General features: G+C 73.0%; 214 protein-coding genes, 4 pseudogenes and 2 riboswitches (2 of these 220 running past the window's edge). Of the genes and pseudogenes, 95 read left to right on the top strand and 123 right to left on the bottom strand.

Translation table 11 applies throughout. From position 1 onward, the window contains the following. The 13 genes from gltB to hisI all read right to left on the bottom strand — a co-directional run. Positions 1–17, bottom strand: partial view of a glutamate synthase large subunit gene (gene gltB, locus K7I03_RS24955; RefSeq protein WP_185943656.1) — the 5' portion only. Its footprint begins 4540 nt before the window's first position; only the first 17 of its 4557 coding nucleotides appear in the window; it begins with the start codon at positions 15–17; its stop codon lies off the left edge, out of view. 295 nt (positions 18–312) lie between these two features. Next, the gene (locus K7I03_RS24950; RefSeq protein ID WP_185943655.1) at positions 313–1044 is read right to left on the bottom strand and encodes a VIT1/CCC1 transporter family protein; all 732 of its coding nucleotides are present in this window, start codon (positions 1042–1044) and stop codon (positions 313–315) included. 426 nt (positions 1045–1470) lie between these two features. Further along, on the bottom strand, positions 1471–2382 hold the full coding sequence (lgt, locus tag K7I03_RS24945; protein WP_185943654.1) for a prolipoprotein diacylglyceryl transferase: 912 nt from the start codon (positions 2380–2382) through the stop codon (positions 1471–1473). 111 nt (positions 2383–2493) lie between these two features. Next, on the bottom strand, positions 2494–3282 hold the full coding sequence (locus K7I03_RS24940) for a thioredoxin domain-containing protein (protein WP_185943653.1): 789 nt from the start codon (positions 3280–3282) through the stop codon (positions 2494–2496). A 115-nt stretch (positions 3283–3397) separates the two neighbouring features. Beyond that, a complete protein-coding gene (gene trpA, locus K7I03_RS24935; RefSeq protein ID WP_185943652.1) occupies positions 3398–4216 on the bottom strand; it encodes a tryptophan synthase subunit alpha in 819 nt (272 codons plus the stop codon). After that, positions 4213–5496, bottom strand: coding sequence for a tryptophan synthase subunit beta (gene trpB, locus K7I03_RS24930; RefSeq protein ID WP_185943651.1), 1284 nt, complete (start codon positions 5494–5496; stop codon positions 4213–4215). Before trpB ends, trpA begins: the two co-directional genes overlap by 4 nt. A gap of 70 nt (positions 5497–5566) precedes the next feature. Beyond that, positions 5567–5719: a tryptophan biosynthesis modulator TrpM gene (gene trpM, locus K7I03_RS34405; protein WP_398857893.1), complete on the bottom strand. Its 153-nt coding sequence runs from the start codon at positions 5717–5719 to the stop codon at positions 5567–5569. A 7-nt stretch (positions 5720–5726) separates the two neighbouring features. Continuing rightward, positions 5727–6536 carry an indole-3-glycerol phosphate synthase TrpC gene (gene trpC / locus K7I03_RS24925; protein ID WP_185943650.1) on the bottom strand — a complete coding sequence of 270 codons (810 nt, stop codon included), beginning with the start codon at positions 6534–6536 and terminating at the stop codon, positions 5727–5729. 136 nt (positions 6537–6672) lie between these two features. Then, the gene (locus tag K7I03_RS24920; protein ID WP_185943649.1) at positions 6673–7122 is read right to left on the bottom strand and encodes a DUF2752 domain-containing protein; all 450 of its coding nucleotides are present in this window, start codon (positions 7120–7122) and stop codon (positions 6673–6675) included. A 131-nt stretch (positions 7123–7253) separates the two neighbouring features. Further along, a complete protein-coding gene (locus K7I03_RS24915; protein WP_185943648.1) occupies positions 7254–7496 on the bottom strand; it encodes an HGxxPAAW family protein in 243 nt (80 codons plus the stop codon). Between the two features lie 128 nt (positions 7497–7624). Next, entirely contained in the window at positions 7625–8275 is a 651-nt protein-coding gene (locus K7I03_RS24910; protein ID WP_185943647.1) for a TIGR02234 family membrane protein, read from the bottom strand. Positions 8276–8318: 43 nt separating this feature from the next. Next, on the bottom strand, positions 8319–9869 hold the full coding sequence (locus tag K7I03_RS24905; RefSeq protein WP_185943646.1) for an anthranilate synthase component I: 1551 nt from the start codon (positions 9867–9869) through the stop codon (positions 8319–8321). 11 nt (positions 9870–9880) lie between these two features. Continuing rightward, complete coding sequence (gene hisI / locus K7I03_RS24900) at positions 9881–10306, bottom strand: phosphoribosyl-AMP cyclohydrolase (RefSeq protein WP_185943645.1); 426 nt, start codon at positions 10304–10306, stop codon at positions 9881–9883. A 64-nt stretch (positions 10307–10370) separates the two neighbouring features. On the opposite strand from hisI, the gene K7I03_RS24895 reads away from it, so the two are divergent. Next, the gene (locus K7I03_RS24895) at positions 10371–11264 is read left to right on the top strand and encodes a hypothetical protein (protein ID WP_185943644.1); all 894 of its coding nucleotides are present in this window, start codon (positions 10371–10373) and stop codon (positions 11262–11264) included. A 53-nt stretch (positions 11265–11317) separates the two neighbouring features. Next, complete coding sequence (locus K7I03_RS24890) at positions 11318–11950, top strand: TIGR03085 family metal-binding protein (protein ID WP_185943643.1); 633 nt, start codon at positions 11318–11320, stop codon at positions 11948–11950. A 140-nt stretch (positions 11951–12090) separates the two neighbouring features. On the opposite strand, the gene hisF is transcribed toward K7I03_RS24890, so the two are convergent. Genes hisF through hisD form a run of 8 tightly spaced genes read right to left on the bottom strand, consistent with a single transcriptional unit; the run spans position 12091 to position 17783 of the window. Continuing rightward, positions 12091–12846 (bottom strand): imidazole glycerol phosphate synthase subunit HisF, encoded by a 756-nt coding sequence (hisF, locus tag K7I03_RS24885; protein ID WP_185943642.1) that lies wholly within the window; start codon positions 12844–12846, stop codon positions 12091–12093. Beyond that, positions 12843–13247 (bottom strand): RidA family protein, encoded by a 405-nt coding sequence (locus K7I03_RS24880; RefSeq protein WP_185943641.1) that lies wholly within the window; start codon positions 13245–13247, stop codon positions 12843–12845. The genes hisF and K7I03_RS24880 overlap by 4 nt, the downstream gene beginning before the upstream one ends. Continuing rightward, positions 13244–13969 carry a bifunctional 1-(5-phosphoribosyl)-5-((5-phosphoribosylamino)methylideneamino)imidazole-4-carboxamide isomerase/phosphoribosylanthranilate isomerase PriA gene (priA, locus tag K7I03_RS24875; RefSeq protein ID WP_185943640.1) on the bottom strand — a complete coding sequence of 242 codons (726 nt, stop codon included), beginning with the start codon at positions 13967–13969 and terminating at the stop codon, positions 13244–13246. Before priA ends, K7I03_RS24880 begins: the two co-directional genes overlap by 4 nt. After that, a complete protein-coding gene (gene hisH, locus K7I03_RS24870) occupies positions 13969–14604 on the bottom strand; it encodes an imidazole glycerol phosphate synthase subunit HisH (protein WP_185943639.1) in 636 nt (211 codons plus the stop codon). The genes priA and hisH overlap by 1 nt, the downstream gene beginning before the upstream one ends. Next, positions 14601–14768, bottom strand: coding sequence for a hypothetical protein (locus K7I03_RS24865; protein WP_185943638.1), 168 nt, complete (start codon positions 14766–14768; stop codon positions 14601–14603). The genes hisH and K7I03_RS24865 overlap by 4 nt, the downstream gene beginning before the upstream one ends. Further along, positions 14765–15361 carry an imidazoleglycerol-phosphate dehydratase HisB gene (hisB, locus tag K7I03_RS24860; RefSeq protein ID WP_004955323.1) on the bottom strand — a complete coding sequence of 199 codons (597 nt, stop codon included), beginning with the start codon at positions 15359–15361 and terminating at the stop codon, positions 14765–14767. Before hisB ends, K7I03_RS24865 begins: the two co-directional genes overlap by 4 nt. Beyond that, a complete protein-coding gene (locus tag K7I03_RS24855; protein ID WP_185943637.1) occupies positions 15358–16461 on the bottom strand; it encodes a histidinol-phosphate transaminase in 1104 nt (367 codons plus the stop codon). Before K7I03_RS24855 ends, hisB begins: the two co-directional genes overlap by 4 nt. Beyond that, complete coding sequence (gene hisD, locus K7I03_RS24850; protein ID WP_185943636.1) at positions 16458–17783, bottom strand: histidinol dehydrogenase; 1326 nt, start codon at positions 17781–17783, stop codon at positions 16458–16460. The genes K7I03_RS24855 and hisD overlap by 4 nt, the downstream gene beginning before the upstream one ends. A gap of 245 nt (positions 17784–18028) precedes the next feature. On the opposite strand from hisD, the gene K7I03_RS24845 reads away from it, so the two are divergent. The 3 genes from K7I03_RS24845 (at position 18029) to ybaK (ending at position 20945) form a co-directional block, all read left to right on the top strand. Next, positions 18029–19630 carry an oxidoreductase gene (locus tag K7I03_RS24845; protein ID WP_185943635.1) on the top strand — a complete coding sequence of 534 codons (1602 nt, stop codon included), beginning with the start codon at positions 18029–18031 and terminating at the stop codon, positions 19628–19630. A 63-nt stretch (positions 19631–19693) separates the two neighbouring features. Next, complete coding sequence (locus K7I03_RS24840; RefSeq protein WP_185943634.1) at positions 19694–20431, top strand: LON peptidase substrate-binding domain-containing protein; 738 nt, start codon at positions 19694–19696, stop codon at positions 20429–20431. 16 nt (positions 20432–20447) lie between these two features. Then, complete coding sequence (ybaK, locus tag K7I03_RS24835) at positions 20448–20945, top strand: Cys-tRNA(Pro) deacylase (RefSeq protein WP_185943633.1); 498 nt, start codon at positions 20448–20450, stop codon at positions 20943–20945. Positions 20946–21356: 411 nt separating this feature from the next. Here the strand turns inward: ybaK and K7I03_RS24830 are convergent, their stop codons facing one another. The 4 genes from K7I03_RS24830 to K7I03_RS24815 all read right to left on the bottom strand — a co-directional run bounded on the left by K7I03_RS24830 (position 21357) and on the right by K7I03_RS24815 (position 25457). Next, on the bottom strand, positions 21357–21980 hold the full coding sequence (locus K7I03_RS24830; protein ID WP_185943632.1) for an ABC transporter permease: 624 nt from the start codon (positions 21978–21980) through the stop codon (positions 21357–21359). Between the two features lie 59 nt (positions 21981–22039). Continuing rightward, positions 22040–22876, bottom strand: coding sequence for an ABC transporter permease (locus K7I03_RS24825; RefSeq protein WP_185943631.1), 837 nt, complete (start codon positions 22874–22876; stop codon positions 22040–22042). 58 nt (positions 22877–22934) lie between these two features. Beyond that, positions 22935–23906: an ABC transporter ATP-binding protein gene (locus K7I03_RS24820; protein WP_185943802.1), complete on the bottom strand. Its 972-nt coding sequence runs from the start codon at positions 23904–23906 to the stop codon at positions 22935–22937. 270 nt (positions 23907–24176) lie between these two features. Beyond that, positions 24177–25457, bottom strand: a complete 1281-nt coding sequence (locus tag K7I03_RS24815; protein WP_185943630.1) for an NYN domain-containing protein — start codon at positions 25455–25457, stop codon at positions 24177–24179. A 283-nt stretch (positions 25458–25740) separates the two neighbouring features. On the opposite strand from K7I03_RS24815, the gene K7I03_RS24810 reads away from it, so the two are divergent. Then, entirely contained in the window at positions 25741–25902 is a 162-nt protein-coding gene (locus K7I03_RS24810; RefSeq protein WP_185943629.1) for a hypothetical protein, read from the top strand. Positions 25903–25985: 83 nt separating this feature from the next. Here K7I03_RS24810 and dnaE read toward each other — a convergent pair whose 3' ends face one another. Continuing rightward, positions 25986–29525, bottom strand: coding sequence for a DNA polymerase III subunit alpha (gene dnaE / locus K7I03_RS24805; RefSeq protein WP_185943628.1), 3540 nt, complete (start codon positions 29523–29525; stop codon positions 25986–25988). A 196-nt stretch (positions 29526–29721) separates the two neighbouring features. Between dnaE and K7I03_RS24800 the strand changes: the two genes are divergently transcribed. From K7I03_RS24800 to K7I03_RS24780, 5 genes are all read left to right on the top strand, one after another. Continuing rightward, positions 29722–30354, top strand: coding sequence for a hypothetical protein (locus K7I03_RS24800; RefSeq protein WP_185943627.1), 633 nt, complete (start codon positions 29722–29724; stop codon positions 30352–30354). 38 nt (positions 30355–30392) lie between these two features. After that, entirely contained in the window at positions 30393–31220 is an 828-nt protein-coding gene (locus K7I03_RS24795; RefSeq protein WP_185943626.1) for a thioredoxin domain-containing protein, read from the top strand. Between the two features lie 85 nt (positions 31221–31305). Then, positions 31306–31977, top strand: a complete 672-nt coding sequence (locus tag K7I03_RS24790; protein ID WP_185943625.1) for a hypothetical protein — start codon at positions 31306–31308, stop codon at positions 31975–31977. Between the two features lie 42 nt (positions 31978–32019). Further along, a complete protein-coding gene (locus K7I03_RS24785) occupies positions 32020–32853 on the top strand; it encodes a thioredoxin domain-containing protein (protein ID WP_185943624.1) in 834 nt (277 codons plus the stop codon). Between the two features lie 185 nt (positions 32854–33038). Further along, positions 33039–34733: an alkaline phosphatase D family protein gene (locus K7I03_RS24780; protein ID WP_185943623.1), complete on the top strand. Its 1695-nt coding sequence runs from the start codon at positions 33039–33041 to the stop codon at positions 34731–34733. Positions 34734–34873: 140 nt separating this feature from the next. Here K7I03_RS24780 and K7I03_RS24775 read toward each other — a convergent pair whose 3' ends face one another. Next, on the bottom strand, positions 34874–35455 hold the full coding sequence (locus tag K7I03_RS24775; RefSeq protein WP_185943622.1) for a dienelactone hydrolase family protein: 582 nt from the start codon (positions 35453–35455) through the stop codon (positions 34874–34876). 104 nt (positions 35456–35559) lie between these two features. Between K7I03_RS24775 and K7I03_RS24770 the strand changes: the two genes are divergently transcribed. Further along, complete coding sequence (locus tag K7I03_RS24770) at positions 35560–36663, top strand: mechanosensitive ion channel family protein (protein WP_185943621.1); 1104 nt, start codon at positions 35560–35562, stop codon at positions 36661–36663. An 88-nt stretch (positions 36664–36751) separates the two neighbouring features. Here K7I03_RS24770 and K7I03_RS24765 read toward each other — a convergent pair whose 3' ends face one another. The 5 genes from K7I03_RS24765 to K7I03_RS24745 form a co-directional block, all read right to left on the bottom strand. Then, positions 36752–38344 (bottom strand): Na+/H+ antiporter, encoded by a 1593-nt coding sequence (locus K7I03_RS24765; protein WP_185943620.1) that lies wholly within the window; start codon positions 38342–38344, stop codon positions 36752–36754. A 115-nt stretch (positions 38345–38459) separates the two neighbouring features. Then, entirely contained in the window at positions 38460–38954 is a 495-nt protein-coding gene (locus tag K7I03_RS24760; protein ID WP_185943619.1) for a GNAT family N-acetyltransferase, read from the bottom strand. After that, positions 38951–39892, bottom strand: coding sequence for an RluA family pseudouridine synthase (locus tag K7I03_RS24755; protein ID WP_185943618.1), 942 nt, complete (start codon positions 39890–39892; stop codon positions 38951–38953). Before K7I03_RS24755 ends, K7I03_RS24760 begins: the two co-directional genes overlap by 4 nt. A 67-nt stretch (positions 39893–39959) precedes the next feature. Next, positions 39960–40538 (bottom strand): signal peptidase II, encoded by a 579-nt coding sequence (lspA, locus tag K7I03_RS24750; RefSeq protein ID WP_185943617.1) that lies wholly within the window; start codon positions 40536–40538, stop codon positions 39960–39962. Between the two features lie 126 nt (positions 40539–40664). Beyond that, the gene (locus K7I03_RS24745) at positions 40665–41147 is read right to left on the bottom strand and encodes a TraR/DksA family transcriptional regulator (RefSeq protein ID WP_224347204.1); all 483 of its coding nucleotides are present in this window, start codon (positions 41145–41147) and stop codon (positions 40665–40667) included. A gap of 175 nt (positions 41148–41322) precedes the next feature. On the opposite strand from K7I03_RS24745, the gene K7I03_RS24740 reads away from it, so the two are divergent. Both K7I03_RS24740 and ileS read left to right on the top strand, forming a co-directional pair. Next, the gene (locus K7I03_RS24740; RefSeq protein WP_224347203.1) at positions 41323–42180 is read left to right on the top strand and encodes a hypothetical protein; all 858 of its coding nucleotides are present in this window, start codon (positions 41323–41325) and stop codon (positions 42178–42180) included. A 487-nt stretch (positions 42181–42667) separates the two neighbouring features. Then, positions 42668–45826: an isoleucine--tRNA ligase gene (ileS, locus tag K7I03_RS24735; protein ID WP_185943616.1), complete on the top strand. Its 3159-nt coding sequence runs from the start codon at positions 42668–42670 to the stop codon at positions 45824–45826. A 363-nt stretch (positions 45827–46189) separates the two neighbouring features. Here the strand turns inward: ileS and K7I03_RS24730 are convergent, their stop codons facing one another. From K7I03_RS24730 to rsmH, 16 genes are all read right to left on the bottom strand, one after another. Continuing rightward, the gene (locus K7I03_RS24730; RefSeq protein ID WP_185943615.1) at positions 46190–47386 is read right to left on the bottom strand and encodes a DivIVA domain-containing protein; all 1197 of its coding nucleotides are present in this window, start codon (positions 47384–47386) and stop codon (positions 46190–46192) included. A 61-nt stretch (positions 47387–47447) separates the two neighbouring features. Continuing rightward, positions 47448–47732, bottom strand: a complete 285-nt coding sequence (locus tag K7I03_RS24725) for a YggT family protein (protein ID WP_004955828.1) — start codon at positions 47730–47732, stop codon at positions 47448–47450. 72 nt (positions 47733–47804) lie between these two features. Continuing rightward, a complete protein-coding gene (locus tag K7I03_RS24720; protein ID WP_004955830.1) occupies positions 47805–48416 on the bottom strand; it encodes a cell division protein SepF in 612 nt (203 codons plus the stop codon). A gap of 118 nt (positions 48417–48534) precedes the next feature. Beyond that, on the bottom strand, positions 48535–49266 hold the full coding sequence (locus K7I03_RS24715; protein WP_185943614.1) for a YggS family pyridoxal phosphate-dependent enzyme: 732 nt from the start codon (positions 49264–49266) through the stop codon (positions 48535–48537). Then, the gene (pgeF, locus tag K7I03_RS24710; RefSeq protein WP_185943613.1) at positions 49263–50015 is read right to left on the bottom strand and encodes a peptidoglycan editing factor PgeF; all 753 of its coding nucleotides are present in this window, start codon (positions 50013–50015) and stop codon (positions 49263–49265) included. The genes K7I03_RS24715 and pgeF overlap by 4 nt, the downstream gene beginning before the upstream one ends. A gap of 62 nt (positions 50016–50077) precedes the next feature. Beyond that, positions 50078–51316: a cell division protein FtsZ gene (gene ftsZ / locus K7I03_RS24705; protein WP_004955836.1), complete on the bottom strand. Its 1239-nt coding sequence runs from the start codon at positions 51314–51316 to the stop codon at positions 50078–50080. A gap of 240 nt (positions 51317–51556) precedes the next feature. Further along, positions 51557–52438 carry a cell division protein FtsQ/DivIB gene (locus K7I03_RS24700; protein ID WP_185943612.1) on the bottom strand — a complete coding sequence of 294 codons (882 nt, stop codon included), beginning with the start codon at positions 52436–52438 and terminating at the stop codon, positions 51557–51559. Between the two features lie 24 nt (positions 52439–52462). Then, positions 52463–53554, bottom strand: coding sequence for an undecaprenyldiphospho-muramoylpentapeptide beta-N-acetylglucosaminyltransferase (gene murG / locus K7I03_RS24695; protein ID WP_185943611.1), 1092 nt, complete (start codon positions 53552–53554; stop codon positions 52463–52465). Positions 53555–53560: 6 nt separating this feature from the next. Beyond that, positions 53561–54982 (bottom strand): putative lipid II flippase FtsW, encoded by a 1422-nt coding sequence (gene ftsW / locus K7I03_RS24690; RefSeq protein WP_185943610.1) that lies wholly within the window; start codon positions 54980–54982, stop codon positions 53561–53563. Between the two features lie 58 nt (positions 54983–55040). After that, a complete protein-coding gene (murD, locus tag K7I03_RS24685) occupies positions 55041–56507 on the bottom strand; it encodes a UDP-N-acetylmuramoyl-L-alanine--D-glutamate ligase (RefSeq protein WP_185943609.1) in 1467 nt (488 codons plus the stop codon). Beyond that, positions 56489–57553 carry a phospho-N-acetylmuramoyl-pentapeptide-transferase gene (mraY, locus tag K7I03_RS24680; protein ID WP_004952655.1) on the bottom strand — a complete coding sequence of 355 codons (1065 nt, stop codon included), beginning with the start codon at positions 57551–57553 and terminating at the stop codon, positions 56489–56491. Before mraY ends, murD begins: the two co-directional genes overlap by 19 nt. After that, positions 57550–58974, bottom strand: a complete 1425-nt coding sequence (locus tag K7I03_RS24675) for a UDP-N-acetylmuramoyl-tripeptide--D-alanyl-D-alanine ligase (protein ID WP_185943608.1) — start codon at positions 58972–58974, stop codon at positions 57550–57552. The genes mraY and K7I03_RS24675 overlap by 4 nt, the downstream gene beginning before the upstream one ends. Before the next feature lie 65 nt (positions 58975–59039). Then, positions 59040–60764, bottom strand: a complete 1725-nt coding sequence (locus K7I03_RS24670; RefSeq protein ID WP_185943800.1) for a UDP-N-acetylmuramoyl-L-alanyl-D-glutamate--2,6-diaminopimelate ligase — start codon at positions 60762–60764, stop codon at positions 59040–59042. A gap of 37 nt (positions 60765–60801) precedes the next feature. Further along, positions 60802–62706, bottom strand: coding sequence for a peptidoglycan D,D-transpeptidase FtsI family protein (locus K7I03_RS24665; protein WP_185943607.1), 1905 nt, complete (start codon positions 62704–62706; stop codon positions 60802–60804). A 4-nt stretch (positions 62707–62710) separates the two neighbouring features. After that, entirely contained in the window at positions 62711–63277 is a 567-nt protein-coding gene (locus K7I03_RS24660; RefSeq protein ID WP_185943606.1) for an FtsB family cell division protein, read from the bottom strand. Then, positions 63274–64242: a 16S rRNA (cytosine(1402)-N(4))-methyltransferase RsmH gene (gene rsmH / locus K7I03_RS24655; RefSeq protein WP_185943605.1), complete on the bottom strand. Its 969-nt coding sequence runs from the start codon at positions 64240–64242 to the stop codon at positions 63274–63276. Before rsmH ends, K7I03_RS24660 begins: the two co-directional genes overlap by 4 nt. Positions 64243–64669: 427 nt before the next feature. Here rsmH and K7I03_RS24650 point away from each other — a divergent pair, with 427 nt between their 5' ends. The 4 genes from K7I03_RS24650 (at position 64670) to K7I03_RS24635 (ending at position 70647) form a co-directional block, all read left to right on the top strand. After that, positions 64670–65221 (top strand): beta-class carbonic anhydrase, encoded by a 552-nt coding sequence (locus K7I03_RS24650; protein ID WP_185943604.1) that lies wholly within the window; start codon positions 64670–64672, stop codon positions 65219–65221. Between the two features lie 176 nt (positions 65222–65397). Beyond that, a complete protein-coding gene (locus tag K7I03_RS24645) occupies positions 65398–66402 on the top strand; it encodes an AAA family ATPase (protein WP_185943603.1) in 1005 nt (334 codons plus the stop codon). After that, a complete protein-coding gene (locus K7I03_RS24640; RefSeq protein ID WP_185943602.1) occupies positions 66399–67781 on the top strand; it encodes a DUF58 domain-containing protein in 1383 nt (460 codons plus the stop codon). The genes K7I03_RS24645 and K7I03_RS24640 overlap by 4 nt, the downstream gene beginning before the upstream one ends. 505 nt (positions 67782–68286) lie before the next feature. Then, the gene (locus K7I03_RS24635) at positions 68287–70647 is read left to right on the top strand and encodes a transglutaminase family protein (protein ID WP_185943601.1); all 2361 of its coding nucleotides are present in this window, start codon (positions 68287–68289) and stop codon (positions 70645–70647) included. A 201-nt stretch (positions 70648–70848) separates the two neighbouring features. Here K7I03_RS24635 and K7I03_RS24630 read toward each other — a convergent pair whose 3' ends face one another. From K7I03_RS24630 to K7I03_RS24620, 3 genes are all read right to left on the bottom strand, one after another. Then, positions 70849–71253 (bottom strand): DUF3040 domain-containing protein, encoded by a 405-nt coding sequence (locus K7I03_RS24630; protein WP_185945207.1) that lies wholly within the window; start codon positions 71251–71253, stop codon positions 70849–70851. 245 nt (positions 71254–71498) lie between these two features. Next, positions 71499–72269 carry a methyltransferase domain-containing protein gene (locus K7I03_RS24625; RefSeq protein ID WP_185945208.1) on the bottom strand — a complete coding sequence of 257 codons (771 nt, stop codon included), beginning with the start codon at positions 72267–72269 and terminating at the stop codon, positions 71499–71501. Positions 72270–72416: 147 nt separating this feature from the next. Further along, a complete protein-coding gene (locus K7I03_RS24620) occupies positions 72417–72917 on the bottom strand; it encodes an SAV_6107 family HEPN domain-containing protein (RefSeq protein ID WP_185945209.1) in 501 nt (166 codons plus the stop codon). A 228-nt stretch (positions 72918–73145) separates the two neighbouring features. Here K7I03_RS24620 and K7I03_RS24615 point away from each other — a divergent pair, with 228 nt between their 5' ends. From K7I03_RS24615 to K7I03_RS24595, 5 genes are all read left to right on the top strand, one after another. Next, positions 73146–73859: an ATP-binding cassette domain-containing protein gene (locus tag K7I03_RS24615; RefSeq protein WP_185945210.1), complete on the top strand. Its 714-nt coding sequence runs from the start codon at positions 73146–73148 to the stop codon at positions 73857–73859. After that, a complete protein-coding gene (locus K7I03_RS24610; RefSeq protein WP_185945211.1) occupies positions 73831–75966 on the top strand; it encodes a YhgE/Pip domain-containing protein in 2136 nt (711 codons plus the stop codon). Before K7I03_RS24615 ends, K7I03_RS24610 begins: the two co-directional genes overlap by 29 nt. A 62-nt stretch (positions 75967–76028) precedes the next feature. Further along, positions 76029–76643: a TetR/AcrR family transcriptional regulator gene (locus K7I03_RS24605; RefSeq protein WP_185945212.1), complete on the top strand. Its 615-nt coding sequence runs from the start codon at positions 76029–76031 to the stop codon at positions 76641–76643. Between the two features lie 203 nt (positions 76644–76846). Beyond that, positions 76847–77461: a DUF4126 domain-containing protein gene (locus tag K7I03_RS24600; RefSeq protein WP_185945213.1), complete on the top strand. Its 615-nt coding sequence runs from the start codon at positions 76847–76849 to the stop codon at positions 77459–77461. 49 nt (positions 77462–77510) lie between these two features. Next, on the top strand, positions 77511–78977 hold the full coding sequence (locus tag K7I03_RS24595; protein WP_185945214.1) for a phytoene desaturase family protein: 1467 nt from the start codon (positions 77511–77513) through the stop codon (positions 78975–78977). A gap of 232 nt (positions 78978–79209) precedes the next feature. Here K7I03_RS24595 and K7I03_RS24590 read toward each other — a convergent pair whose 3' ends face one another. After that, the gene (locus K7I03_RS24590) at positions 79210–80106 is read right to left on the bottom strand and encodes a hypothetical protein (RefSeq protein ID WP_185945215.1); all 897 of its coding nucleotides are present in this window, start codon (positions 80104–80106) and stop codon (positions 79210–79212) included. 40 nt (positions 80107–80146) lie between these two features. Then, on the bottom strand, positions 80147–81064 hold the full coding sequence (gene metF / locus K7I03_RS24585) for a methylenetetrahydrofolate reductase [NAD(P)H] (protein WP_185945216.1): 918 nt from the start codon (positions 81062–81064) through the stop codon (positions 80147–80149). A 475-nt stretch (positions 81065–81539) separates the two neighbouring features. Between metF and K7I03_RS24580 the strand changes: the two genes are divergently transcribed. From K7I03_RS24580 to K7I03_RS24560, 5 genes are read left to right on the top strand one after another with little or no spacing between them, the layout of a single operon-like run. Beyond that, positions 81540–81650, top strand: coding sequence for a keywimysin-related RiPP (locus tag K7I03_RS24580; protein ID WP_185945217.1), 111 nt, complete (start codon positions 81540–81542; stop codon positions 81648–81650). Between the two features lie 24 nt (positions 81651–81674). Continuing rightward, positions 81675–83555, top strand: coding sequence for a lasso peptide isopeptide bond-forming cyclase (locus K7I03_RS24575; protein ID WP_185945218.1), 1881 nt, complete (start codon positions 81675–81677; stop codon positions 83553–83555). Positions 83556–83613: 58 nt separating this feature from the next. Beyond that, positions 83614–83868 carry a lasso peptide biosynthesis PqqD family chaperone gene (locus K7I03_RS24570; protein ID WP_185945219.1) on the top strand — a complete coding sequence of 85 codons (255 nt, stop codon included), beginning with the start codon at positions 83614–83616 and terminating at the stop codon, positions 83866–83868. Beyond that, a complete protein-coding gene (locus K7I03_RS24565; RefSeq protein WP_185945220.1) occupies positions 83865–84311 on the top strand; it encodes a lasso peptide biosynthesis B2 protein in 447 nt (148 codons plus the stop codon). The genes K7I03_RS24570 and K7I03_RS24565 overlap by 4 nt, the downstream gene beginning before the upstream one ends. Next, positions 84308–86095: an ABC transporter ATP-binding protein gene (locus K7I03_RS24560; protein ID WP_185945221.1), complete on the top strand. Its 1788-nt coding sequence runs from the start codon at positions 84308–84310 to the stop codon at positions 86093–86095. The genes K7I03_RS24565 and K7I03_RS24560 overlap by 4 nt, the downstream gene beginning before the upstream one ends. Positions 86096–86102: 7 nt before the next feature. On the opposite strand, the gene K7I03_RS24555 is transcribed toward K7I03_RS24560, so the two are convergent. The 4 genes from K7I03_RS24555 to K7I03_RS24540 all read right to left on the bottom strand — a co-directional run bounded on the left by K7I03_RS24555 (position 86103) and on the right by K7I03_RS24540 (position 89337). Next, the gene (locus K7I03_RS24555; protein ID WP_185945222.1) at positions 86103–86591 is read right to left on the bottom strand and encodes a hypothetical protein; all 489 of its coding nucleotides are present in this window, start codon (positions 86589–86591) and stop codon (positions 86103–86105) included. A 69-nt stretch (positions 86592–86660) separates the two neighbouring features. Then, complete coding sequence (gene thiE, locus K7I03_RS24550) at positions 86661–87338, bottom strand: thiamine phosphate synthase (protein WP_185945223.1); 678 nt, start codon at positions 87336–87338, stop codon at positions 86661–86663. Between the two features lie 78 nt (positions 87339–87416). Continuing rightward, positions 87417–87782, bottom strand: coding sequence for a helix-turn-helix domain-containing protein (locus tag K7I03_RS24545; RefSeq protein ID WP_185945224.1), 366 nt, complete (start codon positions 87780–87782; stop codon positions 87417–87419). 292 nt (positions 87783–88074) lie between these two features. Further along, a complete protein-coding gene (locus K7I03_RS24540) occupies positions 88075–89337 on the bottom strand; it encodes an NAD(P)/FAD-dependent oxidoreductase (RefSeq protein WP_185945225.1) in 1263 nt (420 codons plus the stop codon). Between the two features lie 143 nt (positions 89338–89480). Further along, positions 89481–89593: riboswitch (TPP riboswitch) on the top strand. Here K7I03_RS24540 and thiO point away from each other — a divergent pair. The 5 genes from thiO (at position 89591) to K7I03_RS24515 (ending at position 94876) form a co-directional block, all read left to right on the top strand. After that, complete coding sequence (thiO, locus tag K7I03_RS24535) at positions 89591–90790, top strand: glycine oxidase ThiO (RefSeq protein WP_185945226.1); 1200 nt, start codon at positions 89591–89593, stop codon at positions 90788–90790. (Overlaps the previous riboswitch by 3 nt.) After that, positions 90787–91008 carry a sulfur carrier protein ThiS gene (gene thiS, locus K7I03_RS24530; RefSeq protein WP_185945227.1) on the top strand — a complete coding sequence of 74 codons (222 nt, stop codon included), beginning with the start codon at positions 90787–90789 and terminating at the stop codon, positions 91006–91008. The genes thiO and thiS overlap by 4 nt, the downstream gene beginning before the upstream one ends. Before the next feature lies 1 nt (position 91009). Then, positions 91010–91813, top strand: coding sequence for a thiazole synthase (locus K7I03_RS24525; RefSeq protein WP_185945228.1), 804 nt, complete (start codon positions 91010–91012; stop codon positions 91811–91813). 205 nt (positions 91814–92018) lie between these two features. Further along, on the top strand, positions 92019–93983 hold the full coding sequence (gene pknB / locus K7I03_RS24520) for a Stk1 family PASTA domain-containing Ser/Thr kinase (protein WP_185945229.1): 1965 nt from the start codon (positions 92019–92021) through the stop codon (positions 93981–93983). Then, positions 93983–94876, top strand: coding sequence for a deoxyribonuclease IV (locus tag K7I03_RS24515; RefSeq protein ID WP_224347202.1), 894 nt, complete (start codon positions 93983–93985; stop codon positions 94874–94876). The genes pknB and K7I03_RS24515 overlap by 1 nt, the downstream gene beginning before the upstream one ends. A gap of 231 nt (positions 94877–95107) precedes the next feature. Here K7I03_RS24515 and K7I03_RS24510 read toward each other — a convergent pair whose 3' ends face one another. Then, on the bottom strand, positions 95108–97039 hold the full coding sequence (locus K7I03_RS24510) for an anthranilate synthase family protein (protein ID WP_398857866.1): 1932 nt from the start codon (positions 97037–97039) through the stop codon (positions 95108–95110). Between the two features lie 92 nt (positions 97040–97131). Beyond that, positions 97132–97188 (bottom strand): trp operon leader peptide, encoded by a 57-nt coding sequence (locus K7I03_RS34400; RefSeq protein ID WP_185945293.1) that lies wholly within the window; start codon positions 97186–97188, stop codon positions 97132–97134. A 225-nt stretch (positions 97189–97413) separates the two neighbouring features. Here K7I03_RS34400 and K7I03_RS24500 point away from each other — a divergent pair, with 225 nt between their 5' ends. Both K7I03_RS24500 and K7I03_RS24495 read left to right on the top strand, forming a co-directional pair. After that, entirely contained in the window at positions 97414–98769 is a 1356-nt protein-coding gene (locus K7I03_RS24500; protein ID WP_185945230.1) for a class II 3-deoxy-7-phosphoheptulonate synthase, read from the top strand. A 157-nt stretch (positions 98770–98926) separates the two neighbouring features. Next, positions 98927–99250, top strand: a complete 324-nt coding sequence (locus K7I03_RS24495; protein ID WP_185945231.1) for a (2Fe-2S)-binding protein — start codon at positions 98927–98929, stop codon at positions 99248–99250. 34 nt (positions 99251–99284) lie between these two features. Here the strand turns inward: K7I03_RS24495 and bfr are convergent, their stop codons facing one another. Beyond that, a complete protein-coding gene (gene bfr, locus K7I03_RS24490) occupies positions 99285–99776 on the bottom strand; it encodes a bacterioferritin (protein ID WP_004949494.1) in 492 nt (163 codons plus the stop codon). 155 nt (positions 99777–99931) lie between these two features. Between bfr and K7I03_RS24485 the strand changes: the two genes are divergently transcribed. Beyond that, the gene (locus tag K7I03_RS24485; protein ID WP_185945232.1) at positions 99932–100573 is read left to right on the top strand and encodes a sulfite oxidase-like oxidoreductase; all 642 of its coding nucleotides are present in this window, start codon (positions 99932–99934) and stop codon (positions 100571–100573) included. 206 nt (positions 100574–100779) lie between these two features. Here the strand turns inward: K7I03_RS24485 and K7I03_RS24480 are convergent, their stop codons facing one another. From K7I03_RS24480 to K7I03_RS24465, 4 genes are read right to left on the bottom strand one after another with little or no spacing between them, the layout of a single operon-like run. Beyond that, on the bottom strand, positions 100780–101814 hold the full coding sequence (locus K7I03_RS24480; RefSeq protein ID WP_185945233.1) for a 6-phosphofructokinase: 1035 nt from the start codon (positions 101812–101814) through the stop codon (positions 100780–100782). A gap of 55 nt (positions 101815–101869) precedes the next feature. Beyond that, complete coding sequence (locus K7I03_RS24475) at positions 101870–102559, bottom strand: response regulator (protein WP_185945234.1); 690 nt, start codon at positions 102557–102559, stop codon at positions 101870–101872. Then, entirely contained in the window at positions 102559–103803 is a 1245-nt protein-coding gene (gene macS, locus K7I03_RS24470) for a MacS family sensor histidine kinase (protein ID WP_398857862.1), read from the bottom strand. Before macS ends, K7I03_RS24475 begins: the two co-directional genes overlap by 1 nt. Positions 103804–103834: 31 nt before the next feature. Continuing rightward, positions 103835–104605 carry a lysophospholipid acyltransferase family protein gene (locus K7I03_RS24465; RefSeq protein WP_185945294.1) on the bottom strand — a complete coding sequence of 257 codons (771 nt, stop codon included), beginning with the start codon at positions 104603–104605 and terminating at the stop codon, positions 103835–103837. A gap of 159 nt (positions 104606–104764) precedes the next feature. Between K7I03_RS24465 and K7I03_RS24460 the strand changes: the two genes are divergently transcribed. From K7I03_RS24460 to K7I03_RS24450, 3 genes are read left to right on the top strand one after another with little or no spacing between them, the layout of a single operon-like run. Next, positions 104765–105592: an alpha/beta hydrolase gene (locus K7I03_RS24460; protein WP_185945236.1), complete on the top strand. Its 828-nt coding sequence runs from the start codon at positions 104765–104767 to the stop codon at positions 105590–105592. After that, positions 105585–106121: a hypothetical protein gene (locus tag K7I03_RS24455; RefSeq protein ID WP_185945237.1), complete on the top strand. Its 537-nt coding sequence runs from the start codon at positions 105585–105587 to the stop codon at positions 106119–106121. Before K7I03_RS24460 ends, K7I03_RS24455 begins: the two co-directional genes overlap by 8 nt. A gap of 46 nt (positions 106122–106167) precedes the next feature. Continuing rightward, complete coding sequence (locus K7I03_RS24450) at positions 106168–106476, top strand: hypothetical protein (protein ID WP_185945238.1); 309 nt, start codon at positions 106168–106170, stop codon at positions 106474–106476. Positions 106477–106604: 128 nt separating this feature from the next. Here the strand turns inward: K7I03_RS24450 and K7I03_RS24445 are convergent, their stop codons facing one another. The 6 genes from K7I03_RS24445 to K7I03_RS24420 all read right to left on the bottom strand — a co-directional run bounded on the left by K7I03_RS24445 (position 106605) and on the right by K7I03_RS24420 (position 111783). Next, positions 106605–107357, bottom strand: a complete 753-nt coding sequence (locus K7I03_RS24445) for an endonuclease/exonuclease/phosphatase family protein (protein WP_185945239.1) — start codon at positions 107355–107357, stop codon at positions 106605–106607. A 96-nt stretch (positions 107358–107453) separates the two neighbouring features. Then, positions 107454–108395 carry an ROK family glucokinase gene (locus K7I03_RS24440; RefSeq protein WP_185945240.1) on the bottom strand — a complete coding sequence of 314 codons (942 nt, stop codon included), beginning with the start codon at positions 108393–108395 and terminating at the stop codon, positions 107454–107456. 117 nt (positions 108396–108512) lie between these two features. Beyond that, a complete protein-coding gene (locus tag K7I03_RS24435; protein ID WP_185945241.1) occupies positions 108513–109016 on the bottom strand; it encodes a DUF5304 family protein in 504 nt (167 codons plus the stop codon). Positions 109017–109184: 168 nt separating this feature from the next. Next, positions 109185–110435, bottom strand: a complete 1251-nt coding sequence (locus K7I03_RS24430) for an ArsA family ATPase (protein WP_185945242.1) — start codon at positions 110433–110435, stop codon at positions 109185–109187. A gap of 35 nt (positions 110436–110470) precedes the next feature. Beyond that, positions 110471–110920, bottom strand: coding sequence for an SRPBCC family protein (locus K7I03_RS24425; protein WP_185945243.1), 450 nt, complete (start codon positions 110918–110920; stop codon positions 110471–110473). An 83-nt stretch (positions 110921–111003) separates the two neighbouring features. Continuing rightward, positions 111004–111783 (bottom strand): metallophosphoesterase family protein, encoded by a 780-nt coding sequence (locus tag K7I03_RS24420; protein WP_185945244.1) that lies wholly within the window; start codon positions 111781–111783, stop codon positions 111004–111006. 300 nt (positions 111784–112083) lie between these two features. Here K7I03_RS24420 and K7I03_RS24415 point away from each other — a divergent pair, with 300 nt between their 5' ends. Continuing rightward, positions 112084–113904 (top strand): AMP-dependent synthetase/ligase, encoded by a 1821-nt coding sequence (locus K7I03_RS24415; RefSeq protein WP_185945245.1) that lies wholly within the window; start codon positions 112084–112086, stop codon positions 113902–113904. Positions 113905–114073: 169 nt separating this feature from the next. On the opposite strand, the gene K7I03_RS24410 is transcribed toward K7I03_RS24415, so the two are convergent. Next, complete coding sequence (locus K7I03_RS24410; protein WP_317988292.1) at positions 114074–115225, bottom strand: glycosyltransferase family 87 protein; 1152 nt, start codon at positions 115223–115225, stop codon at positions 114074–114076. A 410-nt stretch (positions 115226–115635) separates the two neighbouring features. On the opposite strand from K7I03_RS24410, the gene K7I03_RS24405 reads away from it, so the two are divergent. Then, entirely contained in the window at positions 115636–116778 is a 1143-nt protein-coding gene (locus K7I03_RS24405) for a glycosyltransferase family 4 protein (RefSeq protein ID WP_185945246.1), read from the top strand. 9 nt (positions 116779–116787) lie between these two features. Next, positions 116788–117693, top strand: coding sequence for a hypothetical protein (locus K7I03_RS24400; RefSeq protein WP_185945247.1), 906 nt, complete (start codon positions 116788–116790; stop codon positions 117691–117693). A gap of 281 nt (positions 117694–117974) precedes the next feature. On the opposite strand, the gene K7I03_RS24395 is transcribed toward K7I03_RS24400, so the two are convergent. Continuing rightward, positions 117975–118226, bottom strand: coding sequence for a hypothetical protein (locus K7I03_RS24395; RefSeq protein WP_185945301.1), 252 nt, complete (start codon positions 118224–118226; stop codon positions 117975–117977). Between the two features lie 133 nt (positions 118227–118359). Here K7I03_RS24395 and K7I03_RS24390 point away from each other — a divergent pair, with 133 nt between their 5' ends. The 3 genes and pseudogenes from K7I03_RS24390 to K7I03_RS24380 all read left to right on the top strand — a co-directional run bounded on the left by K7I03_RS24390 (position 118360) and on the right by K7I03_RS24380 (position 119643). Then, entirely contained in the window at positions 118360–119310 is a 951-nt protein-coding gene (locus K7I03_RS24390; protein WP_185945248.1) for a helix-turn-helix domain-containing protein, read from the top strand. Then, positions 119270–119386 (top strand): annotated as a pseudogene (locus tag K7I03_RS34110) (DUF397 domain-containing protein); the annotation flags it as partial. The gene K7I03_RS24390 and the pseudogene K7I03_RS34110, both read left to right, overlap by 41 nt. Further along, the gene (locus tag K7I03_RS24380) at positions 119350–119643 is read left to right on the top strand and encodes a DUF397 domain-containing protein (RefSeq protein WP_317988271.1); all 294 of its coding nucleotides are present in this window, start codon (positions 119350–119352) and stop codon (positions 119641–119643) included. The pseudogene K7I03_RS34110 and the gene K7I03_RS24380, both read left to right, overlap by 37 nt. 63 nt (positions 119644–119706) lie before the next feature. On the opposite strand, the gene K7I03_RS34105 is transcribed toward K7I03_RS24380, so the two are convergent. After that, positions 119707–119931 (bottom strand): hypothetical protein, encoded by a 225-nt coding sequence (locus K7I03_RS34105; protein ID WP_185945249.1) that lies wholly within the window; start codon positions 119929–119931, stop codon positions 119707–119709. 216 nt (positions 119932–120147) lie between these two features. Between K7I03_RS34105 and K7I03_RS24370 the strand changes: the two genes are divergently transcribed. From K7I03_RS24370 to K7I03_RS24360, 3 genes are all read left to right on the top strand, one after another. Further along, positions 120148–120693 carry a hypothetical protein gene (locus K7I03_RS24370; protein WP_185945250.1) on the top strand — a complete coding sequence of 182 codons (546 nt, stop codon included), beginning with the start codon at positions 120148–120150 and terminating at the stop codon, positions 120691–120693. A gap of 119 nt (positions 120694–120812) precedes the next feature. Continuing rightward, positions 120813–121559 carry a hypothetical protein gene (locus K7I03_RS24365; RefSeq protein WP_185945251.1) on the top strand — a complete coding sequence of 249 codons (747 nt, stop codon included), beginning with the start codon at positions 120813–120815 and terminating at the stop codon, positions 121557–121559. Positions 121560–121838: 279 nt separating this feature from the next. After that, positions 121839–122279: a peptidoglycan-binding domain-containing protein gene (locus tag K7I03_RS24360; protein WP_185945252.1), complete on the top strand. Its 441-nt coding sequence runs from the start codon at positions 121839–121841 to the stop codon at positions 122277–122279. Between the two features lie 101 nt (positions 122280–122380). Here K7I03_RS24360 and K7I03_RS24355 read toward each other — a convergent pair whose 3' ends face one another. The 5 genes from K7I03_RS24355 to K7I03_RS24335 all read right to left on the bottom strand — a co-directional run bounded on the left by K7I03_RS24355 (position 122381) and on the right by K7I03_RS24335 (position 128896). Next, entirely contained in the window at positions 122381–123076 is a 696-nt protein-coding gene (locus K7I03_RS24355; RefSeq protein WP_185945253.1) for a class I SAM-dependent DNA methyltransferase, read from the bottom strand. Between the two features lie 204 nt (positions 123077–123280). Further along, positions 123281–124576, bottom strand: coding sequence for a hypothetical protein (locus K7I03_RS24350; RefSeq protein ID WP_185945254.1), 1296 nt, complete (start codon positions 124574–124576; stop codon positions 123281–123283). Between the two features lie 61 nt (positions 124577–124637). Further along, complete coding sequence (locus K7I03_RS24345) at positions 124638–125753, bottom strand: C40 family peptidase (protein WP_185945255.1); 1116 nt, start codon at positions 125751–125753, stop codon at positions 124638–124640. Between the two features lie 319 nt (positions 125754–126072). Further along, on the bottom strand, positions 126073–127185 hold the full coding sequence (locus K7I03_RS24340; protein ID WP_185945256.1) for a C40 family peptidase: 1113 nt from the start codon (positions 127183–127185) through the stop codon (positions 126073–126075). Between the two features lie 406 nt (positions 127186–127591). Beyond that, a complete protein-coding gene (locus K7I03_RS24335; RefSeq protein ID WP_185945295.1) occupies positions 127592–128896 on the bottom strand; it encodes an NYN domain-containing protein in 1305 nt (434 codons plus the stop codon). Positions 128897–129282: 386 nt separating this feature from the next. Between K7I03_RS24335 and K7I03_RS24330 the strand changes: the two genes are divergently transcribed. Together K7I03_RS24330 and K7I03_RS24325 are read left to right on the top strand one after the other, a co-directional pair. Beyond that, the gene (locus K7I03_RS24330; protein ID WP_185945257.1) at positions 129283–130014 is read left to right on the top strand and encodes a rhomboid family intramembrane serine protease; all 732 of its coding nucleotides are present in this window, start codon (positions 129283–129285) and stop codon (positions 130012–130014) included. Next, entirely contained in the window at positions 130011–130292 is a 282-nt protein-coding gene (locus tag K7I03_RS24325) for an Lrp/AsnC family transcriptional regulator (protein WP_004949419.1), read from the top strand. Before K7I03_RS24330 ends, K7I03_RS24325 begins: the two co-directional genes overlap by 4 nt. Positions 130293–130307: 15 nt before the next feature. Here K7I03_RS24325 and K7I03_RS24320 read toward each other — a convergent pair. Beyond that, positions 130308–130911 (bottom strand): annotated as a pseudogene (locus K7I03_RS24320) (IS5 family transposase); the annotation flags it as partial. 513 nt (positions 130912–131424) lie between these two features. On the opposite strand from K7I03_RS24320, the gene K7I03_RS24315 reads away from it, so the two are divergent. Together K7I03_RS24315 and K7I03_RS24310 are read left to right on the top strand one after the other, a co-directional pair. Further along, the gene (locus K7I03_RS24315) at positions 131425–132072 is read left to right on the top strand and encodes a hemerythrin domain-containing protein (protein ID WP_185945259.1); all 648 of its coding nucleotides are present in this window, start codon (positions 131425–131427) and stop codon (positions 132070–132072) included. Between the two features lie 203 nt (positions 132073–132275). After that, entirely contained in the window at positions 132276–133199 is a 924-nt protein-coding gene (locus K7I03_RS24310) for an AfsR/SARP family transcriptional regulator (RefSeq protein WP_224347198.1), read from the top strand. Here K7I03_RS24310 and K7I03_RS24305 read toward each other — a convergent pair. The 11 genes from K7I03_RS24305 to K7I03_RS24255 all read right to left on the bottom strand — a co-directional run bounded on the left by K7I03_RS24305 (position 133133) and on the right by K7I03_RS24255 (position 145654). Beyond that, positions 133133–134383 carry a nucleotide sugar dehydrogenase gene (locus tag K7I03_RS24305; protein WP_185945297.1) on the bottom strand — a complete coding sequence of 417 codons (1251 nt, stop codon included), beginning with the start codon at positions 134381–134383 and terminating at the stop codon, positions 133133–133135. The genes K7I03_RS24310 and K7I03_RS24305 overlap by 67 nt on opposite strands. Positions 134384–134434: 51 nt before the next feature. Continuing rightward, a complete protein-coding gene (locus K7I03_RS24300; RefSeq protein WP_185945260.1) occupies positions 134435–135553 on the bottom strand; it encodes a DegT/DnrJ/EryC1/StrS family aminotransferase in 1119 nt (372 codons plus the stop codon). A 1-nt stretch (position 135554) separates the two neighbouring features. Next, complete coding sequence (locus K7I03_RS24295) at positions 135555–136742, bottom strand: DegT/DnrJ/EryC1/StrS family aminotransferase (protein WP_221903499.1); 1188 nt, start codon at positions 136740–136742, stop codon at positions 135555–135557. Positions 136743–136965: 223 nt separating this feature from the next. Beyond that, positions 136966–138120, bottom strand: coding sequence for a flavodoxin-dependent (E)-4-hydroxy-3-methylbut-2-enyl-diphosphate synthase (ispG, locus tag K7I03_RS24290; RefSeq protein ID WP_185945261.1), 1155 nt, complete (start codon positions 138118–138120; stop codon positions 136966–136968). Beyond that, positions 138117–140009, bottom strand: coding sequence for a 1-deoxy-D-xylulose-5-phosphate synthase (dxs, locus tag K7I03_RS24285; RefSeq protein WP_185945262.1), 1893 nt, complete (start codon positions 140007–140009; stop codon positions 138117–138119). The genes ispG and dxs overlap by 4 nt, the downstream gene beginning before the upstream one ends. After that, the gene (locus K7I03_RS24280; RefSeq protein WP_185945263.1) at positions 139993–140400 is read right to left on the bottom strand and encodes a DUF6917 domain-containing protein; all 408 of its coding nucleotides are present in this window, start codon (positions 140398–140400) and stop codon (positions 139993–139995) included. The genes dxs and K7I03_RS24280 overlap by 17 nt, the downstream gene beginning before the upstream one ends. Beyond that, complete coding sequence (locus K7I03_RS24275) at positions 140397–141302, bottom strand: Gfo/Idh/MocA family protein (protein ID WP_185945264.1); 906 nt, start codon at positions 141300–141302, stop codon at positions 140397–140399. The genes K7I03_RS24280 and K7I03_RS24275 overlap by 4 nt, the downstream gene beginning before the upstream one ends. Further along, on the bottom strand, positions 141299–142438 hold the full coding sequence (locus K7I03_RS24270) for an Ldh family oxidoreductase (protein WP_185945265.1): 1140 nt from the start codon (positions 142436–142438) through the stop codon (positions 141299–141301). Before K7I03_RS24270 ends, K7I03_RS24275 begins: the two co-directional genes overlap by 4 nt. A 9-nt stretch (positions 142439–142447) precedes the next feature. Beyond that, positions 142448–143749 carry a M20/M25/M40 family metallo-hydrolase gene (locus tag K7I03_RS24265; protein WP_221903500.1) on the bottom strand — a complete coding sequence of 434 codons (1302 nt, stop codon included), beginning with the start codon at positions 143747–143749 and terminating at the stop codon, positions 142448–142450. Further along, a complete protein-coding gene (locus tag K7I03_RS24260; RefSeq protein WP_185945266.1) occupies positions 143746–144627 on the bottom strand; it encodes a sugar phosphate isomerase/epimerase family protein in 882 nt (293 codons plus the stop codon). Before K7I03_RS24260 ends, K7I03_RS24265 begins: the two co-directional genes overlap by 4 nt. Beyond that, positions 144611–145654, bottom strand: a complete 1044-nt coding sequence (locus tag K7I03_RS24255) for a Gfo/Idh/MocA family oxidoreductase (RefSeq protein WP_185945267.1) — start codon at positions 145652–145654, stop codon at positions 144611–144613. Before K7I03_RS24255 ends, K7I03_RS24260 begins: the two co-directional genes overlap by 17 nt. Positions 145655–145829: 175 nt before the next feature. Here K7I03_RS24255 and K7I03_RS24250 point away from each other — a divergent pair, with 175 nt between their 5' ends. The 3 genes from K7I03_RS24250 (at position 145830) to K7I03_RS24240 (ending at position 149964) form a co-directional block, all read left to right on the top strand. After that, on the top strand, positions 145830–146630 hold the full coding sequence (locus K7I03_RS24250) for a methyltransferase domain-containing protein (RefSeq protein ID WP_185945268.1): 801 nt from the start codon (positions 145830–145832) through the stop codon (positions 146628–146630). Continuing rightward, a complete protein-coding gene (locus K7I03_RS24245) occupies positions 146627–147577 on the top strand; it encodes a UbiA family prenyltransferase (protein WP_185945269.1) in 951 nt (316 codons plus the stop codon). The genes K7I03_RS24250 and K7I03_RS24245 overlap by 4 nt, the downstream gene beginning before the upstream one ends. A 143-nt stretch (positions 147578–147720) precedes the next feature. Beyond that, positions 147721–149964 (top strand): MMPL family transporter, encoded by a 2244-nt coding sequence (locus K7I03_RS24240; protein ID WP_185945270.1) that lies wholly within the window; start codon positions 147721–147723, stop codon positions 149962–149964. A 100-nt stretch (positions 149965–150064) separates the two neighbouring features. On the opposite strand, the gene K7I03_RS24235 is transcribed toward K7I03_RS24240, so the two are convergent. Both K7I03_RS24235 and K7I03_RS24230 read right to left on the bottom strand, forming a co-directional pair. Then, positions 150065–151408 carry a protoporphyrinogen/coproporphyrinogen oxidase gene (locus K7I03_RS24235; protein WP_185945271.1) on the bottom strand — a complete coding sequence of 448 codons (1344 nt, stop codon included), beginning with the start codon at positions 151406–151408 and terminating at the stop codon, positions 150065–150067. A gap of 240 nt (positions 151409–151648) precedes the next feature. Beyond that, a complete protein-coding gene (locus K7I03_RS24230; RefSeq protein ID WP_224347197.1) occupies positions 151649–153235 on the bottom strand; it encodes a class I adenylate-forming enzyme family protein in 1587 nt (528 codons plus the stop codon). Between the two features lie 273 nt (positions 153236–153508). Between K7I03_RS24230 and K7I03_RS24225 the strand changes: the two genes are divergently transcribed. Beyond that, positions 153509–154480: a 4-hydroxy-3-methylbut-2-enyl diphosphate reductase gene (locus K7I03_RS24225; protein ID WP_224347196.1), complete on the top strand. Its 972-nt coding sequence runs from the start codon at positions 153509–153511 to the stop codon at positions 154478–154480. Positions 154481–154569: 89 nt separating this feature from the next. Here K7I03_RS24225 and K7I03_RS24220 read toward each other — a convergent pair whose 3' ends face one another. From K7I03_RS24220 to ctaE, 9 genes are all read right to left on the bottom strand, one after another. After that, positions 154570–156882: an ATP-binding protein gene (locus tag K7I03_RS24220; protein WP_185945274.1), complete on the bottom strand. Its 2313-nt coding sequence runs from the start codon at positions 156880–156882 to the stop codon at positions 154570–154572. 303 nt (positions 156883–157185) lie between these two features. Continuing rightward, positions 157186–157818: a TetR/AcrR family transcriptional regulator gene (locus K7I03_RS24215; protein WP_185945275.1), complete on the bottom strand. Its 633-nt coding sequence runs from the start codon at positions 157816–157818 to the stop codon at positions 157186–157188. A 225-nt stretch (positions 157819–158043) separates the two neighbouring features. Beyond that, complete coding sequence (locus tag K7I03_RS34395) at positions 158044–158334, bottom strand: SbtR family transcriptional regulator (RefSeq protein WP_398858565.1); 291 nt, start codon at positions 158332–158334, stop codon at positions 158044–158046. 319 nt (positions 158335–158653) lie between these two features. After that, positions 158654–159949, bottom strand: a complete 1296-nt coding sequence (locus tag K7I03_RS24210) for an aminotransferase class V-fold PLP-dependent enzyme (RefSeq protein ID WP_185945276.1) — start codon at positions 159947–159949, stop codon at positions 158654–158656. Positions 159950–160107: 158 nt separating this feature from the next. Next, positions 160108–160225: riboswitch (SAM riboswitch) on the bottom strand. Positions 160226–160513: 288 nt separating this feature from the next. After that, on the bottom strand, positions 160514–161581 hold the full coding sequence (gene trpD / locus K7I03_RS24205; protein WP_185945277.1) for an anthranilate phosphoribosyltransferase: 1068 nt from the start codon (positions 161579–161581) through the stop codon (positions 160514–160516). 160 nt (positions 161582–161741) lie between these two features. Then, positions 161742–163382 carry a cytochrome bc1 complex cytochrome b subunit gene (qcrB, locus tag K7I03_RS24200; protein ID WP_185945278.1) on the bottom strand — a complete coding sequence of 547 codons (1641 nt, stop codon included), beginning with the start codon at positions 163380–163382 and terminating at the stop codon, positions 161742–161744. Further along, positions 163379–164434 (bottom strand): cytochrome bc1 complex Rieske iron-sulfur subunit, encoded by a 1056-nt coding sequence (gene qcrA, locus K7I03_RS24195; protein ID WP_185945279.1) that lies wholly within the window; start codon positions 164432–164434, stop codon positions 163379–163381. Before qcrA ends, qcrB begins: the two co-directional genes overlap by 4 nt. After that, complete coding sequence (qcrC, locus tag K7I03_RS24190) at positions 164431–165240, bottom strand: cytochrome bc1 complex diheme cytochrome c subunit (RefSeq protein ID WP_152264354.1); 810 nt, start codon at positions 165238–165240, stop codon at positions 164431–164433. The genes qcrA and qcrC overlap by 4 nt, the downstream gene beginning before the upstream one ends. A 68-nt stretch (positions 165241–165308) precedes the next feature. Then, the gene (ctaE, locus tag K7I03_RS24185) at positions 165309–165929 is read right to left on the bottom strand and encodes an aa3-type cytochrome oxidase subunit III (RefSeq protein ID WP_004954082.1); all 621 of its coding nucleotides are present in this window, start codon (positions 165927–165929) and stop codon (positions 165309–165311) included. A gap of 329 nt (positions 165930–166258) precedes the next feature. Here ctaE and K7I03_RS24180 point away from each other — a divergent pair, with 329 nt between their 5' ends. Beyond that, entirely contained in the window at positions 166259–166672 is a 414-nt protein-coding gene (locus K7I03_RS24180) for a response regulator transcription factor (RefSeq protein ID WP_185945300.1), read from the top strand. A 1-nt stretch (position 166673) separates the two neighbouring features. On the opposite strand, the gene K7I03_RS24175 is transcribed toward K7I03_RS24180, so the two are convergent. The 4 genes from K7I03_RS24175 to ctaC form a co-directional block, all read right to left on the bottom strand. Further along, entirely contained in the window at positions 166674–167918 is a 1245-nt protein-coding gene (locus tag K7I03_RS24175) for a L,D-transpeptidase (RefSeq protein WP_185945280.1), read from the bottom strand. Between the two features lie 126 nt (positions 167919–168044). Then, positions 168045–168443: a cytochrome c oxidase subunit 4 gene (locus K7I03_RS24170; RefSeq protein WP_185945281.1), complete on the bottom strand. Its 399-nt coding sequence runs from the start codon at positions 168441–168443 to the stop codon at positions 168045–168047. Then, complete coding sequence (ctaD, locus tag K7I03_RS24165; protein WP_185945282.1) at positions 168440–170161, bottom strand: aa3-type cytochrome oxidase subunit I; 1722 nt, start codon at positions 170159–170161, stop codon at positions 168440–168442. The genes K7I03_RS24170 and ctaD overlap by 4 nt, the downstream gene beginning before the upstream one ends. Further along, positions 170158–171123 (bottom strand): aa3-type cytochrome oxidase subunit II, encoded by a 966-nt coding sequence (gene ctaC, locus K7I03_RS24160; RefSeq protein ID WP_185945283.1) that lies wholly within the window; start codon positions 171121–171123, stop codon positions 170158–170160. The genes ctaD and ctaC overlap by 4 nt, the downstream gene beginning before the upstream one ends. 264 nt (positions 171124–171387) lie before the next feature. Between ctaC and K7I03_RS24155 the strand changes: the two genes are divergently transcribed. Continuing rightward, the gene (locus K7I03_RS24155) at positions 171388–172770 is read left to right on the top strand and encodes a cysteine desulfurase/sulfurtransferase TusA family protein (RefSeq protein WP_185945284.1); all 1383 of its coding nucleotides are present in this window, start codon (positions 171388–171390) and stop codon (positions 172768–172770) included. Positions 172771–172991: 221 nt separating this feature from the next. Here K7I03_RS24155 and K7I03_RS24150 read toward each other — a convergent pair whose 3' ends face one another. Then, entirely contained in the window at positions 172992–173969 is a 978-nt protein-coding gene (locus K7I03_RS24150) for a carbohydrate kinase family protein (protein ID WP_185945285.1), read from the bottom strand. A 193-nt stretch (positions 173970–174162) separates the two neighbouring features. Between K7I03_RS24150 and K7I03_RS24145 the strand changes: the two genes are divergently transcribed. From K7I03_RS24145 to K7I03_RS24135, 3 genes are all read left to right on the top strand, one after another. After that, positions 174163–174387: a hypothetical protein gene (locus K7I03_RS24145; protein WP_185945286.1), complete on the top strand. Its 225-nt coding sequence runs from the start codon at positions 174163–174165 to the stop codon at positions 174385–174387. Between the two features lie 123 nt (positions 174388–174510). Then, entirely contained in the window at positions 174511–175767 is a 1257-nt protein-coding gene (locus K7I03_RS24140; RefSeq protein ID WP_224347195.1) for a hypothetical protein, read from the top strand. Continuing rightward, positions 175764–176018: a hypothetical protein gene (locus K7I03_RS24135; RefSeq protein ID WP_224347194.1), complete on the top strand. Its 255-nt coding sequence runs from the start codon at positions 175764–175766 to the stop codon at positions 176016–176018. The genes K7I03_RS24140 and K7I03_RS24135 overlap by 4 nt, the downstream gene beginning before the upstream one ends. Before the next feature lie 96 nt (positions 176019–176114). Here K7I03_RS24135 and erpA read toward each other — a convergent pair whose 3' ends face one another. After that, on the bottom strand, positions 176115–176471 hold the full coding sequence (gene erpA, locus K7I03_RS24130) for an iron-sulfur cluster insertion protein ErpA (protein ID WP_004946545.1): 357 nt from the start codon (positions 176469–176471) through the stop codon (positions 176115–176117). A 253-nt stretch (positions 176472–176724) separates the two neighbouring features. On the opposite strand from erpA, the gene nadA reads away from it, so the two are divergent. Beyond that, positions 176725–177912: a quinolinate synthase NadA gene (gene nadA, locus K7I03_RS24125; protein WP_185945288.1), complete on the top strand. Its 1188-nt coding sequence runs from the start codon at positions 176725–176727 to the stop codon at positions 177910–177912. A 163-nt stretch (positions 177913–178075) separates the two neighbouring features. Here the strand turns inward: nadA and K7I03_RS24120 are convergent, their stop codons facing one another. From K7I03_RS24120 to K7I03_RS24105, 4 genes are all read right to left on the bottom strand, one after another. Continuing rightward, complete coding sequence (locus K7I03_RS24120; protein ID WP_185945289.1) at positions 178076–178774, bottom strand: response regulator; 699 nt, start codon at positions 178772–178774, stop codon at positions 178076–178078. 5 nt (positions 178775–178779) lie between these two features. Further along, positions 178780–180051 carry a sensor histidine kinase gene (locus K7I03_RS24115; RefSeq protein WP_185945290.1) on the bottom strand — a complete coding sequence of 424 codons (1272 nt, stop codon included), beginning with the start codon at positions 180049–180051 and terminating at the stop codon, positions 178780–178782. 243 nt (positions 180052–180294) lie between these two features. Beyond that, positions 180295–180573 (bottom strand): PspA-associated protein PspAA, encoded by a 279-nt coding sequence (gene pspAA / locus K7I03_RS24110; RefSeq protein WP_185940158.1) that lies wholly within the window; start codon positions 180571–180573, stop codon positions 180295–180297. A gap of 30 nt (positions 180574–180603) precedes the next feature. Further along, positions 180604–181389, bottom strand: coding sequence for a PspA/IM30 family protein (locus K7I03_RS24105; protein WP_040889344.1), 786 nt, complete (start codon positions 181387–181389; stop codon positions 180604–180606). Positions 181390–181671: 282 nt separating this feature from the next. On the opposite strand from K7I03_RS24105, the gene K7I03_RS24100 reads away from it, so the two are divergent. Then, positions 181672–182277 carry a DUF3043 domain-containing protein gene (locus tag K7I03_RS24100; RefSeq protein ID WP_185940157.1) on the top strand — a complete coding sequence of 202 codons (606 nt, stop codon included), beginning with the start codon at positions 181672–181674 and terminating at the stop codon, positions 182275–182277. Between the two features lie 326 nt (positions 182278–182603). Beyond that, positions 182604–183278: a class I SAM-dependent methyltransferase gene (locus K7I03_RS24095; RefSeq protein WP_238513616.1), complete on the top strand. Its 675-nt coding sequence runs from the start codon at positions 182604–182606 to the stop codon at positions 183276–183278. 115 nt (positions 183279–183393) lie between these two features. Here K7I03_RS24095 and K7I03_RS24090 read toward each other — a convergent pair whose 3' ends face one another. After that, the gene (locus K7I03_RS24090; RefSeq protein ID WP_185940156.1) at positions 183394–183609 is read right to left on the bottom strand and encodes a hypothetical protein; all 216 of its coding nucleotides are present in this window, start codon (positions 183607–183609) and stop codon (positions 183394–183396) included. 127 nt (positions 183610–183736) lie between these two features. Here K7I03_RS24090 and K7I03_RS24085 point away from each other — a divergent pair, with 127 nt between their 5' ends. The 4 genes from K7I03_RS24085 (at position 183737) to K7I03_RS24070 (ending at position 188925) form a co-directional block, all read left to right on the top strand. Then, positions 183737–184933, top strand: coding sequence for a bifunctional adenosylcobinamide kinase/adenosylcobinamide-phosphate guanylyltransferase (locus K7I03_RS24085; protein WP_185940155.1), 1197 nt, complete (start codon positions 183737–183739; stop codon positions 184931–184933). A gap of 269 nt (positions 184934–185202) precedes the next feature. After that, positions 185203–186249, top strand: coding sequence for a nicotinate-nucleotide--dimethylbenzimidazole phosphoribosyltransferase (cobT, locus tag K7I03_RS24080; RefSeq protein ID WP_185940456.1), 1047 nt, complete (start codon positions 185203–185205; stop codon positions 186247–186249). A 151-nt stretch (positions 186250–186400) separates the two neighbouring features. Then, entirely contained in the window at positions 186401–188152 is a 1752-nt protein-coding gene (locus K7I03_RS24075; RefSeq protein WP_185940457.1) for a phosphatidylglycerol lysyltransferase domain-containing protein, read from the top strand. Beyond that, positions 188149–188925, top strand: coding sequence for a hypothetical protein (locus tag K7I03_RS24070; protein ID WP_185940458.1), 777 nt, complete (start codon positions 188149–188151; stop codon positions 188923–188925). The genes K7I03_RS24075 and K7I03_RS24070 overlap by 4 nt, the downstream gene beginning before the upstream one ends. On the opposite strand, the gene K7I03_RS24065 is transcribed toward K7I03_RS24070, so the two are convergent. Then, entirely contained in the window at positions 188892–189629 is a 738-nt protein-coding gene (locus tag K7I03_RS24065) for a hypothetical protein (protein ID WP_185940459.1), read from the bottom strand. The genes K7I03_RS24070 and K7I03_RS24065 overlap by 34 nt on opposite strands. 176 nt (positions 189630–189805) lie before the next feature. Here K7I03_RS24065 and K7I03_RS24060 point away from each other — a divergent pair, with 176 nt between their 5' ends. The 6 genes from K7I03_RS24060 (at position 189806) to K7I03_RS24035 (ending at position 197761) form a co-directional block, all read left to right on the top strand. Beyond that, on the top strand, positions 189806–190612 hold the full coding sequence (locus K7I03_RS24060) for an adenosylcobinamide-GDP ribazoletransferase (protein ID WP_185940460.1): 807 nt from the start codon (positions 189806–189808) through the stop codon (positions 190610–190612). Between the two features lie 149 nt (positions 190613–190761). Continuing rightward, positions 190762–192288, top strand: a complete 1527-nt coding sequence (locus K7I03_RS24055; protein WP_185940461.1) for a leucyl aminopeptidase — start codon at positions 190762–190764, stop codon at positions 192286–192288. Positions 192289–192614: 326 nt separating this feature from the next. Next, a complete protein-coding gene (gene lpdA / locus K7I03_RS24050) occupies positions 192615–194003 on the top strand; it encodes a dihydrolipoyl dehydrogenase (protein WP_185940462.1) in 1389 nt (462 codons plus the stop codon). Between the two features lie 47 nt (positions 194004–194050). Beyond that, entirely contained in the window at positions 194051–195829 is a 1779-nt protein-coding gene (gene sucB / locus K7I03_RS24045; protein WP_185940463.1) for a 2-oxoglutarate dehydrogenase, E2 component, dihydrolipoamide succinyltransferase, read from the top strand. A 124-nt stretch (positions 195830–195953) separates the two neighbouring features. Next, complete coding sequence (locus K7I03_RS24040) at positions 195954–196577, top strand: GntR family transcriptional regulator (protein ID WP_185940464.1); 624 nt, start codon at positions 195954–195956, stop codon at positions 196575–196577. A gap of 200 nt (positions 196578–196777) precedes the next feature. Continuing rightward, positions 196778–197761 (top strand): helix-turn-helix transcriptional regulator, encoded by a 984-nt coding sequence (locus K7I03_RS24035; protein WP_185940465.1) that lies wholly within the window; start codon positions 196778–196780, stop codon positions 197759–197761. A gap of 213 nt (positions 197762–197974) precedes the next feature. Here K7I03_RS24035 and K7I03_RS24030 read toward each other — a convergent pair whose 3' ends face one another. Continuing rightward, the gene (locus K7I03_RS24030; RefSeq protein ID WP_185940466.1) at positions 197975–198898 is read right to left on the bottom strand and encodes an SDR family oxidoreductase; all 924 of its coding nucleotides are present in this window, start codon (positions 198896–198898) and stop codon (positions 197975–197977) included. 164 nt (positions 198899–199062) lie between these two features. On the opposite strand from K7I03_RS24030, the gene K7I03_RS24025 reads away from it, so the two are divergent. From K7I03_RS24025 to K7I03_RS24015, 3 genes are all read left to right on the top strand, one after another. Continuing rightward, complete coding sequence (locus tag K7I03_RS24025) at positions 199063–199581, top strand: DUF4240 domain-containing protein (RefSeq protein ID WP_185940733.1); 519 nt, start codon at positions 199063–199065, stop codon at positions 199579–199581. A gap of 101 nt (positions 199582–199682) precedes the next feature. Beyond that, positions 199683–200597 (top strand): TIGR01777 family oxidoreductase, encoded by a 915-nt coding sequence (locus K7I03_RS24020; protein WP_185940467.1) that lies wholly within the window; start codon positions 199683–199685, stop codon positions 200595–200597. Positions 200598–200765: 168 nt separating this feature from the next. Then, positions 200766–202094, top strand: a complete 1329-nt coding sequence (locus K7I03_RS24015) for an NAD(P)/FAD-dependent oxidoreductase (protein WP_185940468.1) — start codon at positions 200766–200768, stop codon at positions 202092–202094. 186 nt (positions 202095–202280) lie between these two features. Here K7I03_RS24015 and K7I03_RS24010 read toward each other — a convergent pair whose 3' ends face one another. Next, positions 202281–203816: a regulator gene (locus K7I03_RS24010; protein WP_185940469.1), complete on the bottom strand. Its 1536-nt coding sequence runs from the start codon at positions 203814–203816 to the stop codon at positions 202281–202283. 300 nt (positions 203817–204116) lie between these two features. Between K7I03_RS24010 and lipB the strand changes: the two genes are divergently transcribed. The 4 genes from lipB to K7I03_RS23990 all read left to right on the top strand — a co-directional run bounded on the left by lipB (position 204117) and on the right by K7I03_RS23990 (position 207266). Further along, positions 204117–204899: a lipoyl(octanoyl) transferase LipB gene (gene lipB / locus K7I03_RS24005; RefSeq protein WP_185940470.1), complete on the top strand. Its 783-nt coding sequence runs from the start codon at positions 204117–204119 to the stop codon at positions 204897–204899. 196 nt (positions 204900–205095) lie between these two features. After that, the gene (gene lipA / locus K7I03_RS24000) at positions 205096–206034 is read left to right on the top strand and encodes a lipoyl synthase (protein WP_004955063.1); all 939 of its coding nucleotides are present in this window, start codon (positions 205096–205098) and stop codon (positions 206032–206034) included. Between the two features lie 265 nt (positions 206035–206299). Beyond that, complete coding sequence (locus K7I03_RS23995) at positions 206300–206575, top strand: SCO2195 family GlnR-regulated protein (RefSeq protein WP_185940471.1); 276 nt, start codon at positions 206300–206302, stop codon at positions 206573–206575. A 10-nt stretch (positions 206576–206585) separates the two neighbouring features. After that, the gene (locus tag K7I03_RS23990; protein ID WP_185940472.1) at positions 206586–207266 is read left to right on the top strand and encodes a DUF4191 domain-containing protein; all 681 of its coding nucleotides are present in this window, start codon (positions 206586–206588) and stop codon (positions 207264–207266) included. 102 nt (positions 207267–207368) lie between these two features. Here K7I03_RS23990 and K7I03_RS23985 read toward each other — a convergent pair whose 3' ends face one another. Beyond that, entirely contained in the window at positions 207369–207836 is a 468-nt protein-coding gene (locus K7I03_RS23985) for an RDD family protein (RefSeq protein ID WP_185940473.1), read from the bottom strand. A 197-nt stretch (positions 207837–208033) separates the two neighbouring features. Between K7I03_RS23985 and glnA the strand changes: the two genes are divergently transcribed. The 3 genes from glnA (at position 208034) to K7I03_RS23970 (ending at position 211610) form a co-directional block, all read left to right on the top strand. Then, the gene (gene glnA, locus K7I03_RS23980) at positions 208034–209443 is read left to right on the top strand and encodes a type I glutamate--ammonia ligase (protein ID WP_185940474.1); all 1410 of its coding nucleotides are present in this window, start codon (positions 208034–208036) and stop codon (positions 209441–209443) included. Positions 209444–209860: 417 nt separating this feature from the next. Further along, on the top strand, positions 209861–210472 hold the full coding sequence (locus K7I03_RS23975) for a DUF4365 domain-containing protein (protein WP_221902412.1): 612 nt from the start codon (positions 209861–209863) through the stop codon (positions 210470–210472). A 1-nt stretch (position 210473) separates the two neighbouring features. Then, on the top strand, positions 210474–211610 hold the full coding sequence (locus tag K7I03_RS23970) for a hypothetical protein (RefSeq protein ID WP_185940476.1): 1137 nt from the start codon (positions 210474–210476) through the stop codon (positions 211608–211610). A gap of 200 nt (positions 211611–211810) precedes the next feature. Here the strand turns inward: K7I03_RS23970 and K7I03_RS23965 are convergent, their stop codons facing one another. Both K7I03_RS23965 and K7I03_RS23960 read right to left on the bottom strand, forming a co-directional pair. Beyond that, the gene (locus K7I03_RS23965) at positions 211811–213208 is read right to left on the bottom strand and encodes a phosphatase PAP2 family protein (protein ID WP_224347193.1); all 1398 of its coding nucleotides are present in this window, start codon (positions 213206–213208) and stop codon (positions 211811–211813) included. Positions 213209–213390: 182 nt separating this feature from the next. Continuing rightward, positions 213391–214071 (bottom strand): transglycosylase SLT domain-containing protein, encoded by a 681-nt coding sequence (locus K7I03_RS23960; protein ID WP_185940477.1) that lies wholly within the window; start codon positions 214069–214071, stop codon positions 213391–213393. 362 nt (positions 214072–214433) lie between these two features. Between K7I03_RS23960 and K7I03_RS23955 the strand changes: the two genes are divergently transcribed. Then, on the top strand, positions 214434–214967 hold the full coding sequence (locus tag K7I03_RS23955) for an AAA family ATPase (RefSeq protein WP_224347192.1): 534 nt from the start codon (positions 214434–214436) through the stop codon (positions 214965–214967). 165 nt (positions 214968–215132) lie between these two features. Here K7I03_RS23955 and K7I03_RS23950 read toward each other — a convergent pair whose 3' ends face one another. After that, positions 215133–216095, bottom strand: coding sequence for an NADP-dependent oxidoreductase (locus tag K7I03_RS23950; RefSeq protein WP_224347191.1), 963 nt, complete (start codon positions 216093–216095; stop codon positions 215133–215135). A 12-nt stretch (positions 216096–216107) separates the two neighbouring features. Beyond that, positions 216108–216878 carry an SDR family NAD(P)-dependent oxidoreductase gene (locus K7I03_RS23945; protein ID WP_185940479.1) on the bottom strand — a complete coding sequence of 257 codons (771 nt, stop codon included), beginning with the start codon at positions 216876–216878 and terminating at the stop codon, positions 216108–216110. Positions 216879–217091: 213 nt separating this feature from the next. On the opposite strand from K7I03_RS23945, the gene K7I03_RS23940 reads away from it, so the two are divergent. The 3 genes from K7I03_RS23940 (at position 217092) to K7I03_RS23930 (ending at position 219893) form a co-directional block, all read left to right on the top strand. Further along, positions 217092–217880: a phosphatase PAP2 family protein gene (locus tag K7I03_RS23940; protein WP_185940480.1), complete on the top strand. Its 789-nt coding sequence runs from the start codon at positions 217092–217094 to the stop codon at positions 217878–217880. A gap of 5 nt (positions 217881–217885) precedes the next feature. Continuing rightward, complete coding sequence (locus K7I03_RS23935; RefSeq protein WP_185940481.1) at positions 217886–218926, top strand: S66 family peptidase; 1041 nt, start codon at positions 217886–217888, stop codon at positions 218924–218926. Positions 218927–219266: 340 nt separating this feature from the next. Then, the gene (locus K7I03_RS23930) at positions 219267–219893 is read left to right on the top strand and encodes a winged helix-turn-helix domain-containing protein (RefSeq protein WP_185940482.1); all 627 of its coding nucleotides are present in this window, start codon (positions 219267–219269) and stop codon (positions 219891–219893) included. A 13-nt stretch (positions 219894–219906) separates the two neighbouring features. Here K7I03_RS23930 and K7I03_RS23925 read toward each other — a convergent pair. Continuing rightward, positions 219907–220341: pseudogene (locus tag K7I03_RS23925) on the bottom strand (MMPL family transporter); the annotation flags it as partial. A gap of 274 nt (positions 220342–220615) precedes the next feature. Between K7I03_RS23925 and K7I03_RS23920 the strand changes: the two are divergent. The 6 genes from K7I03_RS23920 (at position 220616) to K7I03_RS23895 (ending at position 227236) form a co-directional block, all read left to right on the top strand. After that, the gene (locus tag K7I03_RS23920; RefSeq protein ID WP_185940483.1) at positions 220616–221881 is read left to right on the top strand and encodes a sensor histidine kinase; all 1266 of its coding nucleotides are present in this window, start codon (positions 220616–220618) and stop codon (positions 221879–221881) included. 140 nt (positions 221882–222021) lie between these two features. Then, entirely contained in the window at positions 222022–222450 is a 429-nt protein-coding gene (locus K7I03_RS23915) for a cupin domain-containing protein (RefSeq protein WP_185940484.1), read from the top strand. Positions 222451–222546: 96 nt separating this feature from the next. Then, the gene (locus K7I03_RS23910) at positions 222547–223194 is read left to right on the top strand and encodes a LuxR C-terminal-related transcriptional regulator (RefSeq protein WP_185940485.1); all 648 of its coding nucleotides are present in this window, start codon (positions 222547–222549) and stop codon (positions 223192–223194) included. A gap of 381 nt (positions 223195–223575) precedes the next feature. Further along, positions 223576–223743: a hypothetical protein gene (locus K7I03_RS23905; RefSeq protein ID WP_185940486.1), complete on the top strand. Its 168-nt coding sequence runs from the start codon at positions 223576–223578 to the stop codon at positions 223741–223743. 291 nt (positions 223744–224034) lie between these two features. Next, positions 224035–224829 carry a tyrosine-protein phosphatase gene (locus K7I03_RS23900; protein ID WP_185940487.1) on the top strand — a complete coding sequence of 265 codons (795 nt, stop codon included), beginning with the start codon at positions 224035–224037 and terminating at the stop codon, positions 224827–224829. A gap of 394 nt (positions 224830–225223) precedes the next feature. Continuing rightward, complete coding sequence (locus K7I03_RS23895; RefSeq protein ID WP_185940488.1) at positions 225224–227236, top strand: hypothetical protein; 2013 nt, start codon at positions 225224–225226, stop codon at positions 227234–227236. Between the two features lie 209 nt (positions 227237–227445). Here the strand turns inward: K7I03_RS23895 and K7I03_RS23890 are convergent, their stop codons facing one another. Together K7I03_RS23890 and K7I03_RS23885 are read right to left on the bottom strand one after the other, a co-directional pair. Next, entirely contained in the window at positions 227446–228105 is a 660-nt protein-coding gene (locus K7I03_RS23890; protein WP_224347190.1) for a TetR/AcrR family transcriptional regulator, read from the bottom strand. 39 nt (positions 228106–228144) lie between these two features. After that, a pseudogene (locus K7I03_RS23885) lies at positions 228145–229497 on the bottom strand (alpha-amylase); the annotation flags it as partial. Between the two features lie 304 nt (positions 229498–229801). Here K7I03_RS23885 and K7I03_RS23880 point away from each other — a divergent pair. Next, on the top strand, positions 229802–230686 hold the 5' portion of the coding sequence (locus K7I03_RS23880; protein ID WP_185940490.1) for an extracellular solute-binding protein. Its footprint extends 420 nt past the window's final position; only the first 885 of its 1305 coding nucleotides appear in the window; its start codon is at positions 229802–229804; its stop codon lies beyond the right edge, outside the window.

Genomic DNA, 230686 nt, shown 5'->3' with positions numbered 1-230686 from the left:
TGGGATGCAGAACGCATCGGCGCTCCCGTCGTCTTGGCATTCATGGCGGTGCATGTGCCGAGGGACGACGCTGGCCCTCCGCGAAATTTGGTGCAGGCTACATGATGACCCGCTTCTCGCACAGTGGAAGATGGATTCCACTATGTGGACAACAAGGCAGGCTTGACGAGATCCACGAGGGGTGGAGCGCATACGGCGCGGGCCGCACTGCCCGCGGGCGCTTGTGAAGATGTGCCCTGTTGTCGAAGGGTTGAAACCGCGCGGAAACCAGCTCGTGACGCTCGTTCGTTATGCGGCGACCCGCATAGAGCATCACCCGACAGCGGTCCCGAAGGCAATACCCAGGAGATACGTCACACCGGCCGCCGCCCCGCCCAGCAGCAGCTGCCGCAGCCCGCTGAACCACCAGCTGCGCGCTGTCACCCGGGCGACGACCGCACCGCACGCGAACAGCCCCAGCAGCGCCAGCAGCACCGCGGGCCACAGCTGCGTGGCACCCAGCAGATACGGGAGGACGGGCAGCAGCGCCCCCAGCGCGAACGAACCGAACGAGGCGAGCGCCGCCGTCATCGGCGAGGGCAGATCGGAGGGGTCGATGCCCAGCTCCTCCCGGGCATGGATCTCCAGCGCCTGCTCCGGGTCCTTCGACAGCTGCCGCGCCACCTCCCGCGCGAGCGCCGGCTCCACCCCGCGCGACTCATAGAGCGCGGCCAGCTCCTCCAGCTCGTCGGTCGGGTGCTTCCGCAGCTCACGCCGCTCGATGTCCAGCTCCGCGAGGACCAGCTCGCGCTGCGACGCGACGGACGTGTACTCCCCCACCGCCATCGAGAACGCACCCGCGGCGAGGCCGGCGAGCCCCGTGATCACCAGCGTCTTGGAGGTGGCCTCCCCGCCCGCGACGCCCGTCAGCAGCGCCAGGTTCGACACGAGACCGTCCATCGCCCCGAACACGGCCGGGCGCAGCCAGCCGCCGTTCACATCGCGGTGCGTGTGGTTGTCGCGGTGGGCTATGTGCGTGGTGGCGGCGGTGTCGAGGACGGCCATGGTGGGTTCGGTGCTCCTTCGCCCGGAGGGCGGGCCTTGTGCCCTCCCCCTACGGTTCGAAGGTACGCACGAATAGCGCGTGCGCGCTAGCAAGGAAGGCCGAACTTACCTCGCTGACCTGCGGGTTTGTGCCTAGCCCCGGTCCCGCCCTTTCACCGTTTCTGCGGGGAGGGCCCCGCACCCCCTGAAACCGCGCTCCGCGCGGTTGTCCTCAAACTCCCCCAGAGGGGGGACCCCCAACGGGCTGACAATCGCGCCCGGGCGCACGATTCAGCCCGTTGGGGGTACCCCCTCTGGGGGAGTTTGAGGACGAGCGGCGAAGCCGCGAAAAGGGGGTCTGGGGCGCAGCCCCAGGAAACGGCGAATGGGGGTGCCCCCTCTGGGGGAGGGACAGGGGCAACCCCCCCATCCCGCCCCAGCGCAGCGCTAAAGCTTCTTGGCCGGCTTCGCCCCATCCACCGGCTTCGCCGGAGGAGCATCCTTCACGTCCGAACCGGACTCGTCCACCGCCGCGTCGGAGACGCCCGGCTCGACCACGGCCTCCCGCCCAGGGACCTTCTTCGAGGACACGACCATGTACACCACCGCCGCGACGAACACCAGAATCGACGTCCACCCGTTGAGCCGCAGCCCCAGCACATGATGCGCGTCGTCCACCCGCAGGTACTCCGTCCAGAAGCGCCCCACCGTGTACGCCGCGACGTACAGCGCGAACGCCCGCCCGTGCCCCAGCTTGAAGCGCCGGTCGGCCCAGATCACCAGGGCGGCGACGCCGAGGCACCACAGCGACTCGTACAGGAACGTCGGATGGTACGTACCGGCGACCCGCCCGATCCCGGGGTCCGCGTCGATCTTCAGCGCCCAGGGCAGGTCCGTCGGCTTGCCGTAGAGCTCCTGGTTGAACCAGTTGCCCCAGCGGCCGATCGCCTGGGCCACGGCGATGCCGGGGGCGACGGCGTCGGCCCAGGCGGGCAGCGGGATGCCGCGCCGGCGGCAGCCGATCCAGGCGCCGACCGCGCCCAGGGCCACGGCGCCCCAGATGCCGAGGCCGCCCTCCCAGATCTTGAAGGAGTCGACCCAGTTCCGGCCCTCGCCGAAGTACAGCTCGTAGTCGGTGATCACGTGGTAGAGCCGGCCGCCGACGAGGCCGAAGGGCACGGCCCAGACGGCGATGTCGGCGACGGTCCCGGCCCGGCCGCCGCGCGCGACCCAGCGTCGGTTGCCGAGCCAGACGGCGGCGAAGACACCGATGATGATGCAGAAGGCATAGCCGCGCAGCGGGACCGGCCCCAGGTGGAGGACGCCGGTCGACGGGCTGGGAATGTATGCGAGATTCATGGCACCACCGACGCTACCCTGCCGGGGCGCGCGACCGGCAACCCACCCGGGACAACAGCTGCGTAACGGGCCCCGTGCCCCGCACGCGGAACAGGCTCCCGGCCCGTCGCCTCAGTGCTTCTTCTTGGCAGCCGCCACCGTCATCTCCCGCAGCTTCGCCGGGGTCAGCGGATGCGCGGGGTCCCCGTAGACGCTCTTCCCGTTGAGCAGCACGGTCGGCGTCGCCTTGTAGGCGCCCTTCCGGAACGCCTCGTGCGCCTGCTTCACCCAGCTGTCGTGCATGCCGTCGTCCACGCACTTCTGGAAGCCGGGGGTGTTCAGCCCGGGCACCTGCCCGGCGAGCTCGTACAGCCGGGAGGTCTCGGCGAAGGCGTCCTTCGTCTCGGGCGGCTGGTTCTTGTAGAGGACGTCGTGGAACGCCGCGAACTTGCCGACGTCCTGCGCGCACGCCGCCGCGTTGGCGGCCCGGAGCGAGCCCGTGCCGCCCAGGTTCCGGTCGATGAGGGTGACGATGTGGTACTCGGTCTTGAGCTTGCCCTCCTGCTCCAGGTCGCGCACGGTGTCCCGGTACGCGTTCTCGAACAGGCCGCAGGCCGGGCAGCGGAAGTCCTCGTAGACGGTGAGGGTGGCCTTGGCGGCCTTCTTGCCGACCGGGATGGTGGAGCCGTCCTTGCCGAGCGCCCCCTGCGGCGGCAGGGGCGGGCCCGCCGCCTCGTCCTTCGTGCCCCCGCCCGTGTTCGCGACGACCGCCGCGACCCCGGCGCCGGTCCCCAGCACCCCCACCACCGCCAGCCCCGCGATCATCGCCCGTTTGCGCTTGGCGCGGGCGGCGTCCTTCTGGCGCTGTTCCTGCAGCCGCTCGCGGGCGCTGCGCTTTCCGTCGCTGTTCTTCTCGCTCACGTCCCCGTACAACGAACCGGGGGTGCGCCCCAGCGCACCCCCGGTCCCAGGTTCCTTCGAACGGATTACCCGGTCCTACGCGGTCCGGGATCACGCCCAAGGATCAGTCCCGGGGTCAGCCCCGCTTGCGGACGCCCTCCGCCAGCTCCCCGGCCAGCTCCCGTACGGCCGCGAGCCCGGCCGCCTCGTCCGGAGCGTCCAGCATCCGCTTGACGAACGCCGAGCCGACGATGACCCCGTCCGCGAACCCGGCGACCTCGGCGGCCTGCGCCGCGTCGGAGACGCCGAGCCCGACGCAGACGGGCAGCGCGGTGCCGGTGGCGCGGGTGCGCTCGACGAGCTCCTTCGCCTGGGCGCCGACGGACGCCCGGGTGCCGGTGACGCCCATCAGCGACGCCGCGTAGACGAAGCCGCTGCCCGCCGCGGTGATCGTGGCGAGCCGCTCGTCCTTGCTGCTCGGCGCGACGACGAAGACCGTCGCCAGCCCGTGCTTGCCCGCGTGCTCCCGCCACAGGTCCGACTCCTGCACCGGCAGGTCGGGCAGGATGCAGCCCGCGCCGCCCGCCTCGGCGAGCTCGGCGGTGAAGCGCTCGACGCCGTAGCGGTCGATGGGGTTCCAGTACGTCATGACGAGCACGGGCTTGCCGGTGGCCGCGTGGGCCTCCCGGACCGTCCGCATGACGTCCGCGATCCGGACGCCGCCCTTCAGGGCGATGTCGTCGGCGGTCTGGATGACCGGGCCGTCGAGGACCGGGTCGCTGTGCGGCAGCCCCACCTCCACCACGTCCGCCCCGCCGTCGAAGACGGCCTTGATCGCCGCGATGCCGCCGTCCACGGTCGGGAAGCCGGCCGGGAGGTAGGCGATGAGCGCGGCGCGGTCCTCGGCCTTCGCGGCGGCGAGGGTGTCGGCCAACAGTCGTACGTTCCCGCTCACTTGGCGTCCCCCTCGATCTCTGCGGTGGCGGTGCGGTCGGCGGCCACCTCGGCGTCGGTGTCGTAGAGGCCGAAGTAGCGGGCGGCGGTGTCCATGTCCTTGTCGCCGCGGCCGGACAGGTTGACGACGATCAGGCCGTCCTCGCCCAGCTCCCGGCCGACCTCCAGGGCCCCGGCGAGCGCGTGGGCGCTCTCGATGGCCGGGATGATGCCCTCGGTGCGGGACAGCAGGCGCAGCGCCCGCATCGCGGCGTCGTCGGTGACCGCGCGGTACTCGCCGCGGCCGGAGTCCTTGAGGTAGGCGTGCTCGGGGCCGACGCCGGGGTAGTCCAGGCCGGCCGAGATGGAGTACGGCTCGGTGATCTGCCCCTCGTCGTCCTGGAGGACGTAGGACCGGGAGCCGTGCAGGATGCCCGGCTCGCCCGCGGTCAGGGTGGCCGCGTGCTCGCCGGTCTCGACACCGTGCCCGGCGGGCTCGCAGCCGATGAGCCGGACGCCCGCGTCGGGGATGAAGGCGTGGAACAGGCCGATGGCGTTGGAGCCGCCGCCGACGCAGGCGACGGCCGCGTCGGGCAGCCGCCCGGCGCGCTCCAGGATCTGCCGGCGGGCCTCGACGCCGATGACCCGGTGGAAGTCGCGGACCATGGCCGGGAAGGGGTGCGGCCCGGCGACCGTGCCGAAGAGGTAGTGGGTGCGGTCGACGTTGGCGACCCAGTCGCGGAACGCCTCGTTGATGGCGTCCTTCAAGGTGCGGCTGCCGGACTTCACGGCGATGACCTCGGCGCCGAGCATCCGCATCCGGGCGACGTTGAGGGCCTGCCGCTCGGTGTCGACCTCGCCCATGTAGATGGTGCAGTCGAGGCCGAAGAGGGCGCAGGCGGTGGCGGTGGCGACGCCGTGCTGGCCGGCGCCGGTCTCCGCGATGACGCGCGTCTTGCCCATCCGCTTGGTGAGCAGGGCCTGACCCAGCACGTTGTTGATCTTGTGGGAACCGGTGTGATTCAGGTCCTCACGCTTGAGGAACACCCGGGCGCCGCCCGCGTGTTCGGCGAACCGCGGCACCTCGGTGAGGGAGCTGGGACGCCCGGTGTAGTGGACCATCAGGTCGTCGAGCTCGGCGGCGAACGACGGGTCGGACTTGGCCTTCTCGTAGGCGACGGCGACCTCGTCCACGGCGGCGACCAGCGCCTCGGGGATGAAGGTGCCGCCGAAGGCGCCGAAGTAGCCCGCCGCGCTGGGCACCTGGCCCGCGGGGTCGGGAACGAAGAACTCAGAGGACACGGAGGTACTCCTGTGACAGAAAAGGGCGGCGGGCGCGGAGAAGGCACCCCGCGCTCACCGAAGGGACCGGCTACTGCTGAGCGGTCCCGCGCCATCGGCGCCCGTTGATCTGTCCGGGCTCGCACCCGATGTGGTAGCGCACCCTGCGGCCGCGCACCCGCCGCGCCGGCGCGCGGCAGCCCCGGGGGCGGCACCCCCGGGCCAGGCGCGCGTACGCGGTCATGCCGTCCTCAGCTCCTGCCGTGCCGCAGGGCCGGGTGGGCGCCGGCGGCGACCAGGTCGGCGACGGCCCCCTTCGGGTCGCGCCCGGTGACCAGGGACTCGCCGACGAGCACCGCGTCGGCACCGTCGTTGGCGTAGGCGATGAGGTCGTGCGGGCCGCGCACACCCGACTCGGCGATCTTCACGATGCCGTCCGGGATCTCGGGGGCGACCCGGGCGAAGGTGCCCCGGTCGACCTCCAGCGTCTTCAGGTCGCGCGCGTTGACGCCGATGACGCGGGCGCCGGCGGCCACCGCCCGCTCGACCTCGTCCTCGTCGTGCACCTCGACCAGCGGGGTGAGCCCGATGGACTCGGCCCGCTCGATCAGGGAGACCAGGGCCTCCTGCTCCAGCGCGGCGACGATCAGCAGGGCGAGGTCGGCGCCGTAGGCGCGGGCCTCCCAGAGCTGGTAGGCGGTGACGATGAAGTCCTTGCGCAGGACCGGGATGTCGACCTTGGCGCGGACGGCCTCCAGGTCGGCGAGCGAGCCGCCGAAGCGGCGCTGCTCGGTCAGCACGCTGATGACGGAGGCGCCACCGGCCTCGTAGTCGGCGGCGAGCCCTGCGGGGTCGGCGATCGCGGCCAGCGCGCCCTTGGACGGGCTGGAGCGCTTGACCTCGCAGATCACGGAGACGTTCTCACCGCGGAGGGCGGCGGCGCCGTCCCTGGCCTGCGGGGCCTTCGCGGCCCGCTCCTTGAGCTCGTCGAGGCCGACGCGCGCCTGCCGTTCCGCGAGGTCGGCACGGACTCCGTCGATGATCTCGTCGAGCACACTCACGCGAGCGGCCCCCTTCCGGGCTCGGATGATCTGGGCTGATGCGGTTCGTACTCGTCCCACCAGCACACTGTGATGGTACTTGCCGCCGGGCGCGGGTCGCGCATCCGGTTGACGGCGGCGTCGCGGCCGCCGGGTGTCACGGCGCGAGCACCGCCCCGCAGGGCAGGTTCCGCACCACGGTGAACGCCAGCACGAGCAGACCGATCCCCCACCAGTGGACCGGCCGCAGGGCCAGCGGCATCCCGCCGTCCCGGCGCACCGCGCGGACGCACCAGACCGCCCAGAGGACGGCGAAGACGGCGTAGCCGGGGACGGCGAGGGCGTTGGCGCGCAGGGCGGCGGGGAGGTCGCCGTGCAGCAGGGCGTGCAGCCCGCGCAAGCCGCCGCAGGCGGGGCAGAGCAGGCCGGTGAAGTGGAGCAGCGGGCAGACGGTGTAGTGGCCGGGCTCGTTCGGGTCCACCGCCCGGACCAGGGCCGCCGCCGCGCCGAGCCCCGCGGCGACGCCGAGCGGCACGCCCAGCCGGCGGATGGACGGCGCGACGACCCGGCCGGGGGCAGGGCCCGGGCCGGAAGCGGGCTCCCTCACCCCGCCAGTGTCCGCCGGAACGCGCGAAGGCGCGGCTCGGGACGCCCGTACGGATGACCGGAGTGATCGATCGGATACGGGTTCCGGGCCGCGCCTTCGCGCGAGGGCGGTACGGGTACGGGGACCGCCGGTCAGCCGTTCTGCGGCTGCGCCTCGGCCTTGGGCCGCGAGCCCGCCTTGGGGGCCTGGCCGAGGCCCATGAGGCGCATGATGCCGCCGACGACCGCGCCGAGCAGGATGACGCCGACACCGGCCCAGAAACCGACCGGCTTGGCCATCACGATGAACGCGCTGGCGACGCAGAAGCCGATGAAGGAAATGATGACACCGGTCCAGGCGGCCGGGGTCTGTCCGTGGTGTACCTGACCCGACATGACTTGACTCCTCGTTGCTGGGGGTCGCCGAATCGCGCCTGCGGGCGGCGCATGACCCTCGCGGTCATTGTCCCTGACGGCCCGTGACCGTCTCGACGTGGGGTGGCCCTGAGGCGGCCCAGAGGGAGCTACCGGGGCGCGGCGTCGCCGGTGGGGTCCTCCCCCCGGTCGAGGGCCTTCCAGATCTCCTCGGGCCGCTCCGGGTCCGGCGTGCGGCGCGGCCGGCGGGGGCGCGGGCTGCCGTCGCGCTCGTACCGGCCGCCCATGGCGGGCCAGTGCCGGCCGTAGCGCAGCGCGAGCAGCCCGGCGAGCAGCAGCAGGACGCCGCCGGCGAGGGCCACCCAGGGCCAGGGGGTGTGGCTGACGTGCTCGACGGCGGCGCTGGACAGGCCGGTGGTCCTGGCCGCCTTCTCCTCCAGGGCCCCGGTGTCGGACGCGCCGGTGACGGAGCCGACGACGACGCCCGCGCCGCAGAGCGCCAGCACCGCGGCGACCAGCGTCCGGCCGGCCCGCCGCACGGCGAAGACCGCGACGAGCGCGGCGAGCCCGACGATGGCGAGGGCACCGGGCAGACCGGTGACGTCCTGGCCGGTGGCCTGCTCGCGGGCCGCGTCGCGGACGCCCGCCGCCGTGCCCTCGACCCACGTCCGGCCGCCGGCGAGCAGCACGAGCGCGGCGCCGGCCGCCGTCAGGAAGAGGGCGGCGCCGACGCTGCGCCGGGCGCTCCGGCCGGGTGCGGGCTCGGTGCGGGTGCGGGGGTGGGGTACGGCTGCGCTCACCCTTCCACTATCCCCTGCGCCCGCGCGCGCCGCGCAGCCGGGGTCACGCGGGTGCCCCCGGGCGGGTGAGCCGGGCGGCGCCGTGCACGGCCCGCAGCACGGCGGCGGCCTTGTTGCGGCACTCGGTGTCCTCCGCCACCGGGTCGGAGTCGGCGACGACGCCCGCGCCCGCCTGGACGTAGGCGGTGCCGTCGCGCAGCACGGCGGTGCGGATGGCGATGGCGGTGTCGGAGTCCCCGGCGAAGTCCAGGTAGCCGACGCAGCCGCCGTACAGGCCGCGGCGGGACGGTTCGAGCTCCTCGATGATCTGCATGGCCCGGGGCTTGGGCGCGCCGGAGAGGGTGCCGGCCGGGAAGCAGGCGGTGAGCACGTCGAACGCCGTCCGGCCGGGCGCGAGGCGGCCGGTGACCGTGGAGACGATGTGCATGACGTGGCTGTAGCGCTCGATCGACATGAAGTCGACGACCTCGACGCTGCCGGGCGCGCAGACCCGGCCCAGGTCGTTGCGGCCGAGGTCGACGAGCATCAGGTGCTCGGCGCGCTCCTTCGGGTCGGCGAGGAGCTCCTCGGCGAGCGCGGCGTCGGCCTGCGGGGTGGCGCCGCGCGGGCGGGTGCCGGCGATGGGGTGGACCATGGCCCGCCCGTCCTCGACCTTCACCAGCGCCTCGGGGCTGGAGCCGACGACCTCGAAGCCGTCGAACTGGAAGAGGTACATGTACGGGCTGGGGTTGGTGGCCCGCAGCACCCGGTAGACGTCCAGCGCGGAGGCCGCGCACGGCGTCTCGAACCGCTGCGAGGGCACCACCTGGAACGCCTCGCCCGCCCGGATGCGCTCCTTGATGTCCTCGACGGCCGCCTGGTAGTCGGCGCCGCCCCAGCGGGCGGTGAACTCCGGCAGCTCGGCGGACGGCAGCACGGTCGGGTGGGTGGGGACGGGCCGGTGCAGATCGGCGGTCATCGCGTCGAGGCGGGCCACGGCGTCCGCGTACGCCTCGTCGACGCCCGTCTCCAGGTCGTTGTGGTTGATCGCGTTGGCGATCAGCAGGACCGTGCCGTTCCAGTGGTCGAGCACGGCGAGGTCCGAGGTGAGCAGCATGGTGAGCTCGGGCAGCCCGAGGCCGTCGCCCTTCCCCTGCCGGTCGCCGATCCTCTCCAGGCGGCGGACGACGTCGTAGCCCAGGTAGCCGACCATGCCGCCGGTGAAGGGCGGCAGCCCGGCGCCCTCGATCAGGTCGCGCGGGGTGTGCAGGGCCTCGACCGTGGCCCGCAGGGTGCGCAGCGGGTCGCCGTCGGTGGGGACGCCGACGGGCGGGGTGCCCAGCCAGTGGGTCTCCCCGTTCCGCGCCGTGAGGGTGGCGGCGCTGCGGACGCCGATGAACGAGTAGCGCGACCAGCTCCGGCCCTGTTCCGCGGACTCCAGCAGGAACGTGCCCGGCCGTTCGGCGGCGAGCTTGCGGTAGAGGGCGACGGGGGTGTCGCCGTCGGCCAGGAAGCGCCGGGTGACCGGGATGACCCGGCGGTCCTTGGCCAGCGCGCGGAAGGTGTCGGCGTCGGGGACCTGAGCGGGCCCCGGAGCGGTGGAGGTGGCAGCCATGCCAGCGGAGCCTACTGGCCCAACGGCAGCTCTCCGGCGTCGAAACAGGTGCGCGTCCCGGTGTGGCACGCCGGGCCGGTCTGGTCGACCTTGACGAGGAGGGTGTCGCCGTCGCAGTCCAGGGCCACGGACTTGACGTGCTGGACGTGGCCGGAGGTGTCGCCCTTGACCCAGTACTCGTTGCGGCTGCGGCTCCAGTAGGTGCACCGGCCGGTGGTGAGGGTGCGGTGCAGCGCCTCGTCGTCCATCCAGCCGAGCATCAGCACCTCGCCGGTGTCGTACTGCTGGGCGACGGCCGGCACCAGGCCCTCGGCGGTGCGCTTGAGGCGCGCGGCGACGGCGGGGTCGAGCGCGGTGCTGCCGGGGACGGCGGGACGGGAGGAGCGAGAGGAGCCGGTGGGGCCGGTCTCGGAACTGGAAAGGGGCTTGCCGGTCATGGAGCCATTGTGCCGCTCCTGGACCGGTCGCATGGATGTCCGAGGGATACGGCATGCTTCCGTCATGACCTCACCGCCTCCTCCCCCTCCCTCCAACCCGCCGCAGCCGCCCGGGGGCGGCGGCGGCTTCGGACCGCCGTCGGGCTTCGGCCCGCCGCCCGAGCAGCCCCCGCCCTACGGCGACGGACAGCAGGGCCCCGGCGGGCAGCCCCCGTACGGCGGGCAGCCGCCCTACGGCGGCCAGTCCCCGTACGGGCAGGGCCCGCAGCCGTACGGCCAGAACCAGCCGCCCGGATACGGCCCTTACGGGGCACAGCCCGGCATGAATCCGCCGCCCTCGGGGGGCGGCGGAGCGAAGGTCGCCGCCATCGTGGTGTGCGCGGTGCTGGTGGTCGGCCTGATCGTGGGTGGCATCATCTTCGCGACCAGGGACTCGGGTGGCGACGACAAACCGTCCGCGAAGGGCTCTTCCACGCCCAGCACCTCGTCGAGCGAGGCCCCGACGTTCAGACCGTCGCCGCTGCCGACGCTCCCGCACATACCCCTGCCGCCGACGACCTCCGCCGAGCCGTCGCCCTCCGGTTCCTCGTCGATCGTGGTCCCCATGGTCGTCGTCAAGCCCGGCGAGTGCTTCGACCACCCGGCGATGACCCCGTCCGTCACCCGCGTCGAGAAGAAGTCCTGCGACGGCAGCCACGACGGCGAGGCGATCACCAACCGGACACTGAGCAACGGCCTGCTGACCGAGTCGGAGATCCAGGACAAGGCCCGCGGCCTGTGCAAGCCGGACGCCGAGCGGCGGCTGCGCGCCGTGAACGACGGCCGCCTGTACTACTACTTCGCCCTCTACCCCAACGAGCGGACCTACCTGCTCACCGGCGAGCGCCGGGTCACCTGCTGGATCGCCCGCAGCGACAAGCCGGGCGGCGCCAAGCTGACGGCCCCCCTGCCCGAGTAGCCGGCGGGCGCGGCGCCGTGGCACAGCGGCGGCACCGACCGTAGGCTGCCGCCATGTCGACCCACGCACAGCGCGAACGCCTGCTTCTCGCGGATCTGTTGGAGACCGCGGGCCCGAACGCCCCGACGCTCTGCCAGGGGTGGAGCGCCCGCGATCTCGCGGCCCACGTCGTGGTGCGCGAACGCCGCTCCGACGCCGCGGCGGGCGTCCTCTTCAAACCGCTGGCCGCCCGCCTGGAACGGGTCCAGGCCGAGTTCGCCGCCAAGCCGTACGAGGAACTGATCCAGCTCATCCGAACCGGGCCGCCGCGCACCTCGCCGTTCGCCCTCAAGCAGATCGACGAGGCCGCCAACACCGTCGAGTTCTACGTCCACACCGAGGACGTCCGACGCGCCCAGCCCGACTGGACGCCGCGCGAGCTCGATCCGGTCTTCGCCGACGCGCTCTGGGCCCGCCTGGAGAAGATGGCCCGGGTCCTCGGCCGCAAGGCGCCCGTCGGCGTCGTCCTCCGGCGTCCGGACGGGCGCACGGCGGTCGGCAACCGGGGCGTCCCGGTGGTGACGGTCACCGGTGAGCCCGGTGAGCTGACTCTCTTCGCCTTCGGGCGGCAGGCCGCAGCGCGGGTGGAGCTGGAAGGCGACGAGGTCGCCAAGGCGAAGCTGCTGGCTGCGCGGCTGGGGCTTTGAGGGATCCCCAGCCCCGCCCTTTCACCGTTTCCTGGGGCTGCGCCCCAGACCCCCTTGTCGCGGCTCCGCCGCAGGGCGCTTCGGGGGTGCGGGGGCCTGCCCCCGCAAGAAACGGTGAAAGGGCGGGACCGGGGCAAAACTCACCGCACGGGATGCCCAGCCTCCCGCAACGCCCCCTTGACCTCCCCGATCCGCAGATCACCGAAGTGGAACACGGACGCGGCCAGAACCGCGTCCGCGCCCGCCGCCACCGCAGGGGCGAAGTGCGCGAGCTCCCCCGCGCCGCCGCTGGCGATAACCGGCACCGACACATGCCGCCGCACAGCGGCGATCATCTCCGTGTCGTACCCGTCCTTCGTCCCGTCCGCGTCCATCGAGTTGAGCAGAATCTCCCCGGCCCCGAGCTCCGCCGCCCGATGCGCCCACTCGACGGCGTCGAGCCCGGTCCCCCGCCGCCCGCCATGCGTGGTGACCTCGAAAGACCCGGACGGAGTCCGCCGCGCGTCAACCGACAACACCAGCACCTGCCGCCCGAACCGCTCGGCGATCTCCCGCACGAGATCGGGCCGCTCAATAGCCGCCGTATTGACCCCGACCTTGTCGGCCCCGGCCCGCAGCAACTTGTCGACGTCGTCGGCGGTCCGAACCCCGCCCCCCACGGTGAGCGGGATGAAAACCTGCTCGGCGGTCCGCCGCACCACGTCATAAGTGGTCTCACGATTACCGGAAGAGGCCGTGATGTCGAGGAAGGTGAGCTCGTCGGCGCCTTCCCGCCCGTAGACGCGGGCCATTTCGACGGGGTCGCCCGCGTCGCGCAGGTTCTGGAAGTTGACCCCCTTGACGACGCGGCCGTTGTCCACGTCCAGGCAGGGGATGACTCGGACCGCGAGGGTCACGCCGATGCTCCTCTGAATGCTTCTACTTCTACTTCGACCAGGACGCGCGAGTCGACGAAGCCGGACACGACGACCATGGTCGCGGCGGGCCGGATCCCGTCGAAGAGCTCCTTGTGGGCGCGGCCGACCGCGTCCACGTCCCGCGCGTGGGTCAGGTACATCCGGGTGCGGACGACGGACTCGGGGCCGAGGCCGAACTTCTCCAGCGCGGCGAGCGCGTTGGAGAAGGCGGCCCGGGCCTGCTCGTAGGGGTCGCCCTCGCCGACGAGGACGCCGTCGACGAGCGGCATCGTGCCGGCGACGTGCACCCGGTCCCCGGCCGCCACGGCACGTGCGAAGCCGATCGTCGCTTCCCAGGGACTGTCTGTCTGCACGCGCTGCGGAGCCGGGGTCTCACTCATACGGACACTGCCTCCAGGGCCTCTTCCAAGGTGAACGCCTTCGCGTAGAGGGCCTTGCCCACGATCGCGCCTTCGACACCCTCCGGTACCAGACTGGCAATGGCCCGCAGATCGTCAAGGGAGGAGACGCCGCCGGAGGCGACGACCGGCTTGTCGGTGGCCGCGCAGACGTTCTTGAGCAGCTCCAGGTTGGGGCCCTGGAGGGTGCCGTCCTTGGCGATGTCGGTGACGACGTAGCGGGCGCAGCCCTCGGAGTCGAGGCGGGCGAGCGTCTCGTAGAGGTCGCCGCCGTCGCGGGTCCAGCCGCGGCCGCGCAGCGTGGTGCCGCGCACGTCCAGCCCGACGGCGATCTTGTCGCCGTGCTCGGCGATGACCTTGGCGACCCACTCGGGGGTCTCCAGGGCGGCCGTGCCCAGGTTGACGCGGGTGCAGCCGGTGGCGAGGGCGGCGGCCAGCGAGGCGTCGTCGCGGATGCCGCCGGACAGCTCGACCTTGATGTCCATGGCCCGGACGACCTCGGCGATCCGCTCCCGGTTGTCGCCGGTGCCGAAGGCGGCGTCCAGGTCGACGAGGTGCAGCCACTCGGCGCCGGCCTGCTGCCAGGCGCGGGCGGCGGCCAGCGGGTCGCCGTACGAGGTCTCGGAGCCCGACTCGCCATGGACGAGCCGTACGGCCTGGCCGTCGCGGACGTCGACGGCGGGGAGGAGTTCGAGCTTGGGCATCAGAGGGTCTCGATCCAGTTGGTCAGCAGCTGGGATCCGGCGTCGCCGGACTTCTCGGGGTGGAACTGGGTGGCCCACAGGGGCCCGTTCTCGACGGCGGCGACGAACGGCTCGCCATGCTCGGCCCAGGTCACCAGGGGCGGCTTGATGGCCTCGTTGGTGACGTCGAGGCTCCAGTCGCGGACGGCGTAGGAGTGCACGAAGTAGTAGCGCGTGTCGGCGTCGAGCCCGGCGAAGAGGGCGGAGCCCTCGGCGGCGGTGACGGTGTTCCACCCCATGTGCGGGACGACCGGGGCCTTGAGCGGCTCGACGGTGCCGGGCCACTCGTCCAGGCCGTCGGTCTCGACGCCGTGCTCGACGCCCCGGGCGAAGAGGACCTGCATGCCGACGCAGATGCCCATCACGGGCCGGCCGCCGGACAGCCGCCGGTCGACGATCCAGTCGCCGCGCGCCGCGCGCAGCCCGCTCATGCAGGCGGCGAACGCGCCGACGCCGGGGACGAGGAGGCCGTCGGCGTTCATGGCCCGGTCGAAGTCGCGGGTGATCTCGACATCGGCGCCGACGTGGGCGAGGGCCCGCTCGGCCGACCGGACGTTGCCGAACCCGTAGTCGAAGACGACGACCTTCTTGCTCATGACCACAGGCTTTCGATCCGCATCACACCGGCGGTCAGGGCCATCGCGGCCCCGATGCCAAGCAGCACGATGACGCCCTTGGGCATCCCCTGCTTGAGGAAGGAGATAATCCCGCCGACCAGGAACAGGCCCACCAGGATCAGGGCGGTGGAGAGGCCGTTCACAGCGCACCCTTCGTGGACGGGAGGATTCCGGCGGCCCGCGGGTCGCGCTCGCACGCGTACCGCAGCGCCCGCGCCAGCGCCTTGAACTGGCACTCCACGATGTGGTGGGCGTTGCGCCCGTACGGCACGTGGACGTGCAGCGCGATCTGCGCCTGGGCGACGAAGGACTCCAGTATGTGCCGGGTCATCGTCGTGTCGTACGTGCCGATCATCGGCGCGATGTTCTCGGGCTCGGTGTGCACCAGGTATGGCCGGCCGGAGAGGTCGACGGTCACCTGGGCCAGCGACTCGTCCAGCGGGACCGTGCAGTTGCCGAACCGGTAGATGCCCACCTTGTCGCCGAGCGCCTGCCGGAAGGCGGCGCCCAGCGCGAGGGCGGTGTCCTCGATGGTGTGGTGGGTGTCGATGTGCAGGTCGCCGTCGGTCTTGACGGTGAGGTCGAACAGCCCGTGCCGGCCGAGCTGGTCGAGCATGTGGTCGTAGAAGCCGACGCCCGTCGACACGTCGACCTGCCCGGTCCCGTCGAGGTCTATCTCGACCAGGACGGACGTCTCCTTGGTGGTCCGCTCGACGCGACCCACGCGGTGGTTCATCGGTTCTCCTTCATGACGGCGCGCACCGCGTCCAGGAACGCGTCGTTCTCCTCGGGGGTGCCCGCGGTGACCCGCAGCCGGCCGGGCACGCCGTTGTCCCGGACCAGGACGCCCCGGTCGAGAATGGCCTGCCAGGCGGCGTGGGCGTCCTCGAACACCCCGAACTGGACGAAGTTCGCGTCGGACGCGGTGACCTCGCAGCCCATCGCCCGCAGCTCGGCGACCAGGCGGTCCCGCTCGGACTTGAGCCGCTCGACGTAGCCGAGCAGCGTGTCGGTGTGCTCCAGCGCCGCGAGGGCGGTCGCCTGGGTGACGGACGAGAGGTGGTACGGCAGCCGGACGAGCTGCACGGCGTCCACCACCGCCGGGTCGGCGGCGAGGTAGCCCAGCCGCAGCCCGGCCGCGCCGAACGCCTTGGACATCGTCCGCGAGACGACGAGGTGCGGCCGGCCCTCGATCAGCGGCAGCAGCGACGGGTGGTGGCTGAACTCGCCGTACGCCTCGTCGACCACGACCATCGACGGCTTGGCCGCCTGCGCCGCGTCGTACAGCCGCAGCACGGTCTCCGCGTCGACGGCGGTGCCGGTGGGGTTGTTGGGCGAGCAGACGAAGACGACGTCAGGGCGGTGCTCGGCGATGGCGTCGACCGCCGCGTCCACGTCGATGGTGAAGTCGTCCCGGCGCGGCCCGGCGAGCCAGCCGGTGCCGGTGCCCCGGGAGATCAGCGCGTGCATCGAGTACGAGGGCTCGAAGCCCATCGCCGTGCGGCCGGGCCCGCCGAAGGTCTGGAGCAGCTGCTGGAGGACCTCGTTGGAGCCGTTGGCCGCCCACACGTTGGCGCGCCCGACCTCGTGCCCGCCGGTGCGGGTGAGGTACTCGGCGAGCCGGGTGCGCAGCTCGACCGCGTCCCGGTCGGGGTAGCGGTTGAGGTCCCGGGCGGCCTCGGCGACGCGCTCGGCGATCCGGGCGACCAGGGCCTCGGGCAGCGGGTAGGGGTTCTCGTTGGTGTTCAGCCGGACGGGGACGTCGAGCTGCGGCGCGCCGTACGGGGTCTTGCCGCGCAGTTCGTCCCGGATGGGAAGTTCGTCGATACGGGTCACGAGCTCTTACCGGGAACCTTCCACCCGAACCGCGCCTTGAGCGCCGCGCCGTGCGCCGGCAGATCCTCGGCCTCCGCCAGCGTCACCACGTGGTGGGTGACGTCGGCGAGCGCGTCGCGGCTGTAGTCCACGACGTGGATGCCGCGCAGGAAGGACTGCACGGACAGGCCGGAGGAGTGGCAGGCGCAGCCGCCGGTGGGCAGGACGTGGTTGGAGCCGGCGCAGTAGTCGCCGAGGGAGACGGGCGCGTACGGGCCGACGAAGACGGCGCCGGCGTTGCGGACCCGGGCGGCGACGGCGGAGGCGTCGGCGGTCTGGATCTCCAGGTGTTCGGCGGCGTAGGCGTCGACGACGGCGAGGCCCTGGTCGAGGTCGTCGACGAGGACGATCCCCGACTGCCGGCCGGCCAGCGCCTCGGTGATCCGCTCCACGTGCTTCGTCGCGGCCACCTGGGTCTTGAGCTCGGCCTCGACGGCCTCGGCGAGCGCCTCGGAGGGCGTGACGAGGACGGCGGCGGCCAGCGTGTCGTGCTCGGCCTGGCTGATCAGGTCGGCGGCGACGTGCGCCGCGTCGGCGGTGTCGTCGGCGAGGATCGCGATCTCGGTCGGGCCGGCCTCGGCGTCGATGCCGATACGGCCCTTGAGCAGCCGCTTGGCGGCGGCGACCCAGATGTTGCCGGGGCCGGTGACGAGCTGGGCGGGCCGGCACTCGTCGGTGCCGTAGGCGAACATGGCGATGGCCTGAGCGCCGCCGGCCGCGTACACCTCGTCGACGCCGAGCAGGGCGCAGGCGGCGAGGATGGTCGGGTGCGGGAGGCCCCCGAAGTCCTTCTGCGGCGGGGACGACACGGCCAGCGAGGCGACGCCGGCCTCCTGCGCGGGCACGACGTTCATCACGACGGACGACGGGTAGACGGCGTTGCCGCCCGGCACGTACAGGCCGACGCGCTCGACGGGCACCCAGCGCTCGGTGACCGTGCCGCCGGGGACGACGGTGACGGTCTTGTCGGTGCGGCGCTGCTCGCGGTGGACGAGGCGGGCGCGGCGGATGGACTCCTCCAGGGCGGCGCGGACCGCCGGGTCCAGCTCCGCCAGGGCGCGCTCGATCGCCTCGGGCGCGACGCGCACCCGGTCGATGGTGACGCCGTCGAACCTCTCCGCGTAGTCGATCAGTGCCGCCGTCCCGCGATGATGCACGTCCTCGCAGATGGGCCGCACCTTCTCCAGGGCGGCCTCGACGTCGAGTTCGGCTCGGGGCAGCAGGTCGCGGTCGATGACGCCGTCGGTGACGGCTCCGCCGCGCAGATCGATTCGGGAGATCACATGGCCAATTGTCTCAGACCCGTCCCGCCGCACGGCTCTCCGTACCACCCAGTGATACGCCGGCCGGGAATGGATCTTCACTCCGTGGCACCCACCGGCCGAGGTGCTTGACGGGCGCCCGTCAAAGTCGTCGCACGCTGCGTGTTCAAGGGGTCACCCACCGGGAATCGAGCCAGTACGCGGGGCCGGCGCCACGGGGGTGACAGGCGCCGGGCGCCGCCCGAGCGTGCGAGAGGGAGGGAACCGTGACCGCGTCACCCGACGGAGATCCGCCCCCCGGCCTGGAGCTCACCCCCGCCGAACGGGGCATGTGGCGGGCCTTCCGCTCCGGCACCACCCACGACCTGCGCACCCCGCACCCGGAGCGGAACGACCCCGACGGCCCGTACACCTGGGGCCCCGAGCGCAGTGTGCGGGCCCGGGTGATCGCGCTGCTGCTGCTCGACGGGCCGCCCGCGTTACCCGGCCGGGTGCCGGCGCTCAAGCTCAACGGGGTGCAGATCACCGGGCTGCTGGACCTCTCCGGCGGCACGGTCGTCCCCTACGTGGAGCTGCGGAACTGCCGCTTCGAGCAGCAGGTGCTGCTGCCCGAGTGCCGGTTCACCACCCTGCGGCTGGTCGGCTGCACCCTGCCCCGGCTGGAGGCCGCCCGGCTGCACACCGAGGGCGACCTGCACCTGCCGCGCTGCGTCGTCCGGCGCGGGATCCGGCTCAGCGACGCCCGGGTCGGCACCGACCTGCTGCTCAACCAGGCCGTGGTGCGCCGCGACCGGCGCGGGGTGTGCATCGCCGCCGACGGCCTCACCGTCGGCCAGGACCTCCAGGCCGAGCTGGCCAGGGCGTACGGGGAGCTGAGCCTGCGCGGCGCGAAGATAGGCGCCTCCCTCAGCCTGCGCGGCACCACCCTCAGCAACCCCTTCGGACGGCGGGCGCTCAACGCCCCGCAGCTCACCGTCGAACGCACCGTCTACCTCACGCCCGCCGCCGAGGACGGCCCGGTGGTGTCCGGTGCCACGCCCCCCTACGGGATCTCCCCGACCGGCCCGGCGTACGGGACGCGGCTGCGGAACTTCAGCTGCGAGGGCGGGATGCGACTGGACGACGGCCGGTTCGGCGACGCGCTCGACTTCAGCGGGGCGCGGCTGGCGCTCTCCGACGGCCAGGAGGTGTCGCTCCGCCGCATCCAGACGCCGGAGCTGCGCTTCCTCGGGCAGCGGCCGGAGCACGGGCGGGTGGTGCTGTCCGGCGCCCGGGTGGTCAACCTCGTCGACCGGTGGGAGAGCTGGCCGGGACCGGGCGGGCTGGTGATGGCCGGGTTCTCGTACGAGACGCTGATACCGCACGGCCCGTTCCCGCTGCCGCGGCGGCTGGAGTGGGTGTCCGCCGCGACGCCCGAGTACGCGCCCGAGCCCTACGAGTGCCTGGCCGCCTCGCTGCGGGACAGCGGCGAGGACACCGACGCCCGGGCGGTGCTGCTGGCCAAGCAGCGCCGCCGCCGCGAGACGCTGCCCCTGGCCGGGAAGGCGTGGGGCTACCTCCAGGACTGGACGGTCGCCTACGGCTACCGCCCCGGCCGGGCCGCCCTGTGGATGGCCGTGCTCTGGGCACTCGGCACCCTCTGGTTCGCCCGCCACCCCCTGCCGCCGGTCAAACCCCAGGAGTCGCCCACCTGGAACGCGGCGCTCTACACCCTCGACCTGCTGCTGCCCGTCGTCGACCTCGGGCAGGGCCAGGCGTGGAAGACCGAGGGGACGGGGCAATGGCTGGCCACGGCGCTGGTGCTGATCGGCTGGGTGCTGGCGACGACGGTCGCGGCGGGCGCGTCGCGGCTGCTGCGCCGGCAGTGACGGACCCCGGGGGCCGGGCGGGAGGGAGCGCTCCCGCCCCCGCAGGGCCTAGGCTTACCGGCTGTGACCACCGCGCGCCTGCCGATCTTCCCCCTCAACTCGGTGCTGTTCCCGGGCCTCGTCCTGCCTCTGAACGTCTTCGAGCAGCGGTACCGCGCGATGATGCGCCACCTCGCGGAACTGCCCGACGACGCCCCGCGCCGGTTCGGCGTCGTGGCCATCCGCGACGGCTTCGAGGTGGCCCACAGCGCCCTCGGCCTGCCGGCCGAGACCCGGCCGGAACCGGGCCCGGCGACGGGCTTCGGCCCGGACCCGCTCGCCGCGTTCCACGCCGTCGGCTGCGTGGCCGAGGCCGCGACCCTGCGGGAGCGGCCGGACGGCACGTTCGAGGTCCTGGCCACCGGGACGACCCGGTTCCGGCTGCTGTCGGTCGACGCCTCCGGCCCGTTCCTCACCGGCGAGACGGAGGAGCTGGAGGAACGTCCCGGCGAGGGGGCCGGCGCCCTGGCCTCCGGGGTGCTGCGGGCGTTCCGCGCCTACCAGAAGCGGCTGGCGGGGGCCAGCGAACGCACCCTGGCCGGCCGGCAGGACATCCCCGAGGAGCCGTCCGTCCTCTCCTACCTGGTCGCCTCGGCCGCCATGCTCGACGTCCCGGCCAAGCAGCGGCTCCTCCAGGCCCCCGACACCGCGTCCCGCCTGGCGGACGAACTGAGACTGCTGCGCACCGAGACCGCCTTGATCGGTAAGCTCCCCTCGCTGCCCGCGGTGGACTTCACCCGGCGGCCGACGAGTCCCAACTGAGCGGAGGCGACGAGGTTTGGCGAAGAAGGCCGCGGGCGCGTCGGGCGGCACCCCTGCCATAGTCGCCCTGGAGAAGGCGGGCGTCCCCTTCACCCTGCACGCCTACACCCACGACCCGGCGTCCGCCTCCTACGGCGAGGAGGCCGCCGACGCTCTCGGTGTGGAGCCCGGCCGCGTCTTCAAGACGCTGGTGGCCGAGGTCGACGGTGCTCTGACGGTCGCCGTCGTCCCCGTCAGCGGCTCCCTGGATCTGAAGGCCCTGGCGGCGGCGGTCGGCGGCAAGCGGGCCGCGATGGCCGACCCGGCCGCGGCGGAACGCACCACCGGGTACGTGCGGGGCGGCATCTCGCCGCTCGGACAGCGCAAGCGGCTGCCTACGGCGGTTGACGCGTCTGCTTTGGCGCATCCCACGATCCATGTGTCGGCGGGGCGCCGGGGGCTTGAGGTGGAGCTGGAGCCGCAGGTGCTGGCGGAGCTGACGGGGGCGAAGGTCGCGGAGATCGCGCGGGGGTGAGGGTGGGTGGGGATGCCCCGATCCCGCCCTTTCACCGTTTCTTGCGGGGGCTGCGCCCCCGCCCCCCGAAGCCGCGCTCCGCGCGGTTGTCCTCAAACGCCGGACGGGCTGAAGTGCGCGCCCAGGGCCGCACTATCCAGCCTGTCCGGCGTTTGAGGACAAGCGGCGGAGCCGCGAAAAGGGGGTCTGGGGCGCAGCCCCAGGAAACGGTGAATGGGGGTGCCCCCTCTGGGGGAGGGACCGGGGCAACACACCCCCTGGACGCCGACGCCACACCGCGCTACGACAGAAGCGCGACGCGTCACCGACCCGCCCACGAAAGGGCCCGCATGTCCAAGCGCACCCGCAAGCGCAAGTGGCGTCTCAAGAAGAACCGAGCGAACCACGGCCGTCGTCCGGCCTGAGCAAGGCTCAGCGAGAGGACACCCCGGGCCCGGCGCCCGCCTCCCACGGCGGGCCCGGCTCCGGATCCCGCGGCCCGAACGCCGCGGTAAGCAGCAGATGCACAGCCATCGCCGCGATCGGAAAAGCCAGCAGCATCCCCTTCGCCCCCAGCCGCAGCGGCGCGTCGAAGACGACTCCCTTGCCGACCGACCGGGCGTGGGCCGCCACGTCCGAGGCCGGTCCCATGTAGACCCCCAGCCGCCAGGCGAGCACCGACGCCAGCAGGGAGCCCACCGCCAGGGCGGCGACGACGGCGATGCCGCCGGCCCGCCGGAAGAGGAAGACCAGGCCCGCGGCCACCGCGCCGAACCCCAGGCCGAGCAGGGCGAACGTGCCGTCGGCGCCGATCGCCTGTTCGCCCTCCGAGTTCTTGAGGAACACCGCCCGGCCGTCGGAGATCAGCGGCACGTGCGGTGCCAGCCACACCCACAGCAGTCCGAACAGCGCCCCGGAGAGCGTGACGGCCGCGGCCACGACGCCGGCGGCGGGCAGTTCGGCGCGCACCGCGTCGAGGAGGGCGGCCCGGCCGCCGCGGCTCTCGTAGGAGGGGCTGCGCGGGGGCCGGTCGTCGGGGGTCAGTGGTGCGGTCACCCCGCCATCGTGCCAGGTCGAGGACGCGCCGTCGGCGGCAGGACGGGCATCGCGGCGCGTCACCGCACCGCCGCCCGGCGGTAGGCCCAGGTGGCGACGGCCAGTGAGACCACGCCGACGGCCGCGCAGACGCCGAGGTCCCCGGCGACCCGCAGCCAGTCGGGGTGCGCGTCGAAGCTGCGGGCGAACGCCTCCACGCCGTAGGTGGACGGCAGCAGGTCGCGGGCGAGGGCGATCGGCGCGGGCATGTGGGAGGCGGGCAGCACGCCGAGCAGCAGCGCCGCCGACATCCCGAGCTGCCCCAGCAGCGTCGCCAGTTCCTGCCGGGGGGCGAGCAGCCCGAGGGCGGCGCCCAGCCCGGCCAGGGCGGCTCCGGACAGCGGGATGACGCCGGCCAGCACCCACAGATGGGCCAGCGGCAGCTTGAACAGCACGCTCCCGATGACGGCGGTGACGGCCGTCCCGGGCACGGTGAACGAGGCGTAGGCACCCGCCGCGCCCAGCACCACGGCGGCAGGCGGCACGGGCAGCGTCGCGTAGTGGTCGAGCCCGCCGCTCGCGCGCAGCTGTCCGAAGTACTGGGCCAGCAGGTTGAGCGCGACGAACGCGACCACCAGCACGCTGGAGCCGGCCACGACGGCCCGCGCCTCGTCGCCGCCGTCCACGACGCCGCGCATCAGGATCATGATGCCGACGGACTGGAAGGTCGCCACGAACAGCAGCGGGATCCGCGCCACCCGGGCGCGGGAGAGCTGCGCCCGGTAGACGGCCGACAGCGCGGGCAGCAGCCGGGCGCGCGGCGCCAGCGGCGCGGGCTCCCCGCCCACGGGCCGGGGCCGGACCGCACCCCGCTCCCGTACCTTCCCGGACACCGCTTCTGCGGACACAGCACTCACGCGGAACGACTCCTGTTCGGTACGGGCGGGGGTACGGCGGCGGCCGTCCTGCGAGCCCTCACCCCTTCACCAGACCCTCCGCACGGCCGCCCAGCGCGAGGTACACATCCTCCAGGCTGGGCGTGGCGAGCGTGAAATCGTCGAGCGCGGCGAAGGCGGGGCCGCCGGTGACGGCGGCGACGGCCGCCCGGGCCTCGGCGTGGCCGAGCCGCAGCGACCAGCGGCGGCCGGTCTCGGTGGCGATGTCGCGGAGCGCCGCGACCTCGGGGACGTCGAGCGGCGGCGCGTCGCGCCAGACGAGGTCGAGCCGCACCTCGTCCGCGACGAGCTCCTTGAGTCCGGCCGGGGTGTCGCAGGCGATGATGCGCCCGCGCTCCAGCACGGCGACGCGGTCGAGGACGGTCTCGGCCTCGATGACGTTGTGGGTGACGAGCAGGACGGTCGCCCCGCGCTCGGCGCGCCGCCGGTCGACGGCGGCCCAGACGGCGCGCCGGGCGACCGGGTCCATGCCCGTGGTCGGCTCGTCGAGGACCAGCAGCGGGCGGTCGCCGACCAGGGTGGCGGCGAAGCAGGCGAGGCGGCGCTGGCCGCCGGAGAGCTTCTTCAACGGCCGGGCCGCGAGGGCCGTCAGTCCGAGTTCGTCGAGCACGGCGTCCCGCTCGGCCCGCGCCGCCCGCAGCCCCAGCCCGCGCAGCCGCCCGGTCGTCTCGGCGGCCAGCGCCACCGTCAGCTCGTCGAGCGCGCTGGACTGCTGCCCGAGATAGCCGACGAGCCGCGCCGCACGGTCCGGGTACCGGACGAGGTCGTGCCCCAGCAGCTCGACGCTGCCCCGGTCGGGGCGGAGGAGGCCGGTGAGCTGACGGACGAGGGTGGTCTTGCCGGCACCGTTGGGGCCGAGCAGCCCGAAGATCTCGCCCCGGTGGACGTCGAGGTCGATGCGGTCGCTGGCGCGGATCTCCTGGTCGGCCGGTCTTCCGCGACGACCGCGAGCGGCGGCGTATGTCTTGACCAGACCGCGCACCGAGCACACCACCGGCTCCCCGGCGTGCCCTGCCGCCTGCTTCACGCCCATCCTCACGAGCTATGAGGGTACGCGTACGGCGGGCGACGGCTGCGACGGGGGTACGGGGGTGTTGCCCCGGACCCGCCCTTTCACCGTTTCTTGCGGGGGCGAGCCCCCGCACCCCCGGGCGGGCTGGTCTCAGCCCGTCCGGCGTCTGAGGACGAGCGGCGAAGCCGCGACAAGCGGGGTCTGGGGCGCAGCCCCAGGAAACGGCGAAGGGGAGGGACCGGGGCACCCTCAATCGCCGGCAGGCGCGTGCTCCGCCGCCGTCCGCGCATCGATCTCGCGCCAGAACCCGGCGCGAATCGCGTACCGGTCCCGCTCATCGATCTGGTCGTCCTTGTGCGCCAGCAGCCCGAACCGCGCCGCATACCGCAGCAGCTCCCCGTCGATCCGGTGCGGGATCCGCGGATACTCGGTCGACAGGTGCTGCAGGTGCACGGAATCGGTGATCCGCTCGGTCCACCGCCGGGCGAACACCTGCCCCACCTCGAAGGGGTCACCGCCCACCGTGGTGATGTCCTCCTCCCGGTCGGCCCACCGCTGCTCCGCACTGGTGAGCTGGGCGAGGGTCGGGAGGGCGGCGATCTCGGGGGGCTCCCCGGAGCCGTTGCCGGGCCCCCGGTCGACCAGCCCCCGGTCGGAGGACCAGCGCAACGTCGCGTTCGGATGGCCGAGAGCGGGCGCCGCCGGCGCGGCCGCGCCGGCGGCGGGCCCCTTGCCGAGGACGGCGAGGTCCTTGGGTGTGGGCACGGTCCGTGTACCGGGGACCTCTCCCCGCTCGGGGCCGGCACCGGCGGCGGGCTCCGGCGCGGCCCGCACCCCGTTCCGTACGGGCTCCCGCCGCTCGGCGGACGAGGCCGGCGCCCCCACCCGGTCCCCCGCCCCGCCGCTCTCGGGCAGCGGCGCGGAGAGGATCGCCGCGATCTCCGGTTCGGCGGTGGGGGCGGGTGCGCAGGGCCCGGTGAGTTCGCGGGCGCGGACGGCGCGGGTGATCCAGGTGCGGTCGAGGACGCGGCGTTCGTCGGCTTCGGCGACGAGGTCCTCGGACTGGTTGTAGTCGCCGTCGGCGGCCTGGACGGCCCAGAGGTGGACGGCGACGCCGTGTTCCTTGGCGGACATCAGGCCGGGCAGCAGGTCGCCGTCGCCGGTGACGAGGACGATGTCGGAGCAGGCCCGGTTGCGGGCGAGTTCGGTGAGTTCGGCGTGCATGGCCGCGTCGACGCCCTTCTGGGCCCAGCGGCCGTCGGTGCGGGTGAGGGCGCCGAGCCGGACGGTGACCCGGGGCATGACGCGCAGCCGGCGGTGCTCGGGCTGGGGCACCCGGTCGGGGGCGCCGTCGAACCAGTAGATGCGCAGCAGGGGGCGTTGGGTGTCGTCCTCGGCGCGTTCGCGCAGGCCCTGGATGAGGGTGGTGTGGTCGACGGTGATGCGGGACCGGGCGGGCTCCCCGGCCAGCAGGCTGGCGGCGGCGCCCAGCAGGTACCCGGCGTCCACCAGGACGACGCAGCGGTCCACGGTGCACCTTCTCTCCGTATGTCCAGCATGTCCGGCATGTCGAGTGATGCGGTCGCCCCCGGCACGGCAGTGCCCCGGTTGTCACATGGCTTTCCCAGGAGTCTGCCCGACCGCACGGGGGTTATCAGTCCGAACTGGATCATCGGCGTGGCGGATACGGGGTGCGGCCGAGAAGTATCCCTGTCACACATGGTTATGGACCGAAATGCGGGTTTCGTCCGCGCGTGCCAGGGTGTTGTGCGGAGACACCGGGGGGCATCCGGAGTGGAGGCGAACAACGGCCATGGCCAAGAACAAGAAGCAGGACCGGAGTCAGCAGAAGGCGACGCAGGCCGAGCGCGGCCAGCAGCAGGCGCAGCAGTCGTCCATCGAGGCCCAGTCGACACGGGTGACGCCGGCGGACGTCGCCCACAAGAGCCGGCAGAAGCGCTTCGGCCACAACTGACCGACGCACGACCGGCGCCTCGACGCACGCGAGGGCGCGCCCGCGACAAGCGGGCGCGCCCTCCGTCGTACGCGACGGGACCGTCAGCCGGCCAGGCAGGACGGTCCGAGGAGCTGCTTCAGGTCACCGAACAGAGCGGGATCGGGGTTGACCCGGTGCCGGTCCAGCCGCAGCACGGTCGTCTTGCGCGCGCCCTGGAGCTTGATGCGCACCTCGGTGGAGCCCCGGTGATGGGTGAGCACCTGGCCGAGCCGCTCGACCAGCGGCGGGGTGACCTTCACCGTGGGGATGGAGATGATCACGGGGGCGTTCGTCCCCGCGTTGGACAGGTCGGGGACCATCAGCTCCATGGCGACCAGCCGCGGGATGTCCTCCCGCTTGTCCAGCCGGCCCTTGACGAAGACGACGGCGTCCTCGACGAGCTGGGTGGAGACCAGCTGGTAGGTGGCGGGGAAGAACATGCAGTCGATGGAGCCGGCCAGGTCCTCGACGGTGGCGATGGCCCAGGCGTTGCCCTGCTTGGTCATCTTCCGCTGGAGGCCGGAGATGATGCCGCCGATGGTGACGATCGCGCCGTCGGAGTAGTCGCCGCCGGTGAGCTGGCTGATCCCGGCGTCCGCCTTGTCGTTGAGGACGTGCTCGATGCCGAAGAGCGGGTGGTCGGAGACGTAGAGGCCGAGCATCTCGCGCTCCTGCGCGAGGAGGTACGACTTCTCCCACTCGACGTCGGAGAACTCCACGTCCAGCCCGAAGCCGGGCTCGCTGCTGTCCTCCTCGCCCATGCCGCCGAAGAGGTCGAACTGCCCCTCGGCCTCCTTGCGCTTGACCTGCACCACGTTGTCGATCATCGGCTCGTAGTGCGCGGTGAGGCCCTTGCGGGTGTGCCCCATCTCGTCGAACGCACCGGCCTTGATCAGCGATTCGACGGTGCGCTTGTTGCAGACGACCGCCTCGACCTTGTCCAGGAAGTCGGGAAACGAGGTGTACTTCCCCTTGGACTTGCGGCAGCGGATGATCGAGTCGACGACGTTGGCGCCGACGTTCCGGACGGCGGTGAGGCCGAAGAGGATCACGTCGTCACCCTGGGCGGCGAAGTTGGCCTCGGACTCGTTGACGTTCGGCGGGAGCACCTTGATGCCCATGCGGCGGCACTCGTTGAGGTACGTCGCGGACTTGTCCTTGTCGTCCTTGACGGAGGTGAGCAGCGCCGCCATGTACTCGGCCGGGTGGTTGGCCTTGAGGTAGGCGGTCCAGTAGGACACCAGGCCGTACGCGGCGGAGTGCGCCTTGTTGAACGCGTAGCCGGCGAACGGGACCAGCACGTCCCAGAGCGCCTGGATGGCCTCGTCGGAGTAGCCCTTCTCGCGCGCGCCCTTCTGGAAGAGGACGAAGTTCTTCGCCAGCTCCTCGGGCTTCTTCTTGCCCATCACGCGGCGGAGGATGTCGGCCTCGCCGAGCGAGTACCCGGCGATGATCTGGGCGGCCTTCTGGACCTGCTCCTGGTAGACGATCAGGCCGTAGGTGACGGCCAGGACCTCCTGGAGCGGCTCCTCCAGCTCCGGGTGGATCGGCGTGATCTCCTGCTGGCCGTTCTTGCGCAGCGCGTAGTTGGTGTGCGAGTTCATGCCCATCGGGCCCGGCCGGTACAGGGCGGACACGGCGGAGATGTCTTCGAAGTTGTCGGGCTTCATCAGCCGCAGCAGGGACCGCATGGGCCCGCCGTCGAACTGGAAGACGCCGAGGGTGTCACCGCGCTGGAGCAGTTCGAAGGTCGTGGGGTCGTCGAGCGGCAGGCTCAGGAGATCGATGTCGATCCCCTTGTTGGCCTTCACCATCTTGACGGCGTCGTCCATGATCGTGAGGTTGCGCAGGCCGAGGAAGTCCATCTTCAGCAGGCCGAGCGACTCACAGCTCGGGTAGTCCCACTGGGTGATGGTGACGCCGTCGGAGTGCCTGACCCAGACCGGGACGTGGTCGGTGATCGTCTCGCTGGACATGATCACGCCGGCCGCGTGCACACCCATCTGGCGGACCAGGCCCTCGACGCCCATGGCGGTGTCGATGACCTTCTTGACGTCCGGCTCGTTCTCGTACATCGCCCGGACCTCGCCCGCCTCGCTGTAGCGGGGGTGGTTGGGGTCGGTGATGCCGGAGAGCGGGATGCCCTTGCCGAGGACGTCGGCGGGCATGGCCTTGGTGATGCGGTCGCCCATGGCGTACGGGTAGCCGAGGACGCGGGCCGAGTCCTTGATCGCGTTCTTGGCCTTGATGGTGCCGTAGGTGCCGATCATGGCGACCTTGTCGGCGCCGTACTTCTCGGTGACGTACCGGATCACCTCGGAGCGCCGGCGCTCGTCGAAGTCGATGTCGACATCGGGCATCGAGATGCGCTCGGGGTTGAGGAACCGCTCGAAGATCAGGCCGTGCGGGATGGGGTCGAGGTCGGTGATGCCCAGGGCGTAGGCGACGATCGAGCCGGCCGCGGAGCCTCGGCCGGGGCCGACGGCGATGCCCTGCTTCTTGGCCCACATGATGAAGTCGGCGACCACGAGGAAGTAGCCCGGGAAGCCCATCGAGATGATCGTGTCCATCTCGTACTCGACCTGCTTCATGCGGTCCTCGGGGATACCGCCGGGGAAGCGGCGGTGCATGCCCCGCATGGTCTCCTCACGGAACCAGGTGACCTCGGTGTAGCCCTCGGGGATGTCGAACTTGGGCATGAGGTTCTTGGCCGTGAACATGCCGTCGATGTTGATCTGCTCCGCGACCAGGCGGGTGTTGGCGCAGCCCTCCTGCCAGGCGTCCGAGGAGTCGATGGCGTACATCTCCTCCGTGGACTTCAGGTAGTAGCCGGAGCCGTCGAACCGGAAGCGGTCCGGGTCGGAGAGGTTCTTGCCGGTCTGGATGCAGAGCAGGGCGTCGTGGGCCGCGGCCTCGTGCGCGTAGGTGTAATGGGAGTCGTTGGTGACCAGCGGGGGGATGCCGAGCTTCTTGCCGATCTCCAGCAGGCCGTCGCGGACCCGGCGCTCGATCTCGATGCCGTGGTCCATCAGCTCCAGGAAGTACCGGCCCTCGCCGAAGATGTCCTTGTAGTCCGAGGCCGCCTTGATCGCCTCGTCGAACTGGCCGAGGCGGAGCCGGGTCTGCACCTCGCCGGACGGGCAGCCGGTGGAGGCGATCAGGCCCTCGGACCACTGGGAGATGGTCTCCTTGTCCATCCGGGGCCACTTGGTCAGCCAGCCCTCGGCGTACGCGTCGGAGGACAGCCGGAAGAGGTTGTGCAGGCCGGTGACGTCCGCCGCCCAGATCGTCTTGTGCGTGTAACCACCCGAACCGGACACGTCGTCCCGCTTCTGGTGCGGCTGGCCCCACTGGATGCGCCGCTTGTTCCGCCGGGACTCGGGCGCGACGTACGCCTCGATGCCGATGATCGGGGTGATCTCGGCCTTCTTCGCCTGGTGGAAGAAGTCGTAGGCGCCGTGCAGGTTGCCGTGGTCGGACATGGCGATGTGCGTCATGCCCATGTCCTTGCAGGCGGCGAACATGTCCTTCAGCCGCGCGGCGCCGTCCAGCAGCGAGTACTGGGTGTGGACGTGCAGGTGCGTGAAGGGCGGCTTGCTCACGGTGGAGGACCTCCGGCGGGACGGATGGGGGCGGGCGAGAGTCGGCAGTCTTGAAGGTTACCGGCCCGTCCCGGGCGTCGAGCCGGGCCCGGGAGTCACCCACGCCACGGGCGACCCTTCGCACACACATTCGAGTATCACCCGCATGAATCGTCCTTTAAGCAGCGCTTACCGCAGAACGTGCCAGACTCGCCATATGGACATATCCGCAGCACCGGCGCGGGCCCTGCGGGCGGCCCTGTTCACGGCGCTGTGCGTGCTGCTGTCCACCTCCTCCCACGTCCTGCTGTCCGGCCGGCAGCTGCCCGCAGCCGTCGTCGCCGCGGTCACGGCGGGCGTCTACGCCGCGGCCTGGGCGCTGTACGGCCGCGAACGCGGGTACGGGCGCACGGCCGCCCTCCTCGTCCCCCTGGAGCTGGCCGCCTCCACCGTCTTCACCACCGGCCAGCACACCTGCTACGACCCCGCCGGCCGGCCCCTGCCCGGCGCCCTCACCCTGATCTGCGGCGGAGGAGAAGTGGGCGGCCCGCTGGCCCGGGTCGCCGGCCCCGGCACCGTCCCCTGGCTGCTGCTCGCCGGGCACCTCGCGGCCGGCCTGCTGGCCACCGCCTGGCTCGCCCGCGGCGAGGCGGCGCTCGGCCGGCTGGTACGCGCCGCCGGCGCCGCCGCGTTCCGCCCGCTGCGCCTGGCCACGGCCCGCACCGCCCCGGCCGCGCGGGTGCCCGCTCCCACCCGCCCCGCCGTGTACGTCCCCCGCACCGGCGCACGCCCCCTGCTCCTCCACTCCGTCATCCGCCGCGGCCCCCCGGCCCAGGCCGCCCCCGCCTGACCGGAAACCCCGCAGCCACACCACGGAGAAGCAGCATCATGAGCAAGCGCAACAACTGGGAGAACAAGCAGTCCGCCCGCGAGCGGCTGCGCGCCGAGCGCGAGCAGCAGGCGAAAAAGGAGCGGACCCGCCGCCAGCTCCTCGTCGGCGGCGCGGTCGTCGGCGTCCTGGCCCTCGCGGCCGGCATCGGCGTGGCCGTGTCGCAGCTCGGCGGCGACGGCAAGGACTCCGCGTGGGAGGCCGCCGCCAAGAAGACCCTCGTGAAACCGGCCAACACCGCGGGCGACAAGGGCACCGAGATCGTCATCGGCGACAAGAACGCCAAGCACACCCTGGAGATCTACCAGGACATGCGCTGCCCGGTCTGCTCGGTCTTCGAGCAGAACGTCGGCGACACCATCGACAAGGACGTCAAGGCCGGCACGTTCAAGGTCAGGTACCACATCGGCGCCTTCCTCGACCGCGGCCTGGGCGGCACCGGCGCCAAGAACGCGCTCAGCGCCGTCGGCGCGGCCCTCGACGTCAGCCCCGAGGCCTTCTCCGCCTACAACAAGGCCCTGTACTCCAAGGCCAACCACCCCGTGGAGACCAAGGACGCCTTCGCGAACGACGACACCCTGCTGAAGATCGCCCAGCAGGTCCCCGCTCTAAAGGGCAACGCGAAGTTCGAGAAGAACGTCAAGGACGGCACCTTCGACAAGTGGGCGCTGGAGATGTCCGACGAGTTCGACAGCCACAAGGATGTGACCGGAACGCCGACGATCAAGCTGGACGGTGAGAAGCTGACGGTGGACACCCCCCAGGGCAAGGGCGCTCCGATGACCGCCGAGCAGTTCCGCCAGGCGGTCGACGCGCGCCTGAAGTAGCCCGCGCGGCGCGGCTCCCGTCCCCGCCGGAAGATGCCGAATCTTGACACGACAATTACGGCGTGTCGTGGCACACTTCCCGGTTATGGAGGGGACGGGAGTTCGGTTGCGGGCGCTGCGCGCCGCGCTGTTCACCGCGGTGTGCGTCACCCTGTCGTCCGCCTCCCACGTGCTCCTCTCCCGGATGCCGCTCCCGGTGTCCACGGTCGCCGCCCTGTCGGCCGCCTTCTTCGCCCTCGCCTACGCCCTGGCCGGCCGCGAGCGCGGCTACGGGCACATAGCCGCCCTCCTCGTCCCGCTGGAACTGGCCGCCGACACGGTCTTCACCACCGGCCAGCACGCCTGCTACGGCGCGGCGGGCGGCCCGGTCGCGGGCCCGCTGCGCTCGATGGGCATCGACCTGGTCTGCCGCGGCGGCGACGTCGGCACCCCGCTCGCCCACCTCACGGCGGGCCAGGGCCCACCGGCGGACGCGCTGGACTCGGCGGCGCCGTGGCTGCTGCTGGCCCTGCACATCGCCGTCGGCATGCTGGCCGCCGCCTGGCTCCACCGCGGCGAAGTGGCCCTCGCCCGGCTGCTGCGCGCGGTGGCCGCCTTCGCCTTCCGCCCGCTGCTGCTGGCCATCGCGAAGGGCGCGGCACCCGCCCCGTCGGGCGTGACGGCACGCCCGTCCCGCGACACCCCGCACGCCCGCGCCCTCCCCCTGCTCGTCCACTCCGTCGTACGTCGGGGACCGCCCCAGGCACGCACCGCCTGAGCGCACCGTCCCCGACCTTCGTACGTCCCGTGAGAGGACATCATGAGCAACCGCAACAACGCCCAGAACAAGCAGGCCGCACGCGAGCGGCTGCGCGCCGAGCGCGAGCGCCAGGCCAAGAAGGACAAGACCAGGCGCCAACTCATCGTCGGCGCCGCGGTGGTGGGCGTCCTGGCGATCACGGCCGGCGTGGTCGTCGCGGTCACCAAGATGAACGACGGCACCAGCGACCACTGGAAGGCGGCCTCCGAGAAGACGCTCGTCAAGCCCGCCAACACGACCGGTGAGAACGGCAACGAGATCGTCATCGGCCAGAAGAGCGCCAAGGAAACCCTGACCATCTTCGAGGACCCGCGCTGCCCCATGTGCTCGGACTTCGAGCAGGCCGTCGGCTCGACCGTCCGTCAGGACATGAAGGACGGGCGGTTCAAGGTCCGCTACGTCATGGTCAACTTCCTCGACCGCCAGCTCACGGGCGACGGCTCCAAGAACGCCGTCAGCGCCCTGGGCGCCGCCCTGAACGTCAGCCCGGACGCCTTCCTCGACTACAAGGAAGCCCTCTACTCCAAGAAGAACCACCCGAACGAGCGGGACGACGCCTTCGCCGACGACCAGCACCTCATCGACATAGCCCAGCAGGTGCCGGCCTTGAAGGGCAACACCAAGTTCGAGACGAGCGTCAAGGACCACGTCTACGACCGCTGGGCCCTGGAGATGGGCAAGCTCTTCGGCAAGAACGGCGTCAACGGCACCCCGACCCTCCTCCACGGCGACAAGCAGCTGACCGTGGAAGGGCCCAACGGCCCGGTCCCGCCGGCGACCAAGGAGCTGTACGACGGGGTCATGGACAAGGAGTTCGGCCCGCGCAAGAAGTAGCGGCCGACCCCGGCGGGGGAGGCGGAGGCCCCACGCGGACGTCCGGCTCCCCGGCGGCCACCGGACGGTTCCCGACGGCGGCGCGGGAATTCGGCGCGAAATCGAGGCGACCGCCCGGGGATGGACGGACGAACTCCTGACGGAGCGTCCGCCCATATGTGCGAACGGCGATAAAGTAAGCGCCCGTGAACCCACGTCCCCCGATATCCCGCCGCGCGGCCGTCACCGGCGTGGCGGCCACCGCCGCGCTGCTGCCCCTCGCCGTCGCCCCGGCCGCCCGCGCGGCCACCGCCGCCACCGCCGCGGCCCATGCCGAGACGACCTCGGCCCCCGCGTTCCTGCACGGTGTCGCCTCCGGCGACCCGCTGCCCGACGGCATCCTGCTGTGGACCCGGGTGACCCCGGTCCCGGAGGCCGTGCCCGGGTCCGGGCTCGGCCCGGACGTCCAGGTGAGCTGGCAGGTCGCCGAGGACGCCGGGTTCGGCCGGGTCACCGCCTCCGGCACGGTCACCGCGTCCGCCGCCGGCGACCACACGGTCAAGGCCGACGTCCGCGGACTGCGCCCCGGCACGGACTACTTCTTCCGGTTCACGGTCACCGGCGGCGCGGGCACCGGCGGTTCGGGCGAGGTCCACTCCCCCACCGGCCGGACGCGCACCGCGCCCGCCCCCGACGCCCAGGCGGACGGCCTCCGCTTCGGCGTGGTCTCCTGCGCCAACTGGGAGTCGGGCCACTTCTCCGCCTACCGCCACCTCGCCGCCCGCCGCGACCTGGACGCGGTGCTGCACCTCGGCGACTACCTCTACGAGTACAAGTCGGGCGAGTACCCGGCCGCCAAGTACGTCGTCCGCCCGCACGAGCCCAGACACGAGATCGTCACCCTCGCCGACTACCGCACCCGGCACGGCCGTTACAAGACCGACCCGGACCTCCAGGCCCTGCACGCGGCCCTGCCGTTCGTCGCCATCTGGGACGACCACGAGTTCGCCGACAACGCCTGGTCCGGCGGCGCCGTCAACCACACGCCGGGCACCGAGGGCGCCTGGGCCGACCGCGTCGCGGCGGCGAAGAAGGCGTACTTCGAGTGGATGCCGGTGCGCCCCTCCGTCGAGGGCACCACCTACCGCCGGCTGCGCTTCGGCCGCCTCGCCGACCTGCACCTGCTGGACCTGCGCTCGTTCCGCTCGGAGCAGGTCAAGGCGGGCAGCGGCGCGGTCGACGCCCCGTCCCGCACCCTCACCGGCCGCGCCCAGCTCGACTGGCTGAAGGACGGCCTGGCCGCCTCCGACACCACCTGGCGGCTCGTCGGCAACCCGGTGATGATGTCCCCGCTCGCCTTCGGCGCCATGCCCGCCCACCTCCTCAAGCCGCTCGCCAAGCTGCTGGGCCTGCCCGAGGAGGGCATCGCCGCCAACACCGACCAGTGGGACGGCTATACCCACGACCGCCGCGAACTCCTCGGCCACCTCACCGGCCACGGCATCAACAACACCGTCTTCCTCACCGGCGACATCCACATGGCGTGGGCCAACGACGTCCCGGAGACGGCCGCGACGTACCCGGTCTCCCGCTCGGTCGCCACCGAGTTCGTCGTCACCTCGGTCACCGCCGACAACCTCGACGACACCCTCCACGTCCTCCCCCACACCGTCTCGCTTCCGGCCGTCGCCGCCATCCAGGCCGCCAACCGGCACGTGAAGTGGGTCGACATGGACTCCCACGGCTACGGCGTCCTCGACATCACCGCCGAGCGCGCGCAGATGGACTACTACGTCCTCTCCGACAAGCGGGACCCGAAGGCGACGTCGTCCTGGGAACGGTCGTACCGCACGCTGTCCGGGAGCCAGCGGGTGGAACGGGTGAAGGCGCCGGTGCGCTGACCGCTGACCGTTCGTCCTCAAGCGCCGGACGGGCTGATATTCAGCCCGTCCGGCGCTTGAGGACAGCGCCCGCAGGGCGCTTCGGGGGTGCGGGGGCGCAGCCCCCGCGAGAAACGGTGAAAGGGCGGGACAGGGGCCTCCTACAGCTCCGACAGGAACGCGAGCGCCACCCGCCAGGCCCGCTCAGCCGCCTCGGAGTCGAAGTCCGGAAGCTCCGGATCCGTAAACAGATGCCCGGCCCCGTGGTACCGGTGCACCTCAACCTCCGCCCCCGCCCGCCCCATCCGCAAATACCAGGCGTTCAGCCAGTCATGCGGCTCGAACGGATCCGGATCGGCCACATGCAGCTGCACCGGCAGCTCGTCCACCGCCGCGTCCTCCGCCAGATCGGACGTCCCGTGGAAGAGCAGCAGCCCCCGGGCCTTCTCGTCCCCCAGAGCGAGGTTCTGGGCGATCGACCCGCCCAGTGAGAACCCCGCGTAGACGAGCCCCCGCTCGGACAGCGGCGCCGCCGCCGTGATCGCCCGCCGCAGCAGCTCCTCCCGCCCGATCTCGTCCTTGATGGCCATGCCGTCCTCGACGGTGTCCGCCGTCCGCCCGTCGTAGAGGTCGGGTACGTGCACCTCGTACCCCGCGCCGCGCAGCCGCTCGGCGGCCGCGTGTACGGCCGGTCGCAGACCGTAGGCCGAATGGAACAGGACGATCGTGGTAGGAGACGGCACCGGAGTCACTTCCTTGCAGGGCTGGATCGCGTGGCCTCCATCGTGCCAGCTACGGTCGAAAGGAGGAGCGCGCGCCCGGCAGGAGCCGGAAGGAGCTGGTGCTCATGGAGGACGTGCTGCGGCCTCTCGCGGTCCTCGGCGCTGCCCTGGTCATCACGGTCGTGGTGGGCTGGGCCGCCGACAAAACGGTTCGCCGGATCGCCGAACGGCATCCGGAAGCCCCCTTGTGGCGCCTGCTGCGCCGCTGCCGGATGCCCTTGCGGCTGGTGCTGTGCACGGCCCTGCTGCGCGGCGGTTACGAGTCGGCCGAGCTGTCCGAAAAACACGAGACCCTGCTGACCAGGCTGCTCACCCTGGTGCTCATCGGAGCCTGCGCCTGGCTCGCGACGCGGGTGGCGACGGCCATAGTCGAGTCGGCGTACGCGCGCTACGCGGCCGGCAGCCGCGACCCGGCCCGGATGCGCCGGGTCCGCACCCAGGTGACGCTGATCCGCCGCATCGTCACGGCGGCCGTCTGCGTCGTCGCGGTGGCGGCGATGCTGCTGACCTTCCCCGGCATGCGGACGGTCGGCACGTCCGTGCTGGCCTCCGCCGGTCTGATCGGCATCGTGGCCGGTGTGGCGGCCCAGTCCACGCTCGGCAACCTCTTCGCGGGTCTGCAGATAGCGTTCGGCGACATGGTGCGCATCGGCGACACCGTGGTGGTGGGCGGCGAGTGGGGCACGGTCGAGGAGATCACCCTCACCTATCTGGTGGTCACCACCTGGGACGAGCGCCGCATCACCATGCCGGTCTCGTACTTCACCAGCCGCCCCTTCGAGAACTGGTCGCGCGGCAACCCCCGGATGACCGGCACGGTCTTCTTCCACCTGGACCACTCCGCCCCCATCGACCTCATGCGGGAGCGGCTGCACGAGGTGGTGAAGGGGGCCCGGGAGTGGGACGGCCGGGCCTGGAGCCTCGTCGTCACGGACACCACCCCCACCACCATCCAGGTGCGGGCCCTGGTGACCGCCAAGGACGCCGACGACATCTGGACGCTCCGCTGCGTCGTCCGCGAGCAGCTGATCGAGTGGCTGCGCCGGAAGCACCCGTACGCGCTGCCGCGCATCAGCACGGCGCCCGCGCCGGGCCCGGCCGAGACGCCGGACCGCCGGCAGACGCCGCCCACGTCGGGCGACATCGGCCCGGGGCCGGGCCCGGTCTGAGCCGACCGCACGGCGTGAACGGACTACCCGGCCCGAGCGGACCCCTGGCCCCCGGGCCCGGTCCGGGCCGACCGCCCGGCGCAAACCCTCACATCCCCCGCAACGACCGCATGTCCAGCTGCCGCAGCACCCGGTCCACCACCTCCGGATCCATCCACGGCTCGCTCCGCGCGTCGAGGACCGCGTGCCGCGCCGCCGAGAGCAGCTCGGCCTGGATGCGCTGGATGGTGTGCAGCCGCTGCACCCGCTGCGTATGCGCCTCCCGCCGCTCCTCGTCGACCATCTCGGGGCTGATGCGGGCGCCGACGTCGTAGGCGCGCCGGTGGAGCATCTCCCGCAGGTCCTCGGAGAGCTCCTCCTCCTGTTCGATCTCCAGCAGCCGGTGGCGGGCCGCCTTGGCGGCGCGGATGGCGAGCTGCCGCTCCAGCTCGCGGGTCCAGTCGGTGTCGGCGCGCACGCCGAGCAGGTCGACGAGCCAGGGCAGCGTCAGCCCCTGGACGACGAGGGTGCCGATGATGACGGCGAAGGCGATGAAGAGGATCTCGTCCCGGGCCGGGAAGGCCGACTTGTCGTCGGTGGTCAGCGGGATGGCCAGGGCGAGCGCCGCGGAGGCCACGCCGCGCATCCCGGACCACCACATCACGAGGGTCTCCCGCCAGCTGGTGAGGATCTCCTCGTCGACGTCGCGGCCCTTGTGCAGCCGCTTGGCCAGCCAGGCGGCGGGCAGCAGCCACGCCAGCCGTACGACGATCACCACGGCGAGGACGACGCCCCCGATGCCGAGCATCTCGCCCCAGCGGCCGGAGGCGGTTTCGACGGCGTTGTGCAGTTCGAGGCCGACGAGGCCGAAGGCGACGCCGGTGACGAGGGTGTCGACGACCTCCCAGAAGGTGTGCCCGGCCAGCCGCCCCAGGACGTCGTCCGCGTCGCTCGCGAACTCCGCGAGGAAGAGCGCGGTGGTCAGCACCGCGAGCACCCCGGAGCCCTTGAACTCCTCCGCGAGGACGTAGGAGACGAACGGCACCAGCAGCGTGAGCCCGATCTGGAGCGTCGCGTCGCCGAGGACGTCCATCAGCCGCTTGGCGCCCCAGCCGAGCAGCAGGCCGACGCCGAGCGCCACTACGGCGGAGAACACCAGCTCGCCGACGGCCCGCGGTACGGAGAAGCTGCCGCTGACGGCCGCGGCGACGGCCACGTGGTAGAGCACGATGGCGGTCACGTCGTTGAAGAGCCCCTCGCCCTCCAGGATCGACACCAGGCGGCGCGGCAGCCCTATCGAACCGGCGACGGCCGTGGCGGCGACGGGGTCGGGCGGGGCGACGAGCGCGCCCAGGGCCACGGCCGCGGCGAGCGAGATGCCCGGCACGATCGCGTGGGCCACGGCCGCGACCGCCGAGGTGGTGACGAAGACCAGCGCGACGGCCAGCAGGAAGATCGGCCGTTTGTTGGCCGCGAACTGCCGCCAGGAGGTGCGCTGCGCGGAGGCGTAGAGCAGGGGCGGCAGGACCAGCGGGAGGATGAACTCCGGCGGGACGTCGACGTTCGGTACGAACGGCAGCAGGGCGAGGACGATGCCGCCCAGCGTCATCAGCACCGGGGAGGGCAGGCCGAGCCGGTCGCCCAGCGGCACCGTGACGAGCGCCCCGAGCAGCAGCACGAACAGCAGGGCCAGCTGGTCCACGAGTGCCCTCCGGGGCGCATGGGGGAACAGTCGTTCACCCCAGCGTGCCATGAAGCGGCTCGTCAGGCGGCCCCGGGGGCCCCGGCGGCCACCCGCCCCGAAGACGGCCGGCGGGTCAGAGCGCCTTGCTCATCGCCCGGTGCGGTATCCCGCTGCCCTCGTCGAACTCGGGACCGAACGCCGCGTACCCCAGCCGCTCGTAGAAGCCCAGCGCGTGCGTCTGCGCCTCCAGGTAGACGCGGGCGAGGCCCAGCCGCCGGGCCTCCTCCTCGACGGCCCGGACCAGGGCGGCGCCCAGCCCGGTGCCCCGCGCGGCCCGGCCCACGGCCAGCCGGCCGAGCACGGCCGTCAGGTCGTCCGCCACACCCGCGTGGGCGTACTTCCGGCGGGCGGGCTCGCCGTGCAGGAAGCGGACGGTGCCGACGGGCCCGGACGGGCCGGTGGCCAGCAGGTGGACGGCGTGGACGTCGTAGGCGTCCAGCTCCTCCGCCTCGGGGATGTTCTGCTCCCCCACGAACACCTCGCGGCGCACCGCGAAGCAGTCCTCTAGCTCTCCCGGCCCGGCGACGACCCGTACCTGGGCGGGGACCCGGGCGGGGGTCCCGCTCACGCGCTCTCGGCGCGCACGATCTCCAGGGCGCGCCGCAGGTCCTCGGGGTACTCGCTGGCGAACTCCACCCAGCGGCCGTCCGACGGGTGCTCGAAGCCGAGCCGGACGGCGTGCAGCCACTGGCGGGTGAGCCGCAGCCGCTTGGCGAGCGTCGGGTCGGCGCCGTACGTCAGGTCGCCGACGCAGGGGTGCCGGTGGGCGGCCATGTGCACGCGGATCTGGTGGGTGCGGCCGGTCTCCAGCTTCACGTCGAGGAGGCTGGCGGCGCGGAACGCCTCGATGAGGTCGTAGTGGGTGACCGAGGGCTTGCCCTCGGCGGTCACGGCCCACTTGTAGTCGTGGTTGGGGTGCCGGCCGATGGGCGCGTCGATGGTGCCGCTCATCGGGTCCGGGTGGCCCTGGACGAGCGTGTGGTAGCGCTTGTCGACCGTGCGCTCGCGGAACTGCTGCTTGAGCAGGGTGTAGGCGCGCTCGGACTTGGCGACGACCATCAGCCCCGAGGTGCCGACGTCCAGCCGGTGCACGATGCCCTGGCGCTCGGCCGCGCCCGAGGTGGAGATCCGGTAGCCGGCGGCGGCCAGGCCGCCGATGACGGTGGGGCCGGTCCAGCCGGGGCTGGGGTGCGCGGCGACGCCGACCGGCTTGACGATGACGACGATGTCCTCGTCGTCGTGGACGATCTCCATGCCCTCCACGGGCTCCGCGACGATCTGCACCGGCGCGGGCGGCGCGGGCATCTCGACCTCCAGCCAGGCGCCGCCGCTGACGCGGTCGGACTTCCCGGCCTCGGCCCCGTCCAGCTGGACCTTGCCCGCGGCGGCGAGCTCGGCCGCCTTGGTACGGGAGAACCCGAACATACGTGCGATGGCGGCGTCGACGCGCTCGCCCTCCAGGCCGTCGGGTACGGGCAGGGCGCGGATCTCGGGAATCGTGCTCACCCGTCGAGTATGCCGGACGGGTGAGCCGCCGCCGTACGACAGCCCTGGCTCAGGCGTACCCGTGGGGTCAGTCCTGGTGGACGGTCCCGTCCGGATCCAGCCCCCGGAAGGACAGGATCACGATCAGGAAGCCGCCGCAGACGATCGCCGAGTCGGCGAAGTTGAAGACCGCGAAGTGGGCGGGGGCGATGAAGTCCACCACCCCGCCCTCGAACCCGCCGGGCGAACGGAACAGCCGGTCCGTGAGGTTGCCCAGCGCGCCGCCCAGCAGCAGGCCCAGCGCGATCGCCCAGGGCAGGCTGTACAGCTTCCGGGCGATCCGGGCGATCACCAGGATCACCGCCGAGGCGATGATCGTGAAGACGATGGTCATCGTCTCGCCCAGGCTGAACGCGGCCCCGCGGTTGCGGATCACGTCCAGCTGCAGCCAGGTGCCGAACACCTCGATCGGATCGTGGTGCTCCAGCTTCGCCACCACGAGCATCTTGCTGGACAGGTCGAGGAGGTAGGCGAACGCGGCGACCGAGAACAGCGCCACGAGCCGGCGCCTGCCCCGTGCCGCGCCGTCGCCGCCCGTCGTCCCCCCGGTCACGTCGGTGCCCTCCGGCGTACCGGTGGGCCGTCCGGCCTGCTCCGCCTCTGTCACGTGAGTCCTTCGCTTCCGCGCGTCACCCACCACCGGTCATGGCGGTGCCGCGCACCGCTGTGTCTGATGGGCTCCGGGTGCACTGCCCGGATGAGGACGAGGGTACGGCACACCACCCGCGCCGGGTCAGCGACGTTCCTGGCGCTGTTTGCACTCGACACACAGCGTGGCCCGGGGAAACGCCTGCATCCTGGCCTTGCCGATCGGCCTCCCGCAGCTCTCGCAGAGGCCGTACGTACCGGCGTCCAGCCGGACGAGCGCCCGCTCGGTCTGGTCGAGCATCTCGCGGGCGTTGGCGGCGAGGGCGAGCTCGTGCTCCCGGGCGATGTTCTTGGTCCCGGTATCGGCCTGGTCGTCCCCCGCCCCGTCCCCGGAGTCCCGCATCAGCCCGCTGACCGCCTCCTCCGCCGACCGGATCTCGCCCCGCAGCCGCGCCACCTCGCCCTCCAGCACGGTCCGCGCCTCGTCCACCTCCCCCGGCGACCACGGCTCCTCCCCCGGCCGCACGGCCAGCTCACCGGGTGCGGCGGCCCCGTCCGCCCGCGCCCCCGGCACCTTCACCGCGTCCGGCACCTCGCCCACGGTCTTCTTCGCAGCCACGGTTCCCACTCCCGTCTCCTCACTGGTATCCGCCGGCGCGTCCCCCGCGACGACGATCCCCTCTCCCACGGCCCCCGCCTTCAGCGGAGCGGCCTTCGGCGCCACGACCGGCCCGGAAAGCCTCGTCCGGTGCGGCGAGGCGACACTCTTGGCGGGCGCGCCTTCACCGGCCCCGCGCTCCCGCGTGACGGACACCCCGTCCGCACCCGCCGCTTTCCCGGCCACCCCCTTCCGGGCCGCTCCCGTGGCGGAGGCCCTCTTCTTCGCCGGGGGCGCCGCCTTCTTCGCCGCCGCCGTGCCGGCCGAGGGCGAGGCTTTCCCGGCCAGAGCCTTCTTCGCCGGGGGCGCCGCCGTCTTCACCGCCGTCTTCTTCACCGCCGTCGTTTTCTTCGCCGCCGCTTTCTTCGCCGAAGGCGCCGCCTTCTTGGCCGCGGTCTTCTTGGCCGCGGGCTTCCCGGTCGGTGCCGCCTTGGAGGCCGCCTTCTTCGACACCGCCTTCTTCGGCGCCGCCTTCTCCGAAGGGGCTTCCGCGCCGCCCCCGGCCTTCGCCGTCTTCCCAGCGGCGGACTTGGCCGTGGTCACCTTGGCGGCGGCCTTTTCCACCACCGGCGACTTCCCAGCCGTCCCCCTCGCGGGAGCCTTCCCCACGGCCGCCTTCCCGGCCGCCTTCTTCGCGGGCGAAGCCGCCGCCTTCCCCGCCGCACCCCGGGCCGCCGCCTGCTCGGGCCCCGGCACCCCCTTCGCCGCGGCCTTCGACGCCGTCTTCTTGGCGGGCGCCTTGGTGGCCGAGGCCGCCTTCACCGAGGCCTTCTTCGCCGGAACGGCTTTCGCGGCGGCCTTCTTCGCCGGAGCACGCTTCGCGGCGGCCTTCTTCGCCGCTTTCGCCGTCCCCGTACCCGCGGCCCCCGCCATCACAGCGCCCCACTACGCCGGACGAGGCGCACCCGGCGCATCCCACCGCCCCGGCAGGCCCGACGAGCCCGTCCCGCCTGGCCGGCAGGCCCCCGCGCCGCGGTCCCTGTCGAGGACTTCTCCGCCATGACCGCGACCCCTTCACATTTTATGATCTTGCGCGCGAATCGTGCGGGAACGATAAATCGGCTCGGAGCACGCGGCAACGGGGCACGCCGGTGCCGACCCGTGTGCCCCGCGCCCGGCCCTGTAACCCGCGGGGCGCGTCCCGCCCGGCCCCGGACGGAATATCCGGTCGGCCCGGCCCGCCCGCGCCCCGTACACTGGGCGCAGCGAAAGGCGTGGATGGGACGAGTAGCGCCGCACGCAGCCATCAGCGATCCGGGGACGGTGCGAGCCCGGAGGCGTGCGCGGTGTGAAGATCACCCCGGAGCCGCCGGAGGAAAGCCAAGGGTGTCACCACACACCCCGGGTGAGTAGAACCGGCATCGCGACCCCAATGAGGGGGCCGGAGGCACGCGCCTGCGGCCAAGGAGGGTGGTACCGCGGGAGTACGGACAACGGCTCTCGTCCCTCCGACGGACAGCGCACAACCGTCCAGCCGGAGGTAGCCACCGATGAGTTCCGCGAGCCCCCAGAGCCCCGCGCCCCAGTACCGCTCCGTCCCCGCCCAGGTCGACCTGCCCGCGCTCGAACGCGCCGTGCTCGACTTCTGGCAGGAGCAGAAGATCTTCGCCCGCACCCTGGCCCAGTCCGAGGGCCGGCCCGAGTGGGTCTTCTACGAGGGCCCGCCGACCGCCAACGGCATGCCGGGCGCGCACCACATCGAGGCCCGCGTCTTCAAGGACGTCTTCCCCCGCTTCCGCACCATGCAGGGCTACCACGTGGGCCGCAAGGCCGGCTGGGACTGCCACGGCCTGCCCGTCGAGCTGGCCGTCGAGAAGGAGCTGGGCTTCTCCGGCAAGCAGGACATCGAGGCGTACGGCATCGCCGAGTTCAACGCCAAGTGCCGCGAGTCCGTGACCCGGCACACCGACGCGTTCAGCGAGCTCACCACCCGCATGGGCTACTGGGTGGACCTGGACGACGCGTACCGCACCATGGACCCGGACTACGTCCAGTCCGTCTGGTGGTCGCTGAAGGAGATCTTCACCAAGGGCCTGCTGGTCCAGGACCACCGCGTGGCCCCCTGGTGCCCCCGCTGCGGCACCGGCCTGTCCGACCACGAGCTGGCGCAGGGCTACGAGACGGTCGTCGACCCGTCCGTCTTCGTCCGCTTCCCGCTCACCTCCGGCCCGCTGGCCGGCGAGGCCGCGCTCCTCGTCTGGACGACGACGCCGTGGACGCTGGTCTCCAACACGGCCGCCGCCGCGCACCCGGACGTCACCTACGTCGTGGCGACGGACGGCAACGAGAAGCTCGTCGTCGCCGAGCCGCTCCTCGAGAAGGCCCTCGGCGAGGGCTGGACGGCCACGGACCAGCGCTTCACCGGCCGCGAGATGGAGCGCTGGACGTACCGCCGCCCGTTCGACCTGGTCGAGTTCCCGGACGCCGCCCACTACGTCGTCAACGCCGAGTACGTGACGACGGAGGACGGCACCGGCATCGTCCACCAGGCCCCGGCCTTCGGTGAGGACGACCTCCGCACCTGCCGCGCCTACGGCCTGCCGGTGGTCAACCCGGTCCGCGCCGACGGCACGTTCGAGGAGGACCTGCCGCTCGTCGGCGGCCAGTTCTTCAAGAAGGCCGACGAGGCCCTCACCGCCGACCTCGGCGCGCGCGGCCTCCTCTTCAAGCACGTGGCGTACGAGCACAGCTACCCGCACTGCTGGCGCTGCCACACCGCGCTCCTCTACTACGCGCAGCCGTCCTGGTACATCCGCACCACGGCGGTCAAGGACAAGCTGCTCGCGGAGAACGAGAAGACCAACTGGTTCCCGGACTCGGTCAAGCACGGCCGCTTCGGTGACTGGCTGAACAACAACATCGACTGGGCGCTCTCCCGCAACCGCTACTGGGGCACCCCGCTGCCCATCTGGCGCTGCGAGGACGACCACCTCACCTGCGTCGGCTCCCTCGCCGAGCTCTCCGAGCTCACCGGCACCGACCAGAGCGGCCTCGACCCGCACCGCCCGTACATCGACGACGTCACGTTCCCGTGCCCGACCTGCGCCGGGACCGCGACGCGCGTCCCCGAGGTGATCGACGCCTGGTACGACTCGGGCTCCATGCCGTTCGCCCAGTGGGGCTACCCGTACAAGAACAAGGAGCTCTTCGAGAAGCGCTACCCGGCGCAGTTCATCTCGGAGGCCATCGACCAGACCCGCGGCTGGTTCTACACCCTGATGGCCGTCGGCACGCTCGTCTTCGACAAGTCGTCGTACGAGAACGTCGTCTGCCTGGGCCACATCCTGGCCGAGGACGGCCGGAAGATGTCCAAGCACCTGGGCAACATCCTCCAGCCGATCCCCCTGATGGACCAGCACGGCGCGGACGCGGTCCGCTGGTTCATGGCGGCCGGCGGCTCCCCGTGGGCGGCGCGCCGCGTCGGCCACGGCACGATCCAGGAGGTGGTGCGGAAGACCCTCCTGACCTACTGGAACACGGTCGCCTTCCAGGCCCTCTACGCCCGCACCGCCGGCTGGGCCCCGTCGGCCGCCGACCCGGCCCCGGCCGACCGCCCGCTGCTGGACCGCTGGCTGCTCGGCGAGCTCAACACGCTCACCGACCAGGTCACCCAGGCCCTGGAGGCGTACGACACCCAGCGCGCCGGCAAGCTGCTGTCCGCGTTCGTCGACGACCTGTCCAACTGGTACGTCCGCCGGTCCCGCCGCCGCTTCTGGCAGGGCGACGCGGCCGCGCTCCGTACGCTGCACGAGGTCGTCGAGACGGTCACCCGCTTGATGGCCCCCCTGGTGCCCTTCATCACCGAGCGCGTCTGGCAGGACCTGGTCGTCCCGGTCGACCCGGAGGCCCCGGAGTCGGTGCACCTGGCCACCTGGCCGGTGGCGGACGCGTCCCTGACCGACCCGGAGCTGTCGCGTCAGATGCTTCTGGTCCGCCGCCTGATCGAGCTGGGCCGCGCCACCCGCGCCGAGTCCGGCGTCAAGACGCGCCAGCCGCTGTCCCGCGCGCTGGTCGCGGCGGCCGGCTTCGAGACGCTCGGCGAGGAGCTCCGCGCCCAGATCACCGAGGAGCTCAACGTCTCCTCCCTCGCCTCCCTCTCCGAGGTCGGCGGCTCCCTGGTCGACACCACCGCCAAGGCCAACTTCCGCGCCCTCGGCAAGCGGTTCGGCAAGGGCGTCCAGGCCGTGGCCAAGGCGATCGCCGCGGCGGACGCGGCGGCGCTGTCCCTGGCCCTGCGCGAGGGCAACGCGTCGGTGGAGGTCGACGGCGAGACGGTGACGCTGACCCCCGACGAGGTCATCATCACCGAGACCCCGCGCGAGGGCTGGTCCGTCGCCTCCGACTCCGGCGCCACGGTCGCCCTCGACCTGGAGATCACCCCGGAACTGCGCCGCGCGGGCCTGGCCCGCGACGCGATCCGCCTGATCCAGGAGGCCCGCAAGAACTCCGGCCTCGACGTGGCCGACCGTATCGCCCTGCGCTGGCAGTCGGCTGACGAGGAGGTCCGGACGGCCCTGTCCGACCACTCCTCCCTCATCGCGGACGAGGTCCTCGCGACGGACTTCGCGACGGGCGAGGGTGACGAGGCGTTCGGCGAGCCGTTCACGGACGATTCCCTGTCCCTGACGTTCCGCCTGCGCAAGGCGTAACCCCGAGCCCCGCACCAAAGCGCCCTGCGGGCGCTGTCCTCAAACGCCGGACGGGCTGATTAGTCAGCCCGTCCGGCGTTTGAGGACAAAGGGGGTCTGGGGCGCAGCCCCAGGAAACGGCGAAAGGGCGGGACCGGGGCCCCACCCTCTCCAACCAAAGCCAACGCGCCGGAGCGGGACGGAATCGAACCGCCGTCTTCCTAGATGCCATCGAGGCGTTCCACCTACTGAACTACACACCCCGGCGCTGCCGATCAGCATACATGCACACGACAGGACAACGGGCCGGGCCCCGGGGATACCCCGGGGCCCGGCCCGTTGTGATTGCGACGACCACCGCTCAGCGGCAGCGGCCCGCCGCCGTCAGTTGTCGTCCTCGTCGATGAGGAACCCACGCATCGGCGAAGGCGCCTGCATCGGCTGCGGCCCCTGCGGCCGCACCGGAGCCATCGGCTGCGTCATCGCGGGCGACATCTGCTGCTGCCCGCCGTACGACGGGTTGCCCGACGACTGGCCGTGGCCGCCGCCCATGGACGAGTTGCCGCCCATGCTGTGACCGCCCATGCCGGCACCGGCCGAGGCCATCGACCCGCTCATGGAGGGGGCCGGCGGCAGCGACGGGGCGCCGGTGGCGCGCGGCGGGGCGAGGGAGTCGTCCGCCTGGTTCTCCAGCTGGCGCAGCTGGCTCTCCAGGTAGGACTTCAGCCGCGTGCGGTACTCGCGTTCGAAGCCGCGCAGGTCTTCGACCTTGCGCTCCAGCGTGGCGCGGGCGGACTCCAGGGAGCCCATGGCCACGCGGTGCTTCTCCTGCGCGTCCCGCTCCAGCGCGTCGGCCTTGGCGCGGGCGTCCCGCTCCAGGCCCTCGGCGCGGCTGCGGGCCTCGCCGACGATCTTGTTGGCCTCGGAGCGGGCCTCCGCGATCGCCTGATCGGCCGTCTGCTGCGCGAGCGAGAGCACACGGGCGGCGCTGTCGCCACCCGGGCCCTGACCCGGCTGCTGCATCTGGGGACCGGGGCCGCCCATCGGACCGCCCTGGCCCATCGGGCCGGGACCACCCTGGCCCATCGGACCGCCCTGGCCCATGGGGCCGGGACCGCCCTGACCCATGGGACCGCCCATGGGTCCACCCATCGGGCCGCCCTGGCCCATGGGGTTCTGTCCCATCGGACCCGCGCCGTGCGGGCCCTGGGGACCGTGGCCGTGTCCGCCCGGCCCGGCCGGCAGCTGCGGGGCACCGCCCGGAAGCTGCGGCGGGCCGCCCATCTGCTGCTGGTTCGGCGGCACCGGCTGCGGGCCGGATATGGCGGCGGGCACCGGAGCCCCGGGACCTGGTCGTTGGTCCTGCGGCTCGGGCTTGCGCATGTTCTGCTGCTGGTTCTGCGCCGCGGCTCGGGTCGCTGCCGCCAGCTTGGCGCGCAGGTCCTCGTTCTCCCGGAGCAGGCGGGTCAGTTCTGCCTCGACCTCGTCGAGAAAGGCGTCGACCTCGTCCTCGTCGTAGCCTTCTCGCAGACGGACGGTCGTGAACTGCTTGTTCCGCACGTCCTCGGGGCTCAGCGGCATCTCTTCTTCACCTCAACGTAGTCGTCGGCAATCGGCAAGACCGTATCGTTCACAGCCGCGTTCACAGCCGCTCCACGACGGTGATCAGGATGTAGACGATGATCATCAGTACGAAGAAGGACAGGTCGAGCGCCACGCCCCCGAGACGCAGCGGCGGGATGAACCGCCGCAGAAGCTTGAGTGGCGGATCGGTGACAGTGTAGGTGGCCTCAAGGACGACCACCATCGCCTTACCGGGTTGCCACGAGCGGGCGAACTGGAAGACGTAATCCATCACCAACCGGAAGATGAGCACGATGAGGAAGACGTACAGCGCGATGTAGACCACCTGCCGTGCGATGTCCATCCTCGCGCTTCCCTCTCCCCTTGTGCCCGGCCTATTGACCGTCTCTCACCGGCATTGCCTGATTGTGCGTCTCTAGCTCTGGTTGAAGAACCCGCCCTCTGCGATGCGGGCCTTGTCCTCCGCCGTGACATCGACGTTAGCAGGAGACAGCAGGAACACCTTCTGCGTCACCCGTTCGATGCTGCCGTGGAGGCCGAAGACCAGACCCGCGGCGAAGTCGACAAGTCGCTTCGCGTCGGTGTCGTCCATCTCGGTCAGATTCATGATCACCGGGGTGCCTTCACGGAAGTGTTCCCCGATGGTACGGGCCTCGTTGTAGGTCCGAGGGTGCAATGTCGTGATGCGGTAAGGCTCCCGCTCGGACACGACTTTGGGCATGATCACCGGTGCGTTCTTCTCCAGGGAGTGGCGTTCGGGTGTGATGGACGACACGGGGGCGATTCGGGCGGGTCGTCCCGTTTCCGCTGTCAGCGGAGCCGGTTCGCGCTGTGCCGGAGGCTGGGCGACCCGTACCGGTTCGTCCGGTTGCGTCTGCTGAGCCTGGTGTTGCTGGTGCTGCTGCCGGCGCCGGTCGGGCTCCGGCTCGGGCTCGAACTCGTCATCGGGATCGAATCCCCGGCCGTCGTACCCATCGTCCTCCACGAGGCCGAGGTAGACCGCCATCTTGCGCATCGCGCCGGCCATTCTCTGCGTCCTCCGCTCTGTGGTGGATCGGCTCCTCAACGGCGCTGGATCCACTTGGTCCGCCCGCCTTTTGACGGGAATGACCATATTTTGTGCTGTGGTCCGACTCTTGGCGACGTTACCCGAGGCCGGGTCGGTCTCCGAGTACCGCTGTGCCGACGCGTACATGTGTCGCACCCGCCGCCACGGCGTCCTCCAGATCCGCGCTCATTCCCGCGGACACCATGTTCGCAGCCGGATGCGCCGCGCGCAGGTCCGTTGCGATTTCCCGCAGCCGCTCGAAGGCCGCCCGGGGGCGGCCCGCGTAGGGCCCGGCCAGCGGAGCGACCGTCATCAGCCCCGCCGGGCGCAGCCCCTCGGCCTCGGCCAGGGCGTCGGCGAGGGCCGCCACCCCGTCCGGCGCGACGCCGCCGCGGCCGACGCCGTCGCCCGACTCCGCGTCGAGGGCCACCTGGATCAGGCAGCCGATTTCCCGTCCGGGACCCCGGCCTTTCCGTACCGCGGCGGCGGAAAGCGCGGTGACCAGTCTCAACCGGTCAATGGAGTGCACCACGTCGGCATAATTCACCACGCTTTTCACTTTGTTTGTCTGCAATTGACCGACGAAGTGCCAGGTGAGCGGCAGATCCACACATTCCGCGGCTTTCGGCGCCGCGTCCTGGTCGCGGTTCTCGGCGACGTGACGGACCCCCAGTTCCGCGAGCAGCCGGACGTCGCTCGCGGGATAGGTCTTGGTGACCACGATCAGGGTCACCTCGTCACGCTTTCGGCCCACCGCCGCACAGGCGCGGGCGATACGTTCCTCCACCCGGGCGAGGTTGCCGGCCAATTGCGTCCTGCGGTCCGTCATCGACCGTCCCCTCCTTCCCCGGCGCGGTCGTCGCCGAGCCACACATAACTGGCGAGCCGTCCGGTCACGCGGTCGCGCCGGTAGGAGAAGTGGTCCGCCGATTCCATCGTGCAAACGTCCGACTGCCCCGCGAGGCTGACGCCCATTCGGACGAGCTGCGCCCGGACCCCGGCGGCCACGTCCACGGCCGGGGTGCCCCACCGGGTGGTGGCCCACGCCTCGGGCACCACCGCGGTGACGTCGGCCCGCATGGCCTCCGGCACCTCGTAGCAGCCGCCACAGACCGACGGGCCGATCCACGCGACCGTCCGGGCCGGGTCGGCGCCGAGTCCGGTCATCGCCTCGACCACCGCGGGCACCACTCCTGCCACCAGGCCGGGGCGGCCGGCGTGGGCCGCGCCCGTGATCCCGGCGACCGGGTCGGCCAGCAGGACGGGGGTGCAGTCGGCGGTCAGCACCGCGAGGGCGAGCCCCCGGCGGTCCGTCACCACCGCGTCCACCGCGGGGATCTCGTCGTCGGGGCCCCAGGGCCCGTCGACCACGGCCACGTCCCGGCCGTGCACCTGGTGCATCCAGACGACCGCCGCCGGGTCGATGCCGAGCGACCGGGCCGCCCGCTCCCGGTTGGCCCGGACGGCGGCGGGGTCGTCGCCGACCGCGCCGCCCAGGTTGAGCTCCGCATACGGAGCGGCGCTCACCCCGCCCCACCGGTCGGTGAAGGCGAAGTGCGCGCCGCTCTCGTGTGCCACGTGTGGCCGTCCCCTGGTGTCCGGGGCCGGGTTTCCTATCACCGGGGTCACGTCCTGCCCGGTCACTTCAGGAAGTCGGGAACGTCCAGTTCCTCGGCGGTCGAGTCCTGGTACGGACGGGCCGGCGGCACCTGCGGGGAGGCGACCGGGGGCGGCGGGACCTCGGCGACCGGCACCGGGTCCGGGACCGGCTCCTCGGTCCGCGGGGTCACGTTGCCGAGCCCGCCGAACGAGGGGCGGACCGGCTCGGCCGGCCGCTCGGTGCGGCTCACGGCCGGCGCCGGCGCGGCGGGGGTCTCCTCGCGGCCGTAGGAGGAGCCGAGCACCTTGTCGCGGCTGCCCTTGGCCGGCGGCTGGCCGCCGTCGAAGCCGGCGGCGATGACGGTGACGCGGACCTCGTCGCCGAGGGCGTCGTCGATGACGGCACCGAAGATGATGTTCGCCTCGGGGTGGGCCGCCTCGCTGACCAGCTGGGCCGCCTCGTTGATCTCGAAGAGACCGAGGTCGGAGCCGCCGGAGATGGAGAGCAGGACGCCGCGGGCGCCGTCGATGGACGCTTCCAGCAGCGGCGAGGAGATGGCCATCTCGGCCGCGGCCACCGCGCGGTCGTCGCCGCGCGCCGAGCCGATGCCCATCAGGGCGGAACCGGCCTCCGACATCACGGACTTGACGTCCGCGAAGTCCAGGTTGATGAGGCCCGGGGTGGTGATGAGGTCGGTGATGCCCTGAACACCCGACAGCAGCACCTGGTCCGCCGACTTGAACGCGTCGAGCACGCTCACCTGGCGGTCCGAGATGGACAGCAGCCGGTCGTTGGGGATGACGATGAGGGTGTCGACCTCGTCGCGGAGGCTGGCGATGCCGTCCTCGGCCTGGTTGGCCCGGCGGCGGCCCTCGAAGGTGAACGGGCGGGTGACCACACCGATCGTCAGGGCGCCCAGCGAGCGGGCGATGTTGGCGACGACGGGCGCGCCGCCGGTGCCGGTGCCGCCGCCCTCGCCCGCGGTCACGAAGACCATGTCGGCCCCCTTGAGGACCTCCTCGATCTCCTCGCGGTGGTCTTCGGCGGCCTTGCGGCCGACGTCCGGGTTCGCGCCGGCGCCGAGACCCCGGGTGAGCTCCCGGCCGACGTCGAGCTTGACGTCGGCGTCGCTCATCAGCAGGGCCTGTGCATCGGTGTTGATCGCGATGAACTCGACGCCCTTGAGACCGACCTCGATCATCCGGTTGATGGCGTTGACGCCACCGCCGCCGATACCGACGACCTTGATGACTGCGAGGTAGTTCTGCGGTGCTGCCACGTCGAAGGCCTCTCGCCTCGAGTTACGTATGCCTGGGGGACGGTTCGCAATGCCAACCCGAACCCTAACGTTGAAGTTTAGGGTTACCCGTGCCACTGTTCCCTGGGTTCTCGGAACAGGACACTAAGTCGACAAGTGGCGCGTGTTCAACGAACACGCCGAACCTCCCGTTTTTCTTTTCACCCTATGTGATCACCCATAGGCGTAGCCAACCAGGGTGCTGCCAGCTCCGGGCCGCCGTCAACTCCCCGACGCGGCAGGGGCGCCCGGGGCGCTCACGTCGAAGTGGTCCGCCCCGCGCGCCGCCTTCATCAGGGCGGTGAGCGAACGGGCCTTCGCGTCACCCCGTTCACCGCTGCCCCAGACGACGGTCCGACCACCCGTCAGCTCCATGATGATCGAATCGTATGAGCGTACCCGGATCACGCGGGTGTCGCGGCGCACGTCGGACGGGAGCGCGGCGGCGGCGCGCACGCCCTCGCGTTCGAGACGGGGGCGCCCGAACCGGCGGGTGCTCGGAGCGTCCGCCGGGGCCTCCATCACCAGCCGCGGCACCTTGGCGGGCGGCCGGTCGACTGTGGCGAACCGCACTCCGGAGCCGTCGATCTCGACGAACTTGCCGTCCTTTTCGACGATCGCCCGCGGCTGGCGCTCCGTCACCTCGACGGCGACGCCGTGCGGCCAGTCCCGGGAGACGTCGACGGACTCGATCCGGGGCAGCCGTGCGCGCAGCCGGGCGGCGATGGCGTCGGTGTCGACGGAGATCAGCGGGTCGCCGAGCGGGACGGCCGCGGCCTCGCGCACCTCGGCGGCGGAGAGCACCTCGACGCCGTCCACGTCCACGCGGGTGGCGCGCAGCCAGCCGGAGCCGTAGAGGACCCAGCCGGCGCCGGCGCCGAGCAGGACGGCCGCGACCGTCCAGAAGACCAGGCGGGAGCGGCGGGGCAGCAGGCGGCGGAGGCCCGTGCGGGCCCCCGCCGTCGCGGCGGACTTGGGCTTTCCGCCCTCTTTTCCGCCTTTTTTCCCGCCCTTCTTGGGAGCCTGGGAGGAGCCGGCCGGCGACTTCCGCTTCGGCTTACGGTTCCGTTCGTCACCGCGCCGGGCGGTCGTCGGTCCGGCCACGCTTCCCAGCCTCCTGCCGCGACGTCAGCCCCTGCGGGCGGCGATCGCCTCGTAGACCATGCCGACGAGCAGCTCGTCGGCGTCCCGGCGGCCGAACTCGGCGGCGGCGCGGGACATGTCGTACAGCCGCTGCGGGTCGCTGAGGACCGGGAGCACGTTGTGGTGGATCCACTCCGGGCTCAGCTCGGCGTCGTCGACCAGCAGTCCGCCGCCCGCCTTGACCACCGGCTGGGCGTTGAGCCGCTGTTCGCCGTTGCCGATGGGCAGCGGGACGTAGGCGGCCGGGAGCCCGACGGCGGAGAGTTCGGCGACGGTCATCGCGCCCGCGCGGCAGAGCATCATGTCGGCCGCGGCGTACGCGAGGTCCATGCGATCCACATACGATACCGGGATGTAAGGCGGCATACCGGGCATGTTGTCGACATGCGGCACGTCGTTCTTCGGGCCGACCGCGTGCAGGATCTGGATGCCCGAGCGCTGCAGCGACGGGGCGACCGCCTGGACGACCTCGTTCAGCCGGCGGGCGCCCTGGGAGCCGCCCGAGACCAGCAGGGTCGGCATGTTCGGCTCCAGGCCGAACGCGGCGCGCGCTTCCCAGCGCAGGGCCGCCCGGTCCAGGGTGGCGATCGTGCGGCGCAGCGGGATGCCCACGTAACGGGCGTTGCGCAGCTTGCTGTCCGGGGTGGACACCGCGACGCCGGCCGCGTAGCGCGAGCCGATCTTGTTGGCCAGGCCGGGGCGGGCGTTGGCCTCGTGGACGATGATCGGCACGCCGAGCCGCTTGGCGGCCAGGTAGCCGGGGAGCGCCACATAGCCGCCGAAGCCGACCACGCAGTCGGCCTTGGTGCGCTCCAGGATCTGCTCGGCGGCCTTGATGGTGCCGCGCAGCCGCCCGGGCACGGTGATCAGCTCGGGCGTGGGCTTGCGGGGCAGCGGCACCGCCGGGATCAGGCCCAGCTCATAGCCCCGCTCGGGCACGAGCCGGGTCTCCAGCCCGCGCTCCGTGCCGAGCGCCGTGATCCCCACGGTCGGGTCCTGCCTGCGCAGGGCGTCCGCGAGGGCGAGCGCGGGCTCGATGTGGCCGGCGGTCCCCCCGCCGGCGAGTACGACATGCACCGAAATTCACCGCTCTCCGGACGGCCGCTTCTTGACGCGCCGTCTCATCGTCTTCCATCTCACCCCAGGCTGCCGCATGGCCAGCGCCGCCCGCGCACCGGGTTCGTCGCGCGCGAAGGCGATCAGGAGCCCGATGGCGAACATGGTCGGCAGCAGGGCGGACCCTCCGTAGGAGAACAGCGGGAGCGGCACACCGGCGATCGGCAGCAGGCCGAGCACCGCACCGATGTTGACCACGGCCTGGGCCGTGATCCAGGTGGTCACCGCTCCCGCGGCGTACCTCACGAAGGGGTCCTCCGTGCGTCCGGCCACGCGGATACCCGCATAGCCTAGAGCCGCGAAGAGGGCGAGGACCGACAGCGTCCCCGCCAGGCCCAGCTCCTCGCCGGTGATCGCGAAGATGAAGTCGGTGTGGGGCTCGGGCAGTTCGCCCCATTTTTCGACGCTGGCACCCAGTCCGGCACCGAACCAGCCGCCGTTGGCCAAAGCGTAGATTCCGTGCACGGCCTGCCAGCACTGGTCGTTGGCGCCCGGGTCGGTGGCGCCGATGCAGTCCAGGCGGGACATCCGGTTGGCGCTGGTCTTGATGAACAGGACGGCGAGCGCGCCTGTGACACCGATCACCCCGGCGAACAGCCGGGTGGGGGCGCCGGCCACCCAGAGCAGGCCGAACAGGACGAAGGTGAGCACCACGGTGGTGCCCATGTCACCGCCGACCATGATCAGGCCGAGCAGCACGAAGGTGACGGGCACCAGCGGCACCAGCAGGTGCTTCCACTGGGTGAGCAGCTTCTTCTGCTGCTTGCGGGCCAGCAGGTCGGCGCCCCAGAGCACCAGGGCCAGCTTGGCGAACTCGCTGGGCTGGGCCTGGAAGGGGCCGCCGAGGGAGATCCAGTTGGTGTTGCCGTTGATGGTCTCGCCGATGCCCGGCACCTGGACCAGGACCAGCAGGAACGCCGACACGGCGAGCAGCGGGTAGGCGAGCGCCCGCAGCACCTTCACCGGCAGCCGGGCGGCCACCAGCAGCAGGACGGTGCCGATGGCGGCGGCGAGGAGCTGCTTGCGGAAGAAGTACGTGGGGGCCAGCCCGCTCTGCAGGGCCTTGATCTGGGAGGCCGAGTAGACCATCACCAGGCCCAGCACGGTGATCAGCAGCGAGCCGCCGAGGACGAGGTAGTACGCCGTCAGGGGCCGGTCCCAGGCGCGGCGCGCGCGGGCGTGCAGGGCGCGCAGCCCGCCCGGGCCGCCGGGGAGCCGGCCGCGCGGCGGGCCGCCGCGCGGGGAGCCCGTGGCCGGGCGTCTGCCCGCCGCCCCGCGGGCCGGGGCGGCGCCGGACGGGCGGGCGGACCGGGGGCGCGCGGAGGGCCCGCGCAGGGCCGTCCAGGCGCCGGGCGGGCCCGCGGTGGCGTGGACGTGGTCGGCGTGCATCCGGGTCCCCTCCGCTGCTGTTCCGGGCCGCCCGGCCCGCGGCGCGGGGCCGTGGCGGCTAGTTGTCCGTGGCGCGGCCGTCGGCGGGCTCCCCGGGCCCGGCCTCGTCGGCCAGTTCCCGGACCGCCGCCGCGAACGCCTCGCCCCGCTCGCCGTAGTGGGTGAACATGTCCATCGACGCGCAGGCCGGGGCCAGCAGGACCGTATCGCCGGGGGCGGCGAGCCGGGCCGCCTCCCGGACGGCCTCGGCCATCGCCCCAGTGTCGGTCCGGTCGAGGTCCACCACCGGGACATCCGGGGCGTGTCGTGCCAGCGCCTCCTTGATCAGGGCCCGGTCGGCCCCGAGCAGGACGGCGCCGCGCAGCCGCCCGGCGGCGCCGGTGACCAGGTCGTCGAAGGTCGCGCCCTTGGCGAGGCCGCCCGCGATCCACACCACGGACTCGTAGGCGGCCAGGGAAGCCTCGGCGGCGTGGGTGTTGGTGGCCTTGGAGTCGTCCACGTACGCCACCCCGGCCACGTCGGCGACGTGGGCGATGCGGTGGGCGTCCGGCCGGAAGGCGCGCAGGCCGTCGCGGACGGCCTTGGGCTCCACGCCGAAGGCGCGCGCCAGGGCGGCGGCGGCCAGGGCGTTGGCGATGTTGTGCGGCGCCGGCGGGTGGATGTCGGAGACCTCGGCGAGCTCCTGGGCGTTGCGCTGCCGGTCGGCGACGAACGCCCGGTCGACGAGGATGCCGTCGACCACGCCGAGTTCGGAGAGGCCGGGGGCGCCGAGGGTGAAGCCGATGGCGCGGCAGCCCTCCTCGACGTCGGCGTCGCGGACCAGCTGCTCGGTGCGCGGGTCGGCGGTGTTGTAGACGCAGGCGATCCGGTTGCCCTCGTAGACCCGGCCCTTGTCGGCGGCGTACGCCTTCATCGAGCCGTGCCAGTCGAGGTGGTCCGGGGCCAGGTTGAGGACGGCCGCGGAATGGGCGCGCAGCGAGGGCGCCCAGTGCAGCTGGTAGCTGGAGAGTTCGACGGCCAGGACGTCGTAGGGCTCCTGCGAGAGCACCACGTCGACGATGGGGGTGCCGATGTTGCCGACGGCGGCGGTGCGCAGGCCGGCGGCCTCCAGGATGGAGGCGAGCATCCGCACGGTCGTCGTCTTGCCGTTGGTGCCGGTGACGGCGAGCCACGGGGGCGCGCCCTCGCCGCGCAGCCGCCAGGCGATCTCGACGTCGCCGACGACATCGACGCCGGCCTCGGCGGCGGCGGTGAACAGCGGGCTGTCCGGGCGCCAGCCGGGCGAGGTGACGACGAGGTCGGTGCCCTCGGGGAGGGTGTCGGCGTCGTTCAGGCGGACGGTGACGTCGGCGCCGAGGCCGGCCGCGCGCTCGCGCAGGGCCGGGCCGTCGCCGCCGTCGACGACGGTGACCCGGGCGCCGAGGCCGGCCAGGGCGCGGGCGGCGCTGACGCCGCTCACGCCGAGGCCGGCGACGGTGATGTGCTTGCCGTGGAATTCCGAGGTGGTCACTTGATGGCCAGCCATCCCGCGTAGAAGATTCCGAGGCCGACGGCCACGCACAGGCCCTGGATGATCCAGAAGCGGACCACCACCAGGACTTCGCTCCACCCCTTGAGTTCGAAGTGGTGCTGGAGCGGGGCCATCCGGAAGACGCGCTTCCCGGTGAGGCGGAACGAGCCGACCTGGATCACCACGGACATGGTGATGAGGACGAACAGACCGCCGAGGACCGCGATGAGGAGCTCGGTGCGGGAGCAGATGGCCAGTCCCGCGAGCGCGCCGCCGAGGGCGAGCGAGCCGGTATCGCCCATGAAGATCTTGGCGGGCGAGGTGTTCCACCAGAGGAAGCCGAAGCACGAGCCCATCAGGGCGGAGGCCACGACGGCCAAGTCGAGGGGGTCTCTGACCTCGTAACAGGCGGCGCCCGCGGTCAGCGGGTTGCCGCAGGACTGGCCGTGCTGCCAGGTGCCGATGAACACGTACGCGCCGAAGACCATCACCGAGGCGCCGGTGGCGAGGCCGTCGAGGCCGTCGGTGAGGTTCACGCCGTTCGACATCGCGAGGATCATGAACAGCGCCCAGACCACGAAGATCACCGGGCCCAGCGCCCAGCCGAAGTCCTGGGTGAACGACAGCCGGGTCGAGGCCGGGGTCTGGCCGCGGGTGTCCGCGAACTGCAGGGCCAGCACCGCGAAGGCGATGCCGACGATCAGCTGGCCGGCCATCTTGGCCTTGGCCCGCAGACCGAGGCTGCGCTGCTTGACGATCTTGATGTAGTCGTCGAGGAAGCCGACCAGGCCCATGCCCGCGGTCAGGAACAGCACCAGCAGACCGGAGGTGGTCGGCTTGCTGCTGGTCGCCACCTTGGTGACGGCGTACGCGACCAGGGTCGCCAGGATGAAGGCGATGCCACCCATGGTGGGCGTGCCCTTCTTCCCGGCGTGGCCGCGCGGGCCGTCGTCCCGGATGAACTGGCCGTAGCCCTTGCGGGCGAGGAACTTGATCAGCAGCGGGGTGCCGATCAGCGTCAGGAAGAGTCCGACGACTCCCGCGACAAGGATCTGGTTCATCGACCGGTGACCTCGCCCTCACCCGCGAGCAGCTGTTCCGCGACCCGCTCCAGCCCGACCGAGCGGGACCCCTTCACCAGGACGACGTCCCCCGGACGCAGCTCGCTGCGCAGCAGGTCGACCGCCGCCCGCACGTCGGACACGTGCACCGACTCCTCACCCCACGAACCCTCGTTGTAGGCGCCCATGCACAGCCAGGCCGCTTCCCTGTCCCCGACTGCCACGAGCTTGCTGACGTTGAGCCGGACGGCCAGCCGTCCGACCGCGTCGTGCTCGGCGAGCGACTCCTCGCCGAGCTCCGCCATTTGGCCGAGCACCGCCCACGTGCGGCCCCCCCGCGCCCTGGCGGTCTCGCCCATGGCGGCCAGCGCGCGGAGCGCGGCCTTCATGGACTCGGGGTTCGCGTTGTAGGCGTCGTTGACGATCGTCACGCCGTCCGCGCGCTCGGTGACCTCCATCCGCCAGCGGGAGAGCTGGCCCGCCTCGGAGAGCGCGGAGGCGATCTCCTGCACGGGCATGCCCAGCTCGTGGGCGACGGCGGCGGCGGCGAGCGCGTTCGACACGTGGTGCTCACCGTACAGCCGCATGGTCACCTCGGCGCACCCGGTGGGGGTGTGCAGCGTGAAGGCGGGCCGGCCGTCCGGGGTGAGGCGGACGTCCGCCGCCCGTACGTCGGCGTCGGCGGCCTCGCCGAACAGCACCGTACGGGCCTTGGTGCGCGCGGTCATGGCGCGGACCAGCGGGTCGTCGGCGTTGAGCACGGCGACGCCGCCCTCGGCCGCCGCCGGCAGCGCCTCGACCAGCTCGCCCTTGGCCAGCGCGATCCGCTCCCGGCCGCCGAACTCGCCGATGTGCGCGGTGCCGACGTTGAGCACGAGGCCGATGCGCGGCGGGGTGAGCTCGGCGAGGTAGCGGATGTGGCCGACGCCGCGGGCGCCCATCTCCAGGACGAGGTGGCGGGTCTCCTCGGTGGCGCGCAGGGCGGTCACCGGGAGGCCGATCTCGTTGTTGAGGTTGCCGGCCGGGCACACCGTCGGTCCCAGGCGGCCCAGCAGCTGCCCGATCAGGTCCTTGGTGCTGGTCTTCCCGGCGGAGCCGGTCAGTCCGACCACGGTGGCGCCCAGGCGCTCCACGACGGCGCGGGCCAGGGCCCCGAGGGCTGCGACGACGTCCGGGACGACGATGGCGGGTACGCCGACGGGCCGGGTGGCCAGTACGGCGACCGCCCCCGCCTCGATGGCGCGTCCGGCGTAGTCGTGGCCGTCGACGTGCTCCCCGGCGAAGGCCGCGAACAGGCCGCCGGGGACGACCTCACGGGAGTCGTAGACGACCGGGCCGGTAGCCAGGGCGTCCGGGTCCGGTATGTCGTGCTGCCGCCCGCCGACGAGGGCGGTGATCTCGGCGAGGGACAGGGGGATCACCGGGGGTCACCTCCAGCCGTTCGGTCGGGCTTCCGGGGGGAGGTTTGTGCGCGCATGGCGGTCTGTCATCCCTGGTCGTTCCGGTGCTTGGTGACCGCGTGGGTACCGGCGCCGCGCTCGATGGCCTCGCGCAGCACCTGGCGGTCGTCGAAGGGGCGTACCACTCCGGCGATGTCCTGGCCCTGCTCGTGGCCCTTGCCCAGGACGAGGACGGTGTCTCCGGGCTCGGCGCGGGCGACGGCGGCGGCGATGGCGGCGGCGCGGTCCTCCAGGAGGAGGACGGCGCCGCGCTCGGCGGCGGGCACCTCGGCGGCGCCCGCGAGCATGGTGGCGAGGATCGCGAGGGGATCCTCGGAGCGGGGGTTGTCGGAGGTCAGGACGGCGGTGTCGGCGAGCCGGGCCAGCGCGGCGCCCATAGGAGCGCGCTTGGTGGTGTCCCGGTCGCCGCCGCAGCCGAGGACGGCGTGGATGCGGCCGGGGGTGACCTTGCGCAGGGCGCGGAGAACCGATTCGACGGCGTCCGTCTTGTGGGCGTAGTCGACGACGGCGAGGTAGCCCTGCCCGGCGTCGACACGCTCCAGCCGGCCGGGGACGCCGGCGACGGCGGCGACGCCGTCCGCGGCGGTCCGCGGGTCGGCGCCGGCGGCGACCAGCGCCACGACGGCGGCGAGCGCGTTGGCGACGTTGAACGGGCCGGCGAGCGGCGAACGGCCGGGGACGGAGACGCCGTCGGGGCCCTCGATGGTGAACGTGGAGTCGAACAGGCCGCTCTCGACGTCCACCGCGCGCCAGTCGGCGTCCGGGCTGCCCGCGGCGGAGAAGGTGACGACGGGGACCTCGGACTCGCCCCCGGCGAGCCGGCGGCCGTACGCGTCGTCGACGTTGACCACGCCGATCCGGCTGCGCTCCTTGGTGAAGAGCTCGGCTTTGGCCCGGAAGTAGTCCTCCATGTCGGAGTGGAACTCCATGTGCTCCGGGCTGAGGTTGTTGAAGACGGCGACGTCGAAGACGCAGCCGTCGACCCGGCCGAGCACCAGCGCGTGGCTGGAGACCTCCATGGCCACCGAGTGGACGCCCTTCTCGCGCATCACGGCGAACAGGGCCTGGAGGTCGGTGGCCTCGGGGGTGGTGCGCTCGGACTTCACGCGCTCGTCGCCGATGCGGGACTCGACGGTGCCGATCAGGCCGGTGAGGGCCGCCGGGCGGTCGCCGGTGGCGCGGGAGCGCTCCCAGGCGCGCAGGCCGCCCTCGATGAGGTAGGCGGTGGTGGTCTTGCCGGAGGTGCCCGTGATGCCGATGCGCAGCAGGTCCCGGCCGGGCTCGCCGTAGACGGCGGCCGCGAGGGCGCCCATCCGGCCGCGCGGGTCGTCGACGACCAGGACCGGCAGGCCGGTGGCGGCGGCGCGCTCGGCGCCCGCCGGGTCGGTCAGCACGGCCGCGGCGCCGAGCTTCGCCGCCTGCTCGCTGAAGGCGGCGCCGTGGAACCGGGCGCCGGGCAGGGCCGCGTAGAGGTCGCCGGGGCGGACGGCACGGGAGTCGTGCGTGATGCCGGTGACCGCGGCTCCCGCGCCCTCGGGGGCGCGGACGCCCAGCTGACCGGCGAGCTCGGTGAGCGGCACCGGCCGGACCCGGGTGGGGCGGGGCGCTCCCGGAGCGGTGGGTTCCGGGGTGGTGGCTGGGGACTGATCAGCGTGGGGCACGGCGGTGAGCGTACCGGGCGCACCCGGCCCGTCGCGAAGCGAGGGGCGCGCCGGGCCGCGGTTCCCCGGTTCCGACGTGCCGTGCGTCACAGTCGGCACGCCCCGGTGGCGCGGCGCGGCGGCACGGTCAGTACTCCACGGGCAGCCGGGGCGGCCCGCTGCCGGAGGGCGGCACCTGGAGCGTCTTCAGCGCGAAGGACATGACCTGTTGGAACACCGGTCCGCAGATCTGGCCGCCGAAGTAGCTGCCCCGGGTGGGGTTCTGGATGGCGCAGTAGACGGTGACGCGGGGCTGGTCGGCGGGGGCGAAGCCGGCGAAGGAGGCGGTGTAGCCGTGGTAGCGGCCGGTGCGCGGATCCACCCGGTTGGACGTGCCGGTCTTGCCGGCCACCCGGTAGCCGGGGATCTTCGCCTTGGTCCCGGTGCCGTCCCGGTCGTCGACGACCGACTCCAGCATCTCCGACAGCTGCTTGGCGGTCTTCTCGCTGACCACCCGGGTGCGGGGCGGGGCGGGCGCGGGGAGGTAGCGCCCGTCGGGGCCCTTGGTGCCGCGCACCAGTGTCGGCCGGACGCGTTCGCCGCCGCCGGCGATCGTCGAGTAGACGGAGGCGGCCTGGACGGCGTTGAGGGACAGGCCCTGGCCGAACGGGACGGTGTAGCGCTGGGAGGCGCTCCACTCCCGCGCCGGGGCCAGGATGCCCGGCGTCTCGCCCGGGAAGCCCAGGCCGGTGGGCTGCCCGAGGCCGAACTTGCGCAGGTACGAGTAGAGGACCGCGCCCGACTCCTCGGGGGTCTTGCCGAGCTGCTCGCTGGCCAGGATGGTGCCGATGTTGCTGGACTTGGCGAGCACCCCGTTGAGGGTGAGGTGCCAGGTGGCGTGGTCGATGTCGTCGGCGAACGCCCGGTCGGCGCGCGGCAGCCGGTTGGGGACCTCCACCCGGGTGCCGGGGGTGGCGACGCCCTCCTCCAGCACGGCCGCCATCGTCATCACCTTGTTGACGCTGCCGGGCTCGTAGGCGTCCTGGAGCGCGGCGTTGCCCAGCGCGGCGCGGTCGGCGTGGGCGAGGTCGTTGGGGTTGTAGCCGGGGGCGTTGGCCATGGCCAGGATCTCGCCGCTGCGGGAGTCCTGGACGACGACGTAGCCGCGGTCGGCGGCGGACGCGCGGACCTGGGCGGCGATGGCACTCTGGGCGGCCCACTGGATGTCCCGGTCGATGGTCAGCTCGACGTCCGAGCCGGGGACGGCGGCCTGCTCCTTGAGGTCGCCGGTGGGCACCTGCCGGCCGCCGGACTGGGCGTAGACCCGCTTGCCGTCCTTGCCCGCGAGCGCGGTGTTGAGCTGGGCCTCCAGCCCGCCGCCGCCCTTGCCGTCGGCGTTGACGAAGCCCAGTATCCCGGCGGCGAGGTCGCCGTTGGGGTACACGCGCTTGCTGTGCGCCTCGCGGTTGACGCCGGTGAGCAGGTTCAGGGCGCCGTGCGTGCCGCGGACGCGGGCGGCCTTGCCCTGCTTGAGCTCCCGGATGCGGTCCCAGACCTGGGGCGGCTGCTGCCGGGCCAGGACCACGTACTTGGAGGCCGGGTTGGCGGTGAGCTTCTCCTCTACCTCGTCGACGGGCCCGCCCAGGACCGGGGCCAGCAGCTCGGCGGCCTTGTGGGCGGCGTTCTTGAGGCCGGTGCGCTCGGGGGTGAGCAGGTCGGGGGCGGCGGTGATGTCGTAGGCGTCGACGGTGGTGGCCAGGTCCACGCCGTTGCGGTCGGTGATGGCACCGCGCTCGGCGGCCAGGGTGACGGGGATGTAGCGGTTGACGTTGGCGCGGGCGGCGTAGGCGTCGGCGTCGACGGCCTGCACCTGGAGCAGCCGCACGGTGAACACCAGCAGCACCAGGGTGAGGCCGAGGCCGATCAGCCGGAGCCGGGGCCGCGGATTGCCCAGGCGGAGCGGGCGGGCGCCGACGCGGGGGCGCGCCGGGCGGGCCGCGGGGCGGGCGGGCCCGGGAACCGGGCGGCGGGGCTGCTGCCTGGGCGCCGTCACGACGTCACCTGCCTGGAAGTCCGGGGAGGGAGGGTGCTGAGGGTGCTGAGGGTGCCGCAGGTGCCGGCGAGGGCGCCGGTTCGGCCGCCGGAGGCCCCGGGGCCGGCACGGGGGACGGTACGGGCGCGGGTACCGGCGCGGGCGCCGGCGGCCGGTACGCGGCCGGGTCCGGCCCGCCGTCGCCGGGGGCCGCGCCCGCCTCGGGCGCGGGGGCGGGCACGCCGCTGACCGTCCCGTCGGGGTTGAGGAAGGCGGGGCTGCCGCCGGGGACCATGCCCAGCTCCCGGGCCCGGCGCTCCAGCGCGTCGGGGGCGGCGAGCTGGTCGACCTCCTGCTGGAGGGCCTGCTGCCGGTCGGTCAGCTCGGTGGTCTTCCGCTGGAGCCTGCTGAGCTCGAACGAGCCCTGGTTGAGCGCCGAGTTGAGCAGCAGCAGGCCGATCAGCCCGGAGCCGAGCAGCACCACGACCAGCAGCACGAAGGGGGTGCGCCGCGCGCCGCCGGTCCCGACCGGCAGCAGTCGGCCGAGCCGGCTTCCGCCGGCGGTGCCCCGGGTGCGCGCGGTGGCCGTCATGGCGCGTCCGTCACGTCCTCGCGGACGCGCTCCGCTCCGCGCAGCCGGGCGGGGGCGGCCCGCCGGTTCTCGGCGACCTCCTCCTCGGTGGGCAGTTCGGCGCCGCGGGTGAGCAGCTTCAGCCGCGGCTGGTAGCGCTCGGGGACCACCGGCAGGCCGGGGGGCGCGGTGGTGGCGGCGCCCGCCGCGAAGACCTGCTTGACGATGCGGTCCTCCAGCGACTGGTAGGACAGCACCGCGATCCGGCCGCCCACCGCGAGCGCCTTGACCGCGGCCGGAATGGCCCGTTCGACGCTGGCCAGTTCGCCGTTGACCTCGATGCGCAGCGCCTGGAAGGTGCGCTTCGCGGGATTGCCGCCGGTGCGCTTGGCGGCCTGCGGCAGCGCGTCGCGGATCAGCTCGACCAGCCGGGCGCTGCGCGTGAAGGGCTCCTTCTCGCGCTCCCGGACGACCGCCTCGACGATCCGCCGGGCCTGCTTCTCCTCGCCGTACGCCCGCAGGATGCGGACGAGTTCGCCGGGCGGGTAGGTGTTGAGGACCTCGGCGGCGCTGATGCCCTTCGTCTGGTCCATGCGCATGTCGAGCGGCGCGTCCTGCGCGTAGGCGAAGCCGCGGTCGGCCTCGTCGAGCTGCATGGACGAGACGCCGAGGTCGAACAGGACGCCCTGGACGCGCGGGATGCCCAGCCGCTCCAGCACCTCGGGGAGCTCGTGGTAGACGGCCTGGACGAGGGTGGCGCGGTCGCCGAAGGGGGCCAGCCGGCCGCCGGCCAGGGCGAGGGCGGTGGGGTCGCGGTCGAGGGCGACGAGCCGGGCCTCCGGGAAGGCGGTGAGCAGCGCCTCGCTGTGCCCCCCGGCGCCCAGCGTGCAGTCGACGACGACGGCACCGGGCTCCGTGAGAGCGGGGGCGAGCATGTCCAGGCAGCGCTGGAGCATGACGGGGACGTGACGCGCGTTGCTGCTCATGCGCCCTTCTGGGAGTGCGGTACGGCGCGGGGCGCACGCACCGCCGGGTCCCCGCCCGCTCGAAGGGGAGGCGCCGCCCGGCCCGGCGCCGGCGGGCGGCGCGGGACGGCCGGGGAGCGGGAAGGGGCCGAGGGGTACGGACACCTCGCGCACGTGGCGGGTTTCCGGATTTCCTGGTACGGCTGGGTCGCTGGGTTCCGGCGGTTCGGGGGGAGCGGCTCGCCTCCCACTTCGCGCCACTTTAGTCCACTCGTCCCCCCGGTCAATCAACCGGCCAGCGCGCCGGAGGACGGGCCGCGGCGGCGGGCTCACCCGGTCGGCCGCACGCCCCTCCGGGCTGTGGCTTGCCTCACAGATGGCCACGTTGACGGCGTTTGCCCGCCTCTTCGGGGGGCCGACGGGCCGGTAGCCGACTACCTTCGTGCACATGTCGATATCCGCGTCTCCGCCCCCCAGCACCTCCGGCGCCGACGGCGGCCACTCCACGGTCACGGACCGTCTCGTGGCGGCCAACGCGCGCTACGCCGCCGAGTTCACCGATCCGGGCATGGACGCCCGGCCGGTCCTCAAGGTCGCGGTCGTCGCCTGCATGGACGCCCGCATCGACCTGCACGCCGCGCTCGGCCTGGAGCTCGGCGACTGCCACACCATCCGCAACGCCGGCGGTGTCGTCACCGACGACATCATCCGGTCCCTGACCATCAGCCAGCGCGCGCTGGGTACCCGTTCGGTGGTCCTCATCCACCACACGGGCTGCGGCCTGCTGAACCTGACGGAGGATTTCCGGCACGAGATCGAGGAGGAGGTCGGACAGCGGCCGCCGTGGGCGGTGGAGGCGTTCCGCGATCTGGACCAGGACGTCCGGCAGTCCATGCAGCGGGTGCGCACCTCCCCGTTCCTGCCGCACAAGGACGACGTCCGCGGGTTCGTCTTCGACGTGACCACCGGGCTGCTGCGGGAGATCGACCCGCGGCCCTGAACCGCACCGGAGGACCCGCCCGCGCTGCCGTCGTGCCGCGCGGGCGGTGAGAATGCGTAAGGAACCGCCGTCCCGCCCGCCTCGCGCGGACGGGACGCCGGCGGGGTTGGGGAGGGGCCGTTCCCGGTGGGGGGACGGAATCCCGTGAACGTGTGGACGGGCCGAGGAGGGCCGGGGTGACGACCTTTGACGAACGAGCGGGCCTGAGCGATCTGACGAGTACGGCGGAGCGGGTGCGCGCCTCCGTCGAGGCCGTGATCGAGGGCAAGCCGGAGGTCGTCAGGACCGCGCTGACCGTGCTGCTGGCCGAGGGCCACCTGCTGATCGAGGACGTGCCGGGGGTGGGCAAGACCATGCTCGCCAAGGCGCTGGCCCGCTCGATCGACTGCTCGGTGCGGCGCATCCAGTTCACGCCGGACCTGCTGCCGTCCGACATCACCGGCGTCAGCGTCTTCGACCAGGAGCGGCGGGAGTTCGAGTTCAGACCCGGGGCCATCTTCGCGCAGATCGTCATCGGCGACGAGATCAACCGCGCCTCCCCGAAGACCCAGTCCGCGCTGCTGGAGTCGATGGAGGAGCGCCAGGTAACGGCCGACGGCGTGACCCACGAACTGCCCAGCCCCTTCATGGTGGTGGCCACCCAGAACCCGGTCGAGATGGAGGGCACCTACCCGCTGCCGGAGGCGCAGCGCGACCGGTTCATGGCCCGGGTCTCCATGGGCTACCCCAGCCCGGAGGCCGAACTGCGGATGCTGGACCTGCACGGCGGCACCTCCCCGCTGGACGACCTCCAGCCGGCCGCGCACGCCCACGACATCGTCAAGCTGGTCGAGGCCGTCCGGGCCGTGCACGTCGCCGAGTCGGTGCGGCGGTACGCGGTCGACCTGGTCAACGGCACCCGGCACCACCCCGAGCTGCGGCTCGGCGCGTCGCCGCGCGGCACCCTGCACCTGCTGCGCGCCGCCAAGGCCACGGCGGCGCTGGCCGGCCGCGACTACACGCTGCCCGACGACGTCCGGGCGGTGGCCGTCGCGGTGCTGGCGCACCGGCTGCTGCCGACCGCGCAGGCGCAGCTGAGCCGGCGCACCCCGGAGCAGATCGTCCTGGACATCCTGCGGCTCACCCCCGTCCCCGTCCCGGAGCAGGCCGCGCCGCGGCCCCCGGAGGCGCGACGGCCGTGACGGACCACCCGTACCCCCCGGGCGAACCGGCCGCCGACGGCGACGGCGGACTGCGGGCGGCGTTCGGGGGGCTGACCACGCGCGGCCGGTCCTTCCTGGCCGCCGGGGCCGCCGCCGTCGTCTGCTCCTACGTCCTGGGCCAGGAGGGGCTGCTGCGGGTGGGGCTGCTGCTGGCCGTCCTGCCGGTGGTGTGCGTCCTGGTGCTGCACCGCACCCGGCACCGGATCACCGGCGACCGTACGCTCTCCCCCGCCCGGGTGACCGCCGGGCAGGAGGCACAGGTGCGGCTGCGCGTCGCCAACGTCGCCCGCGTCCCCACCGGCGTGCTGCTGGTCGAGGACCAGGTGCCCTGGGTGCTCGGCCCGCACCCGCGGTTCACCCTGGACCGGATGCGGCCGGGCGGCCACCGCGAGGTGGCCTACCGGGTCCGGGCCGACCTGCGCGGCCGCTACCCGCTGGGGCCGCTGCGGCTGCGGCTGACCGACCCGTTCGGCATGTGCGAGGTCAGCCGTGGCTTCGGCACCCACGCGATGCTCACGGCCGTCCCCTACTGCGAGCCGCTGCCGCCGCTGCGGATGTCCGGCGACGCGGCCGGGCGCGGCGACGGCAGCCTGCGCACCCTCGCCCTCGCCGGCGACGACGACATCATTCCGCGCGCCTACCGGCACGGCGACGACGTACGCCGGATCCACTGGCGGGCCACCGCCAGGACCGGCGAGCTCATGGTCCGCCGGGAGGAGCAGCAGCGGCGGGCCCAGGCCACCGTGCTGCTCGACACCCGGGGCGTCGCCTTCGCCGGGGCCGGGCCGGGCGCGCCCTTCGAACGGGCGGTGGCGGCGGCCGCGTCCGTCGCCGTCCACCTGCTCCAACTCGGCTTCACCGTACGGCTGCTGACCGACACCGGCGCCTGGCTCTCCGGCCCCGACGGCGTCGGCGGACGGGCCGGCGGGGCCCTCGACCCGGCGGACGCGGCCGGGACACTGCTGGACGCGCTCGCGGTCGTCGACCACTCCGAGGCCGTCGGGCTGTCCGCCGCCCAGGAGGCGCTGCGCGGCGACACCGGGGGGCTGCTCGTGGCGTTCCTCGGCGGGCTGAGCCCGCAGGAGGCCGCGCGCGTCGCCGGCCTGCGGCGGCGCGGCACCACGGCGCTCGCGTTCCTCCTCGACCCGGTCGCCTGGCCGGGCGCCCCCCTGGGCCACCCGAACGCCTTTGTCCCGCTCCACACCCTCCACGCCGCCGGCTGGACGGCCCTCGCCATGACCCCGCACCTCCCGTTCCCCGCCCTGTGGCAGCTCGCGGGGACACCGGCGGGGCGGGGCGTGCCCGCGCCGGGGCCCACGGGCGCTCCCGGGTACGGGGGGCCGGGAGGATGGGCGTGAACGGGGCGTGGGACACGGCGGCCCCCGGGGCCGCCCGGCGCGGCGCGGGGCACGACGCGGATAGGACGGGTTCGGCGCCCGCGCCTTGCCGGTGCGGGGCACGGCCTGCATCCGGCACGGCGGACGGCACGCGATACGCGATCGGCCGCCCCGGACGACCCGGGGTGCGGCGCGGCACAGGCCGCCGTACGGGCGGGGTGCCCGCGCCGTGCCGGTGCGCGGCGCGGGCACTGCCCGGCACGGCGGACGACACTCGCGGACGCACCCGGGCGCGGCGTGACGCGGGACACCGCGCGGACGGGACGGGCCCCGCGCCCGTCCCCCGCCGGTGCGCGGTACGGCCGGTGCGCGGCACGGCGGACGGCGCTCGCGGGCGGGCCGGGGCGGCGCGGGGCCGGCCGGGGACGGAGCGGGAACGGGCGGGGACGGCCGGGGCCGGAGGGCACGGGCCGTACGGGTCGTATGGGTCATACGTTACGTACGGGCGGGAACGGGGAGGACGGGTATGAGTGGCGGTATACGGGCCGCTCTGTGCGCCGTGGTGGCCACGGTCGGGGCCGCCTGCGCGATGGTGCCACTGGTGGACGGCGCCGGCTGGCTCGTCCAGGCGGCGGCGCTGCTCGCCGTGCAGGCCGCGGCCGGAGTGGTGGTCCGGCGGTTCGTGGCGGCCCGGCCGCTCGCGACCGTCGCGGAGGCGCTCACCGGGCTGCTGCTGCTCACCCTGGTCTTCGCCCGCGGTCACGCCGTCGCCGGGCTGCTGCCGGGCCCGGAGGCGTTCGCGGAGTTCTCCCGGCTGCTGAACCAGGGCGCGGACGACATCGGGCGGTACGCGATACCGGCGCCCGCGTCGCCGGGCATCCGGTTGATGCTGGTCGGCGGCGTGCTGGTGATCGGCCTGGTCGTGGACCTGCTGGCGGTCGCCTACCGGAGCGCGGCGACCGCCGGGCTGCCGCTGCTGGCGCTGTACTCCGTCGGGGCCGGGCTGGCCCAGGGCGGCGGGGACTGGCTGTGGTTCCTGGCGGGCGCGGGCGGCTATCTGCTGCTGCTCCTCGCGGAGAGCCGGGAGCGCCTGGCCCGCCGGGGGTTCGCCGGCCAGGCCGGAGCCCCGGAACCCGCGTCGGGAGGCCCGGTCGGGGGCGCGCTCGCGGGTGCGTTCGGGAGCGCGTTCGCCCCCGGCCGCACCGGCCGCCGGATCGGCGTGCTCGCGCTGGGGGTGGCCGTGGCCGTCCCGGCGGTGCTGCCCGCGATCGGCGGCGGCCTGCTGACGCCGCGCGGCCGGGACTCCGGGCAGGAGCGCGAGGGCGGCACGATCTCCGCGGTCAACCCGCTGGTCTCGCTGCGGGACAGCCTCAACCAGCGGGAGAACCGCGAGCTCCTGCGCTACCGCACCTCGTCCGAAGCGCCGCAGGACCTGTATCTGCGGATCGTCGCGCTCGACCGGTTCGACGGCGCCACCTGGCGCACCTCGGAACGGCGCGTCACCGACGTCCCGGACCGGCTGCCCACGCCCCAGGGCCTCTCCCCCGACGTGCGCACGGTCCGGGTGAACACCTCGGTCGTGGCCGCCGACGGCTACGGGCAGGACTACCTGCCGCTGCCCTACCCGGCGGACTCGGTACGCGTCAGCGGCCAGTGGCGGTACGAGCCGGAGGGCCGGACCCTGGTCGGCGACCACGGGCAGACCACCCGCGGGCTGCGCTACCAGGTGTCGACCCTGGCCCCCCAGCCGACGGCCGAGCAGCTCGCCAACGCGCCCCGGCCGCCCGAGGCGCTGCACCGCGAGTACACCAAGGTGCCGTCGACACTCCCCGCCGTGGTCGCGGAGCGGGCCCGGCAGGTCACCGAGGGCGCGCGCAGCGACTACGAGCGGGCGGTACGGCTCCAGGAGTGGTTCGCGGTCGGCGGCGGGTTCACCTACGACACCGACGTGCGGACGGGCGGCGACGACGAGGCCGTCGCCCGTTTCCTGGAGGAGAAGCGGGGCTTCTGCGTCCACTTCTCCTTCTCGATGGCGGCGATGGCACGGACGCTGGGCATCCCGGCGCGGGTCGCGGTCGGCTTCACCGCGGGCGACCGCCAGGAGGACGGCTCCATGTCCGTCGGCTCCAAGGACGCCCACGCCTGGCCGGAGCTGTACTTCGAAGGTGCGGGCTGGACCCGCTTCGAGCCGACGCCCAGCCGCGGCAGCCGCCCGGTGTACACCGTCGAACAGCCCGCCCCCGGGGCCTCGCCGGGCGCCCCCGTCCCCACCCCGGGCTCCTCCGCCGCGCCCCGGCCGGCACCGACGGCGGGCGCGGACTGCCGCTCCGGGCGGCCGTCGCACGGGGAGTGCCCCGACCCGTCGGGGAAGCGCTCCCCGGCGCTCTCCGCCGATCCGCCGGACTCGGACTCCGGCATCCCGGTCCTCCCGGTGGCCGCCGCGGGCGCCCTGCTGGTGGTCCTCCTGCTGGCCGCTCCCCCGCTGCTGCGCACCCGCATCCGGGCCCGGCGGCTCGGCGGCCCCGAGCCGCGGACCCCGGAGGAGGCGGCGGGCCGCACGCTGGCCGCCTGGCGGGAGCTGCTGGATACGGCCTGGGACTACGGGATCCCGCCCGACGCGGCGCGGACGCCGCGGGGGGCGGTGGAGCGTCTCGTGCGGGAGGGCTCGCTGGAGGGTGACGCCGCTGCCGCGGCGGGGCGGGTGGCCGATGCGGTGGAAGTGGCGTCGTACTCGCCTCGGCCCGCGCTTTCCGGGGCGCCGGCCGGTGACGTGGCCCTTGTCCGGGCCGGGCTCCGGGCTGCGGCCGGGCGGGCCGCCCGGCTGCGGGCGTTCTTCGCGCCGGCGTCGCTGGGACGGTCCCTGCGGGGGCTTCGCCTGCGGCGGTAGGTGCCCCGGTCCCTCCCCCAGAGGGGGGACCCCCATTTCACCGTTTCTTGCGGGGGCAAGCCCCCGCACCCCCGAAACCGCGCTCCGCGCGGTTGTCCTCAAACGCCGGACGGGCTGATTTCAGCCCGTCCGGCGTTTGAGGACAAGGGGGTCTGGGGGCTTGCCCCCAGGAAACGGCGAAAGGGTGGGACCGGGGCGACCTCAACGCCCTTGCTCGTCGCGGCGCCGCTGCCACCGCTGTTCGATCCGGTCCATCATCGAGCGGCGCTGCCGCATCTGCCGGCGTGCGGCGAGGCCGCCGCTCAGGGGTCCCGCGCCGGGCGCGGACCCGGGACGTGGCGCCTTGCGCCACCCCGTCACCACCAGCACCGCACACCCCAGCATGACGAGGAACCCCACCACGCTGATCCAGATCCACTGGGCGACCATTCCGGCCATGAGGAGCGCGATGCCCACCAGGAAGCCCGCGATCGCCTGGTAGACCCGTCGCCGGGTGTACGTGCGCAGGCCGCTGCCTTCGAGCGCTGTGGCGAACTTGGGATCTTCGGCGTACAGCGCTCGCTCCATCTGCTCGAGCATGCGCTGCTCGTGCTCCGAGAGCGGCACGGAGTCCTCCTACTCGTCGGTCGCGGGGGGCGACCGGGGTGCGACCCTTTCAGGATAGGCAGGGAATCGCCCCCGTGAAACCCGCCCCTCTGCGCCAATTCGCCCACCGGACCCGGTGTGGCGGTCGGTGTTGTGGTGAAGACGTCGGGACGTTCATTCCCTGCCCGCCGACCCGTCATGCCGGACCGTGTCTACCGATCATACGGGGCGAACGGGCTGATCGGGCGGGCCCGTGCGGCCCCGGTTCAGACCCGTTCGGCCAGGACGTGGAGCTGGGTGGCCACCGCGTGGAAGGCGGGGAGCGCCGCCGCCTCGGCCTCCAGCCGGGCCAGGGCGTCCCGGGCACCGGGCTGGGCGTCCACGAGAACGCCGGGGACGAGGTCGGCGAAGACGCGGACGCCGTGCACGGCGGTGACGTCCAGGCCGGCGCCGGTGACCAGGTCCGAGAGCTGGTCGGCGGTGAAGCGGCGCGGCACCGGGTCGCCGGCGCCCCAGTGCCCGGCAGGGTCGGTGAGGGCCTGCCGGGCCTCGGTGAAGTGGCCGGCGAGGGCGCGGGCGAGGACCGCGCCGCCGAGGCCGGCGGCGAGCAGGCTGAGCACGCCGGAGGGGCGCAGGGCGGCGGCGACGGCCCGCAGGCCTTCGGCGGGGTCGTCCACGTACTCCAGGACGCCGTGGCAGAGGACGGCGTCGTACGCGCCGCGGCCGACCACGTCGAACAGGCCCTGGGTATCGCCCTGGACGCCGCGCACCCGGTCGGCGACGCCGGCCTCGGCGGCCCGGCGCTCCAGCGCGAACAGCGCGTTGGGGCTGGGGTCGACGACGGTGACCCGGTGGCCGAGGCGGGCCACCTCGACGGCGAACTGGCCGCTGCCGCCGCCCGCGTCGAGGACCTCAAGACCCCCATCAGCCTCGGCCCGCCGGTCGAGGGCGTCCCGCAGGACCTCCCAGACCACGGCGGTACGCAGGGACGCGCGGGGACGCGATGGGGTCTCCCCACCCAGGGAAGGCTCGGACACGGCGGGTGGCTCCTCGGCGCGGGTGGCGGCACCGCCGGTACGGCGGTGGCGGATGACGGTCGTCGGCGCCCCCACCTTAATGGGCCGGGTCCCGGCCGCCCGCACTCCGCTCCTCCGCGGGCCGCGGCGGGCCCGGTCACCCGCCGCTCACCCCACCCCGCCGCGGCCGGGGGCCGGTTGTGCGGGGAGCCGGGGCTGGTGGACCAGCCCCCGTTCGACGAGCCGCAGGAACGTCGCCGCCGCGCGCAGCAGCTCGTCGGCCTCCCGCTCGTCCGCCGCCGACGCTATGCCGGCCTCGGCCCGCGCCCGGCGGGCGGCGCCGGCGGCGAAGAGGGCGCTCCACTCGGCGAGTTCGGGCACCGCCTCGGGGAGGATCTCCCAGGCGCTGCGGATCCGGTGCCGCCGGCGGGCCGTGGTCTCCGGCCGGCCCCGCGCGGCGAGCACGGCTGCGGCGGTGCGCAGTGCGGCGAGGTGGGCGGTGGCGAACCGCTCGTGCGGGGCGTCGAGGGCGGCGGCCTCCACCAGGGCCTGCCGGGCCTGGGCGAGGTGCTCGGCGACGGCGGGCGGGGCGGTGGCGCGGGCGGGCGGGGGCACGTCCCACACGCCCGTGCCCGGGGAAAGGCGGACGTCGCTCCTGCTGCGGGCCATGACGAACCTCCTCCGTCGGGGCGGTGCGGGCCGGACGCCCGTACCACCGTCTGCCCTTATCGTCCTGCACCCCACTGACAATCGCCCTGACCTGCAAGGACTTTGGGCATGCGACCCCGGCGACGGGGCAAAGGAGGGGTGCGCCATACTTTTTGCACTGACTGGTCAGTGCAAGTGCAGGACGCTCACGGAAGCCGCACCACCGCCACGTCACCTGGAGGCCGTCGCATGGACCGCACCTCGCTCGGGGCCGCCGTCACGGCCCGCGGACTCGGCGTCGCCGGGCCCCGCGGCTGGACGTTCCGCGCCGTGGACGTGACCGCCGCCCCCGGCGACCTCGTCGCCGTCGAAGGCCCGTCCGGCTCGGGCCGTACCTGTCTTCTGCTCACGCTCACCGGAAGAATGCGCCCCACCGCCGGGACGGCCGAGGTCGGCGGCCTGCCGCTGCCCCGGCGGATGGCCGCGGTCCGCCGGGTCACGGCGCTCGCCCAGGTCGCCGGCGTCTGCGAGCCGGAGGGCGCGCTGAGCGTCGGGGAGCACGTACGGGAACGGGTGCTGCTGCGCCCGCTGACGGAGCGCCGGGCGAAGGCCGCCGAGCGCGCCGAGGCCGCCCTGGCCGCCGTCGGCCTCGACCTGGACGCGCTGCCCGCCGGCCCCCGCACCCTCGCCCGCGACCTGGACCGGCCGGAGTCGCTGCGGCTGTCCCTCGCCCTGGCCCTGATCGGCGGCCCGCGCCTGATCGCCGTCGACGACGCCGATCTCAAGCTGGACCCGGCCGGACGCGCGGACGCCTGGGCGCTGCTGCGGTCCGTCGCGGCGTCCGGCCCCACTGTCCTCGCCGTCTGCGCCGAGGCGCCCGAGGACGCCGACGCCGTCGTCACGACCGTCCCCGCGCACGGGAAGGAGACGGCCGATGCGTTCGCCGAGGCTGGCCGCGCTTGAGCTCAGGAAGTTCGGCAGGGGCGCCCTGCCGCGTGCCGCGCTCGTCGCGCTGCTGCTCCTGCCGCTGCTCTACGGAGCCCTGTACCTCTGGTCGTTCTGGGACCCCTACGGGCGGCTCGACAAGGTGCCCGTGGCGCTGGTGAACGCCGACCGGGGCGCCACCGTGGACGGCAAGCGGCTCACCGCCGGCGACTCCATCGTCGACGGCCTGCGCGACAGCAAGACGTTCCGGTGGCGGGAGACCAGTGCCGCCGAGGCCCGGAAGGGCCTTGAGGACGGCACGTACTACCTGTCGCTCACCATCCCCGCCGACTTCAGCCGCCGGGTCGCCTCCAGCGCGGGCGACTCCCCGGAGACCGGGGCGCTCCAGGTCCGGACGAACGACGCCAACAACTACATCGTCGGATCCATCTCCCGCACGGTCTTCTCCGAGGTCCGGGCCGCCGCCTCGCGCAAGGCGTCCCGGACCTTCTACGACCGGATCTTCGTCTCGTTCTCGACCCTGCACGGGAAGACCCAGGAGGCCGCCGAGGGCGCGGACAAACTGGGCGACGGCATCGGCACCGCCCGCAAGGGGGCCGGCGACCTCAAGGACGGCCTGGCCAAGGCCGCGGAGGGCAGCGGGCGGCTGCGGAAGGGCGTCGGCGAACTGTACGGCGGCGCCGGGAAGCTGGACGACGCCTCCGGGCAACTCGCCGACGGCGCGGGCAAGGTGGCGGCCGGCACCCGCGAGCTCGCCGACCGGGTCAACGGCGCGGCGACGAGCCCGGACGCCCGCTATGTGAAGGAGCACGCACGCGAGATCGGCGAGGACGCCCGCAAGGTGGCCGCCGAGGCGCGGACGCTCCGCCGGCACCTGGACGACCTGCCGTCCGCCGCCACCACCGCGAAGCTCGCCCGGGGCAGCGCGGCCGGCGCCGAGGTGCTCGGCGACTCGTACGCCGAGCTCTGCGAACGGGCCGCCGAGCCCCCGGCGTTCTGCCCGAAGCTGCGCAAGGCGCTGTTCGCCGCCCGGCAGTCCGCCCTGGGCGCCCGCGAGCTCGACACCCTCATGCAGAACCGGAACGGCGAACTCGACGCGTTCCCCGCCAAACTGGACGCCCTCCGCTCCGGCGCCGAGAAGCTGCGCGACAAGGCGCCCACGCTGGCGTCCGAGATCGACGCGGCCGTCCGGGACGTCAACGCCCTGGACTCCGGCGCCCACCGCGTCGCCGACGGCGCGGAGAAGCTGCACGGCGGCGCCGGGAAGCTGCGCGACGGCCTCGGCACCGCGCGGACGGGCGCCGCCGGCCTCGACGACGGGCTCGGGAAGCTGCGCGACGGCGCCGACAAGCTCCAGGGCGGCATGGTCAAGCTCTCCGACGGCTCGTCGAAGCTGGCCGGCGGACTGCACGACGGCGTCAGGAAGATCCCCGACTACGGCAAGGACGAGCGCGACGCCCGCACCGAGGTGATGGCCGACCCGGTCGGGCTCGCCTCCCACGCCACCCACAAGGCGCCCAACTACGGCACCGGCTTCGCCCCGTACTTCATCCCGCTCTCCCTCTGGGTCGGCGCGATGGTGGCCTACATGCTGTTCCCGCCGCTCAACCGGCGCGCCCTGGCCGCCGGCGCCCCGGCCTGGCGGACCGCCCTCGCGGGCTGGCTGCCGGTCGTCGCGGTCGGGGTGCTCCAGGCCGGCGCGCTGCTGGCCGTCCTCTGCTGGGGGCTGGGCCTGCACCTGGCGCGCGCGGCGGGCACGATCGGCTTCCTGTGCCTGACGACGGCGTCGTTCGCCGCGATCGTGCAGTGGCTTAACGCCCGCTTCGGCCCGGCCGGCCGGATCCTCGTCCTGATGCTGCTGATGCTCCAGCTGACGTCGGCGGGCGGCACCTACCCCGTACAGACCAGCCCCGGCTTCTTCAACGCCCTGCACCCCTTCCTCCCCATGAGCTACGTCGTCGACGGGCTGCGCCACCTCATCACCGGTGGCGATCCGGCGGCCGTGTGGCGGGCGTGCGCCGTGCTGGCGGCGTTCGCCGCGGGCGCCCTGGCGCTCACCGCGTGGACGGCCCGGCGCCGGCAGGTGTGGACGGTCCGGGACCTGCACCCGGAGCTGAGCCTGTGAGGCCCGTGGGACCCGTGGGGTCCGTACCGGAGGACACGGTGCGTACAGGGAGAATCACCGGCATGGACAGCAGCAGTACGCGCCGCGGCAGAACCCGGCGCCGCCTCTTCGAGGCGGCCGTCACCCTCATCGCCGAACAGGGCTTCTCCTCCACCACCGTCGACGAGATCGCCGAACGCGCCGGGGTGGCCAAGGGCACCGTCTACTACAACTTCGCGAGCAAGACGGTCCTCTTCGAGGAGCTCCTGCGGGACGGCATCGAGCTGCTGACCGTCTCCCTGCGGCAGGCCGCCGACGCCACGGCGGCCCGCGGCGGCGGCCGGGTGGACGCGCTCGACGCGATGGTGCGCGCGGGCCTGGACTTCATCGCCCGCTACCCGGCGCTGATGCAGCTGTACGTCGCGGAGCTGTGGCGCACCAACCGGGCCTGGCAGTCGACGCTGATGCAGGTGCGGCAGAAGGCGATCGCCGTGATCGAGGGGGTGCTGGCGGAGGCCGTCGCCGAGGGCGAGCTGAGCCCGGAGATCGACGTTCCGCTGACCGCGTCGGCGCTGTTCGGAATGGTGCTCGTGGCCGCGCTGGACTGGCAGTCGTTCCAGCCGGAGCGGTCGGTGGAGGACGTGCACGCGGCGCTGTCCCGGCTGCTGCAGGGGCGCGTGGGCGGGCACGCCTGCTAGCCGGCGGCCCGAGGGGGCGCGTCCCGCGCGCGGCGCCCGTTCCGCCGCCCCGTGCCGGCGGTGCGGGCGCCGCGCTCCCCCACGGCCCCCACTCTTCCGCCCGCCGGGGCGGGGGCTCATCCGTACCGCTACTCACCCCGTACTCAACCGGCGGCCTCCGGAGGCGTCCGGCGGGCTGAGTACGTCCGCCTACGATCGTCCCCATGTCCGTACTCCCCATGGTGTTCACCAGCGGCTGGGCGAGCGGGATCAACGCCTACGCGGTGGTCCTGCTGCTCGGCCTGTTCGGCAGGGGCGGCATCGGCGGCGACGTGCCCGAGGCGCTGCAGCGCCCCGAGGTGCTGATCGTCGCCGGTGTGCTGTTCCTCTGCGAGGCCGTCGCCGACAAGGTCCCCTACGTGGACACGGTGTGGGACGCCGTCCACACGCTGGTCCGGCCCGCCTGCGGGGCGATGGTCGGGGCGCTGCTGGCCGGGCAGAGCGGCGGCTCGCTCTCCGAGGTGGCCTACGGGGCAGTGGGCGGGACGACGGCGCTGGTGATGCACCTGGTGAAGATGAGCACGCGGATGGCGGTCAACACCTCGCCGGAGCCGCTGAGCAACATCCTGCTGAGCGCCGCGGAGGACCTGGGCGTCGCCGCCCTCGTGGTCTTCGCCCTGTTCCACCCGGCCGTCGCGGCGGGCATCGCCGGGACACTGCTGGTCCTGGGGATCGGGACGGTGGTGATCCTGTGGCGCCGGGTACGGGCGTTCCGGCAGCGGCGCAGGGAGCGGAAGGCGGCGCGGCGGGAGGGGCGTACGGCGGAGGCGTCGGCGTAGGACGAGGCGGGCCCCGGCGGCGATTCCGGTTCCGGATAGGGTCGGCCGCATGGCACGAATTGCGGTGATCGGCGCCGGCATGGGCGCCATGGCGGCAGCCGCCCGGCTGGCCGTCGCCGGCCACACGGTGACGGTGTACGAGCGCGGCGAGACGTACGGCGGGGGCGTCGGGCGGTTCGCCCGGGACGGCTTCGTCTTCGACACGGGACCGCAGCTGCTGCACCTCCCGGCCGTCTACCGCGACCTCTTCGTCAAGACCGGCAAGGAGTCCCTGGAGCAGAGCGTCGGCCTCACCCAGGTGGACCCGGCGAGCGCCCACCTCTTCGCCGACGGTACGGCGTTCGCACTGCCCAACGCCTCGCGCGCCGGCGTCGTCCGGGCGCTGGACGAGGCGGTGGGCGCGGGCGCCGGCGAGCGCTGGAGCGAGCTGGTCAACCGGGCCCGGGAGGCGTGGGACGCGACGCGGCGCCCGCTCCTGGAGGAGCCGCTGAGCCCCGACCCGGCGGAGCGGGCGGCCCTGGCCCGCGACCCGTACCCGGCGCGGCGCGGCCTCTTCCGGCGGAGCGCGCCGGCCACCCTGGCGGCCGTCGCCGACCGCGAGCTGCGCGATCCCCGGCTCGCCGCCCTGCTGGAGAGCCACGCGCTGGCCCACGGCCTCGACCCGCGCACCGCCCCGGCGAGCGCGACCGTCCTGCCCTACCTGGAACAGACCTTCGGCAGCTGGTACGTGGCCGGCGGGCTGCGCGGCCTCGCCGACGCGCTGCACCGGCGGTGCGTGGCCCGGCGGGTGGAGTTCCGGTTCGGCGCCGAGGTGGCCGGCGTGGTCGAGAAGGACGGCCGCGCGGCGGGCGTCCGGCTCGCGGACGGGACGGTCGAGGAGACGGCGTTCGTCGTCACGGGCGCCCCGGATCCGGCCGCGGCACCCCTGTCCCCCGGCCGGTTCACCGTCCTCCTCGCCCTGCGCGGGGGCCGGCCGGCGGGGGTGGCACACCGCACGGTCGTGCACGCGCCGTCGCGGGAGCGGGAGTTGGCGGGCGTCTTCGACGCGGCGGGCCCCGGTTCCGGTTACGTGCCGACCGTCACCGTCCTCCGGCCCGACGATCCGGCCGTCCGGCCCGACGACGGGCACGAGGCGGTCACGCTGACCGCGACGGTCGCTCCGCACGGCCGGGTGGACTGGGGGGACGCGGGGGTTGTCGCCGCGTTCGCCGACCGGATGCTGTCGGCCGCCGAGGCGGCCGTTCCCGGGGTGGCGGAGCGGGTGGTGTGGCGGGAGGTGCGGACGCCGTCGGATACGGCGGTGGTTACGGGGGCTCCGGGTGGGGGGGTGCCTGCGCCTGCGTTGAGTGGGGGTGGCGGTGCTTTCCTGTTCCCCCCGAACAGTGGGGAGTTGACCGGGTTGTACCGGGTGGGTGGGTTTGCCCATCCGGGGGGTGGGCTGGCCCATGCGGGGATGTCGGGGGCGTTGGTGGCGGGGCTGATCGTGGAGGGGGAAGGGTTTCGGGGTTCGCAGTGAGGGTGCCCCGGTCCCGCCCTTTCACCGTTTCCTGGGGGCAAGCCCCCAGACCCCCTTTTCGCGGCTCCGCCGCTCGTCCTCAAACTCCCCCAGAGGGGGTACCCCCAACGGGCTGAATATCAGCCCGGTACCCCCTCTGGGGGAGTTTGAGGACAACCGCGCGGAGCGCGGTTGCAGGGGGTGCGGGGGCGCCCCCGCAAGAAACGGTGAAAGGGCGGGACCGGGGCACCCCTCAATACCCGTACCCCTGCGGCGGAGCCGGCGGCGGCGGAGCCTGCCCGTCGCCACCCCCCTGCCGCTGCTGCGGCACCCACACCCCACCCGGCGGGGTGTCCATGTCGTACTGCCCGTACTGCCCGTACTGCTGACCCTGCGGCTGCTGGCCGTACTGCTGCGGATACGCGCCCTGCTGCCCGTACGCGTCATACGGCTGCTCGTACCCCTGCGACGGCTGCACGCCGGCCCCGGCCCCGGCCCCGATGTACGGATCGGAGTACGCGGGGTACTGCTCCTGGGCCTGGCCGTAGTCGTAACCGCCGCCGCCGAACACGGAAGCCGCGTCCCCGACGGCCGGGAAGGCCGCCGTGTCGCCCGGCCCCGACCCCGCCGGACCCGCCGGCCCGGGCACCCCGTGCTCGTCGGTGGGCTGCTGAGGCACCGTCGGCATCATGGTCGTCGCGGCTCCGGCCTCCGCCGCCGTCAGCCGCTTTCGGCCGGCGCCCGGGGTGCCGGGGGCGGGAGGGGCGTCGGAAGCGGCCGGCTCGGCGGTCGCGCCGCGCTCGGGACGGCCGCGCCGGCGCCCGCCGCGGGAGGCGGAACGAGCAGCGGAACGGGAACCGGAAGCGGACGAGGCCGGCCCGGCCTCGTCCCGGCCCTTGCGCCGCAGCGCCCAGCCCGCAGAGAAGCCGCGCCGGAACGACAGCGTGACGTAGACCTGGCCGATCGCGAACGCCACGGCGCCGACGGCGATGACGGCCACGGACGGGATGACGACGCCGGCCACCACCCCGAGGAAGCCGGTGAACGCGAGCAGCCGCCACCGCAGTCGGGCCTTGTGCTGAAACAGCACTTCGCCGAGCAGCCACAGCCCGACGACGCCGAACGCGATGTAGAGGACCGTCCAGCCCATGAATCGCCCCTCCAGTCCGGCCGCCGCGACCGGCGGGCCGTCAGGACCGCTGGTGCAGTCCCAGGTTCTCGTAGATTTCCAAGGTGGCCGTGGAGTGGTTCAGGGTAATGAAGTGCAGCCCCGGGGTCTCCTCGGCCATCAACCGGGCACACAGCTCCGTCGCGTACTCGATCCCGATCGAGCGTACAGCCGCCGGATCGTCCTCCACCGCCCGGATCCGCTCGGCGAGGTCCGCGGGGAAGGCGGCGTTGCTGAGCTGCGCGAATCGTTCGATCTGCCGGACGTTGGTGAGGGGCATGATCTCGGGGATGATCGGGGTCTCGCAGCCGGCGGCGTGGACGCGGTCGCGGAGCCGCAGGTAGTCGTCGGCGTGGAAGAACATCTGGGTGATGGCGAAGTCGGCGCCCGCCCGGCACTTGTCGACGAAGTGGCGGACGTCGGTGTCCCAGTCGGTGGAGCGCGGGTGCATCTCGGGGAAGGCCGCGACGCCCACGCAGAAGTCGCCGGACTCCTTGATGAGCCGCACCAGTTCGACGGCGTAGTGCAGTCCCTGGGGGTGACGCACCCACTCCCCGGTGGGGTCGCCGGGCGGGTCGCCGCGCAGGGCGAGCATGTTGCGGATGCCGACGTCCGCGTACTGGCCGATGACGTTGCGCAGTTCGGCCACGGAGTGGTTGACGGCGGTGAGGTGGGCGACGGGGGTGAGGGTGGTGTCGGTCGCGATGCGCTCGGTCGCCCGTACGGTGCCCTCGCGGGAGGAGCCGCCGGCGCCGTAGGTCACGGAGACGAAGGTCGGCGCGACCGCTTCGATCCGCCGGATGGCGTTCCAGAGCGTCCGCTCCCCCTTCTCGGTCCTCGGGGCGGCGAATTCGAAGGAGTACGAACGCTCGCCGGACGCGAGCAGGTCACGCACGGTGCGGGCGTGATCCGTCCTGGTGGAGGCAGTGCCTAGGGCCATACCGGTCAAGTTAACCAGCGCGGCGACGATCTTCCCAAGTGGTGTCCACGATCTGGCCGTTTCCCGGCCCCGGGTGTCCGGTACACCCTTCCCCGAACCCTCCCCAAACACCGACTTTCCGGATTTTCCCGGACCGGCGAGTAGGATTCCGGATTCCTGTCCAGACGAATTCCCGTCCGCCCTTCGAAGAAAATACCCTGCGGGAATGACTCGCGAAGCCGCATCCGCTTTCCCTTTCTTTCACAGCCGACGAATCCCGTCCCGCTGACCGGCCCACCGGCCACTCCGCACTCCCGATTCGGCCATGATTATCTGACTTGAAATACGATGAATCGTTTTGGCATGCCTAGTATGGCCATACGCCCTGCGGTCGAACCGGACACCGACCCGCTGCCGGGGCACCTCTCCCCAGGGCAGCGCGGCCGGCCGGACGGATTTCGGGGCGAAAAAGGGTACTCCCATCAAAGGAGACGTCATGAAGAAGACGTACGAAGCTCCCACCCTGGTCAAGCGCGGCACCTTCCGGGCCAAGACCGGTCTGCTCCGGACCAACGGAAACGACCGTCTGATCCTCAGCAAGAACTGACGACGGCCGGAGACAGAGGGCTGAATGCCTACGCCTCGCGAGGCGGGGGGAGCGGGCCCGGGCGCCGCGTCCTTCGTGGTCCTTCCGGACTGCGACGACGCGCTCACCGCGGCCCGCTCCTTCATCCGCCGGAATCCCCAGGACACCCGGGACACCCAGGACACCCACGGAACCCGGGACACCCGGGAAACCCGGACCATCCCCCACCCCTCCGGCCGGCCCTGGATCACCGGCCGCTGGCACGACCGGGACGTCACCGCCGTCCGCACCGGCCGGGCCGCCCTGGCGGTGATCGGCTGCTGCCCCGTCCGGCCCGAGGAGCTCCGCCGGCGGGCGGACGCGCTGCGCGACCTCACCGCCCTGGACGCCCTGGCCCGCGCCCTGCCCGGCAGCTTCCACCTGGTGGCCGCGCTGGACGGAGCCGTCCGCGTCCAGGGCACGGCGTCCGGCCTGCGGCCCGTCTTCCGGGCCACCGTCGGCGGCGTCGAGGTGGCCGCGAGCGACGCCCTGTCGCTCGCCCGCGCCCTGGGCTCCGCGCCCGACGAGGAGGAGCTGGCCGTACGGCTGCTGTGGCCGGTCCCGTACCCCCTCTTCACCACCTCCCTGTGGCGGGGCGTCACCGCCGTCCCCGCCGAGGACGCCCTGTACGTGTCCCGCGACGGGCGGTCGGCCCGCCAGTCCCGCTGGTGGACGCCGCCCGAGCCGGTGCGGTCGATGACCGGCGGCGCGCCCCTCGTCCGGCAGGCCCTCGTCGACGCCGTGGCGGCCCGCACCCACCGGGGCTCCACGGTCAGCTGCGACCTGTCCGGCGGGCTGGACTCCACCTCCGTCTGCTTCCTGGCCGCGGCGTCCCCGGCCCGCGTCATCGCGAGCACCTGGCCGGGGCGCGACCCCGCCGACACCGACCTGGCCTGGGCCCGGCGCGCCGCACGCCACCTCCCGGACGTCGAGCACGTGGTGTGGGACGCGGACGAGTCCCCGCTCGTCTACACCGACCTGCTGGACATCGACGCGCCGATGGACGAGCCGACCATCGGCGTCATGGACCGGGCCCGGGCGCTGCACCACCTGCCGGAGCTCGCCCGCCGCGGCAGTTCCGTGCATCTGACGGGGATCGGCGGCGACCACGTGGCCTGGTGTTCGGAGGGCTACTACCACCGGCTGCTGCGGACGCGCCCGTGGTGCGCGGTGCGGCAGCTGCGCGGTTTCCGCACCCTCTACCAGTGGCCGCTCGCGCCGGCCGTGCGCACCCTCGCCGACTCCCGCTCCTTCGGCCGCTGGCTGGCCGGCACGGCGGCGCGGCTGCGCGACCCGCTCCCGCCCGGCGTGGAGGGGGCGCTGGGCTGGGGCACCGCGCCCCGGCTGTTCCCCTGGGTCACCCCCGAGGCCGCCGACGCGGCCCGGCGGGCCCTGCTCCGGGCCGCCGCGACCGCCGAGCCGCTGCACCCCGACCGCGGGCTCCACCAGGACCTGGAGCAGATCCGGATCTGCACCCGGATCGTCCGCCAGTGGGACCTGATGGCCGCCAGGGCGGGGCTGCCGATGGCGTCGCCGTTCTTCGACGACCGGGTGGTCGAGGCGTTCCTGGCCGTCGACCCGCGCGACCGCGTCACCCCCTGGGCGTACAAGCCGCTGCTGGCGGCGGCGATACGCGGGATCGTCCCGGACGCCTGCCTGGCCCGCACCGACAAGGCGCACGCCTCGATGGACGCCTCGAACGGGCTGCGGGAGCACCGGGGCGACCTGGTGAAGCTCTGGGAGGACTCGTCCCTGGCCCGGCTGGGTCTGGTCGACGCCGGCGCCCTGACCGCCCTCGCCCAGCGGCCCGCCACGCCCGGCCTGGGCGACGCGATCCTCTACTCCACGATCGGCTGCGAGGTGTGGCTGCGGACCCTCGCCCGCTGACCGGCCCACCGGATCGACCGCGGACGACGGCGTCCGCAAGACAGGAAGGGAAGGCTCCATGGCACTGCGGTTCGCCCCGGACGTCGCCACCGCGGAGACCGAGTACGGCACGGTCCTGCTCGACCAGCGCAAGGGCCGCTACTGGGAGCTCAACCCCACCGGGACGCTCGTCGTCCGCACCCTGCTGGACGGCGGCGGGGAGGCGGACGCGGTGGAGGCGCTCGTCGGCGCGTTCGCCGTGGACCGGCGGCGGGCCGCCGCGGACGTCGCCGCGCTGGTCGCGCTGTTGCGGGACGCGGGGCTGGCGGCATGACCACGCCGAGCGCCCTGGTCCGGCCGTCGGACGTGCCGTTCCGCCGGCGGCTGGCCGCCCGGCTCGCCCTGGCCGTCGCCTTCCCGCTCGTCCTGCTGCCGCCCCACCGGCTCCGCGCGGTCCTCGCCGTGCTCCGCCGGGGCGCCGTCCCCGCCTCGTACGAGCGGTCCCGCGCGGCGCGGCGGGCGGTGTGCGCGGCCAGCCTGTACTGCGCGGGGCCGCGCGGCTGTCTGCCGCGCTCGATCGGCACGGCCCTGTTGTGCCGGTTCGGCGGCTGCTGGCCGACGTGGTGCACGGGGGTGCGCAAGGTGCCGCCGTTCAGCGCGCACGCCTGGGTGGAGGCGGAGGGGCGGCCGGTGGACGAGGGGGTTCCGGACGACTACTTCAGCCGGCTGCTCGCCGTGGCCCCCGCCCCGGCGGCCTGGAAGCGACGGCTGCCGTGACGCCGGCCGTCACCGGACGGCGGCGCGGTCCGGGCGCGGTCCGCACGGTGTTCCGGCTCACCGCCGGCCACCGCGCGGCGCTGGCCACCGCCATCGTCCTCACCCTGGTGGCGTCGGCGCTGGGGCTGGCGCAGCCGCTGCTCGCCCAGCGGATCGTGGACGCGAGCACGGGCGGCCGGCCGCTGTGGCCGCTGCTGTTCCTGGCCGCGCTGTTCGTCGCCGAGGCCGGCACGGCGGCGGTGGGCCGCTTCCTCCAGGAGCGGATGGGCGAGGGCGTCGTCCGCGGGCTGCGCCACAGCCTGGTCGGCCGGCTGCTGCGGCTGGAGATGCGGGAGTACGAGCACCACCGGACCGGCGACCTCGTCTCCCGGGTCACCGTCGACACCACCGTCCTGCGCGAGGTCCTCTCCCGGGCGCTGGTGGACCTGGTCACCGGTTCGCTGGCGTCGGCGGGGGCGGTGGCGCTGATGCTCTGGCTCGACCCGCTGCTGCTGCTCCTGGTCACCCTCACGGTGGCGGCGGCGGCCGCGGTGGTGATGTGCGTCCTCGCCGGGCTCCGTACGGCCTCGGAGCGGACGCAGCACGCCGTCGGCGCCGTCGCGGCCGAACTCGAACGGGCCCTGGGCGCCGTGCCGATGGTCCGGGCACACCGGGCGGAGCGGCGGGAGGCCGCCAGGATCGGGGAGCGGGTGGACGCGGCGTACGGCGCGGGGGTGCGCACCGCGCGGCTGGCGGCGGTGATGAGCCCGGCGGTCGAACTGGCCGTGCACGGCTCGTTCCTGCTCGTCCTGGTGATCGGCGGACTGCGGGTGGACGGGCGCACCCACAGCCTCGGCGACCTGGTCGCCTTCCTGCTGTACGCCAGTTATCTGGTGGTGCCGCTGTCGTCGGTGTTCCATGCGGCGGGGCTGGTACAGCGGGGGGTGGGGGCGCTCGGGCGGGTGGAGGAGGCGCTGGCGCTTCCGGTGGAACCGGCGGAGGCGGAGGAAGCGGAGGTCCCGGAACCGGCCCCACCCGCGCCCTCCCCCACCCCGTCCGCCCCCTCCGCCCCACCCGTCCTGGCCCTGGAGAACGTCCGGTTCGGCTACCGCCCCGGACGGCCGGTGCTGCGCGGGATCTCGCTGGAGGTGCCGCCGCACCGGCAGGTCGCGCTGGTGGGCAGGTCGGGGGCGGGGAAGAGCACGGTCTTCGCGCTGGCCGCCCGTTTCTACGAACCGGACGCCGGCCGGCTGCTGTTCGACGGCCGCCCGGCCACCCGGATGACCCGCGCCGAGTGCCGGGCGCGCATCGCCGTCGTCGATCAGAACACCCACGTCGTCCACGGCTCCCTGTGGGACAACATCACCTACGCGGCTCCGGGGGCGAGCCGGGCCGAGGTGCGGCGGGTGGTCGGACTCGCCCGGCTGGACGAGGTGGTGGACCGGCTGCCGGGCGGGCTCGACGGGCCGGTCGGCGAGCGGGGCGCCACGCTCTCGGGCGGCGAGCGCCAGCGGGTCGCCCTGGCCCGGGCGCTGCTCACGCGCCCCGCGCTGCTGTTGCTGGACGAGCCGACGTCCCAGCTCGACGCGGTCAACGAGCTGGCGCTGGGGCGGGTGATGCGCGAGATCACCGAGGAGTGCGCGCTGCTGGTGATCGCCCACCGGCTGTCCACCGTGCAGAACGCCGACCGCATCGTCGTCCTGCGGGAGGGCCGGGCCATCGCCTCCGGCCGGCACGAGGACCTGCTGGCCGGCTGTGCCGCCTACCGCGAGCTGGCGGCGGCACAGATGCTGCGGACGGGCTGAGGCGGGGTCAGCCGCCGAGCTTGGGCAGGCCGGGCAGCTTGGCACCGCCGCTCTGCCGCGCGAAGGTCTCCTTCGGCCCGCCCTCCCAGAAGACGACCATGGAGGTGGCGTCGGACTTCTCGATGAGTCCCCTCGTGCGCTTGTCGCCGCCGTCCGAGCACGTGAGCGTGAGGGACTTCCCGCTGACGGTGCCGGAGCAGGTGCGCTTGCCGCCGTCGGACGCCAGGGCCGCCTGCCCGGCAACGATCGTCAGGGCGACCGGTCCCTCGGCGGACTGCGCCAGGTAGGCGCCCCCGGGAGAGCTGATGAGCTTGTCCTCGGACCCGTCGCCCTTCGCGCCCTCGCCGTCCTGGCCCGGAGCGGCGGACCGTCCCGCCGACTGCTCCGGCTTGGCGTCGGCCTTCTTGCCGTCCTTGTCGTCGCTCCCGCTGGAGCACCCCGTCATCAGCACAGCGGCGATGAGCGCCGCCCCCGTGATCTGTGCCGCCTTGCGCACTGCCCGTTCTCCTTCGCCGTGTTCCACGTCAGCGCCCATTGGACGCGAACACGACAACCTACCGGAGGATCAGTCGCGTTCCCGGATCCGGCGGGCCAGGCGGGCCGCGGCGTCACCGGGGTCGTCGGCCTCGGTGAGGGCGCGGACGACGACGACGCGCCGGGCTCCGGCGTCCAGGACCTCGTCCAGGTTGCTCTCGTCGATGCCGCCGATGGCGAACCAGGGCCGCTCGGGCCGCAGCGCGGCGGTGTGCCGCACCAGGGACAGGCCGGGCGCGGAGCGGCCGGGCTTGGTGGGGGTGGGCCAGCAGGGGCCGGTGCAGAAGTAGTCCACGCCCGGTTCGCGCATCGCCGCCTCGGCCTCGGCCTCGCTGTGCGTGGAGCGGCCGATCAGTACGTCGTCGCCGAGGATGGCGCGCGCGGCGGGCACGGGGAGATCGCCCTGGCCCAGGTGCAGGACGTCGGAGCGGATGGCGTGGGCGACGTCGGCGCGGTCGTTCACCGCGAGCAGCCGGCCGTGCCGGCGGGCGGCGTCGGCCAGGACGGCCAGGTGCTCCAGCTCCTCACCGGCCTCCATGCCCTTGTCGCGGAGCTGCACGACGTCCACACCGCCGGCGAGGACCGCGTCCAGGAACTCCGGCAGGTCGCCCTGGCGCCTGCGCGCGTCGGTGCACAGGTACAGCCGGGCGCCCGCGAGGGCCTCCCGGGCCGTCGGGGCGTGCGGGAGCGTACGGGCGGTGGCGGACATCGGGTTTCCCCCCGGGGTCGGCGGTGCGCGGACGGGACGGGCCCGCCCGCGCACCGCGGGCTGTTCACTGCGGAACGGTCAGACGGCGAGCGCCTGGGCGCGCCGCTTCACCTCCGTGCCGCGATTCTCCCGCAGCGCCTGCGCGGGCGTGCCCGGCAGGGTGGGGTCCGGAGTGAACAGCCACTCCAGCATCTCCTCGTCGGTGAACCCGTCGTCCTTGAGCAGCGTCAGGGTGCCGGCCAGGCCCTTCACCACCTTGCCCTCGCCGATGAAGGCGGCGGGCACCTGGAGCACCCGGTTCTCCCCGCGGCGCACGGCGATCAGCTGGCCCTCCTTCACCAACTGCCGTACGCGCGTCACCTCCACGTCGAGCATCTCGGCGATGTCGGGGAGGGTGAGCCACTCGGAAACGAGGGCATCGGTCTTCGTGTCAATCTCGGTCACGGGACAAGCGTGCCATCCTGCGGGGCCACCTGGTAGCCGGGGACACCCGGGCGTGCTTTTCGGCTGGCGCCGGGGGGGGTGCCCCGGTCCCGCCCTTTCGCCGTTTCCTGGGGCTGCGCCCCAGACCCCCTTGTCGCGGCTTCGCCGCTCGTCCTCAAACGCCGGACGGGCTGATATTCAGCCCGTCCGGCGTTTGAGGACAGCGCCCGGAGGGCGCTTCGGGGGTCTGGGGGCTGGCCCCCAGGAAACGGCGAATGGGGGTGCCCCCTCTGGGGGAGGGACCGGGGCACCCTCACCCCACCGCCGACTTCAGCGGCACCGCCGGATCCATGACCCGCGCCCGGTCCACGACCGCGGACCTCTCGATCAGCTTCCGCCCCTGCGCCAGATCCCGCGGCCGCCCCACCGCCAGCACCGCGACCAGCACACCGCCCCGCAGCCAGCACACCGTCCACGCGGCCCCCGCCGGGTCCCCCCGCCACACCAGCTCGTCAGCGGCCGCGTGATGCCCCGCGTACTGCACGAACCGCCCGAACTGCTCGGACCAGAAGTAGGGCACCGGGTCGTAGACCGGCCCCTCGGCCGGCCCGTGCACGATGTTCGCGGCGACGGTCTTCGGCCCCTGGAGGGCGTTGTCCCAGTGGTGGACGAGGAGCCGTTCGCCGTACCGCGCGGAGGGGAAGGAGGCGCAGTCCCCGACCGCGTACACGTCCGGGACGGACGTCCGCAGCCGGTCGTCGGTGACGACGGACCGGTCGGCCGCGAGCTCGACGCCCGAGCCGGCGAGCCAGCCGGTGGCGGGCCGCGCGCCGATGCCGACGACGACGGCGTCGGCGGTCAGCCGGGTGCCGTCGGCCAGCAGCACGGCGCCCGGCTCCAGGGCGGCCACCCGGGCGCCGGTGAGCAGCCGGGCGCCGCTCTGCTCGTACCAGCCGGCCATGTGCGCGGCGACCTCGGCGGGCAGCGCGCCGGCGAGCGGGCGGTCGGCGGCCTCGACGACGGTCACCCGGCAGCCGGCCTCGCGGGCGGCGGTGGCGAACTCGGCGCCGATCCAGCCGGCGCCGACGGCGACCACGTCGCCCTTCCGTTCCAGCAGCGGCCGCAGCCGCTCCGCGTCGTCCAGGGTGCGCAGCAGGTGGACGCCGGGCAGGTCCTCGGCGCCGGGCAGCCGGACCGGCTCGGCGCCGGTGGCCACCACCAGGACGTCGTATGGGACGGGGCCGCGCGGCGTGTCCACCTCGTGGTCGGCGGCGCGCAGCCCGGTGACCTCCAGGCCGAGTGCGAGCTCGATGTCGAGCGAGGCGAAGTCGACCTCGAACGCGGACCCGTCCGCCTTGCCGAGCAGCACCGACTTGGACAGCGGCGGCCGGTCATAGGGCGGGTGGGGTTCGGCGCCCAGCAGGGTGATCGTGCCCTCCCAGCCCTGTTCGCGGAGGGCGACGGCGGTCTGCACGCCGGCCATGCCGGCGCCGACGACGACGACGCGCCGCCGCACCGTGCCTCCCACCGGCTCGTCGGGGGCCGTACCACTGCGGGTGTTCGTCTGCTCACTCACCCGATCACTGTAGGCGGGCGGACGAGGTCCGCCGGAGCACCGTGCGGCGAGACCTCCGACACAACACCACCGCGCCGCGCGCCCCCGGGGCGGTCCCCGCCGCCTTCCGCCGCGTTCGCGGCCCGTACTAGGGTGGCCGGTGCACAAGCACTCGCGGGAGCCCGGACGGACCGGGCTGAGAGGGAGGCTGGACGGCCTCCGACCGTACGAACCTGATCCGGGTCATGCCGGCGAAGGGAGGGGCTGGACGCCCATGCACGCGTCTACGCGATCAGCACCGGGACCGTACGACGTCCTGGTGGCCGGCGGTGGGATCATCGGCCTGGTGACCGCCTGGCGCGCCGCCCAGCGCGGCCTGCGAACCGCCGTCGCCGACCCGGCGCCCGGTGGCGGGGCCGCCCTGGTGGCGGCCGGGATGCTGGCCGCCGTCACCGAACTGCACTACGGCGAGCAGGCGCTGCTCGCCCTCAACCTGGCCTCCGCCCGCCGCTACCCCGCGTTCACGGCCGAGCTGGAGGAGGCGAGCGGCCGGGACACCGGCTACCGCGCCTGCGGCACCCTCGCCGTCGCCCTCGACGCCGACGACCGCGCCCACCTGCGTGAACTCGGCGCGTTCCAGCGGCGCTGCGGGCTGGAGGCGGAGTGGCTGACCGGCCGCGAGTGCCGCCGCCTGGAGCCGATGCTCGCCCCGGGCGTCCAGGGCGGCCTGCGGGTGGACGGCGACCACCAGACCGACCCCCGGCGGCTGGCCGCCGCCCTGCTGACCGCCTGCGAACGCGCCGGGGTGACCCTGCACCGCGCGGCCGTCACCCGGGTGCTGCTCGACGGCGACCGGGCCGCGGGCGCCGAACTCGCCGACGGGCGGCGGATCGCCGCCGGCCAGACCGTCCTGGCGGCCGGCAGCCACAGCGGCCGGATGGCCGGGCTGCCCGACGCCGTCCTGCCACCGGTCCGCCCGGTGAAGGGCCAGACCCTGCGGCTGCGCGTCCCCGAGGCGTACCGGCCGTTCCTCTCCCGCACCGTCCGGGCGGTCGTCCGCGGCAACCCCGTCTACCTGGTGCCCCGGGAGAACGGCGAGCTGGTGATCGGCGCGACCACCGAGGAGCTCGGCTGGGACACCACCGTCACCGCCGGCGGCGTCTACGAACTGCTGCGCGACGCGCACGAGCTGGTGCCCGGCCTCACCGAACTGCCGCTCGCCGAGACCTCCGCCGGGCTGCGCCCCGGCTCCCCCGACAACGCGCCCCTCCTCGGCCCGACCGGCCTGCCGGGCCTGCACCTGGCCACCGGCCACCACCGCAACGGCGTCCTGCTGACCCCGCTCACCGGGGACGTCATGGCCGAGGTGCTCACCACCGGGCGGCTGCCCGAGGAGGCCCGCCCGTTCACCCCCCGCCGGTTCGCCGCGTCCGGCGCCGCCCCTTCCGCCCTCGCCCAGGAGCCCTCCGCATGACCGACGTCCACACCATCCACGTCAACGGCGAGCGGCGCGCCGTCCCGCCCGGGACCACCCTCGCCACCGTCGTCACCGGCCTCACCGGCCGCCCCGGCTCCCCGGGCGGCGTGGCCGCGGCCGTCAACGAGGCCGTCGTCCCGCGCGGCAGCTGGGCGGACACGCCCCTGCGCGACGGCGACCGCGTCGAGGTCCTCACCGCGGTGCAGGGAGGCTGACGTGGCGGACGACACGCTCACCATCGCCGGCACCCCGTTCACCTCCCGCCTGATCATGGGAACGGGCGGGGCGCCCAGCCTCGACGTCCTGGAACGGGCCCTGCTCGCCTCCGGCACCGAACTGACCACCGTCGCCATGCGCCGCCTCGACCCGGCGGTCCGCGGCTCGGTCCTCTCCGTCCTGGAACGGCACGGCATCCGGGTGCTGCCCAACACCGCCGGCTGCTTCACCGCCGGCGAGGCCGTCCTCACCGCCCGGCTGGCCCGCGAGGCGCTCGGCACCGACTGGGTGAAGCTGGAGGTCATCGCCGACGAGCGCACCCTCCTCCCCGACCCGATCGAGCTCCTCGACGCGGCCGAGATCCTCGTCGACGACGGCTTCACCGTCCTCCCCTACACCAACGACGACCCGGTCCTCGCCCGCCGCCTGGAAGACGTCGGCTGCGCCGCGATCATGCCCCTCGGCTCCCCCATCGGCTCCGGCCTCGGCATCCGCAACCCGCACAACTTCCAGCTCATCACCGAGCGGGCCAAGGTCCCCGTCATCCTGGACGCGGGCGCCGGCACGGCGTCGGACGCGGCCCTCGCCATGGAGCTCGGCTGCGCGGCGGTGATGCTCGCGTCGGCGGTGACGCGCGCCCAGGAGCCGGTGCTGATGGCGGAGGCGATGCGCCACGCGGTCGAGGCGGGGCGCCTCGCGCACCGGGCGGGACGGATCCCGCGCCGGCACTTCGCGGAGGCATCGTCGCCGACGGCGGGGTTGGCGCTCCTGGACCCGGAGCGGCCGGCTTTCAGCGCGCGCTGAAACCGCGCTCCGCGCGGTTGTCCTCAGACGCCGGACGGGCTGATTTTCAGCCCGTCCGGCGTCTGAGGACGAGCGGCGAAGCCGCGAAAAAGGGGGTCTGGGGCGCAGCCCCAGGAATCGGCGAAGGGGCGGGACCGGGGCACACACCACCGTCCGGCCCCACAACCGCACAGCTCCCCGCCGATCACTCGTAGACTCGTCAACCGTGGATACGACCCTGCCGGACCCCCTCGTCGACCAGCTGCTCGACGGCCGCTACCGCATTCAGGCGCGGGTAGCCGCAGGCGGCATGGCCACGGTGTACCGGGCGCTGGACACCCGGCTCGACCGGGTGCTCGCCGTGAAGGTGATGCACCCGGCCCTCGCCGCGGACAAGGTCTTCGTCGAACGCTTCATCCGGGAGGCCAAGTCCGCGGCCCGCCTGGACCACCCGAACGTGGTGAGCGTCTACGACCAGGGGACGGACGGCGGATACGTCTACCTCGCGATGGAGTACGTGGCCGGCTGCACCCTGCGGGACGTGCTGCGCGAGCGGGGCGCGCTCCAGCCGAGGGCGGCGCTGGACATCGTGGAGCCGGTGCTGGCCGCGCTGGGCGCCGCCCACCGCGCGGGCCTGGTGCACCGGGACATGAAGCCGGAGAACGTGCTGATCGGCGACGACGGCCGGGTCAAGGTCGCCGACTTCGGCCTGGCCCGCACCGTGGGCACCAACAGCGCCACCAACACCGGCTCCATCCTGGGCACCGTCTCCTATCTGGCCCCCGAGCAGATCGAGCACGGCACGGCGGACACCCGCACCGACGTCTACGCCTGCGGCGTCGTCCTCTACGAGATGCTCACCGGCGTCAAGCCGCACAGCGGCGCCAGCCCGGCCCAGGTGCTCTACCAGCACCTGCACCGGGACGTGCCGCCGCCGTCGCAGGAGGTCCCGGGGCTGGCCCCGGAGCTGGACGACCTGGTGACGGTGGCCACGGCCCGCGATCCGGAGCTGCGCCCGTCGGACGCGGTCGGCATGCTGGGCCTGGTCCGGGCCGCCCGCGCCACACTGACCCGCGAGCAGCTGGACGCCCGTCCGCCGCTGGCCGCGGGCCCGGCGGTGGCGGGCGACGACGAGGAGGCGACGAGCGTCCTGCCGCGCCCGGTCACCGCGCAGCCGCTGCCCCCGGCGGAGGCTCCTGAGCCGGACCCGATGGACATGACGGCGCGGTTCGACGGCCCGCCCGAGCCCCCGCCGCCGCCCGCTCCCCCGGCCCGCCCCCGGCGGTTCGCCGCCCTGCGGCGCCGGCCGCGGCGCGCGGTGCTGATCGTGGCCGGCGTGCTGCTGGCCCTGCTGGCCGGCACGGGCGTCTGGTACATCAACGCGGGCCAGTTCACCTCCGTCCCCGCCGTACTCGACCTGACCCAGGCGCAGGCGGAGAAGAAGCTGGGCAAGGCCGGGCTCAAGGTCCGCGTCCAGCCCGAGTTCAGCGACACGGTCGAGCGCGGCCATGTGATGTCCACCGACCCCAAGCCCGGCGAGCGCATCCGGAACACCGGCCGGGTGAGCATCGTCGTCTCCCGCGGCCCGGAGCGGGCCGAGGTCCCCAACGTCGTCGGCATGCGGCTGGACGAGGCGAAGAAACGGATCACCCAGGCGGGCCTGACGGTCGGCGACGTCCGGACGCAGTTCAGCGACGAGACCCCGCAGGGCGAGGTGCTCTCCAGCGACCCCCGCGGCGGCGACGAGCGCCGCCCCGACTCCCCGGTGTCCCTGATCGTCAGCAAGGGCGAGCCGGTGGAGGTGCCGGACGTGTCCGGCCTGTCGCCCGACGACGCCCAGTCCACCCTGAGCGACGCGGGCCTGCGGATCAAGGTCTCGGACGCGCAGGTGTACTCCGACCGGGAGAAGGGCGACGTCGCCGAGCAGTCCCCCGCCCGGGGCGTGCAGGTGGCCAAGGGCGACACCGTGACCGTCACCCTGTCCAAGGGCAAGGAGATGCTCACCGTCCCGGACGTCACCGGCCGCAGCGAGGCCGACGCCAAGCGGATCCTGACCTCCGCCGGCTTCCAGGTCCGGGTGGACCGGCCGTTCTTCTTCCCCAAGGACTCCGTGGACAGCCAGTCCGTCCGGGCCGGCGACAAGGCCGCCCGCGGCGACACGATCACCATCCGCCTTAAGGGAGCCCTGTGATGTCCGGCGCTGTGATGTCCGGCGCTGTGCCGGCGGGCATACCCCGCAACCCCGTCGGCGGCCACATCCCGGTGGCCGGCGGCCTGGCCCGCACCGGCCTGCCCTACGCCCGCGAGATCGGCGCCGAAGCCGTACAGGTCTTCGTCGCCAACCCGCGCGGCTGGGCGACCCCGCCCGGCAGCCCGCGGCAGGACGAGGAGTTCCGCGCGGGCTGTACGGAGGCCGGGCTGCCGGTGTACGTCCACGCGCCCTACCTGATCAACTTCGGATCCCACACGGAGGCGACCGCCGAACGCTCCGTGGACTCCCTCCGCCACTCCCTCCGCCGGGGCCGGCAGATCGGCGCCCGCGGCGTCGTCGTCCACACCGGCTCCGCCACCGGCGGCCGCCCGCGCGCCGAGGCCCTGACGCAGGTGGGCGAACGCCTGCTCCCGCTCCTCGACGAGCTGACGCACGACGACGACCCCCGCCTCCTCCTGGAGCCGACGGCCGGCCAGGGCGCGTCCCTCTGCTCCTGGATCGCCGACCTGGGCCCCTACTTCGACGTCCTCGACCGGCACCCGAAGCTCGGCGTCTGCCTCGACACGTGCCACTTGTTCGCGGCCGGCCACGATCTCGCCGCTCCCGGCGGGATGAAGGCGGCTCTCGACGAACTGGTCGCCGTGGCGGGGCCGGGGCGGCTCGGCCTGATCCACGCGAACGACTCGAAGGATGTGGCCGGGGCGCACAAGGATCGGCACGAGAACATCGGCTCGGGGCATATCGGGGTGACCCCGTTCGCCGACCTGTTCACTCACCCGGAGACGGCGGGGGTGCCGCTGACGATCGAGACGCCTGGCGGCGTCGCGGGGCATGCGGCGGATGTGGCGCGGCTGAAGGGGTTGCGGGGCTGACGCCCCGCGGGGGCCCCGGTCCCTCCCCCAGAGGGGGGGGACCCCCATTTCACCGTTTCTTGCGGGGGGCTCCGCCCCCGCACCCCCGAAGCGCGCTGCGCGCGCTGTCCTCAAGCGCCGGACGGGCTGAAAAATCAGCCCGTCCGGCGCTTGAGGACGAGCGGCGGAGCCGCGATCAGGGGGTCTGGGGCGCAGCCCCAGGAAACGGTGAAAGGGAGGGACCGGGGCCACTCACCCCACGGCCGCCACCGCGGCCAGCAGCCGCCCCACCACCCCCACCCCATCCAGCGTCAGCACCGACTCCGGATGAAACTGCACCCCGGCGAAGCCGGGCCCACGGAGAGCGTGAACTTCACGCGTCACAGCATCCACGGAAACATCCACCCCGTGAGCCCCCAGCTCCGCCGCCACCGCCGCATCACACCGCGCCGTGAACGTGTTGTAGAACCCCACCGTCTCCGGCACCCCGAAGAAGTCGATCCGCTCCTGCGCGCCCTGGAAGGGCACCGCCTTCCGGACGATGTCCAACCCCAGCTCGGCGGCGATGAGTTCATGCCCGAGGCAGACGCCGAGGAGCCCGTGCCGGTGTCCGGCGAGAAGATCGGCGGTCAGCCCGCGCAGCAGCCGCATGCGCGGGCCGCCGGAAGCGGACGGATCGCCGGGGCCGGGCCCCAGGACGACCGGGCCCTCATGAGCGAGGGCCGCCTCCCGCAGGCCGGGCTCGTCGAAGCGCCGGACGGTGACGTCGAACCCCGAGGCCCGCAGCAGATGGGCGAGCATCGCCGTGAACGTGTCCTCGGCGTCGACGACGAGAGCATGCCCCGAAGCCGCCCCCGGCACGGGGTCCCGCATCCGCAGCCAGAACGGCGCCAGATCCGCCCGCCGCGCGTCCAGCGCGGCTCGCACCCGGGGATCGTCGGCGAGCCGGACGGGAGCTCCGGCCGCCGGGCGGCCGACGGGCGGCCGGACGCCGAGGGCCGCCAGGACGGCCGCCGCCTTCGCGTGCGTCTCGGCCACCTCGCCGCGCGGGTCGGAGTGCCGGACGAGGGTGGCGCCGACGGAGAGCCGCAGCCGGCCGCGCCGGTCGATGTCGGCGGTGCGGATGAGGATGGGTGAGTCCAGGGTGCGGGCGCCGCCGGCGTCGCGGCCGATGAGGGCGAGGGCGCCCGCGTAGTAGCCGCGCCCGCCGGCCTCGTGGCGGCGGATGACGCGGCAGGCGTTCTCCACCGGCGACCCGGTGACCGTCGCCGCGAACATGGTCTCCTTCAGCACTTCCCGCACGTCCAGCGACGACCGTCCCCGCAGTTCGTACTCGGTGTGGGCGAGGTGGGCCATCTCGCGCAGCCGCGGGCCGATCACCACGCCGCCCCGGTCGCCGACGGTGCACATCATCTTGAGCTCCTCGTCCACGACCATGGACAGCTCCTCCACCTCCTTGCGGTCGTGGAGGAAGGCGAGCAGCCCGTCGGCGGAGGGTCCCTCGGCGGGGTAGCGGTAGGTGCCGCTGATCGGGTTCATGACCACCGTGCCGCCGGACATCCGCACATGGACCTCGGGGCTCGCCCCGACGAGCGTCCGGTCGCCGGTGTGCACGACGTACGTCCAGTACGCGCCGCGCTCGCCGGACAGCAGCCGGCGGAAGAGGGCCAGCGCGTCGGCCGGCCCGAAGCCGTGGATCTCCCCCTCGAAGGTGCGGCGGACGACGAAGTCGGCCCCCTCGCCGCTGCCGATCTCGTCCCGGACGACCCGCTCGACGATCCGCGCGTACTCCTCGTCGCCGACGTCGAACGCGCCGCCCTCCACCCGTACCTCGTGCGCGGGCAGCGCGGCGAGGACGTCGGCGAGCGGCAGCTCGTACGTCTCCTCGGGGTGCAGGACGAGCAGGGGCGTCCCGTCGTCGTGGACCTCGAAGCCGCGCTCGCGCAGCTGCCGGAACGGGACGAGGGCCAGCGCGTCGTGCGCCGGGGCGCCCGGCGCGGGCGGCCCGTCCGGCAGCGCGATGTCCGCCAGCCGCGCGGCCTCGGCGACCGGGCCGGTGAGCAGTTCGACGGTGTCCCCGGCGAGCCCCGGGGTGCGGCGGTGGAGCAGGGCGAACGGCGGGTGGCCCGGGGCGGTGAGCCGGGCCAAAAGGGAGGGGAGGGCGGCGATCGTGTCGTCGTGCACGGGGGTTCCTTCCGGTGGGGAGAGGAACGGCCGGGCCCGGAAACGCCGAAGGCCGCCCCTCGGGCGGCCTCGCGTCGGTTGGGTACGCGCAGTCAGTGGGCCGCCGGGTGAGCGGTCCACCACCAGTTCTGGTGCGAAAGCGCGAGCATGCCGGAACCTTAGTACACGTTCGTGACCTGTGGGCGGTCGAGCGCGTTGCACAGGCCGTGGTCCCCGTGGACGCGGGGGTGGCTCGACCAGAGGGGGCTGGGAGTCGAGGTCGGCACTATCGTCCCCGCACGGCGGGGTTCCCACGGCTCCGCAGTTCTGATCCGACCCGTCTCATCACGTGGGCATCGGCCAAAACGATCCTCGTGACCCCGTAGGGTTGAGATGTGACCGTGAACGCTGATATCGAAGCTGTCGCCGCCCAGGCGACGTGGCAGTCCCTGCCCGCGGCGCAGCAGCCCGACTGGCCGGACCAAGAGGCTCTGCGCGATGTGATCGACGAGCTCGCCGGCTATCCCCCCCTCGTCTTCGCCGGCGAGTGCGACCAACTGCGTCAGCGTCTGGCCGCCGTGGCCCGGGGCGAGGCGTTCCTGCTCCAGGGCGGCGACTGCGCCGAGGCGTTCGACGCGGTCGGCGCGGACCAGATCCGCAACAAGCTCAAGACGCTGCTCCAGATGGGGGCGGTGCTCACGTACGCCGGTTCGGTGCCGGTCGTGAAGGTCGGCCGGATCGCCGGCCAGTACAGCAAGCCGCGTTCGAAGCCGACCGAGACCCGGGACGGCGTGACCCTGCCGACCTACCGGGGCGACTCGGTCAACGGCTTCGCCTTCACGCCCGAGGCCCGGACCCCGGACCCGCAGCGGCTGAAGCGGATGTACCAGGCGTCGGCGTCCACGCTGAACCTGGTGCGCGCCTTCACCACCGGCGGCTACGCGGACCTGCGCCAGGTGCACGCCTGGAATCAGGACTTCGTCCGCTCCTCGCCCTCCGGCCAGCGCTACGAGCAGCTGGCGCGCGAGATCGACCGGGCGATGAACTTCATGAACGCCTGCGGGGTGGACCCGGAGGAGTTCAGGACGGTCGAGTTCTACGCCTCCCACGAGGCGCTGATCCTGGACTACGAGTCGGCGCTGACCCGCGTCGACTCGCGGACCGGCCGGCTCTACGACGTGTCGGGCCACATGGTGTGGATCGGCGAGCGCACCCGGCAGCTGGACGGGGCGCACATCGAGTTCGCGTCGAAGATCCGCAACCCGATCGGCGTGAAGCTGGGTCCGACGACCACGCCCGAGGAGGCGCTGACCCTCATCGAGCGGCTGGACCCGGAGCGCGAGCCGGGCCGGCTGACGTTCATCACCCGGATGGGCGCGGACAAGATCCGCGACAAGCTGCCCACCCTGGTGGAGAAGGTCACGGCGTCCGGCGCCCAGGTGGTGTGGGTCTCCGACCCGATGCACGGCAACACCTTCGAGGCGGCCTCGGGCCACAAGACCCGCCGCTTCGACGACGTGCTGGACGAGGTCAAGGGCTTCTTCGAGGTCCACAAGGCGCTCGGCACCCACCCGGGCGGCATCCACGTCGAGCTCACCGGTGACGACGTCACCGAGTGTGTGGGCGGCGGCGACGAGATCTTCGTCGACGATCTCCACCAGCGGTACGAGACGGCCTGCGACCCGCGGCTCAACCGCAGTCAGTCGCTGGACCTGGCTTTCCTGGTCGCGGAGATGTACCGGGACCAGTAAGAGCCGCCGAGCCGGCATACGCGAGGGGCGCGGATCTGTGATCCGCGCCCCTCGGCGTACCCGTGCGTTGTCGCCGCCTGAGCGGGACGGGTAAGGTAAGGGTTACCTACCTTTTGGATCTTCTTCGATCCCCTTCTTCCGGCGAGGCGGTGACCGCGTGTACGTCTGCTCGTGCTTCGGCATCACGGAGCAGCAGGTGCGTGAGCACGCGGAGAACGGCGCGTGCACGCCCCGGCAGATCGCGTCCGCGACCAAGGCCGGCACGGACTGCGGCAGCTGCGTACGGCGCGTCCAGGCCCTGCTCGGCCGGGGCGCCTGCCCGCGGCGGGAGCTGGTGGACCAGGGCTCCCGGGACCCGCTGGGCGCGGAGGCGAACGGCCCGACGCCTTCCCTCCCGTCCGCTCCACCCGCGCCGCCACTGACACCACCCGTGACGCCGCCCATGACCCCGCCCGTGGACGGAATCGCCCGCGCGGCCTAGCGGAGACCGGGACGGTCCGGGACCGTGCGTCGCCTCAGTGCGACGCCTCGCCGCTCGACTGCTCGATGTACTGCGCCAGGTACAGCGGCTCGCCCAGCTTCTCGATCAGCTCCAGCTGGGTGTCGAGGTAGTCGATGTGGTCCTCCTCGTCCGCGAGGATCGACTCGAAGATGTTGGCCGACGTGATGTCGCCCTTGGCCCGCATCACCTCCACCCCGCGCCGGAGCCGGTCGATGGCCTCCACCTCGACCTGCCGGTCGGCCTGGAACATCTCGGTGATCGTCTGCCCGACGCGGACGTGGAACAGCCGCTGGTAGTTGGGCAGTCCCTCCAGGAAGATGATCCGGTCCGTGAGGACCTCGGCGTGCCGCATCTCGTCGAACGACTCCGCCCGCGTGTGCTCCGCGATCTTGGTCCAGCCGTGGTGTTCCTGCATCTTCGCGTGCAGGAAGTACTGGTTGATGGCGGTCAGCTCGCCCGTCAGCTGTTCGTTGAGGAATTCGATGATCTCCGGGTCGCCCTGCATCGCGCGGGCTCCTTCCCAAGCTCATACCGGCAGGATGCGCGCATCCTCGCACCGGCCTCCCGGACCGTCCAGTAAGTGCACACTTAGTGGGAGTTGTCCGGACAGCGGGCGGCCCCCGGTCTTCGGCATCCGCCGGTGTCTGACACCATGGAGACATGGGTCAGTCGGGTCAGTCGGGTCAGTCGGAAAGCCGCGAAGGGGAACATCTCCAGCTGCCTCCGGGGCAGCGTCTCCAGCGTGGCTGGCCGGTGACCCACTACGGGCCCGTGCCGCGGTTCCGGCCGGAACGGTGGGAGTTCCGGGTCTTCGGCGCGACCGCCGACGGCGACAAGCACTGCTGGACGCACGAGGAGTTCTCGGCCCTGCCGTACACGACGGTGGTCGCGGACCTGCACTGCGTCACCAAGTACAGCGTCCTCGACGCCGAGTGGGGCGGCGTCGCCACCCGCACGATCCTCGAACTCGCCCCACCCGCCCCGGACGTCACCCACGTCATGGTCTGGGCCGAGTACGGCTACAGCTCCAACCTGCGCCTCTCCGACTTCGCCTCCGACCGGTCGATTTTCGCCACCCACAAGGACGGCGAACTGCTGACCGCCGAGCACGGCTTCCCGGTACGGCTGGCGGTCCCCCACCTGTACGCGTGGAAGGGCCCGAAGTGGGTGCGCGGCGTGGAGTACATGACCGCGGACCGGCGGGGGTTCTGGGAGGAGCGCGGGTACCACAACGTGGGGGACCCGTGGCGGGAGCAGCGGTATTCGTACCAGGAGGTACCGGGGGACGGCCCCGAGCTTTAGCAGGCCCCTGCGGGGGCTGTGCCCCGGTCCCTCCCCCGGAGGGGGCACCCCCACCTTCGCCGATTCCCGGGCAAGCCCCCGGACCCCCTTATCGCGACTCAGCCCGTCCGGCGTTTGAGGACCTCGCGGCGAAGCCGCGATGCCGGGGTCCGGGGCACAGCCCTGGAAGAAACGGGAAGGGGCGGGACTGGGGCAACCCCCCGGCGTCAGCCGAAGAGCACCTTGACCTCCTCGTACCGCTCAGCGGAAACCGTCTTCAGACAAGCCGTCGCCTCAGCCAAAGGCACCCGCACGATCTCCGTCCCCCGCAACGCCACCATCCCCCCGAACGCCCCCTCCCGCACCGCGGCGATCGCGTGCAGCCCGAACCGCGTCGCCAGCCACCGGTCGAAAGCACTGGGCGTCCCACCCCGCTGGATATGCCCGAGCACGGTCGTCCGAGCCTCCTTCCCGGTCCGCCGCTCGATCTCCTTGGCGAGCCACTCGCCGACCCCCGACAGCCGGACGTGCCCAAAAGCATCAAGCCCGCCGGAGGCGTCCTTCAGAACGAGCTCCCCGTCGACCGGCATGGCCCCCTCCGCCACGACCACGATGGGCGCGTAACTGGCCCGGAACCGCGAGGTGACCCACCCGCACACCTCGTCGAGGTCGAACCGCTGCTCGGGGATGAGGATGACGTTGGCGCCGCCGGCGAGGCCGGAGTGGAGGGCGATCCAGCCCGCGTGCCGGCCCATGACCTCGACGACGAGGACGCGCATGTGGGATTCGGCGGTGGTGTGCAGCCGGTCGATGGCCTCGGTGGCGATGTTGACGGCGGTGTCGAAGCCGAAGGTGTAGTCGGTGGCGGAGAGGTCGTTGTCGATGGTCTTGGGGACGCCGACGCACGGGATGCCGTGCTGTTCCCAGAGCCGGGCGGCGACGCCGAGGGTGTCCTCGCCGCCGATGGCGACGAGGGCGTCGACGCCGAGGGCGGCCAGGTTCTCGCGGATCCTGCGGACGCCGTCGCGCTCCTTGAAGGGGTTGGTCCGTGAGGAGCCGAGGACGGTCCCGCCGCGGGGCAGGATGCCGCGGACGGCCGGGATGTCGAGGGGGACGGCGGTGCCGGTGAGCGGCCCGCGCCAGCCGTCCCTGAAGCCGGTGAACTCGTACTGGTGGTCCTGGACGCCCTTGCGGACGACGGCCCGGATGACCGCGTTGAGCCCGGGGCAGTCGCCCCCGCCGGTCAGCACTCCGACGCGCATGACGCACACCTTCCCTCCAGCCGGGACGACCGCCCGGCCGCGGGAGACCGGTGGCTCAGGCGTCGTCGAGACCTCGCTCTATGGCGTAGCGGACGAGCTCCACCCGGTTGTGCAGCTGGAGCTTGCCCAAGGTGTTCTGCACATGGTTCTGCACCGTCCGGTGGGAAATAACCAGCCGTTCGGCGATCTGCTTGTAGGAGAGGCCCTTGGCGACGAGCCGGAGCACCTGGGTCTCGCGGTCGGTGAGCCGGGGCGCCTCCGGGGCGGAGGGCCCGGAGGCGGGCGCGGTGGGGGCGGGTTCGGCGGCGAGGCGCCGGTACTCGCCGAGGACGAGCCCGGCCAGGCCGGGGGTGAAGACGGGGTCGCCGGCGGCGGTGCTGCGGACGGCGGCGAGCAGCTCCTCGGTGCTGGCGGACTTGACCAGGTAGCCGGTGGCGCCGGACTTCACGGCCTCCAGGACGTCGGCGTGCTCGCCGCTCGCGGAGAGGACGAGGACGCGCAGCGCGGGGTTCTCGCCGACGAGTTCCTTGCAGACGGCGACGCCGGGCAGGCCGGGCAGGTTGAGGTCGAGGACGAGGACGTCGGGGGCGGCGGCGCGGGCGCGGCGGACGGCCTGGGGGCCGTCGCCCGCGGTGGCGACCACGTCGAATCCGGCGGCGGCGAGGTCCCGGGCGACGGCGTCGCGCCACATCGGGTGGTCGTCGACCACCATCACCTTCACGGCCTGTTCCGCGGCGACCGTCATCACACCTCACTCTTTCGCAGGACACGTGGGACCGTCAGTTCGACCTCCGTGCCCTGGCCGGGCACCGAGACCAGTTCCGCCGTGCCCCCGAGGTCGCGGAGGCGCCCGCGGATGGACAGGGCGACGCCCATGCGCCCCTCCCGTTCCGCGTCGGCCAGCCGGCCCTCGGGGATGCCGGGGCCGTCGTCGCGCACGCTGACGATCACCTGGCCGGGCTCGTCCTCGACGAGGATCCAGGCCCGGGCGTCCTCGCCCGCGTGCCGTTCGACGTTGTCAAGGGCGGCGCCGACGGCGGCGGCGAGTTCGGCGGCGGCGGCCGACTCCAGCAGGACGGGGGTGCCGGGCGCGGAGAAGGTCACCGCGGGACCGGCGTAGGGGGCGAGGAGCGCCCGCAGGTCGCAGGGGCCCTCGGGCGGGCGGGCGGCGGGGACGGGCAGGGGTTCGGCCGGGGTCTCGGCGGGCTGGGCGCCCCAGCGTTCCTGCGGCCGGCGTGGCGGCACCAGGCCGCCGGCGACCAGGGTGCGCAGCGCGATCTCCTGCTCACCCGCCATCCGGCCCAGTTCGGCGGCCTCGCCGCCGAGGGCGGCGCCCCGGCGCTGGACCATGGCCAGCACCTGGAGGACGCTGTCGTGGATGTCGCGGGCCAGCCGTTCGCGCTCGCGGTTGGCCGCCTCGATCCGCAACGCCCGGGCGAGGGTGCGCTCGCTGACGCGGGCGACCTCGACGACGTAGCCGATGGCGATGCTGGCGACCCAGACCAGCAGGACGTCGTGGAGGGTGTCGCGGGGCAGCCCCTCGCGTTCGATCGCGTTGGCGAGGGCGACGAGGGTGGCGGCGCCGGCCGCCCACCGCCAGCCGCCCTTGATGGCGCAGCCGAGGACCGCGCCGGCGGTCCAGACGGACGGGAGGGTGGCGGCGCCGTCCTCGATCCGGAACCGGGTGTCCAGCACGCCGGTGAGCAGGATGCCGCTCAGCGCGACGGCGAGGTCGGCGACGAGGAAGCGCCGGGTACAGCGTTCGGCGGAGGAGACGCGGTTCCAGGTGAGCAGCGTCCACAGGGTGAGTACGCCCATGTAGAGCGCGGCACCGAGCGGGTGGGCGTACTCGTGGTACGCCGGGACGAAGAGGACGAGCGCGTAGCAGAGGGTGACGATCCGGTACCCGGTGAGCGCCCGCCACAGCGGCAGCTCCACCGACATGCGTACCCGGCCGCCCGAACGCCCCGTACCCCCGCCGCCCGACATCCCCCGCCCGCTCTCCCTCTTCCCGTCCCCGCTACTCGCTCCGGCGCCGCTTCCGCTGCTCCGCCGGCTGGTCGAGACCGGCGGCCTTGGCGGCCTTCTCGGCCTCCTTCTCCTCCTCGGCCTTCTTCTTCGCGGCCTCGGCGATCTGCCGCTTGGCGGCCGTCGCGTAGATGTCCACGTACTCCTGGCCGGAGAGCTTCATGATCTCGTACATGACCTCGTCGGTCACCGAGCGGAGGATGAAGCGGTCGCCATCCATGCCGTGGTAGCGGCTGAAGTCCAGCGGCTTGCCGATCCGGATGCCGGGCCGCATCAGCTTGGGCACCACCTTGCCGGGCGGCTGGATCTTCTCCGTGTCGATCATCGCGACGGGGATCACCGGCGCCCCGGTGGCCAGCGCCACCCGGGCCAGGCCGCCCGGCTTGCCCCGGTAGAGGCGGCCGTCGGGGGACCGGGTGCCCTCGGGGTAGATGCCGAAGAGCTCACCGCGCTCCAGCACCTCGATGCCGCTCTTGATGGCCGCCTCGCCCGCGCCGCGGGCGCCGGAGCGGTCCACCGGGAGCTGGCCGACGCCCTTGAAGAAGGCGGCCGTCAGCTTCCCCTTGACCCCGGGGGAGGTGAAGTACTCCTGCTTCGCGATGAACGTGATCTTCCGGGGCAGGACCGCGGGAAGGAAGAAGGAGTCCGAGAACGACAGGTGGTTGCTCGCGAGGATCGCGGGCCCCTCGGCGGGCACGTTCTCCAAACCCTCCACCCAGGGCCGGAAGGCAAGCTTCAGCGACCCGCCGATGGACAGCTTCATAGCGCCGTAGAACAACCGAGAACCTCCTGTGTGTGACGAGGAGACCTTAACCCGCCTACCCGCCGTGCGGCGCTCCGCGTAGGCTGAGGGACAGACCCTGTCCTTCCGCGGCCGCCGCGCGTCGTGCCCGCGGTCACGCTCCATCGATCGGAGATCCCGGTGCCGCTCCTCCCCGGCGCCGAGCCGTTCCGCCATGACGGCGGAGAGGTCGGCGTGCTCGTCTGCCACGGCTTCACCGGTTCCCCGCAGTCCGTACGGCCCTGGGCCGACCACCTCGCCGAGCGCGGCCTGACCGTCTCGCTCCCCCTGCTGCCGGGGCACGGCACCCGCTGGCAGGACATGCAGATCACCGGCTGGCAGGACTGGTACGCCGAGGTCGACCGCGAACTGCGGGCCCTGCGCGAGCGCTGCGCGCAGGTCTTCGTCTGCGGGCTGTCCATGGGCGGCGCGCTGGCCCTGCGGCTCGCGGCCCGGCACGGGGACGCGGTCTCCGGCGTCGCCCTCGTCAACCCCGCGAACAAGGTCCACGGCCTCGGCGTCAAGGCGCTGCCGCTGCTGCGCCACCTCGTCCCGACGACGGCCGGCATCGCCAGCGACATCGCCAAGCCCGGCTGCCGGGAGGTGGGATACGACCGGGTCCCGCTGCACGCCGCCTACTCCTTCCACCGCTTCCTCCAGCTCGTGGACCGCGAACTGCCCCAGGTCACCCAGCCGTTGCTGCTGATGCACAGCCCGGAGGACCACGTCGTCCCGCCGGCCGACTCCGCCCGCATCCTGGCCCGGGTCTCCTCCCGGGACGTCACGGAGCGGCTCCTGGAGCGCAGTTACCACGTGGCCACCCTGGACCACGACGCCCCCGCGGTCTTCGAGGACACGCACGCGTTCATCACCCGTCTCACCCGGCAGGGGAACACCACGCAGGGGAACGCCGCACAGGGGAGCACCACGCCGGGCACCGCCCCACAGGGGACGGCCTCCCGTGGCTGAGCGCGACGCGGGCCACGACCGCGACGACAGCCGCGACCCGCTGGACGAGGACGCCGCCTGGGCGGAGCTCGTCGCCGCCTACGGCGAGCAGCCCGACCCGGAGAAGGGCCGCTGGCCCGCGACGGGCGACGACGAGCGCCCCACGGCGCCGGAGCCGCCCCCGGCGCCGACCGCCCCCGCGGCGCCGCCGTCCGGCCGCCCGGGCGGCTTCATCGTCTACGCCCCGGGCGTCGGCCCCCGCGACGCCCCCGCCCCCGAGCCCATGGACGAGGACGACGACGAGGGCCACTTCATCCCCCCGGAGCCCCCGCCCCTCCCCACCGGTGACGTCACCTCCCGCTTCGCCTGGATCGCCGTCCTCGGCGGCCCGCTGCTCCTGCTCATCATGGTGCTGCTGCGGCAGGAACTGACCTGGTGGATCACCACCCTGGGCATCGGCGGCTTCCTCGGCGGCTTCGCCACCCTGGTGCTGCGCATGCGGGACGGGGACGAGGACGAGGACGACCCGGGGCGCGGCGCGGTGGTGTGAGTCCCGGCCCCCGTGTCCGCCGCACCCGTCACACGTTGGTAGGTGCATGAAACGCCTCCATGCCCTCGGCGCGACGTTCCTCGCCGCCGCCGGTACCCTCACCACCGCGACGCCCGCGAGCGCCACCTCGGTCGTCGGCTTCGGCAACGCGACCGTCGGCAACGCCTGCGCCGAGCACGGCGGCCCTCGCGCCGACAGCACCACGCGGCGGGGCAGCGGCGCCGCCAGCGCCTTGGGCGTCGCGCTGCCCATCGGCGGCCCGGCGAACCAGTGCGGCTCGCTGGGACTGCCGACCGCCCTGCACGAGGGGTTCGGGGTCGACGCCGTCGGCACTCTGACGGGCGGGGAGGTGTAGCCGAGTGTGCGCCCGGGCGCACGCTTCAGCCCGTCCGGCGTTTGAGGACGAGCGGCGAAGCCGCGAAAGCGGAGGTCTGGGGGCGCAGCCCCCAGGAAACGGTGAAAGGGCGGGGCCGGGGCGACCCACTACGCCGGCTCCGCCGGCACCCGCAGTGCCGCGAGCACCGGCAGATGATCCGTCGCCGCCCGCAGATCAGCCTCACTCACCCCGGGCAACCCCATGGGCACCCCGCACCCGAGCACCTCCACCCCGCCCGTGGCGAACACCGCGTCGATCCGCTGCAACGGATCCCCCAGCCGCGTCGTGTGCTCCCGCCCCCACGGCTTCACGGCCCACCCGTCCTGCAACTCCCCCGCCAGCAGCCCGAACGTCCGTCCGTCGGGCCGGTCGTTCAGGTCTCCGGCGACGACGGCGTGCGGCACGCCCAGAGCAGCCACCCGCTCCAGGAGCAACCGCCCCTGCGCGTACCGCTCCTCGTCCCGGATGCTCAGATGGCAGCTAACGACGCCGAGCCGGGCCCGCCCGAACCGCAGGACGGCGGTCGCGAGCCCGCGCTGGTGCAGCCCGGGGGTTCGCGGCAGCAGCACGTCCTCGGCGTGCTCGACATGCGGCCGGAGGGTGGAGAGGATCATCGGCCCGGAGGCGGTGGCCCCACCGGTCACGTACACCAGACCGGACGCCCGGGCGAGCCGCGCCGCCGCCTTGCGCCATCGGAAGAACCGGGGCGCCTCCTGCACACAGACGACGTCGGGGGCGCAGGCCCGGATCACCCGGGCCAGCGCCCCCACGTCGTCCCGCATGGAGCGGATGTTGTAGCTGAGCACGCGGACCACGGAGGCGTCCGCTTCGGTCGAGGATTCCGGCAGGTCCGCGAGCATGAGCCCTCCGCTGAGAGAGATCCGTCCTTCAGACGATCAAGCTCTGCGGACCCTACCGTGCGGGCCCCGCCGTTCCGCCGTCGGCCTTGCCCGCCGTCAGCCCTGGCGGGCCAGGTCCGCGGCCCCCACCAGCCCCGCCTTGCCGCCCAGCTGCGCGGCGAGCACCTGCGCGTGCGGGCGCCACTTGCCGCCGACGAGCCAGCGGCGGAAGGACTTGCGGATGGGGTCGAGGACCAGGTCGCCCTCGTCCGAGAGGCCGCCGCCGACGATGAACGCCGACGGGTCGAACAGCGACGCCAGGTCGGCGAGGCCGGCGCCGACCCAGCGGGCCAGCTCGCGGAAGGAGTCGACGGCCACCGGGTCGCCCTGCCGGGCGGCCAGGCTGATGTGCTTGCCCTCGATGCCCTCGGGGGTGCCGTCGCCGAGGCCCAGCAGGACCGTGGCGTTCTCGGGGGTGGCGTGGGCGCGCTGGCGGGCGTAGCGGACCAGGGCGCGGCCGGACGCGTACTGCTCCCAGCAGCCCTGGCTGCCGCAGCCGCACAGCAGGCCGTCGGGGACGACGCGGATGTGGCCGAACTCGGCGGCGACGCCGAAGCGGCCCCGGCGCAGCTTGTTGCCGATGATGATGCCGCCGCCCAGGCCGGTGCCCAGGGTGATGCAGATGACGTCGTCGTGGCCCTGGCCGGCGCCGAAGCGGTACTCGCCCCAGGCGGCGGCGTTGGCGTCGTTCTCGACGACGACGGGGAGGCCGACGCGCTGCTCGACCTTGTCCTTGAGCGCCTCGTGCCGCCAGTTGATGTTGGGGGCGAAGAGGACGGTGGCCCGCTTGTCGTCCACGTAGCCGGCGGCGCCGATGCCGACGGCCTCGATCTCGTGGTCGGCACTGACGGTGCGCACCGCGTCGGCGATGGCGTCGATGACCCCTTCGGGGGTGTCCGGGGTCGGCACCTTGCATGTCGCGAGGATCGAACCCTCTTCGTCCACCACTCCGGCCGCGATCTTCGTGCCGCCGATGTCGACGCCGATGGTGAGTCCCATGTGTCCCTCAGTTTTTCGCTCGATCCCCGCCGCGACCAACCGTACCGGAGCCGGAGAGCGCCCCGGCCCGTGGCGGTCGCCGGACGGGGGACGGTGGGCCGGAGGGGGTTGAGAGGCTCAGTCGAGGTCGATGCGCTCGGTGCCGCCCGCGGCCTCGCCGCCTTCGCCCTTGCCGCCGTCGCCCTTGCCGTCGCGGTCCCCGGCCGGGCCGCCGCCCGCCGGGCGGTCCTCGGCGGCGCTCCGCGTCCACCGCTGCTCCTGGCCCTTGACGGCGGCCCGGTAGGCGGCCATCAGCTCGGAACCGGCCGACGCGAGGTGGTCGAAGACGTCCGGGTTGCGTTCGATGACGGGCTCGACGACGGCCTTGGCCCGCTCGACGACCTGCTGCACGGCCCCCTGGGCGGCGGCGCCGGCGAGCGGCAGCTGGAAGGACGCGACCTTGTCGGCGACCGCCTCGACGAGCCTGCGCAGCTCCTCGGCGGCGGAGCCGGGCGCCTGGTCCGCCCCGGACCGCTCCCGCCTGCGGGCACGCTCCTCGGCGAGGTCCTCGGCGCAGGCCGCCTCCCAGGCGTCGGGGTCGGGTCCCGTCGGGGAGGCGGGGCGCTCGGTGGCATCGTTCACGACGGACTCCTGGGGCAGGCTCTTTCCTTCGACGGTACCCGAAGGTGGCCCTGCCGTTCAGGGCGCTGCCCACACCCGTAGGGGTGCCCCGGGCGGTGGCGCCGGGGGCGGCTGCCGGGGAGCCGCCCGAGGCCCGGGCGGGGCCGGAACGGGTCCCGGAAGGGCTCCTTACGCCCCCGTCCGCGGCCAGAGCTCCGGATCCGGCGTGAAGCGGACGCAGAGCGCCCCGTCGCGCAGCCCCGCGCCGGAGACCGTGCACCGGCGGAGGGCGGACGGCAGGGGCAGCGCGCGGCGGAACGGGCCGACGGCGACGAGGAGTTCGTCGCCCCGCCGGACCAGGCCTATCCGGTCGCGTTCGGCGCCGGGCAGCGGCAGCCGCCAGACGAGCAGGTTGTCGTCGGCCAGCCGGTCCTCGACGGTGGGGGCCGGCGCCGGCGGCGGAGGGGGGACGGGCCCGACGGCCGCGGCCAGCGCCTCAAGCCCGCCGGAGCCGTCGACGCCCAGCGGGTCCCGCCCGAGGTGCGGCAGTTCGACGACGGGCACGCCCCCGGCGCCGTACTCCTCGTACAGCCCCTTCAGCGCGGCCCGCTGCGCCTCCCCGCGCCCCGCCAGCCACGGATCGCCGCCGTCCGGCAGCAGCCGGTTGGCGACGAGGGCGCCGAGCCGGCAGCCGTGCAGGGCCAGGCCGGCGCGGACGGTCCGCAGGGCGTCGGCGGTGAGCGGACCGGGTTCGGCGACCAGGTGGACGGTCGTGCCCCCGGTGCCGTCGGCGCCCTCCGCGTCGAGGACGTCCTGGACGGCGGCCAGTTCCGCGTCCCAGTGCCCGGCGAGCTCGTAGAGCCGCTGGGCGGGCATCGGCACCCCGGCGAGCTGGGCGAGCACCGGGCGCAGGGCGCGGGCGGCCTGCCGTTCGGGCGGCAGCAGCCGGCGGAGGTAGCGGCGGAGCTGCCCGGGCAGGGCGAGCAGGCGGACGGTGTCGTGCCCGGGGGGCATGTCGACGACGAGCAGCTCCCAGCCGACCCCGTCGGCGTGCGCGGCGCGCAGGGCGGCGAGCAGGGCGAGCGGTTCGGCGCCGGGGAGTTCGGTGAACTCCTCGGGGTCGAGGGGCGCGGCGCCCAGCAGGTCGAAGAGGGCGGAGCCGCGTTCCTGGAGTTCGCCGGCGAGGGCGGTGAAGTGCTCGCCGGTGGCGATCCGGGCGGCCCACAGCCCGGGGGCGGCCTCGACGGGCGGGGTGAAGGGCCGGCGGGCGTCGCCGCCGCCGTCGGGCAGGGGGGTGCCGAGGACGGCGCCGGGCGCCGGCCCGGGGTCGGTGGTCAGCAGCAGGACGCGCCGTCCGGCGCGGGCCGCGGCCAGCGCGGTGGCCGCGGCGACGGTGGTGCGGCCCGCGCCTCCGGGACCGGTGACGAGGACCGTACGCAAGGGGGAAGCCTCCGGAACGGAAGGGGAAAGCGGGGTCAGGAAGCGGCGACGGTCTCGACGCGCTGCTTCAGCCCGGCGAGGGCGCGGTCGATGATGACCTTCTCCGCCTTGCGCTTGATCATCCCGAGCATGGGGATCTTGACGTCGACGGTGAGCATGTAGGTCGCCTCGGTGTGCCGCCCGCCCGCCACCGGCTTGAGGCTGTACGAGCCGTCGAGCTGGCGCAGCATGGCCGACTTCACCAGGGACCAGGAGACGGTGTTCTCGTCGGGCCAGCTGTAGGCGAGGGTGTGGTCGTCCTTGATCGCACCCGCGTCGAGCACCAGGCGCACCTTGGCGGCGCGGCCCTTCTCGTCCCGCTCCAGCACCTCGGCCTGCTTCACCTCGCCCGTCCACGCCGGGTAGCGGTCGAAGTCGGCGATCACCGCCATGACCTCGGCGGGGCTCGCCTCGATCGTGATGCTCGAGCTGGTGTGTTCCGCCATCGCTGTGGCTCCTCCGTGCCGGTCCGGCCGACTGTCCGCGCGGGCTGCGCTGTCTGCCGGTGAAGGCTACCTCTCCCGGCGTGTCACCACTCCATGGCCCACGGTGTACCGGTGGAGGCGAAGTGCCCGACGTTGACGCATTCGGTCACGCCGACGCGCATCCGGCGGGCGAGCGGCTGGTGGACGTGGCCGAAGAGCGCGTACCGGGGGCGGGTGGCGCGGATCGCCTCCAGCAGGGCGGAGCTGCCGCGCTCGAAGCGCCGGGCGACCGTGTCATAGCAGAGTTCGGGCAGGTCAGGCGGGATGTGGGAGCAGAGGACGTCGACTTCGCCGAGCGCTTCGACCTTGGCCGCGTACGCCTCGTCGTCGATCTCGTAAGGGGTGCGCATGGGCGTCCGCAGGCCACCTCCGACAAAGCCGAAGACGCGCCCTCCGATCTCGACGCGTTCGCCGTCGAGGACGGTGGTGCCGGGGCGGGCGAATTCCGGCCAGAGCGGCGGGAGGTCGACGTTGCCGTAGGTGGCGTAGGTGGGGGTGGGGAAGGCGGCGAAGAGTTCGGCGTACTGCTTGCGCACCGCCCGCTCGATGGCGGGGACGCGGTCGACGCCGTCCCAGAGGTCACGGGTGAAGGCGCGGGCCTCGTCGAAGCGGCGGGCGGTGCGCAGCTCGACCAGGCGGGCGGTGTTCGCCGCGCCGAAGAGGTCGGAGAAGATGCCGCGCGCGTGGTCGGCGTAGTCGATGAAGAGGACGAGGTCGCCGAGGCAGATCAGGGCATCGGCGCCGTCGCCCGCCCGGGCCAGGTCCCGGGCGTTCCCGTGCACATCGCTGACCACATGAACCCTGGTGCTCCCGCTGCCTCGCATGAGCAGCACCCTAGGTCGAGTCCAGGCCCTGCGGAAGGGCCGCAGGAGGGCCACAGGAGAGCCACAGGAGGGCCGCGACCTGCGGTTACTTCCGGGTCACCGAAGGGAGGGGCTAGGGTGCCGGGAGCGGTCCCGCGGCATGTGACGCACAGAACATCTGGGCGTGACCCTCTATTCGAAACCAGTACTGGTGGGTAACGTCCGGGCCGTCCTTCACCGTGCCCGTATTACATGGACCGCAGCCGACGCAGCGCCCCTCGACGACGCGGCGGCGCCGGCGCCCGACGAGGAGCAGCAGTCTTGCGCGAGTTCAGCCTTCCGGCCCTCTATGAGGTCCCAGCGGACGGAAACCTGACGGATCTCATCCGCCGGAACGCTTCGCTCCACCCAGATGTCGCGGTCATAGGGCGCAAGGTCGGAGGCCGGTGGCAGGACGTCACCGCGGTCGAGTTCCTCGCGGAGGTGCGCGCCGCCGCCAAGGGCCTGATGGCCTCGGGCGTCCGGCCCGGCGACCGCGTCGGCCTGCTCTCCCGCACCCGCTACGAGTGGGCGCTGCTGGACTTCGCCATCTGGAGCGCGGGCGGCGTCACCGTCCCCGTGTACGAGACGAGCTCGCCCGAGCAGATCGAGTGGATCCTCGGCGACTCCGGGGCCGTGGCCTGCCTGGTGGAGACGGACGCGCACGAGGCGGCCGTCGCCTCCGTCCGGGAGTCGCTGCCGGACCTGAAGCACGTCTGGAAGATCGAGGGCGGTGACGGCGACGAGGCCGGCGCCGGTGCCGTCGAGACCCTCCGCACGGCCGGCAAGGACCTGACCGACGAGGAGGTGGACGAGCGCAGCGCGCTGGCCGACGCCGACACCCCCGCGACCATCGTCTACACCTCCGGCACCACCGGCCGCCCCAAGGGCTGCGTCCTCACCCACCGCAGCTTCTTCGCGGAGTGCGGCAACGCGGTGGAGCGTCTCAAGCCCCTCTTCCGCACCGGCGACTCCTCCGTCCTCCTCTTCCTCCCCGCCGCGCACGTCTTCGGGCGGCTGGTCGAGGTGGCCGCGCTGATGGCCCCCATCCGGCTGGGCATGGTCAGCGACATCAAGAACCTGACCGACGACCTGGCGGGCTTCCGCCCGACCCTCATCCTGGGCGTGCCCCGGGTCTTCGAAAAGGTCTACAACGGCGCCCGCGCCAAGGCCCAGGCGGACGGCAAGGGCAAGATCTTCGACAAGGCGGCGGACACCGCCATCGCCTACAGCCGCGCCCTGGACACCCCGGCAGGACCGGGCTTCGGCCTCAAGCTCAAGCACAAGGTCTTCGACCGCCTCGTCTACGGCAAGCTCCGCGCGGTCCTCGGCGGCCGCGCCACCCACGCCATCTCCGGCGGCGCCCCGCTGGGCGAACGCCTCGGCCACTTCTACCGCGGCATCGGCTTCACCGTCCTGGAGGGCTACGGCCTGACGGAGTCCTGTGCCGCCACCGCCTTCAACCCCTGGGACCGCCCGAAGATCGGCACGGTCGGCCAGCCGCTCCCCGGCTCGGTCATCCGCATCGCCGACGACGGCGAGGTCCTGCTGCACGGCGAGCACCTCTTCACCGGCTACTGGAACAACGAGAAGGCCACCGCCGAGGCCCTGGAGGACGGCTGGTTCCACACCGGCGACCTCGGCACCCTCGACGAGGACGGCTACCTCAGCATCACCGGCCGCAAGAAGGAGATCCTCGTCACCGCCGGCGGCAAGAACGTCGCCCCCGCCGTCATCGAGGACCGCATCCGCGCCCACGCCCTCATCGCCGAATGCATGGTCGTCGGCGACGGCCGCCCGTTCGTCGGCGCCCTCGTCACCCTCGACGAGGACTTCCTCCCCCGCTGGCTCGAACGCCACGCCAAGCCCGCCGGCCTCACGGCCGCCGACCTCGCCGACGACCCCGAGCTCCTCGCCGACGTCCAGAAGGCCGTCGACGACGGCAACGCGGCGGTGTCGAAGGCGGAGTCGGTGCGCAAGTTCCGCATCCTGCCGGGGCAGTTCACGGAGGAGTCGGGGCATGTGACGCCGTCGCTGAAGCTTAAGCGGAATGTGGTGGCGAAGGATTTCGCGCACGAGATCGAGGCCATTTATCACGGGTAGGGGGTGCGCCCCGGCCCCCGGCATCGCGGCTTCGCCGCGAGGTCCTCAAACGCCGGACGGGCTGAGATTCAGCCCGTCCGGCGTTTGAGGACAACCGCGCGAAGCGCGGTTTCGGGGGCGCGGGGGCCGGCCCCCGCAAGAAACGGGAAGGGGCGGGGCTGGGGACCAATCACCCCGAGACGAGCTCGGAAGCCCGCTCAGCCGGAGGCTCCGGCTCCCCCGCCACGGAAGGCGGCACACTGACAGTGGCCCGCCAAAGCCGCCGGCAGGCAACCACCGTCGCCACCACCAGCAAAGCGTTGCGCAACGTCAGCGTCGCGACCCCCAACATGTCGCTGGCGATCACATGCCGGAACCAGATGGGAAACTCCAACTGCGTCAGCGGCGCGGCGAGCAACACCAGCACGATCGGCAACCCCTGCCGCGTAGACCGAACGGTCGCGCAGACGGCCGCGAGCCCGATCAGCCACACCACATACTGCGGGCTGATCACCCGACTCGTCGTCGTGAAGAGCAGCACCGCGGTGAAAGCCGCATCCGACGGTGTGCACTCCTCGAACCTCCGGGCCCGCAGCCGCCACAGCAGCAGCCATCCGAAAGCCACCAGGCTCAGCCCGAGCGCCAGCGCGCTCACCGCGTGCACATGCCGTCCGAGGAACTCGACGGACCCGTAGTGCAGCCGGGCCCGCCCGTGCCACCCGAAGTGCCGGGCCAGGTGGAACACCATCGACCCCAGTGACTCCACCTCGGTCCCCCGGTCCCGCTGGAACGTGAGGAAGGCGAGCGCCCCCGGCATCGCGGCGGCGAACAGCATCAGCAGGACGACGCCGGTGACCAGCGCCGAGCTCCAGGCCGACCGCGTCCGAGCCCCCCGCGGCACCCCGGCCAGCAGCAGCACGGGCCATACCTTCAGCAGCGCCCCGAACCCGGCGAGCGCCCCCGCGAGCCGCGTCCGGCGGCCGAGGGCGAGCAGTCCGGCGACGGCGACGGCGGTCACCATCACGTCGTACCGGGCGTAGACGATCGGTCCGAGCAGCGGTACGCCGAGCACCCACACCCACACCCCGCGCGCGCTGCGCCGCCCGTTCCGCACGGCGTACAGCAGCATGCCGAGGATCGCGGCGTCCGCCGCGAAGCACACCAGGAAGAAGGCGTGCGCGTAGTCGAGGAACGGCAGCAGTCCCGGGGAGAGGACGGCGAGGGCGGCGGCGGGCGGGTACTGCCAGGTGACGTCGTCGTACGGGAAGACGCCGGTCGAGAAGACGCCGTACCAGCGCCGGTAGATCACCTCGATGTCGATGCCGACGTCCGAGCCGGGCATGTCCAGCACCCGGAACACGCACAGGAGGAGGACGGTCCGGGTGGCGGCCCACACCGCCCCCCACCCTGAGGAGCAGCCGCAGTCGTGAGCCCGTACCGGAGGAGCCCGTACCGGAGCCCGCCATCGTCCACCTCGTCCCGTCGGGGCACCACACGCCGTGATGGTGCCGTCACTGCAAGGCATGATGCCCGTCCGGCGACCGGTCCTCGGTGACGTGCGGCGTCGTGGCGCCATTGCCGCCCGATCGCCGCCGAGACGCCGCGGGCACCTCCGACGTCGCAGGGTCCGCCACCGCCCGGCCGCCGTCCCGGCACACAGGGCGGGTACTGTCGCACACGCCCCCTCCCCACGACACCCGCGCCATGCGACGCCGCGCGGACGGAGAAGCGACGGAGAAGCGAACAACCGGCATGCACAAGACCCTGATCGTCACCAACGACTTCCCGCCCCGCCCCGGCGGCATCCAGGCGTTCCTGCACAACATGGCGCTGCGGCTGGACCCGGCGGACATCGTCGTCTACGCGTCGACGTGGAAGCGGAGCCGCGAGGGGGTCGAGGCCACCGCCCGGTTCGACGCCGAGCAGCCGTTCCGCGTCGTCCGCGACCGGACGACGATGCTGCTGCCCACGCCCCGGGTGACCCGCCGCGCGGCCGGGCTGCTGCGGGAACACGGCTGCTCCTCGGTCTGGTTCGGCGCGGCGGCCCCGCTGGGCCTGATGGCCCCGGCGCTGCGGGCGGCGGGCGCGCGGCGGATCGTCGCCACCAGCCACGGCCACGAGGCGGGCTGGGCGCAGCTGCCCGCCGCCCGGCAGTTGCTGCGGCGCATCGGCGAGGGCACCGACACGATCACCTATCTGGGTGAGTACACGCGCTCGCGCATCGCCTCCGCCCTCACCCGCGAGGCGGCGTCCCGGATGGTCCAACTCCCGCCCGGCGTGGACGAGAAGACGTTCCACCCCGGTTCGGGCGGCGACGCGGTCCGGGCCCGGCTCGGCCTCACCGACCGCCCGGTGGTCGTCTGCGTCTCGCGGCTGGTCCCGCGCAAGGGCCAGGACACCCTGATCCGCGCCCTGCCCGCCGTCCTCGCCCGCGTTCCGGACACCGTCCTGCTCATCGTCGGCGGCGGTCCGTACGCCGGCGATCTGCGCAAGCTCGCCGAGGAGACGGGCGTCGCCGCGTCCGTCCGCTTCACCGGCCCGGTCGAGTGGGACGAACTCCCCGCCCACTACGGCGCCGGCGACGTCTTCGCCATGCCCTGCCGCACCCGGCGCGGCGGCCTGGACGTCGAGGGGCTCGGCATCGTCTACCTGGAGGCGTCCGCGACGGGCCTGCCGGTCGTCGCCGGCGACTCGGGCGGCGCCCCGGACGCGGTGCTGGAGGGTGAGACGGGGTTCGTGGTGCGCGGCGAGTCGGCCGCCGAGACGGCGGACCGGGTCACGACGCTCCTCCTCGACCCGGAGCTGCGCGCCCGCATGGGGGCGCGGGGCCGCGCCTGGGTGGAGGAGCGCTGGCGCTGGGACCTGCTGGCGGAGCGGCTGAAGGGGCTGCTGTAGACCGTACCCATGACCACAGAGATCGATTACGGCCGCTTCGCGGAACGCCTGGAGGCGGCCCGGCGGGTGGCGGCGACGGAACCGGCCGGCAGCGCCGCCCGCTGGGAGCTGCTGCGCGCGTTCCAGGAAGAGTGGGGGTACGAGCCGACCGGCGGCGCCCGCTGGGAGCGCGACGAGCCGGACGCGCACAAGGAGTACGTCACCGGCCTGCGCCCCGCCGCGCCCGAGGGCGACGGGACCGACGCCGAACCGGACGACGTCGACCGCTCCCTCCCCATACCCGCCGCCCTGGACGAGTGGTGGGACCTGCCGTTCAACTCCTTCGCCGACCGCTGGCGCCTCTACTGGACGAACCCCGTCTGGCCGCCCACCGTCCGCCCCGACCCGACGGGGTACGGCGTCGCCGACGGCCTGCCGCGCGACAACCCGTTCACGGGCCCGGACGAGGACCCCCGGGTCTGCGTCCTGATGGCCGAGGACCAGTTCTGCAACGAGTGGGGCTACCCGGCGGCCCGCGCCCACCTCGTCGACCCGCCGGTCCTGGTGACCGTCGAGGACCGCGAGTGGACCCTCCAGAGCCACTCGGTCTCGGAGTTCTTCCTCGCGCTGGCGGCCGTCCGCCTCCCCGACCACTACGGCTGGACGGTCGAGGAACCGGAACTGACCCCGGAGGCCATGGCCCGCCTGCGCGAGGTGCTGCGCCCGATGGGCCTGCTGCCGTGGCGCGAATTGGGCGCACACACGGAGTTCCTGGGCGGCCCGGACGTCATCGCGCAGCACAACACGGGGTACGGCGACACGGAACTCGCCTTCTACGGCCGCACCGAGGCGGCACTGCACCGCCTCGCCGCGGCGCTGGGCACGGACTGGTCGGAGGAGATCGCGGAGCCGGAATCCCACCACGAGGAACCCTGACGCACGGGATCAGGCGCGCGGATCGCGGATCAGACCCGCCGCTCCGGCTGCCGGTGCGGATGGCTGCCGGTGCGGATACTGCCCCTGATGCCCGGCCCGCCTCCGTCGGTACACCTCCGCCGCCTCCGCGTCCCCGCGCTGCCGGGCCGCGGTCTCGGCGGCGGTGTACCACCGGCACATCCCGCACTCGTGCGGCGCGGGGTTCACCAACGGCCCGCTCCCGTGCGGCGTCGGCGGCAGGGGCGGCGGGTCCCACATGGGCGGCGGGAACGACCGCGGGCTCACACGTCACCCCGCCGCGAAACGGTCCCGTACCGGGTGACGGCGAACGATCCGCCCGGCACCCCCGCCCGCTCCCGCTCCTCCAACGTCGCCGGCCGCACCCACCCCGGCTCGGCCTCCCACTCCCGCCCACCCCCGGGCGCCCGCAACCACACCCTCGGCCCCCGGTGCTCCATCACCTGCCCGACCTTCCCCCGCCGCGTATCCGTCAGCCACGCGCCGGGCCGGTAGGCGGCCTTCGATTGCGTCATGCGTTCGACCCTTCGTGGTGTTCCGCTCTTCGCGAGCGGGCATCAACCGTGAGGCTTAGACTCCACCTCCACGGCCCGCCTGAACAGGCCGTTTGGGATTCCAAAGCCGCTTGGAATAAGGGGAGTTGAACAAATGCTCGGTCGTTCACCCGGCGAACCGCTCTCCCCCGCCCGCGAGTTCGGCGAGGAGATCAAGGCCGCCCGCGAAGCCCGCGGCTGGACCCAGGAGCAGCTCGCCGACGCCCTGCACTGCGGCCAGCCGTACGTCAGCAAGGTCGAACGCGGCGAACAGCTCGCGTCGGCGGCCTTCGCCGCACAGTGCGACCGGGTGTTCGGTACGCCGGGGACGTACGCGCGGATGCGACAGCGGGCGGCGGACGCGGGGTCTCCGACGTGGTTCATTCCGTATCTGCAACTGGAGCGTGAGGCGCGGGTGATCTGCGACTACTCCAACGCTTTCATCATGGGCATACTGCAGACTCCGGAGTACGCCGAGGCAGTCTTCCGCTCCGCCCACCCACAGGACTCCCCGGCCGAAATCAAGCGGCGCGTCGAGAAACGCATGCGGCGACGCGAGATCTTCGACAAACCGCATCCACCGTCGCTGTGGGTGATCCTGCACGAGGCCGTGCTGTGGTCCGCCGTGGGCGGCACCGACGTCATGCTGGTCCAACTGCGCCACCTGCTGGGGGCATCGGAGTCGCCCCACATCGCAGTCCAGGTGCTCCCCTTCACGGCGAACACGCCTTCGCGAGGAGTGGCGTTTAACCTGCTGACGCGGCAGGACGGAACTGATGTCCTGTACGAGGAGACCTACCAACGGGGGCAAGTGAACGACTCGGCAGCCGTGGTAGCGGAGGCGCGGGCGGCATACGAACGCCTTCGCGCAGACGCGCTGTCTCCTACCCAGTCCCAAGCCCTCATCAGACATGTCTTGGAGGCGTACGCGCATGACTCACACCTCGATCCTTGCTCAGGCGATATGGGAGAAGTCCAGCTACAGTCAGGGAAACGGCGGTCAATGCGTCCAATTCGCCCGCAATCTCATACCGTCCTCAGGTACCGTCCCCGTCCGAGACAGTAAGCGCCCGACGGAACGGGCCCTGGCCTTCCCCGCACCCGCATGGTCTGCGTTCGTCACGAGCATCAAGGCACGCTGAGCAGGGGGCTCACAATGAGCACCACTCCCGACCTCACCAGTGCAACGTGGAAAAAATCGACCTACAGCGAGGGCAACAGCGGCCAATGCCTCGAAGGGGCCCCCGCCTACGCCCCCTCCGGAACCATCCCCATCCGCGACAGCGGACATCCCACCACCCCGACGCTCCTCTTCCCGACCCCGCCTGGTCCGCGTTCATCGCGACCATTCAGGAATAACGGGACTCCGGCCAGCGCAGCAGCACCAGTTCCGTGGTAGGCCCCGGGCCGACGGCGAGCAGCAGGCCGTGCGAACCAGGGGCGGGTGGGCCGGCGGAAGCGGTCAGATGCGGTGCAGGACGTCCAGGACGGCGGCGGAGGAGATGTTGCCGCACGCGGCCGGTGAGGCGCGGCCCGCGAGGCCGGTGAACGTGCGGCGCGCCGCCGCGTCGGCGCCCAGGAACGCCTCGGCGAACACGGCGGCGATCTCCGCCTGCCGGTGCCGGTGCGGCGGCGCGGCCACCGCCACCGAGGTCACCCGGGGTGCCGTCGAGCGCGTGTCACTCATCGCCAACTCCCATGGCCGATTGGCCTCGTGACGACTTACGGTGACGCCGCCGCGCCGCTCCGGGGCAGGGCGTGCGGCGGGCGCGAGGGCGCACGAAGGGGTGTGAGGAGCCTGTGTCGCTCCTGGCCGTCCGAGGAGGCGGTGCGGCCGACGATGCGGAGGGGTATCCAAGTGGGCGTCGGCCACACCGTGGTTCGGGCTACGAAGGGACGCATCGTGATCGGCAGTCGTGGAGCGGGCATCACCCTGGCCTCCCTCGCCCTGCTGGCGGCGGCCGCCGGCGGCGTCCCCGCGGCGCAGGCCGGAGGCCAGGCCCGGGAATACACAGCCCTGGAGTGCACGGGCCAGGAGAACATCACCTACGGACCGGGCCTGGGCCTGTCCTCCGCCGGCTCCGCCAAGGTCTCCGTCGACGGGACGTACCACTGCACGGACGGCTCGGGCCACCGCAGCACGGCCACGTACCACACCGAGGGCATGACGGGAGGCGGCTGCCTCCTGCTGTCCTGGAACAGGTCCAAGGAGACCCTGCGCTTCGCGGACGGCACCACGACCGTCATCGCCTACCAGGCCGGTCCCTCGGTCCGCGTGGCGGGCCTCAACACCGCCCTGCTCAGAGGCGAGGTCGTCGGCGGCCGCGGCAAGGGCGCGGCGGCGGAGAAGACCATCCAGACGCTGCCGGGCAGCCTCCCGACGGACTGCGCGATCGGCGGAGGCATCCGCCACACCACCGGCCTGACCCACCTCAGCATCCACCCCTGAGCGTCGCCCATGCGGCGCCCCGAGCCGCGCGGCCGTCGAGAAAACCGTTCGGCAGGAGTACGCGGGGAAGCCACACTGGGCAAGCGTGTCGTCCGCACGCTGACCCGGGATGGCCGACCTTGGCGGAAGAAGCAGAAGCAGCAGCAGAAGAAGACGAAGAAGACGGGGCGTCGTACGAATACCTCGAAGACATCTACGTCGAGGACATCGGGCTGACGTGGGTGACCTCGAAGTGGGACATCCCGGACGCCCTCTCTCCGGAGGACGCCGAGCGGTACCTCCCCCGGGAAGGCGGACCGGCCGCGTACTGGCTCAGGCTTCCGGAAACAGCGGTGGAAGAATTCGACCGGTCGAAGGCCCGGCAGCTCGGGCAGGACATTCGCCGGCTGCTGCGGTCCCCGCTCCCGGACGAGGTGATCCGTACCGTGTGGCTCGGCGCCACCCATGGGTGTTCCGACCCGGTCGAGTACGCCCCGGATACCCGCACGTGGCTGCGGAGACTCGAAGAAGTTTGGCTCGCCCGAGTACGGCAGGACGACCCCGCGTTCACCCCTCCGCCACCACAGCCGGTGGTGGACGAGGAGATGAGCCGTGCCGTTCTGCGGGCGATTCGGTCGGTCGCGGACGACCTGAGCCGTGCGACGGCGGCCTCCACGTACGGGCGGCCTCCGGTCTCGCTGGTGCCGGCCCTTGAGCAGACGGTCGTCCATGCCTGCGCCGACCTCGGATACCGGCTGTTCCTGCGTTCCATGAACGCGTACTTCGTCGCGATCGACAGAAAGAGCTACGACTCGTTCGACGCGCTCGGGCGACGGTTCGGCTATCCGAGGTTTTTGGTGCACCACGGTCTGAACTATCGCGAGTAGCGTGCCCGGTGGGCAGCGCCGCGCAAGGACGAATTCGGCACGTTCATCCGGCGGTTGCCTCTCCCGCGCTGTTTGAGACATCTGCCGGAAGGCGGTTGAGCGGCGCACGCGGGCGGCGCTAGCTTCTGGTCCGTACCGCGCTGGAGCGGTCGGGCCACGGGACGGCTCGGGCCCGCTTCACGCGCGCTCCGACCGAGCACGGGTGGCATCGCACGCGACCCCTGTTTCCAGAGCGCCCTGTCGCGTCCGGTACCGCCCGCCGACCCGAAAGGGAAGCGCATGCGACCGAACGTTCTGACGAGGACCCTCGTCGGCATCACCGCCGTCGCAGGACTCGTGGCCGGCGGCCTCGCGACTGCGGGCACCGCCTCCGCGGCGTCCCAGCCGGCGACGAGTTCCCAGAGCGTCTCCATCCTCGCGGTGAACAACCTCGGGCTGAACACGACCCAGGCCAAGAACTGGCAGTGCTGGCTGCGCTCCAACGGATACGATCCCGGCACGATCGACGGGCAGCTGGGCGCCAACAGCTGGAAGGCCGCCCAGCGGATGTTCAACGCCCAGGGCTACGGCGCCGGAACCGTCGACGGTGCCGTCGGGCCCAACACGATCAGAGCGCTGCAGAAGTACCTGAACGCGTACGGCTACAGCCTCGCCGTTGACGGAGAAGCCGGGCCCAAGACGATCGCCGCGTTCCGGGACTTCAACTCCAGCGGCTGCTGAACCGGGACCTCCGCACCGGGCGGCGCGCCATCACCGGCGCGCCGCTCACACGGTCCCGTACGGGGCTCCTGACGCCGCCCGCCCCGCCGCCCGCGCGTCCCTCACGGGCGGCGGGCGGTGACGATGAGGTTGACGGGCTCGGTGGCGGCCGGGAGGCCCTCGACGGGTTCCCACGTCACGTCCGTGAAGCCGCAGTCGGCCAGGGCCCGTTCGTACGCATCACGGGTCCAGTAGTGGACGGTGAGGGTGGAGGGCGGGGTGGTGGGGATGGAGATGGTGCAGGGGTCGCCGTCGCGCGGGGCGGCGGGGCGGTGGAGGACGAAGCCGTTGGGCTGGGTGACCTCGGGCTCCAGGCTCGGGTTGCCGACGACGGCGAGCAGGCGGCCCCCCGGCGCGAGGTTGGCGTACGCGCCGCGGCACATGCGGGTGAGGGTGCCGAAGGAGTCGGCGTAGTGCAGGACGGCGGCCGCGGTGACGAGGTCGAAGGCGCCCAGGACGGGCAGGTCGGCGATGTCCCGCACCTCGTACCGTACGCCGAGCGGCTCCTCCCGCTCCTCCAGGTGCGCGAGTTCGATCATCGGGCCCGAGGCGTCCACCCCGAGCACGTCGGCCGCGCCCTCGCGGCGCAGCAGCCGGGTGAAGGGGCCCGTGCCGCAGCCCAGGTCGAGGACCGAGGCGCCGTCCACCGGGCCGAGGGCCCGGAGGATCGAGGGGATCTCCACGTTCTCGCGGTAGGACTGGAGGAGGCGGTCCACCTCTCCGTACTGCGCGGCGATGAGGTCGTACTGTGGCGTCAACTGATCTCCCCCGTCGGGTCTCCGGTGGGCGGTGGGCAGTGTGTCGGCGTACGGCGGCCGATCTTCGCACCACGGCCGGTGGGGCTCAAGAGTGCCCGCGCGGGCGCTCCGGTGGGACGAATGCCCGTATCACCGCCCGAATCAGGGCGGAATCGAGCGTTCCCAGGGTCACGTACGGGGCCGATGTGACCTGAGTTACATGCCTCAGTGCAGCGTCTTCGCTACGTACCCCCGCCATCCCTCCGTGAGTTCCCGCTCCCCCACTCCCAGGACCCCCCGCGCCGCCTTGTCCACGGAACCCGTACCGGCCGCCCGGTAGAAGGCGACGAGCTTCCGTTCGCCCCACCGTTCCGCCACCATCCGGCAGGCGAGCCAGGCGCCCTCGTAGGCGCGGGCCAGGCGGTCGGCGCCGCCGGTGAAGCGGAAGTCCGCGTCGGCGGGGAGCCGCTCCGGGGTCCGGCCGGCGGTGACCGCGCGGGCCAGTTCGGGGGCGATCGCGGCCGGAGTGCGGTCGGCGGTGCGGTAGGCGACCCAGTCGGCGAAGCCCTCCGAGAGCCACATGGGGGTGGTGTCGGTGGTACGGGCGCGGGTGGCCACGTGGGTGGCCTCGTGGGTGAGGACGGCCCGCCGGCCGAAGGGGCTGAGGGCGGTGTACGCCTCGGGGTTGACGACGATCCGCCCGGCGGGGGCGGGGCCGCCGCCGCCCTTCTCCCCCGCCGTGGTGGTCACCGCGGCGATGCCCCGGTAGTCGGAGGGCGGCGCGCCGAGCAGGGCGCCCATCCGGTCCAGCGAGGCCGGCATCTCGACGACGAGCCGCCCGGGACGGTCGCCGTCCGGTCGTTCACTATCCGCCCGCTCGCCGTCCGGCCATGCGGCGGCCACGGCGGGCACCGCCGCGTCGGCCAGGCCGGACAGGGCCCGCAGCGCGGCCGGTTCCTGTCCCGCGCCGAGGACGAGGCTGTGCCGGCCGCGGACGGCGGTGACCCGGCCCTGTTCCCAGAGCTGGCGGTCGCCGGACGCGGTGTCGTCCCCCGCCACGTACCAGCGCCCGCCGCGCCGGACGGCCGTCAGCCGGACCGGGACCGCGACCGGCGCGGTGTCGTAACCGGCCAGCCGGTAGCGGAGTTCGGCCTCGGCGGCGACCCGGTGGCCGTCGCCGGGCGCGGGGGTGAAGCCGCCGGTGCGGACGGCGCCGTACTCCCAGGAGGCGAGCGGCACGTCGGCGAGGTTGGCGAAGACCTGACGCCGGCGGTCCCGGTAGGCGCGCTCGCCGGGGTCGACGGCGGCGAGGTACGCGCCCTCGTCGCGGTCGCGCAGCGCCGTCGCCCAGCCGTCGAGCAGCCGCCGGACGGCGTCCGTGTCGCGGACGGCCGCACCGTCGACGGGCCCGGCCCCGCAGCCGGCGAGGGCCGGCAGGGCGGTCAGTGCGACGGCCAGGAAGCGCAGCGCCGCCCGGCGTCCGCCGCCGGGTCGTCTCGTGGGGCCGTCCATGGCCCGCATCGTACGAGCCGGCCGGCCGGTCACCCGGGCCGGGGCGGCGGGGACGTACTCCGAGACGCGTTCACGGCCGCGTGACCGACGAGATCGGCATCATGTCCGCCCGGTCGTACCGCACCCGCGCTCCCGGGTACGGCGCGTGCACCACCTGCCCGTCGCCGACGTACATGCCCACGTGGCTGGCGTCGTCCCGGTAGATGACGAGGTCGCCGGGGCGGGCCTCGGACAGCGGGACGTGCCGGCCCGCGTTCCGCTGGGCCTGGGAGGTGCGCGGCAGGCCGACGCCCGCGCGGCCGTAGGCCCACTGCGTCAGCCCGGAGCAGTCGAACGCGAACGGGCCGCTCGCGCCCCACGCGTAGGGGAGGCCGACGGCCGAGCGGGCGGCCCGCGCGGCGGCGGCCCCGCGGGCGGAACCGGCGTCGGGGAGCGCGGAGTCCCCGCCCGGCGAGGGGTACGGCGAGGGCACCGCGAACAGGAAGCCGGCGCGGGACCCGCCCGCGGAGCGCGAGGCGCGGGCGTACCGGGCCCGTTCGCCGTCGGGCAGCGTGTTGAGGAGCCGGCGGGCGGCGGCGAGCCGGCCCTCGACCTCGTGCTTGTGGCGGGCGACGGCCCGGCGGCTGTCCTCCAGTTCGGCGAGGGCGCGGGCGGCCTCCAGCCGCTCCTGGCCGAGCGCGCGCTGGGCGGCGAGCAGGGCGTGCAGCCGCTCGGTCTGCCGGCCGGTGACGCGTTCGAGGGCGGAGGCCCGGTCGAGGTAGCGGTCGGGGTCGGAGGAGAGCAGCAGGCGGAGGGCGGGGTCCACGAGCCCGTTCCGGTACTGGGCGGCGGCGACCGTCCCGAGGGCGTTGCGCATCCGGTTGACCGTCTCCTGGCCGCGGGCGACCCGGTCGGCGGCCTGCTCCACCTTCCGCCGCAGGGCGCCGGCCCGTTCGCCGGCGGCGTTGTACTGCTCGGTGGCCCGCTCGGCCTGGCGGTAGAGCCGGTCCAGCCGCGCCCGGACCGTGCCGGACGAAGCGGCGCCCCCGGCACCGCCCGCGGAACCGGCGGGATCGGCGGGGCCCCCGGGGCGGGCGGCGGCGGACGGCGAGAACGCGGCCGCCGCGGTGGCCACGGCGGCGGACAGGACGGTGACCCGTACGGTCCGGGCGAGACCGGAGGACGTGGATCGGCGGTGGGACGCCACGTGGTGCCGTACTCCCTTCGCTCGCGCGGCCCCCTGCCGGCCCCCTGCCGCCCGGACGGGCGGACGACGGCGGGGGCACCGCGCCGGCGGCAGACAGTAGCGGCTCGCTCACTCTCCGTTCAAAGACCGCTACGGAACGTGGAACCCGGGCGCGTCCTCGGGGAAACGCCGGACGCCCCGCCCAAGACGCAGGTCATGGGCGGGGCGTCGGAGCCTCCGCGGCCGATGCGACGCCACCCGAACGGGTGGATTGGCAGGGCCGGACGGCTTAACGGTGGAACCGGAGGGCAGTCGGGTAAGGCGGCCACCCCGTGCCCGGTCAGCCCACGCGAACGCCGAACTGGAACGGCATGTTGCTCATCGCCTCGTAGCGGACGACGGTGCCGGTGCGCGGCGCGTGCAGCACCTGCCCGTTGCCGGCGTACAGCCCGACGTGGTGCATGTCGCCGTAGAAGATGACCAGGTCGCCGGGCTGGAGCTGGCTCTGGTCGTAGATCCGGGTGCCGTCGTTGGCCTGCGCCTCCGACGTGCGGTCGAGCGTGACGCCGGCCTGGGCGTAGGCCCAGGAGGTCAGCCCGGAGCAGTCGAAGGAGCTCGGGCCGGTCGCGCCCCAGACGTACGGGGACCCTATCTTCGACTGCGCGGCGGCGAGCGCGGCGCCCGCCCGGCCGGAGCCCGGGACGGCCTTGCCGCTGCTGCCGGTCTGCCCCGAACCGCCGTCCTTCGAGCCGCCCTTGGACCCGCTCGTACCCGAGTCGTCCGTGCTCGTACCCGCCTTGGCGGCGGCCTTGGCGGCCTCCTCCTTCTCAGCGGCGGCGATCGCGGCGCGCTCCTTCTCCGTCAGGGAGTTGAGGACGTCCTGCGCCTCGGCGAGCTTGCCCTGCACCTCGGCCTTGCGCTCGCCCAGCGCCTTGCGGGTGGACTCCAGGTCGGCGAGCTTGCCCGCCGCCTCCTCGCGCTGCTGCTTCAGGGCGCGCTGCTTGGTGGCGATCTGCCGGAGCGCCTCCGCCTGCTTGGCGCTGACCTGGTTGAGCGTGGACGCCCGCTCCAGGTACGTGTCCGGGTCGGACGAGAGCAGCAGCTGGAGGGAGGGATCCACCGAGCCGGTGCGGTACTGGGCGGTGGCCACCGCGCCGAGCCCGTCCCGGAGCTTGTTGACCTCCTCCTGACCACGCGCGACGCGGTCCTGGAGCTCGCCGGCCTCCTTCTCCAGCTTCTCCTGCCGCTGCTTGGCCCCGTTGTACTTCTCGGTGGCCTGCTCCGCCTGCTCGTAGAGCCGGTCGACCTTCTCCTTGGCCTCGCTGCGGGTCGGCTTGGCCCCGGGATCGGCGGAGGCCGCCTGGGCGGAGAGCGCGACGGCTGCGGCGGCGGTCGCGGTGAGGACGGTCACCCGAGTACGGCTCGGCTGTTTGGGACGACGGTGGGACGCCACGGAGTCGAGCTCCTTTTCTCCTCGGCCGCCGGGGCGCGCTGGCGCGCGGTTGGGCACGGCGGGACACTTCACGTCATCCGGATTGGATGATCACCGCGCGAAGGTTCGAGGCCAGACCTTAGTGACCCTCATATGATCGGTTCAAATCCCTTGAGGGAAATCGTTGCTCAGCTTTCACGTTGTTGACGTGGGGGGGGGTGCCCCGGTCCCGCCCTTTCTCCCCCAGCTACCGCTGGGAGGTGCCCCCAGTTTCTTGCGGGGGCAGCCCCCGCACCCCCGGACGGGCTGATTTCAGCCCGTCCGGCGTTTGAGGACAACCGCGCGGAGCGCGGTTTCAGGGAGGTCTAGGGGCTGACCCCCAGGAAACGGCGAATGGGGGTGCCCCCTCTGGGGGAGGGTCAGGGGCTCAAGTCCGCGCCAGCCTCCGCAGGAGCAACGCCGAAGCCACCGGCCGGGCCCCCGCCTTGGCGACCCCGTCGGCCACCTCCCGGTCGGTGGACACGACCACCACAGGCCGCCCGGGCGGCTCGGCCCGCACAAGCTGACGGATCAGCTCGTCAGCCGTCACCCCGGGCTTACTGAAGAGCACCCGCACCCCGCGCGGCGGCGCGAGCAGCACGGGAGCGGCCAGCTCGGCCCCGTCGAAGACGCACGTCATCTCGGCGCCGGTCTGCGCGGCGAGCATGGAGAGCCCGCCGAGCAGCCGCAGCCGCTGCTTGTCCAACGGCATCGTCGGGTAGCCGGTCTTGGTGACGTTGTAGCCGTCGACCACCAGGTGTGCCTGCGGCAGGGCGAGCAGTTGGTCGAGCAGGGCGGGGTCGGTCTCGGACAGGGCGCGCGCGGCGATGTCCTTGGGTGTCATGCGGCCGGGCTCCACCGCGTCGACGAGGTCGGCGGGGTGGACGGAGGTGGGGGGCAGGGCCAGTTCGCGGCGCAGCCCCTGGGCGGCGTCCAGGACGGTGTCGAGCAGCAGCCGCAGCCGCATGTCCTCGACGCTGCGGCCCTCGCGGACCGCCCGGCGGCTCGCCTCCAGGGCGGACTCGGCCTCCGCGAGCCGGGCCTTGACGCGCCGGGTCTCGCCGAGGGCGGCGGCCAGTTCGGCGGCCGCGTCGGTGCGCAGCGCCTCCAGCTCGGCGTGGGCCTTGCGGAGCGCCGCCTCGCCGCGGCGTACGTCGTTGAGGGCGCTGCGCAGCTTGCGGTGCAGGCCCTCGCCCTCCTTGCGGACGGTCTCCAGCTCGGCGCGGGCCCGGTCGGCCTCGGTACGGGCCTCGTCGCGCACCCGGGCGAGCTCCTCGCGGAGCTGCCGCAGCTCGCGCTGGGCCTCCTCGCCGGCCCGTTCGGCGCTGGCGCGCTGGGCCTCCTCGCCGGCGGCGGTGACCAGTTTCACCCAGCCGGGCGGGCGCAGGACGAAGGCCATGGCCGCGACGTCCTCGGGGTCGGCGGCGGCGGGCGGCGACCCGGCCTCCAGGGCCCGGGCCAGCTCGGAGCCGGTCTCCCGGAGCCGGGCGGAGATCCGCTGCCGGAACGCGGTGTCGGTCTCGACGGCCGCGGCCATCGCGTTGCCCGCGAACTTGGCCCGGCGGGCGGGGGTGAAGCGGGCGTACTGGCGTAGCTGCGTGGGGAGTTCGGGGACCGTCAGCCCGCCGAACGCCTCGGCGACGAGTCCGATGACACGCCGCCGGATCCCCTCGGGCAACGGGCGGTCGAGCACCTCGCCGACGCCGCCGGCGCGGCCGTCGTCGTCACCGGCCGTCTCCTCGCCGTCCGTGTGCTCCACCACGCGTGTCCGCTCCGTTCCTCAGCTCGTCCCCGGACGGTCCACCGGCCCGGTCTCCGGCCCCGCTTCCCGTCCCGCCCCGGCCGGGCGGCTCACGCGGGGGCGTGGGGGGTGCCCGCACGGGGTGCGGCGCCACCGGGCGGTGGCGGTCGGCCGGGGAACGTCCATGGTGCCGTCCGTCCTGTTCGTGGCGTGCGGGGTGCGGGGCGTTCGTCGTAACCCTACGGCCTGCCCGCCCCGTGGCGGGTTGGGACCGGCACGAGCCGGAGCGACCGGCGAGGCTCTCCGTACCGCTTGCCCCGGTACGCCATGATCTGCCCATGATCGTAAAGGCAGTGCGGCGGGACCGGCCCCGCACCCCCTGGGTCACCCGTACCGTTCTGGCCACCTGCTGCGCGGTCTTCCTGATCGGTCCGGCGTCCGGCCTCGATCCCTCGTACGGCACCGGCGCCGACCTGCTCGCCGCGCAGACGGCCTACTTCGAACGGTGGGGAGTGGTGCCGGACGAGCTCTGGCACGGGCTGCCGGCGTCCCTCGTCACCCCGTTCACCGCCCTCTTCGTGCACGGCAACTGGCTGCATCTGCTCGGCAACATGCTCTTCCTCCACGTCTTCGGGGCGATGGCGGAGGAGCGCATGGGCCGCCTCTCGTTCGCCCTGTGCTACGTCGTCACCGGCTTCCTCGCCCTGCTCGGCTACGCCGCCGTGCACGCCGGATCCGCCCAGTCGCTCGTCGGCGCCTCCGGGGCCATCTCCGGAATCCTCGGAGCCTTCCTCCATCTCTTCCCCCGGGCCCGGGTGACCAGCCTCTTCCCGTTCCTCTTCTTCCTCCCGCTGCGCTTCCCCGCCTGGGCCGTCCTCCTCTTCTGGTTCGCCCTCCAGTGGCCCGGCGTCGGCGCCCCCGACGACCGCCCCGGAGTCGCCTACCTCGCCCACGTCATGGGCTTCGCCCTCGGCTTCGGCTTCGCATGGGTGTGCCGGGAACGGCCGGTTAGAGTGAAATCCCCCGTGAACGACGCGGCCGGGCCCGCCGAAGGAGACAAACCGACGTGATCACCTCGATCGTGCTCATCAAGACCGACGTGGACCGGATCCCCGAGATCGCCGAACAGATCGCGGCGCTGGAGGGGGTGAGCGAGGTGTTCTCCGTGACCGGGGCGTACGACCTCATCGCGATGGTGCGGGTGGCTCGGCACGATGATCTCGCGGAGGTCATTCCGGGGCGGATCAGCAAGGTGCCGGGGGTGGCTTCGACCGAGACGCATATCGCGTTCCGCACGTACTCGCAGCATGATCTGGAGGCGGCGTTCGCGATCGGGCTGGACAGCTAGGCCGTTTCTTCTGGATCAGCGTGCTGACCAGAGGAAGATGCCTGCGAGGTGGAGTCCGGCGAGGTAGACGGTGGCGGTCTTCTCGTAGCGGGTGGCGATGTCCCGCCGCTGTTCGAGGCGGTTGACGCGGCGTTCGACGGTGTCGCGTTGCTTGTAGGCCTCACGGTCGAAGGCGGGTGGCCGGCCGCCGTGGCCGCCGCGTCGCTTGCGGCGGGCCTGCTGGTCGGCAGGGACCGGGATCGCCGCCCGGATCCCGCGGCGTCGCAGGTGTCCCCGGATCGCGCGGGACGAAGAGGTCTTGTCGGCAGGACCGCATCCGGCCTCGTCCGGGGCCTTCCGTCGGGGCGTGGCACCCGGACTTTGGCCATGACATGCTCGAAAGCGGGTGCGCCGCCGGCCTGCCCGGGCGTGAGGACAGAGCTCAGTCCGCCCCGGGACCGGCCGAGGGCATGGTCGCCGGGCTCGTCGGCCGGGGCCCCTTTGTGCGGGCCCCGGGCACGTGCGGGTGCGCGCGCACCATGGTCGAGTCGACCGCGACCGCCCACTCCAGGTCTTCGTCCGCGCCGGCCTGGGCGAGCAGGGCGGTGAAGACACGTTCCCAGGTGCCGCAGATCGCCCAGTTCCTGTCAGAGCCGGGATAACGAGGCTTGTGACCGAGCCTGTCCGGCGCGCGATCCGCCGTCTGCCCGAACGCTCTGGCATCCCGCTCCCGAACAGGACGGCACCCTGCGCGCAGGCGCTCAAGTGGCCGGGCCGGCCGGACCGGTCCCCTGACCGGCTATCCCGAGGGCACCCGGATCATGTCCGGCGCGAGCATCTCCACCCCGGCGCCCAGCTGTCCCTGTTCGACCTGGACGAGGGCATGCGCCACCAGGTCTTCCTCACAGCGTCGGGACACAGCCATGCCCACCTACAGATGCCGGGCCGCACACCGATCAAACGAGGTCGACTACCCGCCTGACCACGGCAACCGAAACAGCGAGGCTGGAGGGCGGAGACATCTATGGAACAGCTTGCCCCAGAGTCTGTGGCGGCGGATACTCGGAAGCGAGGCTCCGCACTGGTTCCGCGCGGACGCGCCCCTCGCTCTCAGCCATGCCCACAAGGCCTCGAGACCCTGAGGATTTGACCGATGACTCCCGGCCCCACCGACCGCGCCCGGACCGATCACCCGCTGGCCACCGTCTACGCGATACACGATGCGTTCCGGCGGGACACGGCACGGCTCATGGCCGCGATCGGCGAGCAACGGGCCGCCCAGCGGCCCGGGGTGCGGGCGGGCTGGGAGACGTTCAAGTGCTATCTGGCGCTCCACCACGCCGCCGAGGCGGCCGCGTTATGGCCGGCCCTGCGGACCGAGCCGGCCTGCACGGGCGGCGGGGCGGCATCGCTCACCGCGCTGGTGCGGGAGCGTGAGCGGCTGTGCTCGCTGGCCTCGGGGATCAGCACCGCGCTGGCCGTCCACAACGAGTCGCATCTCCGCTGCTACGGCGAGGACTTCTGTACCTCGTTACTGGTCCACCTCGACCAGGAGGAGACAGAGGTCTTCCCCATGGCCCTGGCCGTGCTCAGCCCGGCCAAGTGGCAGGCATACATGGCAGAACAGTCCCGCAGGGTGCGCCGGGACGGCTCGGCGCTGTACTACCCCTGGCTGCTGGACGGGGCGCCGGAATCCACCCGCCGGTATGTCCTGAATCTGCTCTCTCCCGCCGCGCGCCTGGCCTTTCACACCATCTGGAGTCCCCGATACCGGCGTTCCGCACTATCGGTCCGCCACTGAACGAGAAATTCCGGTCGCAGATCGATCCTCAACTTCCTTTCGATTACTGGCCGGGAGCCAGTGAATCATTGAAAAGCCGATCTGCTTGCCCTAGAGTCCTGAGAACTCCACTGACCTGTCAGCAGGCCCGGCAGTTTCCTGCCAGTACCGGCCAGATCACGCGCTTCACGGACCGAGGCGCTCCGTCTAGCCCGCCTCGGAAGGTGCGCGAAGACAACATGGAATTCTCCGTTCTGGGCCCCTTGCGCGTGAGTGAACAGGGCCATGACTGCACACCGACGGCGCCCAAGCAGCGGCGACTCCTTGCGCTCCTGCTGCTCAACGCGAACCAAGTGGTGCCCACCAGTACCTGTATTGACGAGCTCTGGGAGAACTCGCCGCCGAACTCGGCGCTCTCCACCGTCCAGTCGTACATCCTCCAACTCAGGAAAGCGCTCAGCACCGTTCCACGCATTGGCAGTGCACAGGCGGCACGCGGCGTCCTGGCGACGCGGGACGGCGGATACCTCCTGATCGTCCGCAATGACGAGCTCGACCTGAGGCGTTTCGCCGCACTGGTGCGGGAGGGCCGTGCCCTGCTGCGCGCCGACGATGCGGCGGCCTCCGCCGCACTGGGCGACGCCCTGAGCCTGTGGCGGGGTCCGGCCCTGTCCAATGTGCAGGGCGGGCCGGTGCTGCGGGCCCATGTCGCGGGGCTCGACGAGGAGCGGGTGAGTGTCCTGGAGCAGCGCGTCGACGCCGACCTGCGCCTCGGCCGCCACCGCGACCTCAACGGCGAACTCAGCGTGATCGCCGCGCAGTACCCCACGCACGAGTATCTGCATGCCCAGCTGATGCTGGCCCTCTACCGGTCGGGGCGGCGCACCCAGGCGCTGGGCGTCGCACAGAAGTTGCGGCAGGTGATGCACGACGAGCTGGGCCTCGAGCCGTCGCCGCGCATCCACGACCTCTACCGGGCGATACTGCTCTGCGATCCGGTGCTCGACGCACACGACGGGCCGGACACCGTCTTCGCCCGTGCCGGGTCGGCGCCGGTCAGGCTCTCCGACGCCGGCCCGGATCACAGGGATTCGATGTTTTCCGCGGGCCCCGCGGACCGAAGCCGGTTGCGGCAGTCGAAGACGTAGCGGGCCGAGGAGGCGATCGCGGCGTAGTCGAAGGCGTCATGGTCGGTGGTGAGCAGGACGGCGTGGGCCTCCGTCAGTTCCTCCTCGGTCAGGTCAACCCGCGTGATGCCCGGTATGCCGACGCTCTCGGTGACGTACGGGTCGGCCACCCGGACCGAGGCGCCCGCCTCGATCAGCATCCGGGCGATGGGCAGGGCCGGGGACTCGCGGACGTCACCGGTGTTCGCCTTGTAGGCCAGGCCGAGCATGAGGATGCGGGAGCCGGTGACGGTCTGCCGCCGCCGGTCGAGGCCGCGGGTGAGCCGCTGCACCACGTACTCCGGCATTTGGCTGTTGAGTTCGTCCGCCAGCTCCACCAGCCGGAACCGCTTGCTGAGGGTCCGCTCCACCCGCCAGGAGAGATAGAGCGGGTCGACGGGGAGGCAGTGGCCGCCCACGCCCGGGCCCGGGGTGAACCGCATAAAGCCGAACGGCTTGGTCGAGGCGATCTCCAGCGCGTCCCAGACGTTGACCCCGATGCCGGCGGCGTGCGTGGCGAGCTCGTTGACCAGGGCGATGTTGACGTGCCGGAAAGTGTTCTCCAGGACCTTGGCGAGCTCCGCGACGCGTGTGGACGGCGCGGGCACGGTCTGCCGGACGATGGAGCCGTAGAAGGCCTCCAGGGTCCGCAGCGACTCCTCGTCCACTCCGGAGACCACCTTGGGGGTGGTCTCGAAGGTCCACTCGGCGTTGCCGGGGTCGATGCGCTCGGGGCTGTAGCCGAGGTGGAAGTCGAGGCCGGGGCCGAGCCCGGAGCCCTTCTGCAGGATCGGGGCGAGAACCTCCTCGGTGGTGCCGGGGTAGCTGGTGGACTCCAGCACCACCGTGGCCCCGGGCGTCAGCCGGGAGGCCAGCTCCTCGCCCGCCTGCTCGATGTAGGAGAGGTCCGGCACCCCCTCGTGCAGCGGGGTGGGCACGGTGATGACCGCGATGTCGAACCCGTCCAGGTCGTCGGGGTCGATGCTCGGCTGGTACGCGCCCCCGTCGAGCACGGCGCGCAGCCGCTCGGCGGGGATGTCCCCCACGAACGACTCACCCGCGGCGAGCCGGGTCACCCGTGACGCGTCGGTGTCGTACCCGACGACGTGGTAGCCGTGCTCGGCCGCCGCGACGGCCAGCGGCAGACCGACGTACCCCTGGCCCATGACAACCAGCTTGGTGGTCACTGGCTCTCTCCCTCGTCAGTTGAACCATGGTCAGTTGAAGAAGTCACAGACGGCGTCGGCGATGTACTCGACCTGGGCATCGGTGAGATGGGGCCAGATCGGGATGGCCAGGTTGTGGTCACTGGAGTACTGCGCACCCGGCCACTCGGCGCCCTCCGGGGCGTACGCCGCGAATGCGGGCTGCCCGGGCAGCGGGACCGGGTAGTAGACATGGCTGCCGATCCCCTGTTCCGTGAGCCACGCCCGCAGGTCGCCACGGCGCCGGACGAGCAGGGAATACACGTAGTAGCAGCGGCCGTCGCGCCCCGCGGGCGGGGCGAGCAGCCCCCGGTCGGCCAGCGGCGCGAACCGCTCGGTGTAGTAGTCGGCGATCCTGGCCCGGCGCTCCAGGCGCTCCTCGAAACCGGCGTGGCGGTGGAGCTGGAACGCGGCAACGATCTCGTCGAAGCGGCTGTTCTGCCCGATCTCGTGGTGGAGGAAGCGGTGCACGCCGTCCTGGCCATGGTTGCGCAACCGCCGTACGCGGTCGGCCAGTTCCGCGTCGTCGGTGAGGACGACGCCGCCCTCCCCGGCCGTGCCGAACGCCTTGACCTGGAAGAACGAGAAGACCCCGAGGTCTCCCCAGCGCCCGGACGGCACTCCGGCGAGCACCGCGCCCTCGGCCACCGCCGCGTCCTCGACGACCGGAATCCCGTGCTCCTTCGCGATCTCGTTGATGCGGGGCATGTCCGCCATGATCGAGAAGACATGGGCGGGCATGATCGCCTTGGTGTGCTCCCCGATCAGCCGGGCCACGTCGTCCGGGTCGATGACCATGGTGTGCGGATCGACGTCGGCGAAGACCGGGGTCGCCCCGAGGTTCGCCACCGAACTGGCCACCGGCTGGCAGCAGAACGCCGGCACGATCACCTCGTCGCCCGGGCCGACTCCCAGGGCCTGCACGGCGAGGTTGAGTCCGCCCGTCCCGCTGGAGCAGGCGACGACATGCTCCGCGCCCGTGCTGCGGCGCAGCTCCTCCTCGAGCTCGGCGGTGCGCCTGCCGAGGATGAAGCGCTGCTCGGGGTCGGTCCCCACCTCGTACAGCAGGTCCTTGAACGCCTGCCGGTCCGATTCGAAGAGGTCGGGCGGGAAGAAGGGGATGGTGGCCATGTCACCGCCTCCCGGCGTAGAAGTCGAAGATCGCGGAACACACCGTCTCCAGCCGTTCCTCGGTGAGGTCCGGATAGAGGGGGAGCGCCAGGGTCCGCTCGCAGGCGGCCTCGGCGTGGGGGAAGAGTCCGGGGCGGTGCTGCGGGTGGTCCGCATAGCAGGGCTGGAGGTGCAGGGTGCGCGGGTAGTACGTCTCGGTGCCGATGCCGCGCGCGGCCAGGTACGCCACCAGCTCGTCGCGGCGCTCGACCTCCACCAGGTAGACGTAGCAGACCGGATCCGTGGGGACCGCGCGCTCCACGATCCGGGGCACGGCCAGCACACCGTCGGCGCCGCGCAGCCGCTCCGTGTACGCCTCGGCCAGGACGCGCCGTCGGGCGATGTCCGCGTCGAGCCGGGAGAGCTTGGCGAGCAGCACGGCCGCCTGGACGTCGTCCATCTTGCTATTGGTGCCGGAGACCCCGGAGAGGTTGGAGATACCGGCGATGTGGTCGATGGTCTTGCCCATGCGGCCGTGGTGCCGCAGTACCGCGGCCTGCTCGGCGATGGCGTCGTCCTGGGTGAGCACCATGCCGGCATCGCCCAGCGCCCCGAGGGTCTTGGTGGGGAAGAAGGACAGGACGCCGCCCGCCCCGATCAGCCCTGCGTGGGTGCCGTCCCACCGCATCCCGATGGCCTCCGCGCTGTCCTCGAGCAGCAGCAGGTCATGGCGGGCGCTCAGCTCCGACAGGGCGCCCAGGTCCGCGAGTTGACTGAAGAGGTGGACCGGCATCACGGCCCGGGTGCGCTCGGTGATCGCCGCTTCGACGGAGGCGGCGTCAAGCCCATAGTCCCCGTCGGCGGTGATGTCCGCGAAGACCGGGGTGGCGCCCGCCATGTTCACGGAGGAGGCCGTGGCGAAGAAGGAGAAGGCGGGCACGATGACCTCGTCGCCCGGCCCGATCCCGGCGGCGCGCAAAAGGATCACCAGGGCGTCCGTTCCGCTGTTGACCGCCACGGCATGGGCGGCGCCGGTGTATTCGGCGATGGCCCGCTCCAGCTCGGCCACTTTGCGGCCGTGCGAGAACTTCCCCCGGTCGAAGACGTCGTCGGTGTGGCGGGCGATGAGGGGCCAGAGTGAGGCGAAGGATTCCGCCTGGTCGAAAAAGGGGATCGGCTCCGCCGAGTTTTCCAGTGCCGTGCTTGTCAAACCCGTTCGCCTCGCATTCTCGGTCTGTGCCCGCGTCGGTCCGCTTGCGGCGGAAGCGGCATGCACAGACCATACGGAGCCGTGGAGTTGTGCCGCCACGGGCAAGAACTTGCTGCCATGACTGAGGAGTTAGCAATAATCGGCCGAGGTGACCCATGGCATGCGGAAACCCCCGTTGCGGCATTTTGCGCCGTAACGGGGGCCGTGTTCTTCCGAGTAATGGTCAGGCCACGGTGACCTCGGGCGAGCCCGTGAGGACACCCTCCTTCTCCAGCTGCTCGGCGAGTTTCATCGCCTCCTCGATGAGGGTCTCGACGATCTTCGACTCGGGCACGGTCTTGATGACCTCGCCCCTGACGAAGATCTGCCCCTTGCCATTGCCCGAGGCCACCCCGAGATCCGCCTCACGCGCCTCACCCGGACCGTTGACCACACACCCCATCACCGCCACCCGCAACGGCACCTCCATACCCTCAAGACCCGCCGTGACCTCATCGGCCAGCTTGTAGACATCCACCTGGGCGCGGCCGCAGGACGGGCAGGAGACGATCTCCAGCCGCCGCTGCCGCAGGCCCAGCGATTCCAGGATCTGGATGCCGACCTTGACCTCCTCGGCCGGGGGCGCGGACAGGGAGACACGGATGGTGTCGCCGATGCCCTCCGAGAGCAGCGCGCCGAAGGCGACGGCGGACTTGACGGTCCCCTGGAAGGCCGGCCCCGCCTCGGTGACACCGAGGTGGAGGGGGTAGTCACAGGCGGCGGCCAGCTGCCGGTAGGCGTTGACCATCACCACCGGGTCGTTGTGCTTGACCGAGATCTTGATGTCCCTGAAGCCGTGCTCCTCGAAGAGGGACGCCTCCCACAAAGCCGACTCCACCAGCGCCTCGGGCGTGGCCTTGCCGTACTTCGCCAGCAGCCGCCGGTCCAGCGACCCCGCATTGACCCCGATCCGGATCGGCGTCCCGGCAGCAGAGGCGGCCGCGGCGATCTCCCCGACCTTGTCGTCGAAGCGCTTGATGTTACCGGGGTTGACGCGCACCGCCGCACACCCGGCATCGATCGCGGCGAAGACATACTTCGGCTGGAAGTGAATATCCGCGATCACCGGGATCTGCGACTTCGCCGCAATCACCTTCAGCGCATCCGCATCGTCCTGCGAGGGGCAGGCGACCCGCACGATCTGGCAGCCGGAGGCGGTGAGTTGGGCGATCTGCTGGAGGGTGGCGCCGACGTCCGCCGTGACCGTGGTCGTCATCGACTGCACGGACACGGGTGCGTCACCCCCGACGGCCACCGAACCGACCTGGATCTGCCGGCTCTTCCGGCGCGGGGCGAGCCGGGGCGGCACCGTGGGCATGCCGAGGGCGAGCGCGGTCACGAGACCTCCTGGAGGCGGTCGGGGCGTGCGGCGGCAATCGTCGCCGCGATGTCGTCGGCGGTGAGGCCCGCCTCGGCCAGGACCTCGCCCCGGCTGCCGTGCGCGTAGAACCGCTGGTCGAGGCCGAGCACCCGGACGGGGACCGGCACCCCGGCGTCGCGGAGCGCCTGGGCGACGGCCGAGCCGACGCCGCCGGTGCGGCCGCCGTCCTCGACGGTGACCACCAGCCGGTGCTCCGCCGCCAGTTCGACCAGAGCGGGGTTGACGGGCTTGACCCAGCAGGGGTCGACCACGGTCACCCCGACCTGCCCGCGCAGCGCCTCGGCGGCGGCGAGGCAGGGCTGCGCCATCGCCCCCACCGAGACCAGCAGCACCTCGCTGCGGCCCTCGGGGCGGCCCAGCACCTCCATCCCGGCCACCGTGGTGACGGGTTCCACATCGGGGGCGACCTGACCCTTCGGGTAACGGACCACGGTAGGCGCGGAGTCGACGTCCAGCGCCTCCCGCAGCTGCCTGCGGAGCCGGGCGCCGTCCCTGGGGGCGGCGATGCGCAGGCCGGGGACGAGCTGGAGCAGCCCCAGGTCCCACATCCCGTTGTGGCTGGGGCCGTCGTCGCCGGTGACGCCCGCCCGGTCGAGGACGAAGGTGACGCCGCACTCGTGCAGGGCCACGTCCATGAGCACCTGGTCGAAGGCCCGGTTGAGGAAGGTGGCGTAGAGGGCGACGACCGGGTGGAGGCCGCCCAGGGCGAGCCCGGCGGCGGAGGTCACGGTGTGCTGCTCGGCGATGCCGGTGTCCAACACCCGCTCCGGGTAGGCGGCGGCGAAGGGCTCGAGCCCGACCGGTTCGCGCATCGCGGCGGTGAGGGCCACGACGTCCTCCCGCTCTCCGCCCACCTTGACGATCTCGTCGGCGAAGACGGACGTCCACGACGGCCGGGACCGGGCGCTCTTGGCGACGGGCGTCGCGCCGATGGCGTGGAACCGGTCGCCCTCGTGCTGCTCGGCCGGGGCATGGCCCTTGCCCTTGCTGGTGATGCAGTGCACCACGACCGGACCGCCGAACCCGCGGGCCCGGCGCAGCGCCGTCTCCAGCGCCGCGATGTCGTGCCCGTCGACCGGCCCGACATACTTCAGGCCGAGGTCCTCGAAGAGCCCCTGGGGGGCGACGAAGTCCTTCAGCCCCTTCTTCGCACCGTGCAGGCTCTCGTAGAGCGGCTTGCCCACGACCGGGGTGCGTTCGAGCAGGTCCTTGCCGCGGGCGAGGATCCGCTCGTAGCCGGGGTTGGTGCGCAGGGCGGTGAGGTGCTCGGCGAGGCCGCCCCGGGTGGGGGCGTAGGAGCGGCCGTTGTCGTTGACGACGATGACGAGCGGCAGGTCGTCGGCGACCGCGATGTTGTTGAGCGCCTCCCAGGCCATGCCGCCGGTGAGGGCGCCGTCGCCGATGATCGCGACGGCATGGCAGTCGGTGCGGCCGCGCAGCCGGTGGGCGCGGGCCAGGCCGTCCGCGTAGGAGAGGGCCGTGGAGGCATGGGAGTTCTCGATCACGTCGTGGTCGGACTCGGCGCGGGAGGGGTAGCCGGAGAGCCCACCGCGGCTGCGCAGCGCGGAGAAGTCCTGGCGTCCGGTGAGGAGTTTATGGACGTACGCCTGGTGCCCGGTGTCCCACAGCAGCCGGTCGCGGGGGGATTCAAAGACGCGGTGCAGCGCGATCGTCAGCTCGACCACGCCCAGGTTGGGGCCGAGGTGGCCGCCGGTGCGGGAGACTGCGTCGACGAGGAATTCCCGGATCTCGGCGCCCAGTCGCGGCAGCTCTTGGGGGGCGAGCCCACGGAGGTCGGCCGGGCCGCGCACGGAACGGAGCAGTGGGGTCTCAGTTCGGGGGGTCAAAGCGCACCTCCGTTTCGGGGCCGAGCCCGAGCTCCGGGCCGGTGACCGTTGCGTCGACGGCGATCAGCACGTTGTAGTGGTTGGGGAAGTGGCAGGCGTCGAAGCCGAGGACGGTGCCGATGAGGCGGCCTTCGGCCCGTACCTCGTCGCCCCGGTCGATGACGCCGCCCGCGGCGATCTCGACGAAGCCGAGGAAGCCGACCCGGTCCACGACCGCGCCGGGTGTGGTGTCGTGCTGGTCGGTGGTGACCAGTTCGTGGATCTCGCCGCGCCGGATGCAGCGGCTCGCGAACTCCTCAAGGCGCATGCCCCGGTCGTCGCGACGGTGGGTGAGGACCTTGACAAGGGCGCCGGTGACCGGTCGTTTGGCGCCGTCCTCGGCAGGGTTCACTGCCGTTCCCTCCGATAGCTCTCGGCAACGAGTTCGAGGGCGGCGAGGCCGCCCTCGGAGCGGTCCTCGCCGGCCCGCACGGCGGTGGCGAAGTCGCGCAGCACGCCGGCGTATTCGTGCCACAGCGACTGCTTGAAGGCAGGGTGCCCGGCGAGCATGTCGGCGCTGTGCACGGTGCCGTCGGTGAGGCGGACCTCGATGTCCTTGGTCTCCCCGGGGTGGGACCAGTCCAGTTCGACCCGGGCGGTGGCACCGTCCGCCGCGCGGAGCAGGACGGTGGCCTGCCGGTCGATGCCGTCGCCGTCACGGACGACGGTGGCATCGGTGACCTCGACGGGGCCGAGGAACTGCCGCACGGTGTCGAAGGCGTTGGGGCCGTTGTCGGCGACGCAGCCGCCGCCGCAGCGGGCCGGGTCCAGGTACCAGCGGTCGGTCCCGGCGTGCTCCTCGATCGTCTCCAGGTAGCGGACGGTGAGCGAGGACACGGGGGTGCCGCTGATCTTGTCGAGCAGGGCGAGGGCGTTGTCGTTGTAGCGGCGGTGGAACGAGGTGAACAGCACCGTCCCCCGCTCCCGGGCCAGCCGCACCAGGGCCCGGCCGTCCTCGACGGTGGTGGCCAGCGGCTTCTCCACGCAGACGGCGATGCCGGCGGCGAGGAGGTCGGTGCAGACGGCGGCGTGGGCGTCGTTGGGCACGTTGACGACGACGGCGTCCGGCTCAGCCTCGGCGATCATGGTGCGGTGGTCCGTGAAGCAGGCGGCGCGCCCCTCGAAGGGGCGCAGCGCCTCGGGCCGCAGGTCGCAGACGGCCGCGAGTTCGAGGCCGGGGAGTTCATCGAAGGCGGCCACATAGAAGCGTGAGATGACGCCGAGGCCGACGATCCCGATGCGCAGCGCAGTCACGCGTGCCTCCCTTCGGGGGCGCTGATGCCCACGCCACCGGCTACCGCCTTGAGTTCGTCGTACAGCGCCGCGTCGAGCACGACGCCGTCGGCGCGCGCGGCGGCGGCGAGCTCGGCCTCGCGGACGCCCGGGTAGGCCACGGGTGCGGCCGCATCGAGCGGCGGGCAGTCGGTGAGAGCCCGGAACATTCCCTCGGCGTCGGCGAGGAAGCCGTCCACCGGGCGGAGCGCGCCGGGGGCGATGACGAGGGCGAGGAAGCCGATGTCGTCGTCGCGGCCGGTGGGGCCGCCGTCGCCGCCGTACGCCTCCGGGGCGGGGCCGAGCCCGGCGCCGGGAACCAGGGCGGCAAGCACCTCGACGAGCAGGGCGAGCCCGTATCCCTTGTAGGCACCGGTCTCGGGGCGGCCGCCGAGCCAGAGCGGGTACCCCTCGCCGCGGTCGAGGGCGCCGGGGTCGGTGACGGGCCGGCCGTGCGCGTCCTCGAGCCAGCCCTCGGGGATCTCCTGCCCGGCCCTGGCGGCCTGGCGGATCCTTCCGGTGGGGACGGCGGTGGTGCTCATGTCGAGGACGAACGGCGGCAGTTCGGGCCCGGCGGGGGCGGCGATGCTGAGCGGGTTGGTGCCGAGCATGGCGTACCGGCCGCCCGGCGGCCGGGCGATGCGCTGGCGGCCGCAGTTGGAGGCGAGGACGGCGACGAGGTTGCGTTCGGCGAGCCGCCCGGTGTGGTGGCCGGCGCAGCCGAAGTGGGTGGCGTTGCGCACGGAGACAAGCCCGATGCCGTGCTCGGCGGCGCGCTCGGCCGCGAGGTCCAGCGCCTCGGAGGCCACCCAGAGGCCGAGGCCGAGGTCGGCGTCGAGGAGGACCGAGGCGCCCCGGTCGGCGAGCACCTTCGGCTCGGCGTCCGGCCGGACCCGCCCGGAGTCGAAGAGGGGGAGGTAGAGGCGGGTGAGGTTGGCCAGGCCGTGCGAGCGCAGACCGGTCAGGTCGCCGTAGACGAGGGCCTCGGCGGCCGCCCGGGCGCGTATCGGTGGCACGCCGCGCCGGGTGAGGACCTCGGTCGCGAAGTCGGTGAGCGCACCGTGCGGGATGCGCACCGTGGTGGCGGTGCTTGCCGCTGGTTTCATCGTGGGTGTCATGACGATTCCCTAAAAATGTGAGGCCGCCCGGGCGAAGTGCTCCAGGAGCGAGGCGACGCCGGTGGCGAATGCTTCGAGGTCGCGCAGGTCGGCGAACTCGCCTGCGGCATGGGCGTGGTTGGCTTCGAGGTCGCCCGGGCCGTAGACGGCGGTGTAGGCGCCGGGCACGCCGTGCATCCAGATCGCATCGCAGGTGCACGCCGGTTCGTCCGGTGCGGCGTACGGGATGCCCGCGTCGGTGAGCAGCCGCTCCGCCCATGGGTCGTGGGCGTCGAGGGCGGGCAGGCCCCGCTTGAGCCAGTGCAGGGCGGTCACGTCGCGTGCCTCGGCGGCCGTACGGGCCAGGGCGGGGCGGTCGGCAAAGCGGTGGGCGAACTCGGCGAGTCCGGCGTCCAGTTCGTGCTCCAGGGCCCGGGTGAGGGCGTGCCCGGCCTCGGTGGTGGGGTAGGCGAGGTTCAGCAGCAGCCGTCCGGCGCCGTACACCTTGTTGTGCAGGTCGCCGGTGTGCAGCCCGGCCACGCAGACCCGGGCGCCGGACACGCCTCCGGGCACACTGCCGGGGAGCCGCCCGGCGAGGTGCTGGGCGAGGAAGCCCAGCAGGACGGTGGCGTTGTGGCCGGCCTCCGGGTGGTCGTCGATGGCGTCCTCCCCCGCCGCCTCGATCAGGGCGGTCGCGGCGGCGGTGGACCGGGGCACCATGCGGCCCCGGGTGGGTTCGCAGAACAGGTTGAGCCGGCCGGTCCAGCCGCTCTCCACCAGAGGCCGGGTGCCGAAGACGCCCATGGCCCCGCCTTCCTCGCCGGAGACGAGCTGCACCAGCACCCCGGTGTCGATGCCCAGGCCCGGCACGGCGTCCACCGCCGAGCGCAACCCGGCGAGCAGGGCGACGGCGGGCCCCTTGGCGTCGATGGCGCCCCGGCCGTGGAAGCGCCCGTCCCGGTAGCGGGGTGGCTCTCCGCCGGCCACCGTGTCGAGGTGCACGTTGAACATCACCGTCCGCTCGCGCGGCAGCTCCGGCCCGAGCCGCAGCACCGTGCTGGGCTGGCAGTCCAGGAACCCCGGCGTCCGCTCGGCGGCCTCGCGGACCGGGACCGGCACCCCTTCCCGGTCGAGGACGGACGGGTCGGGGGCGGCCCGGTGGACCACGGTGAACCCCAGCCGGGCCGCCGCCTCGGCATAAGCGCCCTGCGCCTCCCACAGCAGCGGCCGCGGACCGTCGGTCCCGGTCTCCAGCGGCCCGGCCGTGGGGAGTTCGAGGAGGGTGAGCAGCAGCTCCCGTTCGGCGGGCAGCAGTTCGGCGCGGCCCATCATGCGCCCGTCCCATGGCCCGCGAGGAGCCGTTCCAGCTCGCGCCCGTACGCGACGAACTCGGCCACAAGGCCGCCGTCCGGGGCGGTGCCGCTCTCGTGGGGGCGGACGGAGAGGTGCGGCTCGATGGAGAGGAACCCCGCATACCCCTGGTCCTGCAGCAGCCGCACGGCGTCCACGACGCGGCAGCGGCCTCGTCCGGGCAGCGTGTAGCGGGTCTCCTCGGAGGTGCCGAGCGCGTCCTTGATATGCACATGGGCGACGAAGGGTGCGATGTCGGGCAGCAGGTCGTACGCCTCGTACCCGTACGCCACGCCGTTGCCGATGTCGAAGAGGAGCCGGAACGCGGGGCTGTCGAGGTGGTCGAGCAGCTCCAGCATGCGGTCGGCCCTGGTGGCTGCCCAGCCCGCGCAATTCTCGTGCACCAGCACCACTCCGGCATCCTCGGCACGCGCGGTGAGCTCCGCCAGCCGCCGGAACACCTCGGCCCGCCAGGCCGTCTCGGCCAGGCCGTCGTTGGGGTACGACATGACGCGGATCATCCGGGTGCCGAGCCGGGCGCAGCGCCCGGCGAGGATCTCCAGCTCGCGCAGGTCGTCCTTGAGGTCGGCGGTGACGGGGCGGGCCCAGTTGGCGATGCGGGAGTCGACGCAGGCGACGCGCAGGCCCGCGTCGGCGAGGTGGTCGGTGAGGCGGTCGAAGGCGGCGTCGTCGAGGTCGGCGAGGGCGGTGCCGTCGACGCTGCGCAGCTCGATGGCGGACCAGCCGAGGATGGTGAGGGCGGTGGTCTGGTCGGCGAGCGCGGCACCTGCCTCGTCGCCGATGCCGCACAGGGTGATGCCGCTGCCGTCGGCCCATGCGTTGCTATCGGCCCAGGACATGGGTGCTGCTCCTTTCCGCGGTCCTGCCGGCCGCGTGCCGCTTGGCCTGTTCGAGTACCTCGACGACCTGCGCCTGAAGCGTGAACTCGGCGTGGCGGTCGGCGCCTTGGCGGAAGCCGCGGTAGGCATGGAGGATGCAGGCGTCGAGTGCCGCGTCGGGGAAGATCTCGTACCGCTCGGGCAGCCCGATCGGGGTGACGCGGAGGTGGGCGTAGAGGTCGTCGCTGCCGACGGGGTAGTGGCCGACGGCGGTGCCCGCGTCGAAGACGAGGTCGATGCGGCGCTCGCGCAGGGGAGAGGCGAGGTCGGTGGCGATCCGGCTGGTCACCCCGCTGTCGTGGTCCAGGGTCACCGCGGCGCTGCCCATGCGGGGCACCACGGTGTCGCCGACGCGGGCGTCGGTGCAGGTGGCTCCGGTGACGCGGGCGGCACCGGCGAGGCGCAGCACCACCCCGACCGAGTGCGGTAGTTCCACGTCGAACGCGGTGGGGTGGCTGGGGGTGTGCAGCGAGCGGTGCAGCCGCGGCTTGTGCTGCCGTATGTCGATGCGGCGGAGGTGGCCGAGACTGCCGGAGCGTACGAGTCCGTCGAGGCGTTCGGTGAGGGTGCTGTGCAGCCAGGGCGCGACGACGGCGAGCTGCAGCCCGTAGCTGTCGCGCAGCGTGCGCAGCTCCTCGACGACGACGGTGTCGACGCCGATGGGTTTCTCCACGAGGAAGCGGCGGAAGCCGAGTCCGGCGATGTCGCGCAGGAGCTCCGTGCGTTCGGTGGGCGGGCTGCAGAGGTGGACGACGGTGGTGGCGGGGTCGAGGCGGTCCCTGGCCCCGGCGAGAGAGCCGACGGTGCGCAGTCCGGGCTCGGCCCGGCGGGCCGCGGGCCGGATGTCGTAGCCGAGGGGGTCGTCCGGTGCGAACACGCAGGTGTCGCCGGCTCCCGCAGTCCCCCGGTCCGCGCGCAGCCTGCGCAGGACGGGCAGGTGGAGTTCGCGCCCCGATCGTCCGAGGCCGATCAGCAAGGTGTGGAACACGGGAACCCTCCCGGCATTCACGTCTGTGGAGGCCCCAACGCTAGGCGGATCGGCGTAGTTGGTCCGTAGCAGATAACTGTCTGACGGTGCGCGGAGCCGCACTCATTTGTCATGTCCCGGCGCCCGGCCGGTTCCTAGCGTGGCATCAGGATTGCGACGAACGGCGGGAGCTGCCATGACCGTGGAAGCGAAAGAGTACGTCTTCGACCCGGCCTGGGAACGGGAGACGGAGCGGCTGAGGACGAACGAGGCGATCTGGGATCCCGGCACCGTCGAGCGGCTGGAGCGGCTCGGTGTCGGCGAGGGCTGGTCCGTCCTCGAGGTCGGTGCGGGCTCCGGCTCGATCGCGCACTGGCTGGGTGAACGGGTCGGCCCCTCCGGCCGGGTGGTGGCGGCGGATCTGTCGACCGAGCGGCTCGGCTGGCTCGAGGCGCCGCACGTCGAGGTGGCGAGGGTCGACATACGCTCCGGTGCACTCCCCGCCGACACCTTCGACCTGGTGCACTCCCGGATGGTGATCCAGCACCTCGAGGACCGGGAGGGCGCTGTCGCCGCGCTGGTACGGACGCTCAAGCCCGGGGGATGGCTGTTCCTCGAAGACACCGACTCCCTGACGCTGTTCCGCAGTGCCGTCTCCGAGGACTTCCTCCAGGACGTCCGGGTGGCGGGGTACGACCTGATGCGCCGCTCCGGCCATGAGCCGCGTGGTGGCCACTTCGACGTCGCGGCGGCCCTGGCGGCGGGGCTGGAGGACGTCTCGGCCGAGGGCCGGGCGGTGCTGGTGCGGGGTGGTTCGGTGCAGGCCAGGCACTACATGCTGTGGCTGGAGTTCATGCGCCCGCGCATCGTCGCCGAGGGGCGGGTGAGCGGGGAGCGCATCGACGAGGCGCTGCGCGAGATGGCCGACCCGGCTCACCGCTGGCTGTCACAGGTGCTCATCTCGACCTTCGGCCGCAAGGGAACGGGTCGCCGATGACCACGGTCACCGCATCGTCGCCCGTCTCGCGCGCCGGCCGCCTGAAGATCTACGCCAAGCTGGGAAAACTCTCCTTCTACGACTACTACTTGAGCGCCTTCGTCGTCTGGACGGCGCTGCCGGGCGACCCCCTGTGGGCCGGGCGCACCTGGGCGGTCCTGCTGCTGTACATCCTCGGCTATGCGGGCGTGGTCGCCGCGACCGTCGCCCTCGACGACGTCACCGGCATCCGGGACGGCAGTGACGCCCGCAACTACTCGCCCGAGGACGGGGCGTTGCGTGACCGGTCGCGCAAGCCGCTGCTCAGCGGCGCGCTGACCGTACGGCAGGCGGAGCTGTTCGGCTGGGGGGCGGCGCTGTGGGGCGCGGCCGTCTGGGCGCTGACGCTGACCGTCGCCCCGCACCATCCGCTGTGGGCCTGCATCGTGCTGGCGTTGGTGCTGGCCAGCAATGTGCAGTACTCGTACGGGCTCAAGGTCAGCTACCGGGGCGGGCAGGAGCTTGTCCTGCTGACGCCGGGGCTGGCGGTGCTCCTTCCGTACGTGCTGCTCACCGGCCGGGTGACGGGGCTCGTCATCGCGGAGACCTGCCTGTTCGGGCTGTGGAGCCTGCTGGTGTCGGCCTACTCGAACATGAACGACGTGGCGGGGGACCGCCTCGCGGGGCGGCGCAACCTCGCCACGCTCACCTCGGCGGCCGCCTACCGGTGGGTCGTCGCCGGGTTCCACCTGGTGGAACCCGCCGTGGTGGCGACCACCGTCGCCGTGGGCGCCGCACCGGCATGGTTCGCGCTGCTCGTGCTGCCGCTGCTGGCGCTGCGGGTGCGGCAGGCCCGGGCGGGCCTGGTGCGCGGCGATGTCCTGGTGGCCCGCGTCATGGGCATCAAGCTGCACCGCTGGGGCGTGCCCGTCCTGATGGCCGCCAACCTGCTCGCCCTGCACGGGTGATGAGGATCCGACAGAGATGTGGAACACCTTGCACCGAAAGCTCGACGGATGCAGACTGTTCCGCAACTCTGAAACAACTTGTGCCATAACTCGTATGCGAGTGCCCGCCCCCGACGGGACGCCGCCTGACAGGAGATACCGACATGCTCGACAGACTGGCGAGGCTCATCCTCCCCAGGCCCAAGAAAATCTTGTTGGCCGTGCTGGTGATCGTTCTCTGTGTGGGCGGCGCCGCAGCCGGACTCAACGACCGGCTGTCCATGGGTGGTTACGAGAACTCCGGCACCGAGGCCGCCAAGACCCAGGAGACGCTGGAGAAGGAGTTCAAGCAGGGCCGGCCCAACCTCTCCATCGTCGTCACCGCGGACCGGGGCGTCGACGACCCGGATGCCGCCAAGGCCGGCCTCCACCTCACCCAGGAGCTCCAGGCCGACAAGGACCTGGCCGGCGTCACGTCCTACTGGTCCCTGGGCAAGGTCGCCTCGCTGCGCAGTGAAAAGGGCGACCAGGCCCTCGTCAACGGCACCATCCTGGGCGACTTCGACCAGGTCAACGACCGTGTGAAGGACCTGAAGAAGAAGTACACCGGCGACTTCGACGGGCTGAGGATCAAGCTCGGCGGCACGGCGCTGATGAACCTCGAGAACACCGAGACGGCCGCCAAGGACGCCTCGACCGCAGAGGGCATGGTCTTCCCCCTCGTCCTCATCGTCCTCGTCATCATCTTCGGCTCGCTGGTGGCCGCCGCACTGCCGCTGGCCGTCGCGCTCGCCACCCTGCTGCTCGTCTTCGGCCTGGTCTTCGCCCTGACGTTCGTCGCCGACGTCAACAACCTGCTGTCCAACATCACCACGCTCCTCGGCCTCGGACTGGCCATCGACTACAGCCTGTTGTTCATCACCCGATACCGCGAGGAGCTTGGGCGCGGCGCCGACGTCCAGGAGGCCGTCCGCACCACGATGCGCACCGTCGGCCGGACCATCACCTTCTCCGCCGTCACCCTGGCCGTGGCCTTCCTCTCCCTGCTCGCCATCCCCTTCGGCATGGTCCAGACGATCGGCGTCGGCGGCACCATCACCACCCTGATCGCGGCGACAGCCACGCTCTTCATCGTCCCGTCCCTGCTGGTCTGGGCCGGCCCGCGCATCGACAAGCTGCGGCTCATCCGCCGTAAGCCGCGCCCCGAGGCCGCCGAGGGCCAGGGCTACTGGCACCGGCTGGCCCTGCTGGTGATGCGCCGCCCCATCCCCCTGGTGGTCGGTGTGCTCGCCCTGATGGCCTTCCTCGCCTCGCCCGTCGTCGACCTCAACATGCGCCTCGCGGACGAGCAGATGCTCCCCAAGAGCTCCCAGTCAGCCCAGGTCGCCAAGATCATCCAGAAGGGGTTCAACAACCGCGAGGCCCAGGCCATGACCGTCGTCGCGCGGGACATCGGCAACCCCGCGCAACACGAACAGCAGATCGGCTCGTACGCCGAGAAGCTCTCCGCCCTTCCCGACGTGGCCCGGGTCGATGCCCTCACCGGCTCCTACGTCCAGGGCAAGCAGGTGGCCCCGGCCACCGACTTCTCCCGCCACTACGGCGCCGCCGACTCGACCTATCTCTCCGTGGTCCCCGCCGTGGACGGCCTCGGCTCCAAGGGCGAGGACATCGTCAAACGGATCCGTACGCAGGACGCCCCGTTCCCCGTCACCGTCGGCGGCCAGCCCGCCACGTCGGTCGACACCTTCGACCTGCTCAAGGACAAACTCCCGCTCGCCCTCGGCATCCTGGCGCTCGGCACCTACCTCCTGCTCTTCCTGCTGACAGGCAGCGTGCTGCTGCCGCTGATCGCCATGATCCTCAGCATCCTCAGCCTCAGCGCCACCTTCGGCTCCCTGGTCTACGTCTTCCAGGACGGCCATCTCAAGTGGCTCGTGGGTGACTTCATCAACACCGGCTCCATCACCTGGACCGTCCCGATCCTCGTCACCACCATCACCTTCGGGCTCTCCATGGACTACGCGGTCTTCATCCTCTCCCGCGTCAAGGAGGAGTACGACCGCACCGGCGACAACCAACTCTCCGTCGCCACCGGCCTGGAGAAGGTCGGCAAGGTCGTCACCTACGCCGCCGTCATCCTCTCCCTGGTCTTCATCGTGATGATCAGCTCCGGCATCAGCTACCTGAAGGCCATGGGTCTCGGCATCCCGCTGGCCATCCTGATGGACTCCACCCTGGTCCGCGGCATCCTGCTCCCCGCCGCCATGCGCCTCCTCGGCGGAGCCACCTGGTGGGCCCCCGGCCCGCTGCGCCGCTTCCACGACCGGTACGGCATCAGCGAGTCGGCGCCCGAGCCGGCGCAGGCCGCCGCGGTCAGCCCCGCATCCGCGGGCAGCCGCTCCTGAGCCGCACGGCCCCGAACGGCCCGTGCGGCCCGAACAGCGAAGGGCCGCCGACCGGTTACCGGTCGGCGGCCCTTCGCCATGCCGAGCACGGCGTCCGCGGTCAGCGGGCGAGCCAGGCGGCGACCCGGGAGGCCGCCCGGCGGGAGGACGCGATCGCGGCCTCGCTGCTCGGCCGCAGATAGATCCAGTCGCCCGCGTACTCCACGGGCCCCGGCGCACGACTGACGAACGCCTTCCGCAGCGCCAGCGCGGCCGGCGGCGCCTCCGGCAGGCCATTGCGCCACCGCACCACCTCATGGCCCGCATACGCCGCACGCAGCCCGTCGATGAACCGCTCCCCCTCGTCGAGGACACGGTCGAGTACCTGGCCGTCGGGGAGGTCGTACACCTCGGCGGCCCGGCGGGGCGAGATCAGCAGCGTCACCAGCCCCTTGCCGTACGGGACGCGGGCCGGGCACTTGTTGTGCTCCACCGTGCCACCCGAGAGCAGGGAGTCCTCACCGGGGCCCATGACGAAGGCGTACAGCCGCGGCTGCCCAGCGGTCCGCCGCGGCTCCAGCGGCCGGTTGAGCCGGACACAGACCCGGATCATGGTCGTGAACGTCGACGCCTCGAGGAACTCCCGCTCCCCGTCCTCCAGATCAGGCCGGAGCGCCGGGATCTCCGGCGAGGGAAGCGTGACGACGGCCGCCCGCGCGGTGAGCCCGGTGCCGTCCGCGAAGGCCAGCCGCGCCCCCCGGCCGTCCCGCTCCACCGCGGTCACCGTGCGGGACAGATGCACCTTGACATGCTGCGCGAGGATCCGCGCCATGGTGTCCTGCCCGTCGCGGTAGGTCTGCCACCGGTAGATGCCATGCGTGCCCTGCATGATCGCCAACATCGGTGCGGCGGAACTGCGTTCGGGAAGCCAGCCGAAGGCGGCGGACGAGACGGGCGCGAGCAGGTTGTCGACCAGCTCACGGCCGTGCGCCGCACCGTACTGGGCGAGAGTGCGGGTACCGAACCCCGAGTCCTCCGGCCGGTCCGGATCGACCCGGCCCGAGCGGGTCGCGCTCGCCAGCATCATCCGCAACAACTGCACGCGGCCGCGGGCGGTCATCCCGGCGCCGGCCAGCAACGAGCGGGGGTGGCCCACCCAGGGGTGGGTACGGCCACCCCGCCACAGGCCCACCGGATGCCGGATCCGGTGCAGCGCTCCGGCCTGCTCCAGGCCGAGCTCCTTGATCAACTCCCAGGTGGCCGGGTAGCCGTAGGGCGAGATCGTCTCGGCTCCGGTGTCCATGGTCCAGCCGTCGACCCGGCTGGACCGCATCCGGCCGCCCGGCTCGTCCGCGGCCTCGAACACCTCGACGCGGTGGCCGCGGCGGCTCAGCCGGTACGCCGTGGTCAGCCCGGCAATGCCGCCGCCGACGACGGCGACGTCGATATCGGTCACTGTCTCCATGCCTCCTTGGGGACCGGGTGGCCCACTACTCAGCCCGTCCGGCGTTTGAGGACCATCGCGCGGAGCGCGATCGCGGGGGTGCGGGGGCCGAAGCCCCCGCAACGGGGGACGCGGGGGCTTCGCCCCCGCAGAAGAGGGTTGGGGCGGGCCCGGGGCACCCCTCTCGGGTGCGGCCCGGTGGGCCGGGTGGTGCCCACCCGTTCCGCCCCTGGCGGAACGACCACCCGCCACCGGGGGGTGTCACGTCCAACGGCCCGTGCCGATGTGCGACTTGTCGCCGAGCACTTTTTCGCGCAGCTCCAGGCGCCGCACCTTCCACGTCGCCGTGCGCGGCACCTCCTCGAAGGGGATCAGTCGCGGCTCCGCCAGCTCCGGCAGGCCGCGGACGGCCTGCCGCCACTCCTCGGGGTCGAGCCGGCCGTCCTCCGTCGACAGCACCGGCACCGGCAGTTGCCCGGGCACCCCGAGGACCGTCACATCGGAGACCAGGGGGAGCCGGTCCAGCAGCACCGACTCCAGCTCGATCCCGCTCGTGCCCGGAATGATGTCCACCTCGCGGTCGACCAGCCGCAGCCGGCCGAAGCGGCCTAGCTCACCGATGTCGCCGGTGTTCCACCACGCTCCCCGGACCTTTTCCCGCCAGCGGTCGCTCTCCCCGAGGTAGTCGAGGCAGCGGGCCTTGGTGGCGACCATCATGATCCCAGGGCGGCCCCGGCCCACCCGGCGGCCGGTCTCCGCATCGACGACCCGGACCCGGTTGAACCCCGGCGAGGGCCAGCCGATGTCGCTGGTCACGGACGACCCGTCGGCCGCACCCCGCATCTGCCCCCGGGTGAACAAGGTGAAGCACACCGGCCCCACCTCACTCTGGCCCCACCCCTGGAGCCAGACCGGGAACGGCCGCCTGCTGGCGGTCAGGAACGTCCGTACCGTGCGCGGATGCACCGCGTCGAACGTCCCCACGTACAGCCGCACCCGGCGGAACAACTCCGGGCGCCGGACCGCGAGTCCCTCCCACCGCTGGAAGATGTTGGGGCACGCCTCAAGCGTCGTCGGCCGGTGCTCGGCCAGCATCCGCTCGGCGACCTCCGGCTCATGCCTCGAGATGATCACGATCTTCCGGGGGGCCAGCACGAACTGGCCCATCAGCCATGACACGATCCGGCCGTGCGCGAACGACACCGACGTCGCCGCGACATCGCGGTGCTTGCTCGCCAGCACCGGGAACTTGATGCGCTCCATCCGTGCGATGCCGCCGAGCATCGTGGCGGCGGAGTGGACGACAAGCTTGGGCACCCCGGTCGTCCCGGAGCTGTGCATGACGAGCATCGGCTCGTCCCGCCCGGCGGGAGCGGCCGGCGGCACCGGGCCGCCCGCCAGATCGGCCCGGGTCAGCACGGACTCGGGCGTCCCCTCGTCGCGCTCGCCCAGCAACACCACCCGGGTGCGCGGCCCCGCCAGCTCCACCCCGGCCTCTACGGCGCGGGCGAGCGGCCCGGGCGAGATCACGAGCACGGCAGGGTCGAGCCGGGCCAGCAACGCCCGGTGCACTTCGGGCGAGTTCACGGCCGAGATCGTCGCCGGCAAGGCACCGAACCGCGCGGCGGCCGCAGCGGCGAGGGCCATGTCGAGGTGGTTGTCCTTGAGGATCGCCACCCGGTCGCCGCGGCGCGCCCCCGCCGCATACAACTGCGCCGAGAACTGCTGCACCAGCTCGGCCAGTTGGCTGCCGGTATAGAGCGTTCCCCGGTCGGGGGCGATGTCGAAGGGCCGGTCGAGGCAGGCAACGGTCTGGCGGTCCGCCTCCGCATGCCAGTCGAACAGCATTCCCAGACTTGTCGGATGTTTACGGAACGGTATTCCAGCCCTTCCCATCGGGCCCCTTCCATTGCAACGTTCTTGAGAGAGATCGCAGAGCTCCCCAAAATAGGAACCGGTCCGACCCGGCGGCCATGGCAATCGCCCTGACAATTAACTGAGGTGGGGGCTGTCCCGGCTAGCAAGAATCAGCCGCTTCTGCGCCCGGCACCGGCCGCACAGAATCGACCCCCTGAGCCCATGGTGAAGGGAGACCTGAACGCCGTGAATGAGGTGAGTGCCGTGAGCGTCGTGAGTGCCGTGAGTATTCCGGCCCCCGCCCGCAAGCGCATCATCCTGGCCGAACCACGCGGCTTCTGCGCGGGGGTGCGCCGCGCCATCGGCATGGTCGAACGCGCCCTGGAGATCCATGGCGCGCCCGTCTACGTCCGCCACGAGATCGTCCACAACAAGTACGTGGTCAGGTCCCTGGAGAAGAAGGGCGCCGTCTTCGTGGAATCGGAGGAGGAGGTCCCCGAGGGCGCGGTGTGCGTCTTCTCCGCGCACGGGGTCTCGCCCCGCGTGCGGGACAACTCGGCGGCCCGCCGGCTCGACGTCATCGACGCGACCTGCCCCCTGGTGTCGAAGGTGCACCAGGAGGCCAGAAGGTTCGCCACCACCGGCCACACCATCCTGCTCATCGGCCACGCCCGCCATGAGGAGGTGGTGGGCACGGTCGGCGAGGCCCCCGAGCACACCATCGTGATCGAGACCGTCGAGGACGCCCGCACCGTGCGGATCCCCGAGGGCACTTCGGTGAGCTATCTGACGCAGACCACACTCTCGCTCGACGAGACGCGCGACATCACCGAGGAGCTCGTCCGCCGCTTCCCCGACATCAAGGGGCCGGGCTCCGACGACATCTGCTACGCGAGCCAGAACCGGCAGAACGCGGTCAAGGAGCTGGCCTCGAAGGCACAGTTGGTCCTGGTCGTCGGTTCCGACAACTCCAGCAACTCGATCCGCATGGTCGAGGTCGCCCAACGGCACGGTGTCCGCGCCCACTTGGTCGACAACGTCTCCCGGCTCGACGAGAGCTGGCTCCGCGGCGTCGACTCGGTGGGCGTCACGGCCGGCGCCAGTGCCCCGGAGATCCTGGTGGAGCAACTCGTCGACCGGCTCGGCGAACTGGGCTACGACCAGGTGGACACCCTGACCACGGTGGAGGAGGACGTGGTCTTCGCCATGCCGGGCAGCCTTGGCGGTCCCCGGTGACCACGCGCTGACCAGGCGTGCCGGGCCGGCCCGTCGAGCCCGTCGGCCGGGGCGGTGGGCGACCCCCTGGCCCACCGCCCCGGCCGGGGTCACCCCGCCGCGCCGGCCCGCTGCTGCATCACCCGGGCCACGTGCACCCGTGACGGGCACTTCAGCTTGTTCATCACCTGACGGAGATGGTTGACCACCGTCCACTCCGACAGTTCCAGGGTCCGGGCGATCTGCCGGTTGGTCATGCCCTCGGCCACCAGCTCGGCGATCTGGTACTGGCGCGGGGTGAGCCCTGCGGGCGGCTCGGCGTCCGGCCCGCCCGCAGCCGCCGCCCGGTGCTCCGCCTCCAGGGCGGCCACCGGCAGGGAGAGGGCGAGGGTGAGCGCCGACCCCGGCGAGGGGCACTCCTCCGGCGGGACGGTTCGGGCCTGCTCCGCCCCCGCCCCGCACCGCCCGCGCAGCGCCGCGGCCGCGGCCAGCACCTGGCGGACCACCCGCTGGTCGGCCTCGCCCCGGCCGGCCACCGCGCGTCCCGTGGTCTCCAGCGCCAGCGCCACCTCCGCCGGGCTGCCGGAGTGCAGCAGGAGCAGGTCCATGCCCTCCCGTACGGCGGCGTGCGCGGCCGCACACCGGCCCAGGGCGACCCTGACCCGGGCCAGGTCGATCAATGCCAGCGCCAGGGCGTGCGGATCGTCCAGCGACCGCAGGTCGTCGACCGCTCTGAGCAGGGGTGCCTCCGCCTCCGCGGCGCCCTGGCCGGCGAGGGCCAGGCCGAGCTGCCGCCGCGCGGCGGCGGCGCCCCCGACCTCGCGCCGGGCATCGAGCACCGCCACGGCCTGCTGGGCGAGGGCCACCGCGCCCAGCAGGTCCCCGGCCCGCCGCCGTGCCTCCGCGCGGTGGACCGCGACGCCCGCGCCTCCGACGGCGTCCCCGGCGGCCTCATGGAGTGCGGCCGCCCGGTCGAGCAGTCCGCTCGCCCGTTCCATGTCGTCGCCAGCCAGCGTCCAACGGCCCGCCGTGGCCAGCGCGTCGGCGAATAGGGAGTTCGGGCCCCCGTCGGGGCCCTCGTCCGGTCCGGCCGCGAGCGCGTCGAGGGAGCCGTGCAGCAGCGCGGCCGCCTCGGGCAGCAGGTCGTGCACGGCCAGGGCGTCGTCCAGGTTCAGCAGCATCCGTACCGCGTCGGCGTGGCGGCTGCGGGCTTGCAGCCCGCGCACGGCCGTACGGAGGTCCGGCATGCGGGTGAGCACCAGGGCCAGCCAGCGGGAGCGGCCCTCAGCGGTGCGCAGGCCGGTCCGCGCCGCGGCGGCGAACCGGATGCAGTGGTCGATGTGAAGCTCCCGGGCCTCGGCGAACGCCACGGTATCGGCGGCGAGTTGGCGCCGGTAGTGGTCGCGCACCACGGTGAGCATCCGGAACTCCGGGTCGCCGTCCCGCCGTTTGGCGCTCACCAGCAGGCTCTTGTGGACCAGCGAGTCCAGTCGGCGGGCCGCCCGCATGCGGCTGAGGCGGCCCAGCCGCTGCACCGTGAGCAGGTCGATCGTGGACTCGCAGACGGCGAGCCGCCGCATCAGCAGCCGCTCGTCGGCGGTGAGCGTCGCGTCCCCCCAGGACAGTGCACTCGACAGTGAGTGATGTCTGGTCGGCACGTCCAGGAAGTGGCTGTGGTACGGGTATTCGCCCCTGCGCAGCGCCTGCAGCAGCTCCCCCGTGCTCATCGCGCCTACGGACCGCGCCGTCACCTCGATGGCGAGCGGCAGCCCGTCGAGGACCTCGCAGATCTCGTCGATGTTCCGCAGGTCCGCGCCTTGGAGGACGTCGCCGCGGTAGTGCGCCCCTACCCGGTCGAGGAAGAGCTGCGCCGCCACGGAGCTCCCGTCGCCCCGGTCGCGGGTCCGGACGAGCAACGGGGCCAGCGGATGGAGGTGTTCCGCGTAGACGTTGAGCGCGGACCGGCTGGTGAGCAGCAGCCGCAGCCGCAGGCAACGGGCCAGCAGGCAGGGAGGATCGGCGGTCAGCAGGCTCGCCACCGTGTCGCAGTTGTCCAGGACGAGCAGCACCCGGCGGTTGCCGATGCACTCCACGACGGTGTCCGGGACCGCCGCGTGCGCCGCGTCCCCTTCGGCGCCGGGCAGGCCCAGCGCGGCTGCGATCTCGCGCCATACATCGGTGAGGCTGCCGGCGGCGGCCAGGTCGGCCCGGACGACCTCGTCGGCGACCTGCGGGACGGCGTCCGCGACCACCGCCGCCGCCAGGACGCTCTTGCCCACCCCGGCCGGGCCGGTGACGGTGAGCAGCCGCACTCCCGGCTGCCGCAGCAGCCGGGATACCTCGGCGATGTCCCTCTCCCTTCCGTACAGCCGCGGTGCGCGGAACGACCCTGCCTCCCGGCAGGGCCGCGGAACGTGGCACACGCGCACTTCTTCGCGGACACCGCAATCCATCAGCTGGCTCACGCGGAAACTCCCCTCGTTGGCTTGTGCCACCCGAGTGGGCTGTGTTGTCCGGGTACCGCGTCATCCGGGAACGCCGCGTCAACCACCCGTGCCCCTCGCCCCCATACCCCGACGAATCATCGACGGCCCACTCCATGGCACAAGATGTTCCACAGATGATGCCTGAGGTTCCGCCGGGCCATTGGTGCCCCGCAGGTGCGCCACAGGTGTCCCGCTGGAGAGCCAATCAAGATCGCGGAATGGGAAGTTCGGCCAACCCCGTCACTTCTTGGCCGCCTGCGCCCTCAGGAAGTCGTCGACCAGCTCGGCGACATAGCCTCCGGCGAAGTCACCCCCCTCCGCCAGCCGCCGGAAGACAAGCGGACCGATGAGCCGGTCCACGGCCACGTCGATATCGAGCGACCCGGGAAGCTCGCCCCGTGCGCTGCCCTCCGCCAGAATCTCGCGGAGCGCCGACATTCCCTTGCGGGTGCAGGACTCCAGAACCGCCGCATACCGGGGATCGAGGGGCGCCTGATCGATGATGACCCGTAGCGCCCGCTCCTGCTTCGGGTTGCACAACATCGCGGCGATTACCCCCACTTCGCTGCGGAGGTCGCTGCGCAGATCACCCGTGCGTTCGCTGTGATCCACCGAGAAAATATCGGCGAGCAGCTCCTGGATGAGCATCGCCGCCTCCGGCCAGTGCCGGTACAGCGTGGTCCGCCCTACGCCGCTGCGCGCCGCCACGGCCACGTGCGTCACCTCGGCCCACCCGCCCTCGATCAGCAGATCACCTGCGGCCGCCAGCGCCGCGGCCCTGCTGCGCTCCGCCCGTGGATCGGGACCACGCCCCGCGCGGCCGTTCCCCTTGACGGTCTCCTTGGTAGTTGCCTTGGTGGTACTTCTCGCCATGGCTCGACGCCTCCGTTCACCGACCGATTTATGGAACAGCTTGCACCACAAATCACGTGAGGGGAACGGCCTTGGACGGCGGGACCACTACGGCTGCGCGGACGGCCCCCGGAGCACGCCCAGCCGCCGCTCGCGATGCGCCTTCTGCCGACAGGCGGCGGAACCGGGGCGGCCCCCGTACGGGCGGCGGACAGCGAACCGCCACAGACCACACACCAGGTTTCGTCACGCCGGCCCCCGGGGCCTCGGGGGCGGTTTCGTCACACCCCGCCCCGGACGGAGGCTGTCGCAGGCCAGCGCCGCCATCCTGTCGGGCGGCATGCCGGGGCCGCGCCGCCGCTCCATCGAACATCCGAGGAGCAGGGCGAGGACGCCGTCCAGCACCACGTCCCGCCGTACGGCGCCCGCCTGTGGGGCCCGTTCCAGCAGGACGCCCAGGGCCTCGCGGAACTCCCGTCCGACACCCGGCGACGGGGTGAAACGCCCCTCCGCACTCGCCTCCAGGGCGTCGCACAGCCCACGTCATGGCCAGAGTCCGGGTGCCACGCCCCGACGGAAGGCCTAGGCGCTCCGCAGGGCGCATGCGGCGGGCGGTGCCCCGGTCCCTCCCCCGGAGGGGGGACCCCCACTTCGCCGATTCCCGGGGCAAGCCCCCGGACCCCCTGATACCGCGCTTCGCGCGGTTGTCCTCAAGCGCCCTATTCAGCCCGTTGGGGGTCCCCCCTCTGGGGGAGTTTGAGGACGAGCGGCGGAGCCGCTCTGGGGCGCAGCCCCAGGAAGCGGCGAATGGGGGTGCCCCCTCTGGGGGAGGGACCGGGGCACACCCCCGGAGGGACTACCGCCGCACCAACTCCCCCACCGCCCCCACAAACCGCTCAACATGCTCATCAGGCGTCCCGACGCCAAAGCTCACCCGCACAGCCGAGCCCCCCGCAGGAAGCAGCGCCCGCACCAGCGGATGCGCGCAGAAAAGACCGTCCCGCACCCCGATCCCGTACTCCGCCGAAAGAGCCGCGGCGAACGCGGAACTCTCCCACCCGTCGACGACGAACGACACCACCCCCACCCGCGGCGCGTCATCCCCGAACAGGGACAGCACCCGCACCCCCGGCACCGCCGCGAGCCCGGCCCGCAGCCGCGCGAGCAGCGCCTCCTCCCGGGCGGCGAGCCGCTCGAACCCGGCCTCGGTCAACGCCCGGCACGCGGAGGCGACGGCATGCGCGCCGATGACGTTCGGGGAGCCGGCCTCGTGCCGCGCGACGGTGTCGAACCACTCGACCGCGGGCGCGCCGGACGCGTCCCGGGTGACGCTGCGGGTGGCGCCGCCGCCCGCGAGGTACGGCTCGGCCGCCCGCAGCCAGTCCGCGCGCCCCGCCAACACCCCCGCGCCGAACGGCGCGTACAGCTTGTGGCCGGAGAAGGCGACCCAGTCGACGTCGAGTTCACCGATGTCCACCGCGCGGTGCGGCGCGAGCTGTGCCGCGTCGAGGACGACACGGGCGCCGTGCGCGTGCGCGGCGGCGGCGAGTTCGCGGACGGGCCACAGCTCCCCGGTCACGTTGGACGCACCCGTCACACACACCAGCGCGGGGCCGTACGGCTCCCGGGCCGCCAGCGCCCGTTCCAGCGTCTCGACGGCCTCCGCGGGGCTGCGCGGCGCGTCCAGCCAGGTGACGGGCGTCTCGCCGGTCCCGGCGCGGCGGGCCCAGGGCAGCAGGGCGGCGTGGTGCTCGGTCTCGAAGACGAACACCCGGGTGCCGGCGGGCAGGGCCGCGGCCAGGAGGTTGAGCGAGTCGGTGGTCGAGCGGGTGAACACCACCTGGTCGTCCGCCCTGCAGCCGAGGAACGCGGCGACGGTCGCGCGGCTGTTCTCGAACAGCTCGGTGGAGAGCCGCGAGAGGTACCCGGCCCCCCGGTGCACGCTGCCGTAATACGGCGCGTAGGCGGCGACGTCGTCCCACACCCGCTGCAGGGCGGGCGCGCTCGCCGCGTAGTCGAGGGCGGCGTAGGCCACTTCGCCACCGCCGGCGACGGGAACGCGGACGTCCCGCCCGAGGACGGGCAGCGGCAGGGACGGCGCGGAGCCGGCGACAACGGTCGTGGGGGCGAGGGCTGAAACGGCGGAGGACATGACGAACTCCCGTGGAAGGCAGGCCGGATCACTGCGCGGCGGCACGGCGGCGGCGCAGGAGAAGGGAAACGTGCGGGCGCGGAGAAGGGGCTCTCGGCCCTAGCGCATTCGCTGGATCACGGAAGGAACTCCCTCGACGACCAGGATCCCTGGCGAGGGATCCGCGCTTGCCGCAGACCTCGCTGCCTGCGGCCCGGTCATCACCCGGGGCACCCCGCCACGGACGGAGGGTTGCCGGACAGCGGGCCGGGGCCTGTGTCGCTGTCACTCGTGACCTGGCGGCGAGTATGGCATAGCGGATCAGGGCGGCGAAAGCGGGTTCCGCGATACGGACGGTTCACGTCCGGGGGGTGGTGCCCCGGTCCCTCCCCCAGAGGGGGCACCCCCATTCACCACTTCCTGGGGCTGCGCCCCAGACCCCGCTTTCGCGGCTCCGCCGCTCGTCCTCAAACGCCGGACGGGCTGGATAGTGCGGTTTCGGGGGTGCGGGGGCGCAGCCCCCGCAAGAAACGGAGAATGGGGGTGCCCCCTCTGGGGGAGGGACCGGGGCACCCCCACCCCCGTTCACCCCCCGTTGCTCACCCGCACCCACCGCTCCAAAGCGGCCCGCGCCGCCCCCGAGTCGATCGACTCCGCCGCCCGCGCGATCCCCCCGGCGATCCGCACCGCAAGCGGCTCGTCGGACGGCTCCAGAGCCACCAGCGCAGCCGCCGAGTTCAACAACACCGCATCCCGCACCGGCCCGCTCTCCCCCGCCAGCACCCGCCGCGCCACATCCGCGTTGTACGACGCGTCCGCGCCCCGCAGCGCCTCGACCGGCACCAGGTCGATCCCCACGTCCCGCGGGTCGAAGTGCTCCTCCCGCACCGCACCGTCCCGTACGACCCACACCCGCGACGTGGCCGTGGTCGTCAGCTCGTCCAGCCCGTCGTCGCCCCGGAACACCAGGGCGGACGAGCCCCGTTCCGCGAGGACCCCGGCCAGGATGGGCGCCATCCGGGCGTCGGCGACGCCGGTGGCCTGGGCGCGGACGCGGGCCGGGTTGGTGAGCGGGCCGAGGACGTTGAACGTCGTCCGGACGCCCAGCTCGCGGCGGGCGGCCGCCACATGCCGCAGCGCGGGGTGGAACTTCACGGCGAAGCAGAAGGTGATGCCGGCCTCGTGGGCGACCTCCACCACCCGCTCCGGGGAGAGGTCCAGGTTGACGCCCAGCTTCTCCAGGACGTCGGAGGCGCCGCTCGCCGACGAAGCGGCCCGGTTGCCGTGTTTGACGACCTTCACGCCCGTCCCCGCGACGACGATCGACGACATCGTCGAGATGTTCACCGTCTTCGCGCCGTCGCCGCCCGTGCCGACGATGTCCACGCTGGGGCCGGGCACCTCGATGAGGTTGGCGTGCGCGTACATGGCCCGTACCAGGCCGGAGATCTCGGCGACCGTCTCGCCCTTGGCGCGCAGGGCCACGGCGAAGCCGGCGATCTGGGCGTCGGTGGCGGCCCCGCGCATGATGCGGTCCATGGCCCAGGCGGTGTCGTCCGCGCCCAGGTCGCGTCCGCCGAGCAGCGCCTCCAGGACGCCGGGCCAGGACCGGGACACCGTGCCGTCGCCGCCTGTCGGGGTCGCAACGTTCATGGTCCACGCTCCTGGTGGTCGGTACGGGGCCCTGTCCTCGCAGGGCACGTGCCCAGCCTAACCAGCTCCCGGGACGGCGAAGAGCCCCGTCCATGCGCTGGACGGGGCTCCTGCCGTGGCGATCAGCTGTGATCAGTATCCGGAGAGGGAGATCAGGGGATCAGTGGTGGCCGTGGCCGCTCGTGATCTCCTGGAACTCCTCCGCCGTGGCCTTGGGGACGAACTTGTCCTCCCCGTACATGCTCTTGGAGAGCCGGACCTTCATCTTCTGGCCCATGGACGCCTTGCGCGCGACGCCGTTCTTGTCGACCTCGGGCTCCAGCTCCAGCGGCTTCGGCTGCTCGTGCGCGGTGAGCGTGTGCAGCTGCTCCTGCGTGAGCGGCTCGTGGACCTCCACGAACTCACCGTGCGGCAGGCGCTTGATGATGCCGGACTCGCGGCCGTGCAGGACCTTCTCCCGGTCGCGCCGCTGCAGACCCATGCAGATCCGGCGGGTGGCGATGAACGACAGCACGGGGACCACGAAGAACCCGATGCGGACGAACCAGGTGATCGCGTTGAGCGACAGGTGGAAGTGCGTGGCCCAGAGGTCGTTTCCACCGCCGATCAGCATCACGAAGTACGCGGCGATCCAGGCGACACCGAAGGCGGTGCGCGTCGGAGCGTTGCGCGGACGGTCCAGCAGGTGGTGCTCCCGCTTGTCGCCGGTCGCCCAGGACTCCAGGAAGGGCCAGAGGGCGATGGCGAAGAGCACCAGCGGGAAGATGACCAGCGGGATGAACACGCCCAGGACCAGGGTGTGGCCCCAGATGTTGATCTCCCAGCCCGGCATGACGCGGATCAGACCCTCGGCGAAGCCCATGTACCAGTCGGGCTGGGCACCGGTGGACACCTGGTCCGGCCGGTAGGGGCCGATCTCCCAGATGGGGTTGATCGTGGCGATCGCCGCGACGGCCGCGATGGCACCGAAGACGAGGAAGAAGAAGCCTCCCGCCTTGGCCATGTAGACCGGCAGCAGCGGCATGCCGACGACGTTCTTCTCGGTGCGGCCCGGACCCGGGAACTGGGTGTGCTTGTGGTAGAAGACCAGGATCAGGTGGGCCACCACGAGACCGAGCATGATGCCCGGCAGCAGCAGGATGTGGACCGAGTAGAACCGCGCCACGAAGTCCCCGCCGGGGAACTCCCCGCCGAACACGAACATCGACAGGTAGGTGCCGATGACCGGGACGGACAGGATCGCGCCGTCCACGAAGCGGACGCCGGTGCCGGAGAGCAGGTCGTCCGGCAGCGAGTAACCGGTGAAGCCGGTGAACATGCCGAGGAAGAACAGCAGGAACCCGAACAGCCAGTTGATCTCACGCGGCTTGCGGAACGCGCCCGTGAAGAAGACGCGCATCATGTGCACGAACATGCCGGCGAGGAAGATCAGCGCGGCCCAGTGGTGGATCTGCCGGATGAGCAGACCACCGCGGACGTCGAAGCTGATGTGCAGCGTCGAGGAGAACGCCTCGGACATCCGCTGTCCCTGGAGCGGGACGTAGGAACCGTGGTAGACGACCTCGTTCATGCTCGGGTGGAAGAACAGCGTCAGATACACACCCGTGAGGATGATGATCAGGAAGCTGTAGAGGCAGACCTCGCCCAGCATGAAGGACCAGTGGTCCGGGAAGATCTTCCGCATGTTGGCCTTGGCCAGGCTGTAGATCCCCAGCCGGCCGTCGGCCCAGTCGGCGACCCGCTCACCCGCGGGTGCCTTGCGGCCGGGCTTGCCGGCCGCGTTCGTCTCTGCAGTACTCATCCGCGCTCCCAGAAGGCAGGACCGACGGGCTCGGCGAAGTCGCCCATCGCCTCGAGGTAGCCCTTGTCATTGACCTTGATCCGCAGCTGCGGAAGGGCGTGCCCGGCCGGACCGAAGACCACGCGACCGCCGTCGGAGAGGTCGAAGGTGGACTGGTGGCACGGGCAGAGCACGTGGTGGGTCTGCTGCTCGTAGAGGCTGATCGGGCAGCCCACGTGCGTGCAGATCTTGGAGAACGCGACGATGCCGTCGACCGACCAGTCCAGTTCCTTCTTGTCCTTGATGTCCTCCGGACGGAGCCGGACGATCATCAGGGCCGCCTTGGCGATCTGGACCTGGAAGTCGTGGTCCTCCTCCGACATGCCCTGCGGCATGGCGAAGGTGAGGGAGCCGACCTGGACGTCCTCGGGACGCAGCGGCTGCATCGTGTTCTGGTTGACCAGCAGCTTGCCGGCCGCCCACTTGGACTTGCGGAGCTTGGTGCCCGGCTTGGGGCCCAGGCCGCCGAAGAGGAAGAGGGCGGAGAGCGGCATCAGCGCCAGGGCGCCGAACATCGTGTTGCGGATCAGCGGGCGGCGGCCCATCGCCGACTCTTTGGCACCCTCGGCGAAGTCGGCCATGACCTTGGCCTTGACCTCGGGGGACGCCTCGACCGGGTGGCGCTCGTCGATGAGCTCCTCGTCGGACATCAGGGTGCGGGCCCAGTGGACCGCGCCCGCGCCGATGCAGAACAGGGCGACGCCGAGGGTGAGCCCCAGCGTGAAGTTCATGGCGCTGATGTGACCGAGCGGGAACACATAGATGTTCTTGTCGATCGGGATGGCCAGGTAGGCGGCGATGAAGCCGACCGTGGCCAGCATGGACAGCGTGAACATGAACGCCACGGCGCGCTCGGAGCGCTTGGCGGCCCGCTCGTCGATGTCCTGGATGCGGTGCTCGTGCGGCGGCAGGCCCGGGTCGGCGAAGGGGTCGCCCTTGACCGTCACCGCGCCCTCGCGCGTGTCGCCCTGCTTGCTCGGCAGGGTCTCTTCTGGAATGTCTTGGCTACTCATGACTTCTTGGCCTTTGCGGTCCGGGCGGCGACCCAGATGGCGAGGGCGATCAGCGCGCCGAGGCCGAAGATCCACCCGAACAGACCCTCACTGACCGGGCCGAGCCCGCCCAGGTTGAGGCCGCCCGGGCTCTCCGACTTGCTGGTGTTGACCTCGTCGAGGTACGCGATGATGTCCTTCTTGTTCTTCTGGGACATCGTGGTGTCGGGGAAGGACGGCATGTTCTGCGGGCCGGTCTGCATGGCCTCGTAGATGTGCTTGGGGTCGACGTCCTCCAGGCTGGGCGCGAACTTGCCGTTCGACAGCGCGCCGCCCTTGCCCGTGAAGTTGTGGCACTGGGCGCAGTTCGTACGGAACAGTTCGCCGCCCTTGGCGATGTCGCCGCCGTCGGGGCTGTACTGGTCCTTCGAGGGAACCGCCGGACCCGCGCCGAGCGAGGCGATGTACGCGGCGAGCTGGTCGGTCTGCGCCTGCGTGTACACCGGCTTCTTGCGGGGCGCCTGGGCGCCCTGCTGCTGCATCGGCATACGACCGGTGCGGACCTGGAAGTCCACGGCCGCGGAACCCACGCCGACCAGGCTCGGCCCGTCGGAGGTGCCCTGAGCGCCGGTGCCGTGGCAGCTGGCACAGCCGACGGAGTAGAGCTTCTTGCCCTCCTCGATGGCCAGGGACTGGGCGGTGTCATCGGCCTTGGCCGACTCGGCCGGCGCGAAAGCGGCGTACAGCCCCCCGGTTACCGCCAGCGCGAAGAGTAGGACGACGACCGCCGCCAGCGGATGGCGTCGTCGTGCGGAGAGCTTTTTCACGGATTACCCCGGTGTCAGGATCTTCTGCGTCGATGCTGGACTGTTGGTCCGGTGCGGGACGGGACCGATTACTTGATCAAGTAGATCGTGGCGAAGAGGCCGATCCACACCACGTCGACGAAGTGCCAGTAGTAGGAGACGACGATGGCCGCCGTCGCCTGGTGGTGGGTGAACCTCTTGGCCGCGTACGTCCTGCCCAGGACCAGCAGGAAGGCGATGAGTCCGCCCGTCACGTGCAGGCCGTGGAAGCCGGTCGTCAGGTAGAAGGCCGAGCCGTACGCGTCGGAAGACAGCGAGAGGCCCGCCTCCTTGACCAGGTCGGTGTACTCGAAGATCTGGCCACCGATGAAGATGGCACCCATCACGAACGTGATCACGAACCAGGTGCGCAGCTTCTTCACGTCACCGCGCTCGGCCGCGAACACGCCGAGCTGACACGTGAGCGAGGAGAGCACCAGGATCGTGGTGTTCCCCGCCGAGAACGGGACGTTCAGATGCGACGCCATGTCCGACCAGTGGTCGGTGCCGGTCACCGAACGCAGGGTGAAGTACATCGCGAAGAGGGCCGCGAAGAACATCAGCTCGGAACTCAGCCAGATGATGGTTCCGACGCTGGTGAGGTTCGGTCGGTTGACCGAGGGGTGCGCGTGCCCGGTATCTACTGCTGTTGCTGTCGCCACGACCGACATTATGTCGGTCGCTTATCTCGCGCTCACTCCGGGGGGTGCCGTTCGGTGTGTCAAGGACGTGTGCCCTGCTCGTACGGCCGAATCCGACAGTCACCCGACAAGCACCGAGTCGTCCCCCGAAGGGGGGAAGGAGTCCTTCCGCGGGGCTCCTGGGGCGGTGGCGCACCGGGTGGTGACGGGCCGTCGGCGCCCGTGCGGGACGGCCGGGCGGTACTCGCGGTGATCGCGCCCTCCTCCCCGGCCCCTCCTGCGGAGTAGCATCCGCGCCAGCGGTCCCCTCGTTCCACAGCTGTGCCCGAGACACCCCTGTCATGAGCGTGGAGGTAACGATGCAGCCGACGGCCACGGTGCTGGTCTACAGCGACGACGCGCGCACCCGCGAACAGGTGCGGCTGGCCGGCGGCCGGCGACCGGCGGCGGACCTGCCGCCGGTGGACTACCTGGAGTGCGCCACCCTTCCGGCGCTGCTGCGGACGCTGGCGGAACACCGCGTCGACGTCTGCGTCCTGGACGGCGAGACGGCCCCCGCGGGCGGCATGGGCGTCTGCCGGCAGCTCAAGGACGAGGTGTTCCGGTGCCCGCCGGTGCTGCTGCTGATGGGCCGCCCGCAGGACGCCTGGCTGGCCACCTGGAGCCGGGCGGACGCGGCGGTGACGCACCCGGTGGACCCGGTGGCGTTCGCCACCGCGCTGGCCGGTCTGCTGCGCGAGCGGGCGGGGGCGCAGGCCACCGCGGACGCCTGAGTCAGACGCGGGGCCGCAGCCGGGCCGCGTCGGCCGGGGTGGCCCCCTCGCGCGTCCCGGCCGCCAGGGCGCTGCCCTTGCGCCAGTCCTCCCACGACAGGTTCCAGTCGCCGAAGCCGTTGTCGAAGGGGGTCATGGTGGCGCCCGCGCTGCCGACGACCTTGACGATGTCACCCACCCGGACGGTGTCGAAGAACCATTTGGCGTTCTCGGTGGACATGCCGGTGCAGCCGTGGCTGACGTTGTCCGCGCCCTGCGAGCCGACGGACCAGGGTGCGGCGTGCACGTATTCGCCGCTCCACGTCACCCGCGTGGCCCAGTAGACGGGCAGGTCGTAGGAGTCCGCGCTGCCCTCAGCGATGCCGATGGTGTCCCCGCGCATCCGTACGAATGATTCCTGGCCGAGGATCACCTTGACCCCGTTGCGCGTGTCGTAGCCGGGTTTGCCGGTGGTGACCGGGATGGAGCGGATCTCCTGGCCGTTCTTGAGGACGCTCATGTAGTGCCCGGCGGCGTCCGTGACGGCCTCCACCCGGTCGCCCGTGTCGAGGTGCAGCGGCTTGGACGGGCCGCCGTACATGCCGCCGCCGACCTTGATGCCGTCGAGGGTGGCGTGGACGTCGATGGACGCGTGGGCGGGCCAGTACTCCTTGGGGCGGTAGTGCAGCACCCGGTTGTTCACCCAGTACCAGGAGCCCTGCACGGCCGGGCGCGACTCCACCCGCAGGGTGCGTTCGACGACGGCCCGCGCGGCGGGCGTCTGGACGGGGGTGCTGAGCTCCGCGGTGATGGGCTGTCCGACGCCGTAGGTGCCGGTCTTGGGGCCGAACGCGACGGTCAGCAGCCGGGTGGCCGGGCCGGTGTCGAAACCGATCGTACGGCGGCCCTGAGCCCCGTCCTCGTCCTCGGTGCTCACCCGGACGGTGTAGTGCGCGCCGGCCGCGAGGGAGCCGGTGCTGTGCCAGGAGGAGCCGTCGGGGGCGAGTTCGCCGCCCACGTAGCGGCCGGCGGCGTCGGTGGCGATGACGTCGGTGATGCGGTCGTCGCCGGTGGCCGTCACTTCGAGGGGCACGCTCGGGTCGACCTTGCGGCCGTCCTCGGCGTCCTTGAGCACGACCTGGCCGGCGGCGTCGTAGGGCGCGTCGGCCAGCGGGTTGGACGAGCTGCACCCGGTGCCCCCCAGCGCCAGGGGGACCAGCAGCAGCGCGCCGCCGAGCACCGTGCGGCGTCGAGGAGAGTGGCTCATGGTCACACCGTAGGAAGAATCGCCTCCTTCGGCCCCCGGGGAGGGGCAAACGGGTGGGCTGAGACGCCAAAGGCCGGGCCCCGCACACCGAGTGGTGTGCGGGGCCCGGCCCGTGCGACGGGGAACCTACTGGTTCTGGTTCTCGCCGCGGTAGAACTCGAACACCCAGCCGAAGAGGCCGACCGCGATCAGGGGGGCGGAGAAGTACATCAGCCACCAGCCGATCGCGATGGACGCGAAGGCGAGGGCGCCACCGACCGCCAGGGACAGCGGCTGCCAGCTGTGCGGGGCGAAGAAGCCCAGCTCACCGGCGTCGTCCGCGATGTCCGCGTTCTTGTTGTCCTGCGCCCCGGCGTCCACCCGGCGTGCGGTGAACGCCAGGTAGTAGCCGACCATGATGCACAGGCCGAAGGCGAGGAACAGCGCGGTCGTGCCCGCCGGCTCCTTCGACCACACGCCGTAGACGACGGCCATGGCCAGGATGAAGACGGAGAGCCAGATGAACATCCGGCCTTGGATCTTCACTTGCCGGCCTCCTTGCCACCCGCGAGGGCCTTGTCAGCGAGGTTCTCCTCCAGCTCCAGCGCCGCGATCTCCGGGTGGTGCAGGTCGAACGCCGGGGATTCGGAGCGGATGCGCGGCAGCGTGAGGAAGTTGTGCCGCGGCGGCGGGCAGGAGGTCGCCCACTCCAGGGAGCGGCCGTAGCCCCAGGGGTCGTCGACCTCGACCTTCTTGCCGTACTTGGCGGTCTTCCAGACGTTGTAGAAGAACGGCAGGATCGACAGGCCGAGCAGGAACGAGCTGATGGTGGAGATGGTGTTCAGCGTGGTCCAGCCGTCGGCCGCCAGGTAGTCGGCGTACCGGCGGGGCATGCCCTCCGCGCCCAGCCAGTGCTGGACGAGGAACGTGCCGTGGAAGCCCACGAACAGCGTCCAGAAGGTGATCTTGCCGAGCCGCTCGTCCAGCATCTTGCCGGTGAACTTCGGCCACCAGAAGTGGAATCCGGCGAACATCGCGAACACCACGGTGCCGAAGATGACGTAGTGGAAGTGCGCGACGACGAAGTACGAGTCGGAGACGTGGAAGTCCATCGGCGGCGAGGCCAGGATGACGCCGGTCAGACCACCGAAGGTGAAGGTGATCAGGAAGCCGACGGCCCAGAGCATCGGTGTCTCGAAGGACAGCGAGCCCTTCCACATGGTGCCGATCCAGTTGAAGAACTTCACACCGGTCGGGACCGCGATCAGGAAGGTCATGAAGGAGAAGAACGGCAGCAGCACGCCACCGGTCACGTACATGTGGTGCGCCCACACCGTCACCGAGAGGCCGGCGATGGAGATGGTGGCCGCGATCAGACCCCAGTAACCGAACATCGGCTTGCGGGAGAAGACCGGGATGACCTCGGAGATGATGCCGAAGAACGGCAGGGCGATGATGTAGACCTCGGGGTGGCCGAAGAACCAGAAGAGGTGCTGCCACAGCAGGGCGCCGCCGTTGGCCGCGTCGAAGATGTGGGCCCCGAACTTGCGGTCCGCCTCCAGCGCGAAGAGCGCGGCGGCCAGCACCGGGAAGGCCAGCAGGACCAGGACACCGGTCAGCAGGACGTTCCAGGTGAAGATCGGCATCCGGAACATCGTCATGCCGGGCGCGCGCATGCAGATGATCGTGGTGATGAAGTTGACCGAACCGAGGATCGTACCGAAGCCGGAGAAGGCCAGACCCATGATCCACAGGTCACCGCCGACGCCCGGGGAGTGGGCGGCGTCGGTCAGCGGCGCGTAGGCGAACCAGCCGAAGTCGGCCGCACCCTGCGGGGTGAGGAAGCCGGCCACGGCGATCAGCGAGCCGAACAGGTACAGCCAGTAGGCGAACATGTTCAGCCGCGGGAACGCCACGTCGGGCGCGCCGATCTGCAGCGGCATGATCCAGTTCGCGAAGCCGGCGAACAGCGGCGTCGCGAACATCAGCAGCATGATCGTGCCGTGCATCGTGAACGCCTGGTTGAACTGCTCGTTCGACATGATCTGCGTGCCGGGGCGAGCGAGTTCGGCGCGCATCAGCAGCGCCATGACGCCGCCGATGCAGAAGAACACGAACGACGTGACCAGGTACAGGGTCCCGATCGTCTTGTGGTCGGTGGTGGTCAGCCACTTGATCACCTGGTTGCCTGGCGCCTTGGCGCGAACAGGCGGTGCTGCCGGGGCTGATGCGGCGGCACCCTGGGGTTCGTTGAGGATGCTCACTTGTTCTTGGTCTCCGCGTTCTTCGCGTGATCCGTCTGCGCGATGCCCGCCGGCAGGTAGCCGGTCTGCCCCTTCTCGGCCAGCTCCTTGAGGTGCTTCTGGTACCGCTCAGGAGAGACGACCTTGACGTTGAAGAGCATCCGCGAGTGGTCCTGCCCACAGAGCTCGGCGCACTTGCCCCGGAAGGTGCCCTCCCGGTTGGGGGTCACCGTGAAGCTGTTGGTGTGGCCCGGGATGACGTCCTGCTTCATCAGGAACGGCAGCACCCAGAAGGAGTGGTTGACGTCGCGGGAGGTCAGGACGAACTCGACCGACTCCCCCTTGGGCAGCCACAGCGTGGGGCCGGGCATGCCGTTCTGCGGGTTCCGGGTGCCCGGGATGCCCGTGTCGTAGACGCCCGCCGCGTCCGCCGGAGCCTTCTTCAGGAACCGGTCGGGGATGGCGTCGAGCTCCTTGATGCCACGCAGCGCCTTGCCCGGCTTCTGGCCCTGGGCGGTCTCCATGTAGTTGAAGGCCCAGTTCCACTGGAAGCCGATCACGTTCACGACGTGCTTCGGCTTGTCCGGGTTGGCGATGAGCTTGTTCTCGTCACGGGCCGTGAAGTAGAAGAGCACCGAGACGATGATGATCGGGACCACGGTGTACAGCGCCTCGAGAGGCATGTTGTACCGGGTCTGGGTAGGAACCTCGATCTTGCTCCGGCTGCGCCGGTGGAAGATGACGCTCCAGAGGATCAGGCCCCACACCAGGACACCGACCGCGAGGGCCGCGGCCCACGAGCCCTGCCACAGGGAGAGGATCCGCGGCGCCTCCTCCGTGACGGGAGTGGGCATTCCGAGGCGGGGAAAGTCCTTCGATGTGCAACCGGTGGCGGTCGCCAGAACAGCGCCCGCGGCCAGCGCCTGCAGCAGCTTCCGCCGCACCGGGCGCCGCGACGAGCGGTCGGAGCCGTTGGGACTCACGTAGCGCCTTCCCGAGAGTCTCGCCCGCGCGGCCGGCTGCGGCCGTCTCGGTCGGTCGCCGGCCCGCTGCGGGCAGGGTTTGGATGTTTATGCGGACCAAACCCTACTGGACGCTATTTGGGGTCGCGCGGGGAGGGTGCCCAACGCGCCGGGGGGCCGGGTCACAACTCACCGAAGGGATGGAACCACCGGCTCCGGGCGGGATCTGGGAGGGCGTCAGCCCAGGCCCGCGCGGGGGGCGGGGCGCGCGCTAGGTTCGATGACGTGCCCTACTTCGACGCCGCCTCCGCCGCTCCCCCGCACCCCGTCGCCCGCCAGGCGCTGCTCGCCGCCCTCGACGAGGGCTGGGCCGACCCCGCCCGGCTCCACCGCGAGGGCCGGCGGGCCCGGTTGCTGCTCGACGCGGCCCGGGAGACCGCGGCCGAGGCGGTCGGCTGCCGCCCCGACGAACTCTCCTTCACCCCTTCGGGTACCCGCGCGCTGCACGACGGCATCGCCGGCGCGCTCGGCGGCCGCCGCCGGACCGGACGCCACCTGGTGGTGTCCTCCGTCGAACACTCCGCCGTCCTCCACGCGGCCGACGCCCTGGAGGCGGACGGCGGAAGCGTCACCCGGGTGGGTGTGGACCGGACGGGCCTCGTCGACCCCGCCGCGTACGCGGCGGCCCTGCGCCCCGACACCGCGCTGGCCGCCCTCCAGTCGGCCAACCACGAGACCGGCACGGAGCAGCCGGTGGCCGAGGTGGCTTCGCTCTGCCGGGCGGCGGGGGTGCCGCTGCTGGTCGACGCGGCCCAGTCGCTCGGCTGGGGCCCGGCCCCGGAGGGCTGGTCGCTGCTGACCGCGAGCGCGCACAAGTGGGGCGGCCCGGCGGGCGTCGGCCTGCTGGCCGTCCGCAAGGGCACGCGCTTCTCCCCGCCCGGCCCGGTGGACGAACGGGAGGCGGGGCGCGCGCCCGGCTTCCCCGCGCTCCCCGCGATCGTCGCCGCGGCGGCCTCGCTGCGGGCGGTACGGGCGGAGGCCGACGCGGAGGCGGCCCGGCTGCGCGCCCTCGTCGACCGCGTCCGCGCCCGCGTCCCCGCCCTCGTCCCCGACGTCGAGGTCGTCGGCCACCCCGCCCGGCGCCTGCCGCACATCGTCACCTTCTCCTGCCTCTACGTCGACGGCGAGGCCCTCCTCCACGCCCTCGACCGCGAGGGCTTCTCCGTCTCCTCCGGCTCCTCCTGCACCTCCAGCACGCTGGAACCGAGCCATGTGCTGCGGGCGATGGGGGTGCTGTCGGAAGGCAACGTGCGGGTTTCGCTGCCGCGGGGGGCTCTTGAGGCGGACGTGGAGCGGTTCCTGGAGGTCCTGCCGGGGGTGGTGGAGGGGGTGCGCCGGCACCTCGGGGCGCCTGCGGAGGCGCCGGCCCCGGCCGGGGGTGCGCCTGAGGTCGTCGTGGACGCGCTCGGGAAGCGGTGTCCGGTTCCGGTGATCGAGCTGGCGAAGGTGTTCGACCGGGTGCCGGTCGGGGGGCTGGTCACCGTGCTGTCCGATGACGAGGCTGCGCGGCTGGATGTTCCTGCGTGGTGCGATATGCGGGGGCAGGAGTATGTGGGGGAACGGGCGGTGGAGGGTGGGGTGGGGTATACGGTGCGGCGGGTTTCGTAGGGGGGTGTGCCCCGGTCCCGCCCTTTCACCATTTCTTGCGGGGGCTCCGCCCCCGCACCCCCGAAACCGCGCTCCGCGCGGTTGTCCTCAAACTCCCCCAGAGGGGGCACCCCCAACGGGCTGATATTCAGCCCGTCCGGCGTTTGAGGACAAGGGGGTCTGGGGCGCAGCCCCAGGAAACGGCGAAAGGGCGGGACCGGGGCACAGCCCCCCCGCAGGGGTCAGCCGGCCAGGTGAGCCTGGACCTCCGCCGCCGCCTCATGCCCGTACGCCTTCGCGAACCGCTCCATGAAGTGCCCGCGCCGCAGCTCGTACTCCTGAGTGCCCAGCGTCTCGATCACGAGAGTGGCCAGCATGCACCCGAGCTGAGCGGACCGCTCCAGGGACAGCTCCCAGGTCAGACCCGCGAGGAAGCCCGCGCGGAAGGCGTCACCGACGCCCGTCGGGTCGACCTTCGCCTGCTCCTCGGCGCAGCCGACCTCGATCGCCGGCTCGCCGGTCCGCTCGATGCGTACCCCGCGGGAGCCGAGCGTGGTGACGCGGGTGCCGACCTTGGCGAGGATCTCGTCGCCGGTCCAGCCGGTCTTGGACTCGATGAGCGCCTTCTCGTACTCGTTGGTGAAGAGGTACGTGGCGCCCTCGACGAGCTGCCGGATGTCGTCGCCTTCCATGCGGGCGAGCTGCTGGGAGGGGTCGGCGGCGAAGGGGATGCCGCGGGTGCGGCACTCCTCCGTGTGGCGGAGCATCGCCTCGGGGTCGTCGGCGCCGATCAGCACCAGGTCGAGGCCGCCGACGCGGTCGGCGACCGGCTGGAGCTCGATGAGGCGGGCCTCGCTCATGGCGCCGGTGTAGAAGGACGCGATCTGGTTGTGGTCGGTGTCCGTGGTGCAGACGAAACGGGCGGTGTGCAGAACCTCGGAGATGTGCACCGACTCCGTGTCGACGCCGTGCCGGTCCAGCCAGGCGCGGTAGTCGGCGAAGTCCTCGCCCGCCGCGCCGACGAGGATGGGGCGCAGGCCCAGGACGCCCATGCCGAAGCAGATGTTGGGGGCGACGCCGCCGCGGCGTACGTCGAGCTCGTCGACGAGGAAGGACAGGGAGACCGTGTGCAGCTGGTCCGCCACGAGCTGGTCGGCGAATCGGCCGGGGAACGTCATCAGGTGGTCGGTGGCGATGGAGCCGGTGACAGCGATACGCACGGCGAATCTGCTCCTTGCGGGGCGAGGCGGTGAAGGGCGATGGCGCTACGGGAGAAAGCGGGCCGATCAGTGAAAGGCCGTACCACGCTATCGGCTCCCGCTCGGGACACCAGCCCCGATCTCGCCACGAGCGGCTGAATTTACCTGATGACCGGCCTTTCTCCGTGGCCGTGACGGTCGGTACGGTGCCTGTATGGCGACTCCTGTGAACCACGTCACTCCGGTCGGCTCGCCCGCCGCCGACGGTGACACCCTCGCCGCGCTGCGCAGGGACTGCGCCGGAATGCTGCCGCACTGGCGGGTTCCGGCGGCCGACGGGCCCGTCGGCGAGGCGCCCGCGGCGCGGCCGTCGCACGGGGTGTCGGTGCCGGAGCGGACGGTGCGGCTGTTGCGCGGTATGTCCGAGTACGGGGACTGAGCCCCCGGGCCGCCGGGCCCCCGCCGTGGAACCGCCCACTCCCCTGCCCCGTCTCACCGGCGCCTCACCCCGGCCGGGGCGGGGACCGGATCACCGGTGGAAGCGGAGCGAAGGAGCGATGCGGTGGGCACCGAGGGCGACACCTCCGGCAAGCGGCGGCGGAAGTACTCGCCGCCGGTGGTCGCGTCGGTCGCGGCGGCCGTGCTGCTGGCCGGGGGCGGCGGCGCGTACTGGGCCGCGACGGCGGGCGGCGGTTCGTCCGGGCCGGCCGCGGAGGAGCGGGCGGTGCCCCCGCCGCCGCTGGCGCTGGACGACGACGGGAGCGCCGGCGCCGGCGGTTCGTCCGGGCCGCCGCCGGGCATCGCGGTGGGCGAACCGGACCCCAACGGCGGCGGCACCCGCTACCGGGCCGAGGGGAAGCTGCCCGACGGCCCGGCCAAGGCCCCCGTGTACACGGCGGGCCGGGCGCCGACGGCCGCCGAGGTGGCGGCGCTGGCCCGGACGCTGGACGTCCAGGGCGAGCCGCGGAAGGCGGACGGCGTCTGGACCGTCGGGCCGAGGACCGGGCCGACGCTGCGGGTGGGGGCGGACGCGCCGGGCGACTGGACGTACGCGCTGCACGGGATCGCGGGCGGGAAGCCGTGCGTCCACCCGCCGGGCGCGGGGCCGGAGAAGGACGGACCGGACGACGCCCCCGCCTGCCCGTCCTTCCGGGACCGGCCCGGCGGTTCCGACCCGGCGGCGGCGCGCCCGGTGTCGGAGGAGCGCGCGCGGGCGGCGGCCCGGCCGGTGCTCGCGGCCCTGGGCCTGGGCGACGCGAAGGTGGACGCGAGCCGGGTGTTCGGTGCCGTACGGACGGTCGCGGCCGACCCCGTGCTGGGCGGACTGCCCACGTACGGCCGGCAGACCGTCCTGCGGGTCGGCGCCGACGGCCGGGTGACGGACGGCGCGGGAGCGGTGGTGGCGCCGGTGAAGGGCGCGGAGTACCCGCTGGTCAGCGCCGCGCGGGCGCTCGACGGGCTCAACCGGCGGGCCGGGAAGGGCGGCGGAGTGCGGATCGGGGGCTGTGCGACGCCGGTGCCGGCGGACGAGGGGGCGGGCGGCGCCCCGGGGTCGGCCTCGCCCCCGTGCTCGGGCGGCACGCTGCCGCGCGCGTCGGTGCCGATACGCGGGGCCACGTTCGCGCTCGCCGCGCGGTCGGTGGGGGGGCCGTCCGGCGCTGGTGCCGTCGTGGCTGTTCGAGGCGGCGGTGCCGGGCGGCGGGAAGGCGACGGTGACGGTCGTCGAGCCGGCGGTGGACCCGAAGTACCTGACGTCCGCGCGGGGGGACGCGGCCGGCTCCGGGCGGCGGGCCGGGGCGGACGGTCCCCGCCCAGGTGACGTCGTACAGCGCCGACGGGACGCGGCTCACCCTGCACTTCTGGGGCGGGGTGTGCAGCGACTACGCGGCGTCGGCGCCGGCCCAGTCGTCGGCGGCGGTGACGGTGAAGATCACGGGCGTCGAGCGGGAGCCGGGGCGGCCGTGTGTGCTGATGGCCCGGCGGTTCGACCGGAAGGTGGCGCTGGACCGGCCGCTGGACGGGCGGAAGGTGGTGGACGTGGTGACGGGCGAGCCGGTGCCGCGGGGCTGACGCCGCCCGGACACGCGGAAGGCGGGCGCCCCCTCGCGAGGGGGCGCCCGCCTTCCGTACGCGGTGCCAGTGGCCCGTGCGCGGGGCCGGTGACCGTCAGCTGAAGGAGTCGCCGCAGGCGCAGGAGCCCGTGGCGTTGGGGTTGTCGATCGTGAAGCCCTGCTTCTCGATGGTGTCGACGAAGTCGATGGAGGCGCCGCCCAGGTACGGGGCGCTCATCCGGTCGGTGACGACCTTGACGCCGTCGAAGTCCTTCACGACATCGCCGTCGAGCGAGCGCTCGTCGAAGAAGAGCTGGTAGCGCAGGCCGGAGCAGCCGCCGGGCTGGACGGCGACGCGCAGCGCGAGGTCGTCCCGGCCTTCCTGCTCCAGCAGGCTCTTGACCTTCGCTGCCGCGGCGTCGGACAGGAGGATGCCGTCGCTCACAGTGGTCTTCTCGTCCTGAACGGACATCTGCTTCACTCCCGGGTTTCGTGCGGACTGCTTGCCCTCGGCTGAACCGACGGAGCCCGGGATTCATTCCGGGTCCGGCCGTGTGTTCCTGGCTTTCATGCTCGCACATCCGCTGCGCGCCCGGGAATGCGTCACATCGACGCAATGGGCATCGTCAAAGTGACACGAAGCAGTTATGATAGATAGCGTCAAATTGACGACAAGGCCGGTGCAGCTCAGTCCGGTCGTCCGCAGAACAGAAAGGGTGCGTGTCGTGACCACCGCCCAGTCCCTGGATTTCCAGGACCCCGCCCCGTCGCCCCTCGCCCTGCTGCTGCTCGGCCGCGAGTCCGACCCGCGCAGCGAGCGCGGCGTGGAGTGCCCCGGCGACCTGCCCGCGCCCTCCGACCCGGACCTGGTGGAGCGGGCGCGCGCCGCGAAGGCGAAGCTGGGTGACCGGGTGTTCGTCCTCGGCCACCACTACCAGCGCGACGAGGTGATCGAGTTCGCGGACGTCACCGGCGACTCCTTCAAGCTCGCCCGGGACGCGGCGGCCCGTCCGGACGCGGAGTACATCGTCTTCTGCGGCGTGCACTTCATGGCCGAGTCGGCCGACATCCTCACCACCGACGCCCAGCAGGTCGTCCTGCCGGACCTGGCCGCCGGCTGCTCGATGGCCGACATGGCCACCGCCGAGCAGGTCGCCGAGTGCTGGGACGTGCTCACCGAGGCGGGTGTGGCCGAGACCACCGTCCCCGTCTCGTACATGAACTCCTCCGCCGACATCAAGGCGTTCACCGGCAAGCACGGCGGCACCATCTGCACCTCCTCCAACGCGGAGCGGGCGCTCACCTGGGCGTTCGAGCAGGGCGAGAAGGTTCTCTTCCTCCCGGACCAGCACCTGGGCCGCAACACCGCCGTCCGCGACCTCGGCCTGTCCCTCGACGACTGCGTCCTCTACAACCCGCACAAGCCGAACGGCGGCCTCACCGCCGAGGAGCTGCGCGGCGCGAAGATGATCCTCTGGCGGGGCCACTGCTCCGTCCACGGCCGCTTCTCGCTCGACTCCGTCCGCGAGGTGCGCGAGCGCATACCCGGCGTCAACGTGCTCGTGCACCCCGAGTGCAAGCACGAGGTCGTGGCCGCCGCCGACTACGTCGGCTCGACCGAGTACATCATCAAGACCCTGGAGGCCGCCCCGGCCGGGTCCAAGTGGGCCATCGGAACGGAACTCAACCTGGTCCGACGGCTGGCGAACCGTTTCGCGGCGGACGGCAAGGAGATCGTCTTCCTGGACCGGACGGTGTGCTTCTGCTCGACCATGAACCGGATCGACCTGCCGCATCTGGTGTGGGCGCTGGAATCGCTCGCCGAGGGCAAGGTCGTGAACCGGATCGAGGTGGATCCGGAGGTGGCGGCGTTCTCGAAACTGGCGCTGGAGCGAATGCTGGCGCTGCCGTAGGCAGCGGTTTTCCGGCTTTTCGCGGCTTCGCCGCTCGTCCTCACACGCCGGACGGGCTGACTGTTCAGCCCGTCCGGCGTGTGAGGACAACCGCGCGAAGCGCGGTTTCGGGGGGCCCGGGGGCCCTCCCCCGCAAGAAACGGTGAAAGGGCGGGGCTGGGGCCTACTCCCCCCGAGGCCGCACCAGCCCCGTCTCATACGCGATCACGACGAGCTGCGCCCGGTCCCGCGCCCCCAACTTCGCCATCGCCCGATTGACATGCGTCTTCACCGTCAACGGGCTGACAGCCAACCGCTCCCCTATCTCGTCGTTCGACAACCCACCCGCCACCTGCACCAGAACCTCCCGCTCCCGCCCGGTCAGCGCGCCCAGCGCCTCCGCCCCGCGCCGGGCCGGCCCCCCGCCGTAGGAGCCGCCGCCCTGGGCGAGGAAGGTGGCGATGAGGCCCTTGGTCGCCGCGGGCGAGAGCAGGGCCTCGCCGGCGGCGGCGATGCGGATGGCGGCGAGCAGTTCCTCGGGCTCGGCGCCCTTGCCGAGGAAGCCGGAGGCGCCGGCGTGCAGGGACTGCACCACGTACTCGTCGACCTCGAAGGTCGTGAGCATCACCACCCGTACTCCGTCGAGCGTCGGGTCCGAGCAGATCTCGCGGGTGGCGGCGAGGCCGTCCACGCCGGGCATCCGGATGTCCATGAGCACCACGTCGGGGCGTACCTCGCGGGCCAGGCGCACCGCCTCGGCGCCGTCCGCCGCCTCGCCGACCACGCGCATGCCGGGTTCGGAGTCGACGAGCACCCGGAAGGCGCTGCGCAGCAGGGCCTGGTCGTCGGCGAGGAGAACGCTGATGGAGGACTCGTCCGTCATGGGGGTCAGCGTAGGCGCCGGGCGCAGGCGGGGACGGGCAGCCGGACGCGGACGCGGAAACCGGCCGTCCCCTGCCGGGGTCCGGTCTCGATCGTGCCGCCGAGCGCGGTCACCCGCTCCCGCATCCCGACGAGTCCGTGCCCGCCGACCGGCCCGGTGTCGCCCGGGACGCCGTCGCCCGGGGCGTCGTCCTGCGGGCCGTCGTCCAGGACGGTGAGCACCAGGCTCCCGGGAGCCCGCAGTATGACGACCTCGGCGCGGGCCCCCGGCCCGGCGTGCTTGTGCACGTTGGTCAGCGCCTCCTGGAGGACCCGGTACGCGGTGAGGTCGACGGCGGCCGGCAGCGCGCCGGCGACGGACGCGGCGGGGTCCTCGTCACCGGTCCCGGGCGCGTCGGCCGGGGCACCGGTCACGGTGACGGCCACGCGCATTCCAGCCCGGGTGAAGCCGTCCACGAGCTGGTCGAAGGCGCCCATGCCGGGGGCCGGCTCGGTGGGCGCCTCCGGGTCGCCGTACTGCCGCAACAGGCCGACCGTGGCCCGGAGTTCGTCCAGCGCGGACCGGCTGGCCTCCCGGACGTGGGCCAGCGCCTGCTTCGCCTGGTCCGGGCGGCTGTCCATGACGTGCGAGGCGACCCCCGCCTGGACGTTGACCAGCGCGATGTGGTGGGCGACGACGTCGTGCAGCTCGCGGGCGATACGCAGCCGCTCCTCCGCGACCCGGCGGCGCGCCTCCTCCTCCCGGGAGCGCTCGGCGCGCAGCGCCCGTTCCTCGATCGCGGCGATGTACGCGCGCCGGCTGCGGACCGCGTCGCCCGCGGCGGCGGCCATGCCGGCCCAGGCGAGCATCCCCACGTTCTCCTGCGCGTACCAGGGCGGCGGGCCCAGCAGCATCACCGCGCCGGTGAGCGCGGTGATCGTCACCGCCGCGATGCGGAGGGCCGCGGCCCGCTCGGTGCGGGAGACGACGGTGTAGAGCGCCACGACCGCCGACAGCGCGACCTGGATGCGCGGGACCCCGTCCCCGGCGTCCGCGGCGCCCACCGCCGTCAGGACGGACGTCACCACCAGGACCGTGCGCGGCGCCCGGCGCCGCACGGCGAGGGCCGCGGCGGCGAGGACGGCGCAGGTGACGAAGAGGGGGGAGAGGGGGTGGGCGGCCACCCGGTGACCGACGAAGACGCTGCCGATCATCAGGGCGAGGACGGTCGCGGCGACGGCCGCGTCGGCGGCTGCCGGGTGGGCGCGGAGCCGGCCGCAGACGGCGGGGGTGGTCATCGGTCCCCTCGGGGGCGGAGTGCGTTCTGCTGCGGGCGCCTGCGGCGGGCTGTGCCCCGGTCCCTCCCCTTCGCCGATTCCTGGGGCTGCGCCCCAGACCCCCTTTTCGCGGCTTCGCCGCTCGTCCTCAAACGCCGGACGGGCTGATCTTCAGCCCGTTGGGGGTCCCCCCTCTGGGGGAGTTTGAGGACAGCGCCCGCAGGGCGCTTCGGGGGAGGGACCGGGGCACAGCCCCCGCAGGGGTCACCCCGGGATGAGCCCGTCGTCGCTGAGCATCTGGCGGACCTCCGCCAGCGACGCGTCCGGCGCCGGCAGGATCAGCTCGGAAGGCTCCAGCGCGTCGTCGGGCAACGGACTGCCGAGCCGCCGCACCGCATCGAGCAGAGCCCCGAGCGTCCGCCGGAACCCCTCCTCGTCGCCGCTCTCCATCTCATCGAGCAGTTCGTCGTCCAGCGCGTTGAGCTCGGCGAAGTGGCTGTCGGCCAGCTTCCACTGGCCCTCCCCCATGATGCGAACGATCACGGCGCCTCCTCTCGTTCCGCGGCCCGCGCGTCAGCGCTTGTGGAAGTCGGGCCGGTCCTGCGGCTGGGCGGACTGCGACGAGGCGCCGCCCTCGATGGCCGGCTTGGCGCTGCCGCCGGAGAGCTCGGCCTTCATCCGCTGGAGTTCCAGCTCGACGTCCGATCCGCTGGACAGGCGGTCCAGCTCGGCCGTGATGTCGTCCTTCGCCATGCCCGTGGGGTCGTCGAGGGCGCCGGAGGCGAGGAGCTCGTCGATGGCGCCGGCCCGGGCCTGGAGCTGGGCCGTCTTGTCCTCGGCGCGCTGGATGGCCATGCCGACGTCGCCCATCTCCTCGGAGATGCCGGAGAATGCCTCGCCGATGCGGGTCTGGGCCTGGGCGGCGGTGTAGGTGGCCTTGATGGTCTCCTTCTTGGTGCGGAAGGCGTCGACCTTGGCCTGGAGCCGCTGGGAGGCGAGGGTGAGCTTCTCCTCCTCGCCCTGGAGCGTCCGGTGCTGTGTCTCCAGGTCGCTGACCTGCTGCTGGAGGGCGGACCGCCGGGTCAGCGCCTCCCGCGCGAGGTCCTCGCGGCCGAGGGCGAGCGCCTTGCGGCCCTGCTCCTCCAGCTTCGCGGACTGCCCCTGGAGCTGGGTGAGCTGCAGCTCCAGGCGCTTGCGGGAGGTGGCCACGTCGGCCACGCCCCGGCGCACCTTCTGCAGCAGCTCGACCTGCTTCTGGTACGAGTAGTCGAGGGTCTCGCGCGGATCCTCGGCCCGGTCCAGGGCCTTGTTGGCCTTCGCGCGGAAAATCATCCCCATACGCTTCATGACACCGCTCATGGGCCTCGCGCGCCCCCTTCTGACCGACTTTGCTCGGGCTTCGGCTCCATCACACCTACAGAACCCACAGTACGGGGCCTGTCCCCATTACCGCACTGTCCGGACCCGGATGCGCTCCTCCTGCAGGACGATCAGGGGGACGCCTTCCTCCGGCAGGAGGAGGAGACCGCCCACCGGGTGGGCCCGGGGCGCCCGCGGCACGGGGCGTCCCGCGGAGGCCATCCCGGGATCATTCCCCAGAACGCTGGGGTCCACCCCCGGGACCCCGTACCCTTGGGTCCCGTGTTCCGAAGCCGTTCGAAGGAAGAGCAGTCCGCCAAGGCCGCCGACGCCAAGGTGACCGCGGACCAGCCCCAGCAGCCCCGTCATCCGGAGGCCCCCAAGGGCCGCCCCACGCCCAAGCGCAGCGAGGCCGCGGCCCAGCGCCGCAGCCTGGCCAGTACGCCGGCCAACCGCAAGGAGGCCGCGAAGCGGCAGCGCGAGACCCGTCGGGCCGACATGGCCCGGCAGCGGGAGGCACTGGCCAACGGCGACGAGCGGTTCCTGCCCGCCCGTGACAAGGGGCCCGTCCGGCGCTTCGCGCGGGACTTCGTGGACTCCCGGTTCACCGTCATGGAGTTCTTCCTCCCGCTCGCGGTAGTCATCCTCGTCATGAGCATGTTCAACCGCGGGAAGTTCCAGCAGTACGTGCTGCTGGCGTGGATGGTCGTCATCCTGGTGATCGTCCTCAACTCGGTCGTCCTCGCGGTCGGCCTGCGCAAGGGCCTCAAGGAGCGCTTCGCCGGCGAGAGCACCCGGGGCGCCGTCCCGTACGCGCTGATGCGCTCCCTGCAGATGCGGCGGCTGCGGCTGCCCAAGCCGAAGGTCGCGCGCGGGGAGAAGCCCTGAGCGGCTCCCCGTGGGGCCCGGCCGGCACGCTGTCGGACGGGCCCGGAGCGGTACCGGGATCCGAGGTGTCCGAGGAGTACGTCTGGACGTACCCCGGCGCGGCCCCTGAGGGCGCTTTCGGGGCCGCACCCGTGATGGCCCCCGGGCCGGCCTGGGGGGACGTCCCCGAGCCTCGCCCCCACGACGGTGGCGCCTGGCCCGGGACGTTCCCCGGCGCGGCACCGGCCGGGTACGCCGGGGCCGTGCGGGCCGCCGACGAGGGCCTGTGGGAAGGCCTGCGGAACACCGTCCGGCACGAGCTCGTCGCCCGGCAGATCGACGAGCAGATGGCCGCGCGCTTCCCGGCCGGGCAGCGCCTGCGCGTCCTCGACGTGGGCCTCGCCCACGGCACCCAGGCACTGCGGCTCGCCCGCGCGGGACACGAGGTGACCGCGCTGGAGTCCGACCCGTCGACGGTGGCCGCCGTCCGCAAGGTGCTCGCCGCCGGGCCCGCGGAGGTCCGGGAGCGCGTCCGGCTCCTGGAGGGCGACGGCCGGGACACCGGCGCGCACTTCACACCGGGCGCCTTCGACCTCGTCCTCTGCCACGGCGTGCTGATGTACATACCGGAGCCCGACCCCCTGCTGGCCGGGCTCGCCCGCGTCCTGGCCCCCGGCGGCCTGCTGTCGCTGCTCGTCCGCAACGCGGACGCGCTGGCCCTGCGGCCCGCCCTGGCCGGCGACTGGGACCGGGCGCTCGCCGCCTTCGACTCCCCCTACGACACCGACCGCACCGGCACCCCCGTCCGCGCCGACCGGCGCGAGACCCTGACCGCCACCCTGGCCGGCATCGGCACCCCGCTGCGCGCCTGGTACGGCGTCCGCGTCTTCACCGACCCGCCGGCGCGCCCCCGCCAGGCCGACCTCGACCGCCTGCTGGCCGCCGAGGACCGGGCCGGCCGGACGGACCCGTACCGGGCGGTGGCGACGCTGCTGCACCTGTGCGGGGTGCGGGGCGGGTAGGGCCGGGGACCCGGGGGCGTCCGGCCGGCCTGGGGTCACCCCCGGGCCGGAGAGCGGCCGCGCGGCGCGGTGCGAACGCCTCGGACCGGCCGCCGGCCGGGCGCGCGGCGCGCCCTCAGCTCTCCGCCGCCGCCCGGAGGCTCATCGGGGAGTCGTAGATCTCCTGGCCGTCCTCGAACAGACGTACCTGTTCCACGCCGCCCTCCAGCAGCGCCCGCCACTCCTCGCCGAGCCAGGACTCCGCGTCCCCCTGCGTCGAGAACTCCTCCGGCTCGACGGCCGGGGCCGTCTCCGTCCCGTCCGCCTTCTCGAACCGCCACACCCACGCCATGCCAGCCTCCAAAGGCTCGTGGTTCGCTGCCGGAACGCAGCCTAACTCCCGGCCGGGCGCGCGGTCCCGGGGCGAGAAAGGGTGATCCCGGCGCGCCCGCCGCGCACGGACGCGAGACGATCGGGGCGTGGAACTGACTCTGCTCGGCACCGGGGCCCCCGAAGGGCTGCCGCGCCCCGGCTGCCCCTGCGCCGCCTGCGCCACCGCCGTGGGCGAGAACGCCCGGGCGGCGACCGCCCTGCTCGTCGACGGCGAGCTGCTGCTCGATCTCACGCCCGGGCCCGCGTTCGCGGCCGCGCGGGCGGGCCGGAGCGTCGCCGGAGTGCGGCAGGTGCTGCTCTCCCACCCGCACGACGGCCCGGCCGTCGAGCTGCCGCCCGGCCTGCCGGCGCCGGTGCGGGTGCCGGACGGCCGCGACCTGTCGGTGATCAGCGGGCACCGGGTGCGGGCGGTGGCCCTGGACGCGCCGGGCACGGGCTACGAGGTGACGGGCCCCGACGGCGACCGCCTGCTCTACCTGCCGCCCGGCGGCGCCCCGGCCGGGCTCTCCGCCGCGTCCGGCCCGTACGACATCGTCCTCCTCGACGTCGTGGACCGGCCGGACGCCCTGGCCCGGCTGCGCGAGACGGGTGCGGTCACCGCGACGACGGACGTGATCGCCGTCCACCTCGGCCACGAGGTGCCCCCGGGGCGGGAGTTGCACCGCCGGCTGGCCGCGGCCGGGGCGCGGGCCGTCCCGGACGGCAGCACGCTCACCGTCGGGGACTACCACGCCGTTCCCGACGTGCCCCGGCGGACGCTCGTCCTCGGCGGGGCGCGCTCGGGGAAGTCCGTGGAGGCCGAGCGGCGGCTGGAGTCGTTCCCTGAGGTCACCTACGTCGCCACCGGCGGCACCCGGGACGGCGACTCCGACTGGGCGGCCCGCGTCGCCCTGCACCGCGAACGCCGCCCGCCCTCCTGGCGCACGGCCGAGACCTGCGACCTCGTCCCCCTGCTCGCCGCCGACGGACCGCCGTTGCTGATCGACTGCCTCTCGCTGTGGCTCACCCACGCGATGGACGCCGTGTCGGCGTGGGACGACGCGGTGTGGGCGAACGGGGGTGCGTCCGCGCTGGCCCAGGAGGTCGCCTCGCTCGTCCGCGCCGTCCGCGAGACCCGGCGGACCGTCGTCGCCGTCAGCAACGAGGTCGGCTCCGGGGTGGTGCCGGCGACCGCTTCCGGGCGGCGGTTCCGGGACGAGCTGGGGCGGTTGAACGCGGCTTGGGCGGCGGAGTGTGAGCATGTGCTGTTGGTGGTGGCGGGGGCGGCGGTGCGGTTGCGGTAGGGAGGGGGGTGTGCCCCAGACCCGCCCCTTCGCCGTTTCCTGGGGCTGCGCCCCAGACCCCCTTTTCGCGGCTTCGCCGCTCGTCCTCAAACGCCGGACGGGCTGGAAAACCAGCCCGTCCGGCGTTTGAGGACAACCGCGCGGAGCGCGGTTTCGGGGGTGCGGGGGCTCGCCCCCGCAGAAACGGCGAATGGGGGTGCCCCCTCTGGGGGAGGGACCGGGGCACCGCACCCCCGTCCCCCGCCCCGCGCAGCGGTAATGTGTCGCGGATGAGCGGTCTGAATCTTGACGAGTTCGCCACGCTGATCGAGCGCCCCGACCCCGACATCCGCCGCGAAGCGGAGCAGCGGCGGGAGCGCCTCGCCGTCCGCCCGGGCTCGTTCGGGCGGCTGGACGAGCTCGGCGAGTGGCTGGCGGCCGCGCAGGGCGGGGTGCCGGTGAAGCCGGTGGAGCGGCCGAAGGCGATTCTGTTCGCGGGCGATCACGGGGTCGCGTCGCTGGGCGTCTCCGCCGGGCCCGCCGAGGGCGCGTACGGGCTGGTGCGCGCCGCGCTGGACGGGGAGAGCGCCCCGGCCGTCCTGGCCCGCCGCTCCGGTGTGGAGCTGCGGGTCGTCGACATGGCGCTGGACTGCGATCCGGAGCTGCTGCCGGCGGAGGTCACCCGGCACCGGGTGCGCCGCGGTTCGGGCCGGATCGACGTCGAGGACGCGCTGACCGCGGAGGAGGCGGAGGCCGCGTTCCGGGCGGGGATGGCGATCGCCGACGAGGAGGCCGACTCCGGCACGGACCTCGTCGTCCTCGGCGACCTGAGCGTGGGCGGTACGACCGCCGCGGGCGCGCTGATCGGCGCGCTGTGCGGGACGGACGCGTCGGTGGTGACCGGCCGGGGCGGCGCGGGCATCGACGACCTGGCGTGGATGCGCAAGTGCGCGGCGATCCGGGACGCGCTGCGCCGGGCCCGGCCCGTCCTGGGCGACCAGCTGCGGCTGCTGGCGACGACCGGCGGCGCGGACCTGACGGCGACGACGGGGTTCCTGCTGCAGAGCGCGGTGCGCCGGACGCCGGTGATCCTGGACGGCGTGGTGTCCGCGGCGTGCGCCCTCGTCGCGCAGCGTGTCGCCTTCCGTGCCCCGGACTGGTGGCTGGCCGGGCAGAGCAGCGGTGATCCGGCCCAGGCGAAGGCGCTCGACCGGATCGCGCTCAACCCTCTGCTCGATCACGGCGTCACACTGGGCGAGGGAACGGGGGCGCTGCTCGCTCTGCCGCTGGTGCGGGCCGCGGCGTCTCTGGCGGCGGAGCTTCCCGAGCGTTCCTGAGGCCGGCGCACAGCCGACGCGGAGCCCGACACGGTACCGACACGGACCGGAAGGTCTCGACAGCGGTCACCGGCAGCGGAAACGTGGGGGGCCACGCCGTCCGTCACGTCCCCTCGCCCACCGTTCCGTCGCCTTTTCGGGAGAAGTCCGCTTGACTCCGGATGACGAGGCGCGCCCGGGCCCCTGGCCCCGGCGCGCCGCAGCCTTCGCCGTGTGGTACCTGCGTGCCGCCGCCTTCGTCAACCTGCTCAGCGCGGTCTGGGTGTCCTTCGGGGCCAGCATCCGGCGGCACAGCGTCGACGACTACTTCACGCCGTACCTGCTGGAGGCCAGCTTCACCTCGGCCGTGGTGTCGCTGTTCATGGCGGTCACCCTGCGCCGCCGCAAGCGGGCCGCCTGGATCCTCAACCTGGCGCTGGCCGGGGTGCTTCTGCTGCTGCTGACTCTGCTGATGTGGTTCCCGGAGTTCCGGGCGCACGGGCAGAACTGGTTCTCGGTGGTGATCACGGCGCTGTTCGTGGCCGCCCTGGTGGTGGGCCGGCGGGAGTTCTACGCGGTCGGGGACCGCTCCAACCCCAAGCTGGCGGCGGCCGTCGCGGCCGGGGGCCTGCTGGTCTGCTCGCTGATCGCGGCGTTCCTGGTGACCGTCACCAACCAGGCGGGGGACGCGTACCGGTCCACGTTCTGGGACCGCTGGCGCTACGGCGTGCGGCGGTTGATCTTCCTGGCGAGCGACGACAGCCCGTTCCCGGCGATCGACACCCCGGACTGGGTCAACGTCACCATCAACGTGATGAGCACGGTGCTGCTGGTGCTGGTGGTGTGGGCGGCGTTCCGCTCCCGCCGCGCCACCGACCCACTGACGCCTGAGGACGAGGCGCGGCTGCGGGCGCTGCTCGACAGGTACGGCGACCGGGACTCGCTGGGCTACTTCGCGCTGCGCCGCGAGAAGAGCGTGGTCTGGTCGCCGTCCGGGAAGGCGGCGGTCACCTACCGGGTGGTCGGCGGGGTCTCCCTCGCGTCGGGCGATCCGCTCGGCGACCCCGAGGCGTGGCCGGGGGCCATCGAGCCCTGGCTGGCCGAGGCCCGGGCGCACGGCTGGATCCCGGCCGTGATGGGCGCGAGCGAGGAGGGCGGCACCGTCTACGCCCGGCACGGCATGGACGCCCTGGAGCTCGGTGACGAGGCGATCGTCGACACCGCGGAGTTCACCCTGGAGGGCCGGGCCATGCGGACCGTCCGGCAGGCGTTCAACCGGGTGAAGCGGGCCGGGTACACGGTCCGCATCCGGCGGCACGAGGACATCCCCGAGGAGGAGATGGCCGAGCTGCTGCGGCGCGCGGACGACTGGCGCGACGGCGCGACCGAGCGCGGCTTCTCGATGGCGCTCGGCCGGCTGGGCGACCCGGACGACGGCCGCTGCGTGATGCTGGAGTGCCACGACGGCGAGGGCGAGCTGCGGGCGCTGCTGAGCTTCGTACCGTGGGGGCCCAAGGGGCTCTCGCTGGACCTGATGCGCCGGGACCGGGAGTCCGAGAACGGCCTGATGGAGTTCATGGTGATCGAGCTCCTCCAGCGGGCGAAGGAGCTGCGCATCGCCCAGGTCTCGCTGAACTTCGCGATGTTCCGCTCGGTCTTCGAGCGCGGCTCCCGGCTCGGCGCGGGACCGGTGCTGCGGGCCTGGCGCTCGCTGCTCAGCTTCTTCTCCCGCTGGTGGCAGATCGAGTCGCTGTACCGCGCGAATGCGAAGTACCGGCCGATCTGGGAGCCTCGTTTCATGCTGTTCGAGAAGAGCAGTGACCTGCTGCGGATCGGCATCGCGAGCGCCCGCGCGGAGGGCTTCCTGGAGGCCCCGGGGCTGCCGAAGTGGCTGAACCGCAAGCACCTGGAGAGCCGGCGATGAACCGTGCGGCGCTCCGACGCGCCGCGCGCACCGAATGGGGACCGCTCCTCACCCACGTGACCGAGGCGCTCGCCCGCGACCGGCTCCGCGCCATCCCGCTGACGCTCTCGGCGGTCGGTCTCATCGTCGTCTTCCAGCTGGTGCAGAACCAGCCCTGGGGTTACGGCCCCGTCCAGGCGGTCGGCTCGGTACGGGCCGAGGTGCCCTGGTGGCTGGCGCTGCTGCGGACGCCGTTGTCGCTGTTCGTCCCGGCGCTGGACCTGCCGGTCTGGGGGTCGCTCGTCCAGGTCCTGCTCGTCTTCGGGATCGCCGAGGTCTGCCTGGGCCGCCGGCGGACGCTGGCCATCGCCTACGCCGCCACGCTGGCCGGGACGATGTACGCGCGGGTGGCCATCGCCCTGGGCCCGGGCTTCTGGGGGCTGCCGGCGCACGCGGCCAAGGTGGTCGACACCGGCCCGTCGGCGGCCGTGGTGGGGCTCGCGGTGTACGTGTCCTGGCGCTACCGGGCCTGGGCCACCTGCGCGGTGGTGGTGCTGGCGATGGTGGCCGAGGTGGCCGTCAAGCCGAACCTGGCGGGCAAGGAGCACATCGCGGCCGTCACGGCGATGCTGGCGCTGAGCGCGGCCGACGAGGTGCGCAGGCGCCGCCGCAAGCCACGGGACGACCGCTTCCGGGGCGGGCCCGGCGACCCCGGGAACGGGGGGCTCCGGGGCGGGCCCCCGGGTCCCGGAAGCGGGGGTCAGCGGTCGGGGGCGCCCGCGACGAGGTCGTGAAGCCGGTTGCGGACGGCGTTCCAGCGGGCGTCGTGGCGGTAGGCCCGCACCCGGGCCCGGCGGCGGGCGCGCGGGCGGTTGCGGTAGAAGCGGCGGGCCCACGGCGAGCCGGGCCGGGCCAGCCGTACCGCGCCGATCAGCGCGACCAGCGGGACGACCGCGCCGATGAGGGCTATCCGCGGCTTGCCCTTGGCCAGGGCGAACAGCGCGATCAGGAAGTTGATCAGGATGTTGGAGACGAGGATGCTGCGGCTGCGCAGCTCCTCGGGGGTCAGCTCGTTCACCCCGAAGGGGGAGAACCCGAAGAGGACCAGGGCGACCAGGGCGGCCGTCAGCACCACGATCTCTACGCTCTTGCGGCCCTGTTCGGTCCAGTAGACGTCGTCAAGGTGCAGGATCAGCGCGAACTCGTCCAGCACCAGCCCGGCGCCCATCCCGAAGAGGACCGCCGCGACCACCGCGCTCAGCCCGTGCCGGCCCGCCGCCACCGCGCCGAAGCCGCCGATCACCATCAGCACCACGCCGGGGACGACGTGGTGGACGTGCAGGCCGCCGGGGCGGATGTTGCGGAAGGGGCCCTTGCCCGCACGGATCAGCCGGGTGATCACCCGGGTGACGAGGAACGTCAGCACGAACGAGGCCAGGGCCGCCAGCAGCGGCAGCTTGCCCGGCTCGACGATATTGCGGTCAAGCCAGTGTTCCATCGGACTCCCGCACTTCCGAACTCCGCCCTGACGTGCAGTTTATCGACAACCGGGCGCGTTCCCCCGTTCCTCCGCGGGCCCCGCGCGGCCGCCGTCCGGCTCTCTCCCAGCCACCACCTGACTGCCCACCCGGCCGTCGCCCGGCCGCCCGGCACCGCCGGGATACCCTGCCCGCGATGACCGACACGCCCGCTCCCGGCACCTCCCGCGCGACCACCGGCGACGCCCTCCGGTTCGCCTTCGGCACGTTGACCGTACTGCCCGTCCGCCTCACCCGCTGGGACCGCCCGGCGGCGCGCGGGGGCATGCTCGCCGCCCCGCTCGCCGGACTCGTCGTCGGCGTGTGCGCCGGTGCGACGGGCTGGTTCCTGCTGCTGCTCGGCGCGAGCCCCCTCGTCGCGGCGGTGGCCGCCACCGCCGTACCCGCCGTGCTCACCCGCGGGCTGCACCTGGACGGGCTGGCCGACGTGGCCGACGGGCTGGGCAGCGGCAAGCCCGCCGAGGACGCGCTGCGGATCATGAAGCAGTCGGACATCGGCCCGTTCGGCGTCGTCACCCTGGTGTTCGTGCTGCTCGGCCAGGCCGCCGTGCTCGCCGGCCAGTACGCCGTCGGCGGAGCGCGCGGCGCCCTCGCCGCCCTGGTGGCGGCCGTCGCCGCGCGCTGCGCCCTCACCCTCGCCGCCCGCCGCGGCGTCCCGGCGGCCCGCCCCGGCGGGCTGGGGGCCGCGGTCGCCGGGGTGGTGCCCGTCCCCGCCGCCCTGGCCGTGACCGCCGCGGCCTGCTGCGCGGCGGCCGGCGCCGGCGCGCTCCTGGGTCCGGGCGCGGCCGTCCGCGCGGGAGCCGCCGTGGTGCTCGCCGTCGCGGCGGCCGAACTCCTCCTGTTCCACTGCCGGCGCCGCTTCGGCGGCGTCACCGGGGACGTCTTCGGCGCCCTCGCGGAGACCGCTGCCACCGGTGCCATGATCGTCACGACCCTGGGCTGAACGACCGTGCGGGGATAGGCTCGCGGCAGCCCGAAGGCCCGGAACCCGGCGGCGCACACGCGGCGCATACGATGCGCGGTGGCGGCCGGCACGGCCTCGCTGTGCTTCCAAGCCGTGGAAACTCAACGGAAGTAGGGACACCCACCACCGTGACTGCTCTCACTCTCAGCACCTCCGGCGCGGCGACGCTGCGCGCGGACGCCCTCGTCGTCGGTGTCGCCAAGGGCCCGAAGGGTCCCGTCCTCGCGCCCGGCGCCGAGGCCGTCGACCAGGCCTTCGACGGCAAGCTGGCCGCCGTCCTGGAGACCCTCGGCGCCTCCGGCGAGGAGGGCGAGGTCACCAAGCTCCCGGCCCCGGCGGGCGTCAAGGCCGCCGTCGTGGTCGCCGCCGGCCTCGGCGGCGTCCCCGCCAAGGGCGACGGCTACGAGGGTGAGGCGCTGCGCCGCGCCGCGGGCGCCGCCGCCCGTGCCCTCACCGGGACGAAGAAGGCGGCCTTCGCGCTGCCCGTGACCGACGCGGACGACGCCGCGGCCATCGGTGAGGGCGCCCTGCTGGGCGCGTACTCCTTCACCGCCTTCCGCAGCAACGGCGGCGGCAAGGGCGCGTCGAAGAAGGGCGAGCCGCTGGCCGACGCGGTGATCCTGGGCGGCAAGCCGCGCGACAAGGCGTTCAAGGCCGCGATCGAGCGCGCCACCGTCGTGGCCGCCGAGGTCAACCGCGCCCGCGACCTGATCAACACCCCGTCGAACGCCCTCCACCCGGCCGCGTTCGCCGCCCTCGCCCAGGAGGCCGCCAAGGAGCACGGCCTCACGATCGAGGTGCTGGACGAGAAGGCGCTGATCAAGGGCGGTTACGGCGGTCTGATGGGCGTCGGCCAGGGCTCGGCCAACCCGCCGCGGCTGGTCCGCCTCGGCTACACCCACCCCAAGGCGGAGAAGAACCTCGCCCTGGTCGGCAAGGGCATCACCTACGACTCGGGCGGCATCTCGCTCAAGCCGGCCGGCCACAACGAGACCATGAAGTGCGACATGAGCGGCGCCGCCGCCGTGTTCTCCGCCGTGCTGGCCGCCGCCAAGCTGGGCCTGCGCGTCAACGTCACCGGCTGGCTGGCCCTCGCGGAGAACATGCCGTCCGGCACGGCCACCCGTCCGGGCGACGTGCTGACCATGTACAGCGGCAAGACCGTCGAGGTCCTCAACACCGACGCCGAGGGCCGGCTGGTGCTCGCCGACGCCCTGACCCGGGCCTCGGAGGAGCAGCCCGACGCGATCGTGGACGTCGCCACCCTGACGGGGGCCATGGTCCTCGCCCTGGGCGACCGCACCTTCGGCGTCATGGCCAACGACGACGCGTTCCGCACCGCCGTGTACGAGATCGCCGAGTCCACCGGTGAGCAGGCGTGGCCCATGCCGATGCCCGCCGAGCTGCGCAAGACGATGGACTCCCCGGTCGCGGACATCGCCAACATGGGCGTCCGCAACGGCGGCGGCCTGATCGCCGGCCTGTTCCTCCAGGAGTTCGTGGGCGAGGGCATCACCTGGGCGCACCTGGACATCGCCGGCCCGGCCTTCCACGAGAGCGCCCCCTACGGGTACACCCCCAAGGGCGGCACCGGCTCCGCCGTCCGTACGCTCGTCCGGCTGGCCGAGCGCACCGCCGAGGGCGACCTGGGCTGAGCTCCGGGCCCGCGTCGGCCCCCTTCGCGAAACCGCCGCGCGGCCCCGGGAATGCGTCCGGGGCCGCGCGGCGTTCGCTCAGGACGAACGCCCCGTGTCACCGCGCCGGTGGACATCCCTACGCGCGAGTAACCCCTCGAAGGTGACGCATCAGTCGTCCCTCAGCCCGGCCCGGCGTCCCGCCGTCCGTCAACAAGTGCGAAGATGTTGTCTCGGCAGGACAGGGCCCCCAGTAATCACAGGGCCGAAGCAAAAGCGGCCGAACGACAGCCGCCGCCCGGTCATCGACGACCGGCAACGGCGTACCCATGCATGGAGGACGTGACGTGGCGAACGACGCCAGCACCGTTTTCGACCTAGTGATCCTCGGAGGCGGTAGCGGCGGTTACGCCGCTGCCCTGCGTGGAGCGCAGCTGGGTCTCGACGTCGCCCTGATCGAGAAGGACAAGCTGGGCGGCACCTGCCTGCACCGCGGCTGCATCCCCACCAAGGCTCTGCTGCACGCCGGCGAGGTCGCCGACTCCGCCCGCGAGAGCGAGCAGTTCGGCGTCAAGGCGTCCTTCGAGGGCATCGACATCGCGGGCGTCCACAAGTACAAGGACGACGTGATCTCGGGCCTGTACAAGGGTCTGCAGGGCCTGGTCGCCTCGCGCAAGGTCACCTACATCACCGGCGAGGGCCGCCTGTCCTCCCCCACGTCCGTCGACGTGAACGGGCAGCGCGTCGAGGGCCGCCACGTCCTGCTGGCGACCGGCTCCGTGCCGAAGTCCCTGCCGGGCCTGACCATCGACGGCGAGCGCGTCATCTCCTCGGACCACGCGCTGGTCCTGGACCGCGTCCCGAAGTCCGCGATCGTGCTGGGCGGCGGCGTCATCGGCGTCGAGTTCGCCTCCGCGTGGAAGTCCTTCGGCACCGACGTCACCATCGTCGAAGCGCTCCCCCACCTCGTCCCGGTCGAGGACGAGAACAGCTCGAAGCTGCTGGAGCGCGCCTTCCGCAAGCGCGGCATCAACTTCTCCCTGGGCTCCCGCTTCTCCGGCGTGGAGTACACCGCCGACGGTGTCAAGGTCTCGCTGGAGAACGGCAAGACCTTCGAGGCCGAGCTGCTGCTCGTCGCCGTCGGCCGCGGCCCGGTCTCCCAGGGCCTGGGCTACGAGGAGGCCGGGGTCGCGATGGACCGCGGCTACGTCCTCGTGGACGAGTACATGCGCACCAACGTGCCGACCATCTCGGCCGTCGGCGACCTGGTCCCGACCCTCCAGCTCGCGCACGTCGGCTTCGCGGAGGGCATCCTGGTGGCGGAGCGGCTGGCCGGGCTCAAGCCCGTCCCGGTCGACTACGACGGCGTGCCGCGCGTCACGTACTGCCACCCGGAGGTCGCCTCCGTCGGTATCACCGAGGCGAAGGCCAAGGAGCTGTACGGCGCCGACAAGGTCGTCGCCCTGAAGTACAACCTCGCGGGCAACGGCAAGAGCAAGATCCTCAAGACCGCGGGCGAGATCAAGCTCGTCCAGGTCAAGGACGGTGCCGTGGTCGGCGTCCACATGGTCGGCGACCGCATGGGCGAGCAGGTCGGTGAGGCCCAGCTGATCTACAACTGGGAGGCCCTGCCCGCCGAGGTCGCGCAGCTGATCCACGCGCACCCGACGCAGAACGAGGCTCTGGGCGAGGCCCACCTGGCCCTGGCCGGCAAGCCGCTGCACTCGCACGACTGAGTCCCGAGCGCACCCCTATCCCACTACCCGTAAGGAGCAACCGCACCATGGCGGTTTCCGTAACCCTGCCGGCGCTCGGCGAGAGCGTGTCCGAGGGCACCGTCACTCGCTGGCTCAAGGCCGAAGGTGACCGTGTGGAGGTCGACGAGCCGCTGCTCGAGGTCTCCACCGACAAGGTCGACACCGAGATCCCGGCGCCCGCGTCCGGCGTCCTCGCCTCCATCAAGGTGGCCGAGGACGAGACGGTGGAGGTCGGCTCCGAGCTGGCCATCATCGACGACGGCTCCGGCGCCCCCGCCGCGGCCGCCGCCCCGGCCGCCGCCGAGGCTCCGGCCGCCGAGCCCGCCCCGGCGCCCGCCGCCGAGGCCCCCGCCGCGCCGGCTCCGGCCGCCGAGGCCCCCGCTGCCGCCGCTCCGGCGGGTGGCGCCACCGGTACCGACGTCGTGCTGCCCGCGCTGGGCGAGTCGGTCACCGAGGGCACCGTCACCCGCTGGCTGAAGGAGGTCGGCGAGGAGGTCTCCGAGGACGAGCCGCTGCTCGAGGTCTCGACCGACAAGGTCGACACCGAGATCCCGGCCCCGGCCTCCGGCGTCCTGCTGGAGATCGTCGTCGGCGAGGACGAGGTCGCCGAGGTCGGCGCCAAGCTCGCCGTGATCGGTGCCGCGGGTGCCGCTCCGGCCCCGGCCGCCGCCCCCGCCCCGGCTGCCCCGGCCGCCGCTCCGGCTCCGGCCGCTCCGGCTGCCGCCCCGGCCGCCCCCGCGGCTCCGGCTGCCCCCGCGGCCCCCGCCGCGCCGGCTCCGGCCCCGGCCCCTGCCCCGCAGGCTCCGGCCGCTCCGGCTCCGGCCCCGGCCGCCCCCGCGGCTCCGGCCGCCCAGGCCCCGGCCGCCGCCGTGGCCAACGCCGAGGGCGCCTACGTGACCCCGCTCGTCCGCAAGCTCGCCGCCGAGAGCGGCGTCGACCTCGCGGGCGTCCAGGGCACCGGCGTCGGTGGCCGCATCCGCAAGCAGGACGTCCTGGCCGCCGCCGAGGCCGCCAAGGCCGCGCCGGCCCCGGCCGCTCCCGCTGCCGCCGCCGCTCCCAAGGCCCCGGCCCTGGAGGCGTCCCCGCTGCGCGGTCAGACGGTCAAGATGCCGCGCATGCGCAAGGTCATCGCCGACAACATGATGAAGGCGCTGCACGGCCAGGCCCAGCTCAGCTCCGTGATCGAGGTGGACATCACCAAGATCATGCGGATGCGCGCCAAGGCCAAGGACGGCTTCGCCGCCCGCGAGGGCGTCAAGCTCTCCCCGATGCCGTTCTTCGTCAAGGCCGCCGTCCAGGCGCTGAAGGCCCACCCGGTCATCAACGCCCGGATCAACGAGGACGAGAACACCATCACCTACTTCGACTCCGAGAACGTCGGCATCGCCGTCGACTCGGAGAAGGGCCTGATGACCCCGGTCATCAAGGGTGCGGGTGACCTCAACATCGCGGGCATCGCCAAGAAGACGGCGGAGCTGGCGGGCAAGGTCCGTACCGGCAAGATCAGCCCGGACGAGATGTCCGGCGCGACCTTCACGATCAGCAACACCGGCTCGCGCGGTGCGCTGTTCGACACGGTCATCGTGCCCCCGAACCAGGTCGCGATCCTGGGCATCGGCGCCACGGTGAAGCGTCCGGTCGTCATCGAGACCGCCGAGGGCACCACCATCGGCGTCCGCGACATGACGTACGTGACGCTCTCCTACGACCACCGCCTGGTGGACGGTGCCGACGCGGCCCGCTACCTGACGACGGTCAAGGCGATCCTGGAGGCCGCCGAGTTCGAGACCGAGATCGGTCTCTGATCCCGGCTCCCGCCACCTGCTGAGCGGCGCGGCCCCGGCCCCGTACTCCGGTACGGGCCGGGGCCGCGCCGTTTCCCTCACCCGGATAATGGCCGGGCGAACGTCCGGCCGCCGAGGAGCGCCCATGTCACCACCCGTCGTCCACTCTTTGCGCGAGCAGATCCGCGAACACATCCTGGAGGGGATCGTCAGCGGCCGGTGGCAGCCGGGCGAGCGCATCGTCGAGCGGCGGATCGCCTCGGAGCTGCTGGTCAGCCAGACGCCGGTGCGCGAGGCGCTGCGCGAGCTGGAGTCGCTGCGGCTGATCGAGTCGTCCCCGAACAAGGGCGTCCGGGTCCGCGAGCTCACCGCCGCCGACCTCAAGGAGAGCTATCCGGTCCGCGCGGGCCTGGAGCAGGTCGCCGCCGAGCTGGCGGCCGAGGCGCTGGCCGAGGACGCGTCGGCGCTCGACCGGGAGGTCGAGCCGCTGTACGAGGCGGACCGGCGGGGTGACCGCGAGGCCCAGGTGCGGCACACGGTGGCCTTCCACCGCGAGATCGTGCTGGCCTCCGGCAACTCCGTGCTCCTGCACACCTGGGAGTCGCTGGGCATCGAGGTGTGGACGACGCTCTCGATCCGCTGGCTGAGCCCGCGCCCGACGGCGCACGCCGAGGACCACGCGGAGCTGGTGGCGGCGTTCCGCAGGCGGGACCCGCGGATCGGGGAGCTGCTGCGGACCCATGTACTGGGTTGCGCCCCGCAAATCTGACGGAGGACCCCGGTCCGGTTGATCGATCATCGATCAGGGCGTATCGTCTCCGCGGAGCCGCCCGCGCGCCCTGTCCTGTGTCGCGGAGCGGCTCAGGGGTGACGACAGGTCCTCGTCCGTCGACCGATGCCCTGGCTGGGCGTACGGGTACCTGTCGTCGTCCCCTGATGACTTCTTTCTCGTCACGGCATCATGGGCGCATGCGAGCGGCCCGCCTGATCAAACTCGTCCTGCTGCTGCAGTCCCGCGCGTCCATGACGGGCGGCGAACTGGCCCGGCGACTGGAGGTCTCCGAGCGCACGGTCGCCCGGGACGTCCTCGCCCTCTCCGAGGCCGGCATACCCGTCTACGCCGACCGCGGCCGCACCGGCGGCTACCGCCTGGTCGGCGGCTACCGCACCCGCCTCACCGGCCTCGGCCGCACCGAGGCCGAAGCCCTCTTCCTCTCCGGCGTGCCGTCCGCCCTCCGCGAGATGGGCCTCGCCGACGCCGCCTCCGCCGCCCGCCTCAAGGTCTCCGCGGCCCTCCTCCCCGAACTCGGCGACGCCCCGGCGACCGCCGCCCAGCGCTTCCACCTGGACGCGCCCGGCTGGTGGCAGCCGGCCGATCCCCCGCCCCTGCTCCCCGCCGTCGCGGAAGCCGTCTGGGACGACCGCCCGCTGACCGCCCGCTACGGGCGGCGGGACGGCACGGAGGCGGAACGGGAGCTGGAACCGTACGGCCTCGTCCTCAAGGCCGGCGTCTGGTACCTGATCGCCCACGTCACCGCCGACCGCCCCGGCCACCGCGTCTACCGGGTGGACCGCTTCACCGCCGTCGCGGCGGGCACCGGGCACTTCGACCGGGACGAATCCTTCGACCTGTCCGCCTTCTGGGAGGAGCGGGCCGCGCAGTTCGCGCGCTCGCTACTGCGCGAGACCGTCGTCCTGCGGCTGACCCCGGAGGGCGCGCGCCGGCTCCCGTACGTCACGGACCGGCAGGCCGGGCGGGACACGGTGGAGGGGGCGGGGGCGGCGGACGCGGCGGGGTGGATCACGGTGACGCTGCCTGTCGAGTCGCTCGATGTCGCCCAGGAGCAGTTGCTGGCGCTGGGGCCGGAGGCGGAGGTGGTGGAGCCGGCGGAGTTGCGGGGGCGGTTCGCGGAGGCGGCTCGGAGGAGTGCGGGGTTGTATGGGGTGGGGTGAGGTGCCCCGGTCCCTCCCCCAGAGGGGGCACCCCCATTCGCCGTTTCCTGGGGCTGCGCCCCAGACCCCCTTGTCCTCAAACGCCGGACGGGCTGGAAAACCAGCCCGTCCGGCGTTTGAGGACCTCGCGGCGAAGCCGCGATGCGGGGTCTGGGGGCTTGCCCCCAGGAATCGGCGAAGGGGCGGGCCTGGGGCACAGCCCGCCGCAGGCGCCTACCGATACGCCTCCGCCGTCCCCTCCCGCCCCCCGAACACCACGTCCGTGAAGTACCCGAGACAGTCCGGCTGCGACCCGTCCACATCGGTCACTCCGTAATGAGCGGCAAGCTCGCCGCCGAACCGCGCCTGCCCGTTCCACCGCCCCCGCTCCGGGTCGCCGGCGAGAGCGGCGACCACCCGCCCCAGATACGCCGGCGACTCGGCGATCGCGAAGTGCGGCTCCTTGGCGACCGCGTCCCGCCAGTTCGCCTCGGTCACCCCGAAGTGCTCCAGCATCTCCTCGGACCGCAGGAACCCGGGGCTGAGGCAGACCGCCGTCCCCTCGTACGGCTCCAGCTCCCGGGCCAGTGCCCAGGCCATCCGGGCCGGCGCGAACTTGGCGAGGTCGAAGACCATGTTCCCCCGGTAGTGGTCGGTGTTGAACTCCGGCGTCCCGTCCGTGATCTCCACGACCAGCCCACCCGCCCGCCGGATGAGCAGCGGCAGCGCACAGTGGCTGGTGATCAGATGCGCGTCCTGCGCCAGCCGCAGCATCCGCAGCGCCCGCTCCATCTTCAGGTCCCACACCCGGGTCTCGAACTCCAGCAGGTGGTCGCCGCCCCAGACGTCGTTGACGAGCACGTCGAGCCGGCCGTGGTCCCGGTCGATGCGTTCGACGAGCGCCTTGACCTGGTCGATCTCCAGGTGGTCGACCTGGACGGCGATGCCCGTGCCGCCCGCCGCCGTGACCAGCTCGGCCGTCTCCTCGATGGTCTCGGGCCGGCCGACCTCGCTGCGCTGTCCGCGCGTGGTGCGGCCGGTGGCGTAGACCACGGCCCCGGCCCGGCCGAGTTCGACCGCCATGGCCCGGCCCGCTCCCCGCGTGGCGCCCGCGACCAGTGCGACCTTGCCTTCGAGTGCCCTCGTTCCGGCGTTCACGTTCGTGTCGTCCCCTTCCGATCCGTCCCGTCGTCACGGCACCCCCGCGCGACAGGAGGAACGGTGCCATGAATACCGGACACCTCCTGTCGTGATTTCTCGTCCGCCCCACACGAGCCCCTCCACGTGCGTCCTGGCAGGCCAGGACGGATGCTGTTGCCGTGATGGACGAGACGGAGTTCTGGCAGCTGATCGACGAGACGCGGGCCGAGGCCGGCGGTGATCCCGAGGACCACGCCGATCTGCTGGTCGAGCGGCTGATGCGGCTCGACCCCGACCGCGTCACGGACTTCGCCCGGCACTTCGAGGTGCGCTACAACCGCGCCTACCAGTGGGACCTGTGGTGCGCGGCGGCCGTGCTGCTCGGCGGGGCGGGCGACGACGCGTTCGACTTCTTCCGCTGCTGGCTGATCGGCCAGGGCCGGCACGTCTTCGAGGGGGCCCTGCACGATCCGGACCGTCTCGCCGAGCTGCTCGACGACTTCGACGAGGAGGCGGACGGGGACGGCGAGGACCTCGGTTACGCGGCCGAGGAGGCGTACGAGCAGCTCACCGGCGCCGAGCTGCCGGACCTGGCGCTGCCGCCCGCGCCGGCCGAGCCGCAGGGGACCCCGCTCGACCTGGCGGACGAGGACGCGCTGGCCGAACGCTTCCCCGCGCTGTGGGAGCGCTTCCGGTCGTGACGGCCGTCGTCCGGTCCACGCGCAAGCAACGGCCCGTCGGGCGTGGACCCGACCCGCTCCCGTCGGGCGTGAACCCGGAACACCCGGGAAAGGTGTGACCCATGCGCATCGCCCTCACCGGCTCGACCGGCCTCATCGGTACGGCGCTCATCCGCTCGTTGGAGGCGGACGGCCACCGCGTCACGCGGTTCGTGCGCCGTACGCCCCGGGGCGAGGGCGAGGCCGAGTGGGACCCGAAACGGCAGCGGGTGGACACCCGCGCGCTGGCCGGCTGCGACGCGGTGGTGCACCTCGCGGGCGCCGGCGTGGGGGCGCACCGTTGGACGGAGGCGTATAAACGGGAGATCCGCGAGAGCCGGGTGCTCGGCACGGCGGCGGTCGCCGAGGCGGTCGCGTGCCTCGACACCCCGCCGCGGGTGCTGGTGAGCGCGAGCGCCACCGGCTTCTACGGAGACGCGGGCGACCGCGTCCTCGACGAGGACTCCCCGCCCGGCCGCGGGTTCCTGGCCGGGGTCTGCCAGGAGTGGGAGGCGGCCACGGCCCCCGCCGCCGAGGCGGGCGTACGGACGGTGCTGATCCGGACCGGGCTGGTGGTGAGCCGGAGCGGTGGCGCCTGGGGCCGGATGTTCCCGCTGTTCCGGCTGGGGCTGGGCGGGCCCCTTGGGAACGGCCGCCAGTACTGGAGCTTCATCTCCCTGCGCGACCACATCGCCGCCGTACGCCATCTGCTGGACACCCCGGAACTGTCCGGTCCGGTGAACCTGACCGCGCCCGAGCCGGTCACCAACCGCGGGGTGGCCCGGACGATGGGGCGCGTACTGCGCCGTCCGGCGCTGTTTCCCGCGCCCGCCCCGGCGCTCCGGCTGGTGCTGGGGGAGCTCGCGTCGGACGTGCTGTCCAGCCAACGGGTCGTGCCGAGACGACTGCTGGACTCGGGCTTCCGGTTCGCGCACCCGGACGTCGAGAGCGCCGTCCGCGCGGCTCTCACCCCCGGGGACCGCGCTTCCGCCCGATGATTGACCGCCCCGGAACCGTAACCGTGCGACCGCCGTGCGACCGTGCTCTATCCGTGCGCGACTGTTATTGACCGGAATTCTCTCTACGGTCGAGGCGAACTCGCGCATTGCGCCAGCCGGTTGGGGGCATCACGCCCCCGAGCGAGCGGACCGACCCCGGGAGGCCACGTGGCCAGCAGCGCACGCCACACCGCACACCACGCCGATGTCGTCATCGTCGGAGCCGGCCTCGCCGGGCTCTCGGCAGCACACCAACTGACCAACGCCGGCGTCGGCGTCACCGTCCTGGAGGCCGCGGACCGGCCGGGCGGGCGGATGGCGACGGACCGGATCGACGGCTTCCGGCTGGACCGTTCCGGCCAGCTGCTCAACACCGCCTTCCCCGACCTGCGGCGCACCCCCGGCCTCGGTGCCCTCGCCCTGCGGCCCTTCCTGCCGGGCGTCCTGGTCCACGCCGACGGCCGCAACCACCGGATCGGCGGCGAAGCGCGCGGCGCCAAGAGGGCGTTCACCACCGCCCGTGCCCTGGCCACGGCCGCCCGCGCCTCCCGGGCCACCGGCCTCGACCAGGCCCGGCTCGACGCGGCGCTCGCCCGGCTCGCCGCGCTGCCCACCGACCGGCTGCTGGCCCGCCCGGACCGCCCGACGGCCGCCACCCTCGCCGGCCGCGGCCTGCCGGCCCGTACGATCGAGGGCTTCCTCCGCCCGCTGCTGGCCTCTCTGCTGTCCGACCCCGAACTCACCACGTCCAGCCGCTGCGCCGACCTCGTCCTGCGCGGCTTCGCCCGCGGCCGGCTCTGCCTCCCGGCGGGCGGGGCGGGCACGATGGCCGAGCTGCTGGCGGGATTGCTGCCGCCGGGGACGGTCCGGACGGGCGTCCGGGCCACCTCCGCGGACATCACCTCCGTCACGACCGCCGACCACGGTGAGATCGGCTGCCGCTCGGTGATCGTCGCCACCGGCGCCCGGGCCGCCGCCGACCTGCTGCCCGGCCTCCGGCTGCCCGGCTTCCACCCGGTGACGGTGCTTCACCACACGGCCGCCGAGGCCCCGCCGTGCGACGCCGCCCTGATCGTGACGGGCGGCCGGGGCGGCCCCGTCGCCCACACCACCGTCGCCAGCGAGGTCGACCCCGACCGGGCCCCCACCGGCCGCGTCCTCATCACCTCCACCGTCCTCGGCCGCGCGGCGGGCACACCGGTGCCCGAACTCGACCGCACGGCGCGGACGCAGCTGGCCCGGGTGTACGGCCTCGCCCCCGACGACTTCGAGCTGCTGACCGCCCATCACGACGCGGACGCCGTTCCGGCCATGCCGGCGCCGCACGATGTGCGGCGGCCGGTGCGGTTGTTGTCCGGGTTGTACGTGTGCGGGGATCACCGCGACACGAGTACGGTCCAGGGGGCCCTGTTCTCGGGGCGGCGGGCGGCGCACGCGCTGCTGCGGGATCTGGGGATCCGGCCGGAGCAGGACGCTCAGGCGCTGCGCGTGGCGTAGGGGGGTTGCCCCTGTCCCGCCCTTTCACCGTTTCTTCCAGGGCTCCGCCCCCGGACCCCGGCATCGCGGCTTCGCCGCGAGGTCCTCAAGCGCCGGACGGGCTGAAATCAGCCCGTCCGGCGCTTGAGGACAGCGCCCGCAGGGCGCTTGGGGGGTGGGGGGCTCAGCCCCCCGCAGGGGAACCCCCTACAACACCGCCACCTTCTCCCGGTACCCCCGAACCGCCGCCGCGTCCCGATAGGGATCGAGCCGCCGCTCGAACTCCCGCACATACTCCACGGCCCGAACCGACCGCATCTCGGCCGCCGCCTGCGCCGCCTCCACCCCCAGCGCGCACGCCTGCTCCAGCTCCCCGAGCCCCAGCCGCGCAGCGGCCAGCACCACCCGGCAGAAGAGCCTGCTCCGCGCGTACGCGGGTGCCCGGAGCTGCAGCGACCGCTCCGCGTGCTGCGCGGCCGCCCGCCACTGCTGCAGATCCCGGTGGCAGTGCGCGAACTCGTCCGCGAGCTCCGCCTCGTCGAAGAAGCGGATCCAGTACGGCACGTCGTCCGAGGGCCGGGCCGTCTCCAGTGCCCGTTCGGCGCGGGCGAGGGAGGCGGAGCAGGCCCGTACCTCGCCGAGCACCGCGTGCCCGCGCGCCTCCACCGCGTGCAGCAGGGACTGCACGACGGGGGGTGCGCCGGACCCGACGCCCTGCTGGGCGACGCGGGCGAGCTGGACCGCCTCCCGGCCGTGGCCGAGGTAGACGGCCTGGCGGCTCATGGTCACCAGGACATAGCTGCCGTACGCCCGGTCGCCCGCGGCCTGTGCCAGGCGCAGCGCCTGGACGTAGTACCGCTGGGCGAGCCCGTGGGCGGCGATGTCGTACGAGGTCCACCCGGCGAGCCGGGTGAGGTCCGCGGCGGCGCCGAAGAGCCGGCGTCCCGTGGTCTCGCCGTACGTGCCGCGCAGCATCGGCTCGGCCTCGTGCTCCAGGTAGCGGACGAGCGCCTGCCGCGCGTGCCCGCCGCCGTACGCGTGGTCGAGGGTGCGGAAGAGCTCGCCGACGGAGCGCAGGGCCGCGATGTCGCCCATGGAGACGCGGCTCCCGGGCGCCCGTTCGGCGCGCTGCCGGGGGACCAGCGTCCGGCCCGTCGGTCTCTCGCCGATCCGGCCGCCGCCCTCGCCGGGTGGCGGGGGCCCGCCCGTGCCCGGCCCCTGGGCGCCGGGGGCGCCCGGTGTACCGGGTGCGCCGGGGGGTCCGGCGGCCCCGGGGGGCGGGGCGGGTGTACGGGCCACCCGGTCGTCGGCGCGTCCGATCAGCCAGTCGCGGCTGGGCACCACCAGCCCCGCGGGCGTGAACGCGATTTTGCGCAGCTCGGTGTGGCTGCCGGAGTCCTTGCGCCACAAGCCGCTCACGATGTCAATGGCCTCCGCCGGCGACGCGGCGAATTCCAGCCCCGCGTACACCGGCGCACACGCGTCGAGCCCAAGGTCCTGCGCGGACAGCCGCCGTCCCAGCCGCCGGGTGAAGACCTCGGCGATCAACGCCGGTGTCGTGCCGCGCGGCTGCTGGCCGCGGAGCCACCGGGTGACGGAGGTCTTGTCGTAGCGCAGGTCGAGGCCGTGCTCCAGCCCTAATTGATCGACGCGACGTGCGAGCCCCGCGTTGGAGAAGCCGGCCTCCGCGATGAGCGCGGCTAGCTGGCGGTTGGGAATGCGCTGTGGGGGTCGTTCCGTCATCAACCTGCCCGGTCTCCCTGATCGCCATTCTGGGAACGGCGTGAATTTAGCGGTCCCCGCCGCCCTGAACGCCGCCTTCGCCCCGCATTCATCCGATCGTGTGAGGACAGATCAGAGACAGATCAAATAGGCACGGAAAAGCGCCGCCAGACGATCTTGTAAGGGGCTCGACCGCAGCCCATTCGGAGGTCGCCGTACAGTGGCCTGGGCACGGCGTACGCGTCCGGGACGTTCGCGTCCGCCGGTGCCAGGGGTCCGGAGCGGACCCGCGAGGACGGGAAGACGGGAACAGGAGCTGCCGTGAGTGAGCTGCGCTTTGTCCATCTGGGCTTCGGGGCGGACGCCGTCGAGTACCAGGAGGCGTGGCAGGAGCAGCGCCGCGTCCACGCGGCCCGGTTCGCGGACGAGATCCCGGACACCTGCCTGATGGTGGAGCACCCGGCGGTCTACACGGCCGGACGGCGCACGGAGGACAGCGAGCGCCCCCTGGACGGGACGCCGGTCGTCGACGTGGACCGCGGCGGCAAGATCACCTGGCATGGCCCGGGCCAGCTCGTCGGCTACCCGATCCTCAAGCTCCCGCGCCCGGTGGACGTCATCGCGCACGTCCGCCGGCTGGAGGAGGCCCTGATCCGGGCCTGCGCGGAGTTCGGACTGGCCACCACCCGGGTCGAGGGCCGCAGCGGCGTCTGGGTCCTCGGCGAGGCGCGCGAGCGGCTCGCGGCCAGCGGCCTGCAGCTGGACCTCGCGGCCCCCCGCCCGGCGGACGACGAGTTCGACCCGCGCCTCAGCGGCCCCGAGTACGCCCCCTCCAACGCCGGCCAGCGCGGCGAGGACCGCAAGCTCGCCGCGATCGGCATCCGCATCGCCAAGGGCGTCACCATGCACGGCTTCGCCCTGAACTGCGACCCCGACAACACCTGGTTCGACCGCATCGTGCCGTGCGGCATCCGGGACGCCGGAGTGACGTCGCTCTCGAACGAGCTGGGCCGGCGGGTCACCGTCGGCGAGGTGCTGCCCGTCGTGGAGAAGCACCTGCGGGAGGTCCTGGAGACGGCCGAGCCGCTGCCGCGGGCGGTGTAGCGGGCCGGGCCGCGGGATGGCGACGGCCGGTTTCGGCCACCTGACGCCACCGTCACGTCCGCGCCCCCAGGGGCCGCCGCCCCGCCCCCCTCCGGGAATGCCACCGCCGTCTCGCCGGTTCCCCGGGCGTAAGAACATCAGAACGAACGGGCGTACCCTGGTGTCCGCCGAAGAATCGAAGTCATAGGGAGCCGGAGTGTCCGCTGTCGCACCCGACGGACGCAAGATGCTGCGCCTTGAGGTCCGGAACGCCCAGACCCCCATCGAGCGCAAGCCCGAATGGATCAAGACCCGGGCGAAGATGGGCCCCGAGTACACCGAGCTCCAGGGTCTGGTGAAGCGCGAGGGCCTGCACACGGTGTGCCAGGAAGCGGGCTGTCCCAACATCTACGAGTGCTGGGAGGACCGCGAGGCGACGTTCCTCATCGGCGGCGACCAGTGCACCCGGCGCTGTGACTTCTGCCAGATCGACACCGGCAAGCCGCAGGCCCTGGACCGCGACGAGCCCCGCCGCGTGGCCGAATCCGTACGGTCCATGGAGCTCAAGTACGCGACGATCACCGGCGTGGCCCGCGACGACCTGGAGGACGGCGGCGCCTGGCTGTACGCCGAGACCGTCCGCCAGATCCACGGCCTGATGCCGGACACCGGCGTCGAGCTGCTGATCCCCGACTTCAACGCCAAGCCCGACCAGCTGGCCGAGGTCTTCTCGTCCCGCCCCGAGGTGCTGGCGCACAACGTCGAGACGGTCCCCCGGATCTTCAAGCGCATCCGCCCCGGCTTCCGCTACGAGCGCTCGCTGGAGGTCATCACCAAGGCCCGCGAGGCCGGCCTGGTGACGAAGTCCAACCTGATCCTCGGCATGGGCGAGGAGCGCGAGGAGATCACCCAGGCCCTCCGCGACCTCCACGAGGCGGGTTGCGAACTCATCACGATCACCCAGTACCTGCGCCCGTCGCCGCGCCACCACCCGGTGGAGCGGTGGGTGAAGCCGCAGGAGTTCGTGGAGCTCCAGCAGGAGGCCGAGGAGATCGGCTACGCCGGCGTGATGTCGGGTCCGCTGGTCCGCTCGTCGTACCGGGCGGGGCGGCTGTACCGCCAGGCGATCGAGAAGCGGAGCGAGGCGGCGGCGTAAGCGCCCCCTGTCGTCTTGTCGTCCGACGCGGCCCGACCGGCCCCCCTTCCCGCCCGGGAGGCCCCGGTCGGGCCGCGTCAACGTTTCATAGTCTTTGACCAGCCCGTCACGCGCCGGTAACACCGGTGGGTAACGATGTGCGCACGAACAGTCGTACCCCTGTCAGACTTGTACACGAGCACAACCGCGCACGAAAGCACCGCTCGCACCGACCGCTCCGCCCGCTCCCCCACCTCTCACCCTTCCGCCCACGAGAGGACACGACATGCAGGCCGCGCCCGCCCGCGCGACGACGGCGACCGCCGCGCACTCCTTCTCCGCCCTGCCTTCCACGCTGGCCGTCCGGCCGCCCTCGGTGACGGGCGCGCTGCTGGCCCTGGAACGCCTGCTGCTGCGCGGCGGCCAGCGCACCGCCCGCCGCAACGCGTGGACCGCGGTCCTGGAGGACCGCCGCCGGGCCAAGGACCGGCGCGAGGCCCAGCACCTCCTGGAGACCGCGGTCCTGGAGGCCGCGGCGGCCCCCGGCCCGCAGGACACGTAAACTTCGCCATATGGCGAGGAAGGAAACATCCGAGAACCCCGGGCGACTGAAGCAGATCGCCCTGACCTACAAGATGACCAAGAAGGTCGATTCGAAGGTCGGTCTTGTCGTCGCGGGCGTGGGCATTGTCACCTTCGGTGTCCTCCTCGCCATCGGCTTCTTGATCGACCACCCGATCTACCTGGGCATCCTGGGCTTCCTGCTGGCCTTCCTCGCGATGGCGATCGTCTTCGGCCGCCGTGCCGAGCGTGCCGCCTTCGGGCAGATGGAGGGCCAGCCGGGCGCCGCGGCCGCGGTGCTGGACAACATCGGCCGCGGCTGGACGACGACGCCCGCGGTGGCGATGAACCGCAACCAGGACGTCGTCCACCGCTCGGTCGGCAAGGCCGGCATCGTCCTGGTCGGCGAGGGCAACCCGAACCGGCTGAAGGGCCTGCTGGCCGCCGAGAAGAAGCGGATGGCGCGCATCGTCGCGGACGTGCCGGTGCACGACGTCGTGGTGGGCAACGGCGAGGGCCAGGTGCCGCTGAAGAAGCTGCGCACCACCCTGCTGAAGCTGCCCCGGGTGCTGCCGGGCGCGCAGGTGACGGTCGTGAACGACCGGCTGCGGGCGCTGGGCGACCTGATGAGCAACATGCCGATCCCGAAGGGTCCGATGCCGAAGGGCATGCGGATGCCGAAGGGCCGCTGACGCGACTGACACGGCCGCAGCGAAAGGCGCGGGCGCGATGAGGGCGGGGCGGGACCGACACGGTCCCGCCCCGCCCTCATTCCATCGTCCTGTGGTGTTCTCTCAGATCCGCACCTGAACGGCCTTGGCGAGCCGGTCGTGCAGCCCGCGGGTGTCCCGGTCCCAGATGACGGCCGGGATGACGATCACGAGGAGCACGCTGCGCAGCAGGGCCCTGGGGAACGTCAGCCGGTCGCCGCTCTCCCCGATGACCCGGATGCGGAGCAGTCGCTTCCCGGGGGTGAAGCCGACCGTGCCGACGGTGAGCACGCTGAGCAGGAAGAAGACCAGCAGCGCCCAGTTGCCGGCCCGGTGGATCTCCCCCCGGGCGAAGAGGCCGTAGGCGATGAGCATGCTCAGGCCCCAGTCGATGAAGATGGCGGAGAACCGCCGTCCGAGCGGGGCGACGGAGCCCGGCCCGTGCTCCGGCAGCCCGAGTTGCTCCCCGCGATAGCCGAAGTCGATGCCCATCTGCTCCGCCGCCGCGCGGGGTCCGGAGAGCCACGAGCCGATTGCCTGCCTTTTGTCCACCCGTCCACGGTACTGGGAAGGCTTGCGATCACCGCGGGCCGGGTAGGCGCCAACGCGATTCGATGATCATTCCGCGGCGCTCCGGTTAACCTCGGCGAAACAAATGGGTCATGCTTGGGAAATCCGGTCTCTCTAGGGTCGGCCGCAGCACCACCGAAGCAATCCCCGACCGCTGGCGGCCGGGCTAGGAGGGTTGGATGTTCCAGAACGGCGACGACGCCAAGAAGTTCATCAAGGACGAGGACGTCAAGTTCGTCGATGTCCGTTTCTGTGACCTGCCGGGTGTGATGCAGCACTTCACCATTCCGGCGGCGGCGTTCGACCCCGAGGAGGAGCTGGCCTTCGACGGCTCGTCCATCCGCGGTTTCCAGGCCATCCACGAGTCCGACATGGCCCTGCGCGCCGACCTCTCCACGGCGCGCGTGGACCCGTTCCGCCGGGACAAGACCCTCAACATCAACTTCTTCATCCACGACCCGATCACCGGCGAGCAGTACAGCCGTGACCCGCGGAACGTGGCGAAGAAGGCCGAGGCGTACCTCGCGTCCACCGGCATCGCGGACACCGCGTTCTTCGGCCCCGAGGCCGAGTTCTACGTCTTCGACAACGTCCGTTTCGAGACGTCGGCGAACCAGTCCTTCTACCACATCGACTCCGAGGCCGGCGCCTGGAACACCGGTGCGGTGGAGAACAACCGCGGCTACAAGGTCCGCTACAAGGGCGGCTACTTCCCGGCCCCGCCGGTCGACCACTTCGCCGACCTGCGCGCCGAGATCTCCCTGGAGCTGGACAAGGCCGGCCTCCAGGTCGAGCGCCAGCACCACGAGGTGGGCACCGCCGGCCAGGCGGAGATCAACTACAAGTTCAACACCCTCCTCGCCGCCGCCGACGACCTGATGCTCTTCAAGTACATCGTGAAGAACGTCGCCTGGCGCAACGGCAAGACCGCCACCTTCATGCCCAAGCCGATCTTCGGCGACAACGGCTCCGGTATGCACGTCCACCAGTCCCTGTGGACCGGCGGCGAGCCCCTCTTCTACGACGAGCAGGGCTACGCGGGCCTCTCCGACACCGCCCGCTACTACATCGGCGGCATCCTCAAGCACGCCCCGTCGCTGCTGGCCTTCACCAACCCGACGGTGAACTCGTACCACCGCCTGGTCCCCGGCTTCGAGGCCCCGGTCAACCTGGTCTACTCGCAGCGCAACCGCTCCGCCGCGATGCGCATCCCGATCACGGGCTCCAACCCGAAGGCCAAGCGCGTCGAGTTCCGCGCCCCGGACCCGTCCTCCAACCCGTACCTCGCCTTCTCGGCCCTCCTCCTGGCCGGCCTCGACGGCGTCAAGAACAAGATCGAGCCCGCCGAGCCGATCGACAAGGACCTCTACGAGCTCGCCCCCGACGAGCACGCCAACGTCCCCCAGGTCCCCACCTCCCTCCCCGCCGTCCTCGAAGCCCTTGAGGCCGACAACGAGTACCTCCAGGCCGGCGGCGTCTTCACGTCCGACCTGATCGAGACCTGGATCGACTACAAGCGCACCAACGAAATCGCCCCGATGCAGCTGCGGCCGCACCCGCACGAGTTCGAGCTGTACTTCGACATCTAGGAGGCGGGGCCGGGCGCGCACCGCCCGGCCCTTTTCTTGGCGCAAGGCCACTGCGAGGGCCGCTACCCGATAGCCGGGTAGCGGCCCTCGGCCGGTTATCGGTACAGCGGCCGGCTTCCCGCCCGGGGCGGCACGGGTCGAGCAGGCCTTTCGTCGAGCAGGCCCTGTTCGGCGAGGTCTCATCGGTGGGCTGCCGCCGATGTCGGTACTGCAAGGTGAAGGCCGACCGGGGCGACGACGACATCGGGGCTACCCCCGCCCGAGGACCATGCTTGTCGCACGCCCGCCTCGTACAACTCGTCGCTGCGGCCCGATCAGCACTCGGTGTTCGCGATGGGCACAGCACCCGATGTCAGAGCCTTCTGGTATCCCTAGAGGCAATGGATCGCTTGTTCGATTCAAGGGGGGATGTAACGCATGCGCGACCTCAACCACAACATCGTCTGTCGCAAGGTCACACGAGCCCTATTCCCCGGTGATCCTCACAGGACTATCCTCACGATCACTCGACGGGGAGGGGATCGGGTGACAGCGGAGGCGACAAGCTGGCAGAAGGAGCAGGTCAGTCGCGCTTACGTGCATGCCCTTGCCACACAGGGCGGTTACACGATCTGTGACTGGAATGTGGACAAGGACGGAGTCGATATCACTCTCCGTTCAGGCGGATTGATGGTCGACATCCAACTGAAGTGCACTCAGAAGCCACGCTCCGTTCGTGGCGGATTCAGCTTCGACCTGGACATCGAGACGTACGACAAGTTGCGAGCACCCGACCGCTCAGCGCCCGGCCACCTCGCCTTATTGATCGTCCCACCGGACATCGACAGGTGGGTGACCCACCAGCCGGACTCGATCGTCTTGGCCTGCCACGGCTACTGGGCATCACTTCAAGGTCAGAAAGCGGCGAACAGCAGCGTCACGACAGCGATTCACCTCCCCGAGCACCAGCTGCTCACCGTGAGCGCCATGAGCACCATGTTCGATGCGGCGCGCCGTATGACCGGCGTCGGCAGCTGGGGGGTGAACTGACATGGTGCAAGTGAAGCCCGACTTCGGCCCCGGAGAGATCCGGAGTTACCTCAAAGTGTCCGGCTGGTCCCCCGTCTCAGGTAGTGAACTGGCCGAACTGTGGCGCTTCCGAGACTGTGAGGACAAGGTCGTCCTGGTCCCGATGAAGCCGGGAGCCCCCGACTTCGCGAAGCGCACCAACATTCTTCTCAGTGACGTCTCCCGGCTCGAATCCCGCGATGTACGCACTGTGCACGATGCAATCGCCACCGTCTACCACGACGTCACCGACCTCAGGGCTTCCCACCCTTCCCTCAGCGATGGCTCCATCCCCCTGGAAGCAGGGTACGAGCTGTTCATGTCCGCCAAGCGGCTTCGCGTGGCCTCTGCCGCTGCCTCGATTCGCCGTCAGGGGCACTTCCGCAACTTCCCGTTGCGCGCCAAGGACCAGGCCCGCGAGGTCCGGCTGGGACAGACTCGCCGCGGTTCCTACATCGTGCCGATCATTAGTCAGGCCAGGTCCCCAGAGGACGTCTACGTGCCTCAGCAGGAACACATCGACATCGAGATCGAGGAAACCCTCTTCGACAGGCGCGTGACGGCGACCATGTCCCGGGCGCTTGGCGTGTTGGAACAAATGGCGAGCTCGGAACGCCGTCCCACGGGTAGCGAGATCGCGGACTCGGTCGGTGAGGGGGTCTCGTACGAGCTTTGCCGAGCCCTCAGCAAGGTCGTCAACGCCGAATCGGTCGCCGCGTTGGACATCACGTTCAATTGGTCCCGGGTTGCCTCGCCTCCCCCGGGATCGTCCAACCGCGTGGAGTTCAACCGCGATGCCATCGAGATCGTCGATGAAGTCTCCAACAGGCTGAAATCCCAGCTCTACACGCATGAGCACGTGCTTTACGGAGTCATCACCGACCTCAGCCGGCGCCCTGATGAGGCGACTGGCCGCGTGGGCATCGAGACGTTGATCAAACGCCGCCGGAGGACCGTATGGTTCGATCTTGCAGATGAGCCCTACCACCTAGCAGTGCGCTGTCACGACACGGGTACTCCGGTGAGAGCGCAGGGCGTGCTTGCGAGCCCGCCAGGCGGCATCGCCACCATGGAGGTCAGTCACTTCGGGCCGGACCGCTCCCTGGGGACGGACGCATGAGCTCAGGGCTCGGCTCCTGCCGACGGCACACCATGTGCGCTGGAGTGCGCCGAGCCAGGCAGGGAAGCGTAATTCCACTGGTCAAAAGGCTCTGCCGCCTCAACCTCTAGGGAGCGAGGCAGCGCTCTGAGCGCGCGGCGAGGGCCGCTTCCCGTAGTCGGGGAGCGGCCCTCGCCGTGTGTGCGGTGGGTGCGGGACAGTCAGACCGGTTCTGGCGCCGGTGCGGGCTGGGGTTCTGCGCGCTGGGGTTCCGTGGCGGGTTTTGGGTCCGGGAGGGGGATGAGGGGGTTCGCGTCCCACTGTCTGGTGGTGCGGAGGTAGCCGTAGATGACCGAGAGGGTGGCCAGGATGAGGAGGGGGCCGAAGAGCCAGGGGTTTTCGGCCATCTCCACCGGGAGGAAGCGGTAGGCCAGGAGGAACGCGGTGAAGACTGTGGTGCCGTAGGCGATCAGGAGGATGCCCGAGCGGTCGGGGCCGCGGTCGTAGAGGCGCATGGCCGCCTCGATGGTGAGGGCGAAGACCACGCCGGCGATGACGTCCGAGCCGTAGTGGTAGCCGAAGCCCAGGGTGGCGCTGATGGTGGCGGCCAGCCAGAACGCGCCGCCGTACCGCACCCAGCGGGGGCCCTTGCGGGAGTGGATGAAGATCGCGGTGGCCCAGGCCGTGTGCAGGCTGGGCATGCAGTTGCGCGGGGTGAGGTCGTCGTACGTGAAGGGGTGCGGGATGCCGATCGCCGGCGGGGTGTGCGGCCAGATGTTGGCCGTCGCCCATTCCACGCCGCCGGTGCCGGAGGCGCCCGGGCCGTAGGCGAAGACCGGGCCGACGACCGGGAAGAGCATGTAGATGCCCGGTCCGAGGAGGCCGATCACCAGGAAGGTGCGGATCAGGTGGTGCTGCGGGAAGCGGCGCTCGGCGGCCACGTTGCGGAGCTGGTACAGCGCGAAGACGATCGCGGCCACCGCGAGGTGCGCGTAGACCAGGTCGAGGACGTGCGGGCCGATCGGCTCGGTGGCCTTGAGGATGCGGCCCGCCGCCCACGACGGGTTGCCGAGGGCGTGGTCGGCGGTCGCCACGTACTGGTCGAGCACCTTCGGGCGGGTCTTCCACGTGATCATCAGCCAGGAGTCGCCGACCTTGCGGCCGGCCACCAGCAGCAGGCCCAGTCCGACGCCCTTGAGCAGCAGGGTGCGTTCCCGGCCGGTGCGGCGTGTGAGCGCGATGACCGCGGTGCCCAGCATCACCCACAGCGCGCCGTTGCCGAAGTAGCGGCCGTCGGTCACCTTGACGTCGGCCGCCCACCGCCCCAGCACGAAGACGAGGTCGATGCCGACCGCCCAGGCCGCCGCGATGAGCCGTTGCCGCCAGGTGAGGACCACCATCATCAGCGCCAGGCCGGCGTACAGCGGGCCCGGCTTGGGCGGGAAGACGAGCTCCTTCGCCTGGGTGACCAGCGGGCCCGGCTCGCCGCCGACACGGCGCGCGACGATCTCCAGCACGATGAAGAACGCGAGCGTCACCGCGCCCGCCACGGTCCACAGGATCACCCGTGGTTGCCGCCACGCGGCGAGCTTGTCTCTGCTGCTTATTCGCGCGAACACTCAGGACACTATAGACGTCAACTGTTGCGATGATTTGGTCGGATCTGTGGGGGTGCGGTGCGGTCGGCTACTCCCCGTGACGGGGAGTGCGGTGACCTCGGGCGACGGTGTCACGGCGGGCCGAAGGGCGGCGGCATCCGTTTCCGGTGCCGCCGCCCTCCGGCGTTTTGTTTCGCTCTCCGTCAGTACGCGGAGTTGACGTTGTCCATCGAGCCGTACTTGTCGGCCGCGTAGTTGCAGGACGCGACGATGTTGGCGACCGGGTCCCAGATGTCCCAGGACGTGCCCTCGACGTGGTACGCCTTGAAGGTGGGGTCGATGATCTGCAGCAGACCCTTCGACGGCACACCGTTGACGGCGTTGACGTCCCAGTCGTTGATCGCGTGCGGGTTACCGGTCGACTCCCGCATGATGTTCCGCTTCACACCCTCGTACGAGGCCGGGATGCCCTTGGCCTTCATGATGTCCAGAGCCTGGGAGATCCAGCCCTCCAGGTCGTTGCCGTACGCCTTCGGGGCGGGAGCGGCGGGGGCAGCCGGCTTCCGCATCGGCTTGCGGGCGGTGGAGCGGTTCGCGGTCTGCTTCTCCGCGCGGTCCTTGTCCGCCTTCACCTTCGCCGCCGCCTCGGTCTTCGCCCGGGCCACGGCCTCGTCCGCGTGACGCGCCGCCTCGCCCTGGCCCTGGCCCTCGAACGCCTTGGCCTCGAACGCCACCGGCTTGACCACCGGACGCGCGTCCGCCACGGCCGTACCACCGGAGACCACCGCGAACGCGACCGCGGCGGCACCCGCGGCACCGAGACCGGCGGCGGAGAACTTATGGACCTTGGACAGACGGGTATAGCCGGAGTGGGTGGAACGCATGGAGAGGTGAACCTTTCGGATCGGGGAACCGCGACGGGCCTGGACCGGCGCAAAGAAAAGCGCCGTTCTCGGTCGTACGGCGCCGTGCGGTCCCACCATTCTTAGCGGCGGCCGAAAACCCCGACAAGCACTGTGACCTACTCCCCCGCATCGTTCACCGAGCCGGGAAAGACCCGGAAATCCCCGGGAATTCGGGAACGCCTGGGACTAAAGAAGTCCGTATGTGATCGAGGCCCTATGCGCGGCCTCACAACAGCCGCTCCCCGCCGTCACCGTCCCCTCACCGAGAGGTGCGTGAAAAGGGGGTGCGGGGCTCGGGTGGGCGCGTCAGGATGGCGGCGTCGTCCGAGGGAGGGGATTCCGTGGGTCCTGGCGAGTGTCTGGTCCTTTCCGGGCTGCCCGGGGCCGGGAAGTCGAGTGTGGGGCGGGAGGTGGCCGGGAGGCTGGAGCGGTCGGCGTTGGTGTCCGGGGACGCGGTGGCGGACATGATCGTTCGCGGGCGGGTGAGCGTGGTGCGGCTTCCGGAGCCCGAGGCGCGGCGGCAGCTGCTGCTACGGGCCCGGAACATCTGCTCGCTCGCCGCGAACTTCGCCGACGCGGGCTTCACGGCCGTCGTCGACCACGTCGTCCCCGACCGGGAGGTGCTCGACCTCATGGTCGGGCTGCTCCGGCCGCGGCCGGTGCGGTTCGTCGTGCTCGCGCCGCCGGTCGAGGTATGCCGGGCGCGCAACGCCGCGCGCCCGGAGCGGGAGCGGGTGGACTACGACGTGGCCCCGCTCGACCGGTCGATGCGGCAGCGGCTGGCCGGTGCCGGCTGGTGGCTGGACACGGCGGGGATGACCGTGGAGGAGACGGCCGGGCTGATCCTGGAGCGGCCGGATGGGCTGATTCCGTAGGGGCCGGACGGGCTGATTCCCTAGCGGGCGGATCGGCTGATTCCGTAGGGGGCGGACGGGGTCGATCGTCGTGTCCGCGGGAGGGGTGACGTCCGGGGGCGGCTGCCGGGCCCTCCGTGCCGAGCGGCCCCGGCCCCACCCCGTCACCCCCCGTCACCCAACGCGTCAGTCCGTCACCAGGACCAGCTTCCCCGCCCGCCCTCCGCGCTCCCCCGCCGCATGGGCCGCCGCGGCCTCGGACAGCGGGTAGGTGCCGGCGACCACCGGGCGGAGGCGGCCGGCCGCCGCCAGGTCGGCGAGCGCGGTCATGCCGCCGTGGTCCGCCTCCACGATCATCACCTCGCCCCGGACCCCGGCCGCACGGGCCGCCGCGGCCAGTTCCTCCGTGCCGTGGGGCTGGAGGGAGACGAGGGTGCCGCCGGGGCGGAGGAGAGGGAGGGAGCGGGTGCGGTAGTCGCCGCCTATGGGGTCGAGGACGGCGTCGAACCCGGCGAGCCCGGCCGCCGCGAAGTCCGTCCGCCGGTAGTCGATCAGTTCGTCCGCGCCCAGCTCGCGCAGGAGGGCGTGGTGGGCGCCGCCGGCCGTGCCGGTCACCTGGGCGCCGCGGGCCTTGGCGATCTGGACGGCCAGGTGGCCTACGCCCCCGGCGGCCGCGTGGACCAGCACCCGGTCGCCGGGCCCGACGCCGGCGACGTCCACCAGCGCCTGCCAGGCGGTGAGCCCCGCGAGGGGGAGGGCGGCCGCGTGGACGTGGTCCAGGGCCGCCGGTCTGCGGGCGAACGCGCGCGTCGGACCGACCGCGTACTCGGCGTGCGCCCCCACGCCGTACGGGTGCGGCAGCATGCCGAAGACCTCGTCGCCGGGCCGGAACAGGGTGACGCCGAGGCCGGTCGCCACGACCGTCCCGGAGACGTCCCAGCCCAGGACGAAGGGCGGGTCGCCGAGGAAGGCCGGGGCCGCGCGGTGCTTCCAGTCGGTGGGGTTGAGGCCCGACGCCCGCACCCGGACCAGGATCCGGCCGGGGCCCGGCGCCGGGACGGGCAGCCGGACCTCCTTCAGGACCTCCGGGCCGCCGAAGGCGTCCTGGCTGATCGCCCGCATGGTGGCGGGGAGCGCGCTCGTGTGCATTCCGGCGCCCTCTCAGCGCTGCGGGAGCGAGCCGACGAGGCCGCCGTCGACGATCAGGTCCTGGCCGGTGATGTACGCCGCGTCGTCCGACGCGAGGAAGGCCACCGCCGCCGCGATGTCCTCCGGCCGTCCCAGCGTGCCGAGCGGCACGTCGGCGGTGTTGCGGGCGTGCTGGGCCGGGTCGGTGACGGACTCCCGGTACATCTCGGTGTCGATGTAGCCGGCGCTGACGGAGTTGACGCGGATGCCGCGCGGCGCGAAGTCGGCGCCGAAGGTGCGGGCCAGGTTGTGCACGGCCGCCTTGCCGGCGGAGTAGACGGAGGCCACGGCCATGCCGCGGTGCAGGGTCCAGGAGGCGTTGAGGACCACCGCGCCGCCCCTCCGCAGCAGCGGCAGTGCTTTGCGCACGGTGTAGAAGACGCCCTTGACGTTGACGTCCAGCATCCGGTCGACGTCGTCCTCGGTCAGCTCCTCGGCGGGTTTGAAGATGCCGATGCCCGCGTTGGCGAAGACCGCGTCCAGGCCGCCGCGCCAGGACTCCACGCGGCGCATCAGCGCGTCGAGGTCGGCCGGGGAGGCGGCGTCGGCGCGGACGGCCAGGACGCGGTCCGGGTCACCGCCGAGGGCCTCGCCGAGTTCCTCGACCGCGGCCTTGAGGCGGGCGTCGTCCCGGCCGGTGATGGCCACGTACGCGCCCTCGTCGAGGAGGCGGCGGGCCGTGGCGAGGCCGATGCCGCTGGTGCCGCCGGTGATCAGGACCGTCTTGTCGGTGAAACGATTCATGCCTCAGATCGTCGGATCGCGGGCAAGGGTCTGGGGAGCGTGTGCCGAACCTGTTGTCGGCACCACCACGCTCGCGCCGTCCGCCGCCACCCGGCCGGCTCGCCGGGCTGGAACCTTCCCCCTTCCCGGGGTCGTCTCCAGTCCCCGAGGCGCTCGCCCACGATGCAGGATGAAGGGATCCCAGCGGTGACCGCACGTTCTTCGAGGACCGGCGTGAGCCGCGGGCGCGGCGTCCGTGCCGGGGTCTCCCCCGTCCGCGCCGGGATCCCGGCCGCGGCCGCCCTGCTCGGGCTCCTCGTGCTGGCGGTGCTGGTGCTCCGGCACGGCAGGGGCGGCTTCCCGGTCGACGTGGACGTCCGTGCCTGGGCGCTCGCCCACCGGCCGGCCGTCGGAGTCGCCGCCGCCCGGGCGGTCACCGCCACCGGCACCGGCCCGTTCCCCTATCTCCTGGCCCTCCTCGCCGGGTGGCTCGCCGTGCGCGGCGGGCGGCGGCGGAAGCTGTGGGCGGCGGGCGCGGCGGTGACCGTCCTGGCCTGCGGGCAGGCCGTCCGGTACGCGGTGCTGGAGTCGGTCGCCCGGCCGCGGCCGCCCGTCGACGGCTGGGCGACGCACGCCGACGGCTGGTCGTTCCCGTCCGGGCACACCTCCACCTCGGCCATCGCCGCCGGCCTGGTCGCCGCCGCCGTCCTGCTCCGCTCCCGCCGGGCCGCCGGGCCCGTGGTCGCGGTGGCCGGGTGCTGGGCGGTGGCGGTGGGGCTGAGCCGCGCGTACCTCGGCGTGCACTGGTTCACCGACGTCGTCGGCGGCTGGCTGTTCGCGACGGTCTGGCTGGGCGCCTGCGCGTGCGCCGCCCTCCGCCTCCTGCCCGGCACACGGTACGGGTCCGTGCTGCTGGACGGCCGGAGGGACGGGGACGGGAGCGGGGACGAAGGCGGGGACGAGGACGGGGGACGGAGGCGGGGGAACTCGGAAGCGCACCGCCCCCACCCGCCCCTAGGGTGACCCGCATGCGCCCCCAGTACCCGTCGAAACCCCGCCCCGGTGACCGTGTCGCCGTCGTGTCCCCCTCGTCCGGGCTGCCCGGTCTCCTCCCCCTCCCCTTCGAGCTCGGACTGCGGCGGTTGCGGGAGGAGTTCGGGCTGGTGCCGGTGGAGTATCCGGCGACCAGGAAGCTGGGGGCGTCGCCGCGCGAACGGGCGGACGACCTGCACGCCGCCTTCGCGGATCCGGACATCACCGCGGTGTTCAGCAGCATCGGCGGCGACGACCAGCTCACCGTCCTCCCCCACCTGGACCGGGACCTCGTCCGGGCGCACCCCAAGCCCTTCTTCGGCTACAGCGACAACACCAACCTCCATGCCTGGCTCTGGAATGCGGGCGTCGTGAGCTACCACGGCGCGAGCGTCATGGTGGAGCTGGGCCGGCCCGGGGCCCTGCACCCCGTGACCGCGGCCTCGCTGCGGGCCGCGCTGTTCGGCTCCGGGCCGTACGAACTGGTCGAGGCGCGGGAGTTCAACGAGATCGACCGGCCCTGGGACGACCCCGAGACGTTCCGGAGCGCGCCCATGATGCGCCCCTGTCAGGGGTGGGCCTGGCGGAACCCCGACCGGGTGGTGGAGGGCGTCTCCTGGGGCGGCAACATCGAGATCCTGTCCTGGCTGCTCATGGCCGACCGGGAGATCCGCGAGCCGGCGGCGTACGAGGGGTGCGTGTTCTTCTTCGAGACCTCGGAGGACCAGCCGCGCCCCGCCGACGTGTACGGGATCCTGCGCTCCCTGGGCGAGCGCGGGGTGCTGCGCCGCTTCCCCGCCATCCTGGTGGGCCGGGCGAAGGGCTGGTCGCTGGACCGGCGGCGCGGCCCCGAGGAGGCGGACGGCTACCGGCGGGCGCTCCGGGCGGCGGTGGAGCGCGCGCTCGACGCGTACGCCCCCGACGTGCCGGCCGTCTTCGACGTCGACCTCGGGCACACCGACCCGCAGCAGGTGATCCCGTACGGGGGCACGGTCCGGGTGGACGGGCCGGCGCGGCGGATCACGGTGACCTACTGACGCGGCGGGGGGAGAGAAAGGGGGCGGCCTTCCCTCCCACCCCCTCCCCCGCGTTCCTGGTCACATGCCCGGAACGGGCCTGCTGCCCCGCCCGCGGCCGTGCTTCAATAGGGGCATGGCCAGCCACCGGAACATCGCGAAGGGTCGCAGCGACCTCGAGCCCTTCTGGCCGTCCCGTCAGCACCACGACTTCGACCGAGTGTGTTGTCGCGCGTGTCCTTCCGCGCAGGCCCACTCCCCTCGCTGACCCCCGTCGAAGTCAGCCGCCGGCACCGCTGCCGGCCAACGGCCCGCGCCCAGCACGTCTTTTCGACGTCCACCGCGCGAAAGAGCTGAGCTCATGTCGAACCTCCGTACGCTGACCGCCGCTGCGACCCCGACCCCCTCCCCCCTCCGTCCCACCACCCACCCCACTGCCTCCTCCCTCCCCGCCCAGCGCCACCGTCTCCGCGCCGTCGCTCCCGACGAGGCACCGCCCGTCGCCGACCTGCTGCATCCGGGGGCGACCTGGCTGCCGGCGCCGCAGGAGGCGCTGCCGGTGCTGCCGGGCCGGCCGCCGATGGTCGGCTACCTGGTGCTCGTACCGGCCGACCGGCAGCCCGCCGGCGGTGTCGGCGCCGGCCAGGTGACCGCCGGCGAGCGGGGTGACGGCCTGCCCGCCACCGGCCGGGGCGACAGCCTGGTGAGCATCGATCCCGACCAGCGCATCGCCCGCGTCGCGGGCCGGCCGCTGGACCTCACCTACCTGGAGTTCGAGCTGCTGGCCCACCTGGTCGCCCACCCTCACCGGGTGCACACCCGCGACCAGTTGGTGACCACCGTGTGGGGCTACGGGCACGTGGGCGACGGCCGTACGGTCGACGTCCACGTGGCCAGACTCCGCCGCAAGATGGGGGTGGAGCACCGGTCGTCGATCGTCACCGTGCGCCGCGTCGGCTACAAGTACGCGCCCCCGGCCGCTATGTGACGTTCCATCAGATCCTCGGCGTCCGCCAGCCGCGTTCGCCGAGGAGGGCCAGCACCGCCGGCAGCAGCACCATCCGCACCACCGTGGCGTCCAGCAGGACCGCGACCGCCAGGCCCACGCCCATCTGCCGCATGTCCTGCATCGACAGGGTGGCGAAGACCGCGAAGACCGCGACCATGATGGCGGCGGCGCCGGTGACGGCGCCGGCCGTCGCGCGGACGCCGTCCCGGATGGCGTCCGGTGCGGTGAGCCCGGACAGCCGGGCCTCGCGGATCCGCGAGACGACGAACACGTGGTAGTCCATCGACAGCCCGAAAAGGACGACGAGCACGAACAGCGGCAGCCACGCCTCGACCGCCCCGGCGCTCTCCACGCCCAGCCACGACGCGCCCCAGCCGTGCTGGAAGACGGCGGTGAGCACCCCGTACGCGGCGGCCACGGACAGCAGACGCCGGCGGGGAGGCGGGTACGGCCCGGGGCGCCGGCCCCGGGTTCGTGGGGATCGTCATGCCCCTCACGCTAGGAACGGAAGCCGCGCCTCCCCAGCCGTCCCGCACCCCTGTCGCCGGGACGGAAGGCCAGGTGAGAGGGTGTTGCCAGGTACACCCCCGGTCCGCCGCCCACACCCCGTGACCGGGCGGCCGGCGGGACGGCAGACTGGGACCGGATCCGGGGGCGACCGCCCCGGACGGGCCACGGAACGACGGGGGAACGACAAACCCATGAGGATCAGCAGAGCTTTCGGCGCCCTCGCGAGGTCCACGGGACTCGCGTGGTCGGGGGTGCTGGCGTCGACCCTCGTCTACACCTACGCGGTGGTGTCGCTCTGCCTGGTCCCCGTCGGGATCGGCGTCCTCACCACCCCGCACGCTCTGCGGGTCCTGCGGGCGTACGCCGACCGGCGCAGGGCGCGGGCCCAGGAGTGGTCGGACGTCCACATCCCCAGCCCGTACCAGCCGCTCCCCACCCGCCGTGGCTTCCTGGGGCAGGCCGAACGCACCCAGGCGCTGCTGCGCGACCCGGCCACCTGGCGCGACCTCCAATGGCTGCTGGTCGACATGACCGCCGGCTTCTTCCTCGCCGTGCTGCCGTCCGCGCTCGTCCTCTACCTGCCGTGGGGCGTCGTCCTGGCCGCCGGCGTGTGGAAGCCGATCGTCGAGGCCGGCGGCAACGTGTGGTTCACCTTCCTGCCCATCAGCGACCAGAACACCGCCAACATGGCCGCCGCCCTGGGCGCGGTCTACGCGGTCCTCGGCGTCGCCTTCGCCCCGTTCCTGCTGCGCGCCGACTTCCGGCTGGCCCGTACGCTCCTGCGGCCCACGGCGCAGCGGGAGATGGCGCTGCGCATCGAGCACCTGACGGAGACCCGGCACGACGCCGTGGACAGCTCCGCCGCCGAACTCCGGCGCATCGAACGGGACCTGCACGACGGCGCGCAGGCGCGGCTGGTCGCCATGGGCATGAGCCTGGGCACCGTCGAGGCGCTGATCGAGAAGGACCCGGCGCAGGCCAAGCGGCTGCTCGCCGCCGCCCGCGCGGACTCCGCCGAGGCCCTGACCGAACTGCGCGACCTGGTACGCGGCATCCACCCGCCGGTGCTGGCCGAACGCGGCCTCGGGGACGCCGTCCGGGCACTGGCGCTGCGGCTGCCGCTGCCCGTCGAGACGGCGGTGGACCTGCCGGGCCGGGCGCCCGAACCGATCGAGTCCGCCGCGTACTTCGCCGTGAGCGAGCTGCTCACCAACGCCGTCAAGCACTCCGGCGCCCGCCTGATCCGGATCGACCTGTACCACGCCGGCGGGATGCTGCGGGCCGCCGTCACCGACGACGGCCGGGGAGGCGCCGACATCGGCGGCGGCACCGGGCTGCTGGGGGTCGAGCGGCGGCTCGGGGCGTTCGACGGGGTCCTGGCGGTCAGCAGCCCGCCGGGCGGGCCGACGATGGTCACGATCGAGATCCCGTGCGCTTTGACGGCGGTGGCCGGATGAGGGTCGGCCAAGCGGCTCACCTGAAAGCCGGCTCCGCGGCCGGCTGACCTCATTCACCCCTCCGGAAACGCCGGCCCCGCCCGTACCGCCCGCCTCACCGCCGGGCGGCGGCGGGGCCGGCGCGGTGGCACAGTGGACGCATGCCGGAGACCTCGCCCCTGGTGGCCCTCTACGGACTGCGCCCGCACGAGGAAGGCGGCTGGTTCCGCGAGACCTGGCGCACCTCCCGAACCGCTGTGCCCGACGGCTACCCGGGCCCACGGCCGTTCGCGACGGCGATCCTCTACCTCCTGCACCCGGGCGAGCGCTCCCGCCGGCACCGGGTGCGCTCCGACGAGCTGTGGCTGTGGCACCGCGGCGGCCCGCTGCGGATGCGCCTGGAGGGCATCGGCGGCGACGGGGACGCCGAACGGCTCCTCGGGCCGGTGGCCGAGACCGGGCAGTGGCCGCAGGTGCTGGTCCCGGGCGGGGCGTGGCAGTCCGCCGAGCCCGCCGGCGACGAACCGGTGCTGGTGTCCTGCGTGGTGGCCCCCGGCTTCGACTACGCGGACTTCACCCTGGAGCGGTGACCCGGGCGGCGGGGGCGGCCCACGGGAGAGCATGGGAGACCATGGTGACACCGGGCCCACGGGGGGCACGGGCCTGATCACCACCGTGGAGCCGTTGTGCGCGTCGTCATCGCCGAAGACCTCTTCCTGCTGCGTGACGGGCTGGTGAGGTTGCTGGAGGCATACGACTTCGAGGTCGTCGCCGCGGTGGAGAGCGGCCCCGAGCTGAGCCGGGCCCTGTCCGAGCTGCGGCCGGACGTGGCGGTGGTGGACGTCCGGCTGCCCCCGTCGTTCACCGACGAGGGCCTGCAGTGCGCGCTGGCCGCGCGCAGGGCCGTCCCGGGGCAGCCGGTGCTGGTGCTGTCGCAGCACGTGGAGCAGTTGTACGCGCAGGAGCTGCTGGCCGACGGCACCGGCGGGATCGGCTACCTGCTCAAGGACCGGGTCTTCGACGCGGAGCAGTTCGTGGACGCGGTACGGCGGGTGGCGGGCGGCGGTACGGCGATGGATCCGCAGGTCATCTCCCAGCTGCTGACCCGGCGTTCGCAGGACGCGCCGATGGCCCGGCTGACGCCGCGCGAGCGCGAGGTGATCGAGCTGATGGCCGAGGGCCGGTCGAACACGGCCATCGCGGAGCGGCTCGTCATCACCGAGCGGGCGGTGGCCAAGCACACCTCCAACATCTTCGGGAAGCTGGGGCTCTCCCCTTCCGACGACGACAACCGGCGGGTGCTGGCGGTGCTGGCGTACCTGGACCGGGGCTGAGGCGGGGGCGCGCGCCCCGCGTGTACTCCGCGCGGGCTCGGCGCGTGCCCCCCACGCCACGCGCGACCCCGCACCGCGCGCCCCTCTGAGGCTTCCGAAACTCACTGTTGCCGGTGTGCATCCTGGTGCTATCGTCAACGGCGGTGCGCAGCATGGGGCTTCCGCCCATAAAGAAGGAAGCCTTCCGCTTTTTCCGACCGTTACCCGACCCGCACGGCACGCACGGTCCCGCCGCCCCTGCGGCCGGTGCCCCCTCGAACCGGTCCGTCCTCTTCTCTCCCCCCACCCACGCACCGGACGAGCCGCCTGCTCCAGGTCGGTTCCCTTCGCCCTGCCCGACCGGCAGGAGTCAGACGTTCACGGATCAGGAGAGCACCCATCATGCGACTGTCCATGAAGACCGCCGTCATCGCCTCCACCACCCTGCTCGGCCTGGGCGCGGCCGCCCCCGCCATCGCGGCGCAGGAGTGCGCCGCCAAGTCCATCCTGGGCGTCAACAACACCTGCAAGGCGGTCACCAAGCAGACGCCGGGCCCGTTCGGCTTCTGATCCCGAACAGGCCGCTGGACCGCGAACGCGTGGGGTGCGGGGCATCGTACGGCCCCGCACCCCGCGTCCGCCCTCTCCCACGGCCGGATGGAGTACGCGCGTCCGGCCGGGAGGGGGCGTACGACTTTTCCCGAGCGCCCGGGCACGGCCCCCGCGCCTTCCTCCGCCCCGGCGAAGCGACCCTCGCACGGTGGTGCCGTCGCGGGCTCGGCTACGGTTCTCCACAATAAAAGTGGAAAGCGGAAAAACGCCCGCGACAGTGCCGAAGGCCGACAAGAGGGAGACGCGCGCATGCCGCAGTTCGACGCCTCGACCATCATCAACCTCCGCGACCTCGGCGGCATCGCGCTCGTGGGCAACTCCGCCGTCCGGCCCGGCCTGCTGCTGCGTTCCGGCCAGCTCGACCGGCACGACCCGGTCGCGGACCCGGCCGTCGCCGCGCTCGGCATCCGCACGGTGGTGGACCTCCGCAGCGAGAACGAGCGCCGCGAGCACCCGGACCGGCTGCCGCGCGGCGCCCGGCTGATCGTCGCCGACGTCCTCGCCGAGGGGACGCTCCCGGGCGGCGCCGCGATGCCGGCGCGCATCGAGTCGGTGCTCGGCAGCCCGGCCGCCGCGGACGAACGCCTCGGCGGCGGCAAGGCGGAGAAGCTGATGTGCGAGTCGTACCGCGCGTTCGTCACCTCCGACGCCGCCTGCCGCGCCTACGGCCGGCTGCTCACCACCCTCGCCGAACCGGACTGCGGGCCGCTGCTGTTCCACTGCACGGCCGGCAAGGACCGCACCGGCTGGGCCGCGACGGTCCTCCTGCTCCTGCTCGGCGCCTCCCGGGAGACGGCGGAGGAGGAGTACCTGGCGGTCGCGCCCGCGGTGCGGGCCGCCTTCGCCCCGATCACCGACCGCTTCGCCGCGGCCGGCGGCGACCCCGAGATCGCCTCCGCGGTCTTCGGCGTCCGCCCGGCGTACCTGGCGGCGGCGCTGGAGGAGGTACGGCGGCTGTACGGGACGGTCGAGGGGTACGTACGGGTCGGGCTGGGCGTCCCGGACGCGGCCGTGAACCGGATCCGCGCGCGGTACGTGGCGTAGGAGCGCGGGGCGCGTCGGGCGCGGGACGCGGTGGCGCGCGGGCCTCGGGTCTGGTGGCCCCCGCTCGGGCGCCCCATTCATCAGGCCGACCACCCGCCCGCGCGGCAGGACACGACCGGGGCGCGACGACGTACAGCCACCAGGACGTACGGACGCGAGCGCGGACGGACGCCCAGACGCCCGGCCCCGGGAGCCCGGCGCCCCCGCCGCCGCCCCTCCCCCAACGGACGCTCCGTTACGCGGGCGCCGCCACACGTGGGCGCGCACGCCGCAGCCCTGGGCTTCCGGCCCCGCCACAGAGCGCGAGCGCCCCTCCCCCAGCCGGGTGGCGCACCCGTGCGCCGTCGCTCGCCGGGGTGAGGTGACCATCCCACCATTCACTCGTTCTACCGACGTGGAGCAGCAAGCGACAGCCCCCCGGCCCCCCGCCGGCAACGACGCCCCCGCCGGTCACCCCAGCACCCCCAGTCCCGTCAGCCCCCTCTGCCCCCTAGATATCGAGCAGGCCGAGGCCGCGATCGTCGAGCACTATCCCCGCCTGGTGCGGCTGGGCTACCTCGTACTCCCCGCCGGTCTCGGCCGCAACCGCAGGGTGCTCACGGCGCACGCGCTGGTGCAGCGGTCCCTGCCGCGCAACCGGGTGAGCCTCGTCGAGTGCGCCCCGGACACCGTCCCGGGCCCACGCGGGCCGGAGGAGCGGCGGAACGACGACCCCGGCTACGCGTACGTCCGGCTGCGGGTCCTGCGCGGCGCGCTGGCGGCGGGCCGGCCGCGCGGCCGGCTGTGGCCGCCGCGGCCCGGGCTGCTGCCGCCGCCGCTGCCGCAGGTGTGGGGGCTGCGCCTGTTCCCCCGCTCGGGAGGCGCCGACGAACTGGCCCTGGACCAGGCGCTCGGCCGGCTCTCGCCGCCCGCCCGGGCCGCGTTCGTGCTGCGCGCCCTGGAACTGCCGACCGACCGGGAGGTGCGGGCGCTGCTGGCGGCGGCCGGGGTGGCCGAGCCGGGCGCGGCCCTCTCCGAGGCCGCGGCCGCCCAGGTGCCGGCGGGTTCCCGGGACGGTTCGCTGCTGAAGTCCGCGGAGTTCGACCCCTGCTCGCTCCAGGCCCGGCCCACCGACCTGATGCGCCGCCGCCAGCACCTGCGGGCCGCGGCGGCGGCCCTCGCGGCGACCGCGGTCTGCGGCGTGCTGCTCGCCGTGCCGGGCGGCGGCTGGGGGCCCGACGGCGCCGCGGCCCCGGCGTACGCCCGGAACGCCGCCGCCGAACAGGCCCTCGATCCAGGCAGGTTGACCCGCGCCCCGGCCGACGCCTGGCGCCGCGCCGACCGTCCGGGCTTCGCCTCCTGGCCCGCCCGCGGCGACCGTACGGACGACGAGGCGCTGCTGCGCCGGGCGCTGTCCGTCTGGGCCCGCCCGGGGAGCACGGTCCAGGTGACCGCCACCCCCGGCACCCCGGCCGGGCCCGCGCCCGGCCCGCCGCAGCTGCTGTACGCGGGCGCGGTGGACTCGGCGGTGGTCGTCCTGCTCTACGACGGCCTGCGCGTCGTGCGGTACGCCGAGCCGAGGAACGGTGACGCCACGGCCGCCGCCCTGGACTTCGCGCGGACGGACGCGGCGGACGCCGACGCGGCGACGGCCGTCGTCCTCGGCCGCACCGACGGCAACGTCCGCTACCTGACGGCCCCTTGGGTCGCGTCGACGGCCGTCCGCGACCTCCTCGACCCGGCCGGGGCCGCCCAGCCGCTGCACCGGAGCGCGGACGGGGTGACGGACCCGACGGCCGGTCCCGCGGCGGCGGGCGACTGCCGGTCCTGGCCGGTGCTCCAGCTGGGCGGGCGGCTGGTGACGGACCTCGGCGAGCTGGTCCCGGCGCGGCTCACGGGCGGGGCGCCCGCTCCGGGCCCGACGACCGGGGACGCCGACACGGGCGCGGCCGACCGCGCCGTCTGGGCGCACACCGCCTGCCTGCTGCCGAGCCTGCGCTCGCAGGGCGTACGGGCCGTCAACGCCTGGCGGTTCGCCCGGCAGCCGCTGCCCGGCGGGGCGGGCGTCGCGGAGTGGCTGTGCACCCGCGCGGAGACCTGGCGCGGGGCGGGCAGCCGTGCGGTCGCCGGGTTCCTGACGCCCGGCGGCCGGCCCGCCGCCCAGGCGGCCGTCGTCGCCCGCGCGGAGGACACCCCGGCCTGCGGCACCCGCCAACCGCACGCCCTGGCAGGCGCGTTGTGGAAGTCGCCCGGCGGGAACTGGTACGCGCTGGCGGCGGGCAGTCCGGACATCGTCTCGATCACCTCGACGGGCGGCGTCCACGGCACCGGGGCCGGCCCGGCCCTCGCCCTCCCGGCCGGGCAGGGCGCGGTCGCCCGGCTGGCCGGGCGGACGCGGGACGGGAAGCGGGTGGCCGCGCTGCGGTGACGCCGGGGACGCAGTGGGGTGGCCAGGGCCGGGCGCGGCGTCACCGTCGGCCGGGCCCGGGCGGCGCCGGGCCACAGCGCCGCCCAGGCCGGGGCCGTGGCCGTGGTCGGGTCCGACAGCGGCGCTGGGGCCGGGCCGGCGATGACACCGGGGCCGGGCCGGCGGAGACAGCGGCACCGGGCTGAGGCGACGCCGACGGTCGCGTGCGGTCAGAGCGCGGCCAGCGCCGTCGCCGCCTCCGTGAACGGGCCGTCCGCCGGCTCCTCGGCCACGATCCGGCGCAGCACGGCCGCCATCCCGTCGTCGTGCGCCGCGCCCACCGCCGTCAGCGCCACGAACGAGTGCACGAGCTGCGACTCCAGCTCCGCGCGCGGGATCCGGCGGCCGTCCGGCCACCACCGGGCGGCCGTCTCCGCGACCGAGATCCACGACCGCAGGACCACCTCCAGGCGGGGGCCCGGCGTCTCGACGCCCAGGTGCGCGAGCAGTTGGCCGTACGCCGCGTCCCGCACCCCGTCGATCAGGTCCGGGTGCGCGCGGAGCAGCGTGAAACGGCCGGAGCCGTGCGTCTCGACGAAGTCCAGGAACCGGCCGGCGACGGCCAGCAGCCCCTCACCGGGCGGGAGTTGGTCCGACGCCGTCAGGAGTTCCGTGAGGTCGTCCGCCGCACGGCGCAGGGCCGCCTCGTAGAGGCTCTGCTTGCCCGCGAAGTAGTGGTAGACGAGGGGGCGGGAGATGCCGGCCGCCGCGGCGACGTCGTCGAGGGAGACGTCCTCGGGGGGCCGTTGGCTGAACAGGTCCAGGGCTACGGTGATCAGTTGCCGGCGGCGCTGTTCCACGTCCATTCTGCGGGGCGGCCGGGGGTTCATGGGGGCATCCTAAGCGGTCGGTTGGGGGTGGGGGTGGGGTGCCCCCACGTGCAACACCAGCGCCGTCTCCGCCGCCACGGACGCCGTGAACCGCCCGTCCCGCCCCACACGCACCCGCCGTCCGCTCAGGACGTCGCGGTAGTCACCGGCCGGGAGCGCCGTGGCGAAGGTGCGGGCGACGGCGGTGCGGCCGTGGTTGATGACGATGTAGCCCTTGGCGCCCCGGCCGAAGGCGACGGCGTCGGCGCCGTCGTCCCACCACCGCGTGACCCTCGTGCCCCGCACCGCGTCACGGAAGGCGACCATGCGGGCGGTCTCGGGGAGCCGGTGCTCGTAGGTCCAGCCGTCCCCCGGCGCTCCCGCGTCGCGGTCGGTGAAGGCGTACCCGGAGTGCACGTCAGGAGACCCGTAAGGCCACGCCAGCATGGCGACGTTGGCCAGCGCGTACGCGGGACCCGCCGTGCGGTTGAGCGTGCTGCCGTCGCGCTCCGTGTCCCAGTTGTCGACGAAGACGGACGCCTTGCCGCCGGGCACCCACCCGCGCGCCTCGCCAAAGCTCCGCAGCTCGGCCAAGTGCCCCTGCCCCGGCGTCATGACGCGCTTGAGCTCGCGGGCGTAGCGGAACTCCTGTACGTCGCCCGTGCCGAGGTACTCCTCCGGGCGGACGGCCTCCCCCGCGCCGTAGATCGTCTCCTGCTTCCAGTAGACGTCCGGCTTGCTCAGCCGCGCCTTGACGGCCGCCAGGTCGGTGCTCGGGATGTGTTTGGCGGCGTCGATCCGGAAGCCGTCCGCGCCGAGCGAGAGCAGGTCGTCGAGGTAGCGGGCGAGGCGGTCGCGGACCGCCTCGCGGCCCGTGTCCAGGTCGGACAGGCCGACGAGTTCGCAGTTCTGGACGTCGTCCCGGCTGGTGTAGTCGGAGACGGGCCGCCGGCAGCGGTGGAAGTCGGCGTCCCCGTACGTACCGGGGTAGTCGTACTTCGTGTACGCCGTGCCGCCGGTGCCCCTACCGGAGCCGGCGGACATGTGGTTGAGCACCGCGTCGACGACGACCTTCACCCCGGCCCGGTGGCAGGCGGTCACCATGTGTGCGAAGGAGGCGCGGTCGCCGAGCCGGCCGGCGATCCGGTAGCCGACGGGCTGGTACGAGGTCCACCACTGCGGGCCCCGGATGTGCTCCTGGGGTGGCGACACCTGGACGTAGCCGTACCCGGCGGGCCCGAGCGCGGCGCCGCACTCGCGGGCCACGTCGCCGTACCGCCACTGGAACAGGACGGCGGTGACGTCCCGTCCGCCCGGTGCGGCGGCCCGCGCCTCGGGGGCGGGGAGCGTGGCCCCGGCCAGCAGGGTGAGGACGGCGGCCAGGGCCCTCCGTACGACGGTACGACGCGGCATGTCGGCTCCCGTGATGGCGGGGTGGGGGGGATGCGGGGGTGGCGGGGTGGCGGGGCGTGGAACGCGCGCGAGGGCCGCAAGGCGGCTGCAAGCGCGCTGCAAGAAGGCGGCAGCCCCGCCGCGCCCCGAGACCGTACGAGCCCCACCCGCCCCGGTCAACCCCTCAGGACACGGTCCGGTGACGACGCCGGAATCCCCGCTTTCCCTCCTTGCAAGGTCTTTCGCAAGAGATTGCAGCCTGTTAGCTTCCTCCTCAGCTCGGGCCGCCCGCTCCAGGATCGGCCCTCGTGATGAGGAGAACCGGATGCGAAGAGGCATATCGGTCGCCGCCGTCGTCGGTGTGCTGGCCCTGACCGTGACCGCCTGCGGCAGTGACGGCGGTGGGGGCGGGGGCGACGGGTCCAAGGCGGCCAAGGATCCGGGCGGTGTGAGCGGGACGGTCACCTGGTGGGACACGTCGGACGCGACCAACGAGGCACCGGCGTTCAAGAAGCTGGTGAAGGACTTCGAGACCAAGTACCCGAAGATCAAGGTCGATTACGTCAACGTGCCGTTCGACCAGGCGCAGCAGAAGTTCAAGACGGCCGCGTCCACCGGCAAGGGCGCCCCGGACGTGCTCCGCTCGGACGTCGGCTGGACGCCGGGCTTCGCGCAGCTCGGCTACCTCAAGGACCTCACCGGGACGCCGGCCCTGGACAAGCGGGACGACTTCCTCGAAGGGCCGTTGAAGAACGCGGCGTACGAGGGCAAGACGTACGGCGTCCCGCAGGTCACCGACACGCTCGGGCTCCTCTACAACAAGGACCTCTTCAAGAAGGCGGGCGTGGACAAGCCGCCGGCCACCTGGCAGGAGGTCAAGGAGGCGGCGAAGAAGGTCAAGGAGAAGGCGGGCGCGGACGGCATCGGCCTCAGCCCGGACAGCTACTACTCGCTGCCGTTCCTCTACGGCGAGAAGAGCGACATGGTCGACGCGGCGGCCAAGAAGATCACCATTTCCGACGCGGCGTCCCGCAAGGGCATCGAGACCGCCGTCGACCTGGTGAAGTCGGGCGCGGCGCCCAAGCCGGCGGGCACCGACGGGTACAACGCTCTGAAGACGGACTTCAAGAACGGCAAGCTGGCGATGCTGGTCGACGGCCCCTGGGCGACCAAGGAGCTGTTCGGCGGCGAGGCGTTCAAGAACAAGGAC

The organism is Streptomyces mobaraensis, from assembly GCF_020099395.1.
In the GTDB taxonomy this organism is placed as follows: Bacteria; Actinomycetota; Actinomycetes; order Streptomycetales; family Streptomycetaceae; genus Streptomyces.
Note: the sequence above shows the minus strand (reverse complement) of the source record. Positions and strands in the feature narration are given on the sequence as shown.

Coding starts and splice junctions, on each gene's coding strand:
- K7I03_RS24950 (WP_185943655.1), bottom strand. CDS start 1,044: ATGGCCGTCCTCGACACCGCCGCCACCACGCACATAGCCCACCGCGAC.
- lgt (WP_185943654.1), bottom strand. CDS start 2,382: ATGAATCTCGCATACATTCCCAGCCCGTCGACCGGCGTCCTCCACCTG.
- trpM (WP_398857893.1), bottom strand. CDS start 5,719: ATGACCGCGTACGCGCGCCTGGCCCGGGGGTGCCGCCCCCGGGGCTGC.
- K7I03_RS24915 (WP_185943648.1), bottom strand. CDS start 7,496: ATGTCGGGTCAGGTACACCACGGACAGACCCCGGCCGCCTGGACCGGT.
- K7I03_RS24905 (WP_185943646.1), bottom strand. CDS start 9,869: ATGGCTGCCACCTCCACCGCTCCGGGGCCCGCTCAGGTCCCCGACGCC.
- hisI (WP_185943645.1), bottom strand. CDS start 10,306: ATGACCGGCAAGCCCCTTTCCAGTTCCGAGACCGGCCCCACCGGCTCC.
- K7I03_RS24895 (WP_185943644.1), top strand. CDS start 10,371: ATGACCTCACCGCCTCCTCCCCCTCCCTCCAACCCGCCGCAGCCGCCC.
- K7I03_RS24890 (WP_185943643.1), top strand. CDS start 11,318: ATGTCGACCCACGCACAGCGCGAACGCCTGCTTCTCGCGGATCTGTTG.
- K7I03_RS24880 (WP_185943641.1), bottom strand. CDS start 13,247: ATGAGTGAGACCCCGGCTCCGCAGCGCGTGCAGACAGACAGTCCCTGG.
- priA (WP_185943640.1), bottom strand. CDS start 13,969: ATGCCCAAGCTCGAACTCCTCCCCGCCGTCGACGTCCGCGACGGCCAG.
- hisH (WP_185943639.1), bottom strand. CDS start 14,604: ATGAGCAAGAAGGTCGTCGTCTTCGACTACGGGTTCGGCAACGTCCGG.
- hisB (WP_004955323.1), bottom strand. CDS start 15,361: ATGAACCACCGCGTGGGTCGCGTCGAGCGGACCACCAAGGAGACGTCC.
- K7I03_RS24810 (WP_185943629.1), top strand. CDS start 25,741: ATGGCCAAGAACAAGAAGCAGGACCGGAGTCAGCAGAAGGCGACGCAG.
- K7I03_RS24800 (WP_185943627.1), top strand. CDS start 29,722: ATGGACATATCCGCAGCACCGGCGCGGGCCCTGCGGGCGGCCCTGTTC.
- K7I03_RS24795 (WP_185943626.1), top strand. CDS start 30,393: ATGAGCAAGCGCAACAACTGGGAGAACAAGCAGTCCGCCCGCGAGCGG.
- K7I03_RS24790 (WP_185943625.1), top strand. CDS start 31,306: ATGGAGGGGACGGGAGTTCGGTTGCGGGCGCTGCGCGCCGCGCTGTTC.
- K7I03_RS24785 (WP_185943624.1), top strand. CDS start 32,020: ATGAGCAACCGCAACAACGCCCAGAACAAGCAGGCCGCACGCGAGCGG.
- K7I03_RS24770 (WP_185943621.1), top strand. CDS start 35,560: ATGGAGGACGTGCTGCGGCCTCTCGCGGTCCTCGGCGCTGCCCTGGTC.
- ileS (WP_185943616.1), top strand. CDS start 42,668: ATGAGTTCCGCGAGCCCCCAGAGCCCCGCGCCCCAGTACCGCTCCGTC.
- K7I03_RS24730 (WP_185943615.1), bottom strand. CDS start 47,386: ATGCCGCTGAGCCCCGAGGACGTGCGGAACAAGCAGTTCACGACCGTC.
- K7I03_RS24725 (WP_004955828.1), bottom strand. CDS start 47,732: ATGGACATCGCACGGCAGGTGGTCTACATCGCGCTGTACGTCTTCCTC.
- K7I03_RS24720 (WP_004955830.1), bottom strand. CDS start 48,416: ATGGCCGGCGCGATGCGCAAGATGGCGGTCTACCTCGGCCTCGTGGAG.
- K7I03_RS24715 (WP_185943614.1), bottom strand. CDS start 49,266: ATGACGGACCGCAGGACGCAATTGGCCGGCAACCTCGCCCGGGTGGAG.
- ftsW (WP_185943610.1), bottom strand. CDS start 54,982: ATGCACGCCGACCACGTCCACGCCACCGCGGGCCCGCCCGGCGCCTGG.
- murD (WP_185943609.1), bottom strand. CDS start 56,507: ATGGCTGGCCATCAAGTGACCACCTCGGAATTCCACGGCAAGCACATC.
- mraY (WP_004952655.1), bottom strand. CDS start 57,553: ATGAACCAGATCCTTGTCGCGGGAGTCGTCGGACTCTTCCTGACGCTG.
- K7I03_RS24660 (WP_185943606.1), bottom strand. CDS start 63,277: ATGACGGCCACCGCGCGCACCCGGGGCACCGCCGGCGGAAGCCGGCTC.
- rsmH (WP_185943605.1), bottom strand. CDS start 64,242: ATGAGCAGCAACGCGCGTCACGTCCCCGTCATGCTCCAGCGCTGCCTG.
- K7I03_RS24650 (WP_185943604.1), top strand. CDS start 64,670: ATGTCGATATCCGCGTCTCCGCCCCCCAGCACCTCCGGCGCCGACGGC.
- K7I03_RS24635 (WP_185943601.1), top strand. CDS start 68,287: ATGAGTGGCGGTATACGGGCCGCTCTGTGCGCCGTGGTGGCCACGGTC.
- K7I03_RS24620 (WP_185945209.1), bottom strand. CDS start 72,917: ATGGCCCGCAGCAGGAGCGACGTCCGCCTTTCCCCGGGCACGGGCGTG.
- K7I03_RS24615 (WP_185945210.1), top strand. CDS start 73,146: ATGGACCGCACCTCGCTCGGGGCCGCCGTCACGGCCCGCGGACTCGGC.
- K7I03_RS24610 (WP_185945211.1), top strand. CDS start 73,831: ATGCGTTCGCCGAGGCTGGCCGCGCTTGAGCTCAGGAAGTTCGGCAGG.
- K7I03_RS24605 (WP_185945212.1), top strand. CDS start 76,029: ATGGACAGCAGCAGTACGCGCCGCGGCAGAACCCGGCGCCGCCTCTTC.
- K7I03_RS24600 (WP_185945213.1), top strand. CDS start 76,847: ATGTCCGTACTCCCCATGGTGTTCACCAGCGGCTGGGCGAGCGGGATC.
- K7I03_RS24595 (WP_185945214.1), top strand. CDS start 77,511: ATGGCACGAATTGCGGTGATCGGCGCCGGCATGGGCGCCATGGCGGCA.
- K7I03_RS24590 (WP_185945215.1), bottom strand. CDS start 80,106: ATGGGCTGGACGGTCCTCTACATCGCGTTCGGCGTCGTCGGGCTGTGG.
- metF (WP_185945216.1), bottom strand. CDS start 81,064: ATGGCCCTAGGCACTGCCTCCACCAGGACGGATCACGCCCGCACCGTG.
- K7I03_RS24580 (WP_185945217.1), top strand. CDS start 81,540: ATGAAGAAGACGTACGAAGCTCCCACCCTGGTCAAGCGCGGCACCTTC.
- K7I03_RS24575 (WP_185945218.1), top strand. CDS start 81,675: ATGCCTACGCCTCGCGAGGCGGGGGGAGCGGGCCCGGGCGCCGCGTCC.
- K7I03_RS24570 (WP_185945219.1), top strand. CDS start 83,614: ATGGCACTGCGGTTCGCCCCGGACGTCGCCACCGCGGAGACCGAGTAC.
- K7I03_RS24565 (WP_185945220.1), top strand. CDS start 83,865: ATGACCACGCCGAGCGCCCTGGTCCGGCCGTCGGACGTGCCGTTCCGC.
- thiE (WP_185945223.1), bottom strand. CDS start 87,338: ATGTCCGCCACCGCCCGTACGCTCCCGCACGCCCCGACGGCCCGGGAG.
- thiO (WP_185945226.1), top strand. CDS start 89,591: ATGCACGCGTCTACGCGATCAGCACCGGGACCGTACGACGTCCTGGTG.
- thiS (WP_185945227.1), top strand. CDS start 90,787: ATGACCGACGTCCACACCATCCACGTCAACGGCGAGCGGCGCGCCGTC.
- K7I03_RS24515 (WP_224347202.1), top strand. CDS start 93,983: ATGTCCGGCGCTGTGATGTCCGGCGCTGTGCCGGCGGGCATACCCCGC.
- bfr (WP_004949494.1), bottom strand. CDS start 99,776: ATGCAGGGCGACCCGGAGATCATCGAATTCCTCAACGAACAGCTGACG.
- K7I03_RS24485 (WP_185945232.1), top strand. CDS start 99,932: ATGGGTCAGTCGGGTCAGTCGGGTCAGTCGGAAAGCCGCGAAGGGGAA.
- K7I03_RS24480 (WP_185945233.1), bottom strand. CDS start 101,814: ATGCGCGTCGGAGTGCTGACCGGCGGGGGCGACTGCCCCGGGCTCAAC.
- K7I03_RS24475 (WP_185945234.1), bottom strand. CDS start 102,559: ATGACGGTCGCCGCGGAACAGGCCGTGAAGGTGATGGTGGTCGACGAC.
- macS (WP_398857862.1), bottom strand. CDS start 103,803: ATGTCGGGCGGCGGGGGTACGGGGCGTTCGGGCGGCCGGGTACGCATG.
- K7I03_RS24465 (WP_185945294.1), bottom strand. CDS start 104,605: ATGAAGCTGTCCATCGGCGGGTCGCTGAAGCTTGCCTTCCGGCCCTGG.
- K7I03_RS24450 (WP_185945238.1), top strand. CDS start 106,168: ATGAAACGCCTCCATGCCCTCGGCGCGACGTTCCTCGCCGCCGCCGGT.
- K7I03_RS24445 (WP_185945239.1), bottom strand. CDS start 107,357: ATGCTCGCGGACCTGCCGGAATCCTCGACCGAAGCGGACGCCTCCGTG.
- K7I03_RS24440 (WP_185945240.1), bottom strand. CDS start 108,395: ATGGGACTCACCATCGGCGTCGACATCGGCGGCACGAAGATCGCGGCC.
- K7I03_RS24425 (WP_185945243.1), bottom strand. CDS start 110,920: ATGGCGGAACACACCAGCTCGAGCATCACGATCGAGGCGAGCCCCGCC.
- K7I03_RS24420 (WP_185945244.1), bottom strand. CDS start 111,783: ATGCGAGGCAGCGGGAGCACCAGGGTTCATGTGGTCAGCGATGTGCAC.
- K7I03_RS24410 (WP_317988292.1), bottom strand. CDS start 115,225: ATGCCCGGCTCGGACGTCGGCATCGACATCGAGGTGATCTACCGGCGC.
- K7I03_RS24405 (WP_185945246.1), top strand. CDS start 115,636: ATGCACAAGACCCTGATCGTCACCAACGACTTCCCGCCCCGCCCCGGC.
- K7I03_RS24400 (WP_185945247.1), top strand. CDS start 116,788: ATGACCACAGAGATCGATTACGGCCGCTTCGCGGAACGCCTGGAGGCG.
- K7I03_RS24395 (WP_185945301.1), bottom strand. CDS start 118,226: ATGACGCAATCGAAGGCCGCCTACCGGCCCGGCGCGTGGCTGACGGAT.
- K7I03_RS24390 (WP_185945248.1), top strand. CDS start 118,360: ATGCTCGGTCGTTCACCCGGCGAACCGCTCTCCCCCGCCCGCGAGTTC.
- K7I03_RS24380 (WP_317988271.1), top strand. CDS start 119,350: ATGGTCTGCGTTCGTCACGAGCATCAAGGCACGCTGAGCAGGGGGCTC.
- K7I03_RS34105 (WP_185945249.1), bottom strand. CDS start 119,931: ATGAGTGACACGCGCTCGACGGCACCCCGGGTGACCTCGGTGGCGGTG.
- K7I03_RS24360 (WP_185945252.1), top strand. CDS start 121,839: ATGCGACCGAACGTTCTGACGAGGACCCTCGTCGGCATCACCGCCGTC.
- K7I03_RS24350 (WP_185945254.1), bottom strand. CDS start 124,576: ATGCGGGCCATGGACGGCCCCACGAGACGACCCGGCGGCGGACGCCGG.
- K7I03_RS24330 (WP_185945257.1), top strand. CDS start 129,283: ATGATCGTAAAGGCAGTGCGGCGGGACCGGCCCCGCACCCCCTGGGTC.
- K7I03_RS24315 (WP_185945259.1), top strand. CDS start 131,425: ATGACTCCCGGCCCCACCGACCGCGCCCGGACCGATCACCCGCTGGCC.
- K7I03_RS24305 (WP_185945297.1), bottom strand. CDS start 134,383: ATGGGCCAGGGGTACGTCGGTCTGCCGCTGGCCGTCGCGGCGGCCGAG.
- K7I03_RS24300 (WP_185945260.1), bottom strand. CDS start 135,553: ATGGCCACCATCCCCTTCTTCCCGCCCGACCTCTTCGAATCGGACCGG.
- K7I03_RS24270 (WP_185945265.1), bottom strand. CDS start 142,438: ATGACACCCACGATGAAACCAGCGGCAAGCACCGCCACCACGGTGCGC.
- K7I03_RS24265 (WP_221903500.1), bottom strand. CDS start 143,749: ATGATGGGCCGCGCCGAACTGCTGCCCGCCGAACGGGAGCTGCTGCTC.
- K7I03_RS24260 (WP_185945266.1), bottom strand. CDS start 144,627: ATGTCCTGGGCCGATAGCAACGCATGGGCCGACGGCAGCGGCATCACC.
- K7I03_RS24250 (WP_185945268.1), top strand. CDS start 145,830: ATGACCGTGGAAGCGAAAGAGTACGTCTTCGACCCGGCCTGGGAACGG.
- K7I03_RS24245 (WP_185945269.1), top strand. CDS start 146,627: ATGACCACGGTCACCGCATCGTCGCCCGTCTCGCGCGCCGGCCGCCTG.
- K7I03_RS24240 (WP_185945270.1), top strand. CDS start 147,721: ATGCTCGACAGACTGGCGAGGCTCATCCTCCCCAGGCCCAAGAAAATC.
- K7I03_RS24235 (WP_185945271.1), bottom strand. CDS start 151,408: ATGGAGACAGTGACCGATATCGACGTCGCCGTCGTCGGCGGCGGCATT.
- K7I03_RS24230 (WP_224347197.1), bottom strand. CDS start 153,235: ATGCTGTTCGACTGGCATGCGGAGGCGGACCGCCAGACCGTTGCCTGC.
- K7I03_RS24215 (WP_185945275.1), bottom strand. CDS start 157,818: ATGGCGAGAAGTACCACCAAGGCAACTACCAAGGAGACCGTCAAGGGG.
- K7I03_RS24210 (WP_185945276.1), bottom strand. CDS start 159,949: ATGTCCTCCGCCGTTTCAGCCCTCGCCCCCACGACCGTTGTCGCCGGC.
- trpD (WP_185945277.1), bottom strand. CDS start 161,581: ATGAACGTTGCGACCCCGACAGGCGGCGACGGCACGGTGTCCCGGTCC.
- qcrB (WP_185945278.1), bottom strand. CDS start 163,382: ATGAGTACTGCAGAGACGAACGCGGCCGGCAAGCCCGGCCGCAAGGCA.
- qcrA (WP_185945279.1), bottom strand. CDS start 164,434: ATGAGTAGCCAAGACATTCCAGAAGAGACCCTGCCGAGCAAGCAGGGC.
- ctaE (WP_004954082.1), bottom strand. CDS start 165,929: ATGTCGGTCGTGGCGACAGCAACAGCAGTAGATACCGGGCACGCGCAC.
- K7I03_RS24180 (WP_185945300.1), top strand. CDS start 166,259: ATGCAGCCGACGGCCACGGTGCTGGTCTACAGCGACGACGCGCGCACC.
- K7I03_RS24175 (WP_185945280.1), bottom strand. CDS start 167,918: ATGAGCCACTCTCCTCGACGCCGCACGGTGCTCGGCGGCGCGCTGCTG.
- K7I03_RS24145 (WP_185945286.1), top strand. CDS start 174,163: ATGGCGACTCCTGTGAACCACGTCACTCCGGTCGGCTCGCCCGCCGCC.
- erpA (WP_004946545.1), bottom strand. CDS start 176,471: ATGTCCGTTCAGGACGAGAAGACCACTGTGAGCGACGGCATCCTCCTG.
- K7I03_RS24120 (WP_185945289.1), bottom strand. CDS start 178,774: ATGACGGACGAGTCCTCCATCAGCGTTCTCCTCGCCGACGACCAGGCC.
- K7I03_RS24115 (WP_185945290.1), bottom strand. CDS start 180,051: ATGACCACCCCCGCCGTCTGCGGCCGGCTCCGCGCCCACCCGGCAGCC.
- K7I03_RS24105 (WP_040889344.1), bottom strand. CDS start 181,389: ATGAGCGGTGTCATGAAGCGTATGGGGATGATTTTCCGCGCGAAGGCC.
- K7I03_RS24095 (WP_238513616.1), top strand. CDS start 182,604: ATGGCCGCGCGCTTCCCGGCCGGGCAGCGCCTGCGCGTCCTCGACGTG.
- K7I03_RS24090 (WP_185940156.1), bottom strand. CDS start 183,609: ATGGCGTGGGTGTGGCGGTTCGAGAAGGCGGACGGGACGGAGACGGCC.
- cobT (WP_185940456.1), top strand. CDS start 185,203: ATGAGCGGTCTGAATCTTGACGAGTTCGCCACGCTGATCGAGCGCCCC.
- K7I03_RS24070 (WP_185940458.1), top strand. CDS start 188,149: ATGAACCGTGCGGCGCTCCGACGCGCCGCGCGCACCGAATGGGGACCG.
- K7I03_RS24065 (WP_185940459.1), bottom strand. CDS start 189,629: ATGGAACACTGGCTTGACCGCAATATCGTCGAGCCGGGCAAGCTGCCG.
- K7I03_RS24060 (WP_185940460.1), top strand. CDS start 189,806: ATGACCGACACGCCCGCTCCCGGCACCTCCCGCGCGACCACCGGCGAC.
- sucB (WP_185940463.1), top strand. CDS start 194,051: ATGGCGGTTTCCGTAACCCTGCCGGCGCTCGGCGAGAGCGTGTCCGAG.
- K7I03_RS24040 (WP_185940464.1), top strand. CDS start 195,954: ATGTCACCACCCGTCGTCCACTCTTTGCGCGAGCAGATCCGCGAACAC.
- K7I03_RS24035 (WP_185940465.1), top strand. CDS start 196,778: ATGCGAGCGGCCCGCCTGATCAAACTCGTCCTGCTGCTGCAGTCCCGC.
- K7I03_RS24025 (WP_185940733.1), top strand. CDS start 199,063: ATGGACGAGACGGAGTTCTGGCAGCTGATCGACGAGACGCGGGCCGAG.
- K7I03_RS24020 (WP_185940467.1), top strand. CDS start 199,683: ATGCGCATCGCCCTCACCGGCTCGACCGGCCTCATCGGTACGGCGCTC.
- K7I03_RS24010 (WP_185940469.1), bottom strand. CDS start 203,816: ATGACGGAACGACCCCCACAGCGCATTCCCAACCGCCAGCTAGCCGCG.
- K7I03_RS23995 (WP_185940471.1), top strand. CDS start 206,300: ATGCAGGCCGCGCCCGCCCGCGCGACGACGGCGACCGCCGCGCACTCC.
- K7I03_RS23990 (WP_185940472.1), top strand. CDS start 206,586: ATGGCGAGGAAGGAAACATCCGAGAACCCCGGGCGACTGAAGCAGATC.
- glnA (WP_185940474.1), top strand. CDS start 208,034: ATGTTCCAGAACGGCGACGACGCCAAGAAGTTCATCAAGGACGAGGAC.
- K7I03_RS23975 (WP_221902412.1), top strand. CDS start 209,861: ATGCGCGACCTCAACCACAACATCGTCTGTCGCAAGGTCACACGAGCC.
- K7I03_RS23970 (WP_185940476.1), top strand. CDS start 210,474: ATGGTGCAAGTGAAGCCCGACTTCGGCCCCGGAGAGATCCGGAGTTAC.
- K7I03_RS23960 (WP_185940477.1), bottom strand. CDS start 214,071: ATGCGTTCCACCCACTCCGGCTATACCCGTCTGTCCAAGGTCCATAAG.
- K7I03_RS23950 (WP_224347191.1), bottom strand. CDS start 216,095: ATGCACACGAGCGCGCTCCCCGCCACCATGCGGGCGATCAGCCAGGAC.
- K7I03_RS23945 (WP_185940479.1), bottom strand. CDS start 216,878: ATGAATCGTTTCACCGACAAGACGGTCCTGATCACCGGCGGCACCAGC.
- K7I03_RS23935 (WP_185940481.1), top strand. CDS start 217,886: ATGCGCCCCCAGTACCCGTCGAAACCCCGCCCCGGTGACCGTGTCGCC.
- K7I03_RS23930 (WP_185940482.1), top strand. CDS start 219,267: ATGTCGAACCTCCGTACGCTGACCGCCGCTGCGACCCCGACCCCCTCC.
- K7I03_RS23920 (WP_185940483.1), top strand. CDS start 220,616: ATGAGGATCAGCAGAGCTTTCGGCGCCCTCGCGAGGTCCACGGGACTC.
- K7I03_RS23915 (WP_185940484.1), top strand. CDS start 222,022: ATGCCGGAGACCTCGCCCCTGGTGGCCCTCTACGGACTGCGCCCGCAC.
- K7I03_RS23905 (WP_185940486.1), top strand. CDS start 223,576: ATGCGACTGTCCATGAAGACCGCCGTCATCGCCTCCACCACCCTGCTC.
- K7I03_RS23900 (WP_185940487.1), top strand. CDS start 224,035: ATGCCGCAGTTCGACGCCTCGACCATCATCAACCTCCGCGACCTCGGC.
- K7I03_RS23890 (WP_224347190.1), bottom strand. CDS start 228,105: ATGAACCCCCGGCCGCCCCGCAGAATGGACGTGGAACAGCGCCGCCGG.